This window comes from Flavobacterium sp. GNP008, from assembly GCF_056428965.1.
Map to the genome: position 1 here is coordinate 1 of NZ_JBWJVL010000004.1, position 230,686 is coordinate 230,686.

The 230,686-nt window shown below is 33.4% G+C and carries 202 protein-coding genes, 3 tRNA genes and 1 pseudogene (1 of these 206 cut by a window edge); 113 read left to right on the forward strand and 93 right to left on the reverse strand.

Features of this window, described 5'->3' with window-relative positions:
• The coding region (locus AC0608_RS11935; RefSeq protein ID WP_478289200.1) for an HYR domain-containing protein at nucleotides 1-2,812 on the reverse strand (2,812 nt) is incomplete at its 3' end.
• A gap of 483 nt (nucleotides 2,813-3,295) precedes the next feature.
• Nucleotides 3,296-6,502 (reverse strand): cytochrome c biogenesis protein, encoded by a 3,207-nt coding sequence (locus AC0608_RS11940; protein WP_478289201.1) that lies wholly within the window; start codon nucleotides 6,500-6,502, stop codon nucleotides 3,296-3,298.
• Nucleotides 6,503-6,701: 199 nt separating this feature from the next.
• Here AC0608_RS11940 and AC0608_RS11945 point away from each other — a divergent pair, with 199 nt between their 5' ends.
• The 4 genes from AC0608_RS11945 to AC0608_RS11960 all read left to right on the forward strand — a co-directional run bounded on the left by AC0608_RS11945 (nucleotide 6,702) and on the right by AC0608_RS11960 (nucleotide 9,930).
• Nucleotides 6,702-7,475 (forward strand): Rossmann-like and DUF2520 domain-containing protein, encoded by a 774-nt coding sequence (locus AC0608_RS11945; RefSeq protein ID WP_478289202.1) that lies wholly within the window; start codon nucleotides 6,702-6,704, stop codon nucleotides 7,473-7,475.
• Nucleotides 7,459-7,986 (forward strand): KdsC family phosphatase, encoded by a 528-nt coding sequence (locus AC0608_RS11950; protein WP_478289203.1) that lies wholly within the window; start codon nucleotides 7,459-7,461, stop codon nucleotides 7,984-7,986. The genes AC0608_RS11945 and AC0608_RS11950 overlap by 17 nt, the downstream gene beginning before the upstream one ends.
• Nucleotides 7,987-8,055: 69 nt before the next feature.
• Nucleotides 8,056-8,958 (forward strand): geranylgeranylglycerol-phosphate geranylgeranyltransferase, encoded by a 903-nt coding sequence (locus AC0608_RS11955; protein WP_478289204.1) that lies wholly within the window; start codon nucleotides 8,056-8,058, stop codon nucleotides 8,956-8,958.
• 84 nt (nucleotides 8,959-9,042) lie between these two features.
• Nucleotides 9,043-9,930: a carbon-nitrogen hydrolase gene (locus AC0608_RS11960; RefSeq protein ID WP_417959698.1), complete on the forward strand. Its 888-nt coding sequence runs from the start codon at nucleotides 9,043-9,045 to the stop codon at nucleotides 9,928-9,930.
• Between the two features lie 77 nt (nucleotides 9,931-10,007).
• Here AC0608_RS11960 and AC0608_RS11965 read toward each other — a convergent pair whose 3' ends face one another.
• Nucleotides 10,008-11,534, reverse strand: a complete 1,527-nt coding sequence (locus tag AC0608_RS11965; RefSeq protein WP_478289205.1) for a choice-of-anchor I family protein — start codon at nucleotides 11,532-11,534, stop codon at nucleotides 10,008-10,010.
• Between the two features lie 186 nt (nucleotides 11,535-11,720).
• Between AC0608_RS11965 and AC0608_RS11970 the strand changes: the two genes are divergently transcribed.
• A complete protein-coding gene (locus AC0608_RS11970; RefSeq protein ID WP_478289206.1) occupies nucleotides 11,721-12,761 on the forward strand; it encodes an agmatine deiminase family protein in 1,041 nt (346 codons plus the stop codon).
• Between the two features lie 84 nt (nucleotides 12,762-12,845).
• Here the strand turns inward: AC0608_RS11970 and AC0608_RS11975 are convergent, their stop codons facing one another.
• Nucleotides 12,846-15,113 (reverse strand): M1 family metallopeptidase, encoded by a 2,268-nt coding sequence (locus AC0608_RS11975; RefSeq protein ID WP_478289207.1) that lies wholly within the window; start codon nucleotides 15,111-15,113, stop codon nucleotides 12,846-12,848.
• 163 nt (nucleotides 15,114-15,276) lie between these two features.
• Here AC0608_RS11975 and AC0608_RS11980 point away from each other — a divergent pair, with 163 nt between their 5' ends.
• The 3 genes from AC0608_RS11980 (at nucleotide 15,277) to AC0608_RS11990 (ending at nucleotide 17,376) form a co-directional block, all read left to right on the forward strand.
• The gene (locus AC0608_RS11980) at nucleotides 15,277-16,128 is read left to right on the forward strand and encodes an aldose 1-epimerase family protein (protein WP_478289208.1); all 852 of its coding nucleotides are present in this window, start codon (nucleotides 15,277-15,279) and stop codon (nucleotides 16,126-16,128) included.
• 15 nt (nucleotides 16,129-16,143) lie between these two features.
• On the forward strand, nucleotides 16,144-16,695 hold the full coding sequence (locus tag AC0608_RS11985) for a GNAT family N-acetyltransferase (RefSeq protein WP_478289209.1): 552 nt from the start codon (nucleotides 16,144-16,146) through the stop codon (nucleotides 16,693-16,695).
• 129 nt (nucleotides 16,696-16,824) lie between these two features.
• Nucleotides 16,825-17,376, forward strand: coding sequence for a DUF3575 domain-containing protein (locus AC0608_RS11990; RefSeq protein ID WP_478289210.1), 552 nt, complete (start codon nucleotides 16,825-16,827; stop codon nucleotides 17,374-17,376).
• Here AC0608_RS11990 and AC0608_RS11995 read toward each other — a convergent pair.
• Nucleotides 17,373-17,597, reverse strand: a complete 225-nt coding sequence (locus AC0608_RS11995) for a VF530 family protein (RefSeq protein WP_478289211.1) — start codon at nucleotides 17,595-17,597, stop codon at nucleotides 17,373-17,375. The two genes, AC0608_RS11990 and AC0608_RS11995, sit on opposite strands and share 4 nt — an antisense overlap.
• 49 nt (nucleotides 17,598-17,646) lie before the next feature.
• Here AC0608_RS11995 and AC0608_RS12000 point away from each other — a divergent pair, with 49 nt between their 5' ends.
• The 3 genes from AC0608_RS12000 (at nucleotide 17,647) to AC0608_RS12010 (ending at nucleotide 19,749) form a co-directional block, all read left to right on the forward strand.
• Nucleotides 17,647-18,132 carry a phosphoglycerate mutase family protein gene (locus AC0608_RS12000; RefSeq protein ID WP_478289212.1) on the forward strand — a complete coding sequence of 162 codons (486 nt, stop codon included), beginning with the start codon at nucleotides 17,647-17,649 and terminating at the stop codon, nucleotides 18,130-18,132.
• 40 nt (nucleotides 18,133-18,172) lie between these two features.
• A complete protein-coding gene (gene smpB, locus AC0608_RS12005) occupies nucleotides 18,173-18,625 on the forward strand; it encodes an SsrA-binding protein SmpB (RefSeq protein ID WP_417959686.1) in 453 nt (150 codons plus the stop codon).
• 74 nt (nucleotides 18,626-18,699) lie between these two features.
• A complete protein-coding gene (locus AC0608_RS12010) occupies nucleotides 18,700-19,749 on the forward strand; it encodes a Fic family protein (protein WP_478289213.1) in 1,050 nt (349 codons plus the stop codon).
• 26 nt (nucleotides 19,750-19,775) lie between these two features.
• On the opposite strand, the gene AC0608_RS12015 is transcribed toward AC0608_RS12010, so the two are convergent.
• Entirely contained in the window at nucleotides 19,776-20,417 is a 642-nt protein-coding gene (locus AC0608_RS12015) for a protein-L-isoaspartate(D-aspartate) O-methyltransferase (RefSeq protein ID WP_478289214.1), read from the reverse strand.
• A gap of 144 nt (nucleotides 20,418-20,561) precedes the next feature.
• On the opposite strand from AC0608_RS12015, the gene AC0608_RS12020 reads away from it, so the two are divergent.
• From AC0608_RS12020 to AC0608_RS12050, 7 genes are all read left to right on the forward strand, one after another.
• Nucleotides 20,562-21,527, forward strand: a complete 966-nt coding sequence (locus AC0608_RS12020; protein WP_478289215.1) for a Gfo/Idh/MocA family protein — start codon at nucleotides 20,562-20,564, stop codon at nucleotides 21,525-21,527.
• Between the two features lie 83 nt (nucleotides 21,528-21,610).
• The gene (locus AC0608_RS12025; protein WP_478289216.1) at nucleotides 21,611-22,498 is read left to right on the forward strand and encodes a 3-hydroxyacyl-CoA dehydrogenase family protein; all 888 of its coding nucleotides are present in this window, start codon (nucleotides 21,611-21,613) and stop codon (nucleotides 22,496-22,498) included.
• An 80-nt stretch (nucleotides 22,499-22,578) separates the two neighbouring features.
• Nucleotides 22,579-23,799: a DUF1015 domain-containing protein gene (locus tag AC0608_RS12030; RefSeq protein WP_478289217.1), complete on the forward strand. Its 1,221-nt coding sequence runs from the start codon at nucleotides 22,579-22,581 to the stop codon at nucleotides 23,797-23,799.
• A gap of 31 nt (nucleotides 23,800-23,830) precedes the next feature.
• Nucleotides 23,831-24,484, forward strand: coding sequence for a YggS family pyridoxal phosphate-dependent enzyme (locus tag AC0608_RS12035; protein WP_478289218.1), 654 nt, complete (start codon nucleotides 23,831-23,833; stop codon nucleotides 24,482-24,484).
• A gap of 70 nt (nucleotides 24,485-24,554) precedes the next feature.
• Nucleotides 24,555-25,916 (forward strand): exonuclease domain-containing protein, encoded by a 1,362-nt coding sequence (locus AC0608_RS12040; protein WP_478289219.1) that lies wholly within the window; start codon nucleotides 24,555-24,557, stop codon nucleotides 25,914-25,916.
• A gap of 26 nt (nucleotides 25,917-25,942) precedes the next feature.
• Nucleotides 25,943-26,860 (forward strand): tRNA (adenosine(37)-N6)-dimethylallyltransferase MiaA, encoded by a 918-nt coding sequence (gene miaA / locus AC0608_RS12045; RefSeq protein ID WP_478289220.1) that lies wholly within the window; start codon nucleotides 25,943-25,945, stop codon nucleotides 26,858-26,860.
• A 51-nt stretch (nucleotides 26,861-26,911) separates the two neighbouring features.
• On the forward strand, nucleotides 26,912-27,652 hold the full coding sequence (locus AC0608_RS12050; protein WP_417990127.1) for an acyl-[acyl-carrier-protein] thioesterase: 741 nt from the start codon (nucleotides 26,912-26,914) through the stop codon (nucleotides 27,650-27,652).
• A gap of 56 nt (nucleotides 27,653-27,708) precedes the next feature.
• Here AC0608_RS12050 and AC0608_RS12055 read toward each other — a convergent pair whose 3' ends face one another.
• The 13 genes from AC0608_RS12055 to AC0608_RS12115 all read right to left on the reverse strand — a co-directional run bounded on the left by AC0608_RS12055 (nucleotide 27,709) and on the right by AC0608_RS12115 (nucleotide 40,367).
• Nucleotides 27,709-28,425, reverse strand: a complete 717-nt coding sequence (locus AC0608_RS12055) for a response regulator transcription factor (protein WP_113634522.1) — start codon at nucleotides 28,423-28,425, stop codon at nucleotides 27,709-27,711.
• A 3-nt stretch (nucleotides 28,426-28,428) separates the two neighbouring features.
• Nucleotides 28,429-30,012 carry a sensor histidine kinase gene (locus tag AC0608_RS12060; RefSeq protein ID WP_417959672.1) on the reverse strand — a complete coding sequence of 528 codons (1,584 nt, stop codon included), beginning with the start codon at nucleotides 30,010-30,012 and terminating at the stop codon, nucleotides 28,429-28,431.
• A gap of 59 nt (nucleotides 30,013-30,071) precedes the next feature.
• Complete coding sequence (coaE, locus tag AC0608_RS12065) at nucleotides 30,072-30,668, reverse strand: dephospho-CoA kinase (protein ID WP_478289221.1); 597 nt, start codon at nucleotides 30,666-30,668, stop codon at nucleotides 30,072-30,074.
• Entirely contained in the window at nucleotides 30,665-31,666 is a 1,002-nt protein-coding gene (locus tag AC0608_RS12070) for a glycosyltransferase family 2 protein (protein WP_417990129.1), read from the reverse strand. Before AC0608_RS12070 ends, coaE begins: the two co-directional genes overlap by 4 nt.
• A gap of 125 nt (nucleotides 31,667-31,791) precedes the next feature.
• A complete protein-coding gene (gene fabV / locus AC0608_RS12075) occupies nucleotides 31,792-32,982 on the reverse strand; it encodes an enoyl-ACP reductase FabV (RefSeq protein ID WP_417990130.1) in 1,191 nt (396 codons plus the stop codon).
• A 69-nt stretch (nucleotides 32,983-33,051) separates the two neighbouring features.
• On the reverse strand, nucleotides 33,052-33,765 hold the full coding sequence (locus tag AC0608_RS12080) for a DUF6563 family protein (protein WP_478289222.1): 714 nt from the start codon (nucleotides 33,763-33,765) through the stop codon (nucleotides 33,052-33,054).
• A gap of 71 nt (nucleotides 33,766-33,836) precedes the next feature.
• Nucleotides 33,837-35,489 (reverse strand): DNA repair protein RecN, encoded by a 1,653-nt coding sequence (recN, locus tag AC0608_RS12085; protein WP_478289223.1) that lies wholly within the window; start codon nucleotides 35,487-35,489, stop codon nucleotides 33,837-33,839.
• Nucleotides 35,490-35,530: 41 nt separating this feature from the next.
• Nucleotides 35,531-36,415 carry a type IX secretion system protein PorD gene (gene porD, locus AC0608_RS12090; RefSeq protein ID WP_478289224.1) on the reverse strand — a complete coding sequence of 295 codons (885 nt, stop codon included), beginning with the start codon at nucleotides 36,413-36,415 and terminating at the stop codon, nucleotides 35,531-35,533.
• 70 nt (nucleotides 36,416-36,485) lie between these two features.
• Nucleotides 36,486-37,703: a bifunctional phosphopantothenoylcysteine decarboxylase/phosphopantothenate--cysteine ligase CoaBC gene (gene coaBC / locus AC0608_RS12095; protein WP_478289225.1), complete on the reverse strand. Its 1,218-nt coding sequence runs from the start codon at nucleotides 37,701-37,703 to the stop codon at nucleotides 36,486-36,488.
• A 7-nt stretch (nucleotides 37,704-37,710) separates the two neighbouring features.
• On the reverse strand, nucleotides 37,711-38,028 hold the full coding sequence (locus AC0608_RS12100) for a DNA-directed RNA polymerase subunit omega (protein WP_417959664.1): 318 nt from the start codon (nucleotides 38,026-38,028) through the stop codon (nucleotides 37,711-37,713).
• An 8-nt stretch (nucleotides 38,029-38,036) separates the two neighbouring features.
• Nucleotides 38,037-38,831, reverse strand: a complete 795-nt coding sequence (locus AC0608_RS12105) for an outer membrane protein assembly factor BamD (RefSeq protein ID WP_417959663.1) — start codon at nucleotides 38,829-38,831, stop codon at nucleotides 38,037-38,039.
• Nucleotides 38,832-38,959: 128 nt separating this feature from the next.
• On the reverse strand, nucleotides 38,960-39,847 hold the full coding sequence (gene dapA / locus AC0608_RS12110; RefSeq protein WP_417959661.1) for a 4-hydroxy-tetrahydrodipicolinate synthase: 888 nt from the start codon (nucleotides 39,845-39,847) through the stop codon (nucleotides 38,960-38,962).
• 1 nt (nucleotide 39,848) lies between these two features.
• Complete coding sequence (locus AC0608_RS12115; RefSeq protein ID WP_478289226.1) at nucleotides 39,849-40,367, reverse strand: DUF6913 domain-containing protein; 519 nt, start codon at nucleotides 40,365-40,367, stop codon at nucleotides 39,849-39,851.
• A gap of 47 nt (nucleotides 40,368-40,414) precedes the next feature.
• Here AC0608_RS12115 and AC0608_RS12120 point away from each other — a divergent pair, with 47 nt between their 5' ends.
• Both AC0608_RS12120 and AC0608_RS12125 read left to right on the forward strand, forming a co-directional pair.
• Nucleotides 40,415-41,224, forward strand: coding sequence for a 5'-nucleotidase C-terminal domain-containing protein (locus tag AC0608_RS12120; RefSeq protein WP_478289227.1), 810 nt, complete (start codon nucleotides 40,415-40,417; stop codon nucleotides 41,222-41,224).
• Between the two features lie 177 nt (nucleotides 41,225-41,401).
• Complete coding sequence (locus tag AC0608_RS12125; RefSeq protein WP_478289228.1) at nucleotides 41,402-42,313, forward strand: bifunctional metallophosphatase/5'-nucleotidase; 912 nt, start codon at nucleotides 41,402-41,404, stop codon at nucleotides 42,311-42,313.
• A gap of 265 nt (nucleotides 42,314-42,578) precedes the next feature.
• Here the strand turns inward: AC0608_RS12125 and ligA are convergent, their stop codons facing one another.
• The 6 genes from ligA to rpsF form a co-directional block, all read right to left on the reverse strand.
• Nucleotides 42,579-44,597 (reverse strand): NAD-dependent DNA ligase LigA, encoded by a 2,019-nt coding sequence (gene ligA / locus AC0608_RS12130; protein ID WP_478289229.1) that lies wholly within the window; start codon nucleotides 44,595-44,597, stop codon nucleotides 42,579-42,581.
• A 73-nt stretch (nucleotides 44,598-44,670) separates the two neighbouring features.
• Nucleotides 44,671-45,144 (reverse strand): DUF6495 family protein, encoded by a 474-nt coding sequence (locus tag AC0608_RS12135; protein WP_478289230.1) that lies wholly within the window; start codon nucleotides 45,142-45,144, stop codon nucleotides 44,671-44,673.
• Nucleotides 45,145-45,252: 108 nt separating this feature from the next.
• The gene (locus AC0608_RS12140; protein WP_478289231.1) at nucleotides 45,253-48,417 is read right to left on the reverse strand and encodes a TonB-dependent receptor; all 3,165 of its coding nucleotides are present in this window, start codon (nucleotides 48,415-48,417) and stop codon (nucleotides 45,253-45,255) included.
• A gap of 94 nt (nucleotides 48,418-48,511) precedes the next feature.
• Nucleotides 48,512-48,955, reverse strand: coding sequence for a 50S ribosomal protein L9 (rplI, locus tag AC0608_RS12145; RefSeq protein ID WP_417961483.1), 444 nt, complete (start codon nucleotides 48,953-48,955; stop codon nucleotides 48,512-48,514).
• A 159-nt stretch (nucleotides 48,956-49,114) separates the two neighbouring features.
• Nucleotides 49,115-49,411: a 30S ribosomal protein S18 gene (gene rpsR, locus AC0608_RS12150; protein ID WP_007138295.1), complete on the reverse strand. Its 297-nt coding sequence runs from the start codon at nucleotides 49,409-49,411 to the stop codon at nucleotides 49,115-49,117.
• A 5-nt stretch (nucleotides 49,412-49,416) separates the two neighbouring features.
• The gene (rpsF, locus tag AC0608_RS12155) at nucleotides 49,417-49,758 is read right to left on the reverse strand and encodes a 30S ribosomal protein S6 (RefSeq protein ID WP_035671622.1); all 342 of its coding nucleotides are present in this window, start codon (nucleotides 49,756-49,758) and stop codon (nucleotides 49,417-49,419) included.
• Between the two features lie 165 nt (nucleotides 49,759-49,923).
• On the opposite strand from rpsF, the gene AC0608_RS12160 reads away from it, so the two are divergent.
• Nucleotides 49,924-50,619 carry a LytR/AlgR family response regulator transcription factor gene (locus AC0608_RS12160; RefSeq protein WP_417961485.1) on the forward strand — a complete coding sequence of 232 codons (696 nt, stop codon included), beginning with the start codon at nucleotides 49,924-49,926 and terminating at the stop codon, nucleotides 50,617-50,619.
• Nucleotides 50,620-50,633: 14 nt separating this feature from the next.
• Here the strand turns inward: AC0608_RS12160 and priA are convergent, their stop codons facing one another.
• The 4 genes from priA to nadC form a co-directional block, all read right to left on the reverse strand.
• Nucleotides 50,634-53,084 (reverse strand): replication restart helicase PriA, encoded by a 2,451-nt coding sequence (priA, locus tag AC0608_RS12165; protein WP_478289232.1) that lies wholly within the window; start codon nucleotides 53,082-53,084, stop codon nucleotides 50,634-50,636.
• A gap of 76 nt (nucleotides 53,085-53,160) precedes the next feature.
• Complete coding sequence (locus AC0608_RS12170; RefSeq protein ID WP_417990427.1) at nucleotides 53,161-53,589, reverse strand: DUF2147 domain-containing protein; 429 nt, start codon at nucleotides 53,587-53,589, stop codon at nucleotides 53,161-53,163.
• A gap of 122 nt (nucleotides 53,590-53,711) precedes the next feature.
• Nucleotides 53,712-54,620 carry a YihY/virulence factor BrkB family protein gene (locus tag AC0608_RS12175; RefSeq protein WP_417961491.1) on the reverse strand — a complete coding sequence of 303 codons (909 nt, stop codon included), beginning with the start codon at nucleotides 54,618-54,620 and terminating at the stop codon, nucleotides 53,712-53,714.
• Nucleotides 54,617-55,474, reverse strand: a complete 858-nt coding sequence (gene nadC, locus AC0608_RS12180; RefSeq protein WP_417990428.1) for a carboxylating nicotinate-nucleotide diphosphorylase — start codon at nucleotides 55,472-55,474, stop codon at nucleotides 54,617-54,619. Before nadC ends, AC0608_RS12175 begins: the two co-directional genes overlap by 4 nt.
• 467 nt (nucleotides 55,475-55,941) lie before the next feature.
• Here nadC and AC0608_RS12185 point away from each other — a divergent pair.
• The 3 genes and pseudogenes from AC0608_RS12185 to rlmH form a co-directional block, all read left to right on the forward strand.
• A pseudogene (locus AC0608_RS12185) lies at nucleotides 55,942-56,166 on the forward strand (hypothetical protein); the annotation flags it as partial.
• Between the two features lie 144 nt (nucleotides 56,167-56,310).
• Entirely contained in the window at nucleotides 56,311-56,802 is a 492-nt protein-coding gene (locus tag AC0608_RS12190; protein WP_478289233.1) for a CIA30 family protein, read from the forward strand.
• 128 nt (nucleotides 56,803-56,930) lie between these two features.
• Nucleotides 56,931-57,404, forward strand: coding sequence for a 23S rRNA (pseudouridine(1915)-N(3))-methyltransferase RlmH (gene rlmH, locus AC0608_RS12195; RefSeq protein WP_478289234.1), 474 nt, complete (start codon nucleotides 56,931-56,933; stop codon nucleotides 57,402-57,404).
• 23 nt (nucleotides 57,405-57,427) lie between these two features.
• Here rlmH and AC0608_RS12200 read toward each other — a convergent pair whose 3' ends face one another.
• Nucleotides 57,428-58,048, reverse strand: coding sequence for a hypothetical protein (locus AC0608_RS12200; protein WP_478289235.1), 621 nt, complete (start codon nucleotides 58,046-58,048; stop codon nucleotides 57,428-57,430).
• Nucleotides 58,049-58,053: 5 nt separating this feature from the next.
• Entirely contained in the window at nucleotides 58,054-58,875 is an 822-nt protein-coding gene (folP, locus tag AC0608_RS12205) for a dihydropteroate synthase (RefSeq protein ID WP_478289236.1), read from the reverse strand.
• A gap of 88 nt (nucleotides 58,876-58,963) precedes the next feature.
• On the opposite strand from folP, the gene AC0608_RS12210 reads away from it, so the two are divergent.
• The 4 genes from AC0608_RS12210 (at nucleotide 58,964) to tpiA (ending at nucleotide 62,291) form a co-directional block, all read left to right on the forward strand.
• Nucleotides 58,964-59,509 carry a DUF1599 domain-containing protein gene (locus tag AC0608_RS12210; RefSeq protein ID WP_478289237.1) on the forward strand — a complete coding sequence of 182 codons (546 nt, stop codon included), beginning with the start codon at nucleotides 58,964-58,966 and terminating at the stop codon, nucleotides 59,507-59,509.
• 13 nt (nucleotides 59,510-59,522) lie between these two features.
• The gene (locus tag AC0608_RS12215) at nucleotides 59,523-60,623 is read left to right on the forward strand and encodes a BT_3928 family protein (RefSeq protein WP_478289238.1); all 1,101 of its coding nucleotides are present in this window, start codon (nucleotides 59,523-59,525) and stop codon (nucleotides 60,621-60,623) included.
• A gap of 331 nt (nucleotides 60,624-60,954) precedes the next feature.
• On the forward strand, nucleotides 60,955-61,452 hold the full coding sequence (locus AC0608_RS12220) for a TlpA family protein disulfide reductase (RefSeq protein ID WP_417961509.1): 498 nt from the start codon (nucleotides 60,955-60,957) through the stop codon (nucleotides 61,450-61,452).
• 86 nt (nucleotides 61,453-61,538) lie between these two features.
• Nucleotides 61,539-62,291 carry a triose-phosphate isomerase gene (gene tpiA / locus AC0608_RS12225; protein ID WP_417961511.1) on the forward strand — a complete coding sequence of 251 codons (753 nt, stop codon included), beginning with the start codon at nucleotides 61,539-61,541 and terminating at the stop codon, nucleotides 62,289-62,291.
• A gap of 47 nt (nucleotides 62,292-62,338) precedes the next feature.
• On the opposite strand, the gene AC0608_RS12230 is transcribed toward tpiA, so the two are convergent.
• Nucleotides 62,339-63,562 carry a porin gene (locus tag AC0608_RS12230; protein ID WP_478289239.1) on the reverse strand — a complete coding sequence of 408 codons (1,224 nt, stop codon included), beginning with the start codon at nucleotides 63,560-63,562 and terminating at the stop codon, nucleotides 62,339-62,341.
• A gap of 94 nt (nucleotides 63,563-63,656) precedes the next feature.
• Between AC0608_RS12230 and prmA the strand changes: the two genes are divergently transcribed.
• From prmA to AC0608_RS12250, 4 genes are all read left to right on the forward strand, one after another.
• The gene (prmA, locus tag AC0608_RS12235; RefSeq protein WP_478289240.1) at nucleotides 63,657-64,490 is read left to right on the forward strand and encodes a 50S ribosomal protein L11 methyltransferase; all 834 of its coding nucleotides are present in this window, start codon (nucleotides 63,657-63,659) and stop codon (nucleotides 64,488-64,490) included.
• 46 nt (nucleotides 64,491-64,536) lie between these two features.
• Entirely contained in the window at nucleotides 64,537-64,812 is a 276-nt protein-coding gene (locus AC0608_RS12240; RefSeq protein ID WP_478289241.1) for an ATP-dependent Clp protease adaptor ClpS, read from the forward strand.
• 92 nt (nucleotides 64,813-64,904) lie between these two features.
• Nucleotides 64,905-66,173 carry a sterol desaturase family protein gene (locus AC0608_RS12245; protein WP_478289242.1) on the forward strand — a complete coding sequence of 423 codons (1,269 nt, stop codon included), beginning with the start codon at nucleotides 64,905-64,907 and terminating at the stop codon, nucleotides 66,171-66,173.
• Nucleotides 66,174-66,182: 9 nt separating this feature from the next.
• Nucleotides 66,183-66,854 (forward strand): lysoplasmalogenase, encoded by a 672-nt coding sequence (locus tag AC0608_RS12250; protein ID WP_478289243.1) that lies wholly within the window; start codon nucleotides 66,183-66,185, stop codon nucleotides 66,852-66,854.
• A gap of 45 nt (nucleotides 66,855-66,899) precedes the next feature.
• Here AC0608_RS12250 and AC0608_RS12255 read toward each other — a convergent pair whose 3' ends face one another.
• Both AC0608_RS12255 and AC0608_RS12260 read right to left on the reverse strand, forming a co-directional pair.
• Nucleotides 66,900-67,316 carry a DUF6691 family protein gene (locus tag AC0608_RS12255; protein ID WP_417961524.1) on the reverse strand — a complete coding sequence of 139 codons (417 nt, stop codon included), beginning with the start codon at nucleotides 67,314-67,316 and terminating at the stop codon, nucleotides 66,900-66,902.
• Between the two features lie 40 nt (nucleotides 67,317-67,356).
• On the reverse strand, nucleotides 67,357-67,917 hold the full coding sequence (locus tag AC0608_RS12260) for a YeeE/YedE family protein (RefSeq protein ID WP_417961526.1): 561 nt from the start codon (nucleotides 67,915-67,917) through the stop codon (nucleotides 67,357-67,359).
• Nucleotides 67,918-68,112: 195 nt separating this feature from the next.
• Between AC0608_RS12260 and AC0608_RS12265 the strand changes: the two genes are divergently transcribed.
• The 5 genes from AC0608_RS12265 (at nucleotide 68,113) to AC0608_RS12285 (ending at nucleotide 72,331) form a co-directional block, all read left to right on the forward strand.
• The gene (locus AC0608_RS12265; protein ID WP_417990436.1) at nucleotides 68,113-68,565 is read left to right on the forward strand and encodes a 2-dehydro-3-deoxyphosphooctonate aldolase; all 453 of its coding nucleotides are present in this window, start codon (nucleotides 68,113-68,115) and stop codon (nucleotides 68,563-68,565) included.
• Between the two features lie 194 nt (nucleotides 68,566-68,759).
• The gene (kdsA, locus tag AC0608_RS12270; RefSeq protein WP_478289244.1) at nucleotides 68,760-69,578 is read left to right on the forward strand and encodes a 3-deoxy-8-phosphooctulonate synthase; all 819 of its coding nucleotides are present in this window, start codon (nucleotides 68,760-68,762) and stop codon (nucleotides 69,576-69,578) included.
• An 18-nt stretch (nucleotides 69,579-69,596) separates the two neighbouring features.
• Nucleotides 69,597-70,442, forward strand: coding sequence for a hypothetical protein (locus AC0608_RS12275; protein WP_478289245.1), 846 nt, complete (start codon nucleotides 69,597-69,599; stop codon nucleotides 70,440-70,442).
• A gap of 236 nt (nucleotides 70,443-70,678) precedes the next feature.
• Entirely contained in the window at nucleotides 70,679-71,770 is a 1,092-nt protein-coding gene (locus AC0608_RS12280) for a PAS domain-containing sensor histidine kinase (protein ID WP_478289246.1), read from the forward strand.
• Nucleotides 71,771-71,836: 66 nt separating this feature from the next.
• Nucleotides 71,837-72,331 carry an SRPBCC family protein gene (locus AC0608_RS12285; protein WP_417961536.1) on the forward strand — a complete coding sequence of 165 codons (495 nt, stop codon included), beginning with the start codon at nucleotides 71,837-71,839 and terminating at the stop codon, nucleotides 72,329-72,331.
• A 95-nt stretch (nucleotides 72,332-72,426) separates the two neighbouring features.
• Here AC0608_RS12285 and AC0608_RS12290 read toward each other — a convergent pair whose 3' ends face one another.
• From AC0608_RS12290 to corA, 12 genes are all read right to left on the reverse strand, one after another.
• Entirely contained in the window at nucleotides 72,427-73,818 is a 1,392-nt protein-coding gene (locus AC0608_RS12290; RefSeq protein ID WP_478289247.1) for a M28 family peptidase, read from the reverse strand.
• 150 nt (nucleotides 73,819-73,968) lie between these two features.
• Nucleotides 73,969-76,065 (reverse strand): glycoside hydrolase family 97 protein, encoded by a 2,097-nt coding sequence (locus tag AC0608_RS12295; RefSeq protein ID WP_478289248.1) that lies wholly within the window; start codon nucleotides 76,063-76,065, stop codon nucleotides 73,969-73,971.
• A gap of 143 nt (nucleotides 76,066-76,208) precedes the next feature.
• Nucleotides 76,209-78,509, reverse strand: a complete 2,301-nt coding sequence (gene bglX, locus AC0608_RS12300; protein ID WP_478289249.1) for a beta-glucosidase BglX — start codon at nucleotides 78,507-78,509, stop codon at nucleotides 76,209-76,211.
• The gene (locus tag AC0608_RS12305; protein WP_478289250.1) at nucleotides 78,506-79,213 is read right to left on the reverse strand and encodes a carboxylesterase family protein; all 708 of its coding nucleotides are present in this window, start codon (nucleotides 79,211-79,213) and stop codon (nucleotides 78,506-78,508) included. The genes bglX and AC0608_RS12305 overlap by 4 nt, the downstream gene beginning before the upstream one ends.
• A gap of 6 nt (nucleotides 79,214-79,219) precedes the next feature.
• Nucleotides 79,220-80,608, reverse strand: coding sequence for a glucoamylase family protein (locus AC0608_RS12310; protein WP_478289251.1), 1,389 nt, complete (start codon nucleotides 80,606-80,608; stop codon nucleotides 79,220-79,222).
• A gap of 73 nt (nucleotides 80,609-80,681) precedes the next feature.
• Nucleotides 80,682-81,659, reverse strand: coding sequence for a LamG-like jellyroll fold domain-containing protein (locus AC0608_RS12315; protein WP_478289252.1), 978 nt, complete (start codon nucleotides 81,657-81,659; stop codon nucleotides 80,682-80,684).
• 17 nt (nucleotides 81,660-81,676) lie between these two features.
• On the reverse strand, nucleotides 81,677-83,137 hold the full coding sequence (locus tag AC0608_RS12320; RefSeq protein ID WP_478289253.1) for a RagB/SusD family nutrient uptake outer membrane protein: 1,461 nt from the start codon (nucleotides 83,135-83,137) through the stop codon (nucleotides 81,677-81,679).
• Between the two features lie 4 nt (nucleotides 83,138-83,141).
• Entirely contained in the window at nucleotides 83,142-86,150 is a 3,009-nt protein-coding gene (locus tag AC0608_RS12325; protein WP_478289254.1) for a SusC/RagA family TonB-linked outer membrane protein, read from the reverse strand.
• 243 nt (nucleotides 86,151-86,393) lie between these two features.
• On the reverse strand, nucleotides 86,394-89,138 hold the full coding sequence (locus tag AC0608_RS12330) for a ligand-binding sensor domain-containing protein (protein WP_478289255.1): 2,745 nt from the start codon (nucleotides 89,136-89,138) through the stop codon (nucleotides 86,394-86,396).
• Between the two features lie 94 nt (nucleotides 89,139-89,232).
• Nucleotides 89,233-90,432, reverse strand: a complete 1,200-nt coding sequence (locus AC0608_RS12335) for an acetate/propionate family kinase (protein WP_478289256.1) — start codon at nucleotides 90,430-90,432, stop codon at nucleotides 89,233-89,235.
• Nucleotide 90,433: 1 nt separating this feature from the next.
• The gene (gene pta / locus AC0608_RS12340; protein WP_478289257.1) at nucleotides 90,434-92,527 is read right to left on the reverse strand and encodes a phosphate acetyltransferase; all 2,094 of its coding nucleotides are present in this window, start codon (nucleotides 92,525-92,527) and stop codon (nucleotides 90,434-90,436) included.
• Between the two features lie 51 nt (nucleotides 92,528-92,578).
• On the reverse strand, nucleotides 92,579-93,649 hold the full coding sequence (gene corA / locus AC0608_RS12345; protein ID WP_417961560.1) for a magnesium/cobalt transporter CorA: 1,071 nt from the start codon (nucleotides 93,647-93,649) through the stop codon (nucleotides 92,579-92,581).
• A 339-nt stretch (nucleotides 93,650-93,988) separates the two neighbouring features.
• Here corA and AC0608_RS12350 point away from each other — a divergent pair, with 339 nt between their 5' ends.
• Nucleotides 93,989-96,550 carry a zinc-dependent metalloprotease gene (locus tag AC0608_RS12350; protein WP_417961562.1) on the forward strand — a complete coding sequence of 854 codons (2,562 nt, stop codon included), beginning with the start codon at nucleotides 93,989-93,991 and terminating at the stop codon, nucleotides 96,548-96,550.
• Nucleotides 96,551-96,774: 224 nt separating this feature from the next.
• Here the strand turns inward: AC0608_RS12350 and AC0608_RS12355 are convergent, their stop codons facing one another.
• Entirely contained in the window at nucleotides 96,775-97,500 is a 726-nt protein-coding gene (locus tag AC0608_RS12355; RefSeq protein WP_417961564.1) for a bacteriorhodopsin-like, read from the reverse strand.
• A gap of 113 nt (nucleotides 97,501-97,613) precedes the next feature.
• On the opposite strand from AC0608_RS12355, the gene AC0608_RS12360 reads away from it, so the two are divergent.
• A complete protein-coding gene (locus tag AC0608_RS12360; protein ID WP_478289258.1) occupies nucleotides 97,614-98,501 on the forward strand; it encodes a Brp/Blh family beta-carotene 15,15'-dioxygenase in 888 nt (295 codons plus the stop codon).
• 90 nt (nucleotides 98,502-98,591) lie between these two features.
• On the opposite strand, the gene dnaK is transcribed toward AC0608_RS12360, so the two are convergent.
• The gene (dnaK, locus tag AC0608_RS12365; RefSeq protein WP_417961568.1) at nucleotides 98,592-100,478 is read right to left on the reverse strand and encodes a molecular chaperone DnaK; all 1,887 of its coding nucleotides are present in this window, start codon (nucleotides 100,476-100,478) and stop codon (nucleotides 98,592-98,594) included.
• A gap of 488 nt (nucleotides 100,479-100,966) precedes the next feature.
• Here dnaK and AC0608_RS12370 point away from each other — a divergent pair, with 488 nt between their 5' ends.
• On the forward strand, nucleotides 100,967-102,085 hold the full coding sequence (locus AC0608_RS12370) for a restriction endonuclease (RefSeq protein WP_478289259.1): 1,119 nt from the start codon (nucleotides 100,967-100,969) through the stop codon (nucleotides 102,083-102,085).
• Between the two features lie 357 nt (nucleotides 102,086-102,442).
• On the forward strand, nucleotides 102,443-103,915 hold the full coding sequence (locus AC0608_RS12375; protein ID WP_478289260.1) for a serine hydrolase: 1,473 nt from the start codon (nucleotides 102,443-102,445) through the stop codon (nucleotides 103,913-103,915).
• Nucleotides 103,916-104,010: 95 nt separating this feature from the next.
• Here AC0608_RS12375 and AC0608_RS12380 read toward each other — a convergent pair whose 3' ends face one another.
• On the reverse strand, nucleotides 104,011-104,373 hold the full coding sequence (locus AC0608_RS12380; RefSeq protein ID WP_478289261.1) for a hypothetical protein: 363 nt from the start codon (nucleotides 104,371-104,373) through the stop codon (nucleotides 104,011-104,013).
• A gap of 281 nt (nucleotides 104,374-104,654) precedes the next feature.
• On the opposite strand from AC0608_RS12380, the gene AC0608_RS12385 reads away from it, so the two are divergent.
• The 7 genes from AC0608_RS12385 to AC0608_RS12415 all read left to right on the forward strand — a co-directional run bounded on the left by AC0608_RS12385 (nucleotide 104,655) and on the right by AC0608_RS12415 (nucleotide 115,553).
• Complete coding sequence (locus tag AC0608_RS12385; protein WP_417961580.1) at nucleotides 104,655-105,095, forward strand: acyl-CoA thioesterase; 441 nt, start codon at nucleotides 104,655-104,657, stop codon at nucleotides 105,093-105,095.
• A 126-nt stretch (nucleotides 105,096-105,221) separates the two neighbouring features.
• Entirely contained in the window at nucleotides 105,222-106,232 is a 1,011-nt protein-coding gene (locus AC0608_RS12390) for an aldo/keto reductase (protein WP_478289262.1), read from the forward strand.
• 68 nt (nucleotides 106,233-106,300) lie between these two features.
• Complete coding sequence (locus tag AC0608_RS12395) at nucleotides 106,301-107,221, forward strand: helix-turn-helix domain-containing protein (RefSeq protein ID WP_478289263.1); 921 nt, start codon at nucleotides 106,301-106,303, stop codon at nucleotides 107,219-107,221.
• Between the two features lie 210 nt (nucleotides 107,222-107,431).
• Nucleotides 107,432-107,602 (forward strand): hypothetical protein, encoded by a 171-nt coding sequence (locus AC0608_RS12400; protein ID WP_478289264.1) that lies wholly within the window; start codon nucleotides 107,432-107,434, stop codon nucleotides 107,600-107,602.
• 141 nt (nucleotides 107,603-107,743) lie between these two features.
• On the forward strand, nucleotides 107,744-108,553 hold the full coding sequence (locus tag AC0608_RS12405) for an NIPSNAP family protein (RefSeq protein ID WP_478289265.1): 810 nt from the start codon (nucleotides 107,744-107,746) through the stop codon (nucleotides 108,551-108,553).
• Between the two features lie 167 nt (nucleotides 108,554-108,720).
• Complete coding sequence (locus tag AC0608_RS12410) at nucleotides 108,721-110,403, forward strand: Na/Pi cotransporter family protein (protein ID WP_478289266.1); 1,683 nt, start codon at nucleotides 108,721-108,723, stop codon at nucleotides 110,401-110,403.
• A gap of 167 nt (nucleotides 110,404-110,570) precedes the next feature.
• A complete protein-coding gene (locus tag AC0608_RS12415; RefSeq protein WP_478289267.1) occupies nucleotides 110,571-115,553 on the forward strand; it encodes a translocation/assembly module TamB domain-containing protein in 4,983 nt (1,660 codons plus the stop codon).
• Between the two features lie 128 nt (nucleotides 115,554-115,681).
• Here AC0608_RS12415 and AC0608_RS12420 read toward each other — a convergent pair whose 3' ends face one another.
• Nucleotides 115,682-115,837 carry a transposase gene (locus tag AC0608_RS12420; RefSeq protein ID WP_478289268.1) on the reverse strand — a complete coding sequence of 52 codons (156 nt, stop codon included), beginning with the start codon at nucleotides 115,835-115,837 and terminating at the stop codon, nucleotides 115,682-115,684.
• A gap of 306 nt (nucleotides 115,838-116,143) precedes the next feature.
• On the opposite strand from AC0608_RS12420, the gene AC0608_RS12425 reads away from it, so the two are divergent.
• Entirely contained in the window at nucleotides 116,144-116,671 is a 528-nt protein-coding gene (locus AC0608_RS12425) for a GNAT family N-acetyltransferase (RefSeq protein WP_478289269.1), read from the forward strand.
• A 106-nt stretch (nucleotides 116,672-116,777) separates the two neighbouring features.
• Here AC0608_RS12425 and AC0608_RS12430 read toward each other — a convergent pair whose 3' ends face one another.
• Nucleotides 116,778-117,335 (reverse strand): DUF4494 domain-containing protein, encoded by a 558-nt coding sequence (locus AC0608_RS12430; RefSeq protein ID WP_478289270.1) that lies wholly within the window; start codon nucleotides 117,333-117,335, stop codon nucleotides 116,778-116,780.
• A 238-nt stretch (nucleotides 117,336-117,573) separates the two neighbouring features.
• On the opposite strand from AC0608_RS12430, the gene AC0608_RS12435 reads away from it, so the two are divergent.
• The 4 genes from AC0608_RS12435 (at nucleotide 117,574) to AC0608_RS12450 (ending at nucleotide 122,269) form a co-directional block, all read left to right on the forward strand.
• The gene (locus AC0608_RS12435; RefSeq protein ID WP_417990148.1) at nucleotides 117,574-118,200 is read left to right on the forward strand and encodes a TetR/AcrR family transcriptional regulator; all 627 of its coding nucleotides are present in this window, start codon (nucleotides 117,574-117,576) and stop codon (nucleotides 118,198-118,200) included.
• The gene (locus AC0608_RS12440; RefSeq protein ID WP_478289271.1) at nucleotides 118,190-119,521 is read left to right on the forward strand and encodes a TolC family protein; all 1,332 of its coding nucleotides are present in this window, start codon (nucleotides 118,190-118,192) and stop codon (nucleotides 119,519-119,521) included. Before AC0608_RS12435 ends, AC0608_RS12440 begins: the two co-directional genes overlap by 11 nt.
• 10 nt (nucleotides 119,522-119,531) lie before the next feature.
• On the forward strand, nucleotides 119,532-120,611 hold the full coding sequence (locus AC0608_RS12445) for an HlyD family secretion protein (RefSeq protein ID WP_478289272.1): 1,080 nt from the start codon (nucleotides 119,532-119,534) through the stop codon (nucleotides 120,609-120,611).
• 74 nt (nucleotides 120,612-120,685) lie between these two features.
• Complete coding sequence (locus AC0608_RS12450) at nucleotides 120,686-122,269, forward strand: DHA2 family efflux MFS transporter permease subunit (RefSeq protein ID WP_478289273.1); 1,584 nt, start codon at nucleotides 120,686-120,688, stop codon at nucleotides 122,267-122,269.
• A 28-nt stretch (nucleotides 122,270-122,297) separates the two neighbouring features.
• On the opposite strand, the gene yaaA is transcribed toward AC0608_RS12450, so the two are convergent.
• Nucleotides 122,298-123,056, reverse strand: a complete 759-nt coding sequence (gene yaaA, locus AC0608_RS12455; RefSeq protein WP_478289274.1) for a peroxide stress protein YaaA — start codon at nucleotides 123,054-123,056, stop codon at nucleotides 122,298-122,300.
• A gap of 171 nt (nucleotides 123,057-123,227) precedes the next feature.
• Here yaaA and AC0608_RS12460 point away from each other — a divergent pair, with 171 nt between their 5' ends.
• The 4 genes from AC0608_RS12460 (at nucleotide 123,228) to AC0608_RS12475 (ending at nucleotide 128,280) form a co-directional block, all read left to right on the forward strand.
• The gene (locus tag AC0608_RS12460; protein WP_478289275.1) at nucleotides 123,228-123,749 is read left to right on the forward strand and encodes a GNAT family N-acetyltransferase; all 522 of its coding nucleotides are present in this window, start codon (nucleotides 123,228-123,230) and stop codon (nucleotides 123,747-123,749) included.
• A gap of 3 nt (nucleotides 123,750-123,752) precedes the next feature.
• On the forward strand, nucleotides 123,753-125,030 hold the full coding sequence (locus tag AC0608_RS12465) for an MFS transporter (protein WP_478289276.1): 1,278 nt from the start codon (nucleotides 123,753-123,755) through the stop codon (nucleotides 125,028-125,030).
• A gap of 114 nt (nucleotides 125,031-125,144) precedes the next feature.
• Complete coding sequence (locus AC0608_RS12470; protein ID WP_478289277.1) at nucleotides 125,145-126,383, forward strand: NAD(P)/FAD-dependent oxidoreductase; 1,239 nt, start codon at nucleotides 125,145-125,147, stop codon at nucleotides 126,381-126,383.
• A gap of 478 nt (nucleotides 126,384-126,861) precedes the next feature.
• Nucleotides 126,862-128,280: an amidohydrolase family protein gene (locus AC0608_RS12475; protein ID WP_478289278.1), complete on the forward strand. Its 1,419-nt coding sequence runs from the start codon at nucleotides 126,862-126,864 to the stop codon at nucleotides 128,278-128,280.
• 89 nt (nucleotides 128,281-128,369) lie between these two features.
• Here the strand turns inward: AC0608_RS12475 and AC0608_RS12480 are convergent, their stop codons facing one another.
• Nucleotides 128,370-130,838 carry a zinc-dependent metalloprotease gene (locus AC0608_RS12480; protein WP_478289279.1) on the reverse strand — a complete coding sequence of 823 codons (2,469 nt, stop codon included), beginning with the start codon at nucleotides 130,836-130,838 and terminating at the stop codon, nucleotides 128,370-128,372.
• 196 nt (nucleotides 130,839-131,034) lie between these two features.
• Between AC0608_RS12480 and AC0608_RS12485 the strand changes: the two genes are divergently transcribed.
• Nucleotides 131,035-131,343: a glyoxalase superfamily protein gene (locus AC0608_RS12485; RefSeq protein WP_478289280.1), complete on the forward strand. Its 309-nt coding sequence runs from the start codon at nucleotides 131,035-131,037 to the stop codon at nucleotides 131,341-131,343.
• A gap of 71 nt (nucleotides 131,344-131,414) precedes the next feature.
• Nucleotides 131,415-132,476: an alkaline phosphatase D family protein gene (locus AC0608_RS12490; protein WP_478289281.1), complete on the forward strand. Its 1,062-nt coding sequence runs from the start codon at nucleotides 131,415-131,417 to the stop codon at nucleotides 132,474-132,476.
• A gap of 312 nt (nucleotides 132,477-132,788) precedes the next feature.
• On the opposite strand, the gene AC0608_RS12495 is transcribed toward AC0608_RS12490, so the two are convergent.
• The 3 genes from AC0608_RS12495 to AC0608_RS12505 all read right to left on the reverse strand — a co-directional run bounded on the left by AC0608_RS12495 (nucleotide 132,789) and on the right by AC0608_RS12505 (nucleotide 135,269).
• Nucleotides 132,789-133,301, reverse strand: coding sequence for a C40 family peptidase (locus tag AC0608_RS12495; protein WP_478289282.1), 513 nt, complete (start codon nucleotides 133,299-133,301; stop codon nucleotides 132,789-132,791).
• 308 nt (nucleotides 133,302-133,609) lie between these two features.
• Entirely contained in the window at nucleotides 133,610-134,653 is a 1,044-nt protein-coding gene (locus AC0608_RS12500) for an RluA family pseudouridine synthase (RefSeq protein WP_417959607.1), read from the reverse strand.
• Entirely contained in the window at nucleotides 134,643-135,269 is a 627-nt protein-coding gene (locus tag AC0608_RS12505; RefSeq protein ID WP_478289283.1) for a PASTA domain-containing protein, read from the reverse strand. Before AC0608_RS12505 ends, AC0608_RS12500 begins: the two co-directional genes overlap by 11 nt.
• Before the next feature lie 218 nt (nucleotides 135,270-135,487).
• On the opposite strand from AC0608_RS12505, the gene AC0608_RS12510 reads away from it, so the two are divergent.
• The 4 genes from AC0608_RS12510 to AC0608_RS12525 all read left to right on the forward strand — a co-directional run bounded on the left by AC0608_RS12510 (nucleotide 135,488) and on the right by AC0608_RS12525 (nucleotide 138,384).
• Nucleotides 135,488-136,462 carry a D-alanine--D-alanine ligase gene (locus tag AC0608_RS12510; protein ID WP_478289284.1) on the forward strand — a complete coding sequence of 325 codons (975 nt, stop codon included), beginning with the start codon at nucleotides 135,488-135,490 and terminating at the stop codon, nucleotides 136,460-136,462.
• A 9-nt stretch (nucleotides 136,463-136,471) separates the two neighbouring features.
• On the forward strand, nucleotides 136,472-137,164 hold the full coding sequence (locus tag AC0608_RS12515) for a DUF421 domain-containing protein (protein ID WP_478289285.1): 693 nt from the start codon (nucleotides 136,472-136,474) through the stop codon (nucleotides 137,162-137,164).
• A 39-nt stretch (nucleotides 137,165-137,203) separates the two neighbouring features.
• Nucleotides 137,204-137,659, forward strand: coding sequence for a pantetheine-phosphate adenylyltransferase (gene coaD, locus AC0608_RS12520; RefSeq protein ID WP_417999354.1), 456 nt, complete (start codon nucleotides 137,204-137,206; stop codon nucleotides 137,657-137,659).
• A gap of 146 nt (nucleotides 137,660-137,805) precedes the next feature.
• Complete coding sequence (locus AC0608_RS12525) at nucleotides 137,806-138,384, forward strand: PhnA domain-containing protein (protein WP_478289286.1); 579 nt, start codon at nucleotides 137,806-137,808, stop codon at nucleotides 138,382-138,384.
• Between the two features lie 208 nt (nucleotides 138,385-138,592).
• Here AC0608_RS12525 and AC0608_RS12530 read toward each other — a convergent pair whose 3' ends face one another.
• A complete protein-coding gene (locus tag AC0608_RS12530; RefSeq protein WP_478289287.1) occupies nucleotides 138,593-139,939 on the reverse strand; it encodes a DEAD/DEAH box helicase in 1,347 nt (448 codons plus the stop codon).
• Nucleotides 139,940-140,096: 157 nt separating this feature from the next.
• On the opposite strand from AC0608_RS12530, the gene AC0608_RS12535 reads away from it, so the two are divergent.
• Nucleotides 140,097-141,827, forward strand: coding sequence for a M14 family metallopeptidase (locus AC0608_RS12535; RefSeq protein ID WP_478289288.1), 1,731 nt, complete (start codon nucleotides 140,097-140,099; stop codon nucleotides 141,825-141,827).
• A 9-nt stretch (nucleotides 141,828-141,836) separates the two neighbouring features.
• On the opposite strand, the gene AC0608_RS12540 is transcribed toward AC0608_RS12535, so the two are convergent.
• Complete coding sequence (locus AC0608_RS12540) at nucleotides 141,837-142,439, reverse strand: NUDIX hydrolase (RefSeq protein WP_417959599.1); 603 nt, start codon at nucleotides 142,437-142,439, stop codon at nucleotides 141,837-141,839.
• Nucleotides 142,440-142,446: 7 nt separating this feature from the next.
• Between AC0608_RS12540 and pyrE the strand changes: the two genes are divergently transcribed.
• Nucleotides 142,447-143,094, forward strand: coding sequence for an orotate phosphoribosyltransferase (pyrE, locus tag AC0608_RS12545; RefSeq protein WP_417959598.1), 648 nt, complete (start codon nucleotides 142,447-142,449; stop codon nucleotides 143,092-143,094).
• Nucleotides 143,095-143,116: 22 nt separating this feature from the next.
• Nucleotides 143,117-143,509, forward strand: coding sequence for an SRPBCC family protein (locus AC0608_RS12550; protein WP_478289289.1), 393 nt, complete (start codon nucleotides 143,117-143,119; stop codon nucleotides 143,507-143,509).
• 89 nt (nucleotides 143,510-143,598) lie between these two features.
• Here AC0608_RS12550 and AC0608_RS12555 read toward each other — a convergent pair whose 3' ends face one another.
• On the reverse strand, nucleotides 143,599-144,327 hold the full coding sequence (locus AC0608_RS12555; protein WP_478289290.1) for a biotin--[acetyl-CoA-carboxylase] ligase: 729 nt from the start codon (nucleotides 144,325-144,327) through the stop codon (nucleotides 143,599-143,601).
• A gap of 95 nt (nucleotides 144,328-144,422) precedes the next feature.
• Between AC0608_RS12555 and rsfS the strand changes: the two genes are divergently transcribed.
• The 7 genes from rsfS (at nucleotide 144,423) to AC0608_RS12590 (ending at nucleotide 150,043) form a co-directional block, all read left to right on the forward strand.
• Nucleotides 144,423-144,794 carry a ribosome silencing factor gene (gene rsfS, locus AC0608_RS12560; protein ID WP_417959593.1) on the forward strand — a complete coding sequence of 124 codons (372 nt, stop codon included), beginning with the start codon at nucleotides 144,423-144,425 and terminating at the stop codon, nucleotides 144,792-144,794.
• Between the two features lie 18 nt (nucleotides 144,795-144,812).
• Nucleotides 144,813-146,738, forward strand: coding sequence for an ATP-dependent zinc metalloprotease FtsH (gene ftsH / locus AC0608_RS12565; RefSeq protein ID WP_417959592.1), 1,926 nt, complete (start codon nucleotides 144,813-144,815; stop codon nucleotides 146,736-146,738).
• 116 nt (nucleotides 146,739-146,854) lie between these two features.
• Nucleotides 146,855-147,457, forward strand: a complete 603-nt coding sequence (locus tag AC0608_RS12570; protein WP_478289291.1) for an LUD domain-containing protein — start codon at nucleotides 146,855-146,857, stop codon at nucleotides 147,455-147,457.
• A gap of 2 nt (nucleotides 147,458-147,459) precedes the next feature.
• Nucleotides 147,460-148,350: a phosphatidate cytidylyltransferase gene (locus AC0608_RS12575; RefSeq protein ID WP_417959589.1), complete on the forward strand. Its 891-nt coding sequence runs from the start codon at nucleotides 147,460-147,462 to the stop codon at nucleotides 148,348-148,350.
• Nucleotides 148,340-148,993, forward strand: coding sequence for a phosphatidylserine decarboxylase family protein (locus AC0608_RS12580; protein WP_478289292.1), 654 nt, complete (start codon nucleotides 148,340-148,342; stop codon nucleotides 148,991-148,993). Before AC0608_RS12575 ends, AC0608_RS12580 begins: the two co-directional genes overlap by 11 nt.
• The gene (locus AC0608_RS12585) at nucleotides 148,993-149,262 is read left to right on the forward strand and encodes an acyl-CoA-binding protein (RefSeq protein ID WP_417959586.1); all 270 of its coding nucleotides are present in this window, start codon (nucleotides 148,993-148,995) and stop codon (nucleotides 149,260-149,262) included. Before AC0608_RS12580 ends, AC0608_RS12585 begins: the two co-directional genes overlap by 1 nt.
• A 7-nt stretch (nucleotides 149,263-149,269) precedes the next feature.
• Nucleotides 149,270-150,043, forward strand: coding sequence for a superoxide dismutase (locus AC0608_RS12590; RefSeq protein WP_478289293.1), 774 nt, complete (start codon nucleotides 149,270-149,272; stop codon nucleotides 150,041-150,043).
• A gap of 85 nt (nucleotides 150,044-150,128) precedes the next feature.
• Here the strand turns inward: AC0608_RS12590 and AC0608_RS12595 are convergent, their stop codons facing one another.
• Complete coding sequence (locus tag AC0608_RS12595) at nucleotides 150,129-151,997, reverse strand: alpha-amylase family protein (RefSeq protein WP_478289294.1); 1,869 nt, start codon at nucleotides 151,995-151,997, stop codon at nucleotides 150,129-150,131.
• A gap of 288 nt (nucleotides 151,998-152,285) precedes the next feature.
• On the opposite strand from AC0608_RS12595, the gene AC0608_RS12600 reads away from it, so the two are divergent.
• From AC0608_RS12600 to hemN, 8 genes are all read left to right on the forward strand, one after another.
• A complete protein-coding gene (locus AC0608_RS12600) occupies nucleotides 152,286-153,920 on the forward strand; it encodes an OstA-like protein (protein ID WP_478289295.1) in 1,635 nt (544 codons plus the stop codon).
• A 79-nt stretch (nucleotides 153,921-153,999) separates the two neighbouring features.
• Nucleotides 154,000-155,190: an aspartate aminotransferase family protein gene (locus tag AC0608_RS12605; protein WP_478289296.1), complete on the forward strand. Its 1,191-nt coding sequence runs from the start codon at nucleotides 154,000-154,002 to the stop codon at nucleotides 155,188-155,190.
• Nucleotides 155,191-155,486: 296 nt separating this feature from the next.
• Nucleotides 155,487-156,884 carry a tetratricopeptide repeat protein gene (locus AC0608_RS12610; protein WP_417959581.1) on the forward strand — a complete coding sequence of 466 codons (1,398 nt, stop codon included), beginning with the start codon at nucleotides 155,487-155,489 and terminating at the stop codon, nucleotides 156,882-156,884.
• Complete coding sequence (locus AC0608_RS12615) at nucleotides 156,884-157,633, forward strand: shikimate dehydrogenase family protein (RefSeq protein ID WP_478289297.1); 750 nt, start codon at nucleotides 156,884-156,886, stop codon at nucleotides 157,631-157,633. The genes AC0608_RS12610 and AC0608_RS12615 overlap by 1 nt, the downstream gene beginning before the upstream one ends.
• Before the next feature lie 321 nt (nucleotides 157,634-157,954).
• Nucleotides 157,955-159,967, forward strand: coding sequence for a DUF349 domain-containing protein (locus AC0608_RS12620; RefSeq protein ID WP_478289298.1), 2,013 nt, complete (start codon nucleotides 157,955-157,957; stop codon nucleotides 159,965-159,967).
• Between the two features lie 151 nt (nucleotides 159,968-160,118).
• Entirely contained in the window at nucleotides 160,119-160,469 is a 351-nt protein-coding gene (locus AC0608_RS12625; RefSeq protein WP_478289299.1) for a hypothetical protein, read from the forward strand.
• 111 nt (nucleotides 160,470-160,580) lie between these two features.
• Nucleotides 160,581-161,057, forward strand: a complete 477-nt coding sequence (locus tag AC0608_RS12630; protein ID WP_478289300.1) for a hypothetical protein — start codon at nucleotides 160,581-160,583, stop codon at nucleotides 161,055-161,057.
• Nucleotides 161,058-161,187: 130 nt separating this feature from the next.
• A complete protein-coding gene (gene hemN / locus AC0608_RS12635; RefSeq protein WP_478289301.1) occupies nucleotides 161,188-162,552 on the forward strand; it encodes an oxygen-independent coproporphyrinogen III oxidase in 1,365 nt (454 codons plus the stop codon).
• Between the two features lie 72 nt (nucleotides 162,553-162,624).
• On the opposite strand, the gene AC0608_RS12640 is transcribed toward hemN, so the two are convergent.
• From AC0608_RS12640 to AC0608_RS12675, 8 genes are all read right to left on the reverse strand, one after another.
• On the reverse strand, nucleotides 162,625-163,326 hold the full coding sequence (locus AC0608_RS12640) for a sulfite exporter TauE/SafE family protein (RefSeq protein ID WP_478289302.1): 702 nt from the start codon (nucleotides 163,324-163,326) through the stop codon (nucleotides 162,625-162,627).
• Between the two features lie 73 nt (nucleotides 163,327-163,399).
• Nucleotides 163,400-163,852 (reverse strand): FixH family protein, encoded by a 453-nt coding sequence (locus AC0608_RS12645; RefSeq protein ID WP_478289303.1) that lies wholly within the window; start codon nucleotides 163,850-163,852, stop codon nucleotides 163,400-163,402.
• Nucleotides 163,853-163,893: 41 nt separating this feature from the next.
• Entirely contained in the window at nucleotides 163,894-165,312 is a 1,419-nt protein-coding gene (ccoG, locus tag AC0608_RS12650) for a cytochrome c oxidase accessory protein CcoG (RefSeq protein WP_478289304.1), read from the reverse strand.
• 75 nt (nucleotides 165,313-165,387) lie between these two features.
• A complete protein-coding gene (locus tag AC0608_RS12655; RefSeq protein ID WP_478289305.1) occupies nucleotides 165,388-166,287 on the reverse strand; it encodes a cbb3-type cytochrome c oxidase N-terminal domain-containing protein in 900 nt (299 codons plus the stop codon).
• A 26-nt stretch (nucleotides 166,288-166,313) separates the two neighbouring features.
• A complete protein-coding gene (locus AC0608_RS12660) occupies nucleotides 166,314-166,484 on the reverse strand; it encodes a cbb3-type cytochrome oxidase subunit 3 (protein ID WP_478289306.1) in 171 nt (56 codons plus the stop codon).
• A gap of 5 nt (nucleotides 166,485-166,489) precedes the next feature.
• Nucleotides 166,490-168,679, reverse strand: coding sequence for a cytochrome-c oxidase, cbb3-type subunit I (ccoN, locus tag AC0608_RS12665; RefSeq protein WP_417959566.1), 2,190 nt, complete (start codon nucleotides 168,677-168,679; stop codon nucleotides 166,490-166,492).
• A gap of 28 nt (nucleotides 168,680-168,707) precedes the next feature.
• On the reverse strand, nucleotides 168,708-168,917 hold the full coding sequence (gene ccoS / locus AC0608_RS12670) for a cbb3-type cytochrome oxidase assembly protein CcoS (RefSeq protein ID WP_478289307.1): 210 nt from the start codon (nucleotides 168,915-168,917) through the stop codon (nucleotides 168,708-168,710).
• Between the two features lie 117 nt (nucleotides 168,918-169,034).
• On the reverse strand, nucleotides 169,035-171,434 hold the full coding sequence (locus AC0608_RS12675; RefSeq protein ID WP_478289308.1) for a heavy metal translocating P-type ATPase: 2,400 nt from the start codon (nucleotides 171,432-171,434) through the stop codon (nucleotides 169,035-169,037).
• A 109-nt stretch (nucleotides 171,435-171,543) separates the two neighbouring features.
• Between AC0608_RS12675 and AC0608_RS12680 the strand changes: the two genes are divergently transcribed.
• Complete coding sequence (locus tag AC0608_RS12680) at nucleotides 171,544-172,224, forward strand: Crp/Fnr family transcriptional regulator (RefSeq protein WP_478289309.1); 681 nt, start codon at nucleotides 171,544-171,546, stop codon at nucleotides 172,222-172,224.
• A gap of 11 nt (nucleotides 172,225-172,235) precedes the next feature.
• Here the strand turns inward: AC0608_RS12680 and AC0608_RS12685 are convergent, their stop codons facing one another.
• The 4 genes from AC0608_RS12685 to def form a co-directional block, all read right to left on the reverse strand.
• Nucleotides 172,236-173,684 carry an APC family permease gene (locus AC0608_RS12685; protein ID WP_478289310.1) on the reverse strand — a complete coding sequence of 483 codons (1,449 nt, stop codon included), beginning with the start codon at nucleotides 173,682-173,684 and terminating at the stop codon, nucleotides 172,236-172,238.
• Nucleotides 173,685-173,729: 45 nt separating this feature from the next.
• Nucleotides 173,730-174,503 (reverse strand): nucleoside triphosphate pyrophosphohydrolase, encoded by a 774-nt coding sequence (mazG, locus tag AC0608_RS12690; protein WP_478289311.1) that lies wholly within the window; start codon nucleotides 174,501-174,503, stop codon nucleotides 173,730-173,732.
• 80 nt (nucleotides 174,504-174,583) lie between these two features.
• A complete protein-coding gene (locus tag AC0608_RS12695; protein ID WP_478289312.1) occupies nucleotides 174,584-175,072 on the reverse strand; it encodes a DUF5606 family protein in 489 nt (162 codons plus the stop codon).
• A gap of 87 nt (nucleotides 175,073-175,159) precedes the next feature.
• Nucleotides 175,160-175,747, reverse strand: coding sequence for a peptide deformylase (gene def / locus AC0608_RS12700; protein ID WP_478289313.1), 588 nt, complete (start codon nucleotides 175,745-175,747; stop codon nucleotides 175,160-175,162).
• A gap of 194 nt (nucleotides 175,748-175,941) precedes the next feature.
• Between def and AC0608_RS12705 the strand changes: the two genes are divergently transcribed.
• Nucleotides 175,942-178,173: an FUSC family protein gene (locus AC0608_RS12705; protein ID WP_478289314.1), complete on the forward strand. Its 2,232-nt coding sequence runs from the start codon at nucleotides 175,942-175,944 to the stop codon at nucleotides 178,171-178,173.
• A 38-nt stretch (nucleotides 178,174-178,211) separates the two neighbouring features.
• Here the strand turns inward: AC0608_RS12705 and AC0608_RS12710 are convergent, their stop codons facing one another.
• Both AC0608_RS12710 and ruvX read right to left on the reverse strand, forming a co-directional pair.
• The gene (locus tag AC0608_RS12710; RefSeq protein WP_478289315.1) at nucleotides 178,212-179,708 is read right to left on the reverse strand and encodes a malate:quinone oxidoreductase; all 1,497 of its coding nucleotides are present in this window, start codon (nucleotides 179,706-179,708) and stop codon (nucleotides 178,212-178,214) included.
• A gap of 118 nt (nucleotides 179,709-179,826) precedes the next feature.
• Complete coding sequence (gene ruvX / locus AC0608_RS12715; RefSeq protein ID WP_478289316.1) at nucleotides 179,827-180,243, reverse strand: Holliday junction resolvase RuvX; 417 nt, start codon at nucleotides 180,241-180,243, stop codon at nucleotides 179,827-179,829.
• Between the two features lie 516 nt (nucleotides 180,244-180,759).
• Here ruvX and AC0608_RS12720 point away from each other — a divergent pair.
• From AC0608_RS12720 to AC0608_RS12735, 4 genes are read left to right on the forward strand one after another with little or no spacing between them, the layout of a single operon-like run.
• A complete protein-coding gene (locus tag AC0608_RS12720) occupies nucleotides 180,760-181,575 on the forward strand; it encodes a 2,3,4,5-tetrahydropyridine-2,6-dicarboxylate N-succinyltransferase (RefSeq protein ID WP_417959553.1) in 816 nt (271 codons plus the stop codon).
• 34 nt (nucleotides 181,576-181,609) lie between these two features.
• The gene (locus tag AC0608_RS12725; RefSeq protein ID WP_478289317.1) at nucleotides 181,610-182,590 is read left to right on the forward strand and encodes a glycosyltransferase family 2 protein; all 981 of its coding nucleotides are present in this window, start codon (nucleotides 181,610-181,612) and stop codon (nucleotides 182,588-182,590) included.
• A gap of 18 nt (nucleotides 182,591-182,608) precedes the next feature.
• Nucleotides 182,609-183,673, forward strand: a complete 1,065-nt coding sequence (locus AC0608_RS12730) for a glycosyltransferase family 9 protein (RefSeq protein WP_478289318.1) — start codon at nucleotides 182,609-182,611, stop codon at nucleotides 183,671-183,673.
• Between the two features lie 31 nt (nucleotides 183,674-183,704).
• Nucleotides 183,705-184,493, forward strand: a complete 789-nt coding sequence (locus AC0608_RS12735; protein ID WP_478289319.1) for a glycosyltransferase family 2 protein — start codon at nucleotides 183,705-183,707, stop codon at nucleotides 184,491-184,493.
• Here AC0608_RS12735 and AC0608_RS12740 read toward each other — a convergent pair.
• Nucleotides 184,479-185,240: a lipopolysaccharide kinase InaA family protein gene (locus tag AC0608_RS12740; RefSeq protein ID WP_478289320.1), complete on the reverse strand. Its 762-nt coding sequence runs from the start codon at nucleotides 185,238-185,240 to the stop codon at nucleotides 184,479-184,481. The genes AC0608_RS12735 and AC0608_RS12740 overlap by 15 nt on opposite strands.
• Nucleotides 185,241-185,452: 212 nt before the next feature.
• On the opposite strand from AC0608_RS12740, the gene AC0608_RS12745 reads away from it, so the two are divergent.
• Complete coding sequence (locus tag AC0608_RS12745; RefSeq protein WP_478289321.1) at nucleotides 185,453-186,562, forward strand: glycosyltransferase family 4 protein; 1,110 nt, start codon at nucleotides 185,453-185,455, stop codon at nucleotides 186,560-186,562.
• Nucleotides 186,563-186,686: 124 nt separating this feature from the next.
• Here AC0608_RS12745 and AC0608_RS12750 read toward each other — a convergent pair whose 3' ends face one another.
• From AC0608_RS12750 to AC0608_RS12760, 3 genes are all read right to left on the reverse strand, one after another.
• Nucleotides 186,687-187,499 carry a polysaccharide deacetylase family protein gene (locus tag AC0608_RS12750; RefSeq protein WP_417959546.1) on the reverse strand — a complete coding sequence of 271 codons (813 nt, stop codon included), beginning with the start codon at nucleotides 187,497-187,499 and terminating at the stop codon, nucleotides 186,687-186,689.
• A 16-nt stretch (nucleotides 187,500-187,515) separates the two neighbouring features.
• Nucleotides 187,516-188,628 (reverse strand): glycosyltransferase, encoded by a 1,113-nt coding sequence (locus AC0608_RS12755; protein ID WP_417959545.1) that lies wholly within the window; start codon nucleotides 188,626-188,628, stop codon nucleotides 187,516-187,518.
• A gap of 93 nt (nucleotides 188,629-188,721) precedes the next feature.
• Nucleotides 188,722-189,684, reverse strand: a complete 963-nt coding sequence (locus AC0608_RS12760) for a WaaS/CpsH family glycosyltransferase (protein WP_478289322.1) — start codon at nucleotides 189,682-189,684, stop codon at nucleotides 188,722-188,724.
• 439 nt (nucleotides 189,685-190,123) lie between these two features.
• Here AC0608_RS12760 and AC0608_RS12765 point away from each other — a divergent pair, with 439 nt between their 5' ends.
• The 5 genes from AC0608_RS12765 (at nucleotide 190,124) to AC0608_RS12785 (ending at nucleotide 194,497) form a co-directional block, all read left to right on the forward strand.
• The gene (locus tag AC0608_RS12765; protein ID WP_417959543.1) at nucleotides 190,124-190,690 is read left to right on the forward strand and encodes an L-threonylcarbamoyladenylate synthase; all 567 of its coding nucleotides are present in this window, start codon (nucleotides 190,124-190,126) and stop codon (nucleotides 190,688-190,690) included.
• A 53-nt stretch (nucleotides 190,691-190,743) separates the two neighbouring features.
• Nucleotides 190,744-192,177, forward strand: coding sequence for a CCA tRNA nucleotidyltransferase (locus tag AC0608_RS12770; RefSeq protein WP_478289323.1), 1,434 nt, complete (start codon nucleotides 190,744-190,746; stop codon nucleotides 192,175-192,177).
• A gap of 51 nt (nucleotides 192,178-192,228) precedes the next feature.
• Nucleotides 192,229-193,251 (forward strand): COX15/CtaA family protein, encoded by a 1,023-nt coding sequence (locus tag AC0608_RS12775; RefSeq protein WP_478289324.1) that lies wholly within the window; start codon nucleotides 192,229-192,231, stop codon nucleotides 193,249-193,251.
• Nucleotides 193,252-193,314: 63 nt separating this feature from the next.
• Entirely contained in the window at nucleotides 193,315-194,088 is a 774-nt protein-coding gene (locus AC0608_RS12780; protein ID WP_478289325.1) for a CDP-alcohol phosphatidyltransferase family protein, read from the forward strand.
• A 226-nt stretch (nucleotides 194,089-194,314) separates the two neighbouring features.
• Complete coding sequence (locus AC0608_RS12785) at nucleotides 194,315-194,497, forward strand: CsbD family protein (protein WP_417959537.1); 183 nt, start codon at nucleotides 194,315-194,317, stop codon at nucleotides 194,495-194,497.
• A gap of 107 nt (nucleotides 194,498-194,604) precedes the next feature.
• Here the strand turns inward: AC0608_RS12785 and AC0608_RS12790 are convergent, their stop codons facing one another.
• The 6 genes from AC0608_RS12790 to AC0608_RS12815 all read right to left on the reverse strand — a co-directional run bounded on the left by AC0608_RS12790 (nucleotide 194,605) and on the right by AC0608_RS12815 (nucleotide 200,590).
• Nucleotides 194,605-195,372, reverse strand: a complete 768-nt coding sequence (locus tag AC0608_RS12790) for a LytR/AlgR family response regulator transcription factor (RefSeq protein WP_478289326.1) — start codon at nucleotides 195,370-195,372, stop codon at nucleotides 194,605-194,607.
• Nucleotides 195,373-195,432: 60 nt separating this feature from the next.
• Entirely contained in the window at nucleotides 195,433-195,768 is a 336-nt protein-coding gene (locus tag AC0608_RS12795; protein WP_478289327.1) for a 2TM domain-containing protein, read from the reverse strand.
• A gap of 58 nt (nucleotides 195,769-195,826) precedes the next feature.
• Nucleotides 195,827-196,132, reverse strand: a complete 306-nt coding sequence (locus AC0608_RS12800; protein ID WP_478289328.1) for a 2TM domain-containing protein — start codon at nucleotides 196,130-196,132, stop codon at nucleotides 195,827-195,829.
• A 41-nt stretch (nucleotides 196,133-196,173) separates the two neighbouring features.
• Nucleotides 196,174-197,508, reverse strand: a complete 1,335-nt coding sequence (locus AC0608_RS12805; RefSeq protein WP_478289329.1) for a histidine kinase — start codon at nucleotides 197,506-197,508, stop codon at nucleotides 196,174-196,176.
• Between the two features lie 66 nt (nucleotides 197,509-197,574).
• Nucleotides 197,575-198,195 carry a hypothetical protein gene (locus tag AC0608_RS12810; protein ID WP_478289330.1) on the reverse strand — a complete coding sequence of 207 codons (621 nt, stop codon included), beginning with the start codon at nucleotides 198,193-198,195 and terminating at the stop codon, nucleotides 197,575-197,577.
• Between the two features lie 190 nt (nucleotides 198,196-198,385).
• On the reverse strand, nucleotides 198,386-200,590 hold the full coding sequence (locus AC0608_RS12815) for a TonB-dependent receptor (protein ID WP_478289331.1): 2,205 nt from the start codon (nucleotides 200,588-200,590) through the stop codon (nucleotides 198,386-198,388).
• 187 nt (nucleotides 200,591-200,777) lie between these two features.
• Between AC0608_RS12815 and AC0608_RS12820 the strand changes: the two genes are divergently transcribed.
• The 11 genes from AC0608_RS12820 to AC0608_RS12870 all read left to right on the forward strand — a co-directional run bounded on the left by AC0608_RS12820 (nucleotide 200,778) and on the right by AC0608_RS12870 (nucleotide 211,944).
• On the forward strand, nucleotides 200,778-201,236 hold the full coding sequence (locus AC0608_RS12820; protein ID WP_478289332.1) for a YciI family protein: 459 nt from the start codon (nucleotides 200,778-200,780) through the stop codon (nucleotides 201,234-201,236).
• A 378-nt stretch (nucleotides 201,237-201,614) separates the two neighbouring features.
• Complete coding sequence (locus AC0608_RS12825) at nucleotides 201,615-202,172, forward strand: sugar O-acetyltransferase (RefSeq protein WP_478289333.1); 558 nt, start codon at nucleotides 201,615-201,617, stop codon at nucleotides 202,170-202,172.
• 77 nt (nucleotides 202,173-202,249) lie between these two features.
• The gene (locus tag AC0608_RS12830; protein WP_478289334.1) at nucleotides 202,250-202,645 is read left to right on the forward strand and encodes a hypothetical protein; all 396 of its coding nucleotides are present in this window, start codon (nucleotides 202,250-202,252) and stop codon (nucleotides 202,643-202,645) included.
• A 160-nt stretch (nucleotides 202,646-202,805) separates the two neighbouring features.
• The gene (locus tag AC0608_RS12835) at nucleotides 202,806-202,967 is read left to right on the forward strand and encodes a hypothetical protein (protein WP_478289335.1); all 162 of its coding nucleotides are present in this window, start codon (nucleotides 202,806-202,808) and stop codon (nucleotides 202,965-202,967) included.
• Nucleotide 202,968: 1 nt separating this feature from the next.
• Nucleotides 202,969-203,358, forward strand: coding sequence for an SMU1112c/YaeR family gloxylase I-like metalloprotein (gene gloA2, locus AC0608_RS12840; RefSeq protein ID WP_478289336.1), 390 nt, complete (start codon nucleotides 202,969-202,971; stop codon nucleotides 203,356-203,358).
• A gap of 172 nt (nucleotides 203,359-203,530) precedes the next feature.
• The gene (locus AC0608_RS12845) at nucleotides 203,531-204,811 is read left to right on the forward strand and encodes a chloride channel protein (protein WP_478289337.1); all 1,281 of its coding nucleotides are present in this window, start codon (nucleotides 203,531-203,533) and stop codon (nucleotides 204,809-204,811) included.
• Nucleotides 204,812-204,817: 6 nt separating this feature from the next.
• Entirely contained in the window at nucleotides 204,818-205,423 is a 606-nt protein-coding gene (locus AC0608_RS12850; RefSeq protein ID WP_478289338.1) for an HPP family protein, read from the forward strand.
• Between the two features lie 187 nt (nucleotides 205,424-205,610).
• Nucleotides 205,611-206,150 carry an IS1096 element passenger TnpR family protein gene (locus tag AC0608_RS12855; RefSeq protein WP_417959520.1) on the forward strand — a complete coding sequence of 180 codons (540 nt, stop codon included), beginning with the start codon at nucleotides 205,611-205,613 and terminating at the stop codon, nucleotides 206,148-206,150.
• Nucleotides 206,151-206,236: 86 nt separating this feature from the next.
• Nucleotides 206,237-207,295, forward strand: coding sequence for a nucleoid-associated protein (locus tag AC0608_RS12860; protein ID WP_478289339.1), 1,059 nt, complete (start codon nucleotides 206,237-206,239; stop codon nucleotides 207,293-207,295).
• Nucleotides 207,296-207,532: 237 nt separating this feature from the next.
• A complete protein-coding gene (locus AC0608_RS12865; RefSeq protein ID WP_478289340.1) occupies nucleotides 207,533-207,772 on the forward strand; it encodes a DUF1660 family phage protein in 240 nt (79 codons plus the stop codon).
• 437 nt (nucleotides 207,773-208,209) lie between these two features.
• On the forward strand, nucleotides 208,210-211,944 hold the full coding sequence (locus tag AC0608_RS12870; RefSeq protein WP_478289341.1) for a metallophosphoesterase: 3,735 nt from the start codon (nucleotides 208,210-208,212) through the stop codon (nucleotides 211,942-211,944).
• Here AC0608_RS12870 and AC0608_RS12875 read toward each other — a convergent pair.
• The 3 genes from AC0608_RS12875 to AC0608_RS12885 form a co-directional block, all read right to left on the reverse strand.
• Nucleotides 211,927-212,466 (reverse strand): hypothetical protein, encoded by a 540-nt coding sequence (locus AC0608_RS12875; RefSeq protein WP_478289342.1) that lies wholly within the window; start codon nucleotides 212,464-212,466, stop codon nucleotides 211,927-211,929. The genes AC0608_RS12870 and AC0608_RS12875 overlap by 18 nt on opposite strands.
• A gap of 33 nt (nucleotides 212,467-212,499) precedes the next feature.
• Complete coding sequence (locus tag AC0608_RS12880; RefSeq protein ID WP_478289343.1) at nucleotides 212,500-212,790, reverse strand: hypothetical protein; 291 nt, start codon at nucleotides 212,788-212,790, stop codon at nucleotides 212,500-212,502.
• Nucleotides 212,791-212,864: 74 nt separating this feature from the next.
• Entirely contained in the window at nucleotides 212,865-213,929 is a 1,065-nt protein-coding gene (locus AC0608_RS12885) for a hypothetical protein (RefSeq protein ID WP_478289344.1), read from the reverse strand.
• 473 nt (nucleotides 213,930-214,402) lie between these two features.
• On the opposite strand from AC0608_RS12885, the gene AC0608_RS12890 reads away from it, so the two are divergent.
• The 5 genes from AC0608_RS12890 to AC0608_RS12910 all read left to right on the forward strand — a co-directional run bounded on the left by AC0608_RS12890 (nucleotide 214,403) and on the right by AC0608_RS12910 (nucleotide 223,066).
• Nucleotides 214,403-216,232, forward strand: a complete 1,830-nt coding sequence (locus tag AC0608_RS12890; RefSeq protein ID WP_478289345.1) for a PAS domain-containing sensor histidine kinase — start codon at nucleotides 214,403-214,405, stop codon at nucleotides 216,230-216,232.
• Entirely contained in the window at nucleotides 216,222-216,623 is a 402-nt protein-coding gene (locus AC0608_RS12895; RefSeq protein WP_417959513.1) for a response regulator, read from the forward strand. Before AC0608_RS12890 ends, AC0608_RS12895 begins: the two co-directional genes overlap by 11 nt.
• Before the next feature lie 66 nt (nucleotides 216,624-216,689).
• On the forward strand, nucleotides 216,690-217,586 hold the full coding sequence (locus tag AC0608_RS12900; protein ID WP_478289422.1) for an ABC transporter ATP-binding protein: 897 nt from the start codon (nucleotides 216,690-216,692) through the stop codon (nucleotides 217,584-217,586).
• Nucleotides 217,587-217,634: 48 nt separating this feature from the next.
• Nucleotides 217,635-218,471, forward strand: coding sequence for an ABC transporter permease (locus AC0608_RS12905; protein WP_478289346.1), 837 nt, complete (start codon nucleotides 217,635-217,637; stop codon nucleotides 218,469-218,471).
• Between the two features lie 212 nt (nucleotides 218,472-218,683).
• Complete coding sequence (locus AC0608_RS12910) at nucleotides 218,684-223,066, forward strand: FIDD domain-containing protein (RefSeq protein WP_478289347.1); 4,383 nt, start codon at nucleotides 218,684-218,686, stop codon at nucleotides 223,064-223,066.
• Between the two features lie 135 nt (nucleotides 223,067-223,201).
• Here the strand turns inward: AC0608_RS12910 and typA are convergent, their stop codons facing one another.
• The gene (gene typA / locus AC0608_RS12915; RefSeq protein WP_416847687.1) at nucleotides 223,202-224,998 is read right to left on the reverse strand and encodes a translational GTPase TypA; all 1,797 of its coding nucleotides are present in this window, start codon (nucleotides 224,996-224,998) and stop codon (nucleotides 223,202-223,204) included.
• 163 nt (nucleotides 224,999-225,161) lie between these two features.
• Here typA and AC0608_RS12920 point away from each other — a divergent pair, with 163 nt between their 5' ends.
• Nucleotides 225,162-226,877 (forward strand): PAS domain-containing sensor histidine kinase, encoded by a 1,716-nt coding sequence (locus AC0608_RS12920; RefSeq protein ID WP_478289348.1) that lies wholly within the window; start codon nucleotides 225,162-225,164, stop codon nucleotides 226,875-226,877.
• Nucleotides 226,877-227,287: a response regulator gene (locus AC0608_RS12925; RefSeq protein ID WP_478289349.1), complete on the forward strand. Its 411-nt coding sequence runs from the start codon at nucleotides 226,877-226,879 to the stop codon at nucleotides 227,285-227,287. Before AC0608_RS12920 ends, AC0608_RS12925 begins: the two co-directional genes overlap by 1 nt.
• 70 nt (nucleotides 227,288-227,357) lie before the next feature.
• On the opposite strand, the gene rpsT is transcribed toward AC0608_RS12925, so the two are convergent.
• The 5 genes from rpsT to proS all read right to left on the reverse strand — a co-directional run bounded on the left by rpsT (nucleotide 227,358) and on the right by proS (nucleotide 229,506).
• Nucleotides 227,358-227,609 (reverse strand): 30S ribosomal protein S20, encoded by a 252-nt coding sequence (gene rpsT, locus AC0608_RS12930; protein ID WP_091166799.1) that lies wholly within the window; start codon nucleotides 227,607-227,609, stop codon nucleotides 227,358-227,360.
• A gap of 36 nt (nucleotides 227,610-227,645) precedes the next feature.
• A tRNA-Glu gene (locus AC0608_RS12935) sits at nucleotides 227,646-227,717 on the reverse strand.
• A 42-nt stretch (nucleotides 227,718-227,759) separates the two neighbouring features.
• Nucleotides 227,760-227,831 (reverse strand) — tRNA-Glu (locus tag AC0608_RS12940).
• Nucleotides 227,832-227,877: 46 nt separating this feature from the next.
• Nucleotides 227,878-227,949 (reverse strand) — tRNA-Glu (locus AC0608_RS12945).
• Between the two features lie 78 nt (nucleotides 227,950-228,027).
• Entirely contained in the window at nucleotides 228,028-229,506 is a 1,479-nt protein-coding gene (gene proS, locus AC0608_RS12950) for a proline--tRNA ligase (RefSeq protein ID WP_417959508.1), read from the reverse strand.
• A gap of 99 nt (nucleotides 229,507-229,605) precedes the next feature.
• On the opposite strand from proS, the gene AC0608_RS12955 reads away from it, so the two are divergent.
• On the forward strand, nucleotides 229,606-230,610 hold the full coding sequence (locus AC0608_RS12955) for a hypothetical protein (RefSeq protein ID WP_478289350.1): 1,005 nt from the start codon (nucleotides 229,606-229,608) through the stop codon (nucleotides 230,608-230,610).
• Nucleotides 230,611-230,655: 45 nt separating this feature from the next.
• Nucleotides 230,656-230,686, forward strand: the 5' portion of a protein-coding gene (locus tag AC0608_RS12960) for an OmpP1/FadL family transporter (protein WP_478289351.1). The gene runs 1,472 nt beyond the window's last position; the window shows 31 of its 1,503 coding nt (coding positions 1-31); the start codon lies at nucleotides 230,656-230,658; the stop codon falls past the right edge of the window.

Sequence of the window (230,686 nt, forward strand, 5' to 3'; positions counted from 1 at the left end):
TATTGGCTCCAACGTTTGAACAGTCAAACGCTGTTTTGTCTAAGCTGATGCTTGCGATTCCACAATTGTCTGTCGATCCATTGTTGATTTGCGCTTCGGTAATGCTTGCGCTTCCTGCTGCATTTAACTGGATCGTGATGTTTTGTGTCAATACTACTGGAGCAACTTTATCTTCGACAGTTACGGTTGCGGTATTGCTGCTTACGTTTCCGTGAATGTCCGTTACAGTCAAGATAACGGTATTGGCTCCAACGTTTGAACAGTCAAACGCTGTTTTGTCTAAGCTGATGCTTGCGATTCCACAATTGTCTGTCGATCCATTGTTGATTTGCGCTTCGGTAATGCTTGCGCTTCCTGCTGCATTCAACTGGATCGCGATGTTTTGTGTTACTACTACAGGAACAACTTTGTCTTCCACAGTTACTGTTGCAGTATTACTGCTTACGTTTCCGTGGACGTCAGTTACGGTTAAGGTAACGGTATTGGCTCCAAAGTTTGAACAGTCAAACGCTGTTTTGTCTAAGCTGATGCTTGCTATTCCACAATTGTCAGTTGACTTGTTGTTGATTTGTGCTTCAGTAATGCTTGCGCTTCCTGCTCCATTCAACTCGATCGTGATGTTTTGTGTTACTACTACAGGAACAACTTTGTCTTCCACAGTTACTGTTGCTGTTCCTGTTGAGGTACTTCCTAAAGTACTTGTTGCTGTTAATACAACTGTGTTAACACCTATATTAGTACAATTAAATGAAGTCTTATCTAATGATAAACCTGAAAGACCTACTACAGAACTTGAACCATTATCTATTTGTTGAGGGGTGAATATTGCATTTCCACTAGCATCAAGGGAAACAAAAATATTTTTTGTAATTACTACCGGTACAGGATCAATGACAGTCACTTGAACTGGAACTGAGGTCATATTTCCACTTGCATCTATTCCTGTTAACTTAATAGTTACTGGGCTATTTATTGCATCAGTCTCTCCAAATAAACTTTGACTTAAAGTATAAGTTATTGCTCCTAAACAATTGTCTGTTCCACTTTCTAAAACAACTTGGGGAGTAATACTTACTGTTCCATTTGCTGCTAAAGTAACTGAAACTGGTTTGCTTATTACAATTGGAGCAGTTACGTCATTTACTATTACATTAAATGAACCGTTGGTTGAATTGCCTGAAGTATCTGTTGCCCGATAGGTAACTACAGTTGTTCCTACTGGAAAAACTGAACCGCTTGCAAGACCAGACATCAATATTGTTGGTATTGTTCCACCTTCAAATTCAACGACATAATAGGCTGGCTGATTATAGAACCAGTCGTTCCAGGTAGGTCCAGTCCAGTTAATAACAGCCCAGTCTTCACCTATTCCACCACCAGAATTATTGGGTTCGCCTGCATTCCAGTTAGTGTAGGTTACAGGTTCATTGGTAACCCATCTGTAAATTCCTTCTACGTCACGGTCTGTGTAACCAATCCACATACGATCAGTATGCATTGCCGAAACAAAACTGTTCTCTGCAGCATTGGCAATGGTAACTAAGTGGCCTCCTAAAGATATTGCAGCAGTATGTGCTTCTTCCGGTGAAACTTGATTGTTAGAAACGAAGTAGGTATGCCCATTTAATGTACCTTTATATGTATATCCGGGCAAAGATGTAGGTAAATTTCCCGATCCACAATTATCTGTTGCTGATGGCTGGTTGTATTTTATAACAGCACCACAAATAGCCGGATTGGCATTAACAGTAATATTAAAAGGGCATGTAATTACAGGAGCCTGATTATCTGTTACTGTTACCGTAAAACTTGCAGTGACTGAATTTCCAGAAGCATCCGTTGCTTTAAATGAATTTGTAGTTATCCCATTAGGGAATATAACTCCGCTTGTTAAACCGGCAGTCTGAGTGATTGTTGTAGTTGAACAATTATCAGTGGCTGATGGCGCTAAATAAGTTACTATACTTCCACAAATACCAGCTGAATTTGCTGTAACAAATGAAGATGGCACAGATAAAATGGGATTAACATTATCTAGAATATTAACAGTCACAGGAAAAGTTAATTGACTTGAATTGCCATTTGCATCTGTAGAAAATGCTGTGACATTGGTAATTCCTACAGGAAAAAATGAACCTGGAGATTTACTATAAGTTACATTTGGATTTTGAGTACAATTATCTAAGGCAGTAGCAGCGAAATTAACATTCGCACCACTTGTACCACATGATACGGTTGTTGTTGTATTAGAAACCGTAATAGTTGGCGCCGAAGTATCATTAAAAGTGCCGGAAATACTTTGTGGCCAAAGATTTGTACTTTCTTCTTCCAAAACAACTGTTAAGCCACCATTTAAAGTGATATTAACTGGAACATTACAAGCAGCAGGTGCAAAATCATAATAAGCCCAGTCATTGTGTTTATTTGCACTAGGTCCTTTTGATAAAATAATTATATTTGAACCAGCACCTGGAAGATTGTTCCAAGACGTATTATTAAAAGCACCTGTTGGATTTACATTTTGAGTAACAGTAGAAACACCATAAGTAGTCGTTATACTCATACCGTTATTAACTAATGTTCCTGAAGTTTGATCTCCGTGCCAATGTTCTATATAAACCCTAATAAAGCCATTAGATAGAACTACATAGCCAACTTGAACAGCATGTGCCCAGGCGGAGGAATAAGAAATTAGAAAAAATAAAAAAAGTGCTAAGCGCTTTTTCATCATTTTCCTTTTAAGAAAACCAAAAGATTCTTTTGACGTCCTTCGAGAATTAGATCCTTGAGGTGAAGGGTAAAAATTTTTCATAAATATTAATTAGGTTGGTTAAAATTAATTATTGTTTTAGACTTCCACTTTAGTAAAGTGACAATCATTTTGTATTAACTTTTGTCTCATAATAAACAGAATAAAATATTGGAGATAAGATTTTGCTTCAATACTATTTAAAGTTTCTACAATTATTTTTTTATAATTTTCTACTTCGTTAGGGCAAGATGAAACCCAAACTTTAATTGCTTTAAGGTTTTCTGTATTTTCAAACTTGAATCAAACATAGGTTATAAAAAAAACTCATAGCACCTTTAATCGATGAAAGTATTAATAAAACACTTAAAATACATTTGCTTTAATTTAATAAGATTATTTTTAATAAATATTAACCAAAAAATCTATTTTACCATAATTAAAAACAAATAAATAACTGCTTTCAAAAGATACTTTCAAATTTAAATTCATAAAAAAAGGTCCAACTTTACAGTTGAACCTTTTTTTATGAATTTAAATTTGAAATTATTTCTTATAATACTTCTTGTATTTTGGATATGAAATAGCTCCAAATAAAGCTATAAAGCCTAGTGAATACCAAATCCAATTTAAGGAATGAGCTTCACCACTCGCATAAGAATGCAGTCCTACTAAATGAAAATTCACACCATAATAGGTAAATAAAATAGATATAAAGGCAAACATACTCATCAAATTGAAAACCCATTTCCCACGTAAGGAAGGTACAAATCGAGCATGAATAACAAAAGCATACACCATAATACTGATAAGAGCCCAAGTTTCTTTTGGATCCCAACCCCAGTAACGTCCCCAACTTTCATTGGCCCATTGCCCTCCAAGGAAGTTTCCAATTGTCAACATTATCAAACCTATCGTTAAAGCGAGTTCATTGATATAGGTAATTTCCTGAATATTCAAATCCATTTTGGCTTTGTTCTTTTCATTGGTAAACAAAATCAATAATAACGAAACAGCTCCTAAAATCATTCCCAACGCAAATGGTCCGTAACTGGCCACAATTACGGCAACGTGTATCATTAACCAATACGAGTTCAGAACAGGCTGTAAATTTGCAATTTCAGGATCAATCCAATTCATGTAGGCTGCAGCTAAAATCATCGCTGTTACAAATGCTGATGATGCTATGGTTAGTTTTGATTTCCTATCGAAAGCCAAACCAAAAAACATCGTCGCCCAAGCCACGTAAATAATAGATTCATACGCATTACTCCATGGAGCATGTCCCGAAATATACCAACGGGCAATCAATCCAAAAGTATGTAATGCAAACAATCCAATCACAACTATGTGCATGAAATTGACTAAAAAATTTAATACTTTTCTTTCTTTAAAAATTTTCATAATCGTGAAGAACAACATCAAAATTGATGCAAAAATATACCAATAAGGTAATTTTTTGAATACATCATATTTGTTGTACAATACTTCTGAAGTAATTTTTTCTTCGCTAGGCCTCACTTTACTTCCAAATCGTTTTTGAAAACCGTTGATGCTTTCCAGTAATTCATCTGCCGTTTTATAATCATTCGAAGTTGAAGCATTAGCCAAAGAGCCAAAATACAAAGGCAATACATTTTTAGTATAGGTTGCTTCCATGTCTTTGAAACCAGACTCATTCAATTCTAAATAGGAAACCCATTTGTTATTTTTATCCTCCGGAATTGGAAAAATCTTTAATATTCGTCCGCTCAAAGCCGACTCCATTAGGTTTACTTTTTTATCGGTTTCGATAAAATCTTTCTCAAATTGGTTTGGATTCGCTGATTTAAATGCTTCTTCTAAATATTTAGAAAGCTTATAATTCCCTTTTTCGTCAAAGAAAGATACAAAAGGAGCAAATTTTGCTGCTTTATCTATCCCAATAATTTTTCTAATACTGTCATTCCCGCTTTTAATGTAGATAATTGGTATTTCAATCCAATAACTCGCGTATTGTGTCATAGACAAAAATACCTGATCAGAATTCATACCTTTATATGAATCATCATGACTAACTTTTCGTAATAATTCCGAAGAAAATGTATTGATAGGCTTCATTCTTCCGCCTCCATCTTGAATAACAAGTCTACCAAATTTCGCTGCATGTTCTTCCGGCACTTTATACTTGGTAATCAAATCATTTAGTTCATCCTGACTTAATACTTTTTTAGTATGATTTGTATGCGATGCTGGTGCTGCTTCGGCCTCCGTATGTGCATGTCCTTCGTGAGCGGCATGGTCATGCTCTTGCTCCTGTGCAAAACTATTAAAACTAAAAAACAAGAGTAATAGAGTCAACAATTTAGCCTTTTTGGTCTTAACGACTTCTAGTTTTCGCTTAATATCCGCAAAACGGGAATATTTGGTAAACATAATGGCCATCATGGCAAAATACAACATAAAATAACCAATATAAGTAAGCGCTGTTCCCCAGAAATCATGGTTTACTGACAGAATTGTTCCTTTTTCATCAGGATCAAATCCTGATTGAAAAAAGCGATAGCCATCATGATCCAAAACATTATTCATATATATTCTGGCATCAAAAGGTTTCTTATCTTCTACAGTCACTTTACTTTCAAAGGAAGAGTAACTTTTCTCCGTTCCAGGATATTTCTGAGCAATAAAATCATTCAGTTTAATTTTAAAAGGCAATACATACGCTTTACTTCCATAGAAAAAAGTATAGTCTATTTCTCCTATTTTTACTGTTTTAGAATCTCCTAATTTACCTTTAGAACCTAGTACCGTAACTATTTTTTCTTGGTTGTCAGCCGTTATTTTTATGGTTAATGCATCTTCATGATTCTTTGCCTTAAAATCATTTTGAGATTCGTAATCAATAACTCCTTTCACCGCAGGATCAGGAAATACAAACCGCATTTCTCCAATAGTATATAAGGAACGCATCATCAACGGCTGGCTGTTATCCTTTATAACTTTACCTTGAAGTTTATCCGCCATACGCATAAAAGCTCCTTCAAATGGCGTTTGTATTGTATAACTGCTTCCTTGAGTATTGATGTTGATTGCACCGTCAGTATACTTATTTAAAGCAAACAAAACATTATGGATGTTTTGGACTTCTCCATCTTTTAAAAAATGTTCTTCACGGCCACCGTCTCCGGCTTCTACTAATTTTAAATAAACAATCCCTTTGGGGTCGGGTTTTATGTACTCCTTAGCGCCCATAATAAAATTTTCATAACTCACTTCAAATGGAGTATCAGCAAACTTATCTGAAATAGTAAATTGATTATTGGTTGCTGGAGAAAGCAGCACTTTTTTTTCAAAAACCCTACGTTTCATTTCGCCTTTATATTCTCCATCCACAAAAAGAGTAAGATATGTTTTATCTGAAAAAACTTGATTTTCAGCAGCGCCTTCGCGAATAGGCATCATCCCTTCATAACTAATATACCGCGTTACAAAAGCACCTAATATGATAAATATAAACGATAAATGAAGCAATAATGTAGCCCACTTTTCTTTCTTGAGGAGTTGGTAGCGCTTGATATTCCCAATAAAATTAATTAAGAAAAATACGTGAATGGCTTCAAACCACCATGCATTGTAAATTAGAATTTTTGCAGTATCGGTATTGTATTTACTTTCGATAAAAGTTCCAGTAGCCATTGCAACGGCATAAGAAATAAATAAAAGAGCCATTAATCGTGTAGAAAACAAAAAAGAAAATATTTTTTTATCCATTTTTATGGGATTATGTTTTGTAAAAGTGCCACAAAAGTACTTAAAAATGTTGACTTTTATATTCGGACATTTGTTAATTTAATCCAAAATTAAGCCCTTGTACATAACTCTAAGCAGGCCCTTTTTAGGGTTTATTTTGATTTATTATTGTTTGAAAATTTGAATAAAACACTTCATATTTTTTTGCTATTTTTGGCGTATGATCAAAGTAGTAATTATTGGTTCTGGAAATGTAGCGCAACATTTGATTGTAGCATTTCAAAATTCTCCTAGTTTGGGAACAGAAATTGAATTGGTTCAGGTTTATTCCAGACATTTAGGAAGCGTCTCGCACCTACTGGATTCAGGAAATATCACAAATGATCTGAATACTTTGGTGGAAGCTGACGTATACATAATAGCTGTTTCAGATGATGCAATAGCTGAAATCTCATCGAAGCTTTCATTCAAAAATCGTTTGGTGGTGCATACTTCCGGAAGTGTTGCATTGAATGCTTTGGATGAAAACAATCGAAAAGGGGTTTTCTATCCATTGCAAAGCTTTACAAAAAACAAAGCAATTGATTTTAAAACCATCCCAATATGTTTAGAAAGCGAAAATGCTACTGATTATCAACTATTGGACAAAGTAGCTAAAACGATTGCTGAAAAAGTTTTTGCTATCAATTCTGAACAACGCAAGGCAATTCATGTTGCGGCAGTATTTGTCAATAACTTCGCCAATCATATGTATCAAATAGCTCAGGAAATTTGTCAGGAAAACCAGGTTCCTTTTGAAATTCTAAAACCTTTAATTGCCGAAACCGCTACCAAAATAATGATTCTTTCTCCAGAGGAAGCACAAACCGGACCAGCAAAACGCAATGATACAGCAACTATCCAAGCACACGAGGGTTTTTTATCAAAGGAGAATCATATCAATATTTATAAAATACTAACACAATCAATACAAGAGAATGGCAAAAAGTTATAAAGAAATAATGAATGATATTACTACGTTTATTTTTGACGTAGATGGTGTGCTAACTGATAGCTCCGTTTTTGTTACCAATGAAGGAGAAATTCTTAGAACGATGAATATTCGTGATGGCTATGCAATGAAAGCTGCAGTAGAAAGCGGGTATAATGTTTGTATTATTTCTGGAGGAAGTAATGAAGGTGTTCGAGTACGACTTCGTAATCTTGGAATTACCGACATTTATTTAGGCACGCCTGATAAAGTAGAAACCTTTGATGAATATACTGATGTATACCAAATTAACCCTGCACATGTTTTGTACATGGGTGATGACATTCCTGATTATCATGTCATGCAACTAGTGGGATTACCTACTTGTCCTCAAGATTCCAGCCCGGAAATCAAAGCCATTTCAAAATACATTTCGCATAAAAATGGCGGAAAAGGCGCAGTACGTGATGTCATTGAACAAGTGATGAAAGCGCAAGGAAAATGGATGAAACATTTTGACGGCAAACATGATTAAAAATTCTCACTGAGAATCTTCATTTTTTAATGGCCAAAAAACTATTATAAAATACGGAACAATGAAACAATGAAATACCTAAAACTAATTCGGTATCAAAACCTTCTGATGCTTGCTTTTATGCAGCTTGTTTTTAGGTATGGATTCTTTAAAATTCAGAAAATCCCTTTGGCACTATCAGATTGGCAATATATGTTATTGATTGTGTCAACCCTTTTAATAGCTTCTGGAGGCTATGTCATCAATAATATTTTTGATCAAAATACAGATACAATCAACAAACCTAAAAACGTAATTGTCGGTAAGAGCATCTCGGAGACTGAAGCGTATAACCTATATATTGGCCTTACAGCTTCTGGTGTAGGTATAGGATTTTATTTATCAAATGTAATATTGAAACCGGGTTTTGCAACTATTTTTATTTTGATTGCAGCAACACTTTATCTTTACGCAACCAGCTTCAAACAAATGATGCTTATTGGCAATCTAATTGTGTCTTTGTTGCTCTCTTCTAGTGTAGTAATTATTGGAATTTTTGATTTATTCCCAACTATTCATCCAGGTAATCAACAGCAAATGGCCTATGTTTTTTCAATACTTTTAGATTATGCTATTTTTGCGTTCATGCTTAATTTACTTCGAGAAATTGTTAAAGATTTAGAAGATATAGACGGGGATTACAATGAAGGTATGAATACGTTACCAATAGCAATAGGAAAATCTAGAACGGCAAAAATAGTTTCTGGACTAAGCTTTATCCCTATTTTTTCTCTTATTTATTACATCAATAAGTATTGTATAGAATTGCTTTTTACAACCCTATATTTATTGCTTTTTGTAGTGGGCCCATTATTATATTTTACTATAAAAATTTGGAATGCAAAAACTAAAAAAGAGTTTCGCTTTTTGAGTATCCTTTTAAAATGGATTTTACTTTTTGGGATATTATCCGTAATTGTGAGTAGCCTGTAGGCATAATCAAATTTCTTGATTTCTAATTTTCATTATGCCAATTCTTTATAAAATTCACTATTTTTGCAGTCTAAATTTTTAGTCATGCCAAACAAAAAATACAAAATAGCAGTCATTCAATTGAATCTAAATGATATTGCAGCAAATAACTTAAAAAAATGCATCAGCTGGGTTCGTGACGCTGCTAACCTTGGTGCCGAAGTCATTTCATTACCCGAATTATACAGCAGTCATTATTTTTGTCAAAGCGAAGATGTAGATAATTTTGCTTTAGCAGAACCATTGTATAGTACTTCATTTATTGCTTTTAGCGCTTTGGCAAAAGAGTTAGGCGTAGTGATAATTGTTCCTTTCTTTGAAAAAAGAATGGCTGGAATCTACCATAACAGTGCTTATATTATTGACACGGATGGCTCAGAAGCAGGATTATATCGTAAAATGCACATTCCAGATGACCCTCATTTTTATGAAAAGTTCTATTTTACTCCCGGAGATTTGGGTTTTAAAACGATTCCAACAAAAAAAGGAAAAATAGGGACATTAATTTGTTGGGACCAATGGTATCCTGAGGCAGCACGCTTAACGGCATTGCAAGGTGCAGAAGTCTTGTTTTATCCTACAGCGATTGGTTGGCATCCACAAGAAAAAGAACAATATGGCGAAAACCAACATGGCGCTTGGATGAGTGTGATGAAAGGGCATGCAGTTGCAAATGGTGTATATGTAGCGGCAGCAAACAGAATTGGTTTAGAACAATACCTTCCAGATACAGCAGGAATTCAGTTTTGGGGTTCTTCGTTTATTGCAGGACCACAAGGCGAAATTTTGGCACAAGCCTCACACGATAAAGAAGAAATTTTGATTGCTGAAGTGGATTTAGACTTACAAGAAAATGTGCGTCAGAACTGGCCTTTCTTTAGAGACAGAAGAATAGACGCTTTTGGTGACATTACAAAAAGAGCGATTGACTAATAATCTTCCATAATAAAAAAATCCCTACTGAGAAATCATTCTAAGCAGGGATTTTATTTAAAAACAAACTTCTAAATTTAATTTAAATCCGGTTGAAATATTTTAACCACACCATCTCCTTCACTGCTGACCACTACTAAACTTCTTTTATTCGGACTTTTTGAAGCTGGAATAAAAAGCAATCCTTCTGGAGCATCACCTGTTTTAAAAGTCTGTAAAAATTTTGGAGCAGCTGGATTGGTTACATCATACACCATAACGGCATCTGCTCTTTCCAAACCAACAAAAAGTATCATTTTATCTCCCATTTTAGTAACCACAACTGATTCTGGTTCTACTGATTTATCATCACTTCTGGCATCATCATAAATACCAAATTCTTGGACTTTTCGATCCAATTCATTTTTACTGTCAAATACTAATTCTCCTGTATTTCCATTCCAAATAGAAAAAGAGCGAGCTCCAAAAGAAACTAATTCGTCAAAATCTCCATCGCCATCTGTATCACCCATTTTGGTATTGATATTTAATCTTCCCATGCTTGACTCTGCTTTTAGAGCAGTGGCATTAGGAAATGCAATTGGATCCAGAATAACTGAGGAACTACTGACCCTTTTTACATCTACAAAAGCCGAATATTCTCTTGCATCTCCTTCATTTGCAGTAACAAAATATGGTATTTTATTGATCTCAAAATTACTGATAGCATCTGGTTGAAACATGCCTTTGACTTTCCATGTATTTGCCAAGAAACCACCATCTTTATCGCTGATATCTATGGCATTTTCAGCTAAATTGTAATCTTTAAAACCTAAAGGAAAAATAGTTGTAATCGTTTTAGTTGCCAAATCAATTTTAGCCACTCCGTTATTTTCCTGTAAAGTCACCCAAGCCGTTTTAGAATCAGCAGAAATCGTGATGTATTCTGGTTCAACATCAGAGGCAAAGTTATTTGTTGGACTTGCAATTCTGAATCCTTTTGTTTTCAAAGTACTCCATTGAGTACTAAAACTTTCGAAAGTTAAAGTTGTCACTACATAATTATCATTAACCGCAATTATGGAAACAGAACCGTCTGGGTCTATGGAATAGGTGTCATTTGGTTCCCCTTCATTAGCAGTCATTATATAATTTCCGTCAGGAGAGAAGGTAATCATATCCGGTAAAGCACCAACCGTAATTTCTTTAATCACATTGTAATTAGCCGTATTGAAAACAACCACTTTTCCAGCATCTTGTTTATTTGGTTTTGCTTCTAATGCAACAGCTAATTTACCATTATAAGTCGCAACGCTATTTGAAGTTCCATTATAAGGTGTCAAATCGATACTTGTTACAAAAACTGGACTGGATGGATTAGACAAATCAATAACATCTATTCTATTCGTATTACTGTTGTTTACTGTAAATAACTTTTTAGAAACTTCATCATACGCACTTATTTCAGCAGCTCCGGCACCACCAATAGTAATAGAACCAATTTCTTTGAAAGTTGCTGCATTTTCATTTATAACTAACTCTGGAGATTCCTCTTTATTTGAGTCATTTTCGCAACTTGACAATATAAAGATTGCGGCTAGCATTGTAATACCATATTTTTTCATAATTGTATTTTTTAATTTTATCAAAAATAATTCGCTCCAACTCGAAAATAATTAACTCAATATTATATAATCTTTAATAAAACTATTCGGATTAATTAATACTAGACTCCAAAAATGAATCTTTGCTGCCTATTTTAAAGTCCTCCTGAATGTTTATATTTGTACTCTTTATAATTAGAACGCTGTATGACCACAAACAATAGAAGATTCCCAGCAGAGTGGGAAAAACAACAAGGCATATTGCTTTGTTTTCCACACAACGGGAAAGACTGGCCTGGAAAATATGAAACCATACAATGGGCTTTTGTAGAATTCATTAAAAAAGTGGCCACTTTCGAGCACGTATTTTTGGTAGTTGCAGATGAAAACCAAAAAGACAAAGTCAATACAATGCTTGAAACAGCTCATGTTGCGCTGACTAACGTCTCGTACCTCATTCATAAAACCAATAGAAGTTGGATGCGTGATTCCGGCCCAATAATCGTTAAAAACAATGCCGAAAGAGAAGCATTGAACTTTAATTTTAATGGCTGGGCGAAATATAAAAATATTCAGCTTGACAAGTTTGTTCCTGCCAAAGTAGGCGCGTTCTTAAATATTCCAGTTACTCAAGTACTATACAAAGGAAAACCGGTAATTGTTGAAGGTGGCGCCATTGACACCAATGGAAGAGGAACTTTATTGACTTCGGAGGAATGTTTAATGCATCCTGATATTCAGGTGCGAAATCCAAATTTTACTAAAGCGGACTATGAAGCTGTTTTCAAGGAATACCTTGGAATTACAAATGTGATTTGGTTAGGCGACGGAATTGAAGGCGATGATACACACGGACACATTGATGATTTATGCCGATTTGTAAATGAAGACACGATTGTGACTATTGTAGAAACCGATCCTAAAGACAACAATTACAAACCATTGCAAGACAATCTAAAACGCTTGCAAAATGCCAAACTGGAAAATGGAAAATCACCTGTAATTGTAGTTTTACCGATGCCAAAACGTTTAGAATTTGACGGCTTGAGACTGCCTGCCAGTTATGCGAATTTCTTAATTTTAAACAATTGTGTTTTAGTTCCTACTTTTAACGACAGCAATGACAGAATCGCTTTAAACATACTTTTAGAATGTTTTCCAGATAGAGAAATCATCGGGATTAGCGCTACTGATTTTATTTGGGGTTTTGGAACTTTGCATTGCTTAAGCCAGCAAATTCCTGAGTAAATTTAGATTAGAAAATAAACTAAATAAAAAAGACTTGTAGCGTTAATTCCTACAAGTCTTTTTCTTTTTTATTCTGTCTAAATACTATTTTTCTCTCGTAAACGGTATTTTTTGTCCTTCGGGTATTGTCATCTCAAATCCGTTTAGGCTGTCATTAAATTCAAATTTAAGTCCTGCTTGTTTCGACTCAAAACTATTTTTCCCAATTGGTTCCACTGTGAAACTTGGATAATTAGTAATTAAGACGTTTAGCGTGCTATTTTTCTCTGAAAAAGTAATTTTTATAGGCGCCATTTTAGTAGCGTACGTCCCTAAATAACCATCCAAAATTACATCTTTTTCTATCAATCCTTTATCTGAAGTCCATGTGTTATTTGCATCATTACTATCCGGCAAAACATGATCTGGATCCAGTGTAATACTTTCAATTTCTTCGGTTGAATTATGTTTGAAAGACCAAATTTTATTCCGCTGCCAAACTTCTACCGGTAATTTAACGCGGGTTATTTTCCCGCTTTTTATTTTTACGTCTAAAATTACTGGCATTGCCATTTTTTCATAATTTTCAATCGAAATCACAACTCCTTGTTTTGGGTCGTTTTTTACATATTTTATCGAATTAATTCCTTGATCTAATCGCCAATTGTATTTAAACCAACCTCTCCAAAACCAACTCAAATCTTCTCCAGCAACATTTTCTATTGTTCTAAAAAAATCGTCTGGTTGAGGGTGCTTATACGCCCAGCGCTCAATGTACGTTTTTAAAGCCAAATCAAAACGTTCCGGCCCAAGAACTTGTTCCCGCAAAATAACTAATCCAGAACTTGGTTTTGAATAGGCTAAAAGACCAATATTAGCTTCTTTCATGTTATCTGGTGAACTCATTATAGTTTCAAGATTTGGACTTGTATACACTTCCGCTCTTTGATGCAGATCAACTGGCTTATCTTTGTACTCGCCATTATTAAAATCTGCTGAACTCAATGAATTAATAAAAGTGTTAAAACCTTCGTCCATCCAAGCAAACATTCTTTCATTTGAACCAACAATCATAGGAAACCAAATGTGTCCAAATTCATGATCTGTAACGCCCCATAAATCCTCGCCTTTTGACTCCCAACTACAAAAAACAATTCCTGGATATTCCATTCCGCCTTCGTTACCGGCAACATTTGTAGCTGCAGGATACGGATATTCTAACCATCTTTTAGAATAATTTTCAATGGAAGCTTTTGTATATTCTGTCGATCGTCCCCAAGCGGCATCTCCAGCACTTTCTACAGGATAAACAGAAATAGCCAATGATTTTTTTCCGCTTGGCAAATTAATTTTTGCAGCGTCTAAAATAAAGGAAGCTGATGAAGACCAAGATAAATCACGGGCATTTTTAATTTTATAATTCCAAGTTTTAGTAGTTCCAGAAACTATTTTTGACAAATTTTCTACTTCTTCAGCAGTACGAATAAAAACTGTTTTATCACTTCCTTTAGCCATGGCCAAACGATTTTGTTCTTCTGAGGAATAAACGGTAGTAGGATTTAATAATTCTCCTGAACTTACTACAATATGATTTGATGGAGCAGTAATACTCACCTCAAAATCCCCATATTCCAAGTAAAATTCCGAAGCACCTAAATAGGGGTTCACGTTCCAACCTCTAATATCATCATAGACACACATCCTAGGGTACCATTGTGCTATCGTAAAAATTTTACCGTTTTTGGTTTCCAAAACTCCCATTCTATCCGAACCTTCATTTGGTGCAATAAAAGAAAAATCAATTTTAATAGTAACAGAACTACCTTTAGCATTCAATACTTGCGGAAGAAAAACCTGCATTCTGGTATCAGTAATGACATACTTTGCTTCGGCCTCCGAAGATTTTCCTTTAACTATAGTAATTATTTTTACTGATTTTATTTTATGACCACCATCAAAAATTTGTCCCTGAGCCCCATTTCGACTTCCAGTTAAAGGTACAAGTGCGTTTCCGCGGGAGTCTGCTTTAAATAAATTTTGATCTAAATTCATCCACACAAAAGCCATTTTATCCGGACTGTTATTCGTATACGTGATGATACCGGTTCCTGTAATTTCATTATTTTTCTCATCTAATTTTGCAGTCAGCTTATAATCAGCTCTGTTTTGCCAATATTCAGTACCCGGCTGACCACTTGCTGAACGGGTACTTGTTCCATTTTTTGTATAAAAAAATGGAGCAAAAGCATCATGGTAATCGTACTTTGAAATAAGGCTACTTGATGTATTTATAGGGGTTTGTTGCGCAAAAAGCGTCGTAATGCCCAGTAATAATGCCGAATACAGAATGACTCTGAAGCGAATATTTTTCATTTTATTTAATTTTATATCACAAATTAATGAAAAAAATGAGGATTTCAAACTATTTAGAATAAATTGATTCTTTTTTGAATAAATAACAAGTAAGGTGAAGAATCAAAAATTATAAAATATATTTACGTTATAAAACAATTTTAAATTAACCTACATAACTACTTTGACAACAATAATTAAAAACACGAATCTATCTGCAGAAATTAAACACGTAGGTGCCGAATTAGTTTCTTTAAAAACAACTGTTAATAAAGAATACATTTGGGAAGGGAATCCAGCATTTTGGGGTAAGCACTCCCCTGTTTTGTTTCCTATTGTGGGTACTTTAAAAAATAATTCCTTTTATTATAATGAATTGGAATATTATTTATCCCGACACGGTTTTGCCAGAGACATGGCATTTGAGTTGATTAGTGTTACAGAAACTAGTGCTACATTCTCGATACAATCCTCTGAAGAGACTTTAAAAATGTATCCCTTTCTATTTGAATTACAAATAATATATTCCTTAGAAAAGAACAGATTATCCATTGAATATAGAGTCGGTAATACAGGGAAATCTTCAATGCCATTTTCTATAGGAGCCCATCCCGCATTTGCTTTACCAAATCAATTCGAAAATTATGCTATTACTTTTGAAAAAGAAGAATCTTTAGAATATTATCTTTTGGAGAATGATTTAATTTCAAAGAACACCAAGAAATTAGACATGACTACTAAAAATATTCCACTGACATATCAATTATTCAAAAACGATGCTTTGATTTTTAAAGCATTACAATCTAATACTTTGACTATTTTAGAAAATAAAAAACCATTGCTAAGAGTACATTTTGAAGATTTTCCAAATTTAGGAATTTGGACCAAAAGAAATGCTCCCTTTATTTGTATAGAACCTTGGTTTGGTTATTCGGATACTATTGAAAGTTCAGGAAATCTATTTGAAAAAGAGGGCATTCAGATTTTAGAAGCAAATGAAACATTCAATTCAAAATTCAGCATTGAAATCCTTTAATTAAAAAAACAAAATATGCTAACTATAAACTTCAATCCATTTCCCAATTTAGAAACGGAACGCTTGCTTTTAAGAAGAGTGGACAACAATGATATACAAGAAATTTTTGCATTGCGATCTAATCCTGAAACGATGAAATTTATCCCAAGACCTTTAGTAAAAACAGATGAAGAAGCGTTAGCACACATAGCAATGATAGATACCAAAATAGAGAATAATGAAGGTATTAATTGGGCCATTACATTCAAAAATGAAACTAAATTAATAGGGATTATTGGTCATTACAGAATAAAACCAGAGCATTATCGTGCGGAGATTGGCTATATGTTGCATCCGGAATTCCATGGAAAAGGAATTATTTCCGAAGCCGTAAAAGAAGTTGTAAAATATGGCTTTAAAGTGATGAAATTACACTCTATTGAAGCTGTTATTGATCCAGATAATTTTGCTTCTGCCAAAGTATTAGAAAAAAACAATTTTGTTAAAGAAGCACATTTAAAAGAAAATGAATTTTTTGATGGTCGTTTCATAGATACTGTAATTTATTCTTTATTGAATAAATCCTGATACCAATTAATATTATAAACATTGTTGGGATATCTAAATTTAAAACCTAATTACTTTAGTAATTAATATTTTACACTTGCCGCTACTTTTGAGGTCTTTACATATTCTCAAAGTACTATAAATACTATTATGAAAAAAATACTTATTCTTTTTATCCTGTTCTCTTCGATTGCTTCCCAAAGCCAAACGTATATCAAAATAAATGCAATGACTACTCCTTTTACTATTCCTAATGTGGGTATTGAAACTAGTATTGGTAAAAAATCAACATTCCAGTTTGATGTTTTAGCTTCTTTTTGGAAATCTATAAATGGCAAACCTAGAGAGTTTTATACTTTCACTCCTGAATATCGTTATCATTTTAAAGAAAAAAATAACGGTTTTTATGCTGGTTTTCATATTGGCGCAAGCCTCTTTAACTTCCAGAAATGGAATTATCTAAATACTACTTTATACGAAAAAGGCGTTGGATATTTTATAGGTGCAACAATTGGATATCAAATAAAAATAAATGATAAATTTATGTTAGATTGTTTCTTAGGAGGTGGTTCGCATCAAGGTTTTTATAAAGGATATGACTTAGCTACGGGAGAACGCTACGATAAAGCTCAAAAATTTAATAAAAGTGGCGAGTGGTTGCCCTACAGAGGCGGTTTTATGGTTTCCTATAAACTAAACTAAAATTTAGTCACCGATTTTAAATATAAATCCTCGACTTGTTTTCTTGCCCAATCTGTTTTTCGTAAAAAAGTCAAACTCGATTTTACGCTTGGATTATCCGTAAAACATTTTATTTTAATCAGTTCACCCAAAGTGTCAAATCCATAATACCCTACTAACTGCTCCACTATTTTTTGAAGTGTAATTCCGTGAAGCGGATCTTTTGATTTTAAATTTTCCATTTTGCAAATATATAAAATCGATAAATAACAATTTTTTAAATTCATTGAAATGAAAAAATATCTCTTACTACTTGCGCTGTTATTTTTAAACATCAGTTTTGGACAAGAAATTACGACAACCTATTACTTTATTCGCCATGCAGAAAAAGTGGATAATTCTCAAAATCCAGATTTATCTGCAAGTGGTTTAGAAAGGGCGAATCTATGGAACAAAATATTCTCAGAAGTAGATTTTGATCAGATCTACTCAACTGATTATAAAAGAACAATACAAACGGCTAATCCGACTGCTGTAGCCCAGAAAATTGAAATTAAACATTATGATCCTAAAATCATAGCTATTGACTCTTTCAAAAAAGAAACTTTAGGAAAAAAAATTTTGATTGTGGGACATAGTAATACCACTCCCAAATTTGTAAATCAACTTATCAATCAAAACGTATTTACAGATATTGAGGATTTAACTTTTGGCAATCTCTATATCGTAACTATTAGTAATGCTATAACCTCCTTTCAATTATTGAAATTGCCATAGGGTATTGCTAAACCTTTAATTTTTGTTACATTTGCAAACTATGCTAAAAACAATAAATATATTCAATAAAAGAGCCAAATTCGATTATGAAATAATCGAAACCTTTACTGCTGGTATTGTTTTGGCGGGGACCGAGATAAAATCCATACGTTTGGGAAAAGCAAATATTACTGAGAGTTTTTGTGAGTTTAGTAATAATGAGCTTTTTGCGATTAATACCTATATTGAAGAATATACATTTGGCAATCAGTTTAATCACAAAGCCAGAAGCGAACGAAAATTGCTTTTGAAAAAAAAAGAATTAAAAGGCTTGCTAAAAAGTGTTCAAGCCAAAGGATTAACAATAGTTCCACTGAAACTGTTTACCAATGAAAAAGGGTTGGCCAAACTCCAAATTGGTCTTTGTAAAGGAAAAAAAACCTATGACAAACGAGAATCCCTTAAAGAACAGGACACTAAACGTGATCTTGACAGAATAAAAAAATCATTCTAAATTAAAAGTAAGGTTTTTTTTGATTAAAATACAATGACTTTATTTGTCAAGACTTTATTTAGTATTTCAATACAATGAAAACACTACTCAAAAACGCAAGAGAGCTAAAAGGACTTAAAACAAGGGAAGTGGCACAACTTCTGGAAATAGATCAGGCCTTGATCAGTAAATTTGAGAGTGGAGGCAGAAAACCCACCAGAGAACAAATTATAAAGTTAGCATCGCTACTGGAAATTGACTTTGAAACAATCATGGTCGCCTGGCTCAAAGAAAAAATTATTCATGAAATTGGCCAAGAGGAGTTTGCACTAAAAGCATTATTGCTTGCTGAGGAAGAAATTAGGTATCAGAACAAAGTTGTAAAGCAAAAAATATCTACAACTCTACAGAAAATAATAGATGAAATAGACATCTTAAAATCAAAACTGGATTCTTTTCATGAATTTGATAGTTATAGAATTACTCGGACGCTAGAATTAGAATACACCTTTGAGAGCAACCGTATCGAGGGAAACACAATGACTCTTCAGGAAACGGATTTGGTTATCAATGAAGGTTTAACTATTTCTGGAAAAAGTATGCGGGAACATCTTGAAGTGATTAATCATCAAGAAGCTATAGCTTACATAAAAGATTTGACGCAAAGAAATAGTTTTATAAATGAACGCGAAATACTATCTATCCATACTCTTATTGTAAGGGGGATTTACCCGGAAGATGCAGGTCGGTATAGAAAGGTGCAAGTTCTGATTCAAGGAAGCAGCCACATACCACCACAACCTCATTCTGTTGCTAAAGAAATGGACGCTTTTTTTATTTGGTATGAAAGCCATAAATCAAGTCTTCATCCGATTGTTTTGGCTGCAGAATTGCACGAACGTTTAGTGACAATTCATCCCTTCAATTATGGAAATGGAAGGACTTCACGCTTAGTCATGAACTTGATCTTATTGCAACATGGGTATGAAATAGCCACTATAAAGGGAGATTATGATACTCGAATACAATATTACAAAGCACTGGAAACAGCCCAAACTAAAAGCAATAATGAGGATTTTTTAATATTCATTGCTCAAAAAGAAAAAGAAAGCTTACAACGGTATCTAACCTGTATTGACCAATAAAAACCAATTACCTACGAGTTTGTGTTTTAATTTTTATCTTCTAGTAAAGGAACAAATCGAAACTCTCCAAATTCATGTTTTTCAAATTGAGTTTCATTTTTCCTAATTAGCAAAGTCATAATCTGCACCTCTTCTCCTAATGGTATAACGAGCCTTCCGCCTATTTTAAGCTGTGCCATCAACGGCTGAGGAATAAATGGAGCACCTGCAGTAACAATAATACTATCAAAAGGAGCGTAACTAGGTAATCCTTTGTATCCATCTCCAAAAGAAAGATGCTTTGGACGAATCCCTAACTTTGGAAACAAAACAGACGTTTTTTTAAATAATTCATTTTGTCTCTCTACACTAAATACTTTTGCTCCCATTGTGCACAAAACTGCAGTTTGATATCCAGAACCGGTTCCGATTTCTAAAATTTTATGTTCTTTTTTTACTTCTAATAATTGAGATTGAAAGGCTACTGTATAGGGTTGTGAAATGGTTTGACCTGCACCAATAGGAAATGCTTTATCTTGATAAGCATAATCTTCAAAACTGGAATCCAAAAATAAATGCCTTGGAATCTTTTTTATCGCATCCAAAACACTTTTATCAACAATCCCTTTTTGTTCTAAAATGGTTACTAATTGATTGCGAAGTCCTTGATGTTTGGCTGTGTCTTTCAAAATTTATTGTTTTATTTTGGTAAAAATAGAAAACAATTTCTGAATTCAAATGTTGGATTTTAATTTTTAAATTAACTGAATAATTGTCTCGCATCAATAATAGATTAATCATTTTATTGCTATTTTTGTAAAAATTACATCATTATGCTGAAAATTGGAGTATTAGGTGCTGGTCATCTAGGAAAAATACATTTACGTTTATTGCAACTATCTGATAAATATGAATTAGTGGGCTTTTATGATCCTAATCAAGAGAATGCGGAGAAAGTTTCTAAGGAATTTGGGTACAAACACTTTAGCACAATCGCCACTCTTATTCACGCAGTAGATGTTATTGATATTGTTACCCCAACACTTTCACATTACAAATGTGCCAAAGTAGCTATAAAGTCTGGCAAGCATGTTTTTATTGAAAAACCCATTTCAAATACGGTGGAAGAAGCCGAAGAAATTATCGCCTTGGCTAAAGAATACAAAGTTAAAGGTCAAGTTGGACATGTAGAGCGTTTCAATCCGGCATTCATTGCTACCAAAAACATGATCGAAAACCCTATGTTTATTGAAACCCATCGTCTTGCTGAATTTAATCCTCGCGGGACTGATGTTCCTGTAGTTTTAGATTTGATGATTCATGATATCGATGCGATTCTAAGTGTTGTAAATTCTAAAGTAAAAAACATAAATGCCAGTGGCGTTTCGGTTATCAGTGATACACCAGATATTGCCAATGCCAGAATAGAATTTGAAAACGGATGTGTGGCCAATTTAACGGCGAGCCGAATTTCTCTTAAAAACATGCGTAAATCTCGTTTTTTCCAGAAAGACGCTTACATCTCGGTTGATTTCTTAGAAAAAAAATGTGAAGTGGTAAAAATGAAAGATGCTCCGGAAGTTCCCGGCGATTTCGATATGATTTTACAAAATGCGGAAGGCGTAAAAAAACAAATCTATTTCTCCAATCCCGATGTAGAACAAAACAATGCTATTCTTGACGAACTGGAATCATTTGCTGATGCGATACTAAATGATACAAAACCTGTTGTAACATTGGAACAAGCAACGGAAGCATTAAGAGTGGCATACCAAATTATAGATTGTTTTAAAAAGTAAATAAAAATTCGTTTGAAGTTTAAGGTTTAAAGTTGCTCAAGAGAACTTTAAACCTTAAACTTTTAAACTTTAATCCAAAAAATATGAAAACAATAGCCGTAATCGGAGCAGGAACAATGGGTAATGGGATTGCCCATACTTTTGCCCAAAGTGGTTTTACAGTAAAATTAATAGATGTTTCTGAAAAATCTTTGGATAAGGGAATGGCAACAATCGCTGCCAATTTAGACAGAATGATTGCAAAAGGGAACATAACCCAAGAAGACAAAGCTAAAACGATTACCAATATTATAACCTATACGGATATTAAAGATGGTGTTGTAGGTGTCGATTTAGTGATTGAAGCTGCAACCGAAAATGTAGCATTAAAACTAAATATCTTCAAACAATTAAACGAAACTTGTTCCCACACTACCATTTTGGCAACCAATACTTCTTCCATTTCTATTACACAAATTGGAGCGGTTGTAACACATCCAGAGCGGGTAATAGGTATGCATTTCATGAATCCGGTACCAATTATGAAATTAGTGGAGATCATCCGTGGTTACAATACTAGCGACGAAGTGACTAAAATTATCATGAATCTTTCTGAGAAATTAGGAAAAACTCCCGTTGAAGTAAACGATTATCCGGGTTTTGTTGCCAATAGAATTTTGATGCCCATGATTAATGAAGCCATTGAAACATTATACAACAAAGTGGCTGGTGTTTATGAAATTGACACCGTGATGAAACTAGGTATGGGCCACCCTATGGGACCCCTACAATTAGCTGATTTCATTGGTCTTGACGTGTGTTTGGCTATTCTAAATGTAATGTACGACGGTTTTAAAAACCCAAAATATGCGCCTTGTCCATTACTTGTAAACATGGTTCGAGCCGGAAAAATGGGTGTGAAATCTGGTGAAGGTTTCTACGATTATTCGGAAAGCAAAAAAGCAGAGAAAATTTCTAAACAATTTATATAGTCTCTAATGTTTAAAAGTCGAGAGTCTAAAGTCAATTACTGTAAACTCTCCGCTTTTGGCTTTTAATTTTTGACATAATTATGGCTAAAATAGTACCTTTCAAAGCAGTTCGTCCTACTCGTGATAAGGTTTGTCTTGTCACTTGTCGTTCTTATGAAGAATATGTAAATGCGGAATTAGCAGCACAATTGGATTTCAACCCATTGTCTTTTTTGCACATTCTAAAACCAGCTTATACCAATCAGGAAAGTGTTTCTTTTGAAAAAAGATACCGCCAAGTACATCAAAAATATGAGGATTTCAAAAACGAAATCATTTTGGTTAAAGATAAAAAACCAGCAATTTATATTCATAAAATTGTAACTAAAACGCAATCTTTTACCGGAATTATTGTTGGTACAAGCGTAGCGGATTATCGCAACAATGTCATCAAAAAACACGAAGACATTATTGCCTTCAGAGTCCAATTACTCAAAGATTATATGAAATATGCGGAGTTCAATACAGAACCTGTTTTGATGACGTATCCTGATAATAAAACAATTGAAAACTGGATTTTTAACTGTACTCAAAAATTAGCCGATTTTGAGTTTTCAACTACCAAAAAAGAGATTCATTACTTGTGGAAAATTGAAGATCCGTTAGAGATCAATTGGCTTCAAAATATTTTTGAAAAAACGGAGCGTCTTTACATTGCAGATGGACACCATCGTACGGAAGCCTTGAAGTTACTAAGTGAAGAAAACGATAATCTAGAAAACACCTCCAAAAATTATATCTTAAGCTATTTAATTTCCGAAAACAATGTCAAGATATACGAGTTCAATCGGTTGGTAAAAGATTTAAACGGTTTTTCCAAAGAGGATTTCATAAAGGAGTTAAACAAGAATTTCATTGTTGAAAATAAATTCCAGCAACCTTTTAAGCCTTCTCAAAAACATCAATTCGGAATGTATCTGGATAATACATTTTATAGTTTAATGCTCCGAAAAGAAAATCAAATTTTCGATACCGCATTGGAGCGTTTAGATACCCAAATTTTATATAAAAAAGTGTTGCTGCCCATTTTAGCAATTGAGAATTTACGCGATGACGAACGAATCGAGTATCTATCGGGGAAACAATCTGTATTAGAGATGAAGCACAAAATCGACCAAGGAGAATTTGAAATCGGTTTTGTTGTATTCCCTTCCAATATTGAAGAAATAAAAGCGTTGGCTGATGCCAATTTGATAATGCCTCCAAAAAGTACGTACATTGAACCTAAATTCCGCAGTGGATTGGTGGTGTATGAACTTTAGGTTTAATACCGATTTAAAATCAAAACAAAAAATGTCAATACAAAATAATTTACTTTCAATAAAATCTTCTTTACCTGAAAATGTAACTTTAGTTGCGGTTTCAAAAACCAAACCTGTCTCTGACTTAATAGAGGCTTATGAGGCTGGCCAACGCATTTTTGGAGAAAACAAAATCCAGGAAATGGCTGAAAAATGGGAACAAATGCCAAAAGACATCCAATGGCACATGATAGGTCACGTTCAAACAAATAAAGTCAAATTTATGGCGCAATTTGTGAATTTAATTCATGGAGTGGATAGTTTAAAATTATTGCAGGAAATCAACAAACAAGCCCAAAAACAAAATAGAGTTATCGATTGTTTATTACAAATTCATATTGCTGAAGAAGAAACTAAATTTGGTCTTGACGAGGAAGAACTTACTTCACTCTTCGCCTCAGATGTATTTATGGAAATGAACAACATACAAATCATCGGGTTAATGGGAATGGCTACTTTTACAGATAATAAAGACCAAATCAAAAAAGAATTTACTCATTTAAAATCGATTTTTGATCAATTCAAAATTCAAAATTCACAATTTACCATTCTTTCTATGGGAATGTCTGGAGATTATCCGCTTGCAATTGAATGCGGAAGCACCATGGTTAGGATTGGAAGTAGTATCTTTGGAGGAAGAAATTGATTTTTATTTAAAATTTGAAAACTTCTATTAAAAAACTGATTACTAAAAACTGAACACTGAATACTGAAATTTGTACGCAATACTAGACATAGAAACCACTGGAGGACAATTCAACGAAGAAGGGATCACTGAAATCGCTATCTATAAATTTGATGGCCATGAAATTGTTGATCAATTCATTAGTTTAGTAAATCCTGAAATACCAATTCAGCCTTTCGTAGTAAAGTTAACTGGAATTAACAATGCTATGTTAAGTTCTGCCCCCAAGTTTTTTGAAGTAGCCAAACGCATTATTGAAATGACAAACGACTGCGTTATTGTTGCTCATAATGCCTCTTTTGATTATAGAATACTACGAACTGAATTCAGACGATTGGGATATGATTTTGAAGCAAGAACACTTTGTACGGTTGAATTATCAAAAAAATTATTGCCGGAACAACCTTCCCATAGTTTAGGAAAATTGGTCCGTGCGCTTGGAATCCCAATGGCAGACCGCCACAGAGCCAGTGGCGATGCTTTGGCAACAGTTAAATTATTCAAAATACTTTTAGAAAAAGATCTAGAGAAAGAAATTGTAAAAGATTTTATTAAACTGGAAATCGAGAAAGGGATTGCGCCAAAACTAATGGATATCGTGGCTAATTTACCCGCAAAAACGGGTATCTATTACATTCACAATGAAAAAGGAAATCTGATTTATATTGGCAAAAGCCGTAATATAAAAAAGCGAATCAACCAGCATTTTACCGGGACTACAACTAAATGCAAGAAAATTCAAACCGAAGTTTTTACAGTAACTTATGACGAAACCGGGAGTGAATTAATCGCCTTATTGAAAGAAAGCGAAGAAATAAAAATCAATAAACCCATCTATAATAGAGCACAAAGAAAAAGTGTTTTTCAATTGGCTTTGTATGCTGAAAAAGACGAAAAGGGATATCTTAATTTAAAACTTCAAAAAGCAGACGGACGAAAAAAAGAAATAACCTCTTTTACATCCTTACAAGAAGGTAAAAATGCTTTATTCAGAATTACTTCCCATTATAATTTATGTCAAAAGCTAACCGGCTTATACACTTCTAAAACAAACTGTTTTCAATACAGCATAAAAGAGTGTGACGGTGCTTGTATTGGCGAAATTTTACCTGAAGAATACAATGCCAGAGTGGCTGCGTTTATAGAAAAAAACAGTTTCGAAAATCAAAATATGGTACTTATCGACAAAGGACGAACCATTAGTGAACGCTCTGCCATTTTGATTGAAAATGGGATTTATAAAGGCTATGCTTTTTATGATTTAAACTATCAAATCCACAATATCGAAATTTTGAGGAATATAATTATTCCAATGCAAAACAACCGTGACACCCGCAATATTATTCAAAGTCATGTTAGAAGAAGTACCACTTTAAAAGTGATTAAATTTTAAAGCTATTCAAGTTATTTATAAAAAACATGAAATACTTAATAACCATTCTTGGGCCTACAGCAATAGGAAAAACTTCCCTAAGTATTGTATTAGCGAATTATTTTCAATGTGATATTGTTTCTTGTGACAGCAGACAATTTTTCAAAGAAATGACCATTGGAACCGCTGTACCAAACAAAGCCGAATTAGCAGTAGCTACTCATCATTTTATACAAAACAAATCTATATTTCAAAACTACACCGTTGGGGATTTCGAAAAAGAAGCGATTGCAAAACTTGATGAATTGTTTTTGACAAATGATTATGCAATTCTTGTTGGCGGTTCCGGATTGTATGTTGATGCTATTTTAAAAGGTTTTGATGAATTTCCCGAAATACACACAGCAGTACGTGCTGAGATAACCACAAATTACGAAAAACTAGGAATTGGTTATTTACAACAAAAGCTTGAAACTTTGGATCCTGACTATTATAAAAGTTTACTATCCGAAAATCCGCAAACGTTGCAAAATCCACAACGAATGATGCGTTTTGTAGAAGTCTGTCTTGGATCAGGCCAAGCATATTCCTCTTTTTTAAATCAAAAGCAAAAAAGTAGAAACTTCACTCCTATTCTAATTGGTTTAGAAGCGGATAGGAAAATAATTTACAATAGGATAAATCAACGTGTTGACATAATGATGAGTGAAGGACTTTTAGCCGAAGCAAAAACCTTATTCCCTAATAAAGAGCTGAATGCCTTACAAACTGTGGGTTACAGAGAATTATTTAGCTATTTTGATAGAGAAATTTCATTAGAATTTGCAATTGAAGAAATCAAGAAAAACACTAGACGGTTTTCCAAACGACAGTTGACTTGGTTTAAAAGAAATGAAAATACCAAATGGTTTGATTTTCAAACTCCGTATGATGAAATTGTTGCTTATATCAATTTTAAAAAGTAGATTTTACACCTATAAACACAAATTTGTTATTCTTAATTCATAATTATTCAAATGCCAATAGCAACAAATTTCACTTCTGTCCTAAGTAAAGATTGGGAAATTAATTTTACGCAATGTGCACCAAACGGTTTTTTAAAATATACTGATTTGTGCAACATACTTCAGCTCACGGCAGCAGCACATTCAGAAATTGGGGGCATTAGCTTTACCGATATGCAAGAATTTGATCAAGCATGGGTGTTGAGCAGAATGCGCGTTGAGATCACCCAATTGCCTAAATGGGGCGATACTGTAACCGTAACAACATGGATTAATTCTTTAGAGAACTCTCGCTCAGTACGGGCATTAGAAATGCATATAAACGGAGAGAAAATTGTGGGTTCTGAGACTTTTTGGGCTGTTTTTAACACTAAAAAACGTCGGCCGGAAGGATTGGCTTTGCCGTTCAAACATTTTGAATTATATCCCGAAAAAAGAGCCACTCAAGAAGGTTTCTCTAAAATTAATTTCAATCATGACAAAGAAATCGTTTTTGAAAAAAAAGTGTTTTTATCCGATCTCGATATTGTAAATCATGTCAATAATGTAAAATATCTGGAATGGTGCTTAGATCTGATTGACTCTAAATTGATTCTAAATCAAAAAATTGAAAGTTTTGAAATGAATTTTTTAAAGGAATTATCCCTAAAAGACAATGTCACCATTCACGAAAGTATTTCGGAGAGTAAAACTGTTTTTAGTATTACAAAAGAAGACAAAACGAGTTTTGCGCTACAATTGAACTGGAAATAAATCCTTACTTTCTTGTCAACAAAAAGCCTCAATTTCTTGAGGCTTATCTTTTTTATTTATTCGGCTACTTTATTCTTAACCACTAATCTAAATCCTTCTCCATGGATGTTTAAAATTTCAACATCTTCATCTAATTTCAAATACTTTCTAAGCTTAGCAATGTACACATCCATACTTCTCGAAGTAAAATAATTATCATCCCTCCATATTTTCGTCAAAGCTAATTCTCTTGGCATTAAATCATTTTCGTGAAGAATCAACATTTTTAATAATTCATTCTCTTTTGGAGATAATTTTATTGGCTCTTCATTATTAAATGTTAAAAAACGAAGTTTTGAATTCAAATGGAATTTACCGATATTAAATTCAAATTGTACTTGTTCTGCTTTAGTATCCGATGATTTTCTTTGAATTATTGCTTTGATTTTCATCAACAATACTTCAGAATCAAAAGGTTTATTCAAGTAATCATCAGCACCAGCTTTATATCCTTTCAACACATCTTCTTTCATAGATTTTGCGGTCAAGAAGATTATAGGCACTTCATTATTTTTTTCTCTGATTTCTTTAGCTAACGTATATCCATCTTTATAGGGCATCATAACATCCAGAATACATAAATCAAAAGTATCTTTTTTGAATTTTTCAAATCCTTCCATTCCATTTTTCGCCAAAGTGACGTCAAAATCATTTAGCATTAAATAATCCTTTAAAACCGCACCAAAATTAAGATCATCTTCGACTAAAAGTATTTTTTTATTTACATTTTCCATATTCTAATTTATTAATGGTAATTTTATTATGAAGGTACTCCCTTTTCCCTTTTCACTTTCTACATAAACTTGACCGTTATGGTCGTCAACAATTCTTTTTACATACGCTAAACCCAACCCGTGCCCTTTCACATTGTGAATGTCACCTGTATGCTCTCTGTAAAATTTTTCAAAAATTCTTTTCTGAGCTATTTTACTCATCCCAAGTCCTTTATCTTTTACTTTAATAATGATCATATCTTTGATATTTTCAGTAAAAATCTCAATTTCTGGCACGTTTGGAGAATATTTTATAGCATTCTCCAGAATATTCACAATGACATTCGTAAAATGAACATCATTAATTAAAACAGTAGTTCGTACAGCATTAAAACGACTTACAATTGATCCTTCTCTGTCTTCTAAAATTAAATTCACGTGCTCGATTGCATCGTTTATAATATCATGAATATTATGTGATTCTTTAATGATATTTAATTCTTTCTTTTCTAATTTAGAGATCCGCAATACATTTTCTACTTGTGCATGCATTCGCTTATTCTCATCTTTAATCATTTGAAGGTATCGCAACACCTTCTCTTTATCGTCAATTATTTTTGGATTTCTAATGGCATCCAGCGCTAAATTAATTGTTGCAATGGGAGTTTTAAACTCATGTGTCATATTATTGATGAAATCATTTTTAATTTCAGATATCTGACGTTGACGTATTAATTGATTCAAAGCACTTGAATAAGCAATTAAAATAATTAATGTAAAAATGATAGAAAGCACGGTTATACTAACCAATTCAGATAATAAAAATTTCTTTTTGTGCGGAAATGTAACCAATAATTGGTATTTACTATTTCCTTCATTATCTGAAAATACTGGAATCGAATAGGTGGCATCCTTATCGTATTTAAAACCATTCGATTTTACTTTAGTAGCTAAATTGTTACTGTATATACTAAACTCAAATTTAGTGTTTACACCCGATTCTTCTAGTTCTTTTTTTATAAGTTTACTCAATGTTTCTTTTGAAACTCTTTCCTGAATGGGTAATACAGAAGCGAAATCTTTATAAAATATTTCAAAGGAAGCATTGTCTAAAACATCTAAATTACCAGTTTTTTCAATTCTTACATCTGGTATTAAACTTTGAGTAACACTAGATTTGTCAATAGAATTATTATTATAAACTTCTGTAACCCGCTTGGAACTAAAGCTTTTAAATTTCTCACTATCAAATTTTTTATCAAAGAACGTAGGGGAAATATTATAATCCTCAGAAATTATACTATTTGAATATATTATTGTTTTATTAGTTCTTGGATTTTTTTGAACATAATAAAATTCTAGAATGTCATCTTTTTTAGGTACTTTCCCAGTGCTGTCTTTATAGTGATTTATTTTGTCATAAAAATTATATGCTTCTTGCTTTTGAACCTTATCAGCCACATTACCAATAACTTGCTTAACATGAAATTTAAACTGTTCGTCATTATTTTTGAATGAAGTGTTAAACCAATACACCTGAACCAAAATTATCCCTATTAAGGATAAGCTCATTAATAAAACAAGTAATTTAAAAAAAAGTTTATTCATCGAAACAAATTTAGTATTTTAACAATATATTAAATAATAGATTAACCAAACATTAACACCTATGTGTGTTTTTGTTTAATCTTTAAAATTTTAAGAATTCGATCTACATGTAGTTTTGCAGTTTCTTTAGCAATATTTTCGATAACAAAATCACTTTTTGAAATGCGTTTTTCATCAGTCCATTGTGCATTTATTTTTTTCAAAACAAGTTCAAGTGTAGTTTTATCACGTTTTATAACACGCTGAATTCTTGTTTCTACTGGTGCAGTGACAGTAATAATAAGATCGCAATTTTTATTACCACCGCTTTCAAATAAAATAGCAGCTTCATAAATGATGTAAGGGACATTTTTATGGTTTAAAAGCCATTGCTCAAAATGCTTTTTTACCGCGGGGTGAACAATATTGTTAAGTTTTTCTAATTTATCTGAGTCATTGAATACAATTTTTGCCAGTTTTTCTCTATTCAATATCCCATTTTCAAAAATGGCTTCGCCAAAAGCACTTATAATGGCATCAATAATTTCCGGAGATTCCATAATTTTCCTTGCTTCATCGTCTGCTATATAAATTGGAATCCCAAAAGATTTAAAATACTTTGCAATTGTTGTTTTTCCACTTCCAATACCGCCTGTCAGACCAATAATTTTTGTCATATTATTTTGAAAAATAATTCTGGAAAAGCATCTTTAGGAGACTGTTTCAAGATGATCACTTTATAATAGGATTTTATAAAACCTATTCCATATCCATAAAATTGCTTCCAAACAGCTATTAATGATAAATAACCTATTTTAATACTTTTGTGCTGATATGAAGATACTAAAAACAGTACCAAAAAATAACTAAAATACAACTGAATCAGGTAATCAAAGTTGAACAACAATAATACAATTGAAGTAAAAAATCCAACTATAAATACCGATGGAAAGAAAAAAGTTAGTTTATTATATTTTGGATACCAACTGTTCAAAATAGGTCTTGCTTTACCAAATTTATTTACCTGAAGAGAAAACTTATCCCAATCGATTCTTCTCTTATGATATACATAAGCATTAGAAAACAGTTTGGTTTCAAAACCCAAATTCCACAAACGAATTGATAAATCAGGATCTTCTCCAGGATGAATATTCCCAAACCCTTTCGACGCTTCAAAAGCTTTACGAGACAAACCCATATTAAAACTTCTGGGTTGAAATTTATCGATTTTTTCTGAACCACCTCTAATTCCACCTGTGGTTAAAAAAGAAGTCATTGCAAAATTAATTGCTTTTTGAATATCTGAAAAACTGTCTAAAGCCTTGTCAGGACCTCCAAAACAATCTACATAGTTTTGTTTTAAAGCATTATCCACTTCTGTCAAATACTGTGCTGGAATGATACAATCCGAATCAAATATGATGAAATAGTCACCCCTGGCTTTTTTCATTCCATAATTTCTGGAATCTCCCGGTCCTGAATTCTCTTTATAGTAATAGGAAATATCAAGTCGGTCTCCATATTTTTGAGCCACATCCTTGCAAACTAGAGTAGATCCATCCTCCACCAATACAATTTCAAATATTTCTTTATATGTTGAATGAGAAAGGCTTTCTAAAAGCTCATCGACTTCGTCCGGACGATTATAAACGGGTATGATTAGTGAAAAAAACATAAATTCAGATGTGGTATTGATGTGTATTTTTAGACTTATAAAATTTTAACAAATATAATCTTTATCCATAAAAAAACCATCAACTATTAATTGATGGTTTACAAATATTTTATTTATTGAACTACTTACGCTATACTTTCAATATGAACTACTTCATTAGTATCAGCAGTATAATCAATTCCATCCACTCCAAAACCAAATAGATTGTGAAAATCTTTTCTATAACCTTCTAAATCGCCTATTTCTAGTAAATTTTCAGTTACAGCTTCAATCCATAGTTTAGCTATTTTTTGCTGAACGTCAGAGCGCATTTCTAAATCATCTATACGAATTCTTCCTTTCTCATCAACAGGAACTTCATTTCCGGTATACAATCGTTCTTGGTACAAACGCTGAATTTGCTCAATACAACCTTCATGAATTCCTTCCTCCTTCATTATTTTATACAACAATGAAATATACAATGGAATCACTGGAATGGCCGAACTTGCTTGAGTAACCAAGGCTTTATTAACCGATACAAATGCTTTTCCTTTAAGTTCCGCTAAACTTTCAGTGATTGAAAATGCAGTTGCTTCAAGATGATCTTTCGCACGACCTATAGTTCCTTTTCTATACACAGCCTCAGTCAATGATGGCCCAATATATGAATAAGCTACAGTAGTAGCACCAGGAGCCAATAAATTTTGAGCTTTTAACGCATCAATCCACATCGCCCAATCTTCGCCACCCATCACAGCAACGGTATTTTCAATGTCGTCACCACTACAAGGTTCAATAGAAATTTCAGAAACTTTTCCAGAATGAAAATCAACCGTTTTATTCGTAAAAGTACTTCCAATAGGTTTCAAAACAGAACGGTGCAATACTCCTGTTGTAGGATGCATTCGAACTGGTGAAGCCAAACTATAGATAATTAAATCAACTTGCCCTAAATCAGCTTTGATTAAATCTAATGTTTGCTGCTTTATTTCATTCGAAAAAGCATCTCCATTAATACTTTTCGCATACAAACCTGCTTTGTGTGCTTCCGTTTCGAAAGCCGCAGAATTATACCATCCTGGTGAAGCCGTTTTTCCTTCAGAGGGTGCTTTTTCAAAGAAAACGCCAATTGTAGCTGCATCAGAACCAAAAGCACTTGTAATTCTGGAAGCCAAACCAAAACCGGTTGAAGCACCAATTACTACTACTTTTTTAGCACCATCAATGGGACCTTTTGATTTGATGTAATCGATTTGATTTTTAACATTTTGCTCACAACCTTTTGGGTGTGATGTTGTGCAAATAAATCCTCTCATTCTAGGTTCAATAATCATAACTGTCTTTTGTTTCCGTTTTATATTGTTGGACTTGTTTATTCTTTAATTCAAAAAAATATAAATATCTTAATTAATAATTTTTCTAATATTTTCTCTTACCGTTAATATGTCTATTTTTTTATTTTTACATTCTATAGTGTCGACTTGGTAACTGGATAAAAATTCATTGAAATCTTTACAGTCTTTTAAAACATTAAATTCCTTTTTAGTGATATCAAATACAATTCCTTTCAATCTATTCATTGAAGAACCTATTGCACCTCCAATTGCACCACCACTTCCATAAGCCATTCCCTTTGACCAACCATTTGCCAGTGCTGCTTCTAAATATAGAAACTTACCTGATTGTAGCACCCTATGATATGAATTTGGATTATCCCCTACTTCACTCTTATCCCCTTTCATTGCATATTTACTGAAATATTTTTGTTGTATGTAGAGATTTCCATTCAGTGATACAGCAAAAACTCCTGTCAATTTAGTTTCATCTGCAATAGTATATAGAAAAACATGATCAACAATAGAATTTTTAGGAATCAATTTTTTTTCAAAACCTATGATTTCTCTTCGTTCAACCGGGTTATGTTTAGTATTCTTTTTATTTATAAAGTCTTCCAAAGTATTATAGAAACCCTCCGGATAATCACTCACTGAATACACATAATTATGGGCGACACCTCCAATAACTGCTTGATTAGAATCTAAAACTTGCCCAAAAGAAGCATTAATAAGAGAAATATAAATGATACTTACTACTGCGATAGTTTTTTTTAAATACATATTCTATTTTAAAATATAAAATTTAATTAAATTCGTGTTAATTGTATTAGAAACAAATATAATTTAAAATATTAGTTCAACAAAGCTTTAGCATGATTTAAGGCCGAATCAGAAACGACTGTTCCGGATAACATTTGGGCTATTTCAACTATACGTTCATCCTCATTTAAAAGTTTCAGTTCAGATTGAGTATCCTCACCAACAGTGGATTTAAAAACCTTGAAATGTGCATTGCCTTTAGCCGCAATTTGTGGCAAATGGGTTATAGCAAAAATTTGCATTGCCTGACTCATATCTTTCATAATTTCTCCCATTCTAATAGCAATTTCACCAGAAACACCTGTATCTATTTCATCAAAAATCAGTGTTGGCAATTTTGAATATTGGGCTAATATTGCCTTTACAGCCAGCATAATTCTAGACATTTCACCTCCGGAAGCGACTTTTTTCAATAAACCAAAATCCGTTCCTTTATTGGCTGAAAATAAAAACTGAAGCTCATCTTTCCCGTTTTTAAAATACGTTTCAGTTGTTAAAAGATCCATTTTAAATCGCACATTAGGCATTCCTAACGTTTCTAATATCTCAATTAATTTTTGAGACAAAACTGGAATAGATTCCAATCTATAATTATGAATTCTAATCGAAAATGCATCTAAATCACTTGTTTTTTGTTCAACAGAAACAGTGAGCGATTCAATTTCTTCTTCTATATTCCCTAACTCTAAAACTGAATTCTCCATATTAACTTGGATTTTCAATAATTCATCTACAGATGAAACCTGATGTTTCTTTTGCAAATTAAAAATCAACTGAAGCTTTTGACTAACTAAATCCAATTGCTCTGGATCATTAACTAGTTTTTCGGAACAACGATTCAACTCACCTAAAATATCATCAAACTCAATTGTTATGCTCGTAATTCTTTCTAATAAGGAATGATATTCCGTGGAAAAAGATGCTGTTTTTTGTAGTGAAACCTTAATTTCATTCAAATTATGCACTACACCGATTTGTTCTTCATTGGCTATAGCCAAAGACCTATCGATAGATTCTTTTATAATTTCAACATTATTTAACTTGTCAAAATCAGCTTCAAGAACTTCTTGTTCACCGAGCTTTAATTTTGCTACAATCAATTCATCTAATAAAAAAGTATTGTATTCCTGTTCTTTTTTAGATTCTCTTTGTATTTGCAACAGTGCATTCAATTTAGATTTATCTGCTTTATAACTTTTTAAAAGTAATTGATACTCCAGAATCGTTTCCTTGTTATTTGCAATAGCATCTATGATATCAAATTGTACACTTTCATCAGAAAGTTCCTGAGTTTGCTGCTGGGAATGAATATCAATTAGAAACAAGCTTAATTCCTGCAATTCTTGAAGATTTACGGGACTATCATTTACAAAAGCTCGAGACTTACCCGAAGGCAGAATTTCACGTCTAATTATTGTATCATTCTCATAGTCTAAATCATTTGACTCGAAAAAAGAGGTCAAATTATACTTTGAAATTTCAAAATGTGCTTCAATTACACATTTTTCTTCCTTATTTTTCAATGAAGTCAAATCGGCTCTTTTTCCTAATACCAGCCCTAATGCGCCTAAAATTATTGATTTACCAGCACCAGTTTCTCCGGTTATTGTGGAAAACCCTTTTGAAAAATCGATAGTCAATTTTTCTATTAAAGCATAGTTTTTTATTGAAAGTGATGTTATCATTTACTATATTATTTTTTGGGAAAAGCTAAATTGAAGACTGGTTAATATTGTATAGAAACCCATTTACTTGAGTTCAAAGGAGAAATTTTATTCAAATTATTGACTAAATCTGATATCGTAATACTAGGTCCACCAGAAAATATAGATACTATTTCATCCGATTTTGTATCGAAAAACACACGTGCTAAAAAAGCATTTGGTCGGGTGGCATTTAATTTTGCCAGATTAATTAACGATATCTTAATTTTTTCTTTCGAAACTTTTAAATCCTGGCTCATCAAGTCTAATCCAGAATGATAATCGAACATAGTTTGTCGGACTTGTTTGAAAGTTGGAGATAAAATATCATTTATTAAAAAATAGCGATTTTGATTTCCATCGGCTTGACTCCATCCCTTTGAACCGCCTTGCTGAGCTACACTTGAAATGTTTTGAGCGATTTCAAAATTAGAAGTACCAGAATCAGCGACAAAAGTGTCCGCATCCATTCCTAAAATCACATAACTGTAAAAAGAAAGTACCGATATTAGGTTAGAATCAAACGTACTGGGATTAAAAATTAAATTTTCGAACTCGGTGTACTTAAAATTAAAGTCTTTATCATTATAATTTAACACCGGCGATGAATAGGAGGAATTAAAAACCGGTCTGGCGGACTGAACTTGAATAGTAGCCGTAAATTGATCTGAACTGTTAGCAGACACCGTAATATACATTGAACAATTGATCTTTTCACTTTGCTTTACCACTTGACCTGTCCAATCGGTTTTATTTACAAACTCGCTTATGGCTGTTTCTAAAGTTTTAAAAACTTGCTGATTTGTCACGCTCAGCCTTTGGGAGTCTACCGTTACCACACAATTTAATTGTTGTGCTTGAGCAAATCCAAAAATAAAAAGCAGCAAAAAAATAATTATTTTATTCATCCGTAGATTTCTATTTTTTATTCATTTTGTCTCACTTACAACAGCTATAAGTGATCAATAAACCATTTCTCTAGTGTTGAATCCCAAAATGAATTATCACTTTATTTAAAATATCATCAGCAACTGCCTCTTTAGATTTTAATTCCATAGGTTCAATAATGAAATTTTTATCAATAAAAGTTACTTTATTAGTTGCTTTCCCAAAACCAGCACCAGGATCTTGCAACGAATTTAAAACAATCAAATCTAAGTTTTTTTTCTGAATTTTCAGCTTTGCATTTTCAATTTCATTTTCTGTCTCTAATGCAAAACCAATCAAAAATTGTTTTTCTTTTTTAGCCCCTAAAGAAGCTAAAATATCTTTTGTCTTCACAAGTTCGATTGTAAATTCAGCTGCAGCCTTTTTTATTTTTTGCGCTTCTGTATGTTTCGGTTTATAATCTGCTACAGCTGCTGCCGCAATAGCAACATCAACGTCTGCATAAAACTGATGACATGCATTGTACATTTCTTCAGCCGAAACTACTGGAATAACAGTGATTAATGGATTTAAAACTTTACAATTTGTGGGCCCTGAAACTAAAATTACTGTAGCCCCAAGATTAGCAGCGCTTGAAGCTATATCAAAGCCCATTTTCCCCGAAGAGTGATTCCCAATAAAACGAACAGGATCTATGGCTTCATAAGTAGGCCCAGCAGTAATTAGTATTTTTTTTCCTTTAAGTGGTAATTTGCTGTTTAAATCTGCTTCAATATATGCCACAATATTCTCAGGCTCGGCCATTCTACCTTCTCCGGATAAGCCACTTGCCAATTCGCCTGTTTCTGCAGGAATAATTATATTCCCAAATCGCATCAAAGAAGAGAAATTAGCCACGGTTGAGGAATGTTTATACATATCCAGATCCATTGCAGGCGCAAAATACACAGGACATTTAGCAGACAAATAGGCAGCAATCAAAAGGTTGTCACAACTGCCATTGGTCATTTTAGACAACGTATTTGCCGTTGCAGGAGCAATTACCATTAGATCGGCCCAAAGTGCTAAATCTACATGATTATTCCATTTCTCATTTTCATCATCTTGATTATAAAAACTGGAATGTACCGGGTTTTTGGATAATGTAGATAGTGTTAGCGGAGTTATAAAATCCTTAGAAGCAGGTGTCATTATCACTTGGACATGTGCACCTGCTTTTATGAAAAGTCGTACTAATGATGCTGTTTTATACGCTGCGATTCCACCAGAGATTCCTAGTAAAATTTTCTTACCGTTTAAAACTGACATAGCATTATTATTTATTTGAATCTCTATGGTAAATTTTACCATCCAACCATTCTTGAACCGCTAAAGCATGTGGCTTAGGTAGTTTTTCATAAAATTTTGAAACCTCAATTTGTTCTTTGTTCTCAAAAACTTCCTCAAGACTGTCATTGTAAGTAGCAAATTCTTCTAATTTCTCAGTCAATTCTTTTTTAATCTCAGAATTGATTTGGTTTGCTCTTTTAGCCATAATGGTTATCGCTTCATACACATTACCAGTAGGTTCTTCAATCACATTTTTGTTGTATGTAATTGTATTTACTGGAGCAATCGTCTTTTTTAAATCCATGGCGTTATTTATTTAGTAAATTTTTGTAAATCTTTATTTATTCTAGCTAACATTTCGTTTGCTACTTTTTTGTATTTAGTTTCGGCATTAAATTTTATCAAATTCGACTGTGCTACCTTTGCTACATTTAATCGATCTTCCATTTTTGAAGGAATACTATTAATAGCCAATTGATAGGCTGAATCTAACTTGTAATACAATGCATCCTCCTTGAAAGGCGTTCCTGGATAATCCGAAACAAAATTTTCTAAGGCTATAATTGCCGATTTATAATCCGAAATTGTATTGTACCCTTTCGCATTTTCAAAAACCTTTTTCTCTATTTTTTCACTCAGTAATTTTACTGCATTGTTTGCCTCAGATAAATACTCTGAATTTGGATAATTATCAATAAATGACTGTAATTTATCTAATGCTTTTGTAGTATCCGTTTGATCTAAACTATAAACTGGTGATAACATTGAGTAACTTTTTGCGCCCAAATACGCCGCTTCTTGTAATTTTTCACTTTTAGGATATCCGGAAACAAAACTTTCAAATTGATATCCTGCCAAGTAATATTGCTTAGTTTTATAATAAGACTGAGCAAACATATAAAACAATTTTTCAGCTTGAGGTTTTCCTCTGTATGCAGGAGCAATTTGTTCAAAAATACGAATCGCTTTAGAATACTTTCCCGCATCATACAGTCTAGTCGCCATATCAAATTTAATAGCGACATCTTCCGTTTTTAATGCTTTTTGATATTCGTTACAAGAACTAAAAACGACTATAAGAAGTAAAAGAGATATTATTTTTTTCATTTGTTTACTTTTTTTATGATTTCCTGATTGAAACAACCCACGAAATCATACCGAAGTTTCGGTGGCAAATTTAGTTATTAATTTAGCGACTTCAAAATATATTTTTTGTTTAAAAAAAGTCTTTTTATTTAACCTTGTTTATTTACTTTTTTAACAAATTGGTCAATTTTTCCCGCTAATAAATCATCTACTCCCACTAGCGGCAATCGCACTGTGTTTTCTGAAATTCCTAGCGATAGAAACACTTGTTTGATTCCTGCAGGATTACCCTGCTCAAAAATCATATCGATACAATCTGCTAAAAGATACTGCGATTTAAACGCTTCGTCTACTTTACGATTTAATCCCAATCGAATCATTTCTGAAAATTCTTTAGGAAAACCTTGTCCAATTACTGATATAACGCCAGATCCACCTGCTAAAACCATTGGTAAAGCAATCATATCATCACCTGAAATCACAAGAAAATCTTTAGGTTTATTTTTCAATAATTGCATGGCCTGAACGATATCTCCTGCTGCCTCTTTGATGGCAACAACGTTTTCGAAATCGTGTGCCAAACGCAAAACCGTTGAAGGCAACATATTGCTCGCCGTTCTACCAGGAACATTGTATAAAATTACCGGAATTGGCGATGCTTCAGCAACTGCTTTAAAATGTTGGTAAATCCCTTCTTGAGTTGGTTTATTGTAATACGGTGAAACAGAAAGTATCGCTGTAAATGCTGACAAATCTCTTGTTTTTAATTCTTCAACCACTTTTAAGGTATTATTCCCTCCTACTCCAAGCACTAATGGCAAAGCGCCATTATTCGCTTCGATTACAGTACGAATAACCAATTCTTTTTCGTCCGGAGACAAGGTTGCATTTTCTGCAGTTGTACCCAATACTACCAGATATTCAATTCCTCCATCAATAGAAAAATGTACAATTCTTTTTAAAGCATCGGTATCAATTGAAAAATCTTGTTTGAATGGGGTTACAAGAGCAACACCGGTTCCTATTAATGATTGCATATTATATTTTGTTTAATAATTTTAAATATTTAAATAATTCACTTACAAAAACACTGTAACTATTGACTTCCGTTTTAATCATGAAATGATTTAATCTTTTGTCAATAGTTGAAAAGCCCACTTTGAAGTTTGCTTTTGAATGATGCGTAATTTGCATTAAAATTGCTTTTTCGATATCATAATAACTGATTAGTAAATCAAACTTTTGATTGATAAAATCATGTACTGCTGGAGACGAAATTTGTCCATTCCAGTTAAGATGCCCTGCATTAAAAGTAGGATATGTATCTTTATTACCTTTCTTTAGTTTTCCGTTGTAAACAATGGTTTTTATGCTTTCAGGAACAATTCCAAATGAAGACAATTCTTTAATCAACAATTCGATCTTAACAAAATCAGTAGCATCAACCACTAATCCAACGGTATGTATGGCAGCTGTAGAAGCATTACTTTTTAAATTTTGCAAACTGTTTTTTAATGTTTTTTTTACAAAAAAATTCTTTATATAATTTAAAAACATATTACTTTTACTTGATTACAAAATTAATTAATTAAGTCGCATTTAAAATGGTAAAACTAAAAAAGTATAACGACGTTTCTAAACTTTTTGTTATATTCTTAACATTTTTATTTGTTGTTTCATGCAGCAAACAAAATTATTACGTTACTAAAATTGAAGGAAAGCGAATTCCAGTAACGGAAAAGGAAAATCAAGCTCTTAATTCCGGTCCACAAAGTGGACAAGCTCAACAAATTGAAAATTTCATAAAACCATACCGAGAACATATCAACAACGACTTAGACAGCATTCTTGCCTATAGTCCACAAACATTAGATAAAAGCACCGGTAAATGGCAAACTACTATTGGTAATTTAATGGCTGATGTGACTTTAATGCGAGGCAATGTTGTGTTTAAAGCCCGGAAAAAAAAGAGTATTGACATTTGCCTGCTCAACAGTGGCGGGATTCGTTCTATACTCCCGAAAGGGAATGTAACCGCCAGGACCGCTTTTGAAATTATGCCTTTTGAAAACAGCTTGGTTGTTATCGCTTTAAAAGGGGAACAAATTCTTGAAATGGTAACCTTTTTTATTGCCGAAAAGAAATCCCATCCTCTTGCTGGAATTACATTTACAATTAACAAAAATAATGTTGCCAAAAATATTTTAGTACAAGGAAAACCCCTTGAAAAAGAGACCATTTATTATGTTGGAACCAATGATTATTTATCCAATGGTGGAGATAACATGAATTTCTTTAAAAAAGGCATTCAGAAATTTGATTTAGACTATAAGTTGAGAAATATCCTAATTGACTATTTCAAAGAAGTAGATACAATTCCCGTGATAAATGACATTCGAATTACGGTTGAATAAAAAATAAATGTTCCATAGTGCGACACAAGGCTCCGCTTTAAACAAGTATAGAATAACACTGTTAAGATATGGCTTTAGCCCTGATGGTCGAATTGCTTTCGCAATTGCCTTTGTATTTTTTCTTTAAAAGCATAAATATATCGCAAACAGCAGGAAATAGCTCCAAAAAAAAATAAAATGAAAAGAAGAGAATTTATAGAGAAAACAGCTGCAGGTTCAGCTTTACTGGGTTTAGGAATATCATTAAGCAGCTTCGAATCCTCAAAAGCCAGACAGCTGACAGTTTTACATACGAATGATGTACACAGTTATATTGATCCATTTCCGGCTGATCATCCCAGAAATGCTAATATGGGTGGTGTAGCCCGCAGGGCCGCATTGATTGAAACGATTCGAAAAGAAAATCCAAATGTTCTGTTATTAGATGCGGGCGATATTTTTCAGGGAACTCCTTATTTTAACTATTATGGCGGAGAATTAGAATTCAAATTGATGAGCATGATGCAATACGATGCTGCTACCATAGGGAATCATGATTTTGATAATGCGGTTGAAGGTTTGCATGCACAAATGCCACACGCCAACTTTGAGTTTTTATCCGCTAACTACGATTTTAAAAATACCGTGATGGATGGTTTTGTAAAACCATATAAAATATTCAACAAGAATGGGATTAAGGTTGGTGTTTTTGGACTCGGGATTGAGCTTGCCGGTTTAGTCGATAAAGGAATGTATAAGGAGACTGTTTACAACGATCCGGTTGAGACCGCACAAGAAATGGTACGAATTTTAAAGAAAGAACAGCAGTGTGATTTAGTGATTTGCCTATCCCATTTAGGGTATAAATACAAAGATGAGCCTACTAAAATATGTGATTTAAAATTAGCCGAACTCACACAGGATATTGACTTGATTATTGGCGGACATACCCATACTTTTTTAGACAAACCTACTGTTACAAAAAACCGTATTGGCAAAGAAGTTTTAGTAAATCAAGTAGGTTGTTATGGTATAAATCTGGGGAGAATTGATTTTTATTTGGATAACAATAAAGCAAAAGCTTTTGAAGGGAAATCGATTATAGTGTAATTATAATCGATTTCCCTTCAAAATTTAACCATTTACACACTAATTATTTTTTGAACAAAACCGATCATTACTTTATTTAGTGTTTACTTTCATGTCTGGATTTAAACTTTGGGCATCAATCCCAAATTTATAAAACAGACTAACTTACTATAAATAAGACTAATCGTTTAATAACAAAAAAAAAACACTATAAAAACACCCCTACAAGAATTTCAATCGTTACATCAAAAAACAGACAACGCATATTCTGACACAAAGTATATCTTTAATCAGTCTCTGTAGTAGAAGTATGAATTAAATTGATAAAATCATCTTCAGAAATTATCGAAATGTTGAGTTTATTTGCTTTATCAAGTTTAGCCGGCCCCATATTATCGCCAGCTACAACATAATCCGTCTTTGCTGAAATAGAATTCCCCACTTTTCCCCCATTATCTTCAATTGCTTTTTTCAAATCGTCTCTAGAGAATTTCTCAAACACACCTGAGACCACAAAAGTTTTTCCTATAAGTTTATCTGTAGCATTGGGATTTATTTTTTCAACAATTTCAAATTGTATTCCATATTTTTTAAGCCTTTCCAGAATGCCTCTATTTTCTTTGTTTTCAAAAAAATCAAGTACACTTTGTGCGATTCGATCTCCAATTTCGTCTACCAAAATTAAATCCATCAAAGTCGCCTGGCCCAAGGCATCAATGTTTTTATAATGTTTAGCCAATTTCTTCGCTACTGTTTCTCCTACAAAGCGAATTCCGAGTGCAAATAAAACGCGTTCGAAAGGAATATTTTTAGAATGAGCCACTCCATTTACTAAATTCTCAGCCGATTTTTGTGCCATTCGCTCCAAGGGTAAAATCTGGTCAACAGTCAATTCATACAAATCGGCATAATTATGAACTAATCCATTATTAAAAAGTAAGGCTACCGTTTCTCCGCCAAGACCTTCAATATCCATGGCTTTTCTAGAAATAAAATGCTGAATTCTTCCAATGATCTGCGGTGGACATCCATAAAAATTTGGACAATAATGATTCGCTTCTCCTTCTGATCTGACCAGTTCTGTATTGCATTCCGGACAATGGCTAATGTATTTTGTAGATTCTGAGACATCGGCTCGTTTTGTTAAATCGACCGCTATAATTTTGGGAATAATTTCTCCTCCTTTTTCCACAAAAACAGTATCTCCTACACGAATATCTAACTTTTCTATTTGATCAGCATTGTGCAATGAAGCCCTTTTTACAATGGTTCCAGCTAACTGAACGGGGTCAAGATTCGCTACAGGAGTTATAGAACCGGTTCGTCCTACCTGATACGAAATAGAATTTAATTTTGTTGAAACTTGTTCTGATTTGAATTTATAAGCGATGGCCCAACGAGGTGATTTGGCGGTAAAACCCAATTCCTCTTGATACTGAAAAGAATTTACTTTAACCACAATACCATCCGTTTCATAAGGAAGAGTATGCCTGTGACTATCCCAATAATCAATAAATTCGAAAACCTCAGTTAAATTACTGGCTAATTTTGCTTCTTTAGGAACTTTAAAACCCCAGTTTCTCGCGGATTCTAATCCTTCAAACTGCGATTTGAAAGGAAGAGTATTTCCAATTAAAAAATACAACAAACAATCCAAAGGTCTTTTTGCTACTTCGGCACTATCTTGCAATTTTAGACTTCCTGAAGCGGTATTTCTGGGATTAGAATAGGGAGTTTCTCCAATTTCTATTAGTTCCTGATTCATTTTTTCGAATCCGGCAAAAGGCAAAATTATTTCACCGCGAACGTCAAATGTATCTGGGAAATTTCCTTTTAACTTAAGCGGAATTGATTTTATGGTTTTGATATTATTAGTCACATCATCTCCCTGAAAACCATCGCCACGCGTAACGGCTCGTTTCAGTTTTCCATTTTCATACGTAATACTAATTGAGGCACCATCATATTTTAATTCACAGGTATATTCTAGCGGGACATCGCCTAAGACCTTCTGAACGCGTTTTTTCCAATCAATTAATTCTTCTTTGGAATAGGAATTATCCAAAGAGTACATTCTATATCTATGCGGAACGGTTTGGAAGTTTTTTGTTATTGTTCCACCTACTCGTTGCGAAGGTGAGTTCTCATCAAAATATTCCGGATACTGACTTTCAAGCTCTTGTAGTTTTTTTAATTTCAAATCAAAGTCATAATCAGAAATAATTGCATTATCTAACACATAGTAATTATAGTTGTGCTGATTTAATTCCTCCCTTAATTTTTGAATTGTATTCTGAATATCCATAGAAAATAAATTGGCTATTTTAGTTTTGAAAAAGTGTACTAAAATAACCAATTAAAAATAAATAGCAATACAATTAAGATGCCATAATAGTATTTATTTGCTGGTACAATAGACCATCACTCAAAAACGAACCTTGTTGTATTAATTCAAAAATTGAAGTATTGCGTTCTTCTGAAAACCCTTTTTTACCCACTTTCATTTCAATAGTATCCGTAAACATATTATCGCTAAGCCATTGCAAGCCTTCTTTGGTCAAGAAATCAGTCTCTGGAACTAAAGATTTCAAGACTATTGATTGGACGTGAGTATCAAAACAATGAAAAAGAAAAATATGATTTTTAGAAAAATGTTCTAAGTACGTTGCTTTTGAAAGTACTCCTTCCCATACCAAATCAGAAAAAACATCTAATTCTTGTTCGGCAACTTCTGGTTTTTCTGCTTTTATTTTATCCCACTCGGCTTTATCGATGGTCTGCGTTGCTAAAAAAGTACTGAATTCCTGATTCAATTCCTCAAATTGTTCTTTTGTTAATCTTGAGTATTTCATTATTGCGTTTTAATATTTGACTTTTATTTTTAGCTATTCTTGATTTTATAAAACAAAAAAAACCCTCTCAAACGAGAGGGCAAATTTAATCTATATTTTTATCTTTTTTTAGAAAATATATCTAATTCCAAACTGCGCCTGCCATCTTGATAATAAACTTGCGTCATAGTTGAAGGTTTTGGTTTGAGTACCGTTAAAAGTATAGGTTGGTATTTTTGTAGTTTGATCAACAGATACACCAATTGGTTGAACACTTGTTGGCACTTGAACCAATCCCCAATCAGAATTAATCAAATTACCTAAGTTCAATACATCAATACTAAATTGAATTGTATTCGTTTTAATAGAAGCGGATGAAATTTTAAAGTTATAATCTTGCATTATTTTAAAATCCCATTTTCCTCTCCATGGCGAAAGCGCTCCATAACGAGCTGCGTACTGACCTCTTCTATCACTCAAATAGTTATCCTGCTTGATAAAGGCATCAAATGCGGCACCTTGACTAACTCCACCAGTAAATACCATTGTACTTATTTCGGCTGAAGTTGGTATATAAATTAAATCATTACCCGTTGCCCCATCATTGTTAATATCTCCTCCATACGTATAATTAAAACGGCCTCCTTGCGCGTATTCAAAGAAAGTCGATACAGTAGTAGCCCATTTATCATTAGTACCATACTTCCATTTTTTTGAAGCTACGCCTATAAAACGGTGCGTATCGCCATACTTAGAATCAGATAAAACTGCATCATTCACATTCCCCAAAGCCGGATTAAAAGCAAAAGCATCACCCGTAATTTCTGCTTCAATAGAATTAACATCCTGTGACTTTAAATAGTTATAGGCTAAACTTGCAAACAATCCATTGTCAAAAGTCTTTTGTACTTTGATAGAAGAGTTGAATGCACTTCCTTTATTGGTATTAGTCAATACATATCCATTAGTTCGCGCTGGAAAACCATAATCAGTCCAAGTACCATAATCTGCACTACCATATATTGCTCTATTATCAGCTCCTGTCAATTGACTTGTTGGTCGTTTTAATCCCCAATTTTGTATATGAACCCCATTTAAATCTTTATTATAAGACATGTCTATCGTTACAATATAATCATTTTCAAATTTATGATCAAATCCTAAACTAGTTCTCCATACCTGTGGAAATTTAAAATCTTCGTCTACTACTTGATAGAAAAATGGATCTATACCACCTACTTGATTTCCAATCCACACAAAAGGAAGTTTACCGGTGAAAATTCCAGTACCTCCACGCAACTGTTGTTTTTTATCTCCATTAATATCCCAATTGAAACCAACTCTTGGCGACCAAAGTAAATTATTATTGGGTAATTTAGTTGAATCAAAATTCTTTACACTACCATCAGCTGGATTATAATAATCAATATTTGGCAAATATCCTTCTGAATTATCTGTGTCAATAAATTTTTGAGCCAATTCAGATGTATTGAAATACAATGGCTTATCAGCTCTTAATCCATAAATTAATTTAAAATTATCACTGATATTCCATTCATCCTGAACGTAAAAAGCTAATTGTCCTACTGTCGTTTCTGCTAAATTCCAACCCCCATCAACACCATCTTTCAATGCATTTTTTGTGTCGAAAGTTGTCTGTGCGTTTTTTATTGCAGTACTGTAATACCCATTTGCAATATTCGCATCAAAGCCTGCCATATTTGTACTTCCAAAAACATCAAAACCATACCCTTTTAAGTTAAATGAATTTTTGAAAATGAACTTTTCGAATGAGAAACCTAGTGTATAGGTATGGTTTCCTCTGACAATATTCAAATTATCAGTAATTTGAATTACTTTTTGATCTAATTTATTATTGATAGAGAAAGGCTCATGACCTGCAATAATGTAAGGAGAACCATCTTTAGTAATTGTAATTACAGGCGCAGGAGCAGAAAATGGATTTCTAAAATCATTAAAATGAGTATAACCCGCTTGTAATTTATTAGAAACCGTCTCACTAAATTTAGAATTTAATTCTACTAAAAAAGAGCTAATCTGATTGTTAATTTGGTATCCTGAATTTTCAAATTGCAACGTATTTGCATCAATTCCTCTACGAATAATAGCGGTAGGATGTGCAGGCTTATCTTTCGAAGCATCTAAAAAATTATAAATAACAGCTAATTTATGATTGTCATTAATATTCCAATCCAATTTTACAATTCCTTTACTTGAATTAGAATTGTGTGTAAATCCTTGATAAGCACCTGTATTGTACCCTAGCTTACCTAACTCAGTTGATACATGCATTAAATCAGTTGCTAAAACTCTGGATTCATTCACTCCAGTTGTTCCATTTCCATCATTAGCAACAAAATTTGATCCTGAATCGCTTCTTTTATCAATTTCAAAATTGGTAAAGAAAAATAATTTGTTTTTAACAATTGGACCACCAAGACTAAAACCGGTTTGTGTTTGCTCCAATGAGGGTACAAATATTTTTTCTCCTTTAATTTTATTACCTGTCATATCCTGATTTCTATAAAAACTATAAGCAGTTCCATGGAATTCGTTTGACCCTGATTTAGTTACTGCATTTACAGAAGCTCCAGTAAAACCCGATAATGTTACATCATAAGGAGCAGTGGCTACTTGAATTTGCTCAATTGCATCCAGTGAAATAGGCTGAGAGCCAGTTTGTCCACCCGGAGTTGCAGCATCTAATCCAAAAGGATTGTTAAAAACTGCACCATTAAGTGAATAACTGTTGTATTGATCGTTTCTACCTCCAAAAGAACCTCCACTTGCTGTTGGTTCTAAACGGGTAAAATCATCAGCTGATCTTGAAATAGAGGGCAATGCTGATAATTCTCTTCGACCAATCGTAGTTTCTGCACCGGTTCTTCCACTTTGAAAAACTCTATTTTTAGAACCAACTACTTTTACTTCCTCCAGTTTCTGACTTTCATCTTTTAAGACAACATCTAAACTAAATACTTTACCTAAATCAAGGTAAACATCATTGTATTCCTCACTTCTATATCCTACATAGGATACGACAATTTTATAAGGACCACCAATTCTCATATTCAACATGCTGATTCTTCCATCTGCATTAGATAGCGCAGAATACTTAGAACCTGTTGGAACATGTGTTGCCTGAACCGTCGCTCCAGGAAGCGTCTCATTGTCAGAACCTCGCACAATCCCTTTGATGCTAGAAGTTGTAGTTTGCCCAATGACAGCGCTGAAACTACATAAAATTAATAATAAAGTAATGATTTTTTTCATTTGTGTAAATGTGTTATTTTGGGTGCAAAATTAAACAAAAAAAAATCACTCCTAAGAGTGATTTTAATAATTTATTAACAATATGTTAACAAATTTATGCTTTTTCAGCAACAATTTCATAATCTAATTCAATTATTACATCTCTGTGCAAACGAACGTTGGCAGTATATTTACCAGTACGTTTAACAATTCCGCTTGTAATGAATTTTCTATCAATTTGTTGTCCACCTTTAGCTAAAGCTTCAGCGATATCAATATTCGTGATTGAACCGAATAATTTTTCACCACCTGCTTTTGCAAAGATTTTAATTTCGATAGCTTTCAAAGCTTCAGCCAATGTTTTTGCATCATTAACTACTTTAGCTTCTTTATGAGCTCTTTGTTTTAGGTTTTCAGCTAATACTTTCTTTGCAGAAGATGTTGCTAAATGAGCGTGTCCTTGTGGGATTAGAAAATTACGTCCGTATCCGTTTTTTACAGAAACGATATCATCTTTAAATCCTAAATTTTGAACGTCTTGTCTTAAAATAAGTTCCATGTTGTTGTCCTTTTTTATAGAAGTTAGGTTTCGTAAATTTTAATGTCACTTTTTTAAGTACCATTAATCATTGCTTTTTTTATTCATGTTTGTTTACTACAAACGCTTTTATTGATAGCAATTTCATGTTTCAGAAAACCAACAACTGTTAATTTTATATTATTTTAGTAAATCAGCCACATATGGCATTAATGCTAAGTGACGCGCTCTTTTTACAGCAACAGACACTTTTCTTTGGTACTTCAATGAAGTTCCTGTTAAACGACGAGGAAGTATTTTTCCTTGCTCATTAACAAATTTCAATAAGAAATCAGCATCTTTATAATCAATATATTTGATACCTGATTTTTTGAAACGACAATACTTTTTAGTTTTGTTTGTTTCTATGTTCAAAGGCGTAAGATATCTGATATCTCCGTCTTTTTTTCCTGAAGCCGATTGTTGTAGTGTAGCCATGATAATTAAGCTTTTGTAGATTTTAATTTAGTTCTTCTTCTTTCAGCCCAAGAAATAGCGTGTTTGTCAAGACTTACAGTCAAGAAACGCATTACTCTTTCATCACGTCTAAATTCAGTTTCAAAAGCAATAAGGACTTCTCCAGCTACTTTGAATTCGAATAAGTGATAAAAACCACTTTTTTTGTTTTGAATTTCGTAAGCCATTTTTTTTAGGCCCCAGTCTTCTTTCGATACCATCTCTGCACCTCTACTAGTAAGAAAATCTTCAAATTTGCTTACTGTTTCCTTTACCTGAACTTCAGATAAAACGGGATTTAAAATGAAAACAGTTTCATAATGATTCATAAATATATATTTATATGTTATTTTGGGTGCAAAAGTAATCAATAATTCTTAGTAAGCAAGTCATATTTCATTTTATTCGATGTATGGTAAAAAAACTTAGCTCCGTTAATTTTCTTCTAATAAAAAAGTAGTATGTTTACATAGCCAAATCTAAAGTACAATATTATGAAACTAAACTGTGTGGTTGTGGATGATAGTTCAATCCAAAGAATGATTATCGCCAAGTTAGTTAATAATCATCAAAATTTACACCTAATTGGTGATTTTTCAAATGCAATTGAAGCAAGAAGCTGTATGTCTATACATAACGTCGATTTGATCTTTCTTGATATCGAGATGCCAGTGATAAGTGGTTTTGATTTTTTAGATGGTTTAAAGATAAAGCCTCAAATCATTTTCATTACCTCAAAAGCTGAATATGCCATGAAAGCTTTTGATTATGATGCTACAGATTACCTTCAAAAACCAATTGCTATCGATCGATTCAATGCTTCTGTCAAAAGAGCCCTCGATTTTCATTTACTGAAAAAAGATAACAAAGAAGAAGAAGGAGAGCACATTTTCATTAAAAGCAATTTAAAGAAATTAAAAATCTTTACCTCTAAAATAAAATGGATTGAAGCTTTTGGAGATTATGTTCGTGTTGTTACAGAAGAGGATAGCAATTTAGTGCTGTCTACAATGAAATCTTTTGAAAATGATCTATCAAAAGAAAAATTCATCAGGGTACATAAATCTTATATCATCAATATTGACAAAGTAGAACGATTTAATAGTAAATATGCTGAAATTGGGATGACGAAAATCCCTTTGAGCCGACATAAAAAAGAAGACCTCGTTCGCGCACTTTCATTTTCGTAAACAAATACCTTTTGTTAATAAAAATCTACATTTATCGTGACTTTTATCGCTCTGTACTGAGCAACAGCTTCAAAACTATTTAGTATTTTCTGAATAGTTTTTTTTGTATTTCCAATAGACACATTTTGAGGTATTTTAATGATAATTGTTCTAATGTATTCATTTCGAATTCTACTAATTGCAGGCTCTTCAGGCCCTAAAACCGGCATACTCAAGTTTTGACTCATTACTTGATACAACCACATTGAACCTTCCTTTAATTTATCAAAATCGCGTTGTTTCAGCGTTAGCTTAATGATTCTAAAATAAGGCGGGTATTTATAGATCTGTCGGTCATACAATTGTTCTTTATACATACCTGTGTAATTATTATTGGTAACCTGTTGTATTGTATTGTGATTGGGATTATAAGTTTGTATAATCACTTTTCCTTGTTTTTCTGAACGTCCCGCTCTACCGGCAACTTGAGTCATCATCTGGAAACTTCTTTCGAAGGCTCTAAAATCAGGATGATACAACATATTATCGGCATTCATAATACCTACTAAACTCACGTTATCAAAATCCAATCCTTTGGCCAGCATTTGAGTTCCGACTAATATATCCATTTCTCTGTTCTTAAAACTATCAATTATTTTTTCGAAACCAAATTTACCTCTAGTAGTGTCCTGATCCATTCTTGCTATTTTTGAATTTGGAAAAATAGCAATCAATTCTTGCTCTATCTGCTCGGTTCCAAAGCCTTTTGTAGTCAAATCTATACTTGAACACGAATGACAATGCGTAGGCTTGGCCATACTGTACCCACAGTAATGACACCGCAACTGATTTTTGTTCTTGTGATACGTCAAACTAACATCACATTGCTGGCAATGTGGCACATGACCACAAGTGAGGCATTCAATTATAGGAGAATATCCTCTTCTATTTTGAAATAAAATTATTTGCTCTCCTAATGACAATGCATTCGTTATTTCTTCAATTAAAACATCGCTGAAATGTCCCGTCATTTTTTTGCGGAAGTATTTATCTTTGAGGTCTACTAATTCAATAAGCGGCATCATTACATTTCCAAAACGTTTTGAAATTTCGACTAAGCCAAACTTGTCCGATTTAGCATTGAAATAGGTTTCTATACTGGGAGTAGCAGAACCCAATACCACTTTTGCTTTGTGCCAATGGGCCAAAACTATTGCAGCATCGCGCGCATGATACCGTGGCGCTGGATCTGCCTGCTTGAAGGTTTGTTCATGCTCCTCATCTATAATAATAAACCCTAAAGTTTTAAAAGGTAAGAACAAAGCTGACCTCGCTCCTATTACGACTTGCGCTTTCTCCGAGTTAAACAATACTTGATTCCAAACCTCTATACGTTCATTATTGTTATATTTTGAATGAAAAACAGCAACTTTATTTCCGAAATAAGCTCTCAGTCTTCCCACTAACTGGGTTGTCAAAGCAATTTCGGGCAATAAATACAATATTTGTTTTCCAGTTTCCAGATATTCTTCAATCAGTTTAATATAAATCTCCGTTTTCCCACTGGAAGTTACACCATGTAATAAACAAACTTCTTTTTGAAGGAAACTCTTCTTAATTTCCTCAACAGCTGTTTGTTGATCCGCACTTAACTGTAATTCGTCTTCCCTTATTTTTCCATTGAAATTTATTCTGTCTTCCTGTAGAAAATAATCTTCAAATATTTCTTTTTCAATCAAGGCCTTTACAATTGCCGAAGAAGAATTCGCTTGCTCCACTAGTTTTTTTACGGTAATGGGTTTGTTTTCTGTTGCGCTTAATTGAAAATAACGCATAACGATTTCCTTTTGTTTATTGGCACTTTTCAAGATCTCCAATAACTCACTTAAACCTTGATTGGATTCGTATTTAGCATGTAAACGGACATAACGCACTAACTTGGGTTTGTAGCTTTCCTGAATTTCTTCCTGAAGCACTAAAATATTCTTATCAATGAGTTTTTGAATAACAGGAAAGATATTTTTCTTGTTTAAAATAGCAATGATATCTTGCACTTTTAGAGAATTCTGCTGTTGTAACGCTTCGTAAACCAGGAATTCATCATCCGAGAGAAGACTTACATCAACATATGAATCGGTTTTTTGAGAAATAAGAGTTTCACTTTCCAGTAAAAGTGCACTTGGCATGGCGCCACGATACACATCCCCAATAGCACACATGTAATAGGAAGCAATCCATTGCCAATGCGCAATTTGGATTTCGGTTACAATGGGTTTTTCATCCAAAATTTGATGAATTTCCTTTGCATCGTATAACTCAGGTTTGTTTTGATGGATTTCAATAACTAATGCCGTATACATTTTACTTTTACCAAAAGGAACTGCAACCCGCATTCCTTTTTTAATATACCCAAACTCCGCTTCAGAGACGCTGTAGGTAAAAGTTTTAGCTAGAGCAAGTGGTAAAATTACTTCTACAAAATACATTTATAATCAATTATGAATGATGAACTTAAGTGATGTCTTGAATCTTTATTTTGAACTCATAACTCACAATCTATTATTATTTAACTCTATTCCAAGTTTGGGTTCTCCCAAATAATGATAGGCCAATATATCCTCGAACCTTCAATTTATCAACCCCATCTAAAGCCAGAAAGCATTTGTATAATTTACCCGAAGTTGGATCCAGAATCTTTCCTGAATTGTATTCTTTCCCATCTTTTTTAAGTCCTTTAATAACTACAAGCCCTATAACCGGTTTGTTTTTTTCTTCACCGGAACAATTGGTACATAAACTTTTTTTCTTGTCAACATCTAAAATATCGATGATTTTTCCATAAATTTTGCCTGAGCGTTCGTAGATTTCAACAATTGATTTGGCTTTGCCTGATTGATCATCAATGGTTTTCCATTTTCCAATAACGCTATGACTTTGACCATAGAAAGCCATCGAAATAAATAATGCCAAAATTGTAATCGTATTTTTCATATTTTTCTTTTTTTAAAATAAATATAGCTCTACAATTCTTGTTTTAATAAGAGTTGTATGGGATACCATTCTTAGTAAATACCTGGGAATAACTCCAAATAACAAAACTATTTTGATTTAATTTAGTCTCTTTTTGCTTTTAATTTATTTACAGTGGCATTCAATTCAAAACCCAAAAGTAATATCATGCAGTTGATCCAAATGTAAAACATCAAAATCAATAATGTTCCTATTGATCCGTATAATTCATTGTATTGTGAAAATTTTGTAACCCAAATTCCAAAAACATACGAATCTAAAAGAACCAAAATAGTAGTAAAAACAGAACCTATAGAGATAAAAGCTCTGTTTTTATCGTGTTTTGTACCAAATTTAAAAAGTATGGAGGTTGTGACCAAAATCATCAAAATAACAAAAGCATATCGCCCTAAAACTATCAATTGAATCTGATCGCTAAAGACTGTTTTTTGTATAAATACCTCAAAAACAACAATTATCGCTACAGTTACAATCAAAAGCAATGACAATAATAACGACATGCCTAATGCGACAAAATATTGTCTTATAAAACCTCTTTTAATCAAGACATGGCGCGAGGTTTCAAAACCTCCTAAAATTCCATTTAATCCATTTGCCATCAAAAAAATAGACAATATAAACCCCGAGGATAACAATCCCGAATCACTATTATTAAGAATATCATTTATAATTTTATAAATAGCATCATAGGTATTAGGAGGCACACCATCCTTTACAAACAGCAGGAAATCTTCTTGAAAACCAACAATAGGTATGAACGGAATTAGATTTAATATGAAAAGTGCAAAAGGAAACAACGCCATAAAAAAGCTAAATGCAATGGCACTGGCATGATAGGTCAATGCGCTTTCAATAATTCCCAATCCATATATTTCTAACAAATCATATAAAGACAAGCCTTCTAACCAAGGTAGTTTTATCTTTTTTAGACCAAACATCAAATTCCGTATAATTGGAATTCTTTGTAATTTCACCTCAATTTCTTTACTCATATTGCTTTCAAACTCAAATCCATGTTATATACGGAGTGTGTCAAGGCGCCTGACGAGATATAATTCACACCACATTGAGCATACTTGCGAATGGTATTTTCATTAATATTTCCTGATGACTCTGTCAAGCATTTCCCTGCGATCAAAGTTACCGCTTTTTTAGTATCTTCATAATTGAAATTATCTATCAAAATTCTATAAACACCTTCACTTTCAAGAATTTCTTTGATTTCGGCCAAATTTCTGGCTTCCACAATAATTTTTAGATCTAGATTATTTTCCTTTAGATAGGCTTTAGTTTTGGCTATAGCTAGCGTAATTCCACCCGCAAAATCGTTATGATTGTCCTTAAGCATTATCATATCATAAAGAGCGAAACGATGATTTTCTCCTCCGCCAATTTTTACTGCCCATTTTTCACAGGCTCTAAATCCAGGTGTCGTTTTTCGTGTATCCAAGATCTTTGTATTTGTTCCTTCTAATAAACGAACATATTCTTTAGTCTTAGTTGCTATAGCGGACATTCGCTGCATTGAATTTAAAACGACACGTTCTGACTTCAAAATCGATTGTGAACTTCCCGTAACATGAAAAACTACATCTCCTTTTTTTACAGGAGTTCCATCTTCAATAAAGGTTTCTATTTGCAAATTAGCGTCTACATACTCAAAAATCATTTTGGCAAAAGCTACCCCGGCAATAATTCCATCTTCTTTTACAAGTAACTTAGCTTTACCATTTGCTGTTGCAGGAATACATGCCATAGAGCTGTAATCCCCAGGACCAACATCTTCCCGAATGGCGTTTTCTATTAATAGGTGTAACTCGGTACTGAATTGTGCTTCACTAATCATTTTAAAGGAAATTTATGGAATGCTAAAGTAAGGTATATTTTGGAAATTTGAAAATTTGTGGACTTCGTAATTTTGAAAAACCATATTCCGATTTCCTTTATGTCAAGTACTATGTCAGTATACAAATAAAACATCATGAAGACAATGACAGTTGTATTTAGATCGCGATTAACTGAAAGAAATGTTATAGTAAATCTCTCGTTTTATCTAGTGCAGTACTATTTAAAATCTTATATTTGGGTTTAGTAATAAAAACATCGTTTATGAAATATTTTTTAAGCCTTTTTATTGTATCATCACTGTTATTGACTTCTTGTAAAAAAGAAACAGAATCGAAACCGAACTCCACTATAACGAATATAGTGCCATTTACTGAAGTTGGCAGACAGATGAAAAATGAAGCTTCAACAGCAAATCAGCAACAACAAAATACCACTATTGATCCCACTACAATTGCCAAAGGCATGAATCCTGCTCATGGCCAACCTGGGCATAGGTGTGACATAGCTGTTGGCGCTCCTTTGAACTCTCCTGCTGTCGCACCACAACAAAACACAACACCTCCTGCAAATACTGTAACTACTGCAACGACTCCAGCAGAAGCAACCCCTACGGTACAAGGAATAAATCCACCTCATGGACAAACTAATCATCGATGTGATATTGCTGTTGGTGCTCCATTGCCTAAATAGGAATTTAAAGGATTCCAAAATCAAGTTACTATAAAAACAGCCCTATTTATGACAATTTAGTGTTTAGAACCGCATCTCGTTTTAAATTTTATTCAAAGAAACGATACACTTTCTGAAATACAGTAATTTATATACTCCGTTTTAATGAACTCAATTTTAATCTTTCCTTTAAATTTAAATAGCATTCTAAGCAGTTGGAAAACGGTAAACGATGCTGTAATGGGCGGAACATCCGAAAGTAAATTTTACCTAAACTCACACAATCAAGGTGTTTTTGAAGGTAGTGTATCTTTAGCTAACAATGGAGGATTCTGTGCGGTAAAACATTTCATAGAACAAATCAGTATAAACAATTACAAACTTTTTTACATTCGCCTAAAAGGAGATGGTAAAAAATATCAATTTAGAGTCAAGACCAACCGAAATGATTCCCATTCCTACGTATTTGCCTTTCAAACTAATTATGACTGGCAAACTATTGAAATTCCAATTACCGAGTTATATCCTGCTTTTAGGGGTCAAAAATTAGACCTCCCTAATTACGATGGATCCAATTTAGAAGAAATTGCCTTCTTAATAGGTAATAAAACAGAAGAGAAGTTTCAACTGCTTATTGAAACAATTGAAGTGAAATAAATTAGACAATTAGTTGTTTTATCCCACACTCTCAATGTTGCGTTACTCCTATGTACACTATTCTATCAAAGATAACACGTTTAAAAATTACTAATTTTTCTATCTTTGCGCTTCTGAAATCCAACAAAATGAACATCAAATTGATTGCTATCGGTAAAACTGATAACAAAGCCTTACAATCCTTAATAGACGATTACACCAAACGTTTGTCTTTTTATATCAAGTTCGATTTAGATATCATTCCTGATATCAAAAACGTAAAAAACTTATCCGAAAGTCAGCAGAAAGAGAAAGAAGGGGAATTGATTTTGGCGAAAATTACACCAACAGACCAACTCATCTTATTAGATGAAAACGGAAAAAACTTCTCCAGTCTAGGCTTTTCAGAAGAATTACAAAAAAAAATGAACTCTGGGGTTAAGACTCTAGTTTTCGTGATTGGTGGGCCTTATGGATTTTCGGATACCGTTTATGCCAAAGCGCAAGGAAAAATATCACTGTCTTTAATGACGTTCTCCCATCAAATGGTACGATTGTTCTTTATAGAGCAATTGTATCGTGGCTTTACGATTTTAAGAAATGAACCGTATCATCACCAGTAATGATTTTGTTTGAAGTTTAAGGTTTAGTAAATAAATTCTTGATTACTTTTCATTTTTAATTTTAAACTTTCAATAAAAATTTTATTTTGAACATAACTTCCAAAATTTAAGTTTTTATCATAACAAAAAACATAATGGCTTGAGGTGTTGTTTGACAGCTTATTCAAATAGACTTGTAATTCTTGTTGTTTTACACCTATCATATCTACTAAAATTTCATTGTTTTTGGTAAAAAAGACAATTACTCCTGACTTTGGTTTTTCTAGTTTATAAAATACGTTTGTAAAAGGAAAAAAAGCCAAATTTCTACCAATCGTATCAGTGTAGGAATAATAATTTTCGGCCTTTTCATTCTTGTGTGCTTTCTCTGTACGCTTTTTCTCCTGCAACTTCATGATTTCCGGAATGGCAAGTCGTAACGGTAAACGTTTGTCAACATTTAGAATCCAATTGGTAGAAATAATACTGTTTTTCCTGTTTACTTCTGCTAGCGTATCTTTTCCTTTTGTTCTAAAAAAAATATAGATTGGCGAAAGATCATCTACATTTTTGACAATTGTTGTGTTGGCTTTTGGCAACAAAATATCCTCTTTGTTGCCACAAGAAAACAAAGCAAAAAGAACAATCAAAGTAAAATATTTCATCGTTATCAATTGATTTTATTGAATAATGCAACACATTCCATCGCTTCTTTTACATCGTGGACACGAAGGATTTTTGCTCCTTTGGTCAATGCCAAAGTATTCAAAACCGTAGTTCCATTTAACGCATTTTCTATCGTAGTGTCAAGGATTTTATAAATCATTGATTTTCTGGATATCCCAATAAGAAGTGGCAATTCCAGCATATTAAATAATTCCATCTTTTGAAAAACTTCGTAATTTTGAGCTATTGTTTTGGCAAAACCAAATCCTGGATCGATAATCAAATCATTGATTCCAAAACTTCTAGCTTTGGCAACTTTTTCAGAAAAATAGAATAGCATTTCTTTTACAATATCTTCATAACTTGTGAGAGATTGCATCGTTTGCGAATTCCCTCTCATGTGCATCATTATATATGGAACATTGTATTTTGTAATTACCCCAAACATCTTATCGTCTAGATTTCCAGCCGAAATATCGTTGATAATGGCCGCACCACTTTCGATAGATCTTATCGCCACTTCGCTCCGAAACGTGTCAATAGAAAGCATCGTTTCCGGAAAATGCTTTAGAATCAAATCAACAACAGGTATAATTCTTGAAATTTCTTCATATTCCGAAACAAATTCTGCATTAGGTTTACTGGAATAAGCGCCAATATCTATAAAACTGGCTCCATCAAGTAGCATTATTTCAACTTGAGAAAGAATTTCGGTTTCATTTTTATACTTGCCACCATCAAAAAAAGAGTTGGGTGTCACATTCAAGATCCCCATTACTTTGGGAGTGGATACGTCAACAAGTATTCCTTTGCAGTTAATAGTCATTCGTTTACAGTTTTAAATACTTCAAAATTTTACATTCAAAAAAATTATCTTATTTTTGAAAAAATTTGAATACAAATATACACCAATAATGAAGAATACTTCAAAGGAATATGATACTGTAATTGCGACTTGTCGTTCGTTGTTTACCAACAAAATGAAAGATTACGGATGTGCTTGGCGAATTTTAAGATTGCCTTCGTTAACAGATCAAATTTATATTAAAGCACAAAGAATAAGAAGCTTACAAGAAAACGAAATCCGTAAAATTGATGAAGATGAAACAGGTGAATTCATTGGGATTATCAATTATTCCATTATGGCATTAATTCAATTGGAATTAGGCGTTGCAGATCAACCTGATTTAGAAGTTGCAAAAGCGACTGAATTATACGATACCAAAGTCAAGCTGACCAAAGAGTTAATGCTGAATAAAAATCATGATTACGGTGAAGCTTGGCGCGACATGCGTGTGAGTTCACTAACCGATTTGATTTTGCAAAAATTGCTTCGCGTCAAACAAATTGAAGATAACAAAGGAAAAACATTAGTCTCTGAGGGTATTGATGCTAATTATCAGGACATGATCAATTACGCGGTTTTTGCCTTAATTTTAATGGGTTTTGGAAATAAATAATACAATCATACAAATGAAAAATATAATAACTCAATTTTCTAGAATATTTGTTGGAATCCTATTCATTATCTCCGGATTAATTAAACTCAACGATCCTATTGGGTTTTCCTATAAATTAGCTGAATATTTTAGTGAACCTGTTTTTAACATGCCCTTTTTCATTCCGTTTGCATTAGGAATTTCTTTATTTTTAGTTATTCTTGAGGTCGTTCTGGGAATTATGTTGCTCATTGGCTACAAAACCAAATTTACTATCTGGAGTTTACTAATCTTGATTGTACTGTTTACTTTCCTTACTTTTTATTCAGCTTATTTTAATGTGGTAAAAGATTGTGGTTGTTTTGGAGACGCTTTGAAGCTAACACCATGGCAATCGTTTACAAAAGACATTGTGTTACTGTTCTTTGTTCTTATCCTGTTTTTTAATAGAAAATTAGTTCAGCCATTGTTCAGTAATACTATTCAAAATATAATCCTGTACGCCAGTATCGTTTTGTCGTCGTTTATGGGCGTTTTGGTTTTAAATCATTTACCCTTAATAGATTTCAGACCATTTAAAGTTGGAAATAATATCCAAAAAGGAATGCGCATTCCTGACAGTGCTGAAAAATCAGTAGTTGAAATGGTCTTTATTTACAAAGTAGGCGGCGTAGATACCGAATTTACTGAAAAAAATTTAATGTCGATTCCGGAAGGTGCCGTTTTTGTAGACCGAAAAGATAAAGTAATCTCAGAAGGTTACGTTCCACCTATTCATGATTTCACGATGGAAAAAGACGGCTCTGATTACAAAGAAGAGTTTTTAGACGCTCCAAAAGTGATGCTGATTGTGGCCTATGATTTAGTACATGCTGATAAAGCAGGCTTGGCTAAAATGGAAAAACTGAATCAGGAAGCGAAAATAAAAGGATATAAAGTAATAGGAATGACAGCATCTTCTCCAGAAGAAATAGCGGCTATTAAAAAACAGTTTGGGTTGTCTTTTGATTTTTATTTCTGTGATGCCATCACTTTAAAAACAATTGAAAGAGCCAACCCTAGTATTGTTGTATTAGAAAAAGGAACAATAGTACAAAAAGTTCATCATAATGATCTCAAGAATTTAAAGCTGTAAAGTTTAAAATTTAAGATCTAAAGTTTTCTTATCGGGAAGCTCTAATCCTTAAATAGAGACACGCTGTACTGCTTTAAAATAAATTCATACTAAATATTCTATTACCTTTTTATTAATAGTATGTGATACTTATCTACAAATCATATTAAAAGATCATTATTATCTTGGTCTGAAAGAGTTGTTTTTTAATTATCAAGAAATCAAACTTACCTGATTATTTATCAACTATAACGATATTATTCAGGCATTGTAGAAATGTGCTTTCAAAAAAAGGAATTCTGTATAATGCATTCAAATTGTTTGTTTAACTTTGTTTTAAAACAATCTTACAATGAAAAAAATAATAGTAATACTAATTGCATTAGCAACTTTCTCTTGCACATCAACCGCACAAAAAAAAGAATTTTCTAAAGAAGCTTTATCAGAGACCCTTTTAGCCACTGATGGAAGTCAAGTTGCCTTTAAGGATATTTTAAAAAAATACAAAGGAAAAACCCTGGTAATTGAAGTTTGGGCTTCGTGGTGTGGCGATTGCGTAAAAGCAATGCCTAAACTAAAAGAATTACAAGCCACTAATCCTGATGTAGCCTATTTATTTATTTCAATGGACAAAACCGCTGATAAATGGAAAGCTGGAATTGAAAAACACCAATTAAAAGGAGATCATTTTATGGCAAATGATCAAATGAAAGGTGTTTTTGCAAAAGCCGTTGATGTAGATTGGATTCCAAGATACATTGTTGTAGACAAAACCGGAAAGATCGCATTGTACCGCGCTATTGAAACTGATTTTGATAAAATTAACAGCACTTTAGCAAATTTAAAATAAATTATTTTAAACATCAGTTGAAAAAAGAAATCCATTGAACAGATTTTCAAAAAATCAAAACCAAAAACTAAATATACACAACTATAATGAGAAAGAAGATTGTCGCAGGAAACTGGAAAATGCATAAAAATGCAGAGCAAACAGAAGATTTATTAAATGAATTAATAGCAAAAATTCCAACAGATACAGCCGTACAAGTTATAGTAGCTCCTACTTTTGTGAACTTAGCATCTGCTGTAGATCATTTAGAATTTACTAATATCGATGTTGCTGCTCAAAATGTTCATCAAGCAGAAAGTGGTGCGTTTACGGGTGAAATTTCAGCTGATATGTTAAAAAGTGTTGGTGTTGATACTGTAATTTTGGGACATTCAGAACGTAGAGCCATTTTTCATGAAACAGACGCTTTGATTGCTAATAAAGTAAACACAGCTTTGGAACATGACATGAGAATAATTTTTTGCTTTGGAGAAGAATTGAAAGATCGACAATCAAAAAATCATTTTAATGTAGTAGAAAATCAATTGCGAGATGGTTTATTCCATATTCAAGCCAAGGACTGGGAAAGTATTGTTCTAGCGTATGAGCCTGTTTGGGCAATAGGAACTGGAGAAACTGCTTCTCCTGAACAAGCGCAGGAAATGCATGAGTTTATCCGGGAAACAGTTCGCAAAGCTTTTGGAAGTGATATCGCTGAAAACGTATCCATTCTTTATGGTGGCAGTGTGAAACCTGATAATGCAAAAGAAATATTCTCAAAACCTGATGTTGATGGTGGTCTTATTGGAGGTGCTGCACTAAAAGCTGATGATTTTATGGCAATTGTAAACGCTATATAAGTTTATTGAATTATAAAAAAAGCGATGGTTTAATACCATCGCTTTTTTTATATTCCTATTTCAATTTGAAAACGCAGGTACCAATTATTCTTTGTACTTCCATCAAAATAATTTAAGGTATCAAAAGTCAATTCACTTTGTAATTTGAAAGTATGTTCCCAAATGTACTTCGTTAAACCAATGGTGTATTGATCTGCATTTGGAGCAAAAGCCTGAATATCCTCGCCAACTTTTTGAGTGGAATACCTCCCTATAATCTCATAGTTTGAAGGAAAATTATAACTCAACTGATAATCATACCCGCTACCTACGTAAGCAAAATTAGACAATAAACTATTATCTGGATTTATTGTAACAGCATTTCTAGTGCTATTTCTTGACATATAACTAGACATCGCTGACCAGCCATTGTATTTTAACATGACGTCTAGCAAAACCGATTTCATAGTTCGCTCTTGATATAAATCGCTCCCTAATTGTCCTTGGGTTCTTTTGGCATGATTGTTTTGCTGAAAAGCTCCGGATAGCATCAATTTCAGCTTTTGTTCTCTTACAATATCTCCTTCAAAGTAGGTACCATCTTTAGCAAAAGCTCCAAAGGGTAACAACTCCACTTTACCTGTCAAAGCAACTCCCAAATCTGCATTTCCGGTAATGTTGCGCCCTTCACCTGTAGAAATAGCTGTTTTGAAGTTATATGAAAATTTATCTTTAAATTCATTCATATTGTGAATTTGAAGACCAAAATCCCTATCGATCGTGAATCTCGCATTATTAATGGATCGATCCGTCAACTGGAGGCCACCAGATGAATTTACACGTTGGCGATTTCCTGGCAATTTTGTTTGACCAAAACTAATATTCCAATTTTTACTTGGTCTATAAAAAACCACCGCGTCACGAATAATATTAATATTTTCCCCTTCTCTAATTTCACCTATGTCACCCGGGGCAAATGACAATTGAATTGCATATAAAAACTTTGGTGATCCCACATATCCATCTAATCGCAACCGCAATCTTCGGATTTGTGCATCATAAAACCCGTTCTCGTCTTCGTTTTTAGTATAAGTCACTCGGTTCTGCATTCGAAAACGAATGTTTAACTGGTACAAACTGTCAGGTGACGTAATTCCAATGCCTTTACCAAAACTATAATAAGGCAGGGCCGACAATTTCAAGTCATTATCCTGTTTACTCGGCCTTATGCTTACTTGTGCCATACTTGAAATACTAAAAAGTAAAATAAAAAATAAGAGGCTTTTTTTCATCAGGTAGCAGTGTATATTTTGTGCAAATGTAAAATAAAAATTGATTTACAAATGCTGTTTAAATAGCTATTGCTACCTTTGCAAAAAAAGAAGCATGTCAAACATTTACATAGGATATCATTTTAATATTGAACCAAAAGAATTAGGATCGGAAATTTTAATCGCTGAATTAGGCGAAAAAGCATTTGAGAGTTTTACAGAAACTGAAACTGGAATTTCAGCTTTTGTACAAAAGGATTTATGGGACGAAACTATTTTAGAAGATATTCACATTTTGCAATCGGAAGAGTTTAAAATCGATTACACCTTTGAAGAAATCGAACAAGTGAACTGGAATGAAGAATGGGAAAAGAATTTTGAAGCTATCGATGTTGATGGAAACTGTCATGTACGCGCTCCATTCCATCCAAAGACAAATGCCGAATTTGATATTGTAATTGAACCAAAAATGAGTTTTGGAACAGGTCATCATGAAACAACACACATGATGATTCAACATTTACTGGAAATGGATGTTACTGGAATGAAAACACTAGATATGGGTTGCGGAACCGCTATTTTAGCTATACTTGCAGAGATGAAAGGCGCTTTCCCAATTGACGCAATTGATATTGACAACTGGTGCTATTTAAACTCAATAGAAAATGCAGAACGCAATAATTGTAAACACATTACAGTTTATGAAGGAGATGCTGCTCTATTAAAAGGTAAAAAATACGATTTAATCATAGCCAATATCAACAGGAATATTTTACTAAACGACATGCAACATTATGTAGATTGCCTGATGCCAAAAGGAACATTACTTTTAAGCGGTTTCTATCAGGAAGATATTCCAGTTATCGATGCTTCTTGCACGGAGAAAGGATTAACGTATGTTAAAAAATTTGAAAGAAACAATTGGGTATCTTTAAAATATGTAATTTAGCATTTAAATCTTTTTATTAATTACGAAAGTACAAAAACCCTACAAAATGAGTACTAAAGAAAAAGTAAGAGAAAAGGTAAGTGTCAAAGAGGTTACCAGTTTAGACAATGAGATCATAGTTTACAACGATGATGTAAATACGTTTGACCATGTAATAGACACTTTAATTCGCGTATGTAACCACACTGCAGAACAAGCGGAACAATGTTCGCTAATAGTCCATTATAATGGAAAGTGCACCGTAAAAACTGGGCCTTATAGCAAATTAAAACTACAATGCTCCCAATTATTAGAAGCGGGTTTAAATGCTGAGATAATTTAGCTCAAAAAACCAACTCCTAAATGAATTAAGTACTGTAAATAATTTAAAAACATTCTCTTTTATTATATATTTGAATAATAAAATGTGTTTTTATGGAAGAATATGGTAAAATTTTAGTTTTTGTAATGCCTATTTTTTTAATTTTAATTATCATTGAAAAAATATACGGGCATTACAAAGGCGAAGATACTTCTCCAAATATGGACTCTGTATCAAGTGTAAGCTCTGGAATGATGAATTCTCTTAAAGATGTTTTGGGGCTTAGTATAACACTGGTTTCTTACAACTGGATTGTCTCTAACATCGCTTTATTTGATCTTCAAGCACACTTTATAACTTATCTTATTGGATTTACAGCTATTGATTTTTATGGATATTGGAGCCATCGTTTATCCCACCAAATTAATTTTTTATGGAAACATGCCATTCATCACAGCAGTGAGGAATTTAACTTAGCTTGTGCTTTACGCCAACCAATATCCAGTTTTGTTAATCTATTTACTTTTCTATTACTCCCTGCTGCTCTTTTAGGAGTTCCATCCAAGGTGATTGCGATTACCTTGCCCATTCATTTATTTTTGCAATTCTGGTATCATACCAAGCACATCAAAAAAATTGGTTTTCTAGAAAACATACTTGTTTCTCCATCACATCATAGGGTACATCACGCCATAAATCCTGAATATTTAGACAAAAACCATTCACAAATATTTATTTTTTGGGATAAGATATTTGGTACTTTTCAAGCAGAATTAGAAACTGTCCCACCTGTTTTTGGAATTACAAGACCGGCGAGAACATGGAACCCGATTCGGATTAATTTTCAACATTTATGGTTGCTGATTACAGATGCTTGGCGCGCCGAAAACTGGAAAGACAAGTTTACCATTTGGTTTAAACCTACAGGCTGGCGTCCAGAAAATTTTGAAGATAAATATCCGATAACCAAAATTACGAATGTGTATGATTTTGAAAAATATGGAGTTCATCATTCTAAAAAATTGATGTACTGGTCCTTATTCCAAGCAATTATTACATTATTACTTATTAGTTATCTGTATAATTCGATTGCAGTAATCGGTTTACCAAATGTATTTATTTACGGCGCATTCCTCTTTCTGACCGTTTACAGCTACACGGAATTAATGGATACCCGAAAAATTTCTCTATTATGGGAGAGTATTCGGTTTTTATTTGGCATTGGGTTCATTTTCAGTTTTGGAGATTGGTTTGGTATGAATCAACTTTTTCCCTTTGCAAGTTACATTGTTGCTGGTTATCTATGTTTATCGTTGTTGGTAACCCTATACTTTGTAATCAGAAATTTTGAAAGAGATCTCGTTTTTCAAAGAAAATCTTAAAAAAATGATATGAAAAAAAACTCGGTATTAAATCGTTTTATTGCATTTAGCCTTCTCTACCTTTTAATAATTTTTTTTGGTAAAGAGGATATTGCGTGGTTTTTAAAACCCTTTTTAGTACCGTTTCTTATTCTTGCTGTTTATATACAGGAACCATTCACTACTAAGAAAATCCTTCTAATAGCCTTAATGCTGTCTTGGATTGGAGATCTAATTTTGATGTTTGCTGACAAAGGAGAAGTGTATTTTATTCTAGGATTAATTGCGTTTCTTTTTTCGCATATTTTTTACATTGTATTATTTAGCAAACAATTAAAGATTTATTTAAAGAAAAGTAAAATTATTTTCTGGATAGGAGTTACCACAATTGTCTTTTATTTGATCGTAATGATGGTGCTTTTATTGCCAACTCTTGGCACCTTGAAAATTCCTGTCTTTGTCTACGCACTTACAATTTCCATTATGTTATTATTTGCGCTCAAAGGCTTTTTAAATTGGCAAAAACCAGCTAACAAATATATTTTAAGTGGTGCAACACTTTTTGTAGCTTCAGATAGTATTATGGCATTTGATAGGTTTTATATACCGCTACAATACAGTTCTTTCTTGATTATGGCTACTTATCTACTTGCGCAATATTTAATTGTCATTGGAATTTTAAAATTAAATAAAAAAAAGTAGCATTCCCATAAGAGAATGCTACAAAAAAAAACAAATATATTCCGATTAATGAGGTAATTTATTTTTTAATAATCCGTATGCATAAGTACCTAATAAAGCCCCAAAAAGCACTATTGAAATGGTCCAGAAACCAGCTCCAAGCAAGATGAATATAGGACCTGGACAGGATCCAATTAATGCCCAACCCAACCCAAAAAACAATCCGCCAATCCAGTACCGTGCAGATCCCTTATCTTTATCCGGAAGTGCTATTGATTCTCCTTTTATGTCTTTTATATTATTTCGTTTTATGATTTGAATCCCAATTACTCCTGTCAAAATAGCTACAGAAATAATTCCGTACATGTGAAACGATTGAAATTGGAACATTTCATAAATACGATACCAAGAAACGGCTTCTGATTTAGTTAAAACGATTCCAAAAACAAAACCAACTAATAAATATTTTATTATATTTTTCATACTTTATATTTAAATTTAAATGATAGGGGCTAACTGTTGGCTAGCTTAAAATCAATGGTAATAAGAAATGAGCCATTATCAACCCACCGATAAAAAATCCTATAACGGCTTTTAAAGAAGGGATTTGTAAATTACTCAAACCAGAAATAGCATGTCCTGAAGTACATCCTCCAGCGTAGCGCGAGCCAAAACCAACCAAAACACCTCCAATAAGTAATATTAAAATACTTTTTGGAGAATCTAAAACAGATAATCCAAAAAGAGCATCCGGCATTAATTTTCCGTTTGGAGCATCGATCCCTAATTGTGCTAATTGTGCAATTGTTTTTGGGCTAATATTTACATTTGAGGCATCTCCCATAAAATGTACAGCAACAAAACCACCTAGCATGGCTCCTAAAACTACTATCAAATTCCAGCGTTGTGCCTTCCAATCAAAATCAAAAAAGCTAAGTCGTTTGCCCAAACCCGCCATAGAACAAAGCGAACGCAAATTAGAAGACATTCCGAATGATTTTCCAAAATAAAGAAGAGCAAGCATAATCATACCAATCAAAAATCCAGAAACATACCAAGACCATGTTTGAAAAATAATATCCATATTGTTATTTTTTTTTCAAAGATAAGAAGCATTTAGTAGGATCTATGTGAGAAATGTTACATTTGATAAAATGAGGCTCTACATTTATGGTAGGAACTCGCGATAAGGTATGAAGTTCTGTTTATATTTGTATTTTATAATTACTTGGTATTGTAATTGCAATTACAATTTTTGAGTTTAAAATTTACCCAAATTATGAAAAAATCGATCCTTTTTTTTGCTTTACTGATTGGAATATCTTCTTGTTCAAGTACACAATCTACATTAAAAAACACTGATGATACTGCGCCTAATCTTATCCTTTCACAGGACAATACCTTTGTGATTACGGAATACAGTACAGACAAAAAATATGGCTATAACAAAGATTATCCCATCAATATTTTTTTCAATAATACTAAAAATGAAACGATCAATCAAGCTCGGTTTTTAAACGCTTTGGCTGGCCCTAAAGGGGAAGCAATTACATATACGAAATTAGAAAACTGTTGCCCGTTTCCAACAAAAAGAAGCGAATTAGGTGCCGGTTTTTTGGATGTTTATGAATTAAAATGGATTGGCCAAAAAAAACCGGTTGTCCTTTACTTAAATATCTATGAAAAAGGGATACTAAAGGTTCCAATGGGACTTTCATTGAAAAAAAAATAACCTTCGCGTTCTAAAATAAACTAATAATCCAAAATCCCTAGCCCTGATGGCGGTGAAAATCCTCACGCTTTTAGGGAGATTGCAACGTACAGCAGGAAAAGCTTCCAATAATAAGGTAGCCTCACAAATTATTTGCAAATCGTAAATCGTAAATCGTAAATCATAACTACCTTTGCACCTTTAAAAATCATATTATGAACTTACAACATATTCCACAAATCAAACATGCTGACAGTGGCAATTTCTTTCTACTTGCTGGCCCTTGTGCCATTGAAGGCGAAGAAATGGCAATGCGAATAGCTGAAAAATTAGTTGGCATTACTGATAATTTACAAATTCCTTTCGTTTTCAAAGGTTCGTTTAAGAAGGCCAATCGCTCTAGAATTGATAGTTTTTCAGGAATTGGAGATGAAAAGGCACTTAAAATTCTTAGAAAAATTTCGGAAACATTTAAAGTACCAACCGTAACGGACATTCATACAAATGAAGATGCAGATATGGCTGCACAATATGTAGACGTTTTACAAATTCCTGCTTTTTTAGTACGCCAAACAGATTTAGTTATGGCTGCAGCAAATACCGGAAAAGTAGTCAACTTAAAAAAAGGACAATTTATGAGTCCTGAAAGTATGAAACATGCTGTTCAAAAAGTATTGGATTGTCACAATGAAAACGTAATGGTTACCGATAGAGGGACCATGTTTGGGTATCAAGATATGATTGTTGATTTTAGAGGAATCCCTACGATGCAACAATATGCCACTACTGTTCTTGATGTAACACATTCATTACAACAGCCCAATCAAACCGCTGGAGTAACAGGAGGAAGACCGGATATGATTGAAACTATTGCCAAAGCAGGTATTGCTGTAGGTGTGGATGGAATTTTTATTGAAACCCATTTTGATCCTGCTAATGCAAAAAGTGATGGCGCAAATATGTTGCATTTAGATTACTTTGAATCACTAATGACCAAGTTAGTTGCCATCAGAAAAACAATAAATACATTTTAAATTTAGGACCCAAATTCATTGAAGCATTTTTTTTTATTTTCAGCATTCCTAATTATACTATTTACAAATACTACAATTGCACAGGAAAAAACAATCGTACAAGATCAATACACCACTCATAACAAAGGGAAATTTTTTGTTTCCTGGGGTGGAAATCGAGAGAATTATTCTAAATCTGACGTGACTTTCCGAGGTAAAGAGTACAACTTTACTTTAGAGAATCTAGAAGCGCACGACAAACCTAAAGGTTGGCATATTGACTACATCAATCCAACAAAAATGACCATACCACAAACTAATTTTAGAATGGGGTATTTTATAAGTGATCATTATAGTGTAGCCATTGGTGTGGATCACATGAAATATGTAATGACACAAAATAAGGCAGTTACTATTAATGGATATTATCCTAATCCCGGATCGTATGATGAGTCATTACCCAACAATCAGGTGCTTTTGACCGAAAAATTTCTAAAGTACGAACACACGGATGGTTTAAATTATGTCAATACTGAATTTTCGAGACATGATGATATTTCGGCTATATTCAAAATTAGTAACACGGACAAAATTCAAATTAATTTAACCGAAGGAATTGGTTTTGGTCTCTTGTACCCAAAAACCAATACAACGCTGTTGGGAAAGGAACGTCATGATGATTTTCATGTTTCCGGTTATGGAACTTCTTTAAAGGCGGGATTAAATGTTACTTTTTTCAAGCACTTTTACATACAAGGGGAACTCAAAGGAGGTTATATCAATATGCAAGACATTAGAACCACAGAAAGTATTGAAGATAGTGCCTCACAAGATTTTTTCTTTTTTCAAAGAATCATTGCTGTTGGAGGAATATTTAAAATATAAATAGCAAGTAAATAATAAAAATGAGGCTGTCAGTAAAATGATAGCCTCGTTCTGTTTAATCTGTTTTTTATTAAAGTAACAGCAAACTAATTAATTTGCTCGAAAAATTTGTTTATTCCATTGTTTTAATCTTTAATAATTATTAGTTAAATTTGATTGTATCTTTCATTTAAAATCAGACAATTGCAAAATTTGTTTGTATTTAATTTTAGAATAATAAATAACTTTTAAACTTTATGGTAATACAACAAAGAAATCCTGATTCAGATGGGATTTATCACTTCGATAATTTTTTTAACATCTCAGCTGATTTTATTTGTATTGCAGGATTTGATGGCTATTTTAAAAGAATAAATCCCGCAGTATCAAATTTATTAGGTTTTACTGAGGAGGAATTATACGCCAGACCTATTAGTAGTTTTGTATATGCATCAGATCTTAAAATCACTATCGAAACCAGAGAACAAGTATACAAAAACAAGCCTCTTTTAAATTTTGAGAACCGGTATTTAACTAAAAGTGGCGAAATTATTTGGCTGTCTTGGACCTCAATGCCTATTGAATCTGAAAGATTAGTATATGCGATTGCCAAAAACATTACGCATAAAAAAAGGATGGAAGAAGAACGCAATTTGCTCCTTGCCAATCTTACACAAATTAACAAAGAACTTACCCTCTTGTCACACAAAACATCTCATGATTTAAAGTCTCCCATCAATAATATGCTTTCGGTTTTTAGTCTTATTGATGTTTCAAAAATAGAAGATCCGGAAACATTTGAACTAATTAATATTCTTAAACTAATCAGTCAAAATTTAAAACAAACGTTAAACGATTCAATTGATCAATTAGTGGTAAACGAGAACATAAATACTCAAATTGAAGAAATAAATCTTAAGGAATCACTAGACGAAGTACTTTTGTCAATAAATTCTTTAGTTATGGATTCAAAAGCAATTATTAATATTGACTTTTCAAATTTTGCTCATATTACTTTCAATAAAGCCTATATAAAAAGTATTTTTTTAAATTTATTAACCAATTCGATTAAATATACAAAGCCAGAACATTGCCCAATCATTACCATTCAATCTAAAAAAGTAAATGGTGTCCGCCAATTAATTTTTTCTGATAATGGCCTTGGTTTTGATATGGAAAAAGTAAAAGATAAAATTTTTGGTCTGTATGAAAAATTCAATACTAATAGTGACAGCAATGGTATAGGATTGTATTTAGTCTATAATCAAATCACCTCTTTAGGCGGTAAAATTGGGGTTGAAAGTTCCATAAATAAAGGGGCTACGTTCACAATAAGCTTCAAATATTAAATGAATACCTTTAATTATTTTCAAAACAAATTATAGTAGAAGTATCAGTAACTTAAATTTAACGATATGAAAAACTTTGATTGGACCACATTTACAAGACGAATTGCAGTACGTTCAAGTCTAACCGAAATGTATGATGCTTGGGCAAAAGCCACGGAAATAGAAAAATGGTTTTTAAGCAATGCTACCTATTTCGATGCAAACAAAAACTTGGTTGCCAAAGATACCCCAATCGAGAAAGATTTTATTTATGAATGGAATTGGTTCTTGTATGAAGGGATGGAGAAAGGAAAAATAATCGACACAAATGGTATCGATTTTATTCAATTTTCATTTGCTGGAGATTGCTTAGTTGACATTCAACTTTCCATACAAGACGATTATATCATAGTTGAATTGACTCAGAAAAACATCCCCACTGATGAAAGCTCAAAACAGAACATTCGACTAGGATGTGATTCCGGCTGGTCCTTTTTTCTGTTAAACCTCAAGTCTGTGTACGAAGGTGGATTGGATCTAAGAAATAAAGACCCCAAATTAAAAGGAATGATTAATAGTTAAGATAAAAAATCCACATTGTCCAAACATAAAAAAACTACAAGCACATCACTTGTAGTTTTTTGTTTTTAAATTAAAAATAACTAAAAACAGATACGTTATTGAGTCTTAACTGCAGTTACAATCCCATTCTGATCCATTAAATAGAGTAGAGATGCCATTGTTGCCGCTCCCAGTTCTAATTCTCTTTTATTGATTGCATCAAAAGTGTCGTTTGCTGCATGGTGATAATCAAAATACCGTTGCGAATCTGGTTTCAATCCAGCTTTTACAATTGTTTTAGAAGTTAATGGATCAATATCCGAGCCACTGTGCCCTTTAGTAAAACTATGAATTAAATACGGTTCAAATAAGCTTTTCCAACCTTCAATTTTATTGAAATTTGCAGCATCCGTTTCAAAAGAAAACCCTCTGGGGCTAAATCCGCCCGAGTCACTTTCCAGAGCAAAAATATGATTTTCTTTGTTGGCCTGTGCCAATTCTTCATACTTGTCTCCGCCTCTACCTCCATTTTCTTCATTCATAAAAAGGACCACCCGAAGCGTATTTTTAGGCTTATACCCTATGTTTTTAAAGATATTCATAACTTCCATACTTTGTACAACTCCTGCTCCATCGTCATGGGAACCATCGGCTAAATCCCAAGAATCCAGATGACCGCCTACTACCATGATATTCTCTGGATGCTCAGTTCCCGTTATTTCTCCCACTACATTGTAAGACAGAACATCTTCCATCTGCTGACAGGATTGTTTGAAATAAAATTTTAATTTTGGATTCTTTTTTAAAGTTTTACTCAATAATTCCGCACCATTAGTACTTATAGCAGCAGTGGGAATGTATTGTGATTTTGGAATGTCACCATAACTTTGGGCACCTGTGTGTGGGAAATCATCCAAGCGTAAATTCATAGAGCGTACAATCGTTCCCACAGCTCCAAATTTTGAAGCTTCTTTTGCACCGGCATAACGTTGATCAACACAACCTCCGTACGATTTAAAGGTCTCAATATTCTCCTGTTCCATGGGTCTGTTGAAAAAAACAATTTTCCCTTTTATTTTATTTCCCAGAACATTCAGCTCAGCAATACTTTGTACTTCAATCACTTCTGCAGTAAGTCCGTTTTTTAAAGTAGCCACAGAACCTCCCAAAGCACAAATAGGCACATTGATTTTGGTTTTATCGTCTTTAATGTAAGCCGTTTCTTTTATTCCTCGAACCCATTTTGGCACCATTACTTCCTGAAGATAAACCCTGTCGAATCCCAAGGTTTCTAATTCTGCCTTGGTGTATTGCACCGCTTTTTCAGCATTGGCTGAGCCTGATAATCGCGCGCCAATTTTGTTGGACAAATGGTCTAACCAAGAATAACATTTAGCATTCGTTAAGGAAGATTTATAGATTTCCTTTATGGTTTTTTCTTCGTTAGTTTGTGCAAAAAGAACAATTCCATTAAGAAACAGTGTAATACATAATATTGATTTTTTCATAATTTATCAAGGTAATAATTTGAAATAATACTTTATAATTTTAGTTTTAGTTTTAGTTTTAGTTTAAATTGCAATTTCGTAATTGGTATCGATTAGTACATACAAAATTCAAAAAAATCCCGCACGAATTAAACAATCTGCTCGGAACTTTTATTTAATTAGTTCGAAACTGATTGCCGTTCCTCCACCTGGAGCCAGGTTCAAGTTGATATTTGATTTACTGGTGACTACCATCGTCTTTATTCTATACGCAATAGGATTTATTTGCCAATCGGCATCTTTCGCATCTTCATAAATAATAGCTTTATATTTTTTTCCTTTGGTAAGAAAGTCTAATTTTAGTTCTGATTTTCTGGCATTTTCATCTGTGATCGCACCTAGAAACCAAGATTCCGTCCCCTTAGCTTTCCTAGCAATTGTAATATAATCACCTGGTTCTGCTTGAAGAATTTTAGAATCATCCCAATCAACTGCAACATCTTTGATAAACTGAAAGGCATCTGGATATTTTTCATAATTTTCTAATAAATCAGCTGCCATTTGTATTGGAGAATAGATGGTTACATATAAGGCTAATTGCTTGGCTAATGTAGTATGCACTTGCTCGGTTTTATTTTTATCATAATAACTCATTTTGATTTCAAATATTCCAGGTGTATAATCCATTGGACCTCCCAATAATCTGGTAAATGGTAATATCGTTTCGTGCATGGGTGGGTTTCCAACACTCCAAGCATTAAATTCATTTCCACGAGCAGCCTCAGCAGCCACATAATTTGGATAAGTTCTACTGTACCCGGTTGGTCTTGAGGATTCGTGTGAATTCAGCATTAACTTGTTTTCGGCAAATCGTCTGGCTACAAAATTAAAGTGGTTGACCATCGTTTGTCCGTCATGAAACTCTCCTCTTGGTATAATTTTACCTACATATCCTGTTTTTGCAGCGGGATAGTCGTGTTTTTTCATCAAATCTAATGCTCGGTCCAAATGACGTTCGTAATTCGCAACCGAACCCGATGTTTCATGATGCATGATCATTTGTACCTTTTTTGCTTTGGCGTAAGCCGAAATCGCAGCAATATCAAAATCCGGGTAAGGCGTTGTAAAATCAAAAACTTCCTCTTTCCAGTTTCCATTCCAATCCTCCCAACCTACATTCCAGCCTTCGACTAACACGCCGTCAAAGCCATTTTTGGCGGCAAAATCAATGTATCTTTTGGTGTTTTCTGTTGTGGCGCCATGCTTTCCAGATGCTTTTGGTGCATCAGCAAAATTCGTGGCGTTTTGAGATCCTGCATAATCCCAAGTTGATTTGCCAACATGCATTTCCCACCAAATCCCAACATACTTCATGGGTTTAATCCAAGAAGTGTCTTCTATTTTTGAAGGCTCATTTAAGTTTAAAATCATTTTAGAACCCACAATAACTCTAGCGTCATCACTAACCATGATTGTTCGCCATGGAGAGACACAAGGTGTTTGCAAATAGGCTTTATCGCCAATCGCATTGGGAACTAATTCTGCTTTTAATTTGTAATTTGTTACATCGGCCTTTACATGCATAACCGGATAATTGACTACTGCAGCTTCAAAAATATTAAGGTACAATCCTGTTGGAGATTTCATCATCAATGGGGTTTGAATCATATATTTTTCAGGAATAGATTTTACTCCAATTCCGTTGTTCCTATTAATTTTAGTATTGTCTATTTCAGAAAATTTTGTTTCATTGTATTCATATTCATTACTGTCAAAATCTCCTGGAATCCAGAAAACTTTATTATCTGCAGTCAAATTAAATTGAGTAACCTCATCAGAAATGATGAAATAATTCAACGCTGCTTGTCTTGGAAAATCGTATCTGAAAGCTACTCCTTCGTCAAAAACTCTAAAAATGATATTCATTTTGACTTTAGATTCTTTATTGATCAAAGAAACAACAAGTTCATTATAATGATTTACAATGCTGGCTTGTTCCCCTAAAACGGGTTGCCAAGATTCATTAAAACTAGCCGTTTTTGAAGTCAGAATTTCAAAATCGGCGTCGAGAGCCGGTTTTTCCTTTAGTTTAATTCCTAAAGCACTTTCTAAAACAACTGCTTTATTTTTGTAATTAACTGTATAGATGGGTTGTCCGTTATCCCCTAATTTGAAATTTACGACTATCTTACCCGAAGGCGATTGTACCATCTGACAATACACAGAATTTAAACTAAAGAGTAGAAAAAGAAAAAATAAATATTTCATTTTGAATGATTTTTTTGAATTGATAAAAGTAAATAAAATTGCCTTTTATATTTGTATCGCTTTTAACAAATACCATTTTTTTGTTAAAAAAAAACCCTTCAGCAAACATACTGAAGGGCCGATCATAAACAAACAAACCAAATCTATTTAATCAACTCAAAACTAACTTTAAAGGTGGTACTGGAATTTGTACCTATAAAAACTTGAAAATCACCCGGTTCAGCAATAAATTGTAAATCAGAATTATAAAATTTTAATTCTTCAACAGAAATTTCGAATGTTACTGTTCTTTTATCTCCTTTTTTTATGGCTACTTTTTGAAATCCTTTCAATTCTTTTAGCGGTCTGGTTACTGATCCAACTACATCTCGTATATACAATTGAACGACTTCTTTACCATCATAATTCCCTGTGTTTTTAACGTCAACACTAACCGTCAACTTTTCGTTAAAATTCATTTTATCTGATGAAATTTTTAAGTTCGAATACTCAAAAGTGGTGTAACTCAATCCAAAGCCAAACGGAAACAATGGCTCATTTCTTTCGTCAATATAATTCGATCTGAATTTCTCGAACTTCCCTTCTGTATTACCTAATGGTCTTCCTGTATTTTTTTGGTTGTAATAAATAGGCACCTGCCCTACACTTCTGGGGAAAGTAGCAGTCAATTTTCCCGAAGGATTTTCATTTCCAAACAAAACGTCAGCAATGGCACTTCCTGCTTCACTTCCTGCAAACCAAGTATTCAATATCGCGGGAACAGTCTCATTTTCCTGAACCAAAACTAATGGACGACCTGTGAATAAAACCAGAACAACCGGTTTTCCTGTTTTTAATAAGGCTTGTAGTAAGTCTTTTTGAGCTTGTGGAATCTCTAAATTAGTGCGGCTGCTGCTTTCTCCACTCATTTCTGCAGATTCGCCAAGGGCAGCAACAATTATATCGGATTGATTCGCTATTTTCAAGGCTTCTGCCAATAATTCTTCGGTAGTTCTATTATCGCGGTGCAATGTTTTGCCAAACATAGTTGCTTTTTCTTCGAAAGTCGCATCATAATCCAGATTGCTTCCTTTGGCGTAAAGCACTGTTGTCCCTTTGCCCGCTACTTCTTTTATTCCTGCCAAAAGCGAAATAGATTTATCCTGATTTGTTGCTACACTCCAAGTTCCTGCCATATTTTCTTTGGCATCCGCCAAAGGTCCTATAACGGCAACAGTACCTGATTTTTTAAGGGGAAGCAACTGATTGTTGTTTTTTAATAAAACTAGGGACTGTGCGGCAATATTCCTAGCTTCAGCTCTGTTGCTTGCGGTAAAAATTTCTTTTTTAGCTCTTGTAGAATCTGTATAGCGATACGGATCGTGAAACAATCCTAGATCATATTTAGCATTCAAAATAAGACGGACGGCATTATCAATTTGTTCGATACTCACTTTCTTTTCGTCTACTGATTTCTTCAAAGTCGTTAAGAATCCCTCGCCCACCATATCCATTTCAATTCCGGCATTTAATGCCAAAGCCGATACGGTTTGCAAGTCTCCCATTCCGTGTTCGATCATTTCAGGAATTCCTGTAAAATCAGTTACCACAAAACCGTCAAAACCCCATTGTTTTCTCAACACATCCGTCATCAACCATTTATTTCCAGTTGCAGGAATTCCGTCTACTTCATTAAAAGAAGCCATAACTGAACCTACTCCAGCATCAACAGCGGCTTTATACGGTGGGAAATAATCATTATACATTCTGATTCGACTCATGTCAACTGTATTGTAATCACGTCCTGCTTCGGGCGCACCGTACAAAGCAAAATGTTTGACACAGGCCAAAATGGTATTATTCCTTGACAAATCATTTTGTTGATACCCATTGACCATAGCTTTTGCAATTTGGCTTCCCAAAAAAGGATCTTCACCAGAACCCTCCGAAACCCTGCCCCAACGTGGATCACGGGAAATATCAACCATAGGGGAAAAAGTCCAGTTAATTCCATCAGCACTGGCTTCTTGTGCCGCAATTTGAGCACTTCGTTCTATTAATTTCATGTCCCAAGTAGCAGACATTCCCAAAGGAATCGGAAAGGTTGTTTCATAACCATGAATCACGTCCATTCCAAAAAGCAACGGAATTTTTAATCGGCTTTTTTCGACAGCAATCTTTTGAACTTCATATATTTTTTGAACAGATTTGATGTTGAACAAACCGCCCACTTTACCTTCTTCGATATTCTTCGCCACATTAGAACTGTTAGCAGCTCCAGTAGTTATATCTCCCGAAGTAGGCAAATTTAATTGCCCAATTTTTTCTTCCAAAGTCATTTTAGAAAGCAACTCGGCTACAAATTCAGTTTTAGGCTTAATTTTAACTGCTTTTTTAGGTGTCTTTTTTTGGCTGTAGCCAAAAAAAGAAAAGCTAATAAAGAGTATGATCAATTTAATTTTCATTTTATCTGTTTTTTATTTTGTTGGAACATCCAATCATAAATTTTTTGGTTGTCATATACACGCGACCAACTGTCGTGGTTTGCATCATCAAAAATGGTTAGTTCCACATTGGTGTTGCAGGTTTTTAATTTTTTATACATTGCAATAGAATAATCCACATTGACAACATCATCTAATAATCCGTGAAAAATCCGAATAGGAATAGCTTTGATTTTACAATTTTCGATCATTGGAATTCTATCTACATATCCTGCAATAGGCACGAAAGCAGCAAAAGTCTCAGGATGTGCAAAAGCTAGATTCCATGCACCCCAAGCTCCCATACTAAGACCTGTGAGATAAATTCTGCTGGGATCAATATGGTGTTCTTTCTGGATCTTTAAAATCAAACGGTACACTACTTCTTCGTTCCAATATTCGTTTTCCGGACATTGTGGTGCCAAAACATACGCATCGAGTTCGTTACTTTTCAAATACTGGAATGGTCCGTGTGCTTTTACTTTTTCGATATCCGTTCCTTTTTCACCTGAACCGTGCAGAAAAACAATCAGTGGCTTTTTTTCTTTAGTATTTTTTGGAACGTGTAACGCGTATGCTAATTCCCGTTTTTGTACGATTTCAGTTTTTATTTTCCCTACAATCTCAGTTTGAGAAAAGGAATTCCAGGATACTAAAAAGGCGGCTGCAATAATTAAATACTTCATCACACCTTACAAATTATATTTTGTAGAATGAAAGCCCAATTTTGCCAAACCCGGTTTTATTTCCGGAGCATTCATGAATAATTTCCATAATAAACCGGTACGGTGATTTTCAATCATGGGAGCAATTGTACCTTGATCAATGGCTAAATATCGTGGCGTTACCCAATTATAATGCGGAGAAAAAGCATCATAAGGCCCTGCTATTCCAACATACTCTGCTCTTTTTTCATCGTATAAATAATGAAGAAACTTCATGGATTCTACGGGTGTAAAAGGAAAAGAAGAAAGTGCTGCCGTAGGTGTAATTACCCCTAAATCATTATTGGGTTGGTGTGCTGAATATCCTGTAGAACCATCGCTGTTACGGGAATAACTCGCCGTTAAACCCCAACATTTATCCGAATATCCTTTCCATTGTTTTGGATTAGCAATGCAATATTGGTTGATGATTTTAGAATGATTTTGGGTCAATGCCCAATAATCGGCATATTGATCTTTCAAGGTAGTAGGATCTAAACCTAAATAGGAATATTGCGCCCAGAACAAAGGCCCTACATTTCCTGAAGCTCCATTGTAATTTAACACCACCGGAATTCCGTATTGTGAGCCTCCATTTTTAATGGCACCATTTCTAGCCCACGCCTGATGATAAGCCTGTGCCGAAATAGGATGTGTAGGCGAAGCAGCTCCCAAAATATAGGTAATCAAACATTCATTATAGCCTTCTAACTTAAAGTTCATGTCCCAACCGTATTGGGGTGACCAATGCCAGTAAAGGGCGTTTTCTCCTTTGGTATACCAATCCCATTCTACTCCTTTCCAGAGCGCATCCGCTTTTAAAGCTAATGCTTTTTCTGAGTCAGAACCGTTTTTAAAATATTCTCTAACGCTTAATAATCCTTGGCAAAGAAAAGCAGTTTCAACTAAATCACCTCCATTGTCTTTTGTTCCGAAGGGGATTACTTTTCCGGTTGAGCCATCCATCCAATGTGGCCAAGCGCCGTGAAAACGTTCGGCTTTTTCGAGAAAATTCATGGCAGTTGTAAGTCGTGAAACCGCTTCTGATCGATTTACAAAACCGCGTTCAACACCTACAATTATTGACATTAATCCAAAGCCGGAACCTCCCGTAGTGACAATATTAGCTTCAAAACTAGGATCATTGGTATAATAGCGTTCTCTGGCGAGTCTAGAATTGGGTTCCGCATACTCCCAAAAATATTTGATGGCATCTTTTTGAACCTGATCCATAGCCTCAATATCCGTCAAAGGGACTGTTGGAGTTACGGGAGTTGTTGGCAACGGAGTACCAGTGCCTCCTGTACTCTCCGGAGTTGAGGAAGAGCAGGAAATAAAAAAACTAATACAAAATAGGATACTCAGGGAAATCTTCATTTTAATAAAAATAATAGGATTAATAATTTTAAAATAAACCCCTAGTTTTTTAAAACTAGGGGTTTACAATCTTTTATCTGTTGTCTTTTTCTAATTTATTAAGTGCCGATATTTCGTTTATAGAAAGAGCTACGTTATAAATTCTAAACTCATCTAATAGTCCTGCAAAACTAGTTGCCCAGCCTTCTTGAGAACCAATGTTTAAAGACGGGGTGGTTTCAAATTGATGTGTTCCTATAACAACTTTACCATTTGTACCCGTCATTTGAAAATTGCCATATTTTGGAGCATTATTAATATTGTTTATATCACCTGGATTATCCGCAAATAAAGGGGCAACACCAACAGTCCCATTAGCCGGAGCATAAGGAAAACCACCTAAATTTGCACATAATGCTCCATTTACATAAGCTGATACAATACTGGTCGCTGCATTATAAGTAAATACAACATGAATCCATTGGTTCAAACTATTATCTAAATTCATAATTGCACCTTGTCCTTTCCATGCTACACCAGCTCTTCCATTTTCTATACCTAATTTTAATCGCAATCTATTTGGATAATTATTGTCCGGGTTTTCTAAATATAAATTTAATCCTCCCCAAAACTCTAATGGTCTCACTATTGAAAAAATACCTTGAGCACCTTTACCCACTCCTGGAGTCGCTGGATCAACAGTATTTGCTGTATTCATCCAAAAAGAGACTGTAAAATTATTTAAAGAGGTAATTGCTTGTGTAGCATTTGCGACAGCATATCGCTCTTGAGAACTTGATCCAGAATAGGCATTTCCTTTTATTCCGGTTGCATACCCTACATTGGTACCCATAGATCCCGTAAGATTGTTTTTACTGTCCGTAAGATTGTTTTCAAAACTCAATTTAGTGATCAAATTGCCCGCTGCTATAGCATCTGAACTTTCAAAACCTCCAATTGCTTCATAAGGAATTGGGCTGTTTACGGTATCGATACTATCCTCGTTGCAGCTCACAAAAAATTGTGAAGCCAGAACAGAAGCAAACAAGAAAATATATTTATTTTTTTTCATTTTTACTGTTTTAAGAATTAATAACCAGGATTTTGAGATGACAATCCAGCAGCTTCTCTAATAAATAGTTGTGGTAATGGAAACACTTCATGTTTTCCCGCTACAAATGTTTTGCCATGAATAGCAAAAGCAGCTACCGCTCGTGCCGATCCTGTTCGAACTAAATCAAAAAATCTGTCGTGTTCAAAAGCCATTTCGACTCTTCTTTCTTTCCAAATTGCAATTTTTATATCCGCTTGTGAAGTAAATGTTGTATTGGCTAATCCAGCTCTTCTTCTAATTTGGTTTAACAAAGTAATTGCTTCGGGAGTTTGGTTTAATTCGTTCAATGCTTCTGCTTTCATTAGGATTACTTCGGCATAACGCAAATACTTGATATTCGTATCTGAATTATCCTGACCAGAAAAAGCAGAAGAATAGGCTTTGTAATTGTATCTTGGATTATCTGCATCTGCAGGTACTACTCGGCCATCGTATAAAGTTGCCCCTCTAAACATAATTGTTGCATTTTTTCTAACATCATTGGCTTCATAAGCATCTAATAAACTTTGAGAAGGTGTGTTGAAACCCCAGCCCCATCCTCCAGAACCACGAGCCCCCTGAGTTTGCGAATATTGTTTAATTCCTTGAGCAGGAACAGAACCCACACCCTGAATTTCAAAAATAGATTCAGCGTCATTTTCTCCTGCCAGTCTAAACATAGACGCATAATCCGAAACGAGAGAATACCCAGTAACTAAATTGCAATTATCGATCACTTTCTGCCAGTTTTTTTGGTATAAATTCACTTTGGCTAACAAGGCATAAGCAGCTCCTTGTGAAACTCGTCCTTTTTCGGAAGCGGTATAAGCTGCTTTATTAGGCAATGCTGCAATAGCAGCATTCAAATCACTTTCGATAAGCGCATATACTTCCGCACTTGATTTACGTGTTAACTGCATAATTCGATCTTCTTCTGAAGAAGGATTTGGCAAACGATCAACAATGGGAACGCCACCGTAGGTTTTAACCAAAGTAAAATACATGAAAGCACGTAAAAACTTCGCCTCACCAATTAGCCTAGTACGCAAAGCAGGATTAGCCTGATCTAATTGCGGAATGATACTTAATGCCTGGTTGCATCTATTGATTCCTTCGTAATTAGCTATAAAAATTTCGCTAGTGGAAGGACTTGATGGATTATAGGTCAAAGCATCCATTAAATCTTTGTCAGAACCTGAATCTCCAGCGGAAGATCCTTTGTCAGCATCATCAGAGGCAATACTAGAGACACCATTCCAAGAAAAGGAAGACATGTTCCAATCTAAAAACTTATTATAAATAGCAGTAACAAAGGTCGCTGCACCGGCATCATTGTTGAACAATTCGATATCATTGGTAGAAATAGATTCAGTTTGATCTACCTCTAAATATTCATTTGAACATCCTGAAAAAAAGAACGCGGATAAAACAAAAACGGAGATATATATTTTTTTCATACTCTTAAAAATTTAAATTAGCACCAATAACAAATGACCTCAAGGTAGGATAAGCGTCTAATTCGATTCCTTGACTTCCATAAGGGTCGCCATTTCCATTCAATTCCGGAGAAAAACCAGAGAATTTCTGAGTGATTAATGGATTGATCGCATTGACATATATTCTGCAAGAATTTATAAATCCTTCTTTTAAAGGAATTTTATACCCTAAAGTAATGTTGTTGATTCTAAAGAAGTCACCTGATTCTAAATAATAAGTTGAAGCGACAGGAACTTGATTAAAAGGTGCTGGATTTGAAGCAGTTGTATTGTTTATGGTCCAAAAGTCAGTGGCCAAATATTCTTCAATGTTTTCATTTCCAAAACGTTGTGCTTTTTTACCATTGTACACTTTAGCTCCTGCAGTTCCGTATCCGTCAACTGAGAAATCAAAGTTTTTATAATTCACTCCTAATGTAACCCCATACGTGGAAGTAGGCAAAATAGAACCTACATATTTTTTATCGGCATTGGCCAAAACACCTTGTGCTACTTTTTCACCTGCTGCATTGTAGTACAACATGGCTCCATTTGCAGGATCAAAACCGGCATATTCGTAGATAAAGAAACTACCTAACGGCTGACCAACGGAGGTATTATCTAATATCTTAGTATCCTGTCCGTTTCCTAAACCTCCACCAATAAGTGGTGCCAAAGTTGCATCTTTTAGACCTGAAAGTTTATTTTGGTTATTTGAAAAGTTACCTCCAACCCAATAACTCAAATTATCTGTCAATTGATCATCCCAACGCAATGCAATTTCATATCCTTTGTTTGATACTTCACCCACATGTGCCGGAGAGGAATTACTTATTCCAGAAGTTAGATAGGGTTTAGTATTCAAAATAACATTCGTTGTTGTTTTGTCATATACGTCAAATGAACCTTTAAGTCTACTATTTAGGAATTCAAAATCGACACCTGCAGAGGTTTCTTCTGTAATTTCCCAAGATAAACTGGGATCAATCTGAGAATTAATAGTCGTTCCTTCATTCAAAATAGAACCTCCTAAATAATAACTCAATCCTGAAGCATAGGCTTGATTGTTAAGCGGTACGTTTTGGTTTCCCAGTTTACCCCAACCTCCTCTTAATTTCAATAAATCAACTCCTTTGACATCCGCCATAAAACCTTCTTTGGAGATAATCCAACCCAAACCAAATGCAGGAAATGTTCCCCAACGGTAGTCTTTCCCAAAATTAGAAGAACCATCTCGTCTAAGTGTTCCTGTAAATAAGTAGCGATCCATTAATTTATATTGAAAACGACCAAAATAGGAAGCCAATTTAGTTTCATTAGAAACTACATCACTATAATTCATGATATTACCGGAGTAATCAACGCCGTTTAAAGCCCAATAATTAGCATCTGCGTTTACATTTTTTCTGGTAACAGTCAATGTTTCTCTAGACCCTCTAATGGAAGTTTCAATTCCACCGGTAAGTTCAACATCATGAATCTCCCCAAAAACTTTATTATAAGTAAAGTAATTCGTTAAATTCCAATTGAAATATTGTGATCTGCCTTTTGTCAATAAATTCAAAGGAACCCCTTCATTAGCAGCTTCATAATCCGCTGGGCTTGTATTAGGATTTCGCGCCATCCATATTCCTTGGGAATCTGAATAGTTGTAATTTTTCCAAGAATAATATTCCCCATTAAATTGGGAAGTAAATGTTAAGGAATCAAAAATATCATAATCTAACTTCAACCCTCCTTGCAAAGTCAAACTCCTTTGCTGTTCATCAAAAAAGTCTAATTGCGCTACTGGATTCCCCACATTATTAAATAAAGCACCTGTTGTACCTGCAAAACCATTTGCACCTACCAGTGGAACACCGTATTGACCATCTGGAAAAAAAACAGGTACTATAGGAGATTGTTTATAAGCAGTGGTAAAAGCGCCCAAAGGTTTAGGAGCTGAATTAGTCGAGCCAAAACTAAAATTTTGATTTAAAGTTAGCTTATCAGAAATCTTATACTCATTATTATTTCTAAAGGTAGTACGACTGTAATCTAAACCTTTAAGAACTCCTTTCTCTTCATAGTTTCCAATGCTAAAAAAGAATTTAATATTTTCTGTTGATCCGGAAACCGAAACGTTATTTTGAGAATACGATCCTGTTCGGGTAATGGCATCAAACCAATCCGTATTTACTGGTTGATCTTGCGAAAAAGTAGTAGATTGCAGTGCAGCATTCGAATAATGTGAAAACTTATTACTTCCTGCCATTTTTACTTTTTTCAAAGGTTGTCTAAAACCCGCAAAAGTTTCAAATTCTACGGAAACTTTGTCCCCTTTTCCTTTTTTAGTGGTAATAATAATAACTCCGTTAGCTGCTCTGGTTCCATAAATAGCAAGAGAAGAAGCATCTTTCAAGATTTCATAAGAAGTAATATCATTAGTATTAATGTTATTAATGTTCTCCGTTGGCATACCATCTACAACAAATAAAGGAGTTCGGCCACCAATTGCTGTACCTAACCCCCTAATAACCACAGTAGGTGAACTTCCGGGTAAATCCGAAGAAATTACCTGAACCCCAGCGGCTTTTCCTTGGATGGCTTGTGAAGCATTGAGTACTTTCGTTTTAGAGATTTCTTCCGCTTTCAACGAAGTAATAGAAGAAGTATTATCAATAATTTTTCGAGTTCCATACCCAATTACAACGACTTCATCTAATTGTGTATCCTGATCCTCTTGAAGAACAATACGCATCAAGCTTGATGTAGCTGTTATAGAAGTTGGTTCAAAACCTAACATAGAAATTTGTAAAACTTCACCTTCTACAGCTCTGATTTCAAAATTTCCGTCAAAGTCAGTAGTTGCATTCGTTTTTGAATCAACTGCAACTATAATACCACCCGGAATTCCGATGCCATTTTTATCTGATACCTTTCCTTTAATTACTTGACCAGACATGTAAGCCGGAAGTAGAATGAGCGCTAAAAAGCCCAAAATAAAATTTCTCATATAGTATTAAATTGTTAAAATGTTATTAAAGCTAAAGTAGCTAATTACAACGTTATAGTTAACAAAACGGGAGTACTACATAAATACATCAAAAAATAAAAGAAACAAAAAAAACCAATGATTTTAAGCCGTTAACAATGAAAAGAAGACATTATTAAAGGTGTATGTGATGTAGTAATGATGTATTGTGACTTTAAGAAAAATACAATACATTAAATATAGTATCTATAAAAAAAAAGGTATTTATATGCTTATTAAAAACTTAGAAAGGTTTTCATCCTGAATAAGATTTAATTTTTTTCTTAATCGATACCGTTGCAATTCTACCCCTCTAAATGAAATATTCATCATTGGAGCAATTTCTTTAGAAGAGAGATTCATTTTTAAGTAAATACAAAGTTTAATATCCTTAGAAGTAAGGTTGGGATATTTCTTAGTTAGTTTGACAATGAATTCGTTGTGAATTTGATTTAGGTTATTTTCAAAAGTCTCCCACTCATGCTTATTCAATGCATTAATTTTAATAGTTTTCTTAATGTCGCTTTTGAGCTTATTAAAATCTGTTTCTGAGTCTAAAATTCCTTGAATATTGTGAATCATTTCACTTTGCTTTGCTATGGAAAGTGACTTGCCTGTGACCTCAAATGACTTTGTTTGCAATTCAAGTTCAAGAATATGCTTTTCATATTCTTGAATATTTAATCTGTTTTCGGCTTTTAATTCCATTTCCAGAATTTTATTTTGATGCTTTAACTCTTCATCTCTAAGCTCCAATTTTTGAATATATCGCATTTTATTCCACTTATAATAAAGATACAATATGCCCCCTAGTACAATCAAATACAACGTAATCATCCAAAAAGAAAAATACCAAGGCTTTGCTACAATAAATTCGAAATTAGAAATCCTGTTGTAATTTAATCCATTGCTGCCATAAATAGTTACGCTATGCAAACCACTACTCAGGTTATTCAATTCAATCAATCCCCCTTTAATGGGCATAAAATCGGATACAGTATTCGTTTTATAGAATAAATTTGGTTTTGAAGCTCCAAATTTTCCAGATATTGCATGTATTTTTAACTCCGAGTTGTAATTAATTCTTGATTTATTTTGAATCAAACTATCACCACTAAAAGCTTCTATTGTTATGCTTGTATTTTGTTTTCTTGCTTGTTTTAACTGAAGAGAAATAAACCCATCATCCAGATTTAATAAATAACTTTCTTTGTTTTTAAAAATTTTTAAATTGTCATTGATAATCTTTCCTAAATAATATTTTTCCTGAAGAACATTCCAAACAAATTTATTTCCATTGGCATAAATGTGAAACAAAAGACCATTCTGAAGTATTAAAAAATGGTTTTCATCAATAGAAACAATATTTGATATATTTTTAAAGTTTGCATTAAACAATTGATTGCCTTCCAGTTGATTCGTTATTGAGCTATAAGTATACCACGATTTATTGATTAAAAAAAAGATTTGACTTCTAAACTCAAATATTTTAATTCCAAAATCATTACTAATTTTACTGCGTTGGGTAATGTTTTCAACACTTGTGGTTTCATAAGCATCATTGTATTTTATCAAATATAAACCCCTATAATTATCTGCAGCCCATATTTCATTTTTTCGATTCTGAGCCACATACTTTATGGGCTTTAGTAGTCCTTTTATTGATATTTTTCGATCTAAATCATTCTCATCATTATAAAGGACTACACCACTATAAGTAGCTTGCAAATACGAATTATTGATACTACTTTTTACTAAATTCCAGCCTCCATTTATGGTACTTAATTTTGAGAATATTCCTTGCTCATAAATGAAAGTACCTTCATTGTGACCTATAAGAAATTTATTGTTTATTTTACTGATGTTCCAAGCTTGCCCTTGTGTATTTGGAATTAATGAGAGTTGCTTTTCTTCATATTTAAAAACACCATGATTAGAAGCCATCAAATACCCCTTTGGAGTACTTGCTACCGAATATACCGAACCTAAAATACCGGAATTATCATAAAAAATTGATATTGGCGAATTAACCTCAACATGAGCAATTCCATTATCTAAGCCAAGCCACAAATCATTCTCTTTGTCAAGACTAATACTCAAAATTGAGTTGTTCATCAAGACATTATTTCGGTTAATATTTTTGTAAGAATTGGTTTCAAAATCAAACAAATAAACCCCTTTATTGGCTGTCCCAATAACTAATTTACTGTTTTTAATAAAGGCAGCCACATTGATATTAGCTGCTTTCAAAATCTCGTTTAAAGGATTTTTCCAAGGTTTTAAAACACCATTTTCCTCAATATAAACACCATTTTTTTTGGTGAAAAAATAGGTTTTATTTTTAAATTTTTCAATTGCATGAATCACATTATTTTCTAATATCGACCATCTTTCTATTTTTTCAAACTTGAAATTATTCATTTTATAAATGCCTTTTTCAACCGAAGCTGCTAACAATTGATCATCCACTACGAAACAATAGGAGGCTAGAAAATCGAACTTACTTTTCTTAATTACTTTTCCATCGTATAGAAAAATGCCATTAAAAGATTGAAAATATACGTTTCCTTTAAATTTAAATATCTTCCAAATCTCTTCATTATCACTCTCCTCAAATACCTTAGTTGTATCAGAAATGGAAACATAAAACATTTTGGCATTTTTTCGGTACCAATAGCCAAATTCCTTATAAGAGCCTGTATAAATGCGATCAGCATCAACCATTACCGAGCGAATGATTGTTTTGTTAGGCAAACTGTATTTTTCCCACTTTACCCCATCATATCGCAATAAATAGTAATTATTAGCAAAATACATGGCGTTATCATTTCCTTGGGCTACATTCCAAATTTGATTATCGCCTTGATAATCCGATTTGTTGTAATTCTCAACAAAAGGGAGTAACTCCTGACAATAAAGTTGGGGTGAAATAAAATAGAAAAGGATTATTATTGTAATTCTTACATTCAAAATACGGCAGTTTTATGTCCAAATATAAATAGATTTATCAAATAAAAGGTATAAAAAAAGCCTCTGATTACAGAAGCTTTTATCGCTAGTTATTTTATCTAGAAAGCAATTCAAATACCTGATTGGCTATTTCTATTTCTTCATTGGTAGGGATAACTAATATTTTAGTCTTAGAGTCAGACGTATTAATTTCTCGAATTTCCTTGGAGCGAATTTCATTTTTAGCTACATCTAACGCTATACCAAAATAAGTCATATCTGCACATACTAATTTTCGAATGTAAGAGGAGTTTTCTCCAACTCCCGCGGTAAAAACAATAGCATCTAGCCCGTTTAAAACCGCAGTATAAGCGCCAATATATTTCTTTATACGATACGCATTCATGGCTAAAGCCAATTGACAATCGGCATTTCCGTTCTCTGCATTCGCTTCGATATCCCTCAAATCACTATAGCCAGTAAGTCCTAACATTCCGCTTTGTTTTTGTAACATCGTGTTGACTGCCTCGAGCGAATAACCCAATGAATTTACCAGATAAAAAATAACCGATTGATCTACATCCCCACTTCGGGTTCCCATAATCAAGCCATTCATTGGGCCAAAACCCAACGTATGATCGATACTTTTTCCGTCTTTTATTGCGGTCATACTGCAACCGTTTCCTAAATGTATCGTGATAATTTTAGACCCTTTATTCTCCGAATTTTGTTTCAAATAATGAATCGCATTTTCCGAAACATACTTATGACTTGTTCCATGAAAACCATAAACGCGTATTTTATTTTCTGTCAAAAGATAATTGGGCAACGCGTATTTGTGCGCTACAACAGGAATTGTTTGATGGAATGCCGTATCAAAAACAGCTACTTGTACTGCAGTACTAAAAATTGTTGATGCCACAGTAATTCCTTCTAAATTAGCGGGATTGTGCAAGGGCGCTAAATCAAAAAGCTGTCTGATTTTTTCTTTTACGGCTGCTGTTATAATAACCGTATTAGAAAAATCACTTCCTCCATGCACCACTCGATGCCCTACGGCTTCTATTTCTTTCGTACTTTTAATAACTCCCACAGTATCATCCAGTAAAAGTTTTGCAATTTTCTCTAGGCCAATTTTATGATTAGAAATTGGCACTGTTTCTTCTAGTTTTGTTGTTGAGGTAACATAACTAAGATTAGAAGTTTCCAAGCCTATTCTATCAATCATCCCCGAACAAATAACTTCATTGGTGGGCATGTCGATCAATTGGTATTTTATAGAGGAACTTCCTGAGTTTATAATTACTATTTTCATTTTATAATCCTTGTGCTTGAATTGCCGTAATAACGACTGTATTTATAATATCATCAACGGTGCAACCGCGGCTTAAATCATTTACGGGTTTGTTCAAACCCTGTAACATGGGGCCAATGGCCAGTGCGCCAGTTTCTCTTTGTACTGCCTTGTAGGTATTGTTGCCTGTATTTAAATCCGGAAAAATCAAAACGCTTGCTTGACCTGCCACTTCTGAGTTTGGCATTTTGCTTTGTCCTACACTCATATCTACAGCAGCATCGTATTGAATGGGCCCTTCAATTTTTAAGTCGGGACGTTTCTTTCTCACAATTTCTGTTGCTGTTCTTACTTTGTCCACTTCATTTCCTTTACCTGAGGATCCTGATGAATACGAAAGCATGGCAATCTTAGGTTCAATACCAAAAGCCAAACTGGAATCGGCGGATGAAATTGCTATTTCTGCCAGTTGCTCTGCGGTAGGGTTTGGATTGATGGCACAGTCCCCAAATACAGAAACGCGATCTTCAAGACACATAAAAAATATAGAGGAAACTACTGAGGAATTTGGTTTGGTTTTAATAAACTGTAAAGCAGGTAATATCGTTTGTTGCGTAGTATGTGCTGCTCCGGAAACCATTCCGTCTGCATGCCCTTTGTATACCATCATCGTACCAAAATACGAGACATCTTCCATTAAATCTTTGGCCATCCCTAACGTTACGTTTTTCGCTTTTCGCAACTCATAATAGGTATTCACATAGTCATTATATTCCTTGGATTCTATGGGATTGATGATTTGTACCTTAGAAAAATCAAAAGATAAACCCAGTTCCAAAACTTTACTCTCGATCTGTTTTTTATTTCCAATAATTGAAATATCCACAACATCCATCTCCAATAATCTGGAAGCTGCGATTATTATTCTGTCATCATTCCCTTCAGGCAAAACAATATGTTTTCTATGTTTTCTAGCCCTTTTTACTAAGTTATACTGAAACATTTTTGGTGTCATTCCATCCGCTTCAAAAGTGATTAGTTTTTCTGCCAAGTTGTCTAAGTCTACGTATTTTGCAAAAGTATTGATAGAGATTTCAATTTTTTGTTTGTTGTTTGCATAAATTTTGGATTTAATAGAACCAATCTTGTTGGTAATGTAATACGTGCCTTCTTCCACAGCAATAATAGGTACCACTGGCGCAAGACCTTCTATTAATTTCAAAATACTTATTTCAGGAAGGATATTCCCAGTCAAAACAATCCCAGAAATGGCAGGATAATTTATCGATTCATTGGCTTGTAATGCTCCAAGTATAATATCCGCTCTATCGCCAGGAGTTATCACCAGACTATTTTCTTTTAAATGCAATAAATAATTGCACAATTGCATCGCTCCCACACTAAAGTTGCCCGTTTGATTGTTTAAATGTGCTGCCCCAAACAACACTTTAGCATCCAACTCATTCACAATTTCCTGAACGGTGGGATTATTCAAATTAGGAATCAATGGAATAGAGTTTACTAAAAGCCCTGTTGGCAGACTTTTCTTCAACCCGTTTGTCACTAAATCAATATTCTCAAGTTGTACTTTATTGGCTATTACTGCCAAAACTTCTACATCCTTAACCTTGAACGAATCATAGGCTAGATATAAACTGTCAATTAGTTCTTCTAATGTTTTCCCTACTCCTGAACCTACAATAATTGTTGGAATTCCTAAATTTTTAGCAATTAAAACATTCATATCTAATTCGATAACAGTACCCTCCCCACTAAAACCAGTGCCTTCAACTAAAACAAAATCAAAACGTTCTTCCAGTTTCTTATATTTTTCAATAATCAAGTCCAGAACCTCCCCAATTTTCCCTTTGTTCTTTTTCTTTATTAGTTTACTTTTAGTAATGGCAAAGGCATCTTCAAATTCAATATCTAAACCAAAATGACCAATCACGGTCTCAATATGATTATCAAATCCTCCCTCTTCAGTATCTTCTATAATAGGTCTAAAATACCCTACTTTGGCCGTTTTGCCAATAAGCATGCTCATTAACCCTAACGTTATGATTGACTTGCCGCTATTCTGTTCGCTTGTCGCTATATATATGGCTTTGTTCATTTTTTATTTTTAATTTAATTCAAAAATTATTGTATGTTTTTTTTTAAAGCCTTAAAACCAACGGCGTTTTTTAAAATAAATAATCATACCAATGACTATTAGAAACATAAATCCCATTACGGTATGATACCCATACTGATATTTTAGTTCCGGTAAATTTTCAAAATTCATACCATAGACACCTACAATGAAAGTGAGCGGAATAAATATAGCAGAAACTATAGTTAGCGTTTTCATGATCTCATTCATCTTGTGTGTTTGTGCAGAGAAAAAAAAATTTGAGGCACTTTCTAAAGATCCCATATCAGATTCTATTTGTTCTAAAAGTTCTAAACTCTTTTGATGCAATCGAGCAAAAAAACTAAAACTCTCCGCTTCCATAACATTAAAAACATTATCATCTTTGATACTTTTTATATCATACAAAGAATCTCGCAATGGAATCAAAGAGCGCTTGAGAAAATTTAAATTATCCCTATGCTTCTCTATTTTTTCTAAAATTATAGGATCTACACTTTCCTTAGTCAGATTTATAAGCTCTTCAATTTTATCTTCTTCGTTTTCTAATGTGATATAAAAATTTTCCATGATAGCATCCAAAAGAATGTATAATAAATAGTCCGCTTTCTTTACTCGGACAATTCCGGAATGCGTTCTAATGCGCTCCCTGATGTGCTTAAAAAAATCACTTCGCTTTTCCTGAAAAGAAATTAAAATACCGTCTTTTATCAAAAAACTTATTTGTTCAACACTTATATTATCGGAATGTTCTGCAGGTAACAACGATTTTATATTAAAAAACAAAAAATCATGAGATTCTTCCAGCTTAGTTCTTCTTGTAGTATTTAAAATATCAGCTAACATGAAGTTATCTATTTTAAAATAATCACCTATTGACTTGAGCCACTCTACATTATTTAGACCGTGTATATTAATCCAATTTGTTTTTTGTTCGTCAATATATTTGTCTAAATCTGAAACTTTAAAATCTTCATACTCCATAAGATTTGCATCGTTATAGACAAACAATTGCATTTCAGAATCTTTGGTTTTATGAATCCCAGTATATTCTAAATTATAAGGCTGTAGTTTTCGCCCTTTTTTATATTTAATTTTTCTCATTCTACCCTATTTATCAAGTAATATTACAAAAAAAATCAAAGATACCGCTCCTTTTTCCTTTTGTTAGCAGTAAAAAAAATTAAATTAAATTTTGCCTTTTTTGCAAATAAATACCGGTACATAAAAACAATATCCATTCTTAACGCAAAAAATTATAGTCTAAATTAATAATAGGAATAAATAAACGATTGTTAATTATTGTTAATTGTTTAAAAATGCTGTACTTAATTCTATATTTTTAAAAATATATCAATAGATTTGAAACTTAATGGTCAATAAATAGAAGAATCTTTTATTTATTGAGTAAAACTAATTATTAACTATTATATGTTTAACTAAATGTTTAAAAAAAAACTAACCTTAATTATTGTATTTCTGTTAATTTTTTCAGCTCAAGAGTCCTTCGCTCAAAGTAGAAAAAAAAGAAAAGCAGATAAAAACGCAGCTGCAAAAGTAGACAGCAAATCTGCTGACGCTAAGAAAGAACCTAAACCTTACTTAAAAGTAATTGATTCAAGTGCCGTTACTCAAAGAGGATTGATTGATGTTCATAAAGTGGACAACAAATATCTTTTTGAAATTCCCGATTCAATTTTAGGAAGCGAGATGATGACCATTACCCGATATTCTAAGACTCCTGCCGGTGGAGGGATTTTTGGTGGAGAAGAAATCAACAGACAAGTTGTGCGTTGGGAAAAAGGGCTAAACAATAATATTCTGCTCCGATCGATCACGTATGTGATTATGTCCCCTGACGAAGACAAACCAATGGCTCAAGCGGTAAAAAATTCAACCTCAGATCCTATTGTTGGGAATTATGACGTTTTGGCCTATAAAAAGGATGCTTCAGGTAAGATTACCGGTTATGTAATTGATTTATCTACAACTTTCGATGCTGATGTTCAAACATTCTCTTTAGATCCAATTAAAAAACAATTATTAAACATTCAAACATTTCAAAAAGATAAATCATTTATCTCAAAAGTAAGTAGTTTTCCCATTAATACTGAAATTAGAAGTGTAAAGACTTTTACAACAACCCCTCCAAAAATCAATACTACACCTACTCCAAAAATTGGAGTAGATTTACCTTCTGCTTTAGATGCTGGTGTGATTACCGTAGAAATGAATACTTCTATGATTTTATTACCAAAAAATCCAATGCGCAAAAGAGAATTTGATGCTCGTGTGGGGTATTTTGCAAACCAATATGGTGTTTTTGAGGAAGAATCTCAAAAATCAGATACCAAAGTATTTGCAGTAAGATGGCGCTTAGAACCTAAATCGCCCGAAGATGCTCAAAAACAAAAAAAGGGAGAATTAATTGAACCTTTGAAACCGATCGTCTATTATATCGATCCGGCTACTCCAGAAAAATGGAAAAAATTCATCAAACAAGGTATTGATGATTGGCAAATTGCCTTTGAAAATGCAGGTTGGAAAAATGCAATTCGGGGAGAATATTGGCCAGAAAACGATCCTACTATGAGTCTGGAAGACGCTCGTTTCTCTGTTCTAAGATATTTTGCTGCTGAAATTCAAAATGCGTATGGACCAAATGTTCATGATCCTAGAAGTGGAGAAATTCTGGAAAGTCACATTGGATGGTACCATAACATCATGAGTCTTTTAAGAAACTGGTACATGATTCAAACTGCAGCAGTAGATCCTGCAGCCAGATCAAAAAAGTTTGATGATAAATTAATGGGAGAGCTGATCCGTTTCGTTTCTTCTCATGAAGTAGGGCATACTTTAGGGTTACGTCATAATATGGGAGCCAGTTCAGCAACACCCGTTGAAAAACTAAGAGATAAAGAGTACCAAGAGAAAAATGGACATACGTCATCTATCATGGATTATGCACGTTTCAATTATGTAGCGCAACCAGAAGATGGTGTTACAGCCTTATTTCCTAGAATTGGAGATTATGATAAATGGGCTATAAAATGGGGGTATTCTTATTTTGAAGACACCAAAAACGAAGCGCAAGAAAAAGCCTTCTTGAATGAAATGACTAAGGAAGCGTACAAGAATAATCGTTTATGGTTTGGTTCTGAATCCAGCCCTTATGATCCAAGATATCAAACTGAAGATATTGGGGATAATGCCATGAAAGCTTCAGAATACGGTATTAAAAACTTAAAAAGAATTTTACCTAATCTATTGGAATGGTCTAAAGAAGATGGCGAAAGTTATGCGGAACTTGACGAACTTTATGGAGCACTTACAGGACAGTTCAGACGATATATGGGCCATGTGACTAAAAATGTTGGTGGAATATACGATAGTCCTAAAACGTATGACATGACTGGAAATCAATTTCAAGTAGTTCCAAAAAGCATTCAAAAAGAGGCCGTATCGTTCTTGAACACTCAATTATTTACTACTCCTAAATGGTTATTGGATCAAAACATCCTTTCAAAAATCAACCCAGAAAGTGGCGTTGAAGCAATCAAAGGGATGCAAGATGCAACATTAACAAGCTTGTTAGCGGGTGACAGAATGGTTCGTCTTTTAGAGACGTCTACTGCAAGCAAAGACAATTACTCCGTTGATGAATTAATAAATGATTTGAACAAAGGAATTTTCTCTGAATTAAAGAGCAACAGTTCTATTGATATGTATCGCAGAAACATTCAGAAATTGTATGTTGACAAGATGATTGGCATGTTAAAGCCTGGTTCAGCAGAAGTTCGATCAGTTCCAGTGGGCGTAACCTATGGTTTCAATACAAGAAGAGTGAATTTAGCACAAACCGATTTACCTTCTATTGCACGTGGACAACTTACTAGTCTAAAAAATGATTTAAAGATGTCTTCTTCAAGAATGTCAGACCGAATGAGTAAATACCATGTACTCGATTTGATCTCTAGAATTGGGGAGGCCTTAGATCCTAAATAATTAATTAAAAAGGGAAAATGTTTAACAACATTTTCCCTTTTTTTTGTGATACCCAGTGTGGTTGCAACCTAAAATAGTAGTATAGAATAGCTACGCATTTCAAACTGTCTACAAATAAAACACCCGACTTTCTAAAAAGGTCGGGTATTTTATTTAATCCATTGCCACAAAAAAAAACCGAATTATTACTAATTCGGTTTTACAATTAAACATGAAAAAAGGAACTAATCTTTTTGTGACTTTACTGCTAAATTATAAATTACTAAACCAAATCCAATTTTATTGATTGCATCGGCAATATTATAAACAACATCAATATTTCCAGCTGGAATCAATCCATTGTACCAACCTGTAGTTCCCATCATGTAACCCAAAGGGTAGATAGACCAACCGACAAGAACAAACCAACACAAAATTTTATGTGCTTTTTGAATTTCGCCACCAGCAGCTACGGCTAATTTTGAAGCCTCACCCAACCAGATTTCATAAACAATAGCAAAATAAGCAACTCCTGAAATGAATCCCCAGAGGGCTGCACTGTCCGTGAATACGACTTCACCAAGATAACCTGTAACTAGCATTATTATAGAATAAATTATCATTTTCCATAAAAGAGATTGTTTTGCTCCAGCTACTTTTAGTATTAAATAAAATTCTAAACACATTAATGGTACTGTAAGAACCCAGTCTACATATCGAAAAAATGTAGGCGATTCACCAAACGTTGCCCAATAATCCCTCATATAGAAATAATGTACAGCAGCAATAAACGTGATTAATCCTGAAACTAGCACTGATGTTCGCCATTTTCTATCAAATTGGTTTAAAGACAAAAAGAAAAAAGCTGCAGCTGCCATCATTGCCATACAACCCACAAAGAAAGTAAATCCTACATAATCGGTTGGAGACAATTTTCCGACTAATCCTGAAATAAACATAAAGTTTGTCATAAATGTATTATTTTAATTGATTTTTGTTTAATCAAATATAATAAAAGTTAGACAATTAAAATGCTTTTTGTTTATTATATTTTTCTTATTTTTAAACAATAATTAAAATTTTTATGAAATATTCAAATATCTCAATCGTAGCAAGCTTTTTTGGATTATGGATGGATTCTTATTTTTCGACTGATTTACAATTATTTACCGGATTCTTTTTAATTTTTACCTTTGGAATTTTACATGGAGCGAATGATTTGCTACTAATTGAAAATATAAATTCGAAAAAAAGACCGAGTGCACACCTTACAATACCCCGTTATTATTTAGTGGTAGTACTATCCGGAGCATTTTTATTTTACATCTTACCTTGGTTTGCGTTATTATTATTTATAGTTGTCAGTTCCTATCATTTTGGAGAACAGCAATGGCAAGATTTACAAGAGGACTTCTCGCAATGGATTTTAATCGCATTCCAGTTTTCTTATGGATTATTTATTTTGTTGCTGTTATTTAACTTTCACCGAAACGAGGTGATTCAGGTTATATGGAACATTTCCAACATTAGCATTGCACCTATTTACATTACCGGATTGGTAAGCAGTAGTGGCGGTGTAGTGCTTACTTTAAGCGGTTACATTTATTGGAAATCAAAACAAATTAGGAAAAAGCTTCTCACAGAGATTTTTCATCTTATCCTGTTTTCTATCATTTTCAAATCCTCCAGCTTGATTTGGGGCTTTGCTTTGTATTTTGTCTTCTGGCATAGTATACCTTCTATAATCGACCAAATAAAATTTTTACATGGTAATTATTCCTTCAGGCATTTTCTAACCTATTGTCGCGCTGCTGCAATTTATTGGTTCATTTCAATAATGGGAATTACGGTTCTGTATTTCCTATTTAAAGAAGAACAACTTTTCAATGCCTTATTTTTCTCCTTTTTGGCTGCCATAACATTTCCTCATGCAGTGGTTATTACCCGAATGTTCCATATTAAAAAACAATAAAAAAAATCTATAAAAAAAACCGTTCACCAAAGGTGAACGGTTTTAAATCAACAGTAAAGACGCACTGCAGTGCCTCTCTACAGGAAATTATTATTTTACTTCTTCGAATTCAACGTCTTCAACATTGTCTCCTTGAGCAGCATCACCTTGTGGCTGTGCTTCACCTTGACCTTGTTCTCCTTGAGCATACATCGCTTCAGTTGCTTTTTTCCAAGCAGCGTTGATGTTGTCAAGAGCCGTTTGAATTGCAGGAATGTCTTGAGATTGGTGTGCCATTCTCAATTCAGTCAATGCATATTCAACAGCAACTTTGTTGTCATCTGATAATTTAGATCCTAATTCTTTCAATTGAGTTTCAGTTTGGAAGATCATTCCATCAGCTTCGTTCAATTTTTCTGCTCTTTCTCTTAAAAGTTTGTCAGAATCAGCATTAGCTTCTGCATCTTTTTTCATTCTTTCGATTTCTTCAGAAGTCAATCCAGAAGAAGCTTCGATACGAATATCGTGAGATTTTCCAGTTCCTTTGTCAGTTGCCGAAACTTTGATGATACCATTCGCATCAATATCAAACGTTACTTCAATTTGTGGAACCCCTCTTGGAGCTGGTGGTATACCATCTAAATGGAAACGACCAATAGTTTTGTTGTCAACTGCCATAGCTCTGTCTCCTTGCAAAACGTGGATTTCAACTGTTGGTTGAGAATCGGCAGCTGTAGAGAAAACTTGAGATTTTTTAGTTGGAATAGTTGTGTTAGACTCAATTAATTTAGTCAAAACACCACCCATAGTTTCGATACCTAAAGATAAAGGTGTAACGTCAAGTAACAATACATCTTTTACATCTCCAGAAAGAACTCCACCTTGAATCGCTGCTCCAATAGCAACAACCTCATCAGGATTAACTCCTTTAGATGCTTTTTTACCAAAGAATTTTTCCACTTCTTCAGCAATTCTTGGCATACGAGTTGAACCTCCTACAAGAATAACTTCGTCAATATCAGAAACAGTTAAACCTGCATCTTTCAACGCTTTAGCCACTGGTGCCATAGAACGTTTTACTAAAGAATCAGTTAATTTTTCAAATTGAGCTCTAGTTAATTTTTTAACTAAGTGTTTTGGTCCTGAAGCCGTAGCAGTAACGTATGGCAAGTTGATTTCAGTTTCAGCAGAAGAAGACAATTCAATTTTTGCTTTCTCAGCAGCTTCTTTCAAACGTTGCAATGACATTGGATCAAGACGCAAGTCAATACCTTCTTCAGTTTTAAATTCGTCAGCTAACCAGTCAATAATTTCGTGGTCAAAATCATCTCCACCTAAGTGAGTATCACCGTTTGTAGACAACACTTCAAAAACTCCGTCTCCTAATTCAAGAACAGAAATATCAAATGTACCTCCACCTAAATCGTAAACAGCAATTTTTTGATCTTTACCTTTTTTATCTAAACCGTATGCCAATGCAGCAGCAGTAGGTTCGTTGATAATACGCATTACTTTAAGACCTGCAATTTCACCCGCTTCTTTTGTAGCTTGACGTTGTGCATCATTAAAGTAAGCTGGAACAGTAATAACTGCTTCAGTAACAGTTTGACCTAAATAGTCTTCAGCTGTTTTTTTCATTTTTTGAAGTGTCATCGCTGACAATTCTTGAGCAGTGTATAAACGACCGTCAATATCCACACGTGGTGTATTGTTGTCCCCTTTTACTACTGAATAAGAAACTCTTTTTGCTTCAGCAGAAACCTCTGAAAAAGAATGACCCATAAAACGTTTGATAGAAGCAATAGTCTTAGTTGGATTAGTTACCGCTTGTCTTTTAGCAGGATCTCCTACTTTAATCTCTCCACCTTCAACAAAAGCGATGATAGATGGTGTTGTTCTTTTTCCTTCTGCATTAGGAATAACAACTGCTTCATTACCTTCCATTACAGAAACACAAGAGTTGGTCGTACCTAAATCAATTCCGATTATTTTACCCATTTTTAATATATTTAATTTTATTGTATACTTGTTTTAATGACTCGAAGTCGATAAGTCAATCTTTGTGCCAATACAAAACCAACTATTAAATTGTCAGTTTATGTTAAAATTGGCGTAAAAAAATCTGACAAGTTGACATTTAAGAGGGTTTATGATTCTGGCGGAATTTGGAGCCATTTCCCGCACACTAGGCTGGAAGCCGAACTGGTGAAGCAATTCGCTATATCTTTATGTCCACAAAGAAAGAACATAAAGGATGCCGCTGCTATCGGGGCTATGAAATCTGATTCCTACATTTATTTGTTTCTATTCGATTACTTTAGAATTTCAATACCAATAATTCGTAATAAATAAACTACATTAGCAGAACAATCGAAAAGCTATTTATGGCGTAAAGCATACCGATTTCGGGTGTATATGCGCTAGTTTGTAGCTAGTATACACTAGTTAGCTGGCACCCTAGAAACATCACGTAAAAACAAAACTCCTTGGAATCAACAAAAACACTAAGAAGACCAGCGAATTGGCAAGATTTTGAAACACTCTGTAAAAAATTATGGGGTGAAATATGGAATTGTGCTGAAATACAAAAAAACGGTCGACTAGGCCAAGAGCAATCTGGAGTTGATATTTTTGGAATACCTAACTTAGAAGAAGAATATTTCGGAATTCAATGTAAAGGCAAAAGCGAATATAACGACAATCATCCTCAATTTACTGAAAAAGAAATTGACAATGAGATTGAAAAAGCAAAAACATTTAGTCCAAAATTAAAAAAACTATATTTTGCAACAACTGCATTAAATGACAGCAAAATTCAAGCTTACATAAGACAAAAAAACTTAGATAATAAAAAGGCTGGATTGTTTGAAATTCATCTTTTTTGTTGGGAGACAATTGTTGATTTAATAGATGAAAATAAACTAACTTATGACTACTACATTAAAAGTCAAAATTACAAGACAAGCAAAAATGCTTATGTAACATTTCAAAATGATAAAAATGAATTAGAAGGAAATGTAAAATTTAGAAAGACAATTACTAATTATAGACAAAAAAATATCCCCGCGACTATAAGTGATAGTTTATTAGCTAACAGTAGTTTATTCGATGCTTTTAAATTCAGTAATCCCTCACCTTATCATTACAAAATAAATAATAGCTATTTTAATTTTTTCTTTAGAATACACAATATTGGTAATGATCCTATCGAAGAATTTAAAATATTACTCAAATTCAATGGAGATTTCCAAGATTTAGATACCGTTACAAAAGGAGGTCACTATTTAATGCCAATGGTAAAACATTCTTATGATACTTTTATAAATAAAGAGAATAAAACAGGAAAAATAATTCCTCTTAAAAAAATATTAGTAAGCGAAGATGCGATGGGTTTTGATGATTTGGCAATTAAACCGTTACTCGAAGATGCAGAAATAGAGATTGACTGGAAAATAATTTCGAAAGATTATAAGAATGAAGGCAAATTAGTTTTAAAATTAAAAGTCGAAATCGAAATTACTCATAAAACAGTTCTAGTTACCGACCCTTCAAAAATTAGAATTGAAGAAACTGAAATTGAAGATTATTTAATCGACGGTAATTAAGGGCGTCAGCTAACACACGCTACGAGCAATTTGGGCAATTGGCTTAATGGGAAGTTGGTTTTATATTTGGAAGATTTGGCAAATCCGAAAATAGGGCTTAATTTAATCCCAAACCCGTTGTAGTAGCAGGACGTTAGCGGTCATTATAGCACAACCAAACTGCAAATAAGTTCAACACAAGTAAACGACATAAAATGAATAAAGAATTTTTAGAGGAATATTCACTGTTTAGAAAGTTTGATTTGGATGTCCCGATAGCGCGGATTTGCAATCCGTGCCCATAACAATAAGGCACAAAGAACAAAACTATTCTTTAATTCATTCATACAACATCAATCACTAAAACCAACAATCATCATGAAACAACGTTCCAAACATTTTGCAGTACAAACAATCCTAATTGGTCTATTTATCCAGCTCATTACAATACCGGTTTCCTTTGGACAAACCAAAGCAGAACAAATCGATAAGTTGATGAATCTATATTCAGAATACGGGCAATTTAACGGCTCTATCCTTGTTGCTGACGCAGGTAAAGTCATTTATAAAAAGGGATTTGGAATGGCAAACATGGAATGGAATATTCCAAACCAACCGGATACCAAACACCGATTGGGTTCCGTTACCAAACAATTTACCGCCATGCTAATACTTCAATTAGTTGAGCAGGGAAAATTAAAGTTGGATGTTCCTATCTCAACCTATCTTCCTGATTATCCTAAAGCATTGGGCGATAAAATCAGTATTCATCATTTACTGACGCACACCTCTGGAATTCCGAATTACACTTCCTTTCCTAATTTCGTAAAAGAATTAAGTTTCAATTCGTACAGCCCAGAAGCATTTGTAAAAAAATTCGCTGACCTACCGCTCGAATTTACACCGGGCGAAAAATTTGCATACAGCAATTCCGGTTATTTTTTATTGGGTTACATCATTGAGAAAGTTTCCGGTAAAACCTATGAGCAGTTTTTGCAAGACAATATTCTTACACCACTCAAAATGAATAATACAGGATTCGATCACCACGAAACCATTCTGAAAAACAGAGCTTCCGGTTATGAGAAAAACGGTAAAAACTACAGCAATGCCAGCTATCTTGATTTATCTATTCCTTACGCTGCTGGTTCTTTGTATGCAACCGTCGATGATTTGTATTTATGGGATCAAGCACTGTACACAGAACAGTTACTTTCGACAAAAAATAAAGAGCTGTTATTTAATTCCTATATCCCTGCAGGACCGGGACAATATGGTTACGGATGGTTTATTAATGAGGCTTTCAATGGAGAAAAAAAGGAGAGCATTCTGATTACTGAGCATGGCGGTGGGATAAATGGATTCAATACCTTGCTATCCCGTATTCCGTCTGACAAAAATCTAGTGGTATTACTAAATAATACCGGCGGTACAAACTTAAATGAGATGAATATAGCAATTAGAAACATTCTATACAATAAGCCGTACAGTTTGCCTAAAAAATCATTAGCCAATGCTTTAGCAGCTGTTATTCAGGACAAAGGAATCGCATCTGGACTCGAGTATTTTAATGAAAACAAAAAATCAGATACCTATGCTGCCACCGAAAACGAAATGAACGGTCTGGGTTATCAATTGTTACAATCTGGAAAAAACAAAGAGGCGATAGCCGTTTTTAAACTAAATGTTGAAGCGTTTCCAAAATCAGGAAATGCCTACGATAGTTTAGGAGAAGCCTATTTGAAAAACGGAGATAAAAAGCTGGCGATTATCAACTATAAAAAATCAGTAGAAATGGATCCAAACAATGAAAACGGAAAAAAAGTGTTGGAAGAAATTTTAAAGTCATAAATCAATAGATCTATTAAAAAAACCGCACCTGTTATGTTTCGTTAGGAGCATGACAGTGCGGATCATAATAAAACTTTTGTCCGTGATTTCCTTTTTTAATTTGTTCCTTTAGTAGACTTTCCTACCGTCAAATAAATGTGATTATTTGGATACAGAAATTCGATTTTTGTATGTTGTTGGTGTACTCTCATCTCTACTTGTCCCTCTCCATTTTCTAATGTATAAGACCTATAATTTCTATCTTTGGAAAAAATACTGGAGTCTACAATCTTATATTTCATTTTTGTATCCGTGAGAAAAAATACTACATCTCGCTTATTCGTATCTATAAATACAAAGGAATATTCATTTCCTGCAATGTTGCATTCCCCTTGTTTGAAAGGTTTCTCATCGATGCAATATCGTTGCACATTATACACTTGTTCTTGAGCATAAATACCACTTGTAAGTAGTAACATCAAAATTACTTTTTTCATACACCTGTAGATTTCTATTATCCTGAATTGGACAATCTTAATTTCTTATGCAAAAGACACGCCATAATATTTTTTAAAACAGAATAATCAACAAATGTTTTTTTTTATTTTTACTTCTTTATAATAAAAAGCTTTAGAAAAGCAATGTATACCGTAATTTGTTTCCGTTTTTATTTGTATTTTCGACTTTCAATAACCTATTTACTTTTATTAAAATATAATCGTAAAAGCATTCTCAAAATAATTTAACAACAACAACAACAATGACTTCATTTATCAAAGAATTATCCTTTCGTTGGTCTGATCTTGACCCAAATTTTCATTTACGACACAGTGCTTATTATGACTTTGGTGCACAACATCGTATCGAGATTCTGGAAAGTTTAGGTTTAACAATGAGAGTGATGCAAGCACAAAGTTTTGGACCAATTCTTTTTAGGGAAGAATGTGTTTTTAGAAAAGAAATAAAACTTTCTGACAAAATTTTCATGCATACCAAAACCTCAAAAATAAATGCTGATGCTTCCCGTTGGTCTATAGTTCATGAGTTTTTAAATGAAGATAAAAAGCTTTGCGCAACAATAACGGTTGATGGTGCTTGGATGGACACCAAACTTCGAAAACTAGCCTCTCCTACTCCCGAAATTGCCATTGAAGCGTTGAGCATTTTTCCTAAAAGCGACAATTTTGTGAGCCTGCAATAGGAATTTAATTATAGAAGCTCCATTTCCTCGTTTTGGATACAAGAATAAGAGATTCAGTTACTTTACTACAGCATCATGTACTGATATTTGCATTGTTATTTTATAATTCACCATTAAATAAAAAAGATGAACGACAATAAAAAAATCGAATTAGGAAGTCAAGGACTTTTTGTTCCAAAAGTAGGATTAGGTTGTATGGGAATGACCCAAATTGCAGGAATGGATATATATGGAAAAGCAAATGAAGCCGAATCTATCGCTACTATTCACCGTTCATTAGAACTAGGATACAACTTCTTGGATACTGCCGATTTATATGGCCCTTTGCTAAACGAAAGGCTTGTCGCCAAAGCCATTAAAGGAAACAGAAATCAATATACCATTGCCACAAAATTTGGGTATGAAATCGATGATAACGAGCAATTGACTTGGCAATTCAACGGCACAAAGGATTATGTAAAAAAAGCCGTGGAGCGTTCGCTTAAAAACTTGGGAACTGATTATATTGACTTGTATTACTTGCATCGTTTAGACCCAAACACGCCTATTGAAGAAACTGTTGCGGCAATGGCTGAATTGGTAAAAGAAGGAAAAATTGGCCACATCGGACTTTCGGAAGTTTCATCGGAGACCATACAAAAAGCACATACTATTCATCCTTTGACTGCGGTGCAAACAGAATATTCTTTGTTTGAGCGTGGCGTAGAAGAGACGGGAATTTTAAAAACACTTCAAGATCTTGGAATCGGATTTGTGGCCTACTCCCCACTAGGGCGAGGATTTATTTCTGGAGATATCAAAAGCCCTGATGATTTTCCTGACACTGACTTTAGAAAAAGTTTACCTCGTTTTCAAGGTGAACAATTTTACAAAAATATTGCCTTGGTAAATGAAATAAAAATATTGGCTACTGAAAAAAAAATAACACCCTCACAATTAGCTATTGCTTGGATTGTTTCAAAAGGTATTTTACCAATTCCCGGAACAAAACGTGTGAAGTATATCGAAGAAAATTGTAGTGCCGCAGAAATTAAATTAAGCGTTCAGGATTTAAATCGTCTGGAGAATATCATTCCTTTAGGAACCATTACTGGAGCGCGTTATGATGAAGCAAATATGGCTGCTATTGATCAATAAACAATACTAATCAGTAGGAAAGGCTATCTTTACAAATAGATTATCCTACTGTAGTAATAATTTATTTTATGAAAAAACAAAACAACATTCCATATATTATCAATTCGATTTCAGAATTGCATCGTTTATTGGAACTGCCAAAACCAGAACATCCATTAGTAAGCGTTATTAATCTGAATGAAATAAAATGTCATTTTGATGAAAGTATCAAAAGCGTGGTCTACAATTTTTATTCAATTTGTACTAAAAAAGATTTTAAAGGAAAAGTAAAATATGGTCAAAACTATTATGATTTTGATGAAGGCATAATGACTTTTTTTTCTCCAGGCCAGGTAATATCAACCGTACTTGATGATGATATTGCTCTTTCAGGAATGTGGCTTGTTATTCATCCTGACTTCATCAACAATTATTCATTGGCAAAAAACATAAAAGATTACGGCTATTTTACTTATGCCGTAAATGAAGCATTGCATCTTTCCGATAAAGAAGAAGTGATGATTGCAGGTATTATGAATAATATTCAACAAGAGTATCTTTCTTCGATTGACCGCTTCAGTCAGGATGTCATACTATCGCATATTGAATTATTACTTCAATATTCTAACCGGTTTTATAACCGTCAGTTTATTACCCGCAAAAATGCAAGCAATGATTTATTGAGTACCCTTGAAGAACTGCTCCGTAATTATTTTAACAGTACCAAAGTAGAAGAACTCGGTCTTCCAACTGTTCAATATATTTCAGAACAACTAACTGTATCCCCCAATTATTTAAGTGATATGTTACGTTCTCTCACGGGACAAAGTACACAACAACACATTCACGATAAGATAATTGAAAAAGCTAAGGAAGTTTTAACTACAACTTCTTTATCAGTAAGTGAAATTGCATACCAACTTGGCTTTGAATACCCACAGTCTTTTAGCAAACTGTTTAAAAATAAAACGAATCAATCGCCTTTAGAATATAGAGGTTCGTTCAATTAATTACAAAAGGCATTTACAATAGTTTTAAATTGCAGTTATAAAAGCAGGAAGTAGCCCAGATTTGGTATGTTAATAAATTATCTAAATCAAAACTTGACATTATTTCTTTTGATAAGGCTATTTACAGGAGCACAATTTTTTACATGATGTCTTGTTCTTCGATAAAAAATTCATTAAGCGATTTGATTTTCCCTAATCAAACTGATTGAAATGAATACGCGCCAAACATTAAACCGCAAAAGAAGTGATTATTACAAAATCAGTAACAACCCGAATTTAAACCATTCTTGTTTATTCCAAGACGCCAAAATTGCAGATGTAATACCTGCGAAAGGAGAAACATTCAAATTAAAAAAAAACGAAATGCAGTACGAAAAGTGAAGGATTAAAAACAGTCGTGATGTTCTACAATACAGTATTTTGAAATTTTTTAAAAATTCTAAATTCTAAACTTAAAAAATAAATCCTTTTTTATACTTTTATACATCTACTGGCATGTTACGCTCAACAAAAAAACTACGAATGAAATTAACAAAAATATTTTTCGCGCTACTAATCCTTTTTACCGTAATCAGTTTTAAATCAATTCCTAATGCTGTTTTCGAAGTACAATATCCAGCAAAAACCAGAGAATTTTACCAAATAAAAACGTATATTTTCAATACTGAAAAACAAGAACAAGCCACTGATTTTTATTTGAAAGAAGCATATTTACCGGGGTTAAAAAAACTGGGGATCAAAAATATTGGAGTATTTAAACCAAAATCCAGTACCAAGGATACAATAAAAAAAACTATCGTATTAATCCCATTTTCATCTATGAAAGAATTTCTTACACTTGACGAAAAATTGGCAGAAGACAAAATGTATTTGTCTACAGGAGCCCCATATTTAAAGGCTACTTATAAGCAATCGAATTATTTGCGAATAGAATCTGTTTTATTAAAGGCTTTTTCAGATCACCCTTTATTGACAAAACCAGCGCTGAATAATTCCAGAACCAATAGAGTATATGAATTAAGAAGCTATGAATCAGCAACCGAAGCGATTTATAAAAATAAAGTGGATATGTTCAATGCAGGCGGTGAAATAAAACTTTTTGATCGTCTTGCTTTTAATGCCGTTTTTTACGGTGAAGTTATTTCAGGGGCTAAGATGCCAAATTTGATGTATATGACCACTTTTGCAAATCAGGAAAGTAGAGATGCACATTGGGAAACCTTTGTAAATTCTCCAGAATGGAAAGGACTAATAGCTATGGAAAAATATAAAAACAATATTTCTCATATAGACATTACATTTTTATACCCAACTGATTATTCTGATTATTAATCTCATAAATCCCCCCTTTAAAAAACAATCCGCTCAAACTGCAGTTCTAAAAGTCATAGTTTCGTATTTAAAAAAACAACCCATTAATAACTTCCAAAAAAATAGAAGTTAACACTTTGCCAAGATTTTACTATTAATTATAAGTATCTTTAGTACTAATTTTAGCTATGGAAACCATCTATACAATACTAAAACTTGCTGCAGGCGTAGGTTTATTCCTTTTCGCCATGTATTTAGTGGAGGAATCCCTAAAAAACCTCTCTGGGCGAAGTTTCAAATTATTTCTACAACGCATTACAAAAACCGATATTGGTGCAGTTGTAGGTGGAACAATCGTTACTGGAATACTCCAAAGCAGCTCTATGGTTTCGTTGATGGTTTTGGCATTTGTAGGAGCAGGAGTTTTTACCATGAAAAATGCAATGGCCATTATACTTGGCGCCAATTTGGGAACAACAATTGCTAGTTGGTTAGTTGCAACATTGGGTTTTAAAACTAATATTGAAATAATTGCTTATCCAGCAGTTTGTCTGGGTGGCTTTCTTCTTATTCTATTGGGAAACCGCAAGAAGTTCAAGTATCTTTCCTATTTTCTTTTGGGATTTGGTTTAATGTTCATCGGACTTTCATTTATGAAAACCGCTATGGAAGCTCAGGTGCAGCATTTTGATTTTTCACGATATACTGAGATGCCACTAATCATTTTTCTCATTATTGGCTTTCTGATTACGCTAATTGTTCAGTCTAGTTCCGTAACTATGGCATTAACATTAAGCGCATTAAACGCAGAAGCAATAGCTTTTCCTATGGCAGCTGCAATCGTGTTAGGCGGTGAAACCGGAACTATCATAAAAATTTTATTAAGTGCAATTGGCGGAAATGCTTCTAAGAAGCGGGTGGCATTGGGCAATTTATTGTTCAACATATTCATTACTGCAATTGCTTTTGTAGTACTAAAACCCATTTTATTCCTAATTACAGATGTCATAAAAATCAAAGATCCACTTATCGGTTTGGTTGCCTTTTCAAGTCTGATTAACTTATTAGCAATTGTACTATTTCTTCCGGTTCTAAATTTATTTACTAAATTTTTGGAACGTTTTTTTAAAAATTCTGATGTTACTACAGCCGCTTACATTAGCCACGCCTCTGTTGAAGAAACCGAAACCGCTCTCGATTTATTTCGAAGAGAAACAATTTATTTTATTCACAATTCAATGCTTTTTAACCTGGAATTATTCAAAATCGATACTCCCGTTTTCCAAAAACAGATTGATTATCTGGAAATCAATGAGCAAAAGAATTATACTTCGAAAACTAGTGAGGAAAAATATGAATTTCTGAAACAATTACAAGGAGAATTACAGGCCTTCTATTTAAAATTAAGAACAAAATTAAACAGTGAACAAAATTCAGAACTCAACCAATTGATTTCGGCAGTGCGAAGTTCCATGCACGCAGTAAAAAGTGTAAAAGACATTAGCGCTGATATTACAAACCTCAGCCGCTCATCCAAAGAAATCAAATACCAGTTTTTTCTGTATCATAAAAAAGAAACTGAGAATCTCTATTTGCAATTAAATATGCTTCTGAATAAAGAACAAAACTCCCTTTTTACAGAGCTTGAAGTACTTTTTAATGTAATCCAAAAAAACTACACAAAAGGACTCAACTCTTTTTATTCTCAAGCACAACTTACTCCCATAGAAAATATTGACATCACTACTATCATTAATTTTAATAGGGAATTATTCACCTCGAATAAAGCCATATTAATGGCTGTAAAAGATATTTTATTAGACGAAAAAAACGCTCAAAATTTCAATGAAATTCCAATTTATAAAACTTAAACGATAAGCTATCAACTCTGATTGTATTCCAGAAATTTTACAACTTTATTTTTGAATTTTATAACCTATTTTACTTTCAATTTTAGAACTTTGCAGTTAATTTTGTTTAAGATTGAAATTGTAATTCTGATTTAAATTGGTTATTTTTAACCAAAAAAAAATATCATTTGAAAAAATATTTAAAGAAGAGTTTAAAGATTTTCCTTTGGATAATAGGATCCTTAATTCTATTGTTCTTAATACTGGTGGTCATTATTCAAATTCCATCGGTTCAAAATTATGCTAAAGAAAAAGCCGTACTCTATCTGGAAGGAAAAATAAAAACTAAAATCACCATTGATAGCCTCGCAATTGAATTTCCAAAAAAAATAATTCTTCAAGGAGTTTATTTTGAAGATCAGAAAAAAGACACCCTTTTTGCTGGAGAAAAATTAGCTGTAGATATTAGTCTGTTCCAGTTAATGAACAATAAAGTCGAAATCAAATCCGTTCATTTAGAAGGGATTTCTGCTCATTTAAATAGAGATTCAAAAGCTATTTTTAATTTTGAATACATCATTAAAGCATTTGCATCACCAGAGAAACAGAAAACGGATTCGCCTCCGATGCAGTTTTCTGTGGAAGAAATTAAGTTGGATCGAATTCAATTCAAATACAATGATTTCGTTACAAAAAATAATATTTATGCCAATCTAAATCATTTTGAAACAAACATTAAAACCTTCGATTTAGAACACATGAACTTTGAAATTCCAAAAGCAAAAATTAATGGCTTAAAGTTCCAATTAAAACAAGGTATCGTTCAAATTTCCAAAGCAACTAAAGCCGCCGCAATAAAAAACGAACCAGAATCCATTTTCAAATTAAAATTGGGAGAAATTGATCTGGCAAAAATTGATTTTGATTACGAAAGTGAAGAAACAAAAGTAAGGACAACTTTTTATTTGAAAAAACTTCTTGCCAAAATTGACAAAATTGATCTTAATAATCAATTCGCCATTATAGAAAGTATTGATCTAACGGGTGTGGAAGGTGCTTTGACTTTTGGTAAATTGAATAAAGCCAAAATAAAAAAAGAAACTACTGTAGTAAACTCCAACAACTGGGAAGTCAAAATAAAAAACACAACGTTCAAACGAGTTAATTTTCGGTATGATAATAATAACGTTGCAACAATACCAAAAGGGATCGATTACAACCATTTGAATCTTACTAATTTAAACTTACAAGTTGATTTCCTGAATTACAATTCCGAAAATATATCCGGAAATGCCAATTCCTTGACCGTAAAAGAACAAAGCGGATTGAATATTCAGTCCTTTAATGCTGAATTTTTCTATGGAAAAAAGAATGCTTTTCTTAAAAAATTATACTTAAAAACACCCCAGACGGAATTGAGAGACGAAATCCGTATTGGGTATCCATCCATTGAATCTTTAGATGAAAACCCGGGTGAATTAGGCCTTATAGCTTATTTAAAGAAAAGCAAACTAGGGATTAAAGACATTTTACTTTTTGCTCCTACTTTAAACAAGACAAATCCTTTCATGAGCAATCCCAATGCAATCCTGTCGATTAATGGGGTCGTAACAGGGAAATTGAATAATATTGAATTCCCATCTATTGAGATTAGCGGTATTGGAACTACAAAAGTAGCCGCTGCCGGAAGTATCATAGGTTTACCAGATGTAAACAAAGCCTATTTTGATTTGAATATTAAAGATTTACAATCAGGTGCAAAAGATTTTGTTGGCTTCTTACCCAAAGGAACAATTCCAAATTCGATTCAGTTACCTTCAAAATTCAGCGCCAAAGGAATTTTTAAAGGAACCATCGCTAATTTTAATACCAATATGAACATAACCAGTAGTTTTGGAAATGCAAAAATCAAAGCTACCTTCGATCAAAGTAGAAAAAATAACGAGAAATACGATGCTCAAACGGAACTTACTAATTTTGATTTAGGAAAATTTATCAAAAATGATTCTATTGGAAAAGTAACTTTAAAAGCCAATATAAAGGGAACTGGATTCGATCCAAAAACCGCAACTGCATCTTTAAATGGAACTGTTCTAAAAGCGTATTATAATAAATATACCTACAAAAATGTAGCCGTAAGAGGAACTATTCGCAACGGAAATTTCAATGCAACTGCTTTTGCAAAAGATCCTAATCTAACTTTTGATTTGGTGAGCAGCGGCAGTTTCAAGGACAAATACCCTACCGGAAAACTAAAACTGAATGTAGATATCGCTGATTTAGAAAAACTAAATCTGCACGCTGGCCCATTGAAAATAAGAGGCGTTGTAGATGCTGATATTCAATCGGCAAATCTCGATTACCTCAACGGAACTGTATTTGCACGCAACATTACCATAGTAAATGCAAAAGAAGAATTTGTAATTGATTCTATTACCGCAGTGGCAACTTCCAGCGCTGAAAAGAATACATTCCTATTGAAATCACCGTTTTTGGATGTAGATGCCAATGGAAAATACAAGTTATCAAAAATAGCAACTGCTTTCTCAAATTCTATTGCAAAGTATTATGACAGTAAACCAAGTCCCAGAAAAACAGCTGTGGGAAAACAAGAATTTGTTTTTAAAATTGGCGTAAAAGACAGTCCAATTCTATTAAAACTGATTCCTGAATTGAAAAGTTTAGAACCTATTAACATACAAGGAAGGTATAATTCTGTTAACGATTCTATTGTTTTGAATGGTACAATTCCAAAGTTAATTTATGGAGAAAACACTATTACAAATGCTGTCCTTAAAGTAGATACCAAAGACAATTCACTTGTTTACAGCTTTATTGTGGATGATATTCAAAACAAACAAATTCAATTGCCACACACCAGTATTTCAGGTAAAGTGCAAAACAATATTGTGGATTATACGGTGCAATTAAAAGATTCAAAAGACAAAGAAAGATACTTAATTGCAGGAACATTAAAAGCTTTGAACGGGAATAACGAAATCAATCTTGACCCAAATAATTTATTGCTGAACTATGAATCTTGGAAAATAACACAAGACAACTTAATTCGCTTTGGCAAAACAGGAATTTATGCTGATACTTTCGAATTGAGTAAAGATGGAAGTAAAATCCTTATACAATCACAATCGCAACAAGCTAATGCTCCTATAGCAATTGATTTCAAAGATTTTGACATAAAAACCATTACCAGTATCGTTGAGAAAGATGATTTACAAATGAGCGGTAAAATCAATGGAAATGCATTGGTTAAAAATATAAGTACTACTCCTCTTTTTACTTCAGACTTAAACATTGAAAATTTTACTTTCAAAAAAGATACAATCGGAAACATCAGTATCAAAGTAAATAATGTGATTGCTAACCAATATGATGCCGAAATTGCCATTACAGGTCAGGGAAATCAAGTCAATTTAGAAGGGAATTACAAGACGACAAGCAGCAGTTTTGACATGAATCTCGACATTGACAAATTGAACTTAAAAAGTATTCAGGGTTTCACTTTGAATAACATTACTGAAAGCACGGGATTCTTGACAGGGAATTTTAAAATAACAGGAAATACAACCCAGCCCGAGGTAATTGGAGAATTAAAGTTCAATGAAATTGGTTTCAAAGTAAAGCAGCTCAATGCAAAATTTAAGTCTTTAAACGATAAAATTGTTTTTACACCTAACGCAATTCTTTTTAACAATTTTATTATAAAAGATGAAAAAGAAAATGATTTAGCCATTAACGGAAAGATTGATAGCGCTAATTTTAGCAATTTTGGGTTTGATTTATCCATTGATGCCGATAACTTTCAAGCAGTTAATTCCGAAGCCAAAGACAATGATTTATACTACGGAGAATTGTATTTGGACAACCACTTAAAAGTAAGAGGAACAATAGACAATCCGATTGTAGAGGGAAATATCAAGATTAACAAAGACACAAAGTTTACTATTGTTTTACCACAATCAGATCCCTCAATAGCGGATAGAGCAGGAATTGTAGAGTTCATTGATCAAGACAATCCACAATTATTAGGAACTGTTTCAATGGAGGAAATAAAAAGTGAAATGGAAATAAAAGGAATTAATGCCTCAGTAAATATTGAAATAGATAAGGAAGCTGAACTGTCTCTGAATATTGACAAAGCCAATGGAGATTTCCTTAAATTAAAAGGAGAAGCACAACTAAACGGTGGAATTGATCCTTCTGGAAAAACTACATTGACTGGACGCTATGAATTATCCGAGGGAAGTTACGAGATGAACTTTAATGCAATCAAAAGAAAATTTGATATCAAACCAGGAAGTTATATTTTATGGACTGGAGAACCTACAACAGCTGATATTAGTATTACCGCCATTTATAAAACAGAAGCAGCACCAATTGATTTGATAAACGACCAATTAGGGGCGGTTACTGCCCAAGTCAGAAACACATACAAACAAAAGATTCCGTTTGAAACCCGTTTGAAAATGACCGGAGAATTAATGAAACCTTCCATTTCGTTTGATATCGTTTTACCAGAAGGAAACAATAGTGTATCTACCGAAATTATTAATACAACACAAGCAAAATTAGTGCAACTACGTCAACAACCAGACGAGATGAACAAACAGGTTTTTGCACTACTCCTACTCAACCGTTTTATTGGAGAAAATCCATTTGCCAGCGAAACTGGAGGTACTAATGTTTCGTCATTAGCTAGAGAAAGTGCGAGTAAAATTCTGTCCCAACAACTCAATAATCTAGCTGGAGATTTAATTAGTGGTGTGGAACTCAATTTTGATTTGAATACTACAGATGATTATACCACGGGTCAGCGCCAAAACAAAACCGATTTAAATGTTGGTATTTCTAAAAAACTGTTGAACGACAGACTAAAGGTAACTGTAGGAAGTAGTTTTGGAATCGAAGGGCCACAACAAATTAATCAAAATGCGAATAATATTGCCGGAGATGTATCTCTGGATTACCAACTCTCTAAAGATGGAAGGTATAAAATGAGAGTATACCGCATAAATAAATATCAAGTAGCGCTTCAAGGTGAGGTAGTTGAAACCGGAATTGCTTTCGTCATTACTTTGGATTACAATAAATTCAGAGAATTATTTGCTAAAAGTAAAGTACCGAAAGTAGCTAAAAAGAATAAACCACTATAGACTGAAAGTTTATAGGTTTGTATGCTTAAAGTAAATATTTAGTTCCTTGTGGTCCATTTTATTTTTATATCGTTTCCGTGTTGTTACTCATATAGATTTACTATTTCATTTTTGATATTACTCATGCACTAATAACAAGAACCTCTATCCCAAAAATAACGTCTCCAATATTTTTTTAGACATGTGAATTCAATTTGTAGTTTTCTTGAAGAACGGTCTTTCATTAATTCAACCACAGTAATCACTTTTTTGGAAGATACATAATGAAATATACCTGTAAACATGATTTTTTGAAATTACTCCCTTTACATGTCTGAACTACATAATATTCTAGTATTTGCATTATAATAGCTCTTAATTAAAATTTAATATTTCCATGCAAAGCTGCATAGCTTCCCTTTTTAGTCCAAACTATATTAACGGTTAACCATCATACTATATGTCAATTTGTTCTTTGAAAATCTATATTTCAAATTTACATTTTTAATCGCGAAATGCACAAAAGTGGATATTTTCAACTATTTTAGGATCAATAAGACTTAATTTAGTACCCTAATTAAGTAGTCAATTTACTTTAATAAAACACAAAGATGAATTATCTCTTTAAAAAAGCAAAACTATCTGACATAGCGCCAATATGGGAAATTTTACAACACGCTATATTAAGAAGAAAAGAAGACGGCAGTACTCAATGGCAAGACGGCTATCCAAATCCAGACGTTGTACAAAAAGATATTGAAAAAGGAGAAGGATTTGTTTTGGTTGACGGAGAAACCATCATCGGCTATAGTGCGGTATTAATCAATGACGAACCTGCCTATGACAAAATTGAAGGAAAGTGGTTAACGAATGGTGATTTTGTTGTGCTGCACCGCGTAGCCATTTCGGAACAGTATTTAGGTAAAGGTTTGGCTAAAAAGATTCTAAAATACATAGAAGAATTTGCGGTAAGCAACAACATTTACAGCATAAAAGCAGACACCAATTTTGACAACATCGCCATGATGAAAATTTTTGAAAATTCGGGTTATACGTATTGTGGCGAAGTATATTTTAGAGGAAGCCCAAGAAAAGCATACGAAAAAGTCTTAACAAAACAGGACGAATTGAAATTATGAAAAACTTAGGGTTGAAATTAAAAACCGCAAATTCGTAAATAAAAACAGTTAGCAACTGTATCAATACTTTGCGAATTTGCGGTAGTTTTTTTTTAAACAACTGATTTTAAACTACAGCTTCTTCTTCAGGGGCTGTTTCAAACTCCATGTGATCCGCTACTGCTAAAGCAACTTCCGGTTTAGAACCTTTAAGTGCATTGAATCGTTCTAATTGTTCCAGCTCTCCTTCTTCCCCACTGAAATAAGGAAAAACATCCATTATAGGAGATTCAGAAATGGCTGGTATAGTATAGTCGCCCATCGTGCCTTTCATTACACTAATCGTGTTATCATAAGCCTCTTTGACATCGTTAGCTTGCACTAGTAAATACATATTAGTCTTGCGTTCTTTACCGCTTTCTTCGTCATATGCCAATAATGAAACTTTAGATCGAAACCAACGATCTGCATTTTCGAAAGGATGAATTTCGGCATAATTCGCCACTTTTATATTCGTGATTTTAAATTCTTCACTGATATACGCCGACATCTCTTCATTGATTCTGCTTTCTGCCTCTGTGTAAGATAACGCATCTACCAAGTAGGGTTCTGTCGTAATCTTTTGTGCTCCAGTTTCATCCGTTTTTCTATATTTTACTTTGCATTCATACCAAGTTGTGGTCATTTCTTTTTTTTAGGATGTCAAAGATAGATTTTAAAGGAAAAATTAATCACAATTTATAAAATAGATATTCACAATTTAAGTTAAATGTCGGCCTTGTTAATAAACCTATTTTTAGACTTTTTGAAAAGCAAGGTACAGCGGTTTATTTCATAGTGTTAAAACTATGTTAAAGAAAAACTAAACAGTTGTTTAAATTAAACGCTTGTTTAGTTTTGTTTATTGAATAAATTCGATTCCATTGAAAAGTAATTTTAACGACAAACAAATTCAAATTCTGGAAGTTGCCGAAGCCCTTTTTGCAGAAAAGGGATTTGATGGTACTTCCATCCGAAATATAGCAAAAGTGGCCAAAATAAATATTGCCATGGTTTCGTACTACTTTGGCTCTAAAGAGCGATTACTCGAATCGCTTATTGTTTACAGAACTTCGGATCTTAAAAATCAATTAGAAAATTTAATACAGGAAGATCTGGATCCTATTGATAAAATCAATAAACTTATTGAGCTATACATTAATAGAATTAATAGTAATCGTGGAATCTACAGAATTCTTCACTTCGAGTTTACCACCAAAAAGAGAGAACAAAATCTTCAGGCTTTTTCGGAACTAAAAAAAGGAAATCTAAAATCTCTTGAATCTATCATTGTGGAAGGTCAGAAAAAAGGTATTTTTAGAAAAGATGTTATCATTCCGCTTATTACACCCACAATTCTCGGTACTTTCTTTCATTTTCACATGAATAAACCCTTTTTCGAAAATTTATTGAATTTAAAAACTGAGGATTTATACAACAATTACATCAAAACTAATTTGACAAAGCACATTCAACAAACTATAAAAGCACTTCTGATTTATGAAAGTTAGTCAATTCATGCTCTTTGGGATTTTCTTTATTGGAATTTCCTCTTCAGTAGCACAAGAAAAAACAAGTTTTACATTGAACGAAGCCATTAATTTGGCTTGGACCAAAAGCAATGAAGTCACTCTGGCCAATACCAAAGTGAAAACTAAAAAGTATGAGCTCCAATCCACTAAAAACAATCAATATCCGGATTTGAAACTTTCAGGGCAATACCAACGATTGGCAAATGCTTCGGTTAATTTCAAACTCAATCAAAACAATTCAGGTGCTCAAGAACCGCTTCCTATTGTTAATCAATTAATGATCGGACAGTTGAATGCTAGTGTCCCCGTTTTCTCTGGTTTTAAAATTCAAAACAGTATAAAGGTTTATGAGAATTTATATCAGGCCGAAATGGCTACCGCTTCTCAAACAAAAGAGGATATAGCTTTACGGGTGATTGACTATTATGCCAGTATGTACAAAGCTCAAAAAACGATTGAACTGCTAACAGAAAATCAAAAGAGTGCGCAACAACGAGTAAAAGATTTTATTGAACTTGAAAAAAATGGAATTATTCCCAGAAATGATTTATTAAAATCACAATTACAAGCCTCAAAAATCCAATTATCGTTAGACGAAACGAATAATAATTTAAAAATCATCAACTTTTATTTGGTTACCCTTTTAAAATTGAAACCTGATACAAATCTCGAGATCCGTGAAAGTGATTTCGCTGATTTTCAAATGACTAATGTACCAAAAAATGATGTATTAGCATTAGAAAACCGTAAGGATTTAGAAGCCATTCGCTTTCAGGGAAAAGCAACTGAAGCAACTATCAAAATAGCTAAAGGCTCTTACTACCCTGCCATTGCAATAGTAGGTGGCTATACTGCATTAAACTTAAGTAACGTGATAACTGTTCAGAATGCGATGAATATAGGTATTGGTCTTTCTTATGATTTAAGCGCTATTCTCAAAAATGGAACACTTGTAAAACTGGCTGAAAACAAATTCCTTGAAGTACAAAACTCTGAGGCGATACTGACAGATTATATTAAAATCCAAGTTCAAAAAGCAATTGAAGAATATAGTTTGTCATTGAAACAAGATCTGGTTTACAGTCAAGCAGTAGAGCAGTCTTCCGAAAATTACAGAATCATAAAAGATAAATATGACAATGGACTTTCGGATACTAATGATTTGCTAGAAGCAGATGTGGAACAACTCAGTTCCAAAATTAATAAAGCTTTGGCCCAAGCCAATACCATTCAAAAATACTATGAGTTACTCTCCGTAACGGGTCAATTATCACAATCATTCAATCTTGCTCAAAAATAATCACACTACCATGGAAAAGAAAAAAACAAACAAAAAATTTATTATTATCCTAGTAGCTTTGATCGTTTTAGGAGGAACTTATGGAACTTTTAAATACTTGCATTCACAATCACACGAGGAAACAGATGATGCACAAATTGAGAAAAATATGAATCCAATTATCCCAAGAGTTTCTGGATATGTGGATAAAGTATATATCAAAGACAATGATTTTGTAAAAAAAGGCGACACGCTGTTTACTATTGATAAAAGAGATTACCAATTAAAAATAGAAGAGGCGAATGCTGCCATGGTTGGTGCTGAAGGAAATTTTGAAGTTACTAAAGCGGATATTGGTAGTGCATTAGCTAGTATTTCTGTTTCGGATGCCAATGTTTTATCTGCTGGAGGAAATATCGAATCTGCAAAAATAAGATTGGGGCGCATTACAAATGATTACAACCGATATGACAATTTATACAAAAGCCACTCGATTACAAAACAACAATATGAACAGGCTTTAGCCACAAAACTAGAAGCCGAAAGTCAATTGCGTGTTCTACAACAACAAGAAAGAGCCAGTGCGTTTCAAAAATCAGTTATTGTGGCTAAATCTAAAGTATCTGATAAACAAACAGAAGTGGCTGCTGCCAATATTAAAAGAGCCAAAGCATTACTTGATGCCGCAAAATTAAATTTAACCTACACTGCTATCACTGCTGCTATTGATGGTCAAGTTTCTAAAATTGATATTCAGCCAGGACAATTAGTTCAGCCAGGACAATCTTTATTTTATATCATCAATAACAAAGAAGCATGGGTAATTGCTAATTTCAAAGAAACACAGCTTAATAAAATGGTTATTGGTCAAAAAGTAACGGTAAAAGTGGATGCCTATCCCGGATATAATTTTCAAGGTTCCGTTACTTCGTTCTCACCCGCAACAGGATCTCGATTTTCCTTGCTTCCTCCGGATAATGCCACAGGAAACTTTGTAAAAACAATTCAGCGATTGCCCGTTAAAATAAGTTTGAACACTACAAACGATCCAGAAAAAATAAAATTATTACGCCCAGGAATGAATGTTGATGTTGATGTACACTTAGATTAACTTGATTTTTAGATTAAAAAAATCAAAAGAAGGGAACACTTTTAAAAAAATCATTAGTATACACTTTAGCATAAATGGTACAAACAGGAGATGACGATTTAGTAGAATATGGCTATCGACGAGTTCTTATTACGATCACAGCAGTACTATGTGCATTGCTGGAAATCGTAGATACTACAATTGTCAATGTAGCACTAACAAACATGAGGGGAAGCCTGGGTGCCACATTAAACGATGTTGCTTGGGTGATTACTGCTTATGCCATTGCAAATGTGATTGTAATTCCAATGACCAGCTGGCTTTCACAACAATTTGGAAGACGAAATTATTTTGTGACCTCCATCATTATTTTTACCGTAGCTTCCTTTTTATGCGGCAATGCCAATAATATATGGGAACTTATTACATTTAGATTCATTCAAGGTTTAGGAGGAGGCGCTTTATTAGTGACCGCACAAACCATTATAACAGAAAGTTACCCCATTGCAAAGCGAGGTATGGCGCAAGCAATTTATGGAATGGGTGTAATTGTGGGCCCCACATTAGGGCCACCATTAGGAGGGTATATCGTAGATAATTTTTCATGGCCTTATATTTTTTATATAAATATTCCGCTGGGTATTATAGCCACTATTTTGGCATTTACTTTTGTAAGAAGCCCAAAATATGGAGAAAAGCTAAAAGCCAAACAGGTCGATTGGTTGGGGATTTTTCTATTGACATTATTTATAGGTTCTTTGCAGTATGTTTTAGAGCACGGTCAGCAAGACGATTGGTTCAACAATAAAATAATCTTATTATTAAGCACTGTATCCATTTTTGGTTTAGTATTGTTTATTTGGAGAGAACTAACGTATAAACATCCTATTGTCAATTTAAGTGTTTTAAAAGATGGTAATCTTAGAATTGGAGTCTTAATGTGTTTTATTTTGGGTTTTGGTCTGTATGGTTCTACTTTAATCATTCCCATATATACACAAACAATCTTAGGTTGGACTGCTACCGATGCTGGTTTACTGCTTATTCCTGGTTCGATTACCACTGCGATTATGATGCCAATAATTGGTAAATTAATTCAACGAGGCGTACCACAAAGTTATATGGTAGGTCTTGGTTTTTTAATTTTCTTTTTTTTTACTCTACTGATGCACAATAGCATGACTCCCAATACAGGTGTTGAACATCTATACTGGGGATTAATTTTAAGAGGAATAGGATTAGGACTTCTTTTTGTTCCCATAACAACACTGTCACTCTCTACCTTAAAAGGTAAGGATATTGGCGAAGGCGCAGCCTTTACAGGAATGATGCGGCAATTGGGAGGTTCCTTTGGTATTGCTATCATCACTACTTTCATTACAAGATTTACACAAGAGCATCGAGTGAATTTAATATCCCATTTAGACGCCAGTAAATTTGAAGTGCAAGAAAGGGTTGTACTGCTGCAAAGGGGTTTTATGTCAAAAGGATTTAGTGCTAATGAGTCTCTCAAAAAAGCATATCAAGTCATAGATTATTCTGTAATGAAACAAAGCACTGTTTTATCGTATATGGATATTTTTCTGTATCTCGGCATTCTTTTTCTGTGCTGTATTCCCATTATTTTTTTAATCAAAAAAGGAAAAAACAAAATCAATCCTGCCGATGCAATGCATTAATAAAGATGAGATTAATAGTTTCTCTGCACTATCTGGTAAATACCAAATGATTGCCTTCTGATAAATTAGCATCAAATTGATAGCCATCGTAATTGAAACCTTTTAAATCTGCTATCGTTTGAGGATCAGAATCAATAATATAGCGCACCATCATTCCCCTCGCCTTTTTGGCAAAAAAACTGATTATTTTTAGTTTTCCGTTTTTGTAATCTTTGAATTCAGGTGTAATTACAGGAACTTTTAACGCTTTAGCATCAATAGCACCAAAATATTCAGTACTGGCTAAATTCACAAATAACTCTCCCTCTTTTAACTCTTTATTTAAAGCTTTTGTAATGGTTGGTTTCCAAAAATCATATAAGTTTTTGCTTTCTCCCACGGGTAATTTAGTTCCCATTTCCAAACGGTACGCTTGAATTAAGTCCAATGGTTTTAACAATCCATACAAACCAGACAGTATTCGTAAACTATCTTGTAAAGCGTCTATTTTTTTTGATGGAATGGTATAAGCGTCTAATCCAGCGTAAACATCCCCATCAAAAGTATACACTGCAGGCCGAGCATTTGCCGGGGTAAAAGGTGTTTTCCATTCTTGATTTCGTTTCCAATTCAAATCAGCTAGTTTATCCGAAATACTCATTAAATCAGATAAATCACTAGGTTTTTTTTCTTTTAAAACTTTGTGAACTAGTCTTGATTCTTTTAAAAATAAAGGTTCCGTATGCAACTTTGTAGGTAACTCTTTCTCAAAATTTAAGGACTTGGCTGGCGATATTACAATTTTCATACACTATTCTCTTTGGATTTATTTCCATTAATTAGTTCAAAAATACTAATTGAAAATAAGAAACCTAGAATATTTGTATTGATTTGTTTAATAGTGTAATAGAAGATCGAGATTAGCATCCAATTTATTTGTGTATTTTTGAGTTCAAATAATCCAATTGATTTTAAGAGAATGAACCCAATCGAAATTCAAAAAGCAACTGATACTGATCTCGAAGTACTACAAAATATTAGCATTCAAACTTTCAAAGAAACTTTTGCAGCTGTAAATACTCCAGAAAACATTACCAATTATGTTGCCGATAGCTTTAATCTAGAGCAATTAAGAGTTGAATTGAACAATCCAAATTCCCAGTTTTATTTAGCGTATTCGAATACAGAAGTCGTTGGTTATTTAAAAATTAATTTTGGTAATGCACAAACAGAGCGTTTTAATGACAATGCACTAGAAGTACACCGGATTTATGTTTTGCAATCTTTTCAAGGAAAAAATATTGGTCAACTGTTGATTGATGAAGTAAAAAAAATAGCTCAACATACTAACGTGGATTATATTTGGCTTGGCGTCTGGGAAGAGAATTATAGAGCGCTTCATTTTTATACTAAAAATGGATTTGTGGTATTTGACAAACACGTTTTTACATTAGGAACTGACGAACAAACCGACTTAATGATGAAACTCCTTATACAATAATAAATGGCCCATACTGTTCCCACCGAGACTCAAAAACCAACCCGAATTTTAAATGCCGCCGTTATAGTAGCTGCACTAGGTTATTTTGTAGATATTTATGATTTATTGCTTTTTGGTATTGTCCGTACGGATAGTCTTAAAGATTTAGGAATTACTGGTGAAGCCATCAGGAATCAAGGAGAATATTTGATTAGTATGCAAATGTTCGGGATGCTTTTTGGTGGTATCCTTTGGGGAATATTAGGCGATAAAAAAGGTCGGATTTCTGTTTTGTTTGGTTCTATTTTAATTTATTCAGTGGCTAATATTGCTAACGGAATGGTAACCACCGTTGATGGATACGCGTTTTGGAGATTGATAGCCGGAATTGGTCTGGCAGGAGAGTTAGGCGCTGGAATTACATTAGTTACGGAATCTTTACCCAAAGAAAAACGAGGCTATGGAACAATGATTGTTGCTTCGGTAGGGGTTTCGGGCGCCGTTGTGGCGTATTTAGTGTACCAGATTTTTCAGGATTGGCGTCTGTGCTATTATGCAGGTGGCGTTTTAGGACTTTTTTTACTTTTTTTACGAATTAGTATTTCTGAATCAGGAATGTTCAAACGAGTTCAACAAAGCAAAGAAAAAAAAGGAGATTTTATCTCTTTATTTACCAACAAACAACGGTTTTTAAAATACATTCAATGCATTCTTATCGGAATACCGTTATGGTTCCTCGTTGGGGTATTGATTACTTTTTCCCCAGAATTTGCCAAAGCATTAGATGTCCAAGGCTTTGAAACTATCGCAGCAGGAAAAGCAATTGCTTGGTGTTATGGTGGATTAGTTTTTGGCGATATTGCCAGCGGATTGCTCAGTCAGTGGTTTAAAAGCCGGAAAAAAATCATGTACTTATTCTTGATTTTTAATCTCATTATGGTTTTTGTATACTTAAATGCTTTTGGGGTAACAGCATCCACTTTCTATACGCTCTGCTTTATTATGGGATTCTCCGTAGGGTATTGGGTTTTATTTGTAACTATTGCGGCTGAACAATTTGGCACTAATATTCGCGCTACAGTGACAACCACCGTCCCTAATTTTGTTCGGGGTTCATTACCGTTAATTATTATCATTTATGGGTTTTTCAGAGATACCCTTTTTGAGGGGGACATTCTTCTGGCTGCCATGATTGTAGGGTCCATATTATCGTTAATCTCAATTTTGGCACTTTGGAAATTAAAGGAAACTTTTCATGCCGATTTGAATTATTCAGAAGAGGAATCAAAATCCTTCCTTTAAAATAATCAATTACAAATATCAATTTACAGTATCTTTGAGTGCGTATAAATAGCCAAAATTCCAATATATTTAAAACCTATTTGGTTTATTTTTATAAAAAAATTATAAGAAACTATGAAACAGGATGTAATTATTGTTGGAGCAGGACTTGCTGGATTATCAGCCGCAGTTTATTTGCATCGCCAAGGACGAAAAGTACTAATCCTAGAAGCCAGTGATCGTCCAGGCGGAAGAATTAAAACCGATTCCTACGAAGGTTTTCTTTTAGATAGAGGATTTCAGGTTCTTTTGACTGCCTATCCGGAGACACAAGCGTTACTTAATTACAATGATTTAAAACTCAAAAGCATGTTACCCGGAGCCACAGTTCTATATGATGGTGGTAGTTTTGAAATTGCAGACCCATTCCGAAGACCTTCGGCCGCATTAGCTACTCTTTTTGCTCCCGTTGGCACCCTAAAAGACAAACTGAATACCCTTTGGTTAAAAAATAAATTACAAAAATTAACGATCGAAGAAATATTTGAACAACCAGAGCAAACAACTCGTAAACAACTTTCGGATTATGGTTTTAGTCCAAAAATGATCGAACGCTTTTATGCCCCTTTTCTTTCCGGAATATTTTTGGAAAATGATTTGCATACTTCCCGGAGAATGTTTGACTTTGTGATGAAAATGTTTTCAGATGGTGACGTGGCGGTTCCCGCTTTAGGAATGGAAGAAATTCCTAAACAATTAGTCGCGCTGCTTCCAGAAGGCAGTATACAATGCCATACCAAAGTGGCTGCGGTTGATCGAAATAAAATAACTACAGCAGATGGAACCGTTTTTGAAGCCAACCAAATCCTATTGGCTACAACTGCAAATGCCTTGACTCAAAAATACTTTCCGATGCAAAAAATGACTTCGCATCAGGTAACGAATGTTTATTTTGAAGCAAAAGAGGCGCCTACTAAAAAAGCAGTTGTCATTTTAAATGCTTCAACCAAAAAAAAATGGGTCAATAATTTGACTGTAATATCAAATGTTTCCAAAGCTTATGCTCCAAAAGGAAAAATATTAATCTCCGTTTCGTATAATGGAATTCCAACTATTGATGACGCAATTTTGGCTGAAAACATGAAACAAGAACTGAAACAATGGTACGGTGAAAAAGTAAATTCATGGAAAATGTTGAAGGCGTATCGCATTGAATATGCTTTACCAACTCAAGAAAGTGTGCGGAATGAAATTGCTGCTTCTGATACAAAAATCTCGGATTCATTATTTATTTGTGGGGATCATTTGTTGAATGGTTCTATAAATGCCGCTTTAAAAACTGGAAGATTAGCTGCTGAATCAATGAAATTGTAGTGAATGATTTCAATCCTACTAAATGCATTACAATAAAACAGTGCTTTGCATTTATCAATTTTACACTAGATCACAATAAATTAAAGAACAAATGCAATTGTACTTGTTTATGGATTTCATCTCTCTAATAAAACAATTAAATTTAGTATTCACAATAGGTAATTTATAGAAAAAAAATACTTTGAGCTATCATAATTATTTTAAATTCAACAAATTAATACAAAAAAAAATTAAAACTCTTTTCTAAATTAACAATTAAAATACCTCTTATTATTTAACACTTAAAGTAGAAATCCAAATTGTTTACATTTGAGGAAATTATCTTTGCTCAAAATTTTAGTGAAAATTCATTAATTTATACCCTAAATTCGTAGTGCAAATTATAAGACACTGATTTTATAAACAAACATTGACTAAAATCCTCATTCACCCATTGAAAAAATTTGTTAAACACATTCTTTCGATAAAAATTTGAAACATGAAATTAATTTATACATCTCTTTTAGTGCTAACACTTTATGGTACTTACGCACAAACCCCTAATGAATACTTTGAAAAAATCAGGGAGAATGAAGCTGCGCTAACTGCTTTCTTTTCGCAAATGCCAAAAGGAGGCGATTTACACCATCATTTTTCAGGTTCTATTTATGCCGAACCCTTACTAAAACATGCTATTGTTGAAGATTTTTATCTTAATATTGAAACGATGGATGTTTTAAAAGAAAAACAAGCAACCGGAAACTGGGAACAATTTTCGACATTAAAAAGAAACGGAACACTAGACACTTACAAACAAAAAATCATGCAAAAATGGTCTGTTAAAGACTATAATCATGTAGATTACCCTTCGGACAAGTTGTTTTTCGAATCGTTTATGAAGTTTGAACCGGCCATCAAAGGGAATTTTAGACAAGGTTTACTGGAATTAAAAAACAGGGCTATTTCAGAAAATGTAAGCTATATCGAAACGCAATTGTCTACAATACCAACTACAATAAATACAGATGATTTAACGAATTTCAATACCCAATTGCGAAAATTAGCTTTGGTAAAAGACGAAAAAGCAATTTTAAAATCATTGGATTCCGTTTACAATGTATTACTGAAAAAAAATGCTGAATCCTACGCCAAGGAGTTCAACACTAATTTTGTATCTAAGCTTCACAATGAACTAAAAATAGATGACAAGCAATTCACGATGCGGTATCAAAACTTTGTATTGCGATTTATGGAACCAGTAGATCTATTTAAAAATCTGGTAATCGCGTTCATTTCAGCAGATGAAAGTCCGCTGATGGCAGGTGTCAATATTGTTTCTCCCGAAGATGGCGAAACGGCGATGAAAGATTATTGGTTGCACATGGTCATGTTTAAATACTGCCATTCTCGTTATCCAAATGTAAAATACACCTTGCATGCAGGAGAATTGACTCTTGGTTTAGTTCCACCGGAAGAATTAACATGGCACATAAACGCTGCCGTTTATACCGCTGGAGCTCAGCGTATTGGACATGGAGTAGATATGGCTTACGAGAAAGATTCGTATGATTTAATGCGTTATATGGCAAAGAAAAACATACCTATCGAAATTAATTTAGTGAGCAACGAATTTATTTTGAAAGTCAAAGAAAGCCGTCATCCATTGACCTTATATAAAGAATTTGGGGTTCCCATTGTTATCAGCACAGATGATGCAGGAATTTTACGCACCAATATGACCGAGCAATATGTTTTGTTGTCCAAAAGATACAAAGACGTTACCTATAGCGATATCAAGCACTATGTATACAACAGTATTAATTACAGTTTTATAAAAGAAGCTTCTGTCAAAAAGCAACTCCTAAAGGATTTAGATTCCCGATTTAAAATTTTTGAAGCTAATTTCCCAATGAATTAAATTCTTCATATTATAAAAAAAACTTATGATAACAATAAAAAATCCGCTCGAAAGCGGATTTTTTGGTAAAATAATCTTTTGAATTACAATTATTTAGGGTTTAATATCAACTCAATTCTTTTGATAGTATCTTCATAATGATACTTAGTCTCTGCATTTATTCCTCTGTTTTTAGCAACGGATAAAGTCGTTTTTAAGGCATTTAATTCTCCTCTAACCAATCCTCTCACATCCGATTGCGCCACATTGTAGTATTCAGAAGAACGACTTGTTTTAATTTCTTCTTTCATTAAATATCCCATTCTCTCAATATAGGCTCGCTGCAAATTTCTTCTATAAATAGTCACGTTTGATGGTAAATTTGCTTCTTTCCAAATCCCTTTGCGCATATCAGCCAATAAATCCAATGCTTTATAATTAGCATTTCCTATTATTTCAGCATCCATTAGTCGACCAATACGTTCAAAACTCAACACACTATTTAAATGTCTGGCTTGCAAATTTAAGAAACGTTCCGTGTAACCGGAATAATCGATATTTTTCAACGTACTCACATTCACCAACCACGTTGGAGAGGCAAAAGCATTCGCCTGTAACCATTGCATGGCTTCTTGTTGTTTTGCTTTTGGTACAACATCATAAATACTTCCTGTTTGGTTTGGCTTTTTAATAGTTTCATAAACGCCACCAACATTAGTAACTACATGCCCTACATACCTGCTCCATACATCCAACATCTCTTTATTCAACTCCTCTAAATCTTCATAATTATTGGTTACATCACTTGTCCATTCTGATAAATGTGCCGCTACATATTGCAAATTTTTAAGTCCGTAAGAACTTGCTTTCATCGAATTATCTCCAATATCTTCTGTTTGTGTAGATGGGTCAAAACTGCTGCTTTGCTTCCCAAATTTATAAATAGGATTTCCTGCTTTTTCCAAAATCCATTTGTCTAAAGTAGGCACTTCAGCTTCAGGAGAAGTGCCATTAGGAATGACTCTGTACCCCCAATTAGTAGCATAATGATCATAAGGACCCATTTGGCGAATGAAACGGATATTTTTATCTCCAGGTTGGGCAATGTAATTAAAACGGGCGTAATCCATTAAACTGGCGGCGATTCCGTTTTTTTGCGTAAAACCACCGTCTCTGTAATTTTCAGTTTCATAGGCACAGCTGGCACCCATGTTATGAGGAAAACCAAGTGCATGCCCTACTTCATGAGCGATAACCATACGCATCATTTCACCCATTTCCTCGTCGCTGGTATTCAACGTTCTCGCCGAAGGATTCGCTGCTCCGGTTTCTAATAAATAGCGGTTTCTATAAGAACGCAAATGGTTGTGGTACCAAATCACGTCACTCTCAATAATTTCTCCCGTTCTGGGATCAGAAACACTTGGGCCTACCGCATTTCGCGTGGTACTCGCTACATATCGAATTACCGAATACCGGATGTCTTCCGGGCTAAAATCAGGATCTTGTTCTTTAGTGGGAGCGTCTTTGGCAATAATAGCATTTTTAAAACCCGCTGTTTCAAAAGGTTTTTGCCATTCTTCAATTCCTTGTTTGATGTATTTGCGCAGTTTTTCAGGCGTAGCAGGATCTAAATAATAGACAATGGGCTTAATCGGTTCTACCAGTTCTCCTTTAGCGTAAGCGACAGGATCTTTAGGTTCCAATTTCCAACGGCGAATATAGGTTTTACTGTCTGACTTTAATTCATTGCTTCCATAATCAATTTGACTCATCGTAAACCATCCCACTCGGGGATCAGCTAATCTGGGTTGCATCAATTTTTCAGGCAATAAAATCATCGACTGATTCATCTGGATACTAATTGTTTCGGCATCTTCCTGAATGGGTGGTTTAGATGCATTGTACGTGAAATCTTGAATTACTTCAATATTCATAGGGAAACTTTTCATCGTATTGATAAAACTTCGGGATTCATCCAGTCCTTTAACTTTATAAGTTTCTCTCATTTCACCTGACAAGCCACTGATTGATTTTACATCCGTACCATAAAATTTAGTTACGTCAATCACCGTATTTGCAGAGTCTTTACTGAGTGCTACAATATCAAAAGCAAATAATGTAGGTTCATAATTATTGGATTTAACCGAAATACTGATGGGCAAACTGTCATTGGCAACCGCATTATACGATTTTAATTTAATAAGAATTTTATCCTGAAAACGTTGCCAGACAATTAATTGTTCATTGGTTTCCGAACCTGCATTTACATATCCCCCACCCAAGTTAGACGGTAATTTAGACAACCTACTTACTAAAAGCATGTCCTTGTCTAATAATTTATTAGGAATTTCAAAAAAATATTTTTTATCTACTTTATGAACCGTAAACAAACCATCATCAGAAATTGCGTCTTTAGTGATTACTTTACTGTACTCCTTTATCGTGGGTTCCGGCTTTTTTTCCAGAGATGGAACTACAATGGCATTTTTATCTTTTTTTCTTTTGGATTGTGCAAACTGAGTAGTGGGCAAAAGCAAAGAAGCTGCAATTGTGGTCAAAATGAAAAATTTCTTCATTAATAGGTTTTTAATAGTTAGTCAATATCAAAAATAATTTTTACGGTTTGTAAATTGATTATATACCATTGATTTAACTTTTAATTAACAACCTGCATGTCTCTTTTTTTCATTTTAGTCTTAGCCATTACATTGCTTCTAGTTGCAGTACTTTTTTCATTATATTTGAGCAATCCGAATTTATTTATAACTAATTATGGCTATTGCAAGACCAATTTTTAGAATTTTTGATTATAAGAAAGCCAAAGTATTTTATATTGACTGGCTTGGTTTCACCATAGATTGGGAGAACAAATCGGACATCTTCCCGTTTTATTTACAAATTTCACTAGACGGCATTGTTAATCACTTAACCGAGCATCATGGAGATTGTTCTCCCGGCGCAAGAATTCATATGGACGGCTTCAATAATCTTACAGCATATCACAAAAAATTACTTGCTGAAAAATATCTGTTTAACAGACCTACTTTAAACAAAACTTCCCGGAGTACCAATACGTTTTGAATGGAAGCAATAGATCCATTCGGTAACCGGAAGACATTTACAGAAGAAGTTTAAACCATTAAAAAAATAAAATGATACAATATAATATCCTTAAAAAACCCCTTTATTTAGTGACTATTGTACTGCTAACATATACTAGTTACTCGCAACAAAACATTTCAAAAATTGCGTTTGGATCGTGTTCGAACCAAAGTAACCCCTTACCTATTTTTGATGTAGTGGTCAAACACAAACCGGATTTATTTGTATTCCTGGGCGATAACATTTACGGTGACACAGACAATATGAATACACTGCAAGCCAAATACGATCGATTGGCTGCTAAACCTAGTTTTCGAAATTTAAAAAATAATGTCCCTATCATTGCTACTTGGGACGATCACGATTTTGGACAAAATGATATAGGCAGGCATTATTCCAAAAAAGAAGAATCAAAAGAACTATTCTTGAATTTTTTTGAAGAGCCTGCAGATTCCGAAAGACGAAAACACAAGGGAATATATACATCCTATATGTATGAAACCAAAGGCAAAAAAGTACAGATTATCTTGTTAGACAACCGCACTTTTAGAGATAATTACAAGAAATACAACGGCGAAGTTGCAGACGATAAAAGATATTTCTATTCTTTGGATTATGCACCTTTACAAAACCCTGACTCCACATATTTAGGTGCAACGCAATGGAAATGGCTTGAAACCGAATTACAAAAACCCGCTGATCTGCGATTGATTGGTTCAGGATCGCAATTTGGAATTGAATACAACGGCTATGAAGGCTGGGCTAACTTTCCGCTGGAACAAAAACGATTCTTAAACCTTATTAAGAAAACAAAAGCTAACGGTGTTTTATTTTTAACCGGAGACGTGCATTATGGAGAAATATCTAAACTTACAGAACCCGGACTGTACCCAATTTACGACTTTACCTCTAGCGGACTTTCCTCTACCTGGCATTTTGCAACGCCTAATACAAACAGAATTGAGGGTCCGATAATGGAAAACCATTTTGGCTTGTTGACAATAGATTGGAAAAAGAAAATCCCGAAAATAAAAATGGAAATTTGGGATATCAACGACAATCAACGTGTGGAATACACGATTGGACTGGATGAAATTAGTTTTAAAAGATAATTTTTTTGTAAAAAATAGTACCATACTTAAAAGTAAATATGATGTTTTAAGACTTAATCTATCAAAGTTAATCTTGAAAATATAGATTTAATCATACCAAAATAAGTACTCTAATAAATTGGAGTAAATCGTAGATACGATCAATAAATTTTTGAGTTAAATTTGATAATACAAACAATAAATCCAAATTAAAAAAATACAGTCACTTTTTATTAAAAATAGAATAAAGGTAAATTTGTGTAACTTTGATTCTACTCCTATAAGTAATTAAATAATAAACCCAAATACTAAGTACTATTTTTATCTAAAAAACTACAAAACACGTATTGCTTTTACAAATCTACGGGTATAACCCGGCTTTTTTAGATTAGTAATAATCACTTTCATTTCACGTCCTGAAGACGAGTGGATAAAATCACTGTCCATCCCTTTTGGATTTGATACGATACCAATATGTCCAATAACATTTCTGGTCGGACTCAAAAACAACAGAAGATCCCCTTTTTTGACAGTAGCAATAGGTATTTCTTTACCAAAATTCTTAAATTCTGAAGAGCTTCGGGGAACCTGAATTTTAAAATGATTGAAAACAAAGTAAACAAATCCGGAACAATCAAAACCATTCTTACTGCATCCGGCTGCAACATAAGGGGTTCCTAATAAACCCATCCCAAAATTCACAATTTTTTCACCTAAGGAAATATTAGTTTCAATTGGATATATCAGTGCATTTTTAATAACAGTTTCATTTTTATGAAGTAAAAACTTACTTTTGTCCGATGAACTGTAAGCAATACTCCAAAAAATAAGTGCTAATAAACCCATTTTTCGTATAAATCGTAGACTATATTTCTTTTTAGAGGTCATGTTAAAAAAATTAAATTAGCACACTTTATGTTTATGTAACGGGGATAGTTGTAGTCCAAAATTAAATAAAATGCCATCCAACCTAAATTTAAAAAATCCAACTAAATACATGGTTTGAAGTGAAAGCAAACAATAAATCCCAGATGTGCTACTATATACAATAAACATACCAACAATCCGATAGTACAAAATCATTACCGTAATCAAAATAGTAAACAGGGAAAATAATCTCACAAAAAAAGCCCCAATCCGGGGCTTTTCATATTTTATTCTTCTACTTCGTCTGTTCCATGCGATTTCGAATAGCCTCTCCATTTCTCGATACAATCCTGTAAATCCTGTGGTAGTTCTGTATCAAAACGCATTAACTCTCCGGTTGTAGGATGCACAAAACCTAATGTTTTAGCGTGTAAAGCCTGTCTTGGTAATGCTTTGAAACAATTGTCTATAAATTGTTTGTATTTCGTAAACGTTGTTCCTTTCAAAATCAAATGACCACCATAACGTTCATCATTGAACAGAGGATGACCTATGTGTTTTAAATGTGCACGAATCTGGTGTGTCCGCCCGGTTTCCAGTTGGCACGAAATTAATGTCACATATCCAAAACGTTCCAACACTTTATAATGCGTAACGGCAGGTTTTCCTATTTCCGGATCAGCAAAAACCGCCATTTGCATGCGATCTTTTAGGTGTCGGGCTAAGTTTCCTTCAATCGTTCCTTGCTCTTCTGCTACATTTCCCCAGACTAAAGCAACATATTCTCTTTCCGAAGTTTTGGCTTCAAATTGTTTGGCAAGATGGGTCATGGCTGCTTCCGTTTTGGCAATCACCAATAAACCCGAGGTATCCTTATCAATTCGATGAACCAATCCGGGACGTTCGCTGCTGTTCATTGGCAGATTATCAAAATGATATGCCAACGCATGCACTAAAGTTCCGGTATAATTCCCATGACCGGGATGTACAACCATTCCTGGCAATTTGTTTATTAACAGTAACGTATCATCTTCGTACACAACATCAAGCGGAATATTCTCCGGAATAATATGGTTTTCATAAGGAGGATGTGTAAGCATCACACGAACTACATCATTGGCTTTTACCTTATAATTAGACTTTACCGTGGTATCATTTACAAAAATATTACCTTCGGTAGCGGCGGTTTGTATTTTATTTCGGGTCGCGTTTTGAATTAAACCCATTAGGTATTTATCTATTCGCAACGACGCTTGACCTTTAGGAACTTCAAATCTAAAATGTTCAAATAACTCGTCTTCTAAATCTATTGTATCTATATTATTGCTCATCAACTGGTATTTCTTCTTCTATTGGAGCTGCAAGCGTATCTGCAGCATTTTCCTCTTCTTCGTAACTCATTTTTCCGTCTCCTAAAACCAAATCAATTTTAGATGACTTCAAGACCCTGTCCCCTACTTTTAGGTTTCTTCCTTTGTAACGCATTTCCAGCACCATATCTTTTCCAAGATTTGGAACATACGTAACAGCTCCTTCCTCAAGCCCTAATGCTTTCAATGTAGGTACGGCTTCACGATATGTTTTGTTCACTAAATCCGGAATTCGTACCGATGAAAATCCCGAAGTATTTATTTTTATGTATATTTTTCTTCCTACTTTTACCTTCGTACCTGGAGTGGGATCTTGCTCTACCACACTAAATTGCGGGAAATCGCTTCTATAATCCACGCTATCCAAAAGCACGTAATCTAAATCCAACTCATCCAGCTTTTCTTCTACTTGCTCTTCCGTTAATTTACTCAAATTTGGAACAGCAATTTCATTACCATGATCTGTTGTAAAAGTCAACCAATGCATAAACAAATAACCCAAAACGGCAATAATGGCAATCGCAATTAATACTTGTATTAAAAACACACGACCGGTAAGATACTTTCGTAAACTCATAAATTTATTTTTATATGTGGCAAAGATAAAGCTATTTCGTTTCAAAAAAAATGATAATTTTGTTTAATGCTTTTTGGAGCTATTTCCCGCTATTCGTTGCACTCTTTTTATCCGCCAAAAAGGCTGATAAAAAGGATTTTCACTACTATCGGGGCTAGAATCTAGTGCTAAAAACACCTTATTATTTATTCGAACAACTAAGAACAAAACGATACAAAATGAAAAACATTGCCATCATCATGGGGGGATATTCAAGCGAATATAAAATCTCACTTATCAGCGGAAATGTCGTATACCAATATCTGGACAAAACGAAATACAACGGTTTCCGGATCCATATATTCAAGGAGAAATGGGTCTACGTTGATGCAAATGACATTGAATTCCCTATCGATAAAAATGATTTTTCAGTAACAGTTGAAGGGAACAAAATCTCTTTCGATTGCGTTTTTAATGCTATTCACGGAACTCCCGGCGAAGACGGATTGATGCAGGCGTATTTCGAATTATTGCACATTCCGCAAACTTCCTGCGATTATTACCAAGCGGCTTTAACGTTCAACAAACGCGATTTATTATCGGTTTTAAAACCATACGGTATAAAAACCGCCACTTCTTATTACTTGAACAAAGGCGATGCTATCAATACGGATGAAATTGTTGCTAAAGTTGGTCTGCCTTGTTTTGTAAAACCCAATAAAGCAGGTTCCAGTTTTGGAATTTCAAAAGTAAAAACCACCGCTGAATTGCCTATCGCCATAGAAGTTGCCTACAAAGAAGACAACGAAATCATCATTGAAAGTTTTCTGGACGGGACTGAAGTTTCTGTAGGAGTCATCAATTACAAAGGAAAAATAACTGTTTTACCCATCACCGAAATTGTTTCAGATAATGATTTCTTCGATTATGAAGCTAAATATTTGGGCAAATCACAAGAAATCACTCCGGCAAGAATCTCAGATGAGATGACTCAAAAAGTCAGCGAAATAGCCAAACGCGCTTATGAAGTTCTTAAAATGAAAGGCTTCTCCCGAAGCGAATTTATTCTCGTAAATGATGAACCACACATGCTGGAAATGAACACCATTCCGGGATTAACAACGGAAAGTTTGATTCCGCAACAAGCCAAAGCCGCCGGCATTTCATTGGAAGATTTGTTTACAAATGCAATAGAATTGGCTTTAAATAACTAACGCTCCATTATGATAGAAATCTTTGAATGGAACCGATTATTATACAATGATTTACCTAAATCCTTTCTTTTAGAAGTCATTTTCCGATCCACTATAATGTTTACAGTTCTACTATTGACATTAAAAATAGCTGGGAAACGAGGCGTCAAGCAATTATCTGTTTTTGAAACAGTCATCATTATTGCTTTGGGATCAGCAGCCGGAGACCCCATGTTTTATGAAGAAGTTGGAATAATTCCGCCCATAACCGTATTTCTGGTCATAATTCTTTTATACCGATTAGTAACTTGGCTAACCGGAAAAAGTAAACGCTTTGAAGAGTTTATAGAAGGAAAAACGGAATGCATCATCAGTGAAGGAAAATTTTCAATTGCTACTTTTAAAAAAGAAAGTTTGGCACAAGATGAATTTTTTTCAGAACTCCGATTGAAATCGGTAGAACATTTAGGACAGGTAAAAAATGCCTTTATGGAAACTAGTGGCGAAATCAGTGTTTTTTATTATGAAGACCTTGATGTCCAACCAGGACTGCCAATTCTGCCTTTTTTATTCAAACAAAAAAATAAAACGATTCCAACAGAAGGTATTTATTCCTGCACTTTTTGCGGAAATACTGAAAGCCATAAACCCGGAAATGCCGAGTGTAGAGTTTGTGAAAAAACGGAATGGGTCGAAGCAATACAAACACTTCGAAAAACCTAATGGAACAAAACATAAGTTCAATTTAATTATATCTTATAAATGAGAAAAGCCATATTTCCGGGTTCTTTTGACCCAATTACATTAGGACATGAAGACATCATCAAAAGAAGTATTTCGTTGTTTGATGAAATCGTAATTGCCATTGGTATTAATGCCGAAAAAAAATACATGTTTTCGCTGGAAGACAGAAAGCGTTTCATTGAAGAAACCTTCAAAAACGAACCTAAAGTTTCGGTGATTACGTATGAAGGTTTGACCACTGAACTTTGTAAAAAATTAAAAGCAAATTTTATCCTTCGTGGTTTACGCAATCCTGCTGATTTCGAATTTGAAAAAGCAATTGCGCACACGAATCGTCGTCTGTCAAAAATAGAAACCGTGTTTTTATTGACCGCAGCAAAAACTTCGTATATCAGCTCAAGCATTGTGCGGGATGTAATCCGCAATGGTGGACAATATGAAATGCTGGTTCCCGATGCCGTTAGAGTAAAATAATTTTAAGAGATTTTGTCAAGTCGAGCGCAATCGAGACGTATCATTTAGTCTCGACTGCGCTCGACTTGACAAATAAACAGCAACAATATAAATTTGTGGAAAGTGCTGTTAAGCCGTACTTTTGCCTAAAATAAAAGCCATCAAACATGAGTATAGAAAGAGAATTAAGCAAACGTAGCGGATCGAAATGTGAACTTTGTGGTGCAACCGAAAACCTAAAAGTCTATGAAGTATTACCAACCAAAAAAGGTGGACTTGATGAAAGTATCATGGCTTGCAGTACCTGTATCGACCAAATCGAAAATCCAGATAACGTAGATTTAAATCATTGGAGATGTTTGAATGACAGCATGTGGAGTGAACATACTGCCGTACAAGTGGTCGCGTGGAGAATGTTAAGCCGTTTGCGTAGTTCAGGTTGGCCTCAGGAATTACTAGATCAAATCTATTTAGACGAAGATACTTTGGCTTGGGCACAAGCAACAGGGGAAGGCGAAGAAGAGGAAAACAAAGTAATTCACCGTGATAGTAACGGAGTGATTCTTGAAATAGGAGATTCTGTGGTTTTAATAAAAGATTTGAAAGTAAAAGGATCTAGTATGGTTGCCAAACAAGGAACCGCAGTACGTAATATCAGATTGGATCATGAAAATGCAGAATACATTGAAGGCAAAGTTGACGGTCAGACTATCGTTATTATTACTCAATACGTGAAAAAAATATAGTGATCAGTGGTCAGTTTTTAGTGATCAGTGCCTGAGTTGATAAAAAATTAAGTGGTCAGAAAAAAGTGTAATCAGAGACTTCTTTAAAGCAAAAAATCGTTAACAGTAAATCAAATTTACTAGTAACGATTTTTTATTGTTAAACTATTTTTTTACTACTCACTAAAAGCTGAACATTGAGCACTTTTTTAAACTGAACACTAAAAAACTACTCTTCCTCTTTCTTAATTACTTTTCGCGCCACTTCGATTTTAAATTTCTTTCCTTTCATTTTTTCATCTTTAATGGCATGAAGTAAATCTTTCACTTTGTTGAATTTCACGGCAGCAAATGAGATAAAATCTTTTACTTCGATTAATCCTAGATCGCCTTTTTCTAATTTCCCTTTTTGGGAAAAGAAACCTACGATATCAATTTTATTCAGTTTATTTTTCTTCCCGCCACTGATGTAAATCGTTTGAAATTCAGGTGGTTTTGGTAATGAAGTCATGTTTTCGATTTTCAAAGCTTCCATTCCATAATCGATATAATCCATTTTCTTCTCACTATCATGAGCAATAATATACGCCGTTCCAGAAGCCAGCATACGTGCTGTACGTCCGTTTCTATGCGTAAATTCATCTTCTTTGGATGGTAAATGATAATGAATTACGTGATTCATTTCGGGGATATCAAGTCCACGGGCTGCCAAATCAGTTGTGATTAAATAACTCACACTTCCGTTTCTAAACTGGATTAGCGCGCGTTCTCTCTCGTCCTGATCCATTCCACCATGATAATACGTGGCATAAATTCCTTTTTCGTTCAACGTATCGCTGATACGTTCCGCAGCATCACGATGGTTACAAAAGACAATTGCCGATTGTGATTTCAACGAACAAATCAAGTTGAACAAACTTCCGATTTTGTCTTTTTCTTTTGAAACAACCATTTTCATGGAGAGATTCGTTTCTGCTACGTTTTCTGGAATGAAATCCAAAATCGTTGGGTTTACTACTCTTGTATATCTTGGAATCTCAATATCGGAAGTGGCTGAAACCAAAACACGTTTGTTCAGTTTGGTTAATTTCCCAATGATAAATGACATTTGCTCATGGAAACCCAATTGCAAAGATTTGTCAAATTCATCCAGAATCAACGTTTGGATTTTATCCACTCGGAAAGTTCCTCTGTCGATATGATCCGCTATTCTTCCCGGAGTTCCTATTAAAACTGCTGGTGGATTGCTTAAATTCTTAATTTCGGTATCAATGGAATGTCCGCCGTAGCATACATTTACTTTATAATCAGTTCCCATTTTTTTCCAAACTTGCTCAATCTGCAATCCTAATTCGCGAGATGGAACCAAAATTAAACATTGAACCGATTGGATTTCAGGCTGTAACATTTCTAAAATAGGCAACAAAAAAGCCAAAGTTTTCCCGGAACCTGTTGGCGAAAGCAGTAAAACATTATTGTCGTTAAGTATCGTATCTTGTGCTACTTCCTGCATTTCGTTCAGGCTTTCGATGCCTAAATTCAAAAGTATATTGTTGGAATGGTGTTTATTATTCATTTTCTCAATTTGGTGCAAAGGTAATTTTTAATTCTGAGTTATGAATTTTGAATTATAAATTTTCATTCTTTTTCAATCGGGAATTTCCTTTTTTTACATTCATTTCTGCAACTGTCTAAAAAAAGCTACATTTGAAATTCCATTTAAAAACCGAAATATGAGACTTTTCACATTCCTTTTTTTACTATTCTCCATTTACACTTTTGCACAAAAAACGAATAAATACGATACTTTTTTTGAAAAAGGAAATGGAAATCAATCTGCTAGCTATCCAGAAACGATAGCATATTACAAACTCCTGGACAGTGATTTCTCTACAATTGAAATGCAAAAAATGGGCTTAACAGATAGCGGTGAACCGCTACACATGATTGTTTACAATCCTGAAAAGCAATTTGATTTTGAAATCATCAAAAAAACCAAAGCGGTCATTCTACTCAATAACGGCATTCACGCCGGGGAACCAGACGGAATTGATGCCAGTATGCAATTGTTCCGAGACTTGGCTTTGGGTAAAATAAAAGCGCCTAAAAACACCGTCATTGTGTGTATTCCAGTATATAATATAGGAGGCGCTTTAAACAGAAACTCTACTTCAAGAGCCAATCAGAATGGTCCAGAAATTTATGGTTTTCGTGGCAATGCGAGAAACTACGATTTGAATCGGGATTTTATCAAATCAGATACCCGAAACACAAAAAGTTTTGTGGAAATATTTCATAAAATAAATGCCGATGTTTTTATTGACAATCATGTTAGCAATGGCGCAGATTATCAATACAAATTGACCTACATTATGACTCAGCACAACAAATTAGGAACGATTTTAGGAGATTTTTTAAATACTGAAATGATGCCGACTTTAGTTAAGGATTTACAAACAAAAAATATCGAAACCACACCTTATGTTAATGCCTTTCAGGATACACCTGACAAAGGATTTGGACAATTTTTTGAAAGCCCACGATTTGCAACAGGCTACACTTCATTATTTAATACCATTGGTTTTGTCGTGGAAACACACATGCTAAAAAAATATGCCGATCGTGTGAAAGTAACCTATGAATACATGCGCTCTGCAATAGATTTCACCGACACTAATTTTAAAAAAATCAAACTCTTGCGATTGAAAAACGAAGAGCAATATAAACCCAAGAAATCGTACCCTATAAAATGGGAAATTGATAGCACCAAAACAATTCCTTTTTCTTTTTTAGGCTATGAAGCCAGTTATAAAAAAAGTGACGTGACATCCGGAAATCGCTTGTTTTATGACCGTACAAAACCATTCAAAAAAGACATTCCGTACAGCAAAGAATTCAAATCAGTAAAAGAAATAATTATTCCAGAAGCATATATCATTCCCAAAGGATTTTGGCCGGTAATTGAATTATTAAAGAGCAATACAATCACGTATACGCAACTAAAAAAGGATACTATAATTGAAGTAGAAAGCTATAGAATTGCGGATTTTAAAACTGTAAATTCAGCCTATGAAGGACATTATTTACATCGAAACACAACGGTGACTACTAAAATGGAAAAAGTAGCTTTCGCCAAAGGAGATTACGTTATTCCCACACAGCAAAAGGGAATCAAATATTTACTGGAAACACTAGAACCCGAAGCAATAGATTCCTTTTTTAACTGGAATTTTTTCGACACAATGTTACAACAAAAAGAAGGGTATTCAGATTATGTTTTTGAAGATTCCGCCACACAAATTTTGGAAGAAAATCCAAAATTAAAAGCCGAATTTGATTTAAAAAAACAAAGTGATGTGAATTTCATTAATAATCCTGAAACACAACTAGACTGGATTTACAAACATTCTATCTTTTATGAAAAAGCACATTTGCAATATCCAGTCTATCGCATTCTAAAATAAAAAAAACTCCTATTTTAGGAGTTTTTCTTCTTCAAATAATAATTTTATGTTTTCGTAAGAGTTTTTTAGTGCTTCTGTAATTTGTTCCGGATTCATCCATGCGACTTTCTCAATACCTTCTTCTAGTTGCCCTTGTGGTGTGCCTTCAAAATCAGACTGCATTTCAAACCAATGGGTGATTTTAAGTTTGTATTTCCCATTACGTCTAAAAACATGGTACGTTTTTTGAAGTTTGTGCGAGATTGACAAGCCGTTTACACCCGTTTCTTCCTCTACTTCGCGCATGGCAGTATCCTGAATTTCCTCTCCTTTTTCGATTCCGCCTTTGGGTAAATCCCATTTTCCGTTTCTAAAAATGAAAAGCACTTCGCCTTTTTTATTGTAGACCAATCCGCCTCCAGCTTTAGATACTGGGATTTTAGCCTTTAAAGTCTTCATAATCAAGCTTTCGTCTGGATGATATAAATAGGCTTTATTAATTTTATTTTGAAAGATTTTTACTATAAGCTGCTCTATGTCAATACTTTCTAATAAAAAAAGCTGAAAATCCGTCTCTTTAGAGATGTGATTTGTCAAAAAAAGTGGTTTGTCGTTAACAAAAACTTTATACATTTGTACTATGATTTTTAATAAAGATACAGCCGAAAAAACAGCCGAATTTCTATTGCAAATAAATGCAATTAAATTGAATCCAAGAAATCCTTTTACATGGGCTTCAGGATGGAAATCACCTATTTATTGTGACAACCGATTAATCCTCTCATTTCCAGCCGTAAGAAATTATGTCCGGGATGAATTTTCTAAAAATATTGAGAAACAATTTGGTAAACCAGATGTTATTGCCGGTGTTGCTACCGGAGCAATAGGAATTGGTATGCTGGTAGCGGAAAGTATGGGATTGCCTTTTGTGTATGTACGTCCAGAACCCAAGAAACACGGAAGACAAAACCAAGTCGAAGGTTTTTTACAAAAAGGACAAAATGTAGTCGTTGTAGAAGATTTGATCAGTACCGGAAACAGTAGTTTGTTAGCTGTTGAAGCTTTGCGCGAAGCCGGAGCAAATGTAAAAGGCATGGCCGCTATCTTTACGTATGGCTTTACTGTGGCGGAAGAAAATTTTAAAAATGTAAATGTAGATTTATTTACATTGAGTAATTATCAAAATTTATTGAATTTAGCCGTTGCTAAACGATACATCACTGAGGAGGAAGAGCAGACTTTAAGAGAATGGAATGTTAGTCCTTCTACATGGACTATTGAAGTTTAACAATTAAATAAAAACAAATAAAATGAACTTAGAAAGTCCTAAAGTTACAGTTCAAAAATCAGCACAAGAATTATTCGATTTATTAAGCGATGTAAAAAATTTCGAAAAATTAATGCCTGAAAACATTGCCAAGTTTGAAGTGATAGGTGATGATGCTTTTATTTTTGGATTAAAAGGAATGCCTGAAATAAAACTAAAAATGAAGGAAAAAGTAGTACCAAGCAAAATTGTATTGGGTGCTGCGAGCGACAAGCTTCCGTTTACTTTAATAGCATACATCGATATAATTTCAGAAAATTCGAGTACTGTAAAACTTGATTTTGAAGGTGATTTTAATCCAATGATGGCAATGATGATAAAAGGGCCAATTGGAAAATTTATTGAAACATTGGCGTTGAATATGAATAAATTATAATTAATTTATATTTTTTTAAACCCTTTTAGTCCTTACTAGAAGGGTTTTTTATTTGATGTTGTTTTTAAGTTAGAAGTGCTTTTCCTGTATCAATACAACATCTGAATTTCTTTGATGTCAAATTCTAAAACACAATCATCTTCAAGAAGAACTTGGAGTTTTCCAAAAGTAGAAACACCTTGAATAATACCCATATACTTAGTATTATCTGGGGTTGAAAAAGCCATTGGCACTCCTTTTTTAAATAAATTATTCGTGTATGCAGTCTTTAAAACTATTTGATCCCGTTTCCATAACTTTATATTTTTCTCGATAGCGTTACCAATTAAAAAAAGGAGTGTTTCTTTATCAAATTCAGTGTCACAAATGACGGCTAAAGAAGATGCTTTGGGTAAATTTTCAAAATTAGTTTGATTCACATTCAGTCCCAAACCGACAATTGAAGTGATAGTTCCGTCACTTTTAATACTATTTTCTATCAAAATACCTCCTATTTTTTTATTATATGACATTATGTCGTTAGGCCATTTGATACTAAGACCAGGAATCTTAATTGATTCTAAAGCTTCTAATACAGCAAGAGAAACGGCTATGTTTAAATTGAAAATCTGATTAATATCCGGTAAAAAATCCCTAACCAAAATACTCATTATTAAGTTTTTACTAGCCTCTGAAGCCCAAACCGCACCCATTTGACCTTTCCCGTTTGTTTGAACCTCTGCAGTTGCAACCGTGAAGTTTTCAATCTCTTGTTTGTTCGATAGCCCTTTTAGGAATTCGTTTGTAGAATCTATGGCATCGAGTTTGATTACTCTCATATACGTTTTTTTGTGAAACAGAATTTAATATTATGTTAAGGTTCAAAAATAATCACAAAAAATGGTAACTTTACAAACTTATATAAAAATAATTCATGGCGAAAAAGACTATAGATAATGACGCTTTATTAGCGAATATCATTAAGGGAATTGAAGAAGTAAAAGGGAATGATATCGATATTCTTGATTTAAGAGAAATAGACACGGCAGTTTGCGACTATTTCATTATTTGCAACGGTAATTCAAATACACAAGTTAACGCCATAGTAAACTCTATCCAAAAAACAGTTTCTAAAGAATTGAAAGACAAGCCTTGGCATGTTGAAGGAACTGATAATGCGGAATGGGTATTGATGGATTATGTGAATATTGTTGTTCACGTGTTTCAAAAACACATTAGAGAATATTATAACATCGAAAGTTTATGGGGCGATGCAAAAATAACAACCATAGAAAACAAATACTAAAGACATATAATCCTAGTAATGGCTAAAGAAAATAATCCAAATCCGAATAAGTTTAAAGTAAGCCCTTGGTTAATTTATGCTGCAATATTATTAATTTTCTTATTTATAAGTTTTATAACAGGTGGTTCAAGTTTAAATGAACCGGGACAATTAACATCTTCTAAATTTAATACTTTTCTAGAAAAAGGTCAAATTGAAAAAGTTATTGTTTACAATAAAACTGAAGCTGAAGTTTTTCTTAACGCTGCCGCTCTTAAAGACGCTGCGCACAAAAAGGTCTCTAAAGATGTTTTTGACAGACCCAATAAAGGACCACATTACACTTTTGATATTGGTAATGATCAAATATTTCAAAACAAATTAGAAAAAGCGGTTTCAGAAGGTAAGCTGAAAGATTTCAATTTCTTACCAAAGAACAATTGGTCTGATATTTTAATTAGTTTATTACCAATCATCATCATTATTGCTGTTTGGATCTTTATAATGAGAAAAATGTCAGGTGGAGGCGCTGGTGGAGGTGGTCAGATTTTCAATATTGGAAAATCAAAAGCAAAACTATTTGATGAAAAAACAGATATAAAAACTACTTTTAAAGATGTAGCAGGTTTAGAAGGAGCAAAAGAGGAAATACAAGAAATTGTTGAATTCCTTAAAAACCCTGAAAAATACACCAATCTGGGTGGTAAAATTCCAAAAGGAGCCTTACTTGTTGGACCTCCGGGAACTGGTAAAACATTATTAGCAAAAGCCGTAGCTGGTGAAGCCCAAGTACCTTTCTTTTCTTTATCAGGTTCTGATTTTGTAGAAATGTTTGTGGGTGTTGGAGCGTCACGTGTTCGTGATTTATTCAAACAAGCCAAAGAAAAATCTCCGGCAATCATATTCATTGATGAGATTGATGCTGTGGGTAGAGCTAGAGGAAAAAGTAATATGTCTGGTGGAAATGATGAACGAGAAAATACTTTAAATCAATTACTGACAGAGATGGACGGTTTTGGTACTAATTCAAACGTAATAGTTTTAGCAGCAACAAACAGAGCTGATGTACTAGACAAGGCTTTGATGCGTGCAGGTCGTTTTGACAGACAAATTTTTGTAGACTTACCAGACATCCGTGAACGTGCTGAAATTTTCAAAGTACACTTAGCCCCTTTGAAAAAAATAGAAGGTTTGGATACTGATTTTTTAGCCAAACAAACCCCTGGTTTTTCTGGGGCTGATATAGCAAATGTTTGTAATGAAGCGGCTTTGATTGCTGCTAGAAATAACAAAACGGCTGTAGATAAACAAGATTTTTTAGACGCTGTTGACAGGATTGTTGGTGGTCTTGAAAAGAAAAATAAAATCGTTACCCCAGATGAAAAGAAAGCTATTGCTATACATGAAGCGGGTCATGCAACTGTAAGTTGGATGTTAGAACATGCTGCGCCATTAATCAAGGTAACTATTGTTCCAAGAGGACAAAGTTTAGGAGCGGCTTGGTATTTACCGGAAGAACGTTTAATTGTTCGTCCAGACCAAATGCTAGACGAAATGTGTGCAACTATGGGCGGAAGAGCGGCTGAAAAAGTAACTTTTAATAGAATTTCGACTGGTGCATTAAGCGATTTAGAAAAAGTAACCAAACAAGCACGAGCAATGGTTACCATTTATGGATTGAATGAAAAAATTGGTAATGTAACATATTATGATTCTACCGGACAAAGTGAATACAATTTATCTAAACCATATTCCGAAGAAACAGCTCGAGTTATTGATGAGGAAATCTCATTACTAATTGAAAGTCAGTACCAAAGAGCTATCCAAATTTTGGAGGAGAATAAAGACAAACTGAATCAACTGGCAAATATTTTAATTGAAAAAGAAGTCATTTTTAAAGATGATTTAGAAGCCATTTTTGGGAAAAGAACTTTTGACAAAAATTTAGAAGAAGTCGTGTCCTAGTAAACATATTAAATATTTAATTATTTTTAAAATCTTAATTCAAAAAGTACTTTTGAATTAAGATTTTTTTATCTTTGAACGTTTTCAAATAATACAATTTAGCAGTTTACATAAATATGAGTCTTTTTAGAAAAATTTTTGGTTCTAGCAATCCGACATCTGATGAAGATCAAGAAAGTGAGTTTAGTAAATCCCATGCTAAAAATACGACCTCTATTGACGAACAGTTTATCTTTAATTTCAAAAAAAATGGAGGCAAATTTTTATACTGTGAAAACACAGATGAAGTAAAAGAACAATTTGAAAATATTTTAGAAGAAAATGACTGGTTTGAAAGTCAGGTTTTGTGTTATGATTCTACTCTCTTTACAATGTTAGAAGATAATAAACTTACGTATGAAAAACCTACAAATCCTAAGTTTCTACTTGCTAGTTGCGAAAATTTGATTGCTGATGAAGGGTCTATATTATTTTCATCAAAACAAATTAAACAGCACAAACCAAACGAATTACCTATAAACATTATTGTTTTAGCTAAAACAAGCCAAATTCTTGGTACAAAAAGTGATGGACTGAGTGCGATTAAAAAGAAATACGAAAGAGATTATCCGACAAATATTACTACCATAAAATATTTCGAGAAAGCCAAAGAAGAAGACTTTACACAATATGGAAGTTCAGCTAAAAATCTTTATTTATTGCTTTTAGAAGATCTTTAAAAATGAATGAAACTCTAAAACGAGGTATATCAGGAGCTATTTATATTATATTGTTACTCACTTCTATTTTATATTCTACTGAAAGCTTTTTTATCCTTTTTGGTCTATTTCTTAGTATTGCAGTTTATGAATTTTGTAATTTAGTTCAAATACATAAAATTTTTCCAATTATTTTTGGTATTGTCTTGTTTACTATAATTACATTGGTAAGCCACTACAATGAAATGACTACCGATCTTTTGAATCAAATTTTCAATAGCGATGTATCAATAGCAATTAACATACAGCAATTGGACGTCGTATTACTAGTAATAGCATTAGTAGTATCCATAAAATGTATTCTTTTCTTATTTTATGATAATATTCAAAAAATAAGCACCTCCTCAAAATATTTGTATTTATTAGGCTATATTATTTTGCCTTTTGTGTTTATTACAAAAATTTCTTTTGGAATAAATGACTATAATCCTAAAATTATAATTGGATTATTTATCTTAATTTGGACTAACGACACTTTTGCTTATATTGTCGGTAAATCTATAGGTCGTACCAAATTATTCGAAAAAATATCACCAAAAAAAACTGTTGAAGGATTCTTAGGAGGAATACTTTTTGCAGTTTTAGCTGGTTATTTAATATCAAAATATTACATCAAAGCAAATCCTGAATTTAGCGACAGATCCATTCTAATTTGGACCTCTATTGCCATTATAGTAGGAATTGCTGGTACTATTGGAGATTTAATAGAATCCAAATTCAAACGTATTGCTGGCGTAAAAGATAGCGGAAGCATAATGCCTGGACATGGAGGCATCTTAGATCGTTTAGATAGTGTTATATTTGTAGCACCAATTATATTTTTATTTTATCAAATTTTAAACTATGTTTCATAAAGAAGGAACCCAATCTATTTTATTAGGTACTATTTTCACAGCTGTTGTCCTATTATTGTCTGACAATTTTATTGACACAAACTGGCTCAAAATGGCTATACAAATAGCAGCTTTATTGCTTTTGATTATCATCTTGCAATTTTTCAGAAATCCAAAAAGAGATGTTATCATTAATGAAAATCATATTCTTGCACCTGTAGACGGTAAAGTTGTGGTTATTGAAGAGATGTATGAAGGTGAATATTTTAAAGACAAGCGCTTGCAAATATCCATTTTTATGTCTCCCATTAACGTTCACGTGACGCGTTATGGACTGAGCGGAATTGTAAAATTCAGTAAATACCATCCGGGTAAATTTTTGGTGGCTTGGCATCCAAAAGCAAGTGAGGAAAACGAAAGGACTACTATTGTAATCGAAAATAAAACATTCGGAGAAATTCTTTACAGACAAATAGCTGGAGCTTTGGCACGAAGAATCGTTAATTATGCCGAAGAAGGAATGCAGGTAATTCAGGGTACTGATGCTGGATTTATAAAATTTGGTTCCAGAGTAGATATATTTTTACCTTTAGGAACACCTGTTAATGTAGTATTGAATCAAAAAGCAATTGGAGGGAAAACAATTATTGCCACAAAAGCATAATGAATGCAAAAGATTTAAATACCCAATTTTTGGAAGCCGTAGAAAAAGCATCTGAAATGACGCAAGCATCTTTACCGCAAGATGTTCAATTGCGCCTTTATGCATTCTACAAACAAGCCATTTTGGGAACTTTAGATCTAAAACAAAACTCTTCCTATCATTTAAGAGATGCTTTTAAAACGAATGCCTGGATGCAAATTAGTCATATTACTCCAGATGAAGCTAAGCAACACTACATCGAAATAATTAATTCTCTGTTGGAAAAATAATCTAATTATGAAAATAAAAAAAAAAATTATTGCTATTTTATTGCTGTGCTTAGCACTACAATCTTGCAATAATAAAAAATTAATTGAGGTTGTAGAAGTTCCTTTGCCTACTGTTACAGAGGAAAAAACATCCATTGGTTCCCCAGATGATGTAAAAGCAAATGAAGGATCGTTCCAGCTGGAAAAGTTGCCGTACACTTACAATGCCTTGGCACCAAATATATCAGCTACTACTTTAGAAATGCACTATTCTAAGCATTATTTGACCTATACTAATAATTTGAACAAAGCAATACTAGGAACTCCTTTAGAAAATTTAACTATAGAGGAAGTATTAGCAAAATTAGATCCAAATGATACTGCACTTCGGAACAATGCTGGAGGTTTCTATAACCATTCATTGTATTGGAAATCTATGGCTCCAAAAGCTGGAGGCGAACCAAAAAATATTTTAGCCGAGGCAATATCTAAAGATTTTGGTTCATTTGAAAATTTTACCACGGTATTTAAAGCCGAAGCTACGAAACAATTTGGTTCAGGTTGGGCTTGGCTTATAGTGGATCGCTCCGGGAAATTACAAGTGACAAGCACCGCGAATCAGGATAATCCTTTGATGAAAAATGCGATACTTCCAGGAACACCAATATTAGCCATAGATATTTGGGAACATGCTTATTATATGGATTACCAATACCGACGAAAAAATTATATTGATGCATTTTTTAATGTCATCAATTGGAAAAAAATAGAAGAAAATTACGAAGCTCTTCCAAAAAAATAGCTTTCGTTTTTTATCATAAAAAAATGCTGATATAAATTTATATCAGCATTTTTTTTGTTTTTTTATAACTACAAAAAACTCTTTCTTACAATTGATAAATAAACGATTCCGAGGGTGCGATTCTAATTTGTGCTTTTCCTTCACCATTAACAACCTGTAATTGAACTGTGCTTTTATGGTATAATTGATCTCTTAATGTGTAATTCCCATCTTTCAAATTCCATTTTTGAATAATATCAGCCGGGATCTTTAAATCGAAACTACTGGTGGTCAACCAAGAAAAATTAGTGACAACGATTAGTTTTTGAGTATCAGACCAACGTGAGAATGCATAAATACCAGAATCGTAACCTTGAGTTGTTTGGCGGTTCACCGTTTGAATTTCTTGGTATTTTCCCATTAAAGCGGAACTATTCAAAGAGAAATTCAGTAATTTTTTATAAAAATCACGCAACTCTGTTTCATCTTTAGTCAATTGACCTCCATCAAATTTACCACCGTTCATCCAACGCTGATGATTGGGTACTCCGATATAATCAAAGATTGACGTTCTTGAATAGGTTCCAAATCCTGCGTTTTCATTTCCTGCCTCTCCTACTTCCTGCCCAAAATAAACCATTGTAGGCGAAGTGCTTATTGTAGTCGAAACGACCATCAAAGGTTTTCCTTTTTGCGGGCTTCCTGCAAATTCAGCACTTGCCAAACGTTGCTCATCATGATTGTCCAGAAAATGCAACATGTGATGTTCAATATCTGCCATTCCGTTTTGTATGTCTGATAATCCATCCGGCAATGCTCTTCCTTGAATGATATCTTTTAATTTATCATAGGTTTCCACTTTATCATACAAATAATCCATTTTACCTAAATAAATATAATTTCTATATTCTTTAGGATTATAGACTTCGGCTAATAAAAAAGCGTCCGGATTATTTACTTTAATGGCTGAATTCATGTAACTCCAAAATTCATACGGCACCATTTCGGCCATGTCAAATCGAAAACCATCGACCCCTTTTTCTGTCCAATACAATGCGATATCTTTAAATTTATCCCAAGAATTCGGTACATTTTTTCCTTTCCAAAAATCAAAATGTTCCTGATGCGATTTGGTATCAAAACCTGCAGGAAGTTCTGGAAAATCTTTGGAACCATCCGGACGAATTCCGTAATTCACTTTGATGGTTTCGTACCAGTCATTACGATCCGGTTTTGCCATACGAGAACCGTTACCTGTCCATTTTGCTGGAACTTCCTCAAACTTACCATCAATTAAAGGATTCTTTTCCCCATTTAACGGTTTATCAGTATCAGGAATTTCAAAGTGCGTATTGGGAATATAATAGAAATTATTATCTCTTTTATATTCAACGCTCACATCATCATCAGCTCCAAAATCTTTAACACCCGCCGGATTATTCTTTCCTTCATACTTACGGGCAATGTGATTGGGAACAATATCAATTAACACCTTTAATCCCGCTTTGTGCGTGCGGGCTATTAAAGCTTCAAATTCCTGCAATCTATTCGCAGGAATTACGGCTAAATCTGGATTTACGTTATAATAATCTTTTACGGCATAAGGAGAACCTGCTCGTCCTTTTACTACTTCGGGGTCATCATTAGAAATCCCAATAGCTGAATAATCCCGAATCAAAGCATGATGGGGAACACCAGTATACCAAACATACGTAACTCCTAAATCTTTTATTTCCTGTAATGCCCTACCCGTAAAATCGTTAAACTTCCCTACTCCGTTTTCTTCAAGGGTTCCCCAAGGCTTATTTGTAGTATTTTTATTCCCGAATAGTCTAGTGAAAACCTGATACACTACTTCTTTTTTATTAGACAATTCTTTGTTCTTAACTGCATTCATTTTTAAATCTTTCGTTTTACAAGCTGTTGCTAAAAACACCACACTTATCCCTGCAACAATAGTTATTTTTTTTATCATATAAAATTATTTTTGCTGATTTTCAATCCTTTTTTTTAAACTAATAATTCAATTTAACTATCAATTTTTAAATTTAATATAATTTAGATAAATGAAGCCGATATCGTTTAAAATTAAAAAAAATACAGTTTCTAAATCACAACTACAACGAAAGAGTCAATCTATTTGTTAATAACTTAAAAAAGACAAAACAAATAGCTTTCCTTGGCTTTTATAGTAATTATAAATAAATCCTAATATGGATTAGGATTGTATCCTTTTTCATAAATTTGACAAAAAATAAATCCATTGAAGAAATCGCTATTTTTCCTTTGTTGTTGTTGTTTCCTATCGCTAATTACTAATTTAGTTTTGGCGCAAGCTCCAAAAAAAATTATTGTAGAAAATTCTGATTTTGCAGACGTAAATCAAATAGAAATACCGGATGCATTATTGCTTATTGGAAACGTACGTGTGAATCATGACGGAGTGGTCATGACCTGTAATAAGGCGTATTATTTCCAAAAAGAAAACTACATCAAGGCTTTTGGAAATGTGCAAATGGTACAGGGTGATACTTTATTTTTGAATAGTAAATATGCCGAATATAATGGGAATGTTAAAAAAGCATACGCTTCTGGAGATGCCGTTATGAGTTCTCCAGATGCCACTTTAGTTACTGAAATAATAAATTTTGATCGCAACAGTCAAGAAGTATTTTATGATACTTCAGGGACGATAACTAATAAAGACAATACCCTACAAAGTAATTCAGGGAGATATTATGTAAAACAAAAAAAATTCCAATTCCTGACTGCCGTTACTATCACAAATCCAACGTATGTAATTAAATCCAATCATTTGGATTATTTTAGTAATTCAGGACATTCGTATCTTTTCGGACCTTCCACTATAACCAGTAAAGCGAATTATATTTATACTGAAAAAGGGTTTTATGACACCAAAAAAAATCTAGCCCATTTCCTAAATAAATCGTACATCCGATATGATGATCGGTTGATTAAAGGGGACAGTTTGTATTATGACCGAAACAGGGAATTTGCATCGGCAACAAGAAATGTAAAAATCACCGATTCCATCAATCGCGGAATCGTAAAAGGACATTATGCTGAAGTATACAAAAAACTGGATTCTATGTATGTTACTAAAAGGGCCGTTGCGGTGAATTTTGTCGAAAATGATTCGGTTTACATCCACGGAAAAAAATTAATGGTTACTGGAAAAGAGGGTAACAGAATCATCAGAGCATTCAATAATGTCCGATTTTTTAAAACAGACATGAGCGGTAAATGTGACTCGATTCATTCGAGTTCCAAAACAGCTTTAACCAAAATGATTGGAAATCCGATACTTTGGAATGCTGAAAATCAAATAACAGGTGATGTAATGCATCTAATAGGGAACAATACGACACAAAAACTAGATTCCCTCAAAGTGCTCAATAATACATTTATAGTATCCAAAGACACAATAGGAACGGGTTTTAATCAGGTCAAGGGACAAAATTTATACGGAAAATTTGAAGAAGGAAAACTACATGAGGTAGATATTATAAAAAATGCAGAAGTCATCTATTACATGCGGAACGAAGCACAAGAACTCATTGGCATCAATAAAAATGTAAGCAGTAAAATAAATCTTATTTTAGAAAAAAATGAGATCGAAACTATTACCTTTTTTCAGCAAGTGGATGGTGATATTTATCCGGAAAAGGACTTGCCAGAAAATGCTCGTAAACTAAGAGGATTAGTTTGGCGAGGCGATGAACGCATAAAATCCAAGGAAGATATTTTTCCTCCAGAAGAAAATGAAGACAATAATAAAATAGCCAAAGCAACTCAAGCGGCAGAAGCCAAAGAGGATGTTCCCATGAAAATTCGAAAGGAAACGCTCAATTACGATAAAAAGAAAGGTAAAAAGTAATAGTCCGCAATCTATAACAGTTGCTAAGACAAAAGGTTTCAGATAGCACTTTACAAATTAAACAATTAAACAAATAACCGTGAATAACGATTTCCTAAAATACCAAGCACAGACTTCTCCGTACCCTTTGGGCATGGAAGTATCGCATGCTGTAGGTTCTTATATTTACGATTCCAATAATAAAAAATATTTGGATTTTGTAGCCGGAGTGTCTGCTTGTACTTTAGGACACCAACACCCAAGAGTCAATAAGGCCATCAAAGATCAGTTAGATAAATACTCTCATGTGATGGTTTATGGTGAATATTCACAAAGTCCTTCCGTGGAATACTGCAAGTTATTGGCCTCGCTTTTGCCCGCTCCTTTAGACAAAACTTATTTAGTCAATTCAGGGACGGAAGCCATTGAGGGTGCCTTAAAACTCGCCAGAAGAACTACCGGAAGAAGCCAATTGATCTCGTGTCACAATGCCTATCACGGAAATACTATGGGATCCATGAGCGTAATGGGATTTGAAGAACGCAAACAAATCTTTCGTCCCTTGATTCCTGATGTCGATTTTATCACGTTCAATAACGAAGATGATTTGCAAAAAATAACAACGAAAACGGCAGGAATTATCCTGGAAACCATTCAGGGAGGTGCAGGATTTATACAACCACACAATAATTTCCTTAAAAAAGTACGTCAACGTTGCACTGAAGTGGGAGCTATAATGATTCTAGACGAAATCCAGCCAGGTTTTGGGAGAACAGGAAAACTTTTCGGATTCCAAAATTACGATGTCGTTCCTGATATTGTAGTGATGGGAAAAGGAATGGGTGGCGGTATGCCGGTGGGTGCATTTACAGCTTCATCAGCCATGATGGATCTATTGAGCGATAATCCTAAGCTGGGTCACATCACTACTTTTGGAGGCCATCCTGTCATTTCGTCAGCTTGTTTGGCAACATTGCAGGAAATTACTGAAACCAATCTCATGGCCGAAGCAGTAGAGAAAGAAAACCTATTCAGATCACTTTTGGTACATCCTTTGATATTAGAGATAAGAGGAAAAGGATTGATGCTGGCAGCAATGACTAAAAGTGCTGATATAACAAACAAAGTGATCCTCAAATGTCAAGACAAAGGACTCATTTTATTCTGGTTGTTGTTTGAAGGATGTGCCATTAGAATAACACCTCCGCTAACTATTTCTGAAGAAGAAATTCGGGAAGGGTGCAACATCATACTTGAAGTACTGAATGAAATAATGATTAACAATTTTTGATTACAAATTAATATGACGAGTTACCTAACACATTAGTATTCAAAACACTTAAAATAACGGCAAACTATTTCCTAATATGGGTTGTAAACCAAGTTAAAGGAGAAGGATTTCCACTTCAAACGATGTTCACTAAATCCCAATTAAATTAAAAGGATAGTGAAGTAATTAACAGCTATCGCATCAATATTACATCAAAACTTTTTTGTTAATTAAATTGTTCACAACAATTATAACTTTTCCTCCCATTACAAGTACGATTACCTAAATTTATTTAGGCTAAATTAAAAACACACAGTATGCAATTAAGCAACGAAGAAGAAGACTATAACTTATCCCTGTCCAAATTTGAGTCCATGTTGAAAACCAACAAAGTACTCTTTTTTGACTCCGAAGAATTTGAAGAAATCATTCTTCATTATCTCGATATGGGGAAAGCTGCTTTAGCAAAAAAAGCACTCAAGCTGGCATTAGAACAACATCCAAAATCTACTGGTCTTAAACTAGTACAAGTGGAAATGCTTGTTTATGATGACAAACTCGAATTAGCTGAAAAGCTATTGAATGAGTTGTACGCCATCGAGCCAACAAATGAAGAAATTTACATTCAAAAAGCCAATATTTGTTCTAAAAGAGACCAGCACGAAAAGGCTGTGGAAATGTTAAAAATAGCATTACAATACACCGATGATTATGCCGATGTCTATAATTTGATAGGTATGGAGTATCTTTTTATGGACAATCTTGAAATGGCAAAAGAAAGCTTTATCAAGTGCTTAGAAGAAGATTTAGAAGATCAATCAGCCCTATATAACGTTGTGTATTGTTTTGAATTTCTAGATCAAAACCAAGATGCGATTGCCTATTTGAATAAATACATTGATCAAAATCCGTACAGCGAAATAGCTTGGCACCAACTAGGCCGTTTGCATTACGGTGTAAAAGAATATGAAAATGCCATTCGAGCTTTTGATTATGCTACTTTAATAGATGATGAATTCCTGGGTGCTTTCATGGAAAAAGCCAAAGCGTACGAGCGTTTAAAAAAATACGATGAAGCTATTGAAAGCTACAGCAGAACCATCGAATTAGATGATGCTACTTCGTATGCTTTGCTTCGAATGGGAAAATGCTATGAAAGATTAGGCAACAAAGCTCTAGCGTTAAAATATTTCAATCAAACAGTTCATGAAGATCCTCTTTTAGACAAAGGTTGGATTGCCATAACTGACTTTTATGTACGTCAAAAAAATTATCAAAAAGCATTATTTTATGTCAACAAAGCATTAGCTATTGACAACCAAAATCGTTTGTATTGGAAACGCTTTGCTACTATAAATAAACAGATGAGCTTCTTTGAAGAAGCTGAATTTGGATACCGAAAAGCAGTAGAATTTGGCGATACGGAACTTGACACTTGGTTATTTTGGGTAGATATTTTACAGTTTTTAGGAGAATTCGAAAGTGCTATTCAAACTTTATTACAAGCTTCTGAATATTTTCCGGAAGAAAATGAAGTTGAATACCGTTTGGCAGGATTATATTTTATGCTAACTGATACTACAAAAGCAAAATTTCATCTCAGCAATGCTTTACGATTGAATTTTGATAATTATATCCTTTTAGAGGACTTATTTCCAGTGGTTTGGGCAAAAAAAATGGTGCAAAATTATATTGCAAAACATAAAAAACAATAATGGCAGAAATTGTTAGAAAACGCTTCGGATTACTGGGTCGTAATATTAGTTATTCCTTTTCCAAAGGGTATTTTACAGATAAATTTAATAACGAAAATTTTACTGGTTGTACCTATGAGAATTTTGACATTCAAGAAATAAATGCTTTTTCTGAAATAATTAAAAATACTTCGGATTTAAAAGGACTGAGTGTTACGATACCTTACAAGGAAACCGTATTGCCATTTCTGGATAAATTATCTAAAAAGGCAAAAATAATAGGTGCTGTAAACACCATTAAAATCACAAAGAAAGGACAGTTAAAAGGCTACAATACGGACTATTATGGCTTTAAAAAATCACTAGTGCCTTTATTAGAACCGCACCATAAAAAAGCCTTAATCTTAGGTACTGGAGGCGCTTCCAAAGGAGTAGCGTATGCTTTGGAAGAACTGAATATCCCGTACACATTTGTCTCTAGAGAAGCTAACGAAAATGCTATCAATTATGAGCGAATTAACGCAACGACATTCGATAATTACCAAATCATAATCAATTGTACTCCAGTGGGAACGAGTCCTAATTTAGATGCGTTACCATTGATTCCGTATGAGTTTTTCACGGATAAACATATTGCTTATGATTTGATTTATAATCCTGCTGAAACACAATTTCTTAAAAGAGCCTCAGCACAGGGAGCTCAAATAAAAAACGGACTGGATATGCTTATTTTTCAAGCAGAGAAAGCGTGGAAAATTTGGAATAAATAATCTAAATACAAAGCTGACTTATTAGACGTTTTTGAATATGTAAAAAACCACTTTGAAAGTGGTTTTTTGTTTGAATGAAAAATCGAACTCGACTAAACAAATTTCAATTTCACAGTCAAAATCTTAGCTGTAATGTAGGCTATTTCTTTTTTCATCTCTTTTTCCAGAGCCAAAAACAATACATTACACAGTTGTAAATTGCTTCAAAAAAAAATATTTCATAACCTAAAACGACTATAAATAAAGGATTTGTTTTGAAATTTCATACTGCTTTACTATCTTTCGTCTTCATTACAATTAGAAACCTTACACATTGAAAAAATGTTAGAAGAAAAGAACGATAACCTGCTTAATGCAGATGGAAATTCAGAACAAAATTCTGTTGAATCTAGTCCATCAGAACCTATAGTTTTAGCAACTGCTTCAATTGCTGAACCCAGCGATTTACCAGCAGAAGATAATGTGGTTATTCCATCTGAGGAGGAAGCTGCAAAAACAGTTTCCTATATTGAAACCGATAATCAATCAGCAACAGATGCTATAGCAGAAACTAACGCTGAGGAAAGTGAAGATGAATCATTAAAAGAACGTCATGAAATTCCTATGCAGGATTATGATACCTTATCTCTTGAAGCACTTCTAGACGAGCTTAAAAGTTTAGTTTCTAATGAAAAAGCAATGTCCTTTAAGGAGCATATTGAAGAAATTAAAAAAGCCTTTTTAGCAAAATACAATCATCTTCTCGAGGAGAAAAAAGAAGAATTCCTAGCCGAAAATAAAGATTCAAATGAAGAATTTCAATATTATTCTCCACTGAAGTCCCAATTTGATAAATACTACTCTCAATTTAGAGACACCAAAAATACCCATTTCAAAAGTCTGCAAACGAATCTGAAAACCAATTTAGAAAACCGCTTAGCAATTGTTGAAGAACTAAAGGAATTAATAGATCCTCAGGCTAACATCAAAGACACTTTAAAACATTTCAATGATTTAAGAGAACGATGGAAAACGGCTGGACCAATTCCAAAAGATAAATACAATCATGTTTGGAATAACTTTCATTTTCATGTTGAAAATTTCTATGATTATTTGCACTTGGACAGAGAAGCCAGGGATTTAGATTTTAAACACAACTTAGAGCAAAAGCAAAAAATTGTAGCACGAGTTGAAGAATTAGTGAATGAAGCGGATATCAACAAAGCGTTTAGAGAATTACAAGATTTACATAGAATCTGGAAAGAAGACATTGGTCCAGTTTCGAGAGAACACCGTGATGCAATCTGGAACAAATTCAGTGATTTGACAAAAAAACTGCATGATAAACGTGAAGTCCTGTTTGAAAATCAAAGGGGAACTGAAGTAGAAAATTTAGAAAAGAAAAAAGAAATTATTGCTAAAATTGAAGTTTTGGCTACTGAAAAAGTGAATGCTCATACTCAATGGCTCACCCAAATAGAAAAAGTGGAAGCGTTGCGTACCGCTTTCTTCTCGGCTGGAAAAGTACCTTCGGATGTAAATGAAGAAACTTGGGCTAGTTTTAAAACTGCGGTAAGAAATTTTAATTCTTTCAAAAATTCATTTTATAAAGATATTAAGAAAGATCAAAATGACAACTTGAATAAAAAAACGGCTCTTGTTGCCAAAGCCAAAGAATTACAAGAAAGTCTTGATTTTGCTGCCACTACTCCAATCATGAAACAAATTCAGGATGAGTGGAAACAGATAGGGCATGTGCCAAGAAAATATTCAGATAAAATTTGGAAAGAGTTTAAAGATGCCTGCAATCATTATTTTGACAAATTAAAAGAGCAAAAAAATGAGGAAAATGGGGAGGAAGTTGATGCTTTTGATAATAAAAAAGCCTACTTGGAAACATTGAGAGAATTTCAATTGACCGGAGATCACAAAACAGATTTGGACGCTATCAAGTTACATATTGAAACCTGGAAAAACTTTGGAAAAGTACCGTTCCCAAGAAGGCATATTGAAGGGAAATTCAATAAAATTCTGGATGCCCTTTTTGAAAAATTGAGTTTAAGCAAAAAAGATACTGATATGATGCGTTTTGCTAATAGGATGGATCACTTGTCTGAAAGCAATGACACTCGCAAGCTTGATAATGAGAAAATTTTCTTGATGCGTAAAATTGATGAAGTACAGAATGAAATTTTTCAACTGGAAAATAACATTCAGTTTTTTACCAATACAAGAAATGCTAAAAAAGAAAATTCTATAGTATTAGAGGTTCGTAAAAACATAGCCATTCATAAGGAAAGTCTTGATGTTTGGAAAGATAAACTAAAACAATTAAGAAATTTGAAAATAGACTAAATTTCAAAATTATTTCAAAATCAAAAATCATAAGCCTCAAACAATATTAGTTTGAGGCTTTTTTTATAAAATGAATTCGCTCACATAAATTTTAACTTACATTTATTAGAACAAAAAATCTAAAACCACTTCTAAATTTTAAATTTGTAAAATGAATTGGATTCAAAAAATAGGAGTTTTTATTGGACTGATACTAGTTTTATTATTTCCCTTTGCAGCAAAGGAAGAATCAATGCCTACAATAATACCATTAGAAAACTCCAGTTCTTCAGTTTCTGTTGACAGCTTCCATTCTTCCGATTTTATTCAACCTCAAGTTAGTAACACAGGCACTGCCTGTCATAAAACTCCAGATTACACCATTACAAAATATCTGGAAAATTTTTTGATTCCAACTCCTGAATTTAAAATCACTACCTTTTTAATTCGTTTCGCAAAACAAGACATCAATAGATGCGAAATGGTTTCGCTCCTACTCTTTCCTTTTCATTCTTTTTGGTGATATAAACCCTGGTTTCTTATTTAGAAGATAGACTTTTCTTCCCATTGAATTGATTCCATTTGGTTTTCAGTTCAACTTACCATGCTTTATCAATAACTTAAAAACAAAAAAATGGATACATCCGTAACAATAATTGGCATTATACTAATATTAATAATTGCTATTCCTCTTTTCTATTCTATTAGGAATAGCTCGATTAATAAAACAAAGATTAAAGCCATAAAAGCTAAATTCAGTCAAAACGATTCTTTTAATTTTAAATTAACCGAAACACTTAATAAAAAAGTATTGGCATTAGATGAAATAAATAAAGGATTTCTTTTGATAGATTTAAACGCAAAGCAAGAAGTTGTTTCGTTTGTAGACTTAAAAAGGATACAATCCTGCAAACTAGTTCTAACTACAGAAAATAATAGTGATATTATTATAAAAATTGATTTTGAATTTCAATACAAAGTAAGCAAAACTGCAGCATTCATACCGTTTTATAAAATTGAGAATGATCAAATAGGTCAAGTTTGCTTATATGAGGATCATCAACTAGCCAAAAAATGGACAAAAATGATTCAGGATTGCATCACCACTTAAGAAACTGATTTGTTCTGTAAAAGAGGCTTTTGACGCCTCTTTTTTTGTGAAATATTTTTTCTGTATGATAATTATCATTTTAATATTTGAGCAGTCGTTTTACTTTTGCTTAATGTTAAATGACTCCGCTATGAAAAATTATTTAATTCAAAAATACAATGTTCCAGGCCCCAGATATACCAGTTATCCAACGGTTCCCTATTGGGATGAAACTGATTTTTCAGATGAAATTTGGGCTGAAACGCTAAAAAAATCATTTAAAGCAAGTAATAACATTGAGGGAATCAGTTTATACATTCATTTGCCTTTTTGTGAAAGCTTATGCACTTTTTGTGGCTGTAATAAGCGTATTACAAAAAATCATGCGGTTGAAAATCCGTATATTAAGGCCGTTTTGAAAGAATGGACTTTATATTGTAAAATTCTTGGAGAAAAACCAACCATCAAAGAAATTCATTTGGGTGGTGGAACGCCCACATTTTTCTCTACAAAAAATTTAGAAGATTTAATAAATGGTATTTTTTCTCATGCCAATAAAGCCAAAAATCATGAGTTTAGTTTTGAAGGTCACCCCAATAATACATCGTACGAACATTTGCAAAAGCTGTACGATTTAGGTTTTAGAAGAGTGAGCTTTGGTGTTCAGGACTATTCAGAGAAAGTACAAAAAGCAATTCACCGTTTGCAGCCTTTTCATAATGTGGCTAAAGTTACATTCTGGGCCAGAGAAATTGGGTACACATCTATAGGTCATGATATTATTTTTGGTTTGCCATTTCAGGACCTAGAAGATGTTATCGATACAATTGAGAAAACAAAATCATTACAGCCCGATCGATTGGCCTTTTATAGTTACGCGCACGTTCCATGGATTAAAGGAAATGGACAACGGGGTTTTCATGATAATGACATTCCAAAAGACGACAAGAAGAGGCTATTGTATGAAATTGGTAAAAAATTATTACATAAAAATGGTTATTATGAAATAGGAATGGATCATTTTGCGTTGAAAACAGACCGTTTACATGAGGCTTTTCAAAACGGCACATTGCACCGTAATTTTATGGGCTACAGCTCTTCAAAGACACAAGTAATGGTTGGATTGGGAGTTTCTTCCATCAGTGACAATTGGTTCAGTTTTGCACAGAACGTAAAAGATTTAGAAGATTATTATCAAATACTAGAATGGAATAAATTACCCATTTTCAGAGGACATTTATTGACTAATGAAGACCTCATCATCAGAAAACACATTCTGAATTTAATGTGCCAATTTGAAACTTCCTGGACAAACAAGGAAATGTATTTCAATGAAATTCCCACTATTTTACTTCAATTGAAAGAAATGGAAAATGATGGTTTAGTAATCATTACAGACAATAGCATTACCGTTACAGAAAAAGGGAAACCGTATGTTCGTAATATTTGTATGGCCTTCGATTTACGTTTAAAAAGAAAAGCTCCAGAAACCGAATTATTTTCGATGACAATCTAATGCTTCACAATCTTACAAAATAAAAAAAGCACGCTGAATGGCGTGCTTTTTTTATACAAAACTTTTATAAAATTAGTGACAATTAGGGTCGGATTGAATATACAAACTCATATTTGACGGGGAAATATAAGGAATCCCTAATCCCAATCCCCTTAAAATAAATAAGCAACCAATGCATACCGCTACATAAGGAATCGCTTTCTGGATTCGGTTTCGTGAAGGTACCGTTAAGAATGAATTGATATATGCGACGCTACTCATCAAAGGAACGGTTCCTAATCCGAATAAAATCATATACAAAACTCCCAGACTTTCACTTTGCATAGCAATGGCACCAAACAAGGCAACATAAACCATTCCGCACGGTAAAAAACCATTCAGCAAACCAATCGTGAACAGAGATTTGTAACTCTTGTTTCTAAACTGACTTCCTAACGCCGTTTTGATTTTTGAAATTAATTTAAAAACTGGTTTTGAGAAATTGTATTTAGCAAAAAGTTTATCTGGAATTACCACCACAACTATCATGGCTACACCGATGAATATGGATAAATTCTGTTGTAAACCGGCCATAAAAAAACCTTTTCCAAGCAATCCAAAAACAAAACCTATTGTAGCATAAGCCGTTAATCTTCCTAAATGGTAGGTAATGATTTGAGCTGCTTTTTTGGTCTGATTCATTCTGTCTACGGGCAACATCATAGCAATAGGACCACACATTCCAATGCAGTGAAAACTACTTATTAAACCGAAAATAAAGGCAGTGTACAGCATTTTTTTAGTATAATATTATAATGTCGAAAGTCTTTAAGCCGATTGCTGGACTTTCTGACTTTTGACTTTAAGATTAATTGATATAAATTGTTTCCTTAGACAAATACGATTTCCCTTCGTATTGCCATTCCATATTAATGTCCCATCGACCGCCTGCCAAACTTTTTTTAGGTATGAGTAAAGTAGTAGCATCAGATAGTGAAATGGGAATTTCAAAATCTAATTTTTTGTTAGACGGTCTGTAAAGGGACACTTTACCTTTAATATTTATTGGAACGAATGTTTTTGGAAATACTATTTCAAGTCCATTTGATACACTATTTATTGTTGGTTTATGCACCAAATTTGCTGCATTTTGGATTCGAACCATTTCATCTCCAAAATGAGCATCATGTTTGTAATATTCTTCAACAACTAGCTCATTGTCATATTTTGAATCGGATTGTACCGTAAAAACAAAATACAAAATGAAGGTTATAAACAAACCAAAAGCGATTACGATTCCTGTTCCCCAGCTAATTTTCATGATATTTTATTTAAATGTTTTGAACCTTGAATTGAATATTACTAATCAAAACTACGCGGACTCAAAAAGTTAGTGGTAGCCGTTTCAATTTTTTTATCCCCATTATAAACCTCAATTTTCAGTTTTGTTTTATCACTGTCCAATAACTTTTGGTTAATTTCAACAAATAGCGTTCCGCCATTCATACCTTGTTTTGAAACTTTTAAATCTTGCTTCCCAACTACTTTTAAAGTTCCTTTTACACCCACCAATTTGAAATGAATATCATTAAAATCGGTATTGGTTTTATTAATAATTTTAAAAGTATAAATATTACTGATATTTTCGCCTTTGTGTTCAAATAACTGACCTGGTAGCCTAAAAACACTGGCTTCAACATCCGAACGTAAGAATAATAATCCAATCAAAATTCCTGTCAGAATGAATAATACGGCTGAATATCCTTTCATTCTGGGTGTAAACTTGAACGTTACTTTTTTCTCGATTTCATCATCAGAGGCGTACCGAATCAATCCTTTAGGCAATCCTACACCGTCCATAATGGTGTCACATTCATCGATACAAGCGGTACAATTGATACATTCCATTTGCGTTCCGTTACGGATGTCAATTCCAGTTGGACAAACATTTACGCATTGCTTACAATCGATACAATCGCCTTTTCCGGTAGCTTCTCTATCCTCTTGCTTATTAAATTTAGCTCTTCCTAATTCTTTTTCGCCACGAACAAAATCGTACGCTACATTAATCGATTTATCATCTAATAAAACGCCTTGCAATCTTCCGTAAGGACAGGCAATAATACAAACCTGCTCTCTAAACCATGCAAAAATAAAATAGAAAACTCCTGTGAAAATCAATAAGGAAACCAAAGTACTCAAATGATTTTCAGGTCCTTCTTTAATCATTAAAAACAACTTATCACTACTGATAAGATATGCCAGAAAAACATTGGCAATAAAAAAAGAAATGATTAAAAACAGAGTCCATTTGAAGGCTTTTTTTCTTATTTTCTCTGCATTCCATTCTTGTTTTTCCAAACGAATCTGAGCACCACGATCGCCTTCAATCCAATATTCTATTCTGCGGAAAACCATTTCTAAAAAGATAGTCTGTGGACAAATCCATCCACAAAATATTCGTCCATAAATCACCGTAAAAAGGATGACGAAAACGACACCAATAACCATAAAAAGAACGAACAGATAAATATCCTGCGGCCAAAATGGAAATCCGAAAATATTAAATCGCCGCTCCAATATATTGAACATCATGAACTGATTGCCATTTATCTTTATAAAAGGATTCGCAACAAGTACAATCAGTAAAAAATAACTAACCCATTTCCTGTAATCATAAAATTTTCCGGAAGGCTTTTTGGGAAAAATAAATTTTCTGTTTCCTTCCTCATCAATCGTGCCGATGGTATCTCTAAAAGTTTCGTCTGATAATTTTGACATTTTTTTTATTTAAAAAACAAGTTCAAAATAATTATTAAAGTTCTTAAGCTAAATAAAAACGTGTGTTTCTAATTGTTATTTAACAGCAACAGTACCCTTTTCTTCCACCCAAACTTCCCCTTCCGGAGCTTTTGCATCAGGTGGATTAGTTCCCTTCAAGGATAGAATGTAGCTGGCCACTTTTTGCATTTCTTTTGGTTTTAATGTTCCTTTCCAAGAAATCATTCCTTTTCCGTCACGCCCTCCATTTACCAAAGTATGAAATACATTTTTTATTCCGCCACCTAAAATCCATTGTTCGTCTGTTAAATTTGGCCCAATTTGTCCTCCACCGTCCGCTCTGTGACAAGCTGCACAGTTAATAGTAAAAATTTCTTTTCCCGCTGCTAAATCAGTAGGATCTATCAACAAGGTTACCGTTTTTTCATCCATCATGTCTGGAGCCGTTTTCATATATTCAGCAATATCAATTTTGGCTTGAGCCACTTCTTTTCTAAGCTCCACCTCTTGATTATCAGCTCCTAAAACTTCATATCGTACCATATACACAACCCCAAAAATGATACAAGCATAGAATAAATACACCCACCACGGTGGCAAATTGTTATCTAATTCTTTGATGCCGTCATAATCATGATCTAATAATAACTGACCTTCATTATCTAATGGCTCGGTTTTAGTCAATTTTTCCATCAGCTTTTGGTACCATTCGCTATCCTTGAAACTCAAATCGTTTGCCTCATTTAATTTGTTTTTTTGTTCTTCGGTCAATAAATGATACATAATAGTATCAACAGCGCCCATCGTCATTTCAATTACTATCAAAAGAAAAAGAAACACGAATAAGAATACAGAAACCATTGGAAATTTTATAAAAGCAGGACGATCTCCTGAGTCGATAAAATATTCCATTGCCATCAATACAGCAAAGAAAATAACGGGGACTCTAACGTATACTGGAATTAATTTTTTCATTTTTAAATTTTAAAAAATTACATTGTTTAATTGTCTCTCAATGGAATTTGGCTCAATTCGCTTATCGTTTCTTTCTTATAAGAGAACACCCAAAGCCCGAGGCCCACGAAAAAGACGAAAAAAATTAATAATGATACGATGGGATATAGTGCCACACCTTCTATCGTTTCCATATTGTGCTTTATTTGTTCGAACATAACTTTTATTTTTTAGCGACATCTTTTACTTTAATATCGGTTCCAAGTCTTTGCATGTAAGCAATCATAGCTACAATTTCTCTTTCGTTCATTGGAACAAATTCCTCTCCTCTAGCTTCGGCTTTTTTCTTGCTTTCATTATAACTTTTCACAAAGTCAGGATCATTTTTTAAGCTTTCTTCAATTGCAACAGCTTGTTTTCTTAAATCATCTAAACCACTTTTTATCTCAGTTGCTGTGTAAGGGACACCAAGCGTCACCATAACCTGCATTTTCTTTTGAGTCAAAGAAATATCCATCGGTTTATTGTCAAACAGCCATTTGTAACCTGGCATAATGGAGCCTGCAGATATACTTTGCGGATTCCAAAAGTGGTTAAAATGCCAATTATCATTATATTTTGCTCCCACTCTTAATAAATCCGGACCAGTACGTTTGGATCCCCAAAGAAATGGATGATCGTAAACAAATTCTCCAGCTTTAGATTGCGGTCCATACCGTTCCACTTCACTACGGAAAGGACGAACAGACTGCGAGTGACACCCTACACAACCTTCCCGAATGTATAAATCACGTCCTTCTAATTCCAGTGGAGAATACGGTTTGACACTTGCAATAGTTGGAATATTAGATTTCACCAAAATCGTAGGTACAATTTGGATAACACCCCCGATTAAAATCGCGACAGTTGCTAAAATGGTTAATTGAATGGGTTTTCTTTCTAACCAAGGGTGAAATTTCTCCCCTTTAACTCTTCCCGCACTAATTTTCAATAATTCAGGAGCTTCCGCTAATTCATCTTCAATTTTAGAACCAGCTCTTACCGTTTGAATAATATTATACACCAAAGTAAACATTCCAATTAAATAAAGGGTTCCACCAATGGCTCTCATCCAATACATTGGCATAATTTGAGTTACTGTTTCCAGGAAGTTACCGTAGGTTAAAGTTCCGTCTGGGTTAAATTGTTTCCACATCGATGCTTGTAAAAAACCAGCAACATACATGGGAATTGTATATAAAATGATTCCTAAAGTACCAATCCAAAAGTGAAAATTAGCTAACTTAAGTGAGTACAAATTACTTTTGGTCATTCTGGGTACCAACCAATAAATCATACCGAAAGCCATAAATCCATTCCAAGCCAATGCGCCTACGTGCACGTGAGCAATAATCCAGTCCGTATAATGTGCAATAGCATTTACATTTTTAAGCGATAGCATTGGACCTTCAAAAGTTGCCATTCCGTAACCAGTGATTGCTACCACGAAGAATTTTAAAACTGGATCGACTCTTACTTTGTCCCAAACTCCTCTCAAGGTTAATAATCCGTTTATCATTCCACCCCAAGATGGTGCAATTAACATAATAGAAAAAGCAACCCCTAAATTTTGTGCCCAGTTAGGCAATGCAGAATATAATAAATGGTGCGGTCCAGCCCAGATGTAAATAAAAATCAACGACCAAAAGTGCACAATGGACAGTCTATAAGAATATACCGGACGATTTGCCGCTTTGGGAATAAAATAATACATCAGTCCTAAGAAAGGCGTGGTTAAGAAAAAAGCAACCGCATTGTGACCATACCACCATTGCACTAAGGCATCTTGAACTCCTGCATATACCGAATAACTTTTCATTCCAGAAACTGGTAATGATAAACTATTAAAAATATGTAAAACTGCCACGGTAACGAATGTTGCCAAGTAAAACCAAATGGCAACATACAAATGGCGCTCTCTACGTTTTAAAATGGTTCCAATCATATTGATCCCAAAAACAACCCAAATTAAAGCAATTGCAATATCTATTGGCCATTCTAATTCAGCATATTCTTTTGAAGAACTATACCCCAATGGCAAGGATATAGCTGCAGCCACAATGATTAATTGCCAGCCCCAGAAATTAAGATTACTCAAAAAATCACTATACATTCTGGCTTTTAACAATCGCTGTAACGAGTAATAAATACCCGCAAACATGGCATTTCCCACAAAGGCAAAAATAACTGCATTCGTGTGCAAAGGTCTCAATCGACCGTAACTCAACCACGAAATACCATCCGTTATATTTGGAAAAAGAAACATAAAGGCCAAGGTGAGCCCCACTATCATTCCTACAACTCCAAAAACAATGGTTGCATAAATGAATTTTTTTACAATTGTGTTATCATAATAAAACTGCTGCATTTTCATAAATTATAAAATTAAATGATTGAAAAATTTAAAGTTTGTGTTGAATATCAGAAGTCTCCTGACTCTTGCCTTTTGGTTTTTCTACTTTTGACTGAACGAGTTCATCGTCAAAAAGCATTCTTACTGATGGTGTATAATCATCATCATATTGACCTGTTTTTACTGCTCTTATAAAAGCAATAAAGAAACCAATGGCTACTAGTATACTGATGGTGATTAATAGATAAATGACACTCATACCTTAATTTGTGTTAACAAAGTTACTTTGACGTTTCCGGGTAAAACATGACATTTATCATACTTATCGGTAGCTCCTAATTTTTGGTAAAAGCACAATTGGAAAACGGGAACGATTCTATTTCTTATTTGCATAATAGTTACTCATTAAGGTTACAAAGCTTACTATGGTTACTGTACTCAAAGGCATAATAATTGCCGCAACCAAAGGCAATAAATTTCCAGTAATAGCAAATGATAATCCCACCACATTGTACAATAAGGACAATCCAAAACTTATTTTGATAGTCGTTATGGCATTTTTGGATAATTTCAAAAAATAGTTCAATTTTTGAAACTCATTGGCATCTAAAATAGCATCACAAGCCGGTGAAAAAACATTCACATTTTCAGAAATGGAAATCCCAACATTGCTTTGTGCCAAAGCTCCGGCATCATTTAACCCATCGCCTACCATCATCACGTTTTTACCTTTGTCTTGCAAGTTTCTAATAAATTCTAATTTCTGTTCCGGTTTTTGATTGAAAATTAATTCTGTGCCTTTCGGCAAAAGTTGCTCAAGAATGGTACGTTCGCCTTCATTGTCACCCGATAAAACCTTGATTTTATAGGTCCTGCTTAAGTTCTTGAAAAGCGTCTCAAGTCCTTCCCTGTATTGATTATTGAAAATATATTTTCCATAATAAACATCATTTATCTGTATGTGAACCGAAGTCCTCTCCCCAACCCTCGCCAAAGGAGAGGGAGACAAAATACAAAATGGAGGTACACAAAATTCTTGTGAGCCAATCTTAATTATATTTTCTTCAATCTTTGCTTCAATACCTTTCCCTGTAATCTCTTCAAAACAACTCGTCTTTACTCTTTTCATTTCAGGTAAAAAATCATACAACATTCTACTTAATGGGTGGTTTGATCCACGAAGTGTGTTTTTAATTAATTGCAAATTTTCATTCGTAATCTCATTACCCTCGTAAGTTATATTCGATTTTTTATTGGTGGTAATCGTTCCTGTTTTGTCAAAAACAATTGTATCTACTTTGGCCAATTGCTCAATAACCAATGCGTTTTTGAGATAGAATTTCTGCTTGCCTACAATTCGTAATACATTTCCAAAAGTGAAAGGCGCCGTCAATGCCAAAGCGCATGGACAGGCAACAATAAGAACAGCGGTAAACACATTGAAAGCAATGTTAACGTCTTTAGAAATCCAATATCCAAATCCCGCAAAAGCAATTAATAAAAGTATTGGAGTGAAATAACGAGAAATTCTGTCTGTAATGGTTTTGTGTTTTTGCTCCACATTTTTCTGGAACACATCATTACTCCATAATTGTGTCAAATAGCTTTGAGAAACCGAATGCAAGACTTCTATTTCGATTACTTTACCTATTTGTTTGCCGCCGGCAAATACTTTATCTCCGGATTGTTTCGCTATTGGAATCGCTTCTCCGGTGACAAAACTGTAATCGATTGCTGCTTTTTCAGAAATTAAAATCCCATCCACGGGAATGAGCTCTTGGTTTCTAATGAGAAGTCTGTCTCCTTTTTCAACTTCGTAAATAGCCACACTCTCTTCGGATAAATCCGTATTTATTTTGGTAATCGCTATTGGGAAATACGATTTATAATCCCTTTCAAAGCTCAAAAAACCATACGTTTTGATTTGGAACATTTTACCCAAAAGCATAAAGAAAATCAACCCAGATAAGCTGTCAAAAAAACCAGATCCATACTCCATAACAATATCAAACGTACTGCGTACAAACATCACCACAATTCCTAACGCAATAGGAATATCGATATTCAGCATTTTAGTTTTGATACTTTTATAAGCTGAAAGATAATAACCGCTGGCCGAGTAAAAGAAACTGGGTAAGACTAAAGCAAAAATCAACCAACGGAAAAAGCCACGGTAATGGTCTAACCAATATTCCTTTACTTCAAAGTATTCCGGAAACGAAAGCAACATGATATTTCCAAAACAAAAGAAGGCAACGCCCAATTTATAGGTTAAACTTCTATCTATCTTAGTAGTACCTGCTTCATAGTTTTCTAAACTGATGTAGGGATCATAACCAATGGAACTCAACAAATAAACAATTTCTTTGAGAGAAACCACTTCTGGATTAAAAGTGATTCGAACTCTTTTTTCTGGAAAATTTACCTGAGAAGTGTTTATTCCTTTTTGAAGACGCTGTAAATTTTCCAGAATCCAAATACACGAGCTACAATGAATATGTGGAATGTTAAGTGAAACAATAGCGGTTGCATTTTCTTGAAATTCCAAAAGTTTTGAAACGATACTTTCATTATCTAAAAAATCATATTTTCCATTACTATCTTGTGGGGTTGCTCCAGGTGATTTTTCAAAATCATAATAACAAGTCAAATCATTAAGACTAAAAATTTCGTATACGGTTTTACACCCGTTGCAACAAAAAATTTTAGCATCAAATAAAATTGCTTCTTCTTTTATACTATCTAAACCACAATGGAAACAGTTTTGTGTGTCCATAACTTTACTCATTTTACCTTCAACAAAGTACCTAAACGATTGTTAATTAAAACATGACATTTATCATATTAAAGGGTTAGTTTTGCACTATTAATAAATGACTAACAATATGAGCAAATGCGAACAATGTATCGTCAGAGAATTTAGCTCTTTAAAAGCCCTTACTAAAGAGGAGTTACTAAAACTTTCGAGCTGCAAAACATCGCATATCATTAAGAAAGGGGATGTTATATTTGAAGAAGGAGAGAATGTCAATGGTATCTATTGCATCAAAGATGGCATTTGCAAATTGACAAAACTCAGTGCTAATGGTAAAGACCAAATAGTAAAACTAGTTACAAAAGGAGAATTATTAGGCCAACGTTCTATGATTAGTGATGAACCTGTAAACTTAAGTGCAATAGCGCTGGAAGACATGCAAGTTTGTTTTATTCCCAAGTCAGAAGTCATGGGATATTTTGACAAGAACAACCAGTTTTCAATGAATGTAATGAAAACTATTTGTGGTGATTTAAAAGAAGCCGATGATCACATGGTTACTTTAGCCCAAAAAACGGTCAAAGAAAGACTCGCCGAAACGCTTCTTTATTTGCACGATACTTTTGGAAAAAACAAAGACAACTCTTTAAAAATACAACTCTCCAGAGATGAATTAGCCAGCATGATTGGTACTGCTACTGAAAGTTGCATTCGTTTATTATCGGATTTCAATAAATTAGGATTGATTGAATTGATGGGCAAAAAAATCGTTTTAAAAGACATCAACAGCCTTAAAAAACTAGCGGATTAATTCAACTTGCTTTATCCTTTCTTATTCATTACAAAATAATATACCGGAATTCCCATTGCTACTATACACAATCCCAACCCAGTATTGAACGTGTCATAAATTAGCAAAGTGAGACAAATGGCAGAGGTCACCATAATATATATAGCAGGAACTACAGGATATCCAAAAGCTTTATAGGGCCTCTCAGCATTGGGTTCTTTTTTTCTAAGGATAAAAACTCCAAAAATGGTCAGAATATAAAACAATAATGACGCAAAAGTAGCATACGTCAGTAAATCTCCAAATTTTCCTGAAATACAAAGTACACAAGCCCAAATACACTGCACCCATAAGGCTTTGGCTGGTACTTGATTTTTATTCAGCTCGGTTGCTTGTTTAAAGAACAGTCCGTCCTTTGCCATTGCAAAAAACAATCTCCCGCCCGAAAGAATCAAACCGCTGTTGCACCCAAAAGTAGAAACCATAATTAGTCCAGCCATCACAAAAACGCCTACATTTCCCATAATCATGCTGGCTGCGGCCGCTCCTACTCTATCATTACTGGCAAACATGATTCCGTTACCGGCAATATCAGCAGTGTTTGGGGTTCCTTGCATGGGTAACAAAGCCAAATAAGCAACATTCGCTAAAACATAGATGACGGTAACAATTAAAGTTCCAAGAAACAAGCTTCGGGGAATATTCTTTTTAGGCTCTTTAATTTCACCTGCTATAAAAGTAACATTATTCCAAGCGTCACTAGAAAACAAAGAGTTTATTATCGTTGCTCCAGCAGCGCCCAAAATAGCCATTCCTACTAATTTTGTCACTGTAATCGTTCCGTCAGGATTTACAACTGTTTTACTCGCGTCCCACATATTTTCAAAATTATTAGCCAAAACATCCGTTTGAAAACCAACGTATAATCCTAAAATTATCAGCGCAAAAAGTGCAATTAATTTAGCCGAAGTAAAGAGCAACTGAACTGTTTTTCCGCTTTCTACACCTTTCGTATTAATGTACGTTAGCAGTATTATACTAAAAATAGCCAACACTTTTTGGTACGAAAAAACAAAACCAGTACCCATAGTAAAAAGGGTACGATCCAAAACAGGAAAGAAGATAGCGGCATAATTAGCGAACGTAACTGCAATGGCAGCAATAACCCCAGTTTGAATTACTGTAAAAACAGTCCAACCATACAGAAAAGAAACCAATCGTCCATAAGCGCGTTGTATATATACAAATTGTCCGCCCGCATTGGGCATCATACCTGCCAATTCCCCATAACTCAATGCAGCTGCAACTGTGATCACTCCTGTTACCAACCAAATAACCAATAACCAAGCCGCCGAACCAATATCTCTGGCCATAGCTGATGTTACAATAAAAATCCCAGATCCAATCATGGAACCCGCAACTAAACTCGTGGCATCTATTAATCCTAAAGAACGTTTTAACTCGGTTTTATCTTCTGCCATTGTGTAATTTTAATTATTTAATACTGAACTCTGAAAAACTAAACTCTATAGTTTTTTCGCTTCTTCCCAAAACACATCCATTTCAGCTAAAGTCATATCCATTAAGGGTTTTCCTAATTCTCCTGCTTTACTTTCTAAATATTGGAAACGTTTGATGAATTTTTTATTAGTTCGTTCCAATGCATCTTCCGGATTTACATTTAGAAATCGGGCATAATTGATCATCGAAAATAAAACATCTCCAAATTCGGCCTCAATCTTATCCTGATCGCCTGCTTCAACCTCAACGTGCAATTCCTCTAATTCTTCTTGAACTTTATCCCAAACCTGATGCGATTCTTCCCAGTCAAATCCCACTGCTTTTACTTTATCCTGAATTCGGCTAGCTTTTACTAGTGCCGGTAAACTTTTGGGAACCCCTTCCAAAACCGACTTTTTGCCTTCCTTAAGTTTTAGTTTTTCCCAGTTTTGTTTTACTTCTTCCTCGTCTTTTACCACCACATCACCGTAAATATGCGGATGACGGTGAATTAACTTTTCACAAATTTCATTGCATACATCGGCTATATCAAAATCATTAGTCTCGCTTCCTATTTTGGCATAAAAAACAATATGCAATAACAAATCCCCTAATTCTTTTTTGACTTCGTTTAAATCATTGTCTAAAATAGCATCCCCTAATTCGTAGGTTTCTTCAATAGTGAGATGCCGCAAGGTTTGCATGGTTTGCTTTTTGTCCCAAGGGCATTTTTCACGCAAATCATCCATAATGTCTAATACTCTTTCGAAAGCTTGCAGTTGGTGTTGTCTTGAATTCATCAGAAATGGTTTTTGGTAAAAATAAAAAAATCCTGTTCAGAAAATAGCTGAACAGGATTAAATATTATTTTAAAATAGAATTACTCTTTTTGAGCTTTTGCTTTTTTTGCAGGAACTTTCACTTCTGCTGCAGGAGTTTCTTCTGCAACGACGGCAACCTCTTCTGTCACTGCATCAGCTGGAGCTTCATCAGTAATTAATCCTTTTGCTTGAAGCATATTGTACCAGTTTAAAACTTTTTTGATATCAGAAGGATACACTCTTTCTTCATCATAATCTGGTAAAATCTCTTTAAAATAAGCCATCAATGTAGCATTCTCTTGTTTATGAGATATTGCTGCACCTTTGTTTTCTTTATCAGCGATCATTTGCATGATTTCAGCTAATGGTTTTTCGCCTTCATAGGTGTAAATTGAAATTTCAGACAATAAACTCACATTGCTTTTCAAGTTCACTGTGATTTTTTTTCCGTCTGCCAATGATTCTGCTACAAAGCCAGTTCTAGTTTGTACTTTCAATACATATAAACCTGGTTTCCCTGAAATGGCTAATATTTTTTCTAAATTCATGTTTTGTGTAATTATTATTAAGAATTTGACTTATTTATTTTTTCTTTTAAATCCAAAAATCATACCAAGCAAAGCTGTAAATTTGTTTTATCTTCCCTTTTTGGCAAAAAATTTCATTCTGTAATCTTGGAATGTTTTACCTTCTAAGATGTTTTTTAGTTTCTTTTGAATCAATCGTTTTTTTAATGAAGATATTTTATCTGTAAACAAAATTCCTTCAATATGATCGTACTCGTGTTGAATTACTCTAGCTATTAATCCATCAAATACTTCGGTTTTCATCACAAAATCTTCTTCACAATATTCTATTGTTATGGTTGGGTTTCTGTAAACATCCTCTCTAACATCAGGAATACTTAAGCACCCTTCGTTAAAACTCCACTCTTCACCTTCTTCTTTTATCATTTTGGCATTGATAAAAGTTTTTTTGAATCCTTTTAATTCCTTTTGTTCCGCGTCTTCTAGATCTTCATCATCGCTAAAAGGAGTGGTGTCGATTACAAATAAACGAAGGGCTAATCCTACTTGTGGCGCAGCAAGTCCAACACCATAGGCATTATACATGGTCTCGTACATATTAGCAATCGTTTCTTTCAAATTTGGATGTTCCGGTGAAAGAACTTCACCTGTTTTTCTTAAAACGGGATCGCCGTATCCTATAATTGGTAAAATCATTCGTCTTGTATTAAGTATTGTCTACTGAAATTGAAATAGATTTCCTTTTCATTCAGTTTGCAAAAATAGTAAAAAAATAGACAATGAATAATCTGCCGTTAAATATTAGCTAATATTTACAATTTAAAACAAAAGACCTCTATTTATTCTTTGAATAATTCATACAAATCTTACCTTTGTCCCTATACTATAATATGATTTACAAAATCCGAAAATTTACTGATACTACCAATTTTACTAATGCTATAAAAGTTACCCTAGCAGCAGTAGTTCCCGTTGTATTGTTTTCGTTTTTTGATAAATTCGAAATGGGTTTTGCAATGGCTCTGGGTGCTTTTTTTACCTATCCCAGTGATATTCCGAGCAGTCTAAAACATAAGGTCAATGGTGTTCTAGTTACTGCCTTTTTAGTAGCAGGCATCAATTTAATTGTAAATATTGTCTATCCTTACTCTTGGATTTTCTATCCGTTTTTAGCTGTATTAATTTTTATATTATCTATGATTTCTGTGTACGGACAACGCGCCACGATGGTTTCTTTCTCCAGTCTCATTGCACTTTCGCTGGCATTTTCAAGTATCAATACCGGCTGGGTAATGGTGCAGCATTCCAGTTTAATTCTTGCTGGAGGCTTATTTTACCTCTTGATTTCACTTATTTTTCATTACATCAGACCGCATCGTTACATCGAATTACAAATTGCAGAATGCATTAAGCTTACGGCAAAATATTTAAAACTACGAGGTGATTTGTGGACTCTCAATGCCGATAAAAAAGCCATTACTGAAAAACAGTTACACCTTCAGGTGGAACTGAATACCATTCATCAAAACATCCGAGAAGTATTAATCAGCAGTCATATTACGTCTGGTTCTTCTAATCAAAACCGTAAAATGCTTTTGGTGTTTATTTCATTGGTAGAAATTCTGGAGCTGGCTTTATCTACCGCATTTGATCATGATAAATTGCATCATAAATTCGATAATCATCCAAAGGTTTTACTTACCTACCAACGTTTAGCGTACAATTTGGCAGCTAGTTTAAAACAATTGTCCAAAAGTGTAAAAAAACAAACGAAGTACATTTCTAAACATACTTTATTCAGTGATCTAAAAGCTTTACAGTTAGCCATTACAGATTATGAAAATGATTTAGGTAAAATCACTGCAACTGAAGGTGTTTTTATGTTAACAACCATGCTGCAGTATGCTGAAAAGCAAGTCGAAAAAATAACAATTGTCGAACGTGCTTTTACATTAACTTTTAATTCCCAAGACTATAAAGGCATTGATACCGATTTAGAAAAATTCCTGACCCCACAGTATTATCCGTTAAGTACTGTGACAGAAAACCTCAGTTTATCCTCTACTATTTTCAGACATTCCTTGCGATTAACGATAACTTTGATGATTGGACTGATTATTGGAAACTTACTGCCGTTCCACAACGTTTACTGGATTTTACTGACCATAATTGTAATTATGAGGCCTGGTTATGGCTTGACAAAAGAGCGTTCTTTTGATCGGATAATAGGGACTTTTATAGGTGGATTTATTGCTTTTGGAATTCTTTACTATGTAAAAGACAACATCATTATTAGTATTTTTTCTATTCTTTGTATGCTTTTGGGTTTTTTCTTCACACAAATCAACTACAAAGTAAGTGCTACTTTTGTAACCATGTATGTCGTTTTTATTTATGGAATCATAACGCCTAATATTGGAGATTTAGTACAATATCGCATACTGGATACCTTAGTCGGGGCTGTTTTAACATTTATGGCAAATCACTTTTTATGGCCTTCGTGGGAATTTTTAAATATTCCTATCTATTTAGAAAAATCGATTAAAGCTAATCAAGATTATCTAAAAGAAATTTCTGTTTTTTATAATAAAAAAGGAAGTATTCCAACTTCATACCGTCTAGCAAGAAAAAATGCTTTTATTGAAATTGGGAACTTAATGGCCTCTTTTCAAAGAATGGTTCAAGAGCCTAAATCAAAACAAAAACAAGTCCCACAGGTATATAAACTAACAGTCTTAAATCATTCTTTATTGTCCTCGCTGGCTTCGTTAGGAACTTATATACAATCGCATAAAACTACCACTGCTTCTGAGTCATTTAATGTAGTGGTGAACGCAGCAATTAAAAACTTAGATAATGCTATTGCGCTATTGAAAGAAAATAATTTAGAACTAGAAGAAAATCTTCCCAAAGAAGATTTAGCGATTCGTTTTACAGATTTAAAAAACATTCGAGAAAAAGAATTAAAAGAAGGAATTCCAATCGATGAAGAAGCGTTTCAAATGAAAATGCAAGAAGCGCAGTTAGTGATTGAGCAGTTAATCTGGCTCACTAATTTATCCGAAAACATTGTAAAAACAACTAAAATTTTAAAAAATATTAAAGGAAAGGCGCAAAAATAAATACAATCTAAAATGTAGCGCCTTTTATTTATAAATTTCTAATTATTCAGTTTCAAAACGGCAGCCGTTTCTTTTCTAATTGCTGCTAACAAGTCTGGATTGTTGTTTAATTCTTGACCAAAAGAAGGAATCATCGTTTTAAATTTATTTTGCCATTCTGGTGTTTCAAATTGTTCTTTAAAACACCTTTCGATCAATTCAACCATGATAGAAACAGCTGTAGATGCGCCTGGTGAAGCACCAAGCAAAACAGACAAAGTACCATCATCAGTGGTAATCACTTCAGTACCAAACTCCAGAATCCCGCCTTCTTTCTCGTCTTTCTTGATCACTTGTACGCGTTGTCCTGCCCGCTCCAAAACCCAGTCTTTTGATCGTGCACTAGGCACATATTCTCTCAACGCATTAATTCTGTCTTTTGGTGATTGACGCACTTGCTCTATTAGATATTTGGTCAACGGAATATTCTTAATTCCCGCAGCAATCATAGGAATAATATTGTCTGGTTTTATAGACAACGGCAAATCCGAATACGAACCATTTTTTAAAAACCGAGTTGAAAATCCAGCAAAAGGGCCAAAAAGTAATGCTTTTTCACCATTTATCATGCGGGAATCAATATGGGGTACTGACATTGGTGGTGCGCCAACACTAGCTTTCCCGTATACTTTTGCTTGATGTTTTGCGATCACTTCAGGATTGATACATTTAAGCCACTGCCCGCTTACCGGAAAACCGCCATAGCCTTTTCCTTCGGGAACATTTGCTTTTTCTAATAATGGTAAAGAACCACCACCAGCTCCAATAAAAACAAATTTAGTGTAGGCTTTTGTAGTTAGGCCTGTACCCAAATCAGTGATTTTTATTCTCCAAGATTTATCTTCCCTTTGTTTTAATTTTTGTACTTCATGATTAAAGTGAATGGTAACCCCTTCTAGCGTTGTTAAATAACCAAAAATACTTCTGGTTAATTCCCCAAAATTTACATCGGTACCAATTGCCATTGTGGTAGCAGCCACTTTGTCAGAATCCTTCCTGCCTTCCATAACCAAAGGCATTGACTGCATCAACTCAGAAAAATCAGTACTAAATATCATATCTTTAAAGAGAGGATTAGACCGTAAGGACTCATATCTTTTTTTAAGATATTCTACATTTTTATCCCCCCAAACAAAACTCATGTGTGGAATACTTTTTATAAATTTTTCAGGAGAAGGAACTTTATTCTCTTGGACTAAATAAGCCCAAAATTGACGCGAAACTTCAAAAGATTCCGCAATGCTAATTGCTTTTTTGGCACTAATACTTCCATCTTCACTTTCGGGAGTATAATTGAGCTCACAAAAGGCAGAATGTCCTGTACCAGCATTATTCCATGCATCAGAACTTTCGGCTGCGGCAATATCTAATCGCTCATAAATTTCAATCTTTATATCGGGTTGTAATTCTTTTAAGAGTAAGCCCAGAGTGGCGCTCATAATTCCAGCTCCTATAAGAACTACTTCACTATTTGTACGTATGGTTGTGTCAGGCATAACTATATTTTAAAGTGCAAAGATAAATTATATAATTGCAAAAAAAAGCATAAATTTTGTCTGAAAAGTTACATTTATCAAAACGTTTTATTGGCAAAACACTGATTCAATAGTGATTTTAAAATCGCTTTCGAGTCAAATAATCCTGAAGCATTATAGTAGCCGATATCTCGTCAATCAAAGCCTTGTTTTGACGTTTTTTCTTGCTCATACCGCTATCAATCATGGTTTGGAATGCCATTTTGGAAGTAAACCGCTCATCAACCCGAATGACTTTCATCTCTGGAAAATGATTGGTAAAATGTGTTACAAACCCTTTTATAATAGAGGCGCTCTCTGAAGGCTCGCCATTCATCTGTTTAGGCTCGCCAATGAGCACGGCTTCTACTTTTTCTCTGGCGAAGTACTCCTTCAGAAAAGTTATTGCTGTTGCCGATGGAATGGTTGTCAATCCCGAAGCAATAATTTGCATTTCATCAGTGACGGCAATTCCAGTTCGTTTTTGCCCATAATCGATGGAGAGAATTCTTGGCATTTATTTATTTTTTTCAAATATAACTATTTTATTTTTTCAATACTTTAGTAGCATTGGAAATATCACTTTCGTATTGTTTTGTTACCAAAAACTTTTTAATCCTTTATAAATCAACTCAGAAATATTTTTATTGTTTTTTGAATTACAGTGTTGTTTCGACGACCTTGTTTTCCATACTCCCAATTCAAAATTCAAAATTCTACTTAAATGATTGTTATAGTTAATAAAAGATTCATGTGCTGCTTACTATTTTCAATGGATATAATACGCACCACCGATTTATTTTTGACAATTGAAACCAAATTTTGAATCCATGTCATAAGCATCCTACAATCGGTATTTACAGTATTGTACTCTTACATCAGTAAAATTATTTTCGATTGCCTACTGCTTTTTCGTTAGTTCTCTAATTTAAAAACACATAACATAAAACAAGTTAAATCTGTAACATTTTCGACTGAATTTGCCTTTTTGCTTTTGGTTAAAAATCCTATCTTTGCCAAAAATAAATTAAAAATGAATCCATTACAAACTATTATAGAACAAGCTTGGGAAAACCGTGCATTGTTACAGGAAAAAAACACAACTGATGCTATCAGAGAAGTTATCGAATTATTAGATACCGGAAAATTACGTGTTGCCGAGCCAGTTGGTGAAGGATGGCAAGTAAACGAATGGGTTAAGAAAGCAGTAGTGATGTATTTTCCAATTCAAAAAATGGAAACGTTACATTCTGGTATTTTTGAATACCATGACAAAATGTTGTTAAAAAAAGACTTTGCCGAAAAAGGAATTCGTGTAGTTCCTAATGCAGTAGCACGTTACGGTGCTTACATTTCAAGTGGTGTTATCTTGATGCCAAGTTATGTAAACATTGGTGCTTATGTTGACGAAGGCACTATGGTGGACACTTGGGCAACCGTAGGAAGTTGTGCGCAAATTGGTAAAAACGTACATTTAAGTGGTGGTGTAGGAATTGGTGGTGTTCTTGAACCTTTGCAAGCGGCTCCGGTAATCATTGAAGATGGTGCCTTTATTGGTTCTCGATGTATTGTTGTTGAGGGCGTTCATGTTGGTAAAGAAGCTGTTCTTGGTGCCAATGTATGTTTGACTGCCTCTACAAAAATAATTGATGTAACCGGTGAAACTCCAGTTGAAATGAAAGGATATGTCCCTGCTCGTTCCGTTGTAATTCCTGGAAGTTATACTAAAAAATTCGCTGCTGGTGAATTTCAAGTACCTTGTGCTTTGATTATTGGAACTCGTAAACCTTCAACTGATTTGAAAACATCATTGAACAACGCGTTACGTGAATATGACGTAGCGGTATAATCCGTTTTCGTTTAAAAATTTTATAAAAAACCTATTGGATATTTCAATAATTATCGTCAATTACCGAGGTTGGAAAGCCTTGGACGAATGCTTAGAATCTATTGAGGCAATTATTTCAAGAGCATTCACATTCGAAGTAATCATTGTTGATAATTTTTCTAATGACGGACAATTTCCTGTTTTTAAACAAAAATATTCCAAGTTTACATTTATAGAAAATACTGGTAATAATGGTTTCTCAAATGGTTGCAACTTTGGTGCAACCATTGCTTCGGGAAACCATTTCCTTTTTTTAAATCCAGACACAAAACTTACACTTGAAGCTTTAGAAACGCTTTTGCAAACCGAGGTTTCACATCCTGAAATTGGAATTCTGTCCTGTCTTCAAATAAATGAAAACAATGTTTTTTACAAACAGAATAATTTATTTCCCGCTCTAGGAAGGTTTTTTGGAATCTCAAGAGCCATATTCAGAAAACTTAATAAAGCAAAACTAGAAAAACGTTTCAACAATACTAGCGATTTATTTTACCCGGATTGGGTGACTGGAGCTGTTGTTTTTATTAGTAGAAATTGGTTTAAAAAAATTAAAGGTTGGAACGAAGATTACTGGTTGTATTTTGAAGATGTTGACCTTTGCAAAAAAGTTACTGATCTTGGAGGAAAAGTTGCCGTAACCAGAAAAGCTACAATTTTCCATCAGCACGGCGGTGCCTCTCGAATAAATGTCAAAACAAAAGCACTTACAAAAACAGAAGTTATTATTTCTAAACACGTGTACATCAGCAATCAATTCTCCTTTGGAATTCAAATATATTTGCAAAGTCTATTGATTATAGGAGTTCTTCTGGAGAAAACACTACTATCTATTGTAAGCCTATTTTTGTTTTTTATTCCAAAATTAAAGGTGAACAGATTGATGCTTATAAGCTTATCCGTTTACTATTTTAATGCGCTTCAAAAACAAACGTGGATTAGTCCTCGCGCGATGAATTACTTGAAAACAAAAGCTTAATTCTCTAATTTTCTTCAAATGAAAATACTTGTAATTCAACAAAAAATGATTGGTGATGTTTTAGTAAGCTCCATTTTATGCGATAATTTACGCAAAGCGTATCCAAAAGCACAAATTGATTATATGGTATACGAATCAACAATTGCTGTTTTACAAGGAAATACCAGTTTCGATAATCTTATCCTTTTTAAAGAAAAACATCAAAAAAGCAAATGGGAATATTTCAAATTATTAAAATCTATTCGTGCAGAAAAATATGATGTTGTCATTGACGCTTATTCAAAATTAGAAAGTTGGTTAGTGGTATTATTTTCTGGTGCCAAACAAAAAATATCGTACTGGAAAAAAGGGAGAGACTTTCTTTATACGGATACTGTCATTAGAAAAAAAACGCCCATTACGAATTTAGGATTAATAATCGAACAACGATTAGCATTGCTAAATCCTTTACATCTGGATATTGAATTAGAAACATTTCCCAAGATTTATGTTACAAAAGAAGAGAATGATTTTGCGGCTTCTCTTTTTGACTCTCATGTAATAGACCCGTCTAAAAAAACAGTTATGGTCAGTCTCATTGGGAGCAGTTCTGATAAAACCTATCCACTGGAATACATGTCTCAATTAGTCGATTTCATTGCAGATAAGGATGATGTGAATATTCTTTTTAATTATTTTCCAAAGCAAATTGAAGATGCAAAAAAAATCTACAATAGATGTAAAGAAAGTACGAGACAAAAAATTTATTTTTCCGTTTTAGGGAAAAATATCCGAGAATTTATTGCTATAATGAATCATTGTGATATGATAATTGGCAACGATGGCGGGGCAATAAATATGGCAAAAGCATTAGAAAAACCCTCTTTTATTGTTTTTTCCCCTTGGATTGACAAAAAAGGTTGGGCCACATTTGAAGATGGAATTAATCATGTTTCGCAGCATTTACAAGAGTTTAGACCTGATTTATTTGAAGGTAAAACGGCTAAAACAGTAAAAAAAGATACTGTTTTATTTTATAAGGAGTTCACTCCCGAATTAATTTTTCCTTCTTTGCATACTTTCTTGGAAACACATTTAGAATAATGCTCTATTTTTGTAAAACATTCAAAAATTAATGGAATTCAATCACAATACTAACATTTCAGTTTTAATAATTACATTAAACGAGGAGAGTCAAATGAAAGCGCTTTTGGCTGATTTGGATTTTGCTGACGAAATTATTGTTGTAGATTCATTCAGCACAGATGGAACTGAGGGTATTTGTAAAGCATTCGATAACGTAAAATTCATTCAAAATAAGTTTGAAAATTATTCTTTACAAAGAAATTTTGCAATTGCTCAAGCAAAAAATGACTGGATTTTGTTTCTCGATGCCGATGAAAGATTGACTCCTGAATTAAAAAAGGAAATTGTAGATACTGTACATAATAATGCGAACTACGCCGCTTTTCTATTTCGAAGAACTTTTATGTTTAAAAATAAAGTTTTGCATTTCAGCGGAAATCAAAATGATAAAATATACCGCCTTTTTCATAAAAAACATGCGGAATACACTACCGATAAACTCGTACATGAAAAATTAATAGTAAATGGAAACATAAGTGTTTTAAAAAATAGACTCATTCATTATTCGTATATGAATTACCAAGCATATCATTCAAAAACAATTCGTTACGGAAAACTTAAAGCTCAAGAGATGTTCATTAAGAAACAAAATTCTTCTTTTTTACTACATCTTTTACATCCAATTTATAATTTTTTATTTAATTTTATTGTTCGGTTAGGCTTTTTAGACGGAGAAAAGGGGGTGATTATTTGTTATTTAAATGCTTATTCGATTCACATTCGCTATCAAGAATTAGGACAACTTTGGAAAAGAAAACTACAGTTACCTCCAAAATAATAATTTCTTTTTACGAGCAATTTTTTTATGAAATTTTGACTGAAAATCATTGGTATAAAAGCACATTTTATTGAATATCTCATCGTATTTCTTATCGTACAATTTTGCATACTCATCACTCATTATAGCTAACATTTCAATTTTTGGCGTAAGCCGATGAAAATTTTTCATACGACAATCAAAATCCATTACATGATGAAAATTCATTCGGTTTAAATCTACCAAATAGAAATTATATTTACCTTCCAATCGCTTTTGTATCAATGTATTTCCTGGAGAATGATCTAAAAACTCAATTCCTTTTTGATGTAAATCAAATGTAAATTGAGTAAACTGACGCAAGATATTCTCATGGTCTGGGTAGTCCGGATTTTGTACTAGTTCTCTAAAAGTCAATTCGGCCGGAAGGTGTTCACTAATGTAAAAACTATTTTCCAGTCCTAAAACTTTAAAATTTTCAGCATAAGCAATGGGTTGAGGCGTTCCTATACCGTTTGTTATTAATGTATTTGCATACTCGAAAGAACGTCTGGCTTTAGATTTTCTGAAATATTTATAGGCGACTTGATTAATAAGATTAGGGATTTTAAACGATTTGATATTAATGGTTTTACTTTCTAAATCGAAGAGTTTTATCTTATTTCTTTGACCATCACCAAATAATATTCCATCCGTATCAAAATTATTGATACAGCTGCTGATTTGGTTCTCAATAGATTTAAAAGAAGGGGCAAAAATATATTTCATAAAAGGGACAATAGAATGACAAAAGTAAGTATTGAATTCAAGACTTAAAATATTTAATGTAATTTTACCTAAAATTATGCCTAAATCATGCTGTATTGTTGCATAAATGAGAAAGTAAAGGAAGATTGAATTAAATAAATGTTAGAATTACGAACGAACTTTCTAATAAAAACCAAAAATTAGTAAACAAATTTAAACAATAAAATCAATACATGACCATTCTACATATATCTGCAGTAAAAAGTTGGGGCGGTGGTGAAAACCATATTGAAACCTTATGTTATGAATTGAAACAATCCAATCCTGAAATAAAAAATATTGTCTTATGTGTTGAAAACACTCTTTTTCACGAACGTTTAAATAAAACCCAAATCGAATTTCAAACTGCACCTTTAGCTTATAATATAGATCTCCGCTTTTCATTGAAAATCATTAATTTATGTAAAACTAAAAAAGTTGATATTATTCACATTCATGATCCGTCTGCAATTGCGTTGACTATTATTGCGGATAAATTTGCTAATTTACCTCCTTTTCTTTTTAGTAAGAAAACGTCATTCCCAATAAAAAATAAAAAACTTACACTTTATAAATACAACTATTCTAAAATAAAAAAATATTTATGTGTTTCAGACGAGACCAGAAGAATTACTTTACAGTCAATTAAAGATCGAGATAAGGTAATTACAGTTTACCAAGGCACGTCTGTTACCAATAAAAGCACTGCGACAGATTTTTTATTACGCGAGAAATTTGCTATTGATGCCTCTAAAAAAATAGTAGGAACAATAGGAAATCACATTAGGGCTAAAAATCTTGAGACACTTATAGAAACAGTTAATATAATTGTGAATGTAAAAAAAAGAACAGATATAATATTTGTGCAAATTGGCTCTTTTACGGAGCGCACGGAAGATTTATTAACAAAAATTAAAGAATTAAAATTGGAAAACTACATCCATTTTTTAGGATATGTACCAAGTGCTTCTAACTTCATCCCACAATTTGATGCATTATTAATGACCTCACAAAGCGAAGGCATACCCGAAGTAATATTTGAAAGTTTTTATCATAAAAAACCTGTAATAAGTACTAATGTAGGAGGAATTCCTGAAATTATTCAAGAAGGCATTAACGGTCTTTTAACTCCAAAAGAAGATTTTGAGATGCTATCAGAAAAAATAATTTATTTGTTTAACAATAAAGAGCTTGAGAGAAAATTTGTAACCCTTTCCTACGAAAAATTAATTTCAAGTTATACCGCTTCAGTAATGGCTCAAAAAACTTTAAAAGAATATCAAGCTATTTTAAGTGGGAATTAGCCCAAAATACATCAAGGTTCGCTATGCTATTAAAACCGACATAACCCTCTATACAACTAATATTTAAGTAATTGATTTAATGCTACGAATTGTGAGAATCTGGATTTCATGAAATTTCTACTATCTAAAATAATTTTGTGCGTCCAAAAATAATTTTCTTTTTAAAATCTTTCATCGAATCTCTACCTCTAATATCGATACGTTGAACTTCATACCTGTTTATTAAAGGAAAAATATTGATTCTGTTTCCTATTCTTAGGGCATATTTAATGCCTGCGTTTTTTAATACATCAAAAAACAGTTTTTGATTGACTCCTTTTTTCCTATAATATCCACCGTAAGTATATGCCAAAGCAGGAAAAACATTTAAATTTTCCCTTGTTATTATTTCTTTACACTGCTCAAGATCTTTTTCAATTTCATCCAAAGTCAAATCAGCGTAATTATCATGTTTAAATGTATGATACCCCAACTCAATGTGAGTCCCAATTTCTAATAATTGTTGTTTATTCATCAACTTCATATTCTCATTGACATACTGACCGTTCCAGTCTACATCTTGCCCTATTCTACCCAAAACCATAAAGCAAACTGCTTTAAAATTGTAGTGTTTTAATAAAGGAAATAAAACTGTATAATTATCTAAAAAACCATCGTCAAATGTAAGGATAACGGTTTTTGGAGCTAAATTCTGTTTTTTATTTTGTAGGTCATCAAGATCTGACATCCAAAGTGTCGTGTAATTATTATTTTTTAAATACTCAAATTGTTCTATTATTTTCTCTTTACTAATGGTAATCTGGTCCTCAAAACCATTTGTAGAGATAGAATGGTATTCTAAAATTCTAACTTTTTTTGAAGGAGAATAAAACAATTTAAATTGAGAATTTATAAAAATTAAAAAAATAAATAAAAACAGACATAATATGGAAATCATAATATAAAAAATTTGACTAAATTAAATTAATAAAAATTGCTTCATTCAAAACATCTAAAAATTTAGTGCCTATTATTAAGCGTGTGGAAGTAGCCATCAAAAAATCAAAGCCATTTTTGATAAATTTATCCTGCATAGTATTGTCGTTTATTAGAATCTCAACTTTATTGGCAAAATCAATCGGATTGCCCGTTTCTGCTAATAAACCGGTCTCATTATGAATTAAAACGGTTGGGATTCCACCAGCTTTTGAAGCTACAACTGGAACTTTACAGGCATAACTTTCGAGAATAACCCCTCCTGTCGCTTCAGAATTTGAGGTAAATAAAAACAAATCAAATTCAGGAAGGCATTTATTAATATCATTTCTAAAACCCGCAAAAATAATTTCATTCTCTAATCCTTTAGATTTAACATAGTCTTTAATCTCTAGTTCTAAAGACCCTTCACCTATTAAAATATATTTTGCTTTAAGACCCCTACGGTGCAATTCTTCTACTGTATTTACCCAAGTATAATGGTCTTTAACTTTGCAAAATGCAGAGATATTTCCAATTATTTTATAATCTAATGGTATATTGAATTCTCTGTGCAGAAATCCATTTTTTTTATTGTTAATAAACCGATCTGTATCAACCACACTTCCAATGACTGTCATGGAGTCATGATTTTTTATAGAAGGTTTAAGTATCTCAACTACTGAATCGGATACACATATGATTTTTTTTATCCCTTTATAATTGTACTTGTATTTTCTAAAAAAATTAGTTCCAATATCTTTAATTAACGTTCTGCATAAAATTAAAGGAACTTTTAATCCAAAAAAAATAGATGATAACACACTAATAGTATGCGCTTTACTATTATGCATGATTATCAAATCGGCACCATAATCGACTACATTTTTTTTAAATTTCTTAGCTAATTTAAGGTCATATTCTGATTTAAAATTGATTGTCTGTACATGCAATTTCCTTTCCGTGGCAATCCTAAAAATCTCAGAATCCCCTGTACACAGAATCAATTGATTTTGAACAAATTTATTATCTCTAAATGATTCATAAATATCTATTATCATTTGTTCATGGCCTCGCCAAACTTTTGAAGTTGTAAAATGTATTACTCTCATTTAACATTATTTTAACGGTAAATGTAGTCCAAACATTATTTTGAAAGATTAAGAATCGCTTAAGAAGCACTTAAGAATTTCAAAAGGCTCATTTTATTCTAAATTTAATTTAAAAACCTCTAAAATCCAGCTTGATAATTTATATTTATTAATAATTTCATCCTGAATTTTAGTATAATCCGTTTCAAAAAAATCAAGTGGTATTTCATAATTTTCCTCAGAAATTACAAAAATATTATTCTTATTATAAAAATCATACGTAATAACATCCTCATTATTAGTAATTATTTTTTTCTCGTAACCTAAGGCTTCAAAAATACGAAAGCTCAACCCGTATTGATTTTCCTTCTGAATGTCTACCAAAACTAAACTGTTTGCAATTAATTTTTTAACCTCACTAATGGGTAAGTATTCAGTAATAATTTCTATGTTTTTATGGTTAAATCTTTTATCTTTTTTAACTACAAACTTGAAAGTAATAGAGTTTTCAGCTAAATAATTGGCTATCTTTTCTAAAAAAGGGAATCTTCTATCAAATGAAGAAATATTAAAAACTTTATTGACAATACCATTATTTTGAATATTATCATCATAAATATAATTTGTCAAAAATTGAAAATTATACTTCTCAACATCTTTTTTATCATAACTGTAAACCGTATCAAAAAATGACAATGTCTTTTTTTGATCTTTAAAATTTTCAATACCATCAAATAAAAAACAGGTCATTTGAATTGCATTGTCCCTTAATACGAACAAAGTCTTTCGTTGCAATTTATCAGGTCTAATAACTAAAATTTGATCAAATAAATCCCCGTTTTGAATTACTTGTCTTATGTAATTTGTCTTATTACCTTCTTTTAAACTAGGAAGGCTCATCAGTTTCATGAAAAAATTAAGAAGTCTCGAAAAAAAATTTTTATAAGAAAAAGGAATCGCATCAATATTAACGTAAGTCAAATCAACAGTATGGGCCGCCTTAAGTTTAGCAACTAAAAAGTCAATATAGCCAAATGAATGGGTGGTTATTATTGCTATGCGTTTAGGTTTTATCATTATATAAATTATTTTGAGCTATTTATTTTTTACAAAAATAGAATCTTAATTAAACATAATATAGATAAACTTTTAACTTTATTTACCTAACCACAATTTTAGCCTAGGCCTTTGATCAAAGTGAAGCTTATAGAAAAACAAGCCCTTATCCAATTATAATCATACTAAAACAATTTTTCAAATTAAGCTAAATCGCTTTTCTGGTAATAATTCATAAAAAACGTATAGTTTTGCAAATTCAAAATCCTTTAATTTAAAATTAAAATGAGAATTGCAGCCTGTGTAATATTATATAATCCTAAAGAAAAAGATTTAGAAAATTAGTTCTCGATTCAAATCAACCAGCAATCTGACGACATAAATTCTAAAAAAACATTTTTAATTGTATCCTGATTTTTTTAGATTCATATAAATATCTTTGCCATATTAAAACAACAAAATGGACATCAACCAAGAAATACACAATGCTTACGACGTCATAAAAGAAGGCGGCATAATTCTTTACCCTACTGACACAGTCTGGGGAATTGGCTGTGACGCTACAAATCCTGAGGCGGTCGCTAAAATATACAAACTCAAACAACGAGCCGAAACCCAAAGCATGCTTGTTTTGATGAATGGCGAAAAAATGATGTACAATGTCTTCAAGGATATCCCAGAAGTAGCCTGGCAGATTATGGATTTATCTGAAAATCCGACAACAATAATCCTTGATAAACCCAGAAATGTGGCTCTAAATTTAGTTTCTCCAGATAACTCTCTTGGAATTCGTATCGTGAAAGAACCATTTTGCTTTAAATTGTTGGAAAAGATGAAAAAACCGTTGGTTTCAACCTCAGCAAATATCTCCGGTCAACCTACTCCAAAAAGTTTCAAAGAAATCAGTCCTGAAATTATAAAAGGCGTAGACTATGTTGTAAATTTGCATCGCGAAAAAATTGCCGGAAAACCATCTACAATTATAAAATTGACGAACGATTCCCAGGTAAAAGTGATTCGCAAATAGTTAGCAGGATTCAGTTTTTAGTTTAGCAACTATAAACTTTAAACATTTTTAAAATGAGCATCAAAACTTCCTATAAAGAAGCCTTAAACAATAAAATTTTCGAAGTCATTTCGCAAGCTTCCCAAGAACTTAACATTGATAGTTATGTAATTGGTGGTTTTGTTAGAGATTTGATTTTGAATAGAGATTTTAAAAAAGACATTGATATTGTTGCCGTTGGCAGCGGAATCGAACTGGCTTTGAAAGTCTCTCAATTACTTCCTAAAAAACCAAAAGTTCAAGTTTTCAAAACGTATGGAACAGCGATGTTGCGTTTTGAAGATACTGAAATTGAATTTGTAGGTGCTCGAAAAGAATCCTATAATCTTGATAGTCGCAATCCTGTCGTAGAGAACGGAACGCTAGAGGATGATCAAAACCGTCGTGATTTTACTATAAACGCTTTGGCTTTATCATTAAACGCAAAAAACTTTGGCGAATTATCAGATCCTTTTAACGGTCTGGAAGATTTAAAAAACAAAACAATCAAAACCCCTTTGGATCCGGATATTACTTTTTCTGATGATCCTTTACGAATGTTAAGAGGCATTCGTTTTGCAAACCAATTGGGTTTTGAAATTGAGGAGCACTCTTTGAACTCTATTACAAAAAATGCGTCACGAATTAAAATTATATCCGGGGAACGCATTGTTGACGAATTGAATAAAATCCTTTCTACAGATAAGCCCTCCATTGGATTTTTGCTATTGTTCAAAACGGGCCTTTTGGATATTATCCTTCCGGAACTGACCGCTTTGAATCAAGTGGAAGAAATAGAAGGGCACACGCACAAAAATAATTTTTATCACACCTTGGAAGTTCTCGATAACATTTGTCCCAATACAGATGATGTTTGGCTACGCTGGTCTGCGTTATTACATGACATTGGAAAAGCACCAACGAAACGTTTTAACAAAAAACAAGGATGGACATTTCATGGACATGAATTTCTGGGCGGTAAAATGGCAAAAAAAATATTTGAGCGTTTGCACATGCCATTGAACCAGAAAATGAAGTTTGTACAAAAGATGGTCATGATGAGTTCCCGCCCCATTGTTCTATCACAAGACACCGTTACGGACTCCGCAGTACGCCGTTTAGTTTTTGACGCCGGTGAAGATGTCGAAAATCTAATGACATTATGTGAAGCCGACATTACTACCAAAAACCCTAATAAATTCAAAAAATACCATCATAATTTTGAAATCGTCCGTAAAAAAATTGTAGAAGTAGAAGAACGCGATCATGTTCGTAATTTTCAACCCCCAATTTCAGGAGAGGAAATCATGCAACTATTTAATTTGAAGCCATCCAAGGAAATTGGTATGCTAAAAGAGGCCATCAAGGAAGCGATACTTGAGGGAGAAATACAGAATGAGTACCAACCGGCTTATGAATTTATGTTAAAAAGAGCTAAAAAATTAGGATTAAAGATTAACGCTTGTTGAATTAACAATTCATTTCATTTCAAATATCTTTGCAAAAATTAATCTCAAATAATGAAAAAGGAAAATAATTACGTTATCATTTGGTTATTATCAGGGTGCATATTATTGTTTATGATGGTGGTAGTGGGAGGAATTACGAGATTGACCAATTCTGGTTTATCAATGACAGACTGGCATTTAGTTACAGATACTTTCCCTCCATTGACAGCCGAAAAATGGTCGAAGGCATTTGAAGAATATAAAAAATTTCCAGAGTATCAAAAAATAAATATCCATAATGACTTTACCCTAAGCGATTATAAATTTATTTATTTCTGGGAATGGTTTCATCGTTTTATAGGAAGAATAATAGGATTAGCGTTTATTGTGCCTTTCCTTTATTTTTTGATTAAAAAAAGACTTTCAAATGAGACCATTAAGAAATGTGTAGTTCTTTTGTTGATGGGAGGTTTCCAAGGTTTTTTGGGCTGGTTTATGGTACGAAGTGGTTTAATTAACAACCCTGATGTAAGCCATTTCAGATTGGCATTGCACTTAACATTTGCTTTCATAACATTTGCATATACCCTTTGGGTAGCTTTGGATCTACTCTATCCAAATAAATCAATTGTTATAGTTCAACTGCGAAATCTTGCGCGTGTTGCATTACTGTTTTTGATTATTCAAATTATATACGGTGGGTTTGTTGCCGGTTTAAATGCCGGATTACTTCACAATCATTGGCCGTTGATGAGTGATGGACAATTTATTCACGAAAGTGTTTTTATAGAAAAAAATTCACTATTTCTAAATCTTATTGAAGGAAAAAGCGGTGTGCAATTTGTACATAGAACCATGGCTTACGTAGTCGTAGGACTTATAGTTGCTTTGTATATCAAAAGTAAAAAACAGGTGCTTTCCTCACTACAAAGAAAAGGAATCAACAGTTTAGTAATTCTTGTTTTTCTACAATTTACTTTAGGCGTCTTCACTTTGCTTTATGGTGTTCCGCTATGGTTGGGGCTGGCACATCAAATAGTGGCCTTCTTTTTACTCACTGCAATGACGTTTACTTTACACCGATTATCGAAATAAAATTATAATATCTATAAAATAATACCAGACTATATTGTCGCATTCCTTTGTTTATAACCTTAAATGTCTAAACTTGCAGCTCAAGATAAATTTTTAGATCTATCCGATTACGGTAGAATCTTTGGGAAATTTCTCGCCAATCAATTAAAAAACACCCGCTTCACACCCATACATGTCACCCTCCTTTTTGGGCTTTCTGGTCTAATCGCTATTTATTACATTCTAGAAGGATCTTATTTTTTAGCTGGATTTTTCATTATTCTTAAATCGGGAATTGATGCTGCAGATGGTGAATTGGCACGATTAAAAAAGACCCCTTCCTACACCGGAAGATACCTAGATAGCGTGTTCGATATCATACTAAATTTTCTCTTTCTAATGGCAATTTGTTATGTTTCAAAAACTACAATTTGGCTTACAATTTTGGCGTTTATTGGCATCCAATTGCAAGGTACTTTATACAATTATTACTATGTAATTTTAAGAACTAAATCAATTGGCGGAGATAAAACAAGCAAAATTTTTGAGCACAAATCGCCAAGAGCTTTGCCAGGGGAGACCCAAAAATCTGTCGATATTTTGTTTCTAATTTACACCATTGTATATGGGACCTTTGACAAAATAATTCACTATCTCGACAAGGATGCCTATAAAGTTAAAACGTTTCCCAACTGGTTTATGACCTTGCTTTCAATTTACGGTTTAGGCTTTCAATTACTCATTATCGCTGTAATGCTTCCCCTGAATTTAATTGAATCTATTATTCCGTTCTTTATCGTTTATACCGCACTTATTTTCGTGATAATAAGCATTCGAAAAGTACTATTTAAGGTGTAAATTGGCCATAGATATAATCTATACTTAATTTATAAATAATTTATTACCAATACTTTACAAATAGAAACCTATCATATTACTTTAATTAAAAATAATTCTTATTTTTTTGATTAAAACAGTAAATCATTGGAATTATGCAATTATTTTCTGAAATAATATAACAAAATACTGGTCTAAAATTTCCAAATTTGTATAAGAACAAATAGTAATTTAAACTTAAAATGTTATGCCAAATTCAAAAGAGATTGAAGGAAACTGGAATGAGTTAAAAGGAAAACTGAAACAAAAGTATGCCGATTTGACCGATGACGATTTGTTGTATGAAGAAGGAAAAGAAGATGAAATGTGGGGTAGATTACAACAAAAATTAGGTAAAACCCAAAAGGAAATTAAATCACTATTTGATTAATTTTACTTCCTAAATGCAATGAGCTGTTTCAATTACAAGAGCTAAAAAAAATCTTTGTTAAGGATGTATTTACCTTGTATTTGAAACAGTTTTTTTAGATCTAAAAATCACCCAATCCAAGTTTTAAATTCGGTGACTTTTTCCCTGCTTACAATCACTTCCTCTTCTTTAAAAGAAGGCAAAATAACCTTTAATCTGGAGTTACTATACAAGACTATTTCTTTGATTGCTTTCATTGGAATTATAAATTTTCGGCTGGTTCGAAAGAAATCCGCAGGATCTAATTCCTGCTCCAAAAGCTCCAAAGTACATTCGATTAAATAATTTCTATTGTCAAATGTATGCAGGTAGGTTCCTTTATTTTCACTAAAAAAACATTCGATTTCATCAATCGAAATTACTTTCAAATACTGTCCTATTTTAACTGTAAACCGTTTTTTATAATTTCTTTCAAATGGATTGGTCAGCATTTTTTTAATTTGCTCCAAATCGATTCCAAAGCCTTGAGGCATTAATTCTTGTTTTGGCAGCAGCGTTTTGAATTTGGCAACGGCAATTTGAAGGTCATCCTCATCAATAGGTTTCAAAAGATAATCAATACTATTCAATTTGAAAGCACGAAGCGCGTATTCGTCGTAAGCAGTTGTAAAAATCACGGCACTCTTAATAGTCACTTTTTCAAATATCTCAAACGACAATCCGTCCGATAATTGAATGTCCAGAAAAATCAAATCTGGATGTTCATTATTAGAGAACCAAGCAATGGCTTCCTCTACGGAATGAAGCATCACTCCTACTGTCAGATTTAGCTTTTCGAGTTTACGTTGCAGCAAACGAGCGGCTGGCTTTTCATCTTCTATTATTATTGTCGTCATATACTATTGAATCGTTTATCCAGTTGTTGCGTTAACTAAAACTATAACTAAATACTTGTTTTACTCCCATTTCTCACTTTTTTCTTTTTTCATTAACTCTTGGATTTTTTTTTCTTCCCAATTTTTTCCAAAAAACATATTTCTCCCAAAAATGGATAATCCATGAGCCGCTAATCCTATTCCCCAAAAGAAAGCAGTAAAGAAATTTTCTATTTTGAAATAGCTTTCTCCTTTATTTAAATCTCTAATATTGAGGAATACAATCATTATATTTATGATTACGTACACCATTAAATGGATGTAAAATCCTTTTAACCGCTTCACTTCCCGCTCAGCTGCTGCGTATTTATCTTCAGGTTGATATCCTTCAAACTCCGTTTTATAGTTCCTTTTCATTTTATCAATATTTCTTATTAAAATTAATCCATTCGCATTTGAATTTAAAAAAACAGTCTTAATGCCAAGTTTCGTTACGTTTATTTTCTTTATCCATAAATTCTCTAATTTTTTGTTCTTCCCAGTCCTTGCCAAAAAAAGGGGTATAATTAAAGGTTTTCATTCCGTGAAAAACAACTCCAATTCCCCAGCTTAACAACGGCCAGAAAAACCATAAATGCTCTGGCGAGGTAACAATGTTTATCACAAATAAAACAATATTTACCAGTACATAAGACGTTAGATTGCCATAAAATCCTTTTATTTCCTCCACTTGTTTTTTGGCCTTGAAATAACGTTCTTCATTTTGATATGTATTTTCCATAATTTTACTTTATTTTTAAATGTTCATATCCTTAAATAATACTAATTCCAGTTTTGTTTATGCTCTTCTTTTCGCAGAATTTCTTGAATTTTTCTTTCCTCCCAATTGGAACTGTATCCAAAAACTTTGAAAGCATGCATAATCACTCCAAATCCCCATCCGGCAGCTGAAAACCAAAACCATTGAAATTGAGGTGAAAAAGTTAAATTAATATACACTAAAAGCGGAATCACACAACAGTAAGAAATCAGGTTTCCATAAAATCCTTTTAATTCTTCCACTCTTTTTTTGGCTCTGTAATACGCATTGTTTTCGTTATAATTTGCAGTAGTTTCCATAACGGTAATTTGTTTAGTTAAAATAGGTATTTTGACAGTAAATACTTGCTGGTTTTGAACTATTAATACTTTTCGTTTTGTAATAATCCCATAACGATTAATAATATTTTGTAGTCCCACGCCCTGACGATCCTGCAACACTTCTTTCTTTTGATAATCGTTTTGAACAGCTAAATAATCTCCCTCTACATATATTCTAATGTGTAATGGTCTTTGTTCGCTAACTACATTATGTTTTACTGTATTCTCCAATAAAAGTTGAAGCGAAAGTGGAACTACTTTGGCATCCGGATTTATGTACGTTGATGGCATTTCATAAAACAAGCTATTCTCAAAACGCATTTTCAGTAGGTTCATGTAGGTTTTGGCGAATGCCAATTCTTCTTCAACAGAAACTAATTCTTTATCTTTTTGCTCCAATACATATCTGTAAATTTTAGACAAGGACGTTGTAAATCGTTGTGCATTGTCTGGATTTTCTTCGATCAAAGAACTTAAAACATTCAAACTATTGAATAGAAAATGGGGGTCTATTTGATTCTTAAGACTTTCGAACTTAGCATTGGCAGTTCCCGCAATAATTTTCTGTTCTTTGACTTTATTTTCATTGTAGGCTTTATAAAAATGCAATGCATGAAACCCCAACAGAACGATAAAAGTAATAATTGATGATTCTACATAATTCGAAGGAGTTTCTTTTGCTAAAAAAACGGCTACTGCATTTTTCTCTACAACTACTTTCAAAAAAAATCGCAACAAAAAAATAACAAATAGAGATATAAAAAAAGAACTGGCAAACCCAATAACTATTCGGGTTGATGAATAAATATTGTTTTTAAATCTTTGATCTAAAAATTGAAACAACCCAGCATTAACAATATACAATGCAACACTGTAAAGCATGCAATATAAAAAATATTTATATAAATTGGGACTAAAAACTTCCGTACCCACAGTGATAAATTCAATTAGAAAGGACACTAAAAAAATTACAACTCCAATAAATAAAGCTTTCAGTAAATGTGGTTTTAGGTACATTATTTTATTGTTTTCAATCGTTACATTTAAATATTTTATTTTCTAAAAAGGACAATTCCTATCGGTTTATTTACAATTTTTCTTTGCCAATAAGGCTCTGTCTAAACCCCATTTTGGCGAAAAAGGTGTTTCCGGTTTAAAAGTAGCAAAAAGTCCAATAGCTTTTTCAATTTGAGCACACATTGGTTTGGTATCAGTCCCCCAAAATTTAGCGCCACCAATTTCAAACTCCGCTTTACCAAAAACAACTCTAGGATTCTCTGGGGCCATTGCTTGTGCTTTTCCATACAACTCCATAACCGTTCCGGATAATTTTTGTCCGTTAGTCATAGGGTCAAATGCAATCCAGGCAGTATGAATCATAGCTTGCATTACTAACAGCTCGGCATTGTTTGGATTTTTATCCATTTCTTTATCCAACGATTTTTGTGCTTTTGTCAATAACAAATTCATTTGATCTTTATCTTTAGTTCTAAAAGCTGTAGTTGTATTCACCAGTGCCACATAATAATTAGGCAACCAGCTTGTTTTTTCAGCAGTGGCAATTCTTTCAAACATATCAGAGGCTTCGGTGTTTTTTCCTTCTCCCCAAAGCTGAAACGCTTTTCCCATTCCTTGCTCGAATTTTCCTTGAGCGGATAATAAACTACAGATAAAAAATGCGATTGTGATACTAATTTTGGTCATGATTTCTTGGTTTTAAATGGTTGTGAATTTGATGATTGAAACGATTTATAATTTACACTTCAAAAGTATCGTGCTTTTTATTAATTTAAAATATAAAAACACTGAACTGTAGAATTTTAGGTATGAATTGTTATAAAGTTGAAAGTTTTTTGTAAACAAGGACTTTATACCTTTGACTTTATGACTCTCTTTAAAGATTCCTCAACTGATTGTCTTTTTTATCGTTGCTTATGGTCCAAAAGAATCCTACAAAGAAGAAACGATCGGCCGTAGGAATGATTTCCTTCCTTTTGTAAAACCCTCTATTATCCGGATTGTTGGCATACTCATAGCCAAATACATTTTGAGTACCCAAAATATTGGAAACAGAGAAGTATACAATTTTTTGTTGTGATAATAAGTACGCCCAATTGAAACTCAAACTATTGTAGGACTTCGTTTTTCCATTCATAAATTTTTTTTCGTTGGGATTGTTGTAAGGTCGCCCTGAACTGTATGAATTTGTAAAACCAATTTGTGATTTCCAATCATTTATCCAGTATTTTGTTACAATAGACAAGCTGTGATCCGCAACAAAACTGGGGGTTACCTGAGAACTAAAATTTTTATACACTCTTTCAGTATCGATGTACGAATAGGAAACCCAATATTCTAAATTTTTAATGGATTTTCCGTCTCTCCAAAACAAATCCAATCCTTTGGCGTAACCATAACCGGCATTGTCGTAAACCGAATTATACAACGCTCTTTCCGTATCGAATGTAATTAAATTACTGTAGTTTTTATAATACGTTTCCGCACGAAACGTTTTCCCGTTTTTATTGTATTGAAAATTCAAAATATAATGTGAAGCCCTTTCGCTTTCAAACTGATGACTGTTCGAGTATTTTATATATTCCGCACTGGGAGTTTGCGTAAAATCACCATACGCAAAGGAGAACTGACTATTTTTAGCCATTTTATATGCTAATGAAATTCGAGGAGAAACAGCTGTTTCATTCAGCAAATCAGTATTAGAGACTCTCAATCCTATTTTTGCAGCCCATTTTTTAGAGAAAAAAACATCAGCTTCTGTGTAAATAGCACCTATGTTAGCATTATAACCATTGGTAAAAACAGAACCTGAATTTTCCTGAAAATCTTCATTGAATTGGGTTACAAAATAATCAGCTCCAAAAGAGAGTTTCAAGCGGTCTGAAAAACTTTTCCTTAATTTTAATTTCAAATGGGCGGCATTTTCATCATTTGCCACTTTATCCGAATCCAGATTTATTATGTTGTTGCTATAGCCATAACTCAACCCAGACGTAATTTGCCAATTATCACCAAAAGTACCTTTGTAAGAAGAATTTAAATAAAAATTATTGTTGTTTAAATCCACTCTAATTTTTTGTGGCGAATTGATGTTTTCCTGATTGATATCAAACTTAGAACTATCAAAAGCAGCATATACTTTTAAAATTCCATTATTGAAATTATAGCGATACACCGTTTCTCCAGACAAAGATTGAAACGGACTGTTCCAATCCACATTTTGTGGAATCAAAGCTTGGTAAGGCGCTAAATTAATGTAATTGGCATTAACACTTAAAGAACTTTTCTTCCATTTTTGGGTATTACCAATACCTAAACCTACGGTCATCAATGCGATTTCTGTTTTATCCTGATCAGGGTTGTCCTGAGTATTCAACAACAAAACACTAGATAGTGCTTCTCCATATTCCGCTGAATAGCCGCCTGTAGAAAATGATATTCCGCTGAATAAAAACGGAGAAAACCGTCCTCGTGTAGGCAAATTATTCGCAGCCGCTCCATAGGGTTGCGCCACTCGAATTCCATCAACAAAAGTTTGTGTTTCATTGGCCTCGCCACCACGTACAAACAATCGTCCGTCCTCACCAACTGTTTGTGTTCCTGGCAAAGTTTGCAAAGCAGCAATAATATTTCCAGCCGAACCCGCTGTAGTTACAATATCTAAAGGTTTTAATACTGAAACTCTGGCTTTATCACCCGCTTCAAATGTTCCTGCAGTAATCACAACCGCATCCAGTGATGTTACACTCGCTCTTAACTTAATTGTTTTATTTTGAAAATTGGTCACATCGATACTTATTTTTGAAGTTTCATAAATAAGAAAGCTCACTATCAAAGTTTGATTCCCAGTTGTTGTAGTTGTAAAACTAAAATTACCTGCTTCAGTACTGGAAGCACCATCGTAAGTCCCTTCAATAAAGACATTTGCCCCCGTAACCGGCATTCCTTTCTCGTCTACCACTTTCCCAGAAACTGTACTTTGTGAAAAAATAGTGGTGCTAAATAGTAAAATACCCAATATGAAAATTGATTTAAGACAAGTATTCAAATAATTTGATTTGTATATGAATTTTGGTTTCATGATGTTTGATTTTGATAAAGCAAATATCTGCTACAAAAATAAGAACTAAAAAAAGTTATTGCTGAACTGTTGAAATTATCAGATGAGTCGTTTTTTTTAATAAAAAGTGATTCGCTGCCAATTTTTAATTTCTATTCCTTTTTATAAATGAAAAACTTAAATTTGTTTTCAACCTAATTTTAATAAAATGAAAAAATCAATCTTTTTACTCATACTGGTTTGCAGTAGTACCGTATTATTTTCTCAGAAAATCCCATCAAACTATGATGGAAAACTAGCCAAAATTTTGAATGCAGATGAATACGGAATGAAAAAATATGTTTTTTGTTTATTAAAAACAGGAAGTAACACCACTGCAAGTAAAGAAGAAACTCAAAAACTATTTGAAGGACACATGGCTAATATCAATAAATTAGCACTGGAAGGAAAGCTGGTTGTTGCGGGTCCTTTTATGAAAAATGATAGAAATTACAGGGGTATTTATATTTTTAATGCCAGTAGTATTGACGAAGCAAAACAATTTGTAGCCACTGATCCCGCGGTGCAATCGAATCTGCTTGAAGCAGAACTAACGCTTTGGTACGGAAGTGCAGCTTTACAGGAAACTCTAAAAATTCATGATAAAATTGCCAAAACTAAAATCTAATTTCATAATATTGAAAAATTAGAAGCTATTTGTAAATCAAATGAAGTTGTAACCGAAAACATAAAACGGAAAAATGATTTGTGTTTTGTGTTTTGTGTTTTGTGTTGGAGAAAAAAGATTTTTTATTATTGGATTGAACCAATCCATTACTTTAACCGTGATTAAAATTTTGGACGAAAAATTTGAAGAAATAAGCAATTGAAAAGGTTTTAAACCTGTACCAAATACTGCATACAAATGGATTTTGTCCAACAATAGTAATCAAATAACTATAAAATGACAACCTTATAATAAAGCAAAATATTGTTTAGTGAAAGACAAACTTTCTGCCAAAATAAAAAAGTAACTTGGCTGTATCTGCATATAAAAAATCAAACTATGATAACTGAAAAAGAAAAAATGATTGCTGGTGAATATTATTTGGCTGGCGATCCTGTTCTAGTGAAAGACAGACGAAAATCTAAAAATTTACTCCATCGATTAAATGTTACTGAATACCGTGTAACCAAAAAAGCAAGAGAAATACTAAAAGAACTAATTCCTAATGCAGGAGCAAACCTTTATATCGAGCCTCCCTTTTTTTGTGACTACGGATATAATATCAGTTGTGGAGAAAATGTCTATTTCAATGTAAACTGTGTTGTTTTGGACTGTGCCAAAGTCAATATTGGTTCTAATGTATTTTTTGCACCGGGAGTGCAACTGTATACCGCCACCCATCCACTGAATGCTGAACTCAGAAAAACATTGGAAAATGCATTACCAATAACCATAGGAGATGATTGTTGGATTGGCGGAAATTCTGTTATTTGTCCAGGTATCACCATAGGAAATGGTTGTGTTATTGGCGCTGGCTCGGTTGTAACGAAAGACATACCAGACAACTGTTTGGCAGTGGGAAATCCGGCAAAAGTGATTCGGAAATTGAATGTTTAATGAATATTCTAAACAAATTATAACTACTCAAAATTTACTTAGCTTTGAACTACTAATTTAAACATAAACAAATCATAATGAAACATCTTAAAGCATTTTTAGTATTGACTCTTATTGTTGTTGCAAATTCAGTTTCGGCACAGTCCACTTTTGAAAAATGGCCCGCTATCAAAGAATTTCACGAAGTCATGTCACAAACTTTTCATCCTGCTGAAGAAGGAAATTTGGCCCCAATAAAAACACGTTCCGAAGAACTGATGAACAAAGCAACCGTCCTGTTAAAGTCTAATATTCCACAAGATTTTAACACCACCGCCATAGTAGCCTCAACAAAAAAATTACAGTTACAAAGCAAAGCCTTGCATCAATTAGTTACATCGAATGGAACTGATGCGACAATTTTAAAATCAATTGTGGACTTGCATGATACTTTTCATGAAATTGTAGGGCTTTGCTCCGACGCAAAAAAATAAATACGAAAGACTACCTCGTGGATTCAGCTTTCTTTATTTTAACCTCATCAATCCAGAAAAAATGCCCTATTTATTAGCTAAACTTAAGAATGTTCCCATAGCAATGATCCAGGAAATTCTAGAAAAGGATAAAGCCTTTCATACCTAAACCAAAATGTTTTTGGAACAACTTTGGCAAAATGCCGATAATGAAAATGAAGTTTTATATCTTTTCCGTATTAATGACATTGTTAAAACAAAAATACTGATCCATAAACTTCATTCTATGGCTTTAGCTAAAGATGCTAATTCAAATCTACAGGAGATGATTTATTTAAAATAACATGATACAAATTAACAAAATTCACCACATTGCTATTATCTGCATTGATTATCAAAAATCAAAAAAATTCTATACCTCAATTTTGGGCCTCACCATTATTCAGGAAATTTATCGAGAAGAAAGACAATCATATAAACTTGATCTAGCACTTAACGGAGAATATTGTGTAGAATTATTTTCATTCCCAGATCCGCCACAACGCCCTTCGACTCCGGAAGCAGCAGGAATGCGTCATTTAGCTTTTGAAGTGAATGACATTCAAAAAACGCATGAATGTTTAGTCCGTCAACATATAACCCCAGAAGAAATACGTATGGATGAATTCACACAAAAAAAATTCTTCTTTATTGCTGATCCCGATAACCTGCCCATAGAGTTTTATGAAAAATAAGGAGTTTTTGTTTGTGAAAAAGTAAAAAAAACATATAAATCGTAAAAGAAAATAGTCCGCACTCTTTTCCCATTCAAATCTGATTTTGTTTCTTTAAATTTGTAATCCTTAATAAATTACTTTTCCACTTCTCTTTTATTTAGAGCGTATAAAAGATGACAAACAATTTCAAATGGACAATATCGCACAAATTAAAAAAAACTACCGCTTCATTAAACTTCAAAAACTAGTTATTGTATCTATTCTAATTGGTTTTCTTTCTGCTTTTTTGGGAGTTGTTTTAAAAAACACAACAGAATATTATGAAGAAATATTCTTTCATCAAACGATTGTAAATCCAATATTTTTTGTTGTGTTTCCAGTTTTTGGATTGTCCGTTATTTACTTTCTTCGGGAGTATTTATTTAAGAAAAAGGAAAATAAAGGCATCAAAGAAGTTTTTGAAAGCACCAATTCAAATTCAAAGAATTTACCCAGCTACAAAGTCCCTTCTCATTTCGTTAACGGTTTATTGACTGTAGTCTTTGGTGGCTCAACCGGAATAGAGGTGTCTACAGTTGTCGCTTCAGCTACTATTGGTTCTGTTGCACAAAGGAAACAAAATGTTTTTAGACAATATAAAACAGAGTTAATCTGTGCCGGAATTGCAGCCGGAATTACCGCACTCTTCAGCAGTCCCATTGCTGGAATTCTATTTTCCCTCGAAGTAATCTCCAAAAAAATAACAAAGGCTTTTTTATTAACAAATCTAATTGCCGTTTCAATCGCATTTGGTCTGATTTATTTATTGGATGAAAAACCCTTATTTGCTGTCCGTAATATTACCTGGCATTTAAATGCGATTCCTTACTTTGTCCTTTTGGGTATTATCGCAGGAATACATTCGGTGTATTTGACCCGTTCTGTGCTGTTTTTTAAAGAACAATTTTCCAAGATAAAAGCTACTTATTTCAAAATCCTCTTTGGATCAGTGATTTTAAGCATTTCCCTTTTTACATTTCCGCAGCTTTATGGGGAGGGATACCATGCCATCAAAACTATTTTTATTAACCCTAATGAAATGGTACTCTCGCTTTCAATGGGGCTAACTTTCATTGGAATTTTACTTTTGAAACCCATTGTTACCTCTGCTACTTTAGCCTCAGGAGGAGACGGTGGTGTTTTTGCTCCAAGTCTTTTTATTGGTGCTTTTTTAGGCCTATTGGTTGCTTTATTTTTAAATAAGTATTTCAATGCTGGTGTTATCCCAATAAACTTTATAATAATAGGAATGGCAGCCGTTTTGAGTGCCAGTATCCATGCGCCTTTTACTGCTATATTTCTAGTTTGTGGTTTGACTGATGATTATACGTTGCTTCTTCCCATTCTAATCGTTTGTTTGATTTCTAAATATACGGCGAAAATGATTTATCCTTTCACCGTTTATTCCTATTCTCCAAGTCTAGTAAAATAAGTATCTATGCAAGTTCAAAAAATAAGAAGGAGTTATCGCAAAACCAAATACATACTCTACAAAGAAACTTTAATAGATTTCAAAGAACATTTTTGGGCTTTTCTAGGATCTTTTATTGGTATAGGAACAATCGCATATTTGCAATCTCAGACAGTAGCAAGCGAAGATGTTGTGTATTTAATTGGGTCCTTTGGTGCCTCCAGCGTATTGGTTTATGGAGTAATTCAAAGTCCTATGGCGCAACCCCGAAATTTAATTGGCGGACACCTTGTTTCGGCATTTATAGGAGTAACTATTGCTAAATTTGGCCCTGATGTTCTGTGGTTGTCTGCTCCACTTGCCGTATCAATTTCGATTGTTTTAATGCAAATAACTAAAACCTTACATCCTCCGGGTGGAGCTACAGCTTTGATTGCCATAATAGGTTCCCCAAAAATCAAAGAGCTTGGCTATTGGTACGTGTTATACCCTGTACTAACCGGTTCTCTTATACTTCTTGTCATTGCCATGATTGTTAATAATATGACGGCAAACAGACTATACCCTACCCATAAACAGTATCACAAGTTCCGGAAAAGAATTTCCCATATATTACGAAGAACTAATTCTTAATACCCGCGATGCAATACCTTAAAACTCCATTTTTTAGTATTTCTTTTAATGAATAGATCGCTATTGCTGATCACTGTTTCTTTTATTTCTGAATTCATACGCAAAAATCTTATCAACAAATCCAGAATCTGAAATCTAAAATCTAAAATTAAATTTTACCTTTGACCTTTCAACAAAAATAAAGATTATGGTTTATAAATTTAGAGTAATTCTAGACGCGGAAGATGATGTTTTTAGAGATATTGCAATACTTGAAGACGATACTTTAGAGGATTTACACAATGCAATTTTCAATTCCTTTGGTTTTGATGGGATGGATGTAGCATCGTTTTATACATGTGATGAAACATGGAACCAAGAAGACGAGATTTCTCTTTTTGACACCGGAGATGTTCCTGGTGATCAAAAAATCATGAGCGATTACCAACTATCTGATATATTAGACAAGCAAAATACCAAAATTATCTATGTGTATGATTTTATAAACATGTGGACATTTCTGGTGGAATTAGCTGCTGTTGAAGACCAAGTAATAGGGAATTTATATCCGGAAACTATTTTTTCTCATGGAGAAATGCCGGATGAAGCAATGGAAAAAAACTTTGAATCAGATAATGCAGATGACTACAATAATGAATTTGAAGATGGATTAGATGAAGATGATTTAGACATGTTTGAAGGAGATGATAGTTTTGAAGATTATGGATTTGAAGAAAATTGGAATTAAAAAAATAGAGAAATAAGCATCAAGAACCAAGATGAAAGACCTTTTTTGCTGTCTTTCATCTTGGTTCTTTTATCTAAAAAAGAAAAATGATCAACTTATACAATACACATATCGAGAACTTATCAATTCATAGAGTTGGTAATAAAAGTAGAAATGAAGCGATTTTTTTATCGGAGCAACCGTTTAATTTAAATGATGAAATTGTGCCTTTAATGAAAGAATTTTTTTTCAAACCCTTTAGAGAAAAAGAAGAAAATTATTTTCAGTTTGCTCATGAAATTGATTTGGATTACAATGATATGTTCAAATATGCATCGGAAGTTTTTGATAATCCCAGCAGTATTCATGAGGTTTCCAAAAAAATCACAACGCACCTATTTGAGCAGTCCAATCATCCTCATATCAAGAACGGTGAAGTATATGTTACGTATTTAACCAACTTAAGTATTGATAATAATGTGGTGGATGCGATAGGAATTTTCAAAAGTGAGATACAGGCGGACTTTTTGCAGTTTGAAGAAAAAACTACCCATTTAGAAATGATCTTGCAGCAAGGGGTTAGTTTAAATAAGTTAGACAAAGGGTGTATTATTTTTAATTACAAAAAAGAAGAAGGATACAAAATCCTTACCGTAGACAGCAACCGTTATGATGCAAGATATTGGTTAGAACATTTCTTATCAGTCGATGCATTTGAAGATGAAAACTTCATCACTAAAAAATACCTGAAATTTTGTCAAAACTTTGCTAAAGATGTTGTTTTTCCTGCTGAAGATAAGAAAGAAGAAGTAATGTTTATGAACCGTTCTGTCAATTATTTTGCAAAAAACGATCAGTTCGAGGAAACTAATTTCCTGAATGAAGTGCTGGATAATCCAGACCTTATTCCAGAATTCAAAAACTATAAAATGGATAAGGGAGAGAAATACAGCATCGAAGATGTAACTTCTTTTCCTATTGCGAATGCAGCCGTTTCTGATGCCCGGAAATCCATTAAAAACGTAATTAATCTTGACACCCATATCCAAATAAAAATGGATTTTATCAATCCTGAAAGCGCTGAGAAATATGTAGAAAAAGGATGGGATGAAGAAAAACAAATGTATTACTATCTTGTATATTTTAACAAAGAAGAAAAGAGTTAGTGTGTAGTCACAATACTGTTCCTTCACTTTATATCTTTAATCTCCAATTGCGCAAGTGATTGGAGATTTTTTATTTCAAGTACAAATTTGAAATTTAAACCGGAAGAACAATACCGATCAATAGTTAATATGTAAGCTTTTTTATATTTTAATTATAAAAACATGTATTTAGTCGATTTTATTTTACTCTTTAGCGATTATTTGTTAGATTTAAATTCAAATAGTAATAGCCATTTTATGAAATCAATTCCTTTCCAAGAAAAATTTCTAACTAAAAAAATTTTGTGTTCCTTATTTGGTCATCGCTTTATTATAACCAGAACCGTAACAAACCATTTCAAAGAATTTAAATGCACCGTTTGTGAATTAGAATTAACAAACGATGATAAAGGTCAACGAACATTTCTTACACCAGAACTAAAAGAAATTAATGAAACGTTGATTGGATTTCACAAAAAAAAACTTCATCTCATATAATTTTAAAACACTATTCAAAAATGAAATCAAACATAAAATAGTGTAATGACATTGCCTTTAAAAAGAGATCAATTATTTTTTTATTGCATTCACCTTTCATTTTATAATCTCTGTAAATTGTTACCCTAAACAATTATTATTAATCGCTATGAAGATTATAATAAACGTGCCATTGTAAAATGAAAGTATTGAGTAATTAGGAAGCTACCAACAATTTATCTAAATCATATTCATAAATTCTTTATCTGCTTGCGGACTTATTGCTTAACAAATAGTAACAGGGGAATATTAGTATTATTTTAACTTCTATTTGTCCTCAGGGTGTAATTAAAATTATGATAACTATATAAACAAGAAAGTTTATCTTTGTACTGTCTGTCAATTCAGTCTTAAGACTGTCCTAATGGTTTCATTGACCTATTTTATACTTTTTGCTTATGAAATTATTTTTGGATAATTGTTTTATTACTTTTAATAAAGCGTGTTTTATATTGTTCCTTACAGGACTAATTTTTCAATCGTGTGCAACACATCACGAACAATTTGGAAAAAACATCAAAAAACCAATTACCCAGAATACAACAGACAGTTCTAAAATTGCCCATACTTTTTACTTAATTGGAGATGCTGGAAACACCAACGAAAAAACGGTACAGCAAACACTTGGCGTTTTGGAAAATCGATTGAGAAAAGCTACTAAAAACAGTACACTTTTATTCCTTGGTGACAATATTTATCCAAAAGGATTACCTAGTGCTGACAAGCCAAATGAACGAATTATTGCCGAAAGTAAATTGACAAACCAACTTAAAATATCCAAAAATTTCATAGGGCAGACTATTTACATTCCTGGAAATCATGACTGGTATAACGGAATTAAAGGATTAGAACGTCAAGCTAAATATGTTACTGAGTACCTAAACGATAAGAAGTCATTCCTTCCCAGAAAAAGTTGTGGTATTGATGATGTAGAAATAAACAAAAACCTGATTCTAATCACTATTGATAGTCAATGGTTTCTGGAGGATTGGGATAACAGTCCCACCATTAACGATGATTGTACCATCAAAACACGAGAAGCTTTTTTTGTAGAGCTGGAAAGTCTTTTGATTAAAAACCAAGATAAAACAGTCGTTTTAGCATTACACCATCCTCTAATGAGCAATGGATCCCATGGAGGTCAATTTTCATTAGAGAAACAACTTTTCCCATTAGAACAAAAAATTCCGCTTCCGGTTTTAGGTTCGGTTATTAATTTTGTCCGAAAAACATCCGGAATAAGTCCACAAGACATTCAAAACAAACAATATACCCTTTTTATTAAAAGAGTCAAAACATTATTACAAAACCAAGATAATGTGATTGTTGTTTCAGGCCATGACCATAATTTACAATATATTGAAAACGAAAATATCAAACAAATAATTAGTGGTGCCGGTTCTAAATCAGAGGCTGCAAAAGCAATTTTTCCTTATGATTTTTCTTATGGCCGAAATGGATATGCAACATTAAATATTTATAAAAATGGCGCCGCGAGAGTTTCTTTTTATGGTACGCAAAATGGCAAAGAAAAATTAATTCATGAACAATTGGTACTGGATAAAAAAGACAATTACGATACCCGAGAATTCCCAACAACCTTTTCTAACACAACAAAGTCAAGCATTTATACAGCAAAACAAACCAAGAAATCGAAATTTTATAAGTTTTTCTTCGGGAACCATTACCGAAAATATTACAGCCTTCCTATAAAAGCTACAACAACTACTATTGATACTCTTTTTGGTGGACTACAGCCAACGCCCTCCGTTGGGGGGTCTCAGGCGAATACATTACAACTCATTGATAAAGACGGTAAAGAATATCTTATGCGCGCTATGAAAAAAAGCACCACGCGTTTCCTGCAAGCAGTGGCTTTCAAAAACCAATTTATTCAAGACGAATTTGATGACACCTACGCCGAAGATTTACTATCGGATTTTTACACAACTTCTCATCCTTATACCCCATTTGCAGTGGGTAATTTAGCCACAAAAATTGGCGTGGCACATACCAATCCTGTATTGTATTATATTCCAAAGCATAAAGCATTAAAAAATTTCAATGCTGATTTCGGCGATGAATTGTACCTTGTTGAAGAACGACCAACTGACAGCCAGAGAGACATAAAAAGTTTTGGTAATCCAATTGCTATTATCAGTACAGAAGATGTAATGAAGAATCTTCACAATGATGAAAAATATTCCGTTGACGAGGGTGCTTACATCAAAGCCCGATTGTTTGATATGCTAATAGGAGATTGGGACAGACATGATGATCAATGGTGCTGGGGTGAATACAAAGTAGGCCAAAAAATTATTTACAAACCTATACCGCGAGATCGAGATCAGGCATTTACTAAGTATGACGGTGCTTTACTATTTGTTTTGATGAAAAAAGCACAATTGCGCCACATGCAACCTTTTAAGGAAAAAATGTCAAATGTCAAATTGATGAACCGTGAACCGTACCCCTTAGATCTTGCTTTTATAAAAACTGCCGGAGAAAACGAGTGGATCAAACAAGCGAGATACATCCAGGAAAACCTTTCAGATACTGATATCGATGGTGCCTTCACTAATTTGCCAAAAGAAGTTCAGGATGAAACTATTAAAGACATTAAGCGCAAATTGAAACTTAGAAGAAATGAATTGCATCGTTCAGCATTACAATACTACACTGTACTTCAACACACTGTTCTGATCGTTGGAACGGATAAAAAAGACAAATTCATAATTCAAAATAAAGAAAAAAACAAACTTGAAATCCAAGTGTATCGTATAAAAAATAGTGAGGATGAATTACAATATATTAAAAATTTCACCGCTAAAAAAACAAAAAAAATATGGATTTATGGTTTAGATGACGATGATATTTTTGAAGTAAAAGGAACTTCAAAATCAGGAATTAAAATTCGATTAATTGGAGGACAAAACGAAGATTCTTATGTAGTTGAAAATGGAAGAAAAATAAAAATTCATGATTTTAAATCAAAAGACAATACTTATACTATAGATTCTAAAAGTAAAGTTCTATTATCAGATGATTATGAAACCAGTTTATACGATTATAAAAAACCAAAATACAATTCCTTTTCGGCACTTCCTAACATAGGTTTTAATCCTGATGATGGTATAAAACTAGGTATTGTCACTGGCTATGTTGTCAATGATTTCAAACAAAATCCTTACACACAAAAACACAGTTTAAAAGCCAATTATTTTTTTGCCACAAAAGGGTATGAACTCATTTACAATGCTAATTTCCCTAAATTATTTGGCAAATGGGATTTAGATTTTGAAAGTCGATTCACGAGTCCAAATTTTACCATCAATTATTTTGGTTATGGAAATGAGACTGTAAATAATGATGATACTTTTGGAATGGATTTCAATCGCGTTCGGATCCGGATGCTAAAAGTTATGCCATCCCTAAAAAAAGTGGGCAAATACGGCAGTACAATCCATTTTCAAACTAGTTTTGAAAGAATCACCGTAGAAGAAACTATGGATCGATTTGTGGACATTTCAACAAATATAAATCCCACTGTTTTCCAAAATCAACAATTTGCTGGGGCGACCTTAAAATACAGTTTTGAAAATTATGATGTCCCCTCCTTTCCCTCTTTGGGAATGGGATTTTCTATTGCTGGTACATGGAAAATGAATTTGCAAAATACTAAGAGAAATTTTCCTGCAATAGAAAGTAAACTTAATTTCAATCATAAAATTGATGCTGACGGAAAAATAGTTTTAGCTTCTATCTTGAAAGGAAAAATAGTATTGAACAATAATTTTGATTTTTACCAAGGTGCCACTTTGGGCGGTGACTATGACTTAAGAGGTTTTAGAAACGAGCGTTTTTTAGGAAATCAATCTTTTTATCAAAGTAGTGATGTACGCTGGAATTTAGGCAAAATAAAAAGAACTATTATACCCATGTCTTTCGGAATTTTAGCTGGGTTTGACTACGGAAGGGTTTGGTTAAAAGGTGAAAATTCAGAGAAATGGCACCAGTCTTTTGGTGGTGGATTATGGCTTAACGGACTGAATGCATTAACGGCAAGACTGACATATTTTAAAAGTGCCGGAGAAGAAGCTCGTATTGCTTTTGGGTTAGGATTTGGATTTTAGCCTTTGTATACTGACTTCATAAAGGTTTCCTCCTATACTTTTTGTTCTTTCCTCGGCAATAAACAAATGCTCATTATCTTTGAAGCAAACGGCTTCTTTTTGAGAAAAGTGATTTAATTCTAGTATAGCTTTTGTTCCATTTAGAAAATCATCTCCTTGGAAATTTTCTAATAAAAATAATTTATCATGAGTTAAAATAGTAACTTTTGTCTCATCAGGACTCATTGTTGCACTTGTAATAGCACAATAATTATACGCCCCACAAGTTTTAAATTCTCCCATTAAAACCGCTTGATGATATCCCGGTTTATTGGGGATTTTATATAAAAAAGCGGTTCCGTCAAACCCTTCACTACGGTTTTTAGTAAACATTTTAAACTCAAAAAAACCTTCTACATCATAAAACATTTTGGCCTTTTGAGGTGGGAAATCTTTTTGCTCTGGATATGTAAACGATATTTTATAAACTGGATTTGTACTTTCATAATTTAATGCCTTTTTATCTATTTTATAAATACTCAAATCCTTTCTATCATTATCATTGTTACCAAAATCTCAAATATATAAGTTTCCCTCTTTGTCTTTAGTGATATCTTCCCAATCGATGTTATCCGTATTTTCGATAGTAATTGTTTGCTTGATTTTGCCATTCGAATCGATGCTATAAATTGCATTTGCATTCCCATGATCTTCTAATGCCCAAAGCAATTTAGTGTTTGGAATGTATATAATTCCGGATACTTCTTTTAGCTTATTGGGCAGAGAATATAGTACTGTCAAAGAATTTGATTCCTGCTGACAACCCCATACTAGGAAAACAAATAATAAAAATCTATATTTTCTCATATTATTCAAAAGAGATAATTTAACCATATTCGGGTCTAAAGAAAGCTTAATTCAATCGATACCAAATAACTTACTTATATTTTTCTTTTAAATAAATTATTGTTTTTGAAATTTCGAGTGATAAACTCAAAGGCAGCACTCATAATATTTCCCATTGATTTTGCTTTTTTGAAATTCAAATCATTCGTATACCGATACAGTTCCATTTGTAATTGTTCCAGATGAGACTCGGGCGCTAGTAGGTCCTCCCCCATAATTTCAAGCAATCTTTTGATCCTGTTTTCAGCAGAAAGGATTCTTTTAGCAAGCACAGATCTCTCTTCATCTTTATATTGTTCGATAGAACTATTTTGAAGTTTCTCTTTGACTAATTTAACCATTGGATAATTCTCCTTAAAAAACTGAGGTCGATACACTTTAAAATTCCCTTCATAACACTGTTGGTCAAAATCAATTGCGCGAATTTTATAGACAACATGATCAAAATCATGTGTAGGGACTATTACATAATTATACGAACGCATATCTCCTAAAAGTCGAATCATACAGCGCTCGTTAAATTTTACAAATTCTTTTGCAATTTGTGATTTTTCAGTTTCAGTACAAGAGGCTAACAAAGTTTTTATAAATACATCTCCTGGGATTCCCATTATATGTTCCTCAATTAAGGTGTCTTTGTATACCAGAAAATTAATTTTGTCCGGAGAAAGAATATGTTCTAACTCCAATCCATATACGCGTGAAGCATCGGCTTTTTTGATATAAAAATGCGTGTAATTATCATTGAGAATATTTCTTACTTTTATTCGAAAAGGCTTTGAATTTCCAAAAGTGCAGTAATCAATACAATCTACATTCAAGAATTTAATTATTCCCAAATTACCATCCGAATGTAACAAGGAATAAATTTTTTTCAGATTCAAATCAATCTCTTCCCTTTCATATTCATTGTAATAGGTTCTAATCCACAATGTGTCTTGATCATTCTTATCATAGACCGTTACAGATCCTGAAAAGCGCAATAAATCATCATAAAAAATAGAAACTTTAGATACCCGATCAAATCGTTCTAAATACTCCAGAAGAGAATCATTAATAGGATACGATGGCTTTTTAAAAAGCATTATTGGCTCACTCATTTGGAAAAATTTAATACAAAATTACAATAAATTAACCTGTTGAATAGTAATTACAACTAAATATGCACCCGAAATTCTTGAGTAATTTCAAATACAAAGACACCAATTTTTTAAAAAACTACAATTATAATTTTGGTTCCAAAAAATTAAAGACTGAAGTCCACATTTAATACAATAAAGTCTAAAACTGATTCAAATTGAATAAAACCGACATGCTTTTTTGAAATAAAAATGGGTTAAACGACTTTTTTTATTAAAATGACAAAAAAAAACAAATCGTAAGTAATTATATTAAATTTTTTTATTGCTGCACTAAATCAAATCTTAAAATTTAAATGATAAAGCCATAGAATGCCACTAAATTGTGATTAAAAAAAAATTAAATGCCTTTTTTTTGTTAAATAAAATGGGCTCAGCTATATATACTTTATATTTAGTGTCTCCAAAACTATTAAATACTTAAAAACCTACCAATGATAGATAAACTTGAACTTTACTTCAAGGCTGCGCAATCAGCCAAAATTGGTATTTGGAAAATGAACCTAGAGACCAATGAGGTATTTTGGGATGCCGTTACAAAACACATTCTTGAAGTTCCTGACGATTTTGAGCCCATTAACGGAAATGGTGTTAATTTTTATACTGCTGGTGAAAACAGAAATCGAATTAAAAATTATATTAATCGCGCCATTAATGAAGGTATTTCATTTGATGATAAATTCCAAATTACCACGGCAAAAAACAATATCAAGTATATTGAATGCATTTGTCAAGTAGAAATGATTGATGGAAAACCAGTAAATTTATTAGGTACTTTTCAAGATATTACAAACGAGCAAAATTTAATTAATGAGCTTCAGTTGAATGTTGAAAAATTCTCATCTATTTTTTCTAGCGCCAATGACGCCATTTTTATTATTGATACTTCGAATGGAATTATTACAGATTGTAATCCTAGATCTGAAGAACTCACAGGATATGATATTGTTGAATTAATTGGCTTACATAATTCTAAATTATTTCCAAAAGAATTTAGAAAAGAAGCTGGTTTATTTCTAAAATATAATTTATATAAAAACCAATACACAGTAGATGAAACATATATAAAAACTAAGTCTGGAGCATCTATACCAGTAGAAATAGCATCTGGCAAAAAATTTAAAGTTGACAACATCACCTATTTGGTTTGTTTTATTAGAGATATTAGCGAAAGAAAAAATGTTGAAAATAAATTAAATTTACTTTCGCTTGCAGCATCTGAAACCACTGATACTATTGTAATCGCTGATGAAAGAGGAAATGCAGTATGGGCAAATCAAGCGTATCTTGACCTAACTGGTTTTTGTATAGAAGAAATAATAGGACAAAAACCAGGCTATTTATCTAAAGGCCCAGAAACAGATACTCAAGCTACTTTATTAGTCAGAAACGCAATCAAAAACAAAGAAAGTATAAAAATCACAATACTAAATTACACTAAAAATAAAGAAAAATACTGGTTTGAACTCAATATTACGACAGCTTTTGATAGCCAAAATAAATTCATCAATTTCATTGGTGTAGGCCGAAATGTAACCTCCAGAATTGAAAAAGAATTAGAACTAAAAAGACTGTTAGAAATCACCAGCAGTCAAAACAATAAATTATTTAACTTTACACATATTGTTTCCCACAATATTCGGTCACATACCAGCAACCTCTCTATGATTGTAGATGTTATAGAAAATACAGATAATATAGAGGATAAACTTTCTTATTTTGATTTGTTCAAAGAAGGAACGGATAAACTGTCGGAATCAATCGAATACCTGAATGAAATCATATGTATTCAACAAAATACAAATATTGGAAAGATTAAAATTCGTTTAAAACACGAAATAGAGAAAACTAAAATGGCATTAAGTTTAGTCATAAAAGAAAGTAAAATAACGATAACTGATACTATACCAAATGATTTATTTGTTACAGCTATCCCCGCATATTTAGACAGCATATTACTAAATTTATTTACAAATGCTATTAAATACAGATCACCAGACCGTGATTCAACCTTAGAAATAGGATATGAAATCCTTGAAAATTACCTCGTAATAAACTTCAAAGACAATGGTTTGGGATTAAATTTAGAAAAAAATGGGCATAAAGTTTTTGGAATGTACAAGACGTTTCACAATAACGAAGATGCCAAAGGAATTGGATTATTTATAACCAAAAATCAATTGGAAGCCATGGATGGCAAAATTGAAGTAGAAAGTAAAGTAGGTGAAGGCACTAATTTTAAAATTTATTTAAATGAAGAATAAATTAACATACATCATAGATGATGACAAATTAACCGTAAAGCTAATGAGTATTCTTATATCTAAGAATGATTTTTGTGAAGAAATAGAATCGTTTTACAATGCCCAAGATGCCATTACGAAATTAAAACAAAATGCAGAAAATAATGCGATTCTACCAGATGCAATTTTACTGGATCTCAATATGCCGGTCATGGATGGATGGCAGTTTTTAGATGAATTTATTTCATTACCTATAAAAAAAGAAATTCATATTTTTATTATGACTTCTTCCATTGACCCTGCAGATATTGAAATGGCCACAAAGTACAAGGTGGTTAAAGAGTATATTATGAAGCCAATAACTACCCAAAAATTAGATGTTTTATGCAAATTAATTGGTGATTTAAACTAATTATAATTAAGTAGTAACAATTGCCTTCCTTTATCGTCTTATATAAAAATGTAAAAGATGAACTCATTGGAAATAATACTTTCTATTAAAAATCTCAATAAACGGTATGGCGCACTTCAGGCGCTAAAAAATGTTTCATTTGATATCCATAAAGGAAATGTTTATGGGATTCTAGGTCCTAATGGAAGCGGAAAATCGACCACATTAGGAATTGTATTGAATGTTGTCAATAAAACTTCTGGAGAATACAACTGGTTTGGTGGCGCAATGGAAACCCATGAAGCTTTAAAAAAAGTGGGAGCAATTATCGAAAGACCTAATTTCTATCCGTACATGACTGCTAAGGAAAACTTAGAATTAGTTTGTAAAATCAAAGAAATCAAGTACACTAAAGTCAACGAAAAGTTAGAGCTAGTAGGATTAACAGATCGACAAAATAGTAAATTCAGCACTTTTTCTCTAGGAATGAAACAGCGACTAGCAATAGCATCTGCTTTGCTAAATGATCCTGAAATTTTAATTCTCGACGAACCTACAAATGGTTTAGATCCTCAGGGAATTCATCAAATTAGAGATATTATCAAACAAATTTCAGCTCAAGGAACGACTATCCTGCTTGCCTCCCATTTATTAGACGAAGTAGAAAAAGTGTGCACCCATGTTTTAGTTTTAAGAAAAGGTGAAATTCTGTATACTGGATTAGTTGATGGAATGTCAGCAAATGAAGGATTCTTTGAATTGCAGGCTGATGATATTGAGCAGTTAATTTCAGTGGTAAAAATGCATCCGGCAGTTAAAAATGTTGCAAATGAGGATGGAAAAGTTTTAGTGTATTTGAAAAATGATTTAGAGGCAAAAGAATTGAATCGTTTTCTTTTTGAGAAAAACATACTATTAAATCATTTGGTTAAACGAAAAAACAGCTTGGAAGAACAGTTTTTAGAATTGACGAAAAACAAATAACAACATCTAGTCCATGCCAATCCTTAAAATTATAAATATAAACTAAAAATGAAAAGACTTCTCGCGATAGAACTTCAAAAAATATGGAAAAACAAAGCTAGTCGAGTTTTGACTTTTACTTATTTTATACTCCTAACCTTCATTGCTTTAATAGCCTCGATAAAATTTGACTTAGGTATTTTTAAATTTCATCTCGCTGAGATGGGAATATTCAACTTTCCGTTTATTTGGCATTTCAACACTTATATTGCGGCAATATTAAAATTGTTTTTGGCTATTGTAATCGTTTCCATGATGGCAAACGAATATAGTTATGGCACTTTAAAACAAAATTTAATTGACGGAATGAGTAAAAGAGAATTTATACAATCTAAATTTCTAACTGTCATTTTATTTGCAACGGTATCAACCCTTTTTATCTTTATAATGTCACTCCTCTTAGGGTTTAGTTTTTCTTCCTATACTGAATTTAGCATTGTCTTTTCAGACTTAGAGTATCTATTGGCTTATTTCCTTAAGTTAGTTGGTTTTTTCTCTTTCTGTTTATTTTTAGGAATACTAGTGAAGCGTTCCGCATTTGCGCTGGGATTTCTTTTAGTTTGGAATATTATTGAAGGAATTATCAAAGGAATTTTGACTTTCAAAATATTTCCAGATAGCAAAACTGCGGCTTCTATCATGCAATTTTTCCCATTAGAATCAATGTCTAATTTAATTATTGAACCGTTTAGCAGATTATCCGTGGTCAAAAACTTGGGAACACAAATTGGCATAGATAACGCTAAAAAATACGATGTAGAACTATCATCGATCATTATTGTTTTATGCTGGACTGTTATTTTTATTTTCTTTTCATACCGATTATTAAAGAACAGAGATTTATAGAATTCTTTAGCACGAGAACTAAGAGATGATAAAGGGATTATTTTTGTTCCTTGGTAATTTAATAAATAATTAAGTTACAAGTGTCGTGTAACTTACAAAGAATATACAGTTTTACCAGCGAAATATTGATTTAGTCTTACCAAGAGTATTGTATTATAATAAAAGGTTATTTTACTGTAAAAAAGTTCTATAAATTTTATTATTTTTAGCGAATGAAAAAAACTTTACTACTACTATTTATTCTTTTTTCTATAAGTTGTTTCTCGCAGTTTAGCAAAACACATTATATTCCGCCGTTAACCTGTGCTACAAATTTAGCTGGAGATCATTATTTATACATATCCACACCAAGTACCACCGATGTAAATTTCAAAATTATAGCAAACGGAGGCAGCATAATAACAGGTGTTGTCAAGAATACTACTCCATATATTTATTCTATTGGACAAGGGCAAAACACGCAGTTAATCACTCCTAAAAATACTATAGGAATTCTAACAAATAAAGGATATGTTATTGAAGCGGAGGACTTAATCTATGTAAGCGTTAGAGTTAATGCAGGGTTGAATGTCAATAATGGTAGTTATGTTCATGCTGGTGGTCTTGTATCGAAAGGGAATAGTGCTTTAGGAAAAGAATTCAGATTAGGTGCCATGTTAAATCCGGTTTTTGACACTAACGTATTAAACTTTGCATCCATATTATCTACAGAGAACGGCACCAAAGTCACGATTTCGAATATTCCAATAGGAACGTTGCTGACTAACGGATCCGTTATAAGTGGTCCAATAACTTTTATTTTAGATAAAAATGAAAGCTATGTTTTAGCACTTGAAAATAACAATACCACTGTTTCTAATAGTTCTAAAATGATTGGAGCGCTAGTGGAATCAGACAAACCGGTAGTAGTCAATTCAGGATCTTTTGGAGGAAGCAATAGTACAAGTGTAAACGCTCAAGGAAGTCCAAATGGAAGAGATGTAGGATTTGATCAAATTGTCCCAATAGAAAAAACGGGTAAAGAGTACATTTTTGTAAAAGGACTTGGTTCAGGTAGTAATGAAGAGATTGAAAGAGTTTTATTAATTGCGAATAAAGCTCAAACCATTATTTATTTAAATGATGGTTTAACACCTTTTGCTACTTTAGCTAATGCAGGTGATTATATTACCATTGACGGGAGTAAATTTATGAATGGCAATCTCTATGTTAAAACTTCAGAAAATGTTTTTACTTATCAAAGTATCGGGGGAAGTAATTCGCCGGCAAACCAAAATTTATTTTTTGTACCACCTTTAAATTGTAGTACTCCAAGAATCGTGGATAATATTCCCTCCATTGAATCCATAGGTAATATAATTTATAATGGGGGATTGAATATTGTAACGGAAACTGGCGCTACAGTAACTATTAATAATACTACTATTACAAGTATACCAATTGCTATTGTAGGAAATCCTAATTATGAAAGGTACACCATACCCAATCTCTCCGGAAACATAGCTGTAAAATCTACCAAACAAGTTTATGTTTCCTATTTTGGCACCAATGGTGCGGCTACTTATGGAGGGTATTATTCTGGTTTTGATACTAAACCTGAAATTGTTACCGATAAGATTACAGTATCTAACTCAGCGTGTATCCCAAATGTAGTTTTAAAAATAAGCACATTATCCTCTTATGATACCTTTCAGTGGTATTTCAATGACAATCCTATTATTGGTGCCGATACAAATTCACACACACCTACTGCTCCCGGTTTTTATCAAGTAAAAGGAAGTATATTGAGTTGTCCAAATACTGTTCCAATATTCTCAGATAAAATACCCGTTAGCGATTGCCCTACTAATTTAGACAATGATATAGCTAATGACAACATCGATTTGGATAATGACAATGATGGAGTTACTAATTGTACCGAATCCTATGGAAATCAAAATGTTGATCTTTCCAATCAAAATGGTGGAAATATAGTAATTAGTAATTATTTTAATTCATTTACAGGTATCGTTACAACTGCTGGAACAGGAGTAGCTAGAGGGAAATATACAGGCAACAGCGATGGTAGTTTTATTACGGAAATTCCCGCAGGAAAGGAAAACGCTGTAACTTACACCCTAACTTTTACAAAACCATTAAGCGTAGGAATGGAATATGTTACTACTGGAAACACCTCTGATTTATTAAACACCAACGCCGAATATATTGTAAAATCAGATATTAATAAAACCATTACGGTCCTCAATCCTGACAATCAGTTGTTGATTGACACTAATTATGATGGTATTTATGAAAGTGGAATAACACAACATTCTTCATTTGAAATACGATTTAGATTAAATAGTACTACTGCATTAGCACCTGGAACTGGAACTTTCAAATTTTTAACTTATCTGGTAAACACTATTAGTTTTACCCATAAAAATTTATCTGACAATAATCCTAATAAATCAACTTTAAAGTTTTTTGCGATTTGTATTCCAAAAGATTCTGATAACGATGGAGTTACGGATGATTTAGACACCGATAGCGATAATGATGGAATTCAAGATACCATTGAAGCACAAGTAAACAATTGGGTCTCTAAATCAAATACCGACACAAACAATAACGGACTAGACAATACTTTTGAAACTGGTTTGACCCCTGTTGATACTGACAATGATGGTGTTTTGGATTATTTAGATTTGGATAGTGACAATGACGGAATTTTAGATTCTGTAGAAACCGGAAATGACCTAGATGCTGATGGAATTAAGAATTACCGTGATTTGGATAGTGACAAAGATTTGTGCAACGATGTCATTGAAGCTGGTTTTTCAGACACTAATAAAGATGGAATTCTTGGAAGTAGTGCACCTCCAATAGTTGACGTAAATGGTTTGGTAACAAGTGGTATTGGCTACACAACACCTAATCCAAATTATATCACGGCTGCCCCTATCGCAATAACCTTACAACCCAATGTAGCCCCAACTTGCGAATTACAAAATGCCACAATCACATTAGTTGATAATGGTGGGAATACATATCAATGGGAACTTTCTACTGATGGAAGTACTTGGAATACAATAACAAATACTGCAGAATATAGTGGCGTTACTTCAAATACTTTATTAATTAGCAGTGTCAAAAATATTATGAATGGGTATAAATACAGAGTAAAACTGAAAAAAAACGGAAACTCTTGTGGTTTAATTTCCTCAGAAACTACTTTAGTAATTTATGCAGTACCTGTAGTAAATACAGTAACAATAGTGCAATGTGATGATGATATTGATGGATTCTCAGAATTCAATTTGACGGTTAAAAATGAGCAAATATCTTCTAATGCTACATCCGAAACATTCACTTACTACACTTCACTTGATGGAGCTGAAAAGGCAAGTTCTGGACAATTAATACCCAATCCCTTAGCTTTTAGAAATACTACGTCTGGAAATATGCCTATTTGGACTAGAGTACAAAATTCAAATGGTTGTTTTAAAGTGACCCAAATTAATTTACTGGTTTCTACAACTCAAATTCCAGCTTCATTCCAAAAAACCTTTAGTAATTGTGATGATTTAGGAGTAGTAAATGATGATACTGATGGCGTTGCTACATTCGATTTCAGCAGCGTAACCAATGATATTTTAACCATTCTTCCTCCCCCAAACACGGCCTACGCTATAAAATATTATAAAAATGAAAAAGATGCATTAGCTGAAAATAATGACATCACAAACGTCACGAATTATAGGAATGAAGGATATCCACATCAACAAAGAATTTGGGTTAGAGTTGAAAGTACTGCCGATAATGCCTGTTATGGTTTAAGTCCAAAGATCACATTGATAGTCACCCCAAAACCTAATATTGACACAAATGAAGACCTTAAAGAAAATGAATTAGTGTGTTCAAACCTTCCTACATTTTTTGTTAAACTTGATTCAGGAATTCAAGAAGGTTCGATTGTTTCGGATTACACTTTCATCTGGTCTAAAGATACTGCTGTTTTATCTAATGAAACTAAATCTACTTTGGATGTAAATCAAGAAGGGGATTATACGGTACAAGTTAGCTCACTTTTGGGTTGTAGTAGGACCAGAACAATAAAAGTGACGGCTTCTGATTTAGCGAAAATCACGAGTGTCGCTGTAATTGATTTATCAGATATAAATACGATCACGGTAAATGTAAGCGGACAAGGACAATATGAATACAGTCTCGATGCTCCTTTTGGTCCTTTTCAGGAATCTAATTTATTTAATACTGTAACTGCTGGAATTCATGAAGTATTTATCAAGGACAAAAATGGTTGCGGTACCGTTAGCCAGTCAGTTGCTGTTATTGGCGTACCAAAATTCTTTACTCCAAATGGTGATGGGCAAAATGACACTTGGAATGTAAAGGGTGTGAATGCAAATTTCAATGAAAATTCTATCATTTATATTTATGACCGTTACGGTAAACTTCTAAAACAAATCGCAGCTTCAAGTCAAGGTTGGGACGGTACTTTTACAGGAAACCCTTTACCATCTGATGATTATTGGTATGCTATACGATTAGATGACGGAAGAGAAGCTAAAGGACATTTTAGTTTGAAAAGATAAAGGTTTAAAAAATTAATATTTAGAATAATTATTTTTTATTCTTTAAAACGAAAGTATTCTGGTGACCAGAATAAATAATAAAACTGCATAAAAAAAGCCATTCTTTCGAATGGCTTTTTAGTATAAACTATAAAATTAGAATTTAAATCTTTTTCTATCTGTTTCAGTCAAATATATTTTTCTCAAACGAATAGATTTTGGTGTAACCTCTACATATTCATCTTTTTGAATGTACTCTAACGCTTCCTCAAGAGAGAAAATGATTGGAGGAATGATTCTAGCTTTATCATCATTTCCTGATGAACGAACGTTAGATTGTTTTTTCTCTTTAGTTACGTTGACACACATATCATCGCTACGAGAGTTTTCTCCAATTACTTGACCTTCGTAAATTTCGTCATTAGGATTAACAAAGAATTTACCACGATCTTGTAATTTATCGATAGAATAAGGAATTGCTTTTCCTTTTTCCATAGAAATTAATGACCCTTTGTTACGTCCAGAAATTTCTCCTTTGTAAGGCTCATATCCTATAAAACGATGTGCCATAATAGCTTCACCAGCAGTAGCAGTAAGCAATTGATTACGCAATCCAATAATTCCACGTGATGGAATATTAAATTTTATAATCATACGTTCTCCTTTAGCATCCATACTCAACATTTCACCTTTACGTAAAGTAACAAACTCTACCGCTCTTCCCGAAAGTGTTTCTGGTAAGTCGATTGTTAATTCCTCAATAGGCTCACATTTTTTACCATCAATTTCTTTAATGATAACTTGTGGCTGACCGATTTGCAATTCATAACCTTCTCTTCTCATTGTTTCAATAAGAACAGACAAGTGAAGTACACCACGACCAAAAACCATAAACTTATCAGCAGAATCAGTTTCACCTAATTTCATTGCTAAGTTTTTCTCTAATTCTTTTGTCAAACGGTCTCTAATATGACGAGAAGTTACAAATTTACCATCTTTTCCGAAGAAAGGAGAATCATTAATTGTAAACAACATACTCATAGTAGGCTCGTCGATATCAATTGTTTTCAACGCCTCTGGATTATCAATATCACAGATCGTATCTCCAATTTCAAATCCTTCAATACCAATAACAGCACAGATATCTCCAGCAATTACTTCCGTTACTTTTTTACGTCCAAGACCTTCAAAAGTATGTAATTCTTTTATACGAGATTTAGTTATAGTACCGTCTCTTTTTGCAAGAGAGATTGCCATACCTTCTTTCAAAACACCTCTTTCCAAACGACCGATAGCGATACGACCTGTAAAAGCGGAGAAATCTAAAGATGTGATCAACATTTGAGGAGTTCCTTCAGAAACTTTAGGAGCTGGTACATGAGCAAGAACCATATCCAATAATGCTTCCACATTATCAGTTACATTTTCCCAATGGTCAGACATCCAGTTATTTTTAGCAGAACCATAAACCGTTGGAAAATCCAACTGCCATTCTTCAGCACCTAATTCGAACATTAAGTCAAAAACTTTTTCATGTACCTCTTCTGGAGTACAGTTTTCTTTGTCTACTTTATTGATTACAACGCAAGGTTTTAATCCTAAATCAATTGCTTTTTGTAATACAAAACGCGTTTGTGGCATTGGTCCTTCAAAAGCATCTACCAAAAGGCAAACCCCATCAGCCATATTCAATACACGTTCTACCTCACCACCAAAATCGGCGTGACCAGGAGTATCGATAATATTGATTTTTGTTCCTTTGTATACTACAGAAACATTTTTCGAAGTAATAGTAATACCTCTTTCACGCTCTAAGTCGTTGTTATCAAGAATTAAGTCACCTGTGTTTTCGTTGTCACGAAATAACTGACAGTGATACATAATTTTATCAACCAAAGTTGTTTTACCGTGATCGACGTGGGCAATAATTGCAATGTTTCTAATAGCTTCCATCTGTGATTTTTAATGGGTGCAAAGGTACACTTTATTTTCATATAAAAAATATTTACGCAATAGTTTACCTATTGTTAACCTATTAGACACAAAAACCTGTCGTTAAAAAAATAAGTTGCAAAGGTTGTTCAATAATTCGGCAATAATTATTTACATTTGAGTAATGAAAAGTAAAACCAACCAAGTTATTATCATCTACATTCTCATCTCAATGTTTGTAGCAATTGTTTGTCATAAGTTACTCCTACATTATATTTCAAAAGAAAATATCCCATTTTATACCTTTATTAAGGACATATTGTTTGTATTACTCACTGGACTAATTTTTAAACTTATTCTTTCTAAAAATGATGAAAGAAAAACCGCTATATTTGAAAAACTTAAAAATACTAATAACGAAATTAAGGAGTCAAATGAAAAATATAACATTGTAGCTAAAGCAACTAGCGATACTATTTGGGATTGGAAAATACAAGAAAACAGCATGTCTTGGAACAAAGGAATTGAAACCGTTTTTGGGTACACGGAAGACCAAGTCGACGACAATTCAAATTGGTGGTTTGACAAAATCCATCCTGAAGACAGTATAAAAATGTCCGTTAGACTCTACTCTTTCATAGAACAAAAAACCGAAAAATGGCAAGATCAATACCGTTTTAGATGCTCTGACAACTCATACAAATATGTCTTAGACAGAGGGTTTTTATTGAAAGATGAAAGTGGTAAAGCTACCAGAATGATAGGAGCCATACAAGATATCACCAAACAAAAGGAAGAAGAACAAAGACTTAAATTATTAGAAACAGTAATTACCCAATCAAAAGATTCAATAATCATCACCGAAGCAGATTCAATTGACGCAAAAATTCCCAATATTATCTATGTCAATCCTGCGTTTTCGATCATGTCAGGATATGAATCTGATGAAATTATAGGAAAATCTCCGGATCTTTTTAACAGCCCAAACTCCGATGCTAATGAACTTGAAAAGTTATTAACAGCCATACACAATAAAGAAGAATGTTTCATTGAAACCATCAGTTATAAAAAAAACAAAGATGAATACTGGGTACGCCTCTCCATGATCCCAATTTACAATTCAGACAATGAACTTTCCCATTGGATCTCCATACAAAGAGATATAACCGAGGAGAAAAAACAAGAAAAAGAAAAAGAACAACTTATTAGAGAACTAACCCAAAACAATAAAGATTTAAAGCAATTTTCTTACATTACCTCTCACAACCTTCGAGCACCATTATCAAACTTAACAGGCTTGCTAAATTTACTGGAAGACATCCCAGTTGAAGATCAAGAATTAAAAGAAATCTTAAGTGGCTTCAATAAATCCACTCATCTACTAAATGACACCATCAATGACCTTGTGAAAGTAATCATCATCAAAGACAATCCTTCTATCAAGAAAGAACCCGTATTGATAAATGAAATATTTGAAAATGTTATTAGTCAGCTTAATTTTCAAATAGAATTATACAAACCCATTATTAAGCTCAATTTTGAAAAAGTTTCCATCCTTAATATTAACAAAGCCTATATTGAAAGCATATTATTGAATCTTTTAACAAATGCCATAAAATACAAATCAGAGAATAGAAAACTTAAAATTTCAATTACCACTAATGAAATTGACGACACTGTCGTTTTAATTTTCAAAGACAACGGTATAGGCATTGATTTAATTCGAAACAAAGATAAAATTTTTGGCCTTTATCAACGTTTTCATAATTATCCTGACAGCAAAGGATTGGGATTGTATTTAGTAAAATCACAAGTTGAAACTATGGGCGGAACTATTGATATTGAGAGCGAAGTCAATAAAGGCACCACATTTACATTAATTTTTAAAAACAAGCAATAATGCTAGACCAAATTTTATGCGTTGATGACGATCTAATAACGCTTATGCTATGCAAAAAAGTAATTGTCAAATCTTCCTTTTGTAATGAAATAATCACATCCCAAAATGGTGAAGAAGCACTTAATTTCTTCGATTCTCTTAAGGATCTAAATAATAAAAATCAGCAAATAAAATACCCTCAACTAATTTTTTTGGATTTAAATATGCCTGTAATGGGAGGATGGGAATTTCTAGAATCCTTTAGTAGCGCTGAATACTCTGAATTCAATACAATAAAGGTTGTAATACTTTCTTCTACAATTGATCCCGAAGATTTAGAAAAGTCAAAAAAATATCCAATTGTAATTGACTTTCTGTCAAAACCCATCAGCTTATCAATGCTTGACTACTTAAAAACTAAATTTGAATAATGCCAAAATAGTAGATATAAAAAAAGCTCTCAATTTTGAGAGCTTTTTTTATATCTAAAAATTGTAGTATTTACAATTTAGCAACAAGTTTTGTTAATTTAGATTTCAAATTAGATGCTTTGTTATCATGAATGATATTCTTTTTAGCTAATTTATCAATCATAGAAATAACATTAGACAATTTTGATGTAGCATCAACTTTATCAGTTGCTATTCTTAATGCTTTAATAGCATTACGAGTAGTTTTGTGTTGGTATCTATTTAATACTCTTCTCTTTTCGTTACTTCTAATTCTCTTTAGAGCTGATTTATGATTTGCCATTTTATTGCTTTTTTATCTTTTACTGTTTTTTTATTGTAGTCCGTAAGGGAATCGAACCCCCGTTACCAAGACGAAAGCTTGGCGTCCTAACCCCTAGACGAACGGACCATTATCCCCTAAGTTTTATCAATCTAAATAATAATTGAATTGTAGCCCGTAGCGGAATCGAACCGCTCTTACATGGATGAAAACCATGCGTCCTAACCGATAGACGAACGGGCCATTTTCCCTCTTAGTTCAGGAGAACTTCAACATGCAAAAAAAATAGTAGCCCGTAGCGGAATCGAACCGCTCTTACATGGATGAAAACCATGCGTCCTAACCGATAGACGAACGGGCCCTGCTTCTCTAATGCGGATGCAAAAATACAACTATTTTTGAAACGCACAATAGTAGATGCGAAAAAATTTATTTATTTTTAATATGCCTTCGCAAACAACACTCTACCTACTGAAGTATTCCCAGTAAAAACACAGCTTCCCGCCTCTTCCACTCGATCCAAAGGAATACATCTGATGGTTGCTTTAGTCAAATCTTTAATCTTCTCTTCAGTGGCTGCAGTCCCATCCCAATGTGCTGATACAAAACCTCCTTTTGTCTCAAGAACTTCTTTAAACTCTTCAAAACTATTCACTTCCGTTGTATGTGTATTTTTATAATCAAAAGCTTTTTCGAACAATTCTTTTTGAATTTGCGCTAATAAATCGCTGATGTAAGTCGCAATTTCATTCTTTGAAACCACTTCTTTCGTTAGCGTATCTCTACGTGCTACCTCAAAAGTACCATTTTCTAAATCTTTCGGACCTATAGCAATTCGTACCGGCACTCCTTTTAATTCCCATTCGGCAAATTTAAAACCAGGTTTTTGTGTCGTCCTGCTATCAAACTTCACAGAAATATGTAATTTTCGTAAAGCCATTGTCACATTAGTTACTTCTGCTGTTATTGCTTCTAGTTGCTCCTCTGTTTTGTAAATAGGTACAATTACTACTTGAATAGGCGCTAAGTTAGGAGGTAATACTAATCCTTGATCATCTGAGTGCGTCATTACTAATGCTCCCATTAAACGAGTAGAAACACCCCAAGATGTTCCCCAAACATGTTCTTGCTTCCCTTCGGCATTAGCAAATTTAACATCAAAAGCTTTCGCAAAATTCTGTCCTAAAAAATGAGATGTTCCAGCCTGCAAGGCCTTTCCATCTTGCATCAAGGCTTCAATGCAATACGTTTCTTCCGCTCCTGCAAATCGTTCTGTTTCAGTTTTAGTTCCTTTTACAACAGGAATAGCCATGAAATTTTGAGCAAAATCAGCATATACATTCATCATCTTTTCCGATTCTTCTAAAGCTTCCGCTTTTGTTGCATGAGCAGTATGCCCTTCTTGCCATAAAAACTCTGCCGTTCTTAAAAACAATCTGGTTCTCATTTCCCAACGGACCACATTAGCCCACTGATTAATTAACAAAGGTAAGTCTCTGTAGGATTGAACCCAGCCTTTATACGTTGACCAAATAATAGCTTCACTTGTAGGACGAACAATTAATTCTTCTTCTAATTTTGCATTAGGATCAACCATTAGTTTTCCAGGCCTATCAGGATCATTTTTCAATCTATAATGCGTAACTATAGCACACTCTTTTGCAAACCCCTCTGCATTTTTCTCTTCTGCTTCAAACATACTTTTTGGCACAAATAGAGGGAAATAGGCATTTTGATGGCCCGTTTCTTTAAACATTCGATCCAACTCTGCTTGCATTTTTTCCCATATCGCATAACCATACGGTTTGATAACCATACAACCTCTAACTCCTGAATTCTCGGCTAAATCGGCTTTGACAACCAACTCGTTATACCATTTTGAATAATCTTCTGATCTTGTAGTTAAGCTCTTACTCATTTTGAATAGTTTGGCACAAATTTTGCGTTAATAATTTTATAATATAGTTCCGCAAAACTAACTATTTTTGTAATGTACAACAATAAAAACTCCATATATATGAAAACTAGTACTCTTTCCCTCAAAAACACATCAATATGTTATATTGTTGGCTTTTTGAGTGTCCTGTTCACATCTTGTGGCTCTTATCAAAACAGTTCTTACTATGATTCTGATGGAATTTATGGCAATACTGCTAATAGAGCTAGTGATATAGAAACTCAAAACGCTCCAAATTCACCTTATAAAGACTATTTTGGTTCCTTACAAAAAAACAATCAACCTACAGAAATTTTTACTGACGTTGACAATTACAATGATTACAATCTAGAAAATGATACCCTTCAAAACAATGAGACCAACTATCCGGGATGGGGAAGCAATCCTCAAAGCGTAAGCATCAACGTTTATGACACCGGATGGGCAATGAACAATTGGTATGGAAACAACTGGGGATGGAATGGCGGTTTTGGATGGGGCATGAATGCTGGTTTTGGATGGGGTATGTATGGGGGTTTTGGTTGGAACAACTGGGGCTGGAACAATTGGTACGGCAATAACTGGGGTTGGAATAATTGGAATGGAAATAATTGGGGAAATTCTAATTACTATAACAACAGACCGTATTCATACAACCCTAGCAGAAGAGGCTCTTCCTATACAAATTCAGTAAACAGCAATCGGAATTCAAGTAATTATACTAGAACACAAAACACTTCTGTCAATAGAAGAGCGGTTAATTCGGATTACAGAAGAAACAATACTAGTGATTTCAGAAGAAATTCTTCTAATCGATTGAATAATACAAGTCCAACTTTTTCAAGAAATCAAGGACAATTACAAAACAATTCATATGGTACTCCAAATAGAAGAGGCACACCCAATAATGCTCGCAACCAGAGTAACACTCCAGCACGATCTTACACACCAACTTCAAGAAATGACAACAATTCCAGATCATACAGCCCTAATTACAATAGCAGCTCAAGATCTAGTAATTCAGGAAGTTCAAGTGGCGGAGGCGGAGGCCGAAGTTCATCTGGTGGCGGAAGAGGCAGAGGTTAATCTAAGTCCTTTATTTATAGCAATAAACTAAAACATACGAATTAAATGAAAAAATATATATTTTTATTTGCACTAA

What these genes read in the sequence shown, in the direction of transcription:
- AC0608_RS11940 (WP_478289201.1), bottom strand. Translation starts at nt 6,502, where the DNA reads ATGGATAAAAAAATATTTTCTTTTTTGTTTTCTACACGATTAATGGCT.
- AC0608_RS11945 (WP_478289202.1), top strand. Translation starts at nt 6,702, where the DNA reads ATGATCAAAGTAGTAATTATTGGTTCTGGAAATGTAGCGCAACATTTG.
- AC0608_RS11950 (WP_478289203.1), top strand. Translation starts at nt 7,459, where the DNA reads ATGGCAAAAAGTTATAAAGAAATAATGAATGATATTACTACGTTTATT.
- AC0608_RS11955 (WP_478289204.1), top strand. Translation starts at nt 8,056, where the DNA reads ATGAAATACCTAAAACTAATTCGGTATCAAAACCTTCTGATGCTTGCT.
- AC0608_RS11960 (WP_417959698.1), top strand. Translation starts at nt 9,043, where the DNA reads ATGCCAAACAAAAAATACAAAATAGCAGTCATTCAATTGAATCTAAAT.
- AC0608_RS11965 (WP_478289205.1), bottom strand. Translation starts at nt 11,534, where the DNA reads ATGAAAAAATATGGTATTACAATGCTAGCCGCAATCTTTATATTGTCA.
- AC0608_RS11970 (WP_478289206.1), top strand. Translation starts at nt 11,721, where the DNA reads ATGACCACAAACAATAGAAGATTCCCAGCAGAGTGGGAAAAACAACAA.
- AC0608_RS11975 (WP_478289207.1), bottom strand. Translation starts at nt 15,113, where the DNA reads ATGAAAAATATTCGCTTCAGAGTCATTCTGTATTCGGCATTATTACTG.
- AC0608_RS11985 (WP_478289209.1), top strand. Translation starts at nt 16,144, where the DNA reads ATGCTAACTATAAACTTCAATCCATTTCCCAATTTAGAAACGGAACGC.
- AC0608_RS11990 (WP_478289210.1), top strand. Translation starts at nt 16,825, where the DNA reads ATGAAAAAAATACTTATTCTTTTTATCCTGTTCTCTTCGATTGCTTCC.
- AC0608_RS11995 (WP_478289211.1), bottom strand. Translation starts at nt 17,597, where the DNA reads ATGGAAAATTTAAAATCAAAAGATCCGCTTCACGGAATTACACTTCAA.
- AC0608_RS12000 (WP_478289212.1), top strand. Translation starts at nt 17,647, where the DNA reads ATGAAAAAATATCTCTTACTACTTGCGCTGTTATTTTTAAACATCAGT.
- smpB (WP_417959686.1), top strand. Translation starts at nt 18,173, where the DNA reads ATGCTAAAAACAATAAATATATTCAATAAAAGAGCCAAATTCGATTAT.
- AC0608_RS12010 (WP_478289213.1), top strand. Translation starts at nt 18,700, where the DNA reads ATGAAAACACTACTCAAAAACGCAAGAGAGCTAAAAGGACTTAAAACA.
- AC0608_RS12020 (WP_478289215.1), top strand. Translation starts at nt 20,562, where the DNA reads ATGCTGAAAATTGGAGTATTAGGTGCTGGTCATCTAGGAAAAATACAT.
- AC0608_RS12025 (WP_478289216.1), top strand. Translation starts at nt 21,611, where the DNA reads ATGAAAACAATAGCCGTAATCGGAGCAGGAACAATGGGTAATGGGATT.
- AC0608_RS12030 (WP_478289217.1), top strand. Translation starts at nt 22,579, where the DNA reads ATGGCTAAAATAGTACCTTTCAAAGCAGTTCGTCCTACTCGTGATAAG.
- AC0608_RS12035 (WP_478289218.1), top strand. Translation starts at nt 23,831, where the DNA reads ATGTCAATACAAAATAATTTACTTTCAATAAAATCTTCTTTACCTGAA.
- miaA (WP_478289220.1), top strand. Translation starts at nt 25,943, where the DNA reads ATGAAATACTTAATAACCATTCTTGGGCCTACAGCAATAGGAAAAACT.
- AC0608_RS12050 (WP_417990127.1), top strand. Translation starts at nt 26,912, where the DNA reads ATGCCAATAGCAACAAATTTCACTTCTGTCCTAAGTAAAGATTGGGAA.
- AC0608_RS12055 (WP_113634522.1), bottom strand. Translation starts at nt 28,425, where the DNA reads ATGGAAAATGTAAATAAAAAAATACTTTTAGTCGAAGATGATCTTAAT.
- AC0608_RS12060 (WP_417959672.1), bottom strand. Translation starts at nt 30,012, where the DNA reads ATGAATAAACTTTTTTTTAAATTACTTGTTTTATTAATGAGCTTATCC.
- coaE (WP_478289221.1), bottom strand. Translation starts at nt 30,668, where the DNA reads ATGACAAAAATTATTGGTCTGACAGGCGGTATTGGAAGTGGAAAAACA.
- AC0608_RS12070 (WP_417990129.1), bottom strand. Translation starts at nt 31,666, where the DNA reads ATGTTTTTTTCACTAATCATACCCGTTTATAATCGTCCGGACGAAGTC.
- fabV (WP_417990130.1), bottom strand. Translation starts at nt 32,982, where the DNA reads ATGATTATTGAACCTAGAATGAGAGGATTTATTTGCACAACATCACAC.
- AC0608_RS12080 (WP_478289222.1), bottom strand. Translation starts at nt 33,765, where the DNA reads ATGTATTTAAAAAAAACTATCGCAGTAGTAAGTATCATTTATATTTCT.
- recN (WP_478289223.1), bottom strand. Translation starts at nt 35,489, where the DNA reads ATGATAACATCACTTTCAATAAAAAACTATGCTTTAATAGAAAAATTG.
- porD (WP_478289224.1), bottom strand. Translation starts at nt 36,415, where the DNA reads ATGAATAAAATAATTATTTTTTTGCTGCTTTTTATTTTTGGATTTGCT.
- coaBC (WP_478289225.1), bottom strand. Translation starts at nt 37,703, where the DNA reads ATGTCAGTTTTAAACGGTAAGAAAATTTTACTAGGAATCTCTGGTGGA.
- AC0608_RS12100 (WP_417959664.1), bottom strand. Translation starts at nt 38,028, where the DNA reads ATGGATTTAAAAAAGACGATTGCTCCAGTAAATACAATTACATACAAC.
- AC0608_RS12105 (WP_417959663.1), bottom strand. Translation starts at nt 38,831, where the DNA reads ATGAAAAAAATAATATCTCTTTTACTTCTTATAGTCGTTTTTAGTTCT.
- dapA (WP_417959661.1), bottom strand. Translation starts at nt 39,847, where the DNA reads ATGCAATCATTAATAGGAACCGGTGTTGCTCTTGTAACCCCATTCAAA.
- AC0608_RS12115 (WP_478289226.1), bottom strand. Translation starts at nt 40,367, where the DNA reads ATGTTTTTAAATTATATAAAGAATTTTTTTGTAAAAAAAACATTAAAA.
- AC0608_RS12120 (WP_478289227.1), top strand. Translation starts at nt 40,415, where the DNA reads ATGGTAAAACTAAAAAAGTATAACGACGTTTCTAAACTTTTTGTTATA.
- AC0608_RS12125 (WP_478289228.1), top strand. Translation starts at nt 41,402, where the DNA reads ATGAAAAGAAGAGAATTTATAGAGAAAACAGCTGCAGGTTCAGCTTTA.
- ligA (WP_478289229.1), bottom strand. Translation starts at nt 44,597, where the DNA reads ATGGATATTCAGAATACAATTCAAAAATTAAGGGAGGAATTAAATCAG.
- AC0608_RS12135 (WP_478289230.1), bottom strand. Translation starts at nt 45,144, where the DNA reads ATGAAATACTCAAGATTAACAAAAGAACAATTTGAGGAATTGAATCAG.
- AC0608_RS12140 (WP_478289231.1), bottom strand. Translation starts at nt 48,417, where the DNA reads ATGAAAAAAATCATTACTTTATTATTAATTTTATGTAGTTTCAGCGCT.
- rplI (WP_417961483.1), bottom strand. Translation starts at nt 48,955, where the DNA reads ATGGAACTTATTTTAAGACAAGACGTTCAAAATTTAGGATTTAAAGAT.
- rpsR (WP_007138295.1), bottom strand. Translation starts at nt 49,411, where the DNA reads ATGGCTACACTACAACAATCGGCTTCAGGAAAAAAAGACGGAGATATC.
- rpsF (WP_035671622.1), bottom strand. Translation starts at nt 49,758, where the DNA reads ATGAATCATTATGAAACTGTTTTCATTTTAAATCCCGTTTTATCTGAA.
- AC0608_RS12160 (WP_417961485.1), top strand. Translation starts at nt 49,924, where the DNA reads ATGAAACTAAACTGTGTGGTTGTGGATGATAGTTCAATCCAAAGAATG.
- priA (WP_478289232.1), bottom strand. Translation starts at nt 53,084, where the DNA reads ATGTATTTTGTAGAAGTAATTTTACCACTTGCTCTAGCTAAAACTTTT.
- AC0608_RS12170 (WP_417990427.1), bottom strand. Translation starts at nt 53,589, where the DNA reads ATGAAAAATACGATTACAATTTTGGCATTATTTATTTCGATGGCTTTC.
- AC0608_RS12175 (WP_417961491.1), bottom strand. Translation starts at nt 54,620, where the DNA reads ATGAGTAAAGAAATTGAGGTGAAATTACAAAGAATTCCAATTATACGG.
- nadC (WP_417990428.1), bottom strand. Translation starts at nt 55,474, where the DNA reads ATGATTAGTGAAGCACAATTCAGTACCGAGTTACACCTATTAATAGAA.
- AC0608_RS12190 (WP_478289233.1), top strand. Translation starts at nt 56,311, where the DNA reads ATGAACTCAATTTTAATCTTTCCTTTAAATTTAAATAGCATTCTAAGC.
- rlmH (WP_478289234.1), top strand. Translation starts at nt 56,931, where the DNA reads ATGAACATCAAATTGATTGCTATCGGTAAAACTGATAACAAAGCCTTA.
- AC0608_RS12200 (WP_478289235.1), bottom strand. Translation starts at nt 58,048, where the DNA reads ATGAAATATTTTACTTTGATTGTTCTTTTTGCTTTGTTTTCTTGTGGC.
- folP (WP_478289236.1), bottom strand. Translation starts at nt 58,875, where the DNA reads ATGACTATTAACTGCAAAGGAATACTTGTTGACGTATCCACTCCCAAA.
- AC0608_RS12210 (WP_478289237.1), top strand. Translation starts at nt 58,964, where the DNA reads ATGAAGAATACTTCAAAGGAATATGATACTGTAATTGCGACTTGTCGT.
- AC0608_RS12215 (WP_478289238.1), top strand. Translation starts at nt 59,523, where the DNA reads ATGAAAAATATAATAACTCAATTTTCTAGAATATTTGTTGGAATCCTA.
- AC0608_RS12220 (WP_417961509.1), top strand. Translation starts at nt 60,955, where the DNA reads ATGAAAAAAATAATAGTAATACTAATTGCATTAGCAACTTTCTCTTGC.
- tpiA (WP_417961511.1), top strand. Translation starts at nt 61,539, where the DNA reads ATGAGAAAGAAGATTGTCGCAGGAAACTGGAAAATGCATAAAAATGCA.
- AC0608_RS12230 (WP_478289239.1), bottom strand. Translation starts at nt 63,562, where the DNA reads ATGAAAAAAAGCCTCTTATTTTTTATTTTACTTTTTAGTATTTCAAGT.
- prmA (WP_478289240.1), top strand. Translation starts at nt 63,657, where the DNA reads ATGTCAAACATTTACATAGGATATCATTTTAATATTGAACCAAAAGAA.
- AC0608_RS12240 (WP_478289241.1), top strand. Translation starts at nt 64,537, where the DNA reads ATGAGTACTAAAGAAAAAGTAAGAGAAAAGGTAAGTGTCAAAGAGGTT.
- AC0608_RS12245 (WP_478289242.1), top strand. Translation starts at nt 64,905, where the DNA reads ATGGAAGAATATGGTAAAATTTTAGTTTTTGTAATGCCTATTTTTTTA.
- AC0608_RS12250 (WP_478289243.1), top strand. Translation starts at nt 66,183, where the DNA reads ATGAAAAAAAACTCGGTATTAAATCGTTTTATTGCATTTAGCCTTCTC.
- AC0608_RS12255 (WP_417961524.1), bottom strand. Translation starts at nt 67,316, where the DNA reads ATGAAAAATATAATAAAATATTTATTAGTTGGTTTTGTTTTTGGAATC.
- AC0608_RS12260 (WP_417961526.1), bottom strand. Translation starts at nt 67,917, where the DNA reads ATGGATATTATTTTTCAAACATGGTCTTGGTATGTTTCTGGATTTTTG.
- AC0608_RS12265 (WP_417990436.1), top strand. Translation starts at nt 68,113, where the DNA reads ATGAAAAAATCGATCCTTTTTTTTGCTTTACTGATTGGAATATCTTCT.
- kdsA (WP_478289244.1), top strand. Translation starts at nt 68,760, where the DNA reads ATGAACTTACAACATATTCCACAAATCAAACATGCTGACAGTGGCAAT.
- AC0608_RS12280 (WP_478289246.1), top strand. Translation starts at nt 70,679, where the DNA reads ATGGTAATACAACAAAGAAATCCTGATTCAGATGGGATTTATCACTTC.
- AC0608_RS12285 (WP_417961536.1), top strand. Translation starts at nt 71,837, where the DNA reads ATGAAAAACTTTGATTGGACCACATTTACAAGACGAATTGCAGTACGT.
- AC0608_RS12290 (WP_478289247.1), bottom strand. Translation starts at nt 73,818, where the DNA reads ATGAAAAAATCAATATTATGTATTACACTGTTTCTTAATGGAATTGTT.
- AC0608_RS12295 (WP_478289248.1), bottom strand. Translation starts at nt 76,065, where the DNA reads ATGAAATATTTATTTTTTCTTTTTCTACTCTTTAGTTTAAATTCTGTG.
- bglX (WP_478289249.1), bottom strand. Translation starts at nt 78,509, where the DNA reads ATGAAAATTAAATTGATCATACTCTTTATTAGCTTTTCTTTTTTTGGC.
- AC0608_RS12305 (WP_478289250.1), bottom strand. Translation starts at nt 79,213, where the DNA reads ATGAAGTATTTAATTATTGCAGCCGCCTTTTTAGTATCCTGGAATTCC.
- AC0608_RS12310 (WP_478289251.1), bottom strand. Translation starts at nt 80,608, where the DNA reads ATGAAGATTTCCCTGAGTATCCTATTTTGTATTAGTTTTTTTATTTCC.
- AC0608_RS12315 (WP_478289252.1), bottom strand. Translation starts at nt 81,659, where the DNA reads ATGAAAAAAAATAAATATATTTTCTTGTTTGCTTCTGTTCTGGCTTCA.
- AC0608_RS12320 (WP_478289253.1), bottom strand. Translation starts at nt 83,137, where the DNA reads ATGAAAAAAATATATATCTCCGTTTTTGTTTTATCCGCGTTCTTTTTT.
- AC0608_RS12325 (WP_478289254.1), bottom strand. Translation starts at nt 86,150, where the DNA reads ATGAGAAATTTTATTTTGGGCTTTTTAGCGCTCATTCTACTTCCGGCT.
- AC0608_RS12335 (WP_478289256.1), bottom strand. Translation starts at nt 90,432, where the DNA reads ATGAAAATAGTAATTATAAACTCAGGAAGTTCCTCTATAAAATACCAA.
- pta (WP_478289257.1), bottom strand. Translation starts at nt 92,527, where the DNA reads ATGAACAAAGCCATATATATAGCGACAAGCGAACAGAATAGCGGCAAG.
- corA (WP_417961560.1), bottom strand. Translation starts at nt 93,649, where the DNA reads ATGAGAAAAATTAAATATAAAAAAGGGCGAAAACTACAGCCTTATAAT.
- AC0608_RS12350 (WP_417961562.1), top strand. Translation starts at nt 93,989, where the DNA reads ATGTTTAAAAAAAAACTAACCTTAATTATTGTATTTCTGTTAATTTTT.
- AC0608_RS12355 (WP_417961564.1), bottom strand. Translation starts at nt 97,500, where the DNA reads ATGACAAACTTTATGTTTATTTCAGGATTAGTCGGAAAATTGTCTCCA.
- AC0608_RS12360 (WP_478289258.1), top strand. Translation starts at nt 97,614, where the DNA reads ATGAAATATTCAAATATCTCAATCGTAGCAAGCTTTTTTGGATTATGG.
- dnaK (WP_417961568.1), bottom strand. Translation starts at nt 100,478, where the DNA reads ATGGGTAAAATAATCGGAATTGATTTAGGTACGACCAACTCTTGTGTT.
- AC0608_RS12375 (WP_478289260.1), top strand. Translation starts at nt 102,443, where the DNA reads ATGAAACAACGTTCCAAACATTTTGCAGTACAAACAATCCTAATTGGT.
- AC0608_RS12380 (WP_478289261.1), bottom strand. Translation starts at nt 104,373, where the DNA reads ATGTTACTACTTACAAGTGGTATTTATGCTCAAGAACAAGTGTATAAT.
- AC0608_RS12385 (WP_417961580.1), top strand. Translation starts at nt 104,655, where the DNA reads ATGACTTCATTTATCAAAGAATTATCCTTTCGTTGGTCTGATCTTGAC.
- AC0608_RS12390 (WP_478289262.1), top strand. Translation starts at nt 105,222, where the DNA reads ATGAACGACAATAAAAAAATCGAATTAGGAAGTCAAGGACTTTTTGTT.
- AC0608_RS12395 (WP_478289263.1), top strand. Translation starts at nt 106,301, where the DNA reads ATGAAAAAACAAAACAACATTCCATATATTATCAATTCGATTTCAGAA.
- AC0608_RS12400 (WP_478289264.1), top strand. Translation starts at nt 107,432, where the DNA reads ATGAATACGCGCCAAACATTAAACCGCAAAAGAAGTGATTATTACAAA.
- AC0608_RS12405 (WP_478289265.1), top strand. Translation starts at nt 107,744, where the DNA reads ATGAAATTAACAAAAATATTTTTCGCGCTACTAATCCTTTTTACCGTA.
- AC0608_RS12410 (WP_478289266.1), top strand. Translation starts at nt 108,721, where the DNA reads ATGGAAACCATCTATACAATACTAAAACTTGCTGCAGGCGTAGGTTTA.
- AC0608_RS12420 (WP_478289268.1), bottom strand. Translation starts at nt 115,837, where the DNA reads ATGTTTACAGGTATATTTCATTATGTATCTTCCAAAAAAGTGATTACT.
- AC0608_RS12425 (WP_478289269.1), top strand. Translation starts at nt 116,144, where the DNA reads ATGAATTATCTCTTTAAAAAAGCAAAACTATCTGACATAGCGCCAATA.
- AC0608_RS12430 (WP_478289270.1), bottom strand. Translation starts at nt 117,335, where the DNA reads ATGACCACAACTTGGTATGAATGCAAAGTAAAATATAGAAAAACGGAT.
- AC0608_RS12440 (WP_478289271.1), top strand. Translation starts at nt 118,190, where the DNA reads ATGAAAGTTAGTCAATTCATGCTCTTTGGGATTTTCTTTATTGGAATT.
- AC0608_RS12445 (WP_478289272.1), top strand. Translation starts at nt 119,532, where the DNA reads ATGGAAAAGAAAAAAACAAACAAAAAATTTATTATTATCCTAGTAGCT.
- AC0608_RS12450 (WP_478289273.1), top strand. Translation starts at nt 120,686, where the DNA reads ATGGTACAAACAGGAGATGACGATTTAGTAGAATATGGCTATCGACGA.
- yaaA (WP_478289274.1), bottom strand. Translation starts at nt 123,056, where the DNA reads ATGAAAATTGTAATATCGCCAGCCAAGTCCTTAAATTTTGAGAAAGAG.
- AC0608_RS12460 (WP_478289275.1), top strand. Translation starts at nt 123,228, where the DNA reads ATGAACCCAATCGAAATTCAAAAAGCAACTGATACTGATCTCGAAGTA.
- AC0608_RS12465 (WP_478289276.1), top strand. Translation starts at nt 123,753, where the DNA reads ATGGCCCATACTGTTCCCACCGAGACTCAAAAACCAACCCGAATTTTA.
- AC0608_RS12470 (WP_478289277.1), top strand. Translation starts at nt 125,145, where the DNA reads ATGAAACAGGATGTAATTATTGTTGGAGCAGGACTTGCTGGATTATCA.
- AC0608_RS12475 (WP_478289278.1), top strand. Translation starts at nt 126,862, where the DNA reads ATGAAATTAATTTATACATCTCTTTTAGTGCTAACACTTTATGGTACT.
- AC0608_RS12480 (WP_478289279.1), bottom strand. Translation starts at nt 130,838, where the DNA reads ATGAAGAAATTTTTCATTTTGACCACAATTGCAGCTTCTTTGCTTTTG.
- AC0608_RS12485 (WP_478289280.1), top strand. Translation starts at nt 131,035, where the DNA reads ATGGCTATTGCAAGACCAATTTTTAGAATTTTTGATTATAAGAAAGCC.
- AC0608_RS12490 (WP_478289281.1), top strand. Translation starts at nt 131,415, where the DNA reads ATGATACAATATAATATCCTTAAAAAACCCCTTTATTTAGTGACTATT.
- AC0608_RS12495 (WP_478289282.1), bottom strand. Translation starts at nt 133,301, where the DNA reads ATGGGTTTATTAGCACTTATTTTTTGGAGTATTGCTTACAGTTCATCG.
- AC0608_RS12500 (WP_417959607.1), bottom strand. Translation starts at nt 134,653, where the DNA reads ATGAGCAATAATATAGATACAATAGATTTAGAAGACGAGTTATTTGAA.
- AC0608_RS12505 (WP_478289283.1), bottom strand. Translation starts at nt 135,269, where the DNA reads ATGAGTTTACGAAAGTATCTTACCGGTCGTGTGTTTTTAATACAAGTA.
- AC0608_RS12510 (WP_478289284.1), top strand. Translation starts at nt 135,488, where the DNA reads ATGAAAAACATTGCCATCATCATGGGGGGATATTCAAGCGAATATAAA.
- AC0608_RS12515 (WP_478289285.1), top strand. Translation starts at nt 136,472, where the DNA reads ATGATAGAAATCTTTGAATGGAACCGATTATTATACAATGATTTACCT.
- coaD (WP_417999354.1), top strand. Translation starts at nt 137,204, where the DNA reads ATGAGAAAAGCCATATTTCCGGGTTCTTTTGACCCAATTACATTAGGA.
- AC0608_RS12525 (WP_478289286.1), top strand. Translation starts at nt 137,806, where the DNA reads ATGAGTATAGAAAGAGAATTAAGCAAACGTAGCGGATCGAAATGTGAA.
- AC0608_RS12530 (WP_478289287.1), bottom strand. Translation starts at nt 139,939, where the DNA reads ATGAATAATAAACACCATTCCAACAATATACTTTTGAATTTAGGCATC.
- AC0608_RS12535 (WP_478289288.1), top strand. Translation starts at nt 140,097, where the DNA reads ATGAGACTTTTCACATTCCTTTTTTTACTATTCTCCATTTACACTTTT.
- AC0608_RS12540 (WP_417959599.1), bottom strand. Translation starts at nt 142,439, where the DNA reads ATGTATAAAGTTTTTGTTAACGACAAACCACTTTTTTTGACAAATCAC.
- pyrE (WP_417959598.1), top strand. Translation starts at nt 142,447, where the DNA reads ATGATTTTTAATAAAGATACAGCCGAAAAAACAGCCGAATTTCTATTG.
- AC0608_RS12550 (WP_478289289.1), top strand. Translation starts at nt 143,117, where the DNA reads ATGAACTTAGAAAGTCCTAAAGTTACAGTTCAAAAATCAGCACAAGAA.
- AC0608_RS12555 (WP_478289290.1), bottom strand. Translation starts at nt 144,327, where the DNA reads ATGAGAGTAATCAAACTCGATGCCATAGATTCTACAAACGAATTCCTA.
- rsfS (WP_417959593.1), top strand. Translation starts at nt 144,423, where the DNA reads ATGGCGAAAAAGACTATAGATAATGACGCTTTATTAGCGAATATCATT.
- ftsH (WP_417959592.1), top strand. Translation starts at nt 144,813, where the DNA reads ATGGCTAAAGAAAATAATCCAAATCCGAATAAGTTTAAAGTAAGCCCT.
- AC0608_RS12570 (WP_478289291.1), top strand. Translation starts at nt 146,855, where the DNA reads ATGAGTCTTTTTAGAAAAATTTTTGGTTCTAGCAATCCGACATCTGAT.
- AC0608_RS12575 (WP_417959589.1), top strand. Translation starts at nt 147,460, where the DNA reads ATGAATGAAACTCTAAAACGAGGTATATCAGGAGCTATTTATATTATA.
- AC0608_RS12580 (WP_478289292.1), top strand. Translation starts at nt 148,340, where the DNA reads ATGTTTCATAAAGAAGGAACCCAATCTATTTTATTAGGTACTATTTTC.
- AC0608_RS12585 (WP_417959586.1), top strand. Translation starts at nt 148,993, where the DNA reads ATGAATGCAAAAGATTTAAATACCCAATTTTTGGAAGCCGTAGAAAAA.
- AC0608_RS12590 (WP_478289293.1), top strand. Translation starts at nt 149,270, where the DNA reads ATGAAAATAAAAAAAAAAATTATTGCTATTTTATTGCTGTGCTTAGCA.
- AC0608_RS12595 (WP_478289294.1), bottom strand. Translation starts at nt 151,997, where the DNA reads ATGATAAAAAAAATAACTATTGTTGCAGGGATAAGTGTGGTGTTTTTA.
- AC0608_RS12610 (WP_417959581.1), top strand. Translation starts at nt 155,487, where the DNA reads ATGCAATTAAGCAACGAAGAAGAAGACTATAACTTATCCCTGTCCAAA.
- AC0608_RS12615 (WP_478289297.1), top strand. Translation starts at nt 156,884, where the DNA reads ATGGCAGAAATTGTTAGAAAACGCTTCGGATTACTGGGTCGTAATATT.
- AC0608_RS12620 (WP_478289298.1), top strand. Translation starts at nt 157,955, where the DNA reads ATGTTAGAAGAAAAGAACGATAACCTGCTTAATGCAGATGGAAATTCA.
- AC0608_RS12625 (WP_478289299.1), top strand. Translation starts at nt 160,119, where the DNA reads ATGAATTGGATTCAAAAAATAGGAGTTTTTATTGGACTGATACTAGTT.
- AC0608_RS12630 (WP_478289300.1), top strand. Translation starts at nt 160,581, where the DNA reads ATGGATACATCCGTAACAATAATTGGCATTATACTAATATTAATAATT.
- hemN (WP_478289301.1), top strand. Translation starts at nt 161,188, where the DNA reads ATGAAAAATTATTTAATTCAAAAATACAATGTTCCAGGCCCCAGATAT.
- AC0608_RS12640 (WP_478289302.1), bottom strand. Translation starts at nt 163,326, where the DNA reads ATGCTGTACACTGCCTTTATTTTCGGTTTAATAAGTAGTTTTCACTGC.
- AC0608_RS12645 (WP_478289303.1), bottom strand. Translation starts at nt 163,852, where the DNA reads ATGAAAATTAGCTGGGGAACAGGAATCGTAATCGCTTTTGGTTTGTTT.
- ccoG (WP_478289304.1), bottom strand. Translation starts at nt 165,312, where the DNA reads ATGTCAAAATTATCAGACGAAACTTTTAGAGATACCATCGGCACGATT.
- AC0608_RS12655 (WP_478289305.1), bottom strand. Translation starts at nt 166,287, where the DNA reads ATGAAAAAATTAATTCCAGTATACGTTAGAGTCCCCGTTATTTTCTTT.
- AC0608_RS12660 (WP_478289306.1), bottom strand. Translation starts at nt 166,484, where the DNA reads ATGTTCGAACAAATAAAGCACAATATGGAAACGATAGAAGGTGTGGCA.
- ccoN (WP_417959566.1), bottom strand. Translation starts at nt 168,679, where the DNA reads ATGAAAATGCAGCAGTTTTATTATGATAACACAATTGTAAAAAAATTC.
- ccoS (WP_478289307.1), bottom strand. Translation starts at nt 168,917, where the DNA reads ATGAGTGTCATTTATCTATTAATCACCATCAGTATACTAGTAGCCATT.
- AC0608_RS12675 (WP_478289308.1), bottom strand. Translation starts at nt 171,434, where the DNA reads ATGGACACACAAAACTGTTTCCATTGTGGTTTAGATAGTATAAAAGAA.
- AC0608_RS12680 (WP_478289309.1), top strand. Translation starts at nt 171,544, where the DNA reads ATGAGCAAATGCGAACAATGTATCGTCAGAGAATTTAGCTCTTTAAAA.
- AC0608_RS12685 (WP_478289310.1), bottom strand. Translation starts at nt 173,684, where the DNA reads ATGGCAGAAGATAAAACCGAGTTAAAACGTTCTTTAGGATTAATAGAT.
- mazG (WP_478289311.1), bottom strand. Translation starts at nt 174,503, where the DNA reads ATGAATTCAAGACAACACCAACTGCAAGCTTTCGAAAGAGTATTAGAC.
- AC0608_RS12695 (WP_478289312.1), bottom strand. Translation starts at nt 175,072, where the DNA reads ATGAATTTAGAAAAAATATTAGCCATTTCAGGGAAACCAGGTTTATAT.
- def (WP_478289313.1), bottom strand. Translation starts at nt 175,747, where the DNA reads ATGATTTTACCAATTATAGGATACGGCGATCCCGTTTTAAGAAAAACA.
- AC0608_RS12705 (WP_478289314.1), top strand. Translation starts at nt 175,942, where the DNA reads ATGATTTACAAAATCCGAAAATTTACTGATACTACCAATTTTACTAAT.
- AC0608_RS12710 (WP_478289315.1), bottom strand. Translation starts at nt 179,708, where the DNA reads ATGCCTGACACAACCATACGTACAAATAGTGAAGTAGTTCTTATAGGA.
- ruvX (WP_478289316.1), bottom strand. Translation starts at nt 180,243, where the DNA reads ATGCCAAGAATTCTCTCCATCGATTATGGGCAAAAACGAACTGGAATT.
- AC0608_RS12720 (WP_417959553.1), top strand. Translation starts at nt 180,760, where the DNA reads ATGAATCCATTACAAACTATTATAGAACAAGCTTGGGAAAACCGTGCA.
- AC0608_RS12730 (WP_478289318.1), top strand. Translation starts at nt 182,609, where the DNA reads ATGAAAATACTTGTAATTCAACAAAAAATGATTGGTGATGTTTTAGTA.
- AC0608_RS12735 (WP_478289319.1), top strand. Translation starts at nt 183,705, where the DNA reads ATGGAATTCAATCACAATACTAACATTTCAGTTTTAATAATTACATTA.
- AC0608_RS12740 (WP_478289320.1), bottom strand. Translation starts at nt 185,240, where the DNA reads ATGAAATATATTTTTGCCCCTTCTTTTAAATCTATTGAGAACCAAATC.
- AC0608_RS12745 (WP_478289321.1), top strand. Translation starts at nt 185,453, where the DNA reads ATGACCATTCTACATATATCTGCAGTAAAAAGTTGGGGCGGTGGTGAA.
- AC0608_RS12750 (WP_417959546.1), bottom strand. Translation starts at nt 187,499, where the DNA reads ATGATTTCCATATTATGTCTGTTTTTATTTATTTTTTTAATTTTTATA.
- AC0608_RS12755 (WP_417959545.1), bottom strand. Translation starts at nt 188,628, where the DNA reads ATGAGAGTAATACATTTTACAACTTCAAAAGTTTGGCGAGGCCATGAA.
- AC0608_RS12760 (WP_478289322.1), bottom strand. Translation starts at nt 189,684, where the DNA reads ATGATAAAACCTAAACGCATAGCAATAATAACCACCCATTCATTTGGC.
- AC0608_RS12765 (WP_417959543.1), top strand. Translation starts at nt 190,124, where the DNA reads ATGGACATCAACCAAGAAATACACAATGCTTACGACGTCATAAAAGAA.
- AC0608_RS12770 (WP_478289323.1), top strand. Translation starts at nt 190,744, where the DNA reads ATGAGCATCAAAACTTCCTATAAAGAAGCCTTAAACAATAAAATTTTC.
- AC0608_RS12775 (WP_478289324.1), top strand. Translation starts at nt 192,229, where the DNA reads ATGAAAAAGGAAAATAATTACGTTATCATTTGGTTATTATCAGGGTGC.
- AC0608_RS12780 (WP_478289325.1), top strand. Translation starts at nt 193,315, where the DNA reads ATGTCTAAACTTGCAGCTCAAGATAAATTTTTAGATCTATCCGATTAC.
- AC0608_RS12785 (WP_417959537.1), top strand. Translation starts at nt 194,315, where the DNA reads ATGCCAAATTCAAAAGAGATTGAAGGAAACTGGAATGAGTTAAAAGGA.
- AC0608_RS12790 (WP_478289326.1), bottom strand. Translation starts at nt 195,372, where the DNA reads ATGACGACAATAATAATAGAAGATGAAAAGCCAGCCGCTCGTTTGCTG.
- AC0608_RS12795 (WP_478289327.1), bottom strand. Translation starts at nt 195,768, where the DNA reads ATGAAAAGGAACTATAAAACGGAGTTTGAAGGATATCAACCTGAAGAT.
- AC0608_RS12800 (WP_478289328.1), bottom strand. Translation starts at nt 196,132, where the DNA reads ATGGAAAATACATATCAAAATGAAGAACGTTATTTCAAGGCCAAAAAA.
- AC0608_RS12805 (WP_478289329.1), bottom strand. Translation starts at nt 197,508, where the DNA reads ATGTACCTAAAACCACATTTACTGAAAGCTTTATTTATTGGAGTTGTA.
- AC0608_RS12810 (WP_478289330.1), bottom strand. Translation starts at nt 198,195, where the DNA reads ATGACCAAAATTAGTATCACAATCGCATTTTTTATCTGTAGTTTATTA.
- AC0608_RS12815 (WP_478289331.1), bottom strand. Translation starts at nt 200,590, where the DNA reads ATGAAACCAAAATTCATATACAAATCAAATTATTTGAATACTTGTCTT.
- AC0608_RS12820 (WP_478289332.1), top strand. Translation starts at nt 200,778, where the DNA reads ATGAAAAAATCAATCTTTTTACTCATACTGGTTTGCAGTAGTACCGTA.
- AC0608_RS12825 (WP_478289333.1), top strand. Translation starts at nt 201,615, where the DNA reads ATGATAACTGAAAAAGAAAAAATGATTGCTGGTGAATATTATTTGGCT.
- AC0608_RS12830 (WP_478289334.1), top strand. Translation starts at nt 202,250, where the DNA reads ATGAAACATCTTAAAGCATTTTTAGTATTGACTCTTATTGTTGTTGCA.
- gloA2 (WP_478289336.1), top strand. Translation starts at nt 202,969, where the DNA reads ATGATACAAATTAACAAAATTCACCACATTGCTATTATCTGCATTGAT.
- AC0608_RS12845 (WP_478289337.1), top strand. Translation starts at nt 203,531, where the DNA reads ATGGACAATATCGCACAAATTAAAAAAAACTACCGCTTCATTAAACTT.
- AC0608_RS12850 (WP_478289338.1), top strand. Translation starts at nt 204,818, where the DNA reads ATGCAAGTTCAAAAAATAAGAAGGAGTTATCGCAAAACCAAATACATA.
- AC0608_RS12855 (WP_417959520.1), top strand. Translation starts at nt 205,611, where the DNA reads ATGGTTTATAAATTTAGAGTAATTCTAGACGCGGAAGATGATGTTTTT.
- AC0608_RS12860 (WP_478289339.1), top strand. Translation starts at nt 206,237, where the DNA reads ATGATCAACTTATACAATACACATATCGAGAACTTATCAATTCATAGA.
- AC0608_RS12865 (WP_478289340.1), top strand. Translation starts at nt 207,533, where the DNA reads ATGAAATCAATTCCTTTCCAAGAAAAATTTCTAACTAAAAAAATTTTG.
- AC0608_RS12870 (WP_478289341.1), top strand. Translation starts at nt 208,210, where the DNA reads ATGAAATTATTTTTGGATAATTGTTTTATTACTTTTAATAAAGCGTGT.
- AC0608_RS12880 (WP_478289343.1), bottom strand. Translation starts at nt 212,790, where the DNA reads ATGAGAAAATATAGATTTTTATTATTTGTTTTCCTAGTATGGGGTTGT.
- AC0608_RS12885 (WP_478289344.1), bottom strand. Translation starts at nt 213,929, where the DNA reads ATGAGTGAGCCAATAATGCTTTTTAAAAAGCCATCGTATCCTATTAAT.
- AC0608_RS12890 (WP_478289345.1), top strand. Translation starts at nt 214,403, where the DNA reads ATGATAGATAAACTTGAACTTTACTTCAAGGCTGCGCAATCAGCCAAA.
- AC0608_RS12895 (WP_417959513.1), top strand. Translation starts at nt 216,222, where the DNA reads ATGAAGAATAAATTAACATACATCATAGATGATGACAAATTAACCGTA.
- AC0608_RS12905 (WP_478289346.1), top strand. Translation starts at nt 217,635, where the DNA reads ATGAAAAGACTTCTCGCGATAGAACTTCAAAAAATATGGAAAAACAAA.
- AC0608_RS12910 (WP_478289347.1), top strand. Translation starts at nt 218,684, where the DNA reads ATGAAAAAAACTTTACTACTACTATTTATTCTTTTTTCTATAAGTTGT.
- typA (WP_416847687.1), bottom strand. Translation starts at nt 224,998, where the DNA reads ATGGAAGCTATTAGAAACATTGCAATTATTGCCCACGTCGATCACGGT.
- AC0608_RS12920 (WP_478289348.1), top strand. Translation starts at nt 225,162, where the DNA reads ATGAAAAGTAAAACCAACCAAGTTATTATCATCTACATTCTCATCTCA.
- AC0608_RS12925 (WP_478289349.1), top strand. Translation starts at nt 226,877, where the DNA reads ATGCTAGACCAAATTTTATGCGTTGATGACGATCTAATAACGCTTATG.
- rpsT (WP_091166799.1), bottom strand. Translation starts at nt 227,609, where the DNA reads ATGGCAAATCATAAATCAGCTCTAAAGAGAATTAGAAGTAACGAAAAG.
- proS (WP_417959508.1), bottom strand. Translation starts at nt 229,506, where the DNA reads ATGAGTAAGAGCTTAACTACAAGATCAGAAGATTATTCAAAATGGTAT.
- AC0608_RS12955 (WP_478289350.1), top strand. Translation starts at nt 229,606, where the DNA reads ATGAAAACTAGTACTCTTTCCCTCAAAAACACATCAATATGTTATATT.